The organism is Streptomyces sp. NPDC090077 (assembly GCF_044747545.1).
Lineage (GTDB): Bacteria > Actinomycetota > Actinomycetes > Streptomycetales > Streptomycetaceae > Streptomyces.
Map to the genome: position 1 here is coordinate 192,148 of NZ_JBIVEG010000005.1, position 191,378 is coordinate 383,525.

Genomic DNA, 191,378 nt, shown 5'->3' on the forward strand with positions numbered 1-191,378 from the left:
GGCCTCCCTCGCCAAGGGGGTCTAGGTGTGGCGCTGCCGAGCGGCCAGGCTGATCCGCGTAAGGCTCGGCCGCCGCGGCGCGATCCTCTCCTGCTACGGGATCGTCTGGGTGCTCTACGGCTACGGACAGCTCGTCACCCCCCAGCCTGACCAGCGCGGCCTCGAGTTCCTGCTCCGGCTCATGCCGCTGACCGCATGGAGCTGGTGCTGGATCACCGCGGGAATCATCGCGCTGGTGTGCGCGTGGGCCCCGCCGGGCCGCGACGCCGGCGCCTTCTACGCCCTGCCCCTGGTGGTCGTGCCGTGGATGGCGTCATACCTCGTCGCCTGGCTCGCGGGCGGCCTAGCCCGCGGCTGGGTGGCAGCAGCTGTGTGGGCGGTCATCACCGCCCCGGTCCTTGTGGTCGCGGGGTGGCCCGAGCCGCCCCGCACCAAACGAGCGGAGCCACCGTATGAGTGCTGAGACCTGGGCGTCCATCGGCGTCACCGGAGCGACCGCCCTCGCCGGCGTTTTCGCCGGCCGGGCGGCGCGCCGCACTCGGCGCCAGGAGTCCCGCGACGACTTCGCCACGGTGACCGACCGGATGGACAAGGAACTCCTCCGGCAGGGCGGGGAGATCAAGGCGCTCCGCGAACGCGCCGACGTCGCCGAGAAGCGCGTCGAGGGCGCCGTCGTAGCCGTCGGCTATCTCCTCGACCGGGTGCGCGGCCTCACCATCCTCATCCGCTCCGTCGGCATGGAGCCCCCCGCCGCACCCCCGATCCCGACCAAGGCGCGGGAGTTCATCCACGGCATCGACGTCTGAGAACGGAGTCGAAGCAGCCCCCACCGCCATCGGCGGTGGGGGCGTTCTGCTGTGCTCGGGGGTGGGTGGTCCGCGATAACCCCCACGTACCGCCGGTGTCGAGAAACGATCGTCTGTCGTCATCAGTGCGTCTACCGCCCCACTGCAGCACGGAGATGACGGAAACCCGTGTCCTTAACTATGTCGCGCTAACCCTCCTTATCTGTACGCTCATTCCATGAGGATCGGATACGGGCGGGTCTCCACCCGCGACCAGAACCCCGAAGCCCAACACGACGCACTCACCGCGGCCGACTGCGACCGCATCTTCGTCGACAAGGCCTCCGGCAAGCTCGCCTCCCGGCCCGAGCTCGACAAGGTGCTCCTCACCGCGCGCGAGGGCGACGAGGTCGTCATCACCAAGCTCGACCGGCTCGGCCGCTCCACCAAGAACCTGCTCGAACTCTCCGAACAGCTCCGCGCCAACAAGGTCAACCTGGTCGTCCTCGACCAGGGCATCAACACCAGCACCCCGGCCGGCGTCCTCTTCTTCACCATCATCGGCGCCATCGCCGAGTTCGAGCACGCCATGATGGTCGAGCGCACCCACGACGGCCTCGCCGCTGCCCGCGCCCGCGGCCGAGTCGGTGGCCGTCGCGCCGTCCTGAAGCCCCGCCAGGTCAAGCTCGCGCAGGAGATGTACGACGAGCGCGGCGTGGACGGTAAGCGCAAGCACACCGTGAAGGAAATCGCCGACGAGCTGGGCGTCGCACGCACCACCATCTACCGGTACCTCAACAGGGGGAAATGACATGCCCGTCGAGATCCACCTGCCACTTCCCTGGCAATGACCAGGCTGTCCTGCTCCCCGCCGTGCCGCGGAAAGGTGACACCGTCGAGTGGACTGACGAGAACAACGACACCTCGGAGTGGGTCGTCACAGAGATCACGTTCACCGCGCACCCGGACCAAGAGGGCTCGATTCACGTGAGCCTAGACCCCGCTCCCTCCGCCTAAGGGAACGTTATGCGCTACCCCGCGATGAAGGAGAAGACGTGCGCGAGTTCAGGATCGTCACCCTGCGATGCGTCGCCGAGGTGGAAGGCGATGGCCGGACGGTAACCAGTTCCGTGGCAGTGGCTCCCGAGGTCTGGGAGGCTGCCGACGAATCCACTCGCGACGTCATCAGGGTCGACGTCCGCCGCCAGCTCCTCGGTGCCGCAGAACGGCAGCTGGGTTTCACGCTGAACGCCGAGGATGTGGGGCAGTTGGCGGTGACCATCGGCAACGAGCCGGCTCGCATCGGCGTCGTGCGGCATGTCTGACGCCTGTCGGTGCCGCGTGCCACACTGAGACCGGCATTCGGGTGCGAGACCCGGCGTTCACGCTACGCGCTGCTTGAGAGGCGGCCCACCTAGCCTTCGGGCAGGTGCGAGACCCCTGTGCCTCAGCCCCCACCTTCGGGTGGGGGCTCTTCTCGTTTCCGGAACTTCCCCTGTCATATGCCTACCGCCGCGCCCGCCCCGGGGTCTACGGTGCTGCCACCGGACCATCCCGGGCCGGCGCCCCTCCCGGCTCCCCACGGGAGGGCCGTCGCGCGCCTGGCGCTAGACGTCGTTCGTCCACACCTCGGGCCCGCCGCCCTCCCACCGGATCGGCCCGTCCTCGGACAGGTCGACGTCCTCGAGGCCGGCCCGCCGCAGGAACTCCGACACGTCGCTCGGGTCGAAGGCGCGGCCGAGGTCCGCGTCGACGCCGTGGACGTGCGCGGTCACCTTCCGGCCGCCCTTCGGCGACACGGGGTGTACGACGATCTCCGCCCGGTCTGGCATGCCTCCAGCCTGCGGGACCGCGGTCAGTCCAGCACGCCGAGCGCGGTGTCCGGCCGGCAGTGCGTGCACGCCTCGACGCCCTCGACGAGCGCCCGCCGGGCGAGGTCCGCGGTCGCTGGCTTGCAGCGGCTCTTCGTGTCCCAGCATCCGCCCACGTGGACGCGGACCGGCGGCCGGCCGGTACCGATGCCGTGCTCGATCAGCCAGTCCGGCGGCGGGGGAGGCGGCAGCCGGTGCGCCTCGACCTCCAGGAGCTTCTCCTCCGCAGCGATCCAGTCCCGGGTTCGGGCGAGGTCCTGAAGCTGCACCCGCTCGAGGAAGCGGAGCTGAGCGAGACGGGTGGCGGGACTGTCGGACATGCGTTCGAGTCTACGCCGATCGGCGCAGGTCATTGTCGGTGGCGCCAGCTAGCGTGGACATATCAATCCGGCACTAGCTTGCGGGGATGCTGCTGGGCTGGATGTGCACCGCCCCGGTCGTGATGCGTCGACCGGGGCGGCGTACTGTCAGCCTCCGGCCGGCGGGGCCGGGTGGCGGACGGCCTTCTTCACCGCGGCCTCCAGCTTGCCGCGATCCTGGCCGGTCGCCGCCGCGTGCACGGTCACGGCCTCCTGGGCCTCGCCGGCCAGCCGCCGCCACTCCGCCGCTGCCGCGCCCCAGGCCGCGTGCTGCTCGCCGGTCCAGCCGCCCTCCTGGGTCGGCCGGCCGTACTCCTCCTGTAGGCGCCGCACCTCGGCGTGCGCGTCATCCGCTGCCTGCTGCAGCGCGATCAGGTCGTCGTTCAGTTCGATTGCCACCCGGGGATCCTAGGTGGAGGACGCCAGCGAAGCGTCGAGGCCCACCGCCGGACGGGGCCGACGGCCCGGATGGCGCGTTAGCGTGCGTTCACGGCTACAAATCTTCGCGCGTTAGTTCGAATCAAGCCCCACCAAGTCACAGTCCGCGCTGGAGAGTTACCCGCCGAATCGCACGGGGTGCGAAGTATCCGTCTGCATATATCTATTTACGGTCTGTTGAATCTTGTACCCAGCAGGCAGACTGGAAACCGATCGCCTGGCCGAAACCGACCGGGCGACGCCTATGGCAGCAGGTCTCGGACGTGACAGCGGAGGACGGCGGCAATGCGCAGTAGGTGGCTATACCGAGCGTCCGCCTGTCCGAGCTCGATCCGCTGGTAGGTGTTCCGAGGGATGGCGGCGGCCAGGAAGACCCCCTCCTGACTCAAGCCAGCGTCGGTCCTCATGGCCGCGATGCGGCGACCTAGGCGCTCGGCAGGCGTTGGCGGCGACGGTCTCGCCGCCTCTCGCGCCTGCTGTGGATCCCGGTCGTGCACCCACAAACGTTGCAGGTTCCATGATCATAAAGTCAGCCCCATGGGTGGGGCCGTCTGTGATCTTGATATCGGTCGGCCGAGAGGAAGACGATGACAGAGCCGGAGCTCACCGACTGGCAGCCGGGCCTTTGCTTCCGGCACCCCCACGAAGGAGAGCAGGACACGACCTTGGTCGACGTCCTACACCCCCGCGAGTCAAGCGACATCGAGGTACGGGCATGCCGGCGCTGCACTGAGGAGCTCAACCAGGAGCGGCGGCGCGCCTCTGGCCTGCCCTGATCTGGGGAGCCGCTGGGGAGAATCTGGGGGGTGGGGGGTGTTCGGGGAGGCTCAGATCCCCCACCAAATCTCACCAAAGATTACGAGGGAGTACCAGGTATCCCCAGGTCAGACACTATATGGCAGACCTTGACGGCAAAGCCGCAGACCGCGAGGTCTCCGGGTGACAGAACCCGGCGTACAGGCCGACTCGTCTGTCGTTCTCCTCTTCCCCCTCGCGGCCCGGCTCCCGCCGGGGCGGGGCCGGGCGTGCCGGGGCGGCTACTTCACCGGGGCGGTGTAGGTCTTGCCGATGAAGCCGTTCCGGAAGGTGACCGACTTCGCGGTGATCTTGCCCTTGACCGTGATGGTCCCGGTGGCCTTCTCGCCCTTGGCCAGCTTGACCGTGTCGATCTGGTCCTCGGACGCCGCCAGTTCGATCTGCTTGCGCGTGCCGTCCTCGGCCGTGACCTCGAAGTAGAAGACGTTGACGTCGACTTCCTTGGCGGCGTTGTTGACGATGGTCACCTGCACGGAGGTGTAGTCGCTGCCCTGGGCGAGGACGCTGGGCCTGAAGGCCGTGGACGAGGCGGTCAGCACCACGTCGGCGTTCTTGTCGGCCGTCCCGGAGGGCGCCCCGGAGGACGCCCCGGAGTTGCCCGGCGCGGGCTGCATCGGCGCCGAGTTGGGGGTGGAGGGGGCGCCGGGCGGGGTGGACACCGTGATCCCGGTGTCCTTCTTGGCTCCGCTCTTGGCCGCGCCGGTGACCGCCACGCCGCAGGCGAACAGCACCAGCCCGAGGAGGACGATGCCGCCGCAGCCGATCCCGATGATCTTGCCGGCGTTGCTCTTCTTCGGGGGCTGCGGCGGGGCCGGGTAGCCGCCGTAGGGCGGCGGGGGCTGCTGGCCGTACGGCGGGGGCGGCTGCTGGCCGTAGGCCGGGGGCTGCTGGGGGTACCCGTAGCCGGGCTGCTGGCCGTAGGGCTGCTGCGGCTGCCCGCCGTAGGGCTGGTCCGGCTGCTGGCCGGGGTAAGGGGTGGTCACGGGTACTCCTCTGCTGGGTGGTTGCCGTCTGGCTCAGGGCCGGATGCCGAACACCCTCGGAAGGAGCGCCGTGAACGCGGAACATGAGCGGCGCCCAGCTTAAATAAAACGCCAAAGCGTGACATAGGAACTTCCAAAAATGAGACGGTCTCCTCCGAATCAGCCGCCGCACCAGCCGCGCCGACAGGGAGAACCACCCTTGAGAAGCACCGCCCCCGGCGGGCGGGTCCACCCCGCCCACCCCGGCGACCCGAAGACGATCGGCCCCTACCGCATCCTCGGGCGCCTCGGCACCGGCGGCATGGGCACCGTCCACGCCGCCCTCGACCCCCGGGGAACGCGGGTCGCCGTCAAGGCCGTTCACCAGGCGCAGGCCCAGGACCCGGAGTTCCGGGCCCGGTTCCGCCGCGAGGTCGCCCTGTCCGCCCGCGTCCAGGGCCCCTGCCTGGTGCCCCTGCTGGCGGCCGACACCGAGGCCGAACGCCCCTGGCTGGCCGCGGAGTACGTACCCGGCCCGACCCTGGACCGGCACCTCGCCGCCCACGGCCCGCTCACCGGCGGCAGCCTGTACGCCTTCGCCGCCGGGACCGCCCGGGCGCTCTCGGCGATCCACCGCGCGGGCGTGGTCCACCGGGACGTGAAACCGCAGAACGTCATCCTGAGCCCGGCCGGGCCGCGGATGCTGGACTTCGGCATCGCCCACGCCGCCGACGGCACCTCCGTCACCCGGACCGGCGTCATGACCGGCACACCGGGCTGGATCAGCCCCGAGCACTACCGCTCCGGCACGACCGGCCCGGCCGGCGACCTCTTCGCCTGGGGCGCCCTCGTCGCCCACGCCGCCACCGGCCGCCTCCCCTTCGGCAGCGGCGCCCCCGACGTGGTCGCGTTCCGCGTCATGTCCGGGGACCCCGATCTCGACGGCGTGCCCGCCGCACTCCGCGAGGTGGTCGGCGAAGCCCTCGCGAAGGCCCCCGCCGACCGGCCGACGGCCGAGCGGGCCGCCGCGCGCTGCGCCGCCCTGCTCGCCGCCGAGGCCACCCAGCTCCTCGCCGCCGGGGCGGCGCCCACCCTGGCCGCCGACCCGATCGCCGCCCAGTGGCACCTGCCCGCCGTCGACGACCCCGCCTGGCCCTCTCCGCCGGCCCCCGGCCGGGGCCGGCTGCTGCTCGCCGTCACCGTGGGCGCGGCCGTCCTGGGCGGGGCCGTCGGCGGGCTGCTCGCGCTGCCCGCCGCCTCCCGCGACGGCGGCCGGACCGCCGCCGGGCCCGCGGCCGTCGCCACCCCCGGGAACGCGGCCCGCACCACCGGCACCCCGGCCGCCCCCGTCCCGTCCGGCAGCGGCAGCCCCGCGGCCGACGCCAAGGGGGCGGTGGACGGCGGGCCGACCCTCGCGACCTGGCGGCAGGCCCGCGCGGCACGGACGCCCGCCGAGCACGACGCCCACCCGTCCATCGGAACGGGAGCCTGGCTCGACGAGAACGCCCACCCCGTCCAGGAGTTCGCCCTGACCTTCCACCAGCCCCGGGGCGAGGTGTACGTCACCTCCGGCGGCCCGGAGCTCGACGGCGGTGCGCTCCGCGAGGTGGCCCGGACCGTGTGCCTGGGCCTGCGGCACCTCGGCGGCGGCTATCCGGACCTCCCGTACGACACCTTCGTGATCGTCGACACCGGGCGCGGGGGAGGCCCCGCCGTCGTCTGGACGGACGACTTCCGTACGAACACCACCTGTTCCGCCTCCCTCACCGACCGGGGCACCGACCGGGGCACCGGCGGGGGCGGCACCGGGGACGCCGACCGCGCCGGCGCGGGGCGGACGGGACGGGCCGCCGACTGGTACCCGGCCGCGGGAGGGCTGGCCGTCGCGAAGATCCCCTCCAGCGACGCGGACGAGATCCGCGTCGCCGACCGGACCGCCACGGCGGTCATCGACGAGTGGAACGGCGGCAGCGGCGCCGCCGCCGGGGGCCGGCTCGGCCACGGGAACCTGGCCGTCGGCTTCGACCCGGCCGGCCGGGTCATGTACGTCTGGGCGGTCAGGCCCCAGTGGGACCGCGGCACCCGCGAGGACTGGGCGCTCAGGGCCGCCCGGCGGGCCTGCGCCGACCTCACCGCCGAATCCGCACGGTCGGCGGACTGGCCCTACGCCCGGTACGCGGTCTTCGCCGAAGACGCCTCCGGCGGCGGCGAGTTCCTGCGCTGGGGCACCGCGGGCAGCTGCGGGGACTGAGCACGCGAAGGCCCCCGCCCGTGGGACGGGCGGGGGCCTTCGCGTACCCGTGGCGCGGACGTCAGCGCAGGTGCGAGGTGTCGTTCAGCAGCCGGACCGAGGCGTTGCCGTCGGCGTAGTAGGCCACCGCCGACAGGGAGGCCGCGGAGAGCTCCATCCGGAACAGGGACTCCGGCGGGGCGCCCAGCGCGAGCCGGACCAGCGTCTTGACCGGCGTCACGTGCGTGACCAGCAGCACCGTGCGGCCCGCGTGCGCGGCCAGCAGCCGGTCCCGCGCCGCCGACACCCGGCGGGTGACGGCCGTGAAGCTCTCGCCGCCGCCCGTGGGGGCCGCCCTCGGGGAGTCCAGCCAGGCCTGGAGGTCGTCCGGGAAGCGCTCCCGCACCTCGGCGAAGGTCAGGCCCTCCCAGGCGCCGAAGTCCGTCTCGCGCAGGCCCTCTTCGACCGCGACCGGCAGCCCGAGCCGGTCGGCGACGGCCTGCGCGGTCTCCCGGCAGCGGCGCAGCGGGGAGCTGACGACGGCCTGTACGGTGCCCCGCGCGGCCAGTGCCTCGGCGACGGCGGCGGCCTGGCGGCGGCCGGCCGGGGACAGCTCCGGGTCGGTGCCGCCGCTGCCGGAGAAGCGCTTCTGCGGGGTCAGGGCGGTCTCGCCGTGACGCAGCAGCACGAAGGTGGCGGGGGTCCCCATGTCGGGCCCGCCCCAGCCGGTGCCGGTCGCGGCGGTCCCGGTCGCGGCGGCCGCGGGCGCGCCCGCCGGGGCCGGGACGCGGGCGGAGGACGCGGACAGGGCCTCGGCCGCGGCGTCCACGTCCGCGAAGAGGGTGTCCGCGCCGGAGGCGGCCGCACTGCGGGCGGCCCGCACGTCGGCGCCGGCCGCACGGGTGCCCGTACCGCCGCCGGAGGCCAGGGCGGCACGGACCGCCGCCGCGCCCTTCGCCGCGTCACCGGGGGGCCCGGCGGGGGCCAGGTCCGCGGTGGAGGCGGACGGCTCCCACTGCTTGCCGCGCTTGCCCGCGTCCATCGCCTCGTTGGCGAGCCGGTCCGCGTGCTTGTTCTTCTCGCGCGGGATCCACTCGTACGTGACCTGCGCGCGCGGGAGGATCTTCGCCGCCTCGGCCGCGAGCGGCTTCATGTCGGGGTGCTTGATCTTCCAGCGCCCCGACATCTGCTCCACGACGAGCTTGGAGTCCATCCGGACCCGGACCACCGCGTCGGGCGCCAGCTCGGCCGCCGCCTTCAGCCCCGCGATCAGGCCCTTGTACTCGGCGACGTTGTTCGTCGCGACGCCGATGAACTCGGCGCGCTCGGCCAGGGTCTCACCGGTGGCCGGGTCGAGGACGACCGCCCCGTAGCCGGCGGGGCCCGGGTTGCCCCGGGAGCCGCCGTCCGCCTCCACGACGAAACGCGGCATCAGATGCCCGAGTCCGCCGCACGGACCAGGATGCGGCCGCAGTTCTCGTGCCGGACGACCTGGTTGCGGGCCGCGGCCTTGATCTCGTTGATCTCGGCCATGTCGAGCTCCAGCCGGCAGCCCTCGCAGCGGCGCTGGTACAGGCGCGCGGCACCGACCCCGCCCTGCTTGACGCGGATCCGCTCGTACAGCGCCATCAGGTCGGCCGGCATGGAGGCCACGATGACCTCGCGGTCCTTGGTGACCTTCGCGGCCTCGGCGTCGAGCTCGCCGGTCGCGGCGTCGCGGCGCGCGGTGGCGTCCGTCAGCTTGGCCTCCAGCGCGGAGACGCGGTCCTTCAGCTCGGTAACCCGCTCCTGCGCGCCCTCCAGCCGCTCCATGACCTCCAGGACGACGTCCTCCAGGTCGGCCTGGCGCTTGGCGAGCGAGGCGACCTCGCTCTGCAGGTTCGCCAGGTCCCGGGCCGAGATGCCCGCGCCGGAGTCGAGCCGCTGCTGGTCCCGGGCCGCGCGCTGGCGCACCTGGTCGACGTCCTGCTCCGCCTTGGTCTGCTCGCGGGCGGCGTCGCTGGCCTGCGTCTGGGCGGCGACGAGCAGGTCGCGCTGCTGGCTGAGGTCCTTGGTCAGGGAGTCGACCTCGGCGTGCTCGGGCAGCGACTTGCGCTTGTGGGCGAGCTGAGACAGCCGGACGTCCAGGGCCTGGACGTCGAGAAGTCGGATCTGGTCGGCGGGCTCGGCGTTCAGTTGGGGGCTCCAGAGGCACTAGAAGGGGGTGTGGCGGACGGCGCGTGCGCCGTCCAGGGGTCGGTGACCGTGCGCGAGACGTGGGTCCGCAGACCCCAGCCGTGGCGCTCGGAGATCGCGTCGAGCTGGGCGGCGGCCTGCTCGCACCAGGGCCACTCGGTGGCCCAGTGCGCGGCGTCGACGAGGGCGAGCGGGGACTGCTCGCGGGCCTCGGACACCGGGTGGTGGCGCAGGTCGGCGGTGAGGAAGGCGTCCACGCCGGCGGCGCGGACCTGCGCGAAGAGGCTGTCGCCGGAGCCGCCGCTGACGGCGACGGTGCGGATCAGGGCGTCCGGGTCGCCGGCGGCGCGGATGCCCTGCGCGGTGCGCGGCAGCCGGGCGGCGGCGCGGGCGGCGAACTCGCGCAGGGTCTCGGGGTGGTCGAGCTCGCAGATCCGGCCCAGGCCCCGGCGGCCCGCCGGGTCGGTGGGGTCGGGCACGAGGGGGCCGGTGATGCGCAGGTCGAGGGCGCCGGCGAGGGCGTCGGAGACCCCGGGGTCCGCGGTGTCGGCGTTGGTGTGGGCCACGTGCAGGGCGATGTCGTTCCTGATCAGGGTGTGCACGACACGGCCCTTGAAGGTGTCCGCGGAGACGGTGGTGGTGCCGCGCAGGTAGAGGGGGTGGTGGGTGACGACCAGGTCGGCACCGAGCTTCACCGCCTCGTCGACGATCTCCTGTACGGGGTCCACGGCGAACAGCACCCGGGTGACCTCGGCATCGGGGTCGCCGCAGACGGTGCCGACGGCGTCCCACTCCTCGGCCCGCGAGGGGGGCCAGAGAGCGTCCAGCGCGGCGATGACTTCAGAGAGACGGGGCACGGGCCAAGGCTACCGTCCGTGGCGACCCCCGGTCCCCTGACCGGGGCGCCAGCACAACCGCATCCCCCGCCACCGGCGAATCGGCGGTCGGCCACCCGTACGTGTGAAGCGGGCTGGGTGGTGTTGTCCGGCCGGAAGTACGAAACCTAGTTTCCTCTGCGGAGGTGACGGCCCGGATGACTGTCTGTGCCACCGAGATCACGACGACCACCGCGCTCCCGGACGACCCCGAGGCCCCGGAGGCCCCGGAGAGCCCGGAGGCTCCACCGGCCCCGGCTCCCGCGGCTCCGGCCCTGGTGGTGTCCGCCGACGGGGCGTACGCCGCCCGGCTGGCCGGGGAGGGGGAGGCCCGCTATCCCGAGCGCTGGACGCTGGGCGGGCCGGAGCCGTACGCGGTGCCGCTGCCGCTCGCGCAGCCGGAGGAGGCCGACAGCGAGGTGCTGGCGCTGGCCGACGGTCAGGTGCTGATCCACCGCCGGGTCGCCGACCGGCACGAGTTCTCCCTCCTCTACCCCTCGGGCGCCGCCTCCGGCCCCCGCACCGGGGAGTTCCGGCTCGGCTCGGTCGACGCCGGGGAAGGGCTGCGGGTCCGCCTGCTGCCGCCGTCCCCCGACGGGTGCGGGGCCTTCGCCCTGGCCGTGGGGGACGGGGAGAGCACCGTCTGGCAGGTGGCCGGGGGCTCCGGCGGGCCCGAGCGGGTCGCCGTGGTCCCGGGCCGCTGCTCGGGCGGGGTCTGGCTGGACCGCTCGGGCCGGCTCCTGGCCCTGGACCGCGAGCTCGCCGGCCGCACCAAGGCCGTCGCCGTGGACCTGGGCCGGGGCGGGGTGGTCAGCCCGCTGCTCCAGATCGCCGAGGACAGCGACGACCGGCTGCTGCTGGCCGCCCCGGACAGCGGGCTGCTGCTGATCCGCTCGGACGCCCCGGGCGAGCCGCGGCTGGGCTGGGGGGTGCTGGGCAGCGAGCGCCCGGTGCGCTTCCCGGAGTGCCTGCGGCTGGAGGACGCCCACCCCTTCGCCGTGCAGCCGGGCCAGGTCCTGATGCCGGAGACCTGCGGGGTGGCGTTCCGGGTGGGCGGGGCGGGCCTCGCACTGTGGCGTCCCGCCGACCGGTACGTCTTCCGGCTCGGCGCCCCGGAGGGCTGGCTCGGGAGCGGGCTGTGGACCCCGGACGGGCGGCTGTGCCTGCCGTACGCCACCCCCGGGGTGCCCTGCGGGGTCGTGGGCCTGAGCCAGCCCGCCGCCCCGCCGCCGCCCGTGCGCGTGGACCCGCCCCCGCCGCCGCCCGCGCGGCCGGTGCCGCTCCAGCAGGCGCCGCTGGGGTGACGGCGCGCGCCGGCGGCCCGGGGGTCCCCTCCCCGGGCCGCCGGCGGACTCCGCTCAGCCGTGCTTGAGGCCCAGGACCTCGGCCGCCGCGAAGGTCTCGTTCGCCGGACGGGAGTCGTAGTGCGGGGTGAGGAGCCCGTCGAGTTCCTCGTAGGAGAAGGCCTCCTTGGCCGTGTCGAACTTCGCGGCCACCCGCGGGCGTTCCATCACGACGACGATCCCGCCGTGCACGACGAAGAGCTGCCCGTTGGCCTTGGCGGAGGCCGGCGAGGCCAGGTAGCCGACCAGCGGGGAGACGTGCTCGGGGGCGAGTGCGTCGAGCTTGCCCTCCTCCGGGACCTGGAAGCCCGCGAAGACGTCCTCGGTCATCCGGGTGCGGGCGCGCGGGCAGATGGCGTTGGCCGTCACCCCGTACTTGGCCAGGGCCAGGGCGGTCGAGGTGGTCAGGCCCACGATGCCGCCCTTGGCGGCCGCGTAGTTGGGCTGGCCGGCCGAACCGCCGAGGAAGGCCTCCGAGGAGGTGTTGACGATCCGCCCGTACACCGGGCCACCGGCCGCCTTGGACCGCTCCCGCCAGTGCGCGGCGGCGAAGTGGGTGGTGTTGAAGTGGCCCTTGAGGTGGACCCGGATCACCGAGTCCCACTCGTCCTCGGTCATCGAGAAGACCATCCGGTCGCGCAGGATGCCCGCGTTGTTGACCAGGACGTCGAGCTTGCCGAAGGAGGAGACGGCGAGCGCGACCAGTTCGCGGGCCTGCTCGAAGTCGGCCACGTCACCCAGGTGCGCCACCGCCCGGCCGCCCGCCGCGCGGATCTCCTCGGCCACCTCCTCGGCCGGGGCGGCCGAGGCCTCGCCGGAGCCGTCGCGGCCGCTCTGCCCGAAGTCGTTGACGACGACGCTCGCGCCGAGCCGGGCGAGTTCGAGCGCCTCGGCCCGGCCGAGGCCGCGGCCGGCTCCGGTGACGATGGCGGAGAGCCCCTCAAGTGGCAGTGACATCCGTGGCGTTCCTCTCAGCGGTCGGTGGGCGGGGGTCTCAGAGTTCGATGCAGGTGCGCAGGGCCACGCCGGTCCGCATCTGGTCCAGGGCGTCGTTGATCTCGGCCAGGTTCACCCGGTGGGTGATCAGGTTCTCCAGGTCGATCCGGCCGGCCCGCCACAGCGCGATGGTGCGCTCGTAGGAGCGGAGCACGTCGCCGCCGCCGTACATCGACGGGAGGACCTTCTTCTCGTCGAAGAACAGGGAGAACATGTTGACCTGGAAGTTGTCGTCGAGGGCGCCCGCGCCGACCACGACGACGGAGCCGCCGCGGCGGGTCATCTCGTACGCCTTCTGCGCGGTCGCGGACTTGCCGACGACCTCGAAGACGTAGTCGAAGCCCTCGCCGGCCGTGATCCGGTTCTTGGCGTCGGCGAACTCCTCGGGGGAGACCGCCTCGGTGGCCCCGAACCGCAGGGCGGCCTCGCGCCGCGAGGCGACCGGGTCGACGGCGGTGATCTGGGCCGCGCCCTGGACCTTGGCGCCCTGGATGACGGAGATGCCGACGCCGCCGCAGCCGATGACGGCGACCGAGGAACCGGCCTCCACCTTCGCGGTGTTGATGGCCGCGCCGAGTCCGGTGGTGACCCCGCAGCCGATCAGCGCGGCGATGTCGAAGGGCAGGTCGTCGGGGATCGGGACGGCGCAGGCGGCCGGGACGACCATCTCCTCGGCGAAGGTCCCGGTGCCGGCGAAGCCGAAGACGTCACTGGCCGCCCGCTTGAAGTTGGGGGTGGCGACGTTCCCGAAGGCCTCCAGGCACAGGTGGCCCTGGCCGCGCCGGCAGGCGGGACAGTGGCCGCAGGGCGGCAGCCAGCAGACGAGCACGCGGTCGCCGATCCGGTGCGAGGTGACCCCGTCGCCGACGTCCGTGACCACTCCGGAGCCCTCGTGGCCGGGTATGAAGGGGGCGGGCTGCGGCAGTACGCCGCTCATCGCGGAGAGGTCGGAGTGGCACAGGCCGGTGGCCTTGATGCGGATCCTGACCTTGCCGGGGCCGAAGCCCACGGCCTCCATGTCGTCGACGACCTCGAGCTTGTCCTGGCCTATCTCGCTCTGCAGTGCTGCGCGCACGGTGCGGCTCCTTGGTGGGTGGCTACGAGTGTTCGACGACGGTGTCGGCGAGGACCGGGGCGTCGTCCCGTTCGGCGGCGGTCACCGAGACCAGGACGCGGCCCTCCTCCCGCCACATCCGGATGCGCAGGGTCTCCCCGGGGAAGACGATCCCGGCGAAGCGCGTGCGGTAGGCGCGGACCCGGGAGACGTCCCCGTCGAGGACGGTGTCGACGACGGCCTTGAGGGTCATCCCGTACGAGCAGAGGCCGTGCAGGATCGGCTTGTCGAAGCCGGCCAGTTTGGCGAACTCCGGGTCGGCGTGGAGCGGGTTCCAGTCCCCGGAGAGGCGGTAGAGCAGCGCCTGCTCCTCGCGGATGTGCCGTTCCTCGGTGCGGTCGGGGGCGCGTCCGGGCAGCTCCTCCTTGACGGAGGGGCCGCGCTCACCGCCGAAGCCGCCCTCGCCGCGTACGAAGATCTGCGCGTCGCTGGTCCACAGCGGCCCGTCGGCGTCCGCGACCTCGGTGCGCAGCACGATCACCGCGGCCTTGCCCTTGTCGTAGAGGGCGGCGACCTTGGCGGAGGAGGTGGCGTCGCCCTTGACGGGGATGGGCCGGTGCAGCTCGATGGACTGGCCGCCGTGCAGGACGTGGGCGAGGTTGACCTCGATTCCGGGGGCGGCGAGGCCGCCCATCATGGCCATGCCGGCTCCGGCGACGGTCGCGAAGCTGGGCAGGACGTGAAGCCGGGACTCCAGGGTGTAGCGCAGTTCGTCGGGGTCGGTCGCCAGGTCCTGCCCGTGCAGCGACGCTCCCGCTCCGAGGCCGAGGTGGTAGAGCTGGATGTCCTTGTGGTCCCAGCCGATGGTCCCCCGGCGGGGTTCGGCGGCCAGTGCCCTCGCGGCATCGATCGGCATGAGGATGCTGCTCCTTCGGTTCCTTGGAAGACCTCGGCACGGCCGTCCGCACCGTCGGCCGCACCGAGGTCGTGTGCGGAGCCTGGCGCCGGACGCGTTCTAGAACGCGTTCTAGCGTCGGCTGAAGGCATGTATAACGCACGCCCCAGCACTTGGGAAGACTCCTGACTTCACGTCAGATCACCTTTGGCCGAGGCGTGTTGCCCCCCGCTCCGGACCCGGCCGGTTACGCTTCGCCGGTGGACGAAATGCCCGTGACGCACCGGCCCGCGCGCTCGCTGCGGGTCCTGCTGGAGCCGCCGGACCCGGCCCTCGCGCTGCTGCTCGGCCTCCAACCGGACATCGAGGTGGTGGACTCGCCGATGGCCCGGCCCGAGGTGGCGCTGGTGGAGGAGGTCGGCGCGGTGACCGCCCTGCTGGCCGAGGATCCCGAGTGCCGGGTCCTGGTCACCGCCCGCTCCGCCCACCCCGGCCTGCCGGAGGCGGCCCTGGCGGCGGGCGCGGTGGGGCTGGTCCTGCGGGACGGCCCCGTCGAGGACCTGGCGGACTGCCTGCGCCGGGCCTCCATGGGCGAGACGGTGATCGACCCCGCGCTCGCGGGCCCGTAGGCGCTCGTACGGACACGCGGACGTCCCGGGGCCCCGCCTGTGGCGGCGGGGCCCCGGGACGCAGCCGTACGTACTCAGCCCGCCGGCTTCGTCCAGTCGTCGACCGTCCGCGACGGGTCCAGCGCCACCGGCAGCCGCTCCAGCCCCCGGAAGGCGGGGAACGGCCCCTTCAGCCAGTCCCCGCCGTGCGCCGACGGCATCGCCAGCACCATGTCCGGGAAGCGGTCCAGCAGCGACGTCAGGCAGATCTCCAGCTCCAGGCGGGCCAGCGGTGCGCCCAGGCAGTAGTGCGCCCCGTAACCGAAGCCGAGGTGGTTGCCCTGGAGGCCCTCGCGGGTCACGTCGAGCCGGTCGGGCTCGGGGAACTTCTCCGGATCGCGGTTCGCGGAGGCGAGCGCGATCTGCACGACCGCGCCCCGCGGAATGAGCGTCCCGCCGATTTCCAGGTCCTCCAGCGCGTAACGGAAGGTGGAGGTCTCCACCGATCCCTCGAACCGGACCATTTCCTCGATCGCCTGCGGCAGCAGTTCCCTGTTCTCCTGGACCGCCTTCAGCTGCTCCGGATGGGTCAGCAGGCTGTACACGCAATTGCCGATCTGGAGGGTGGTCGTCTTGTGCCCGGCGAAGAGCAGCACCCAGATCATCGAGACGAGTTCGTCGTCCGTGAGCGGTTCCTCGTCGTGCGGGGTCTCGGCCAGCACGCTCAGGAAGTCGTCCGTGGGGTTCTCGCGGGTGCGGTGGATCAGGTCCGTGAAGTAGTCGCGCAGCCAGTGCTCTGCCTCGACCAGCTCGTGCTGCAGCTCCCGGCTGAAGCGCGAACGGGTCACCTGGGCGAACCACCTGAGCACCTCGACGCGCTCGTCGCCGACGATGCCGAGCAGCTCGCAGATGACCATGACGGGCAGCGGCAGGGCGAAGGCCGCCATCAGGTCGACGGGCTCGTCCGTCGGGCACCGGTCCAGCAGCCCGTCCACCAGCTCCTGGATGTGCGGGCGCAGGTCCTTGACGTGGCGCGGGGTGAAGGCGGTCTTGGCGATGTGGCGCAGCCGGGTGTGCCGGGGCGGGTCCGCGAAGAGGAGGTTGTCGTCGAGCGCCTCGCACGCTTCCCCGAAGAGGGCGTGGTAGGTGTCGATGGCCTCGTGCATGTCCTTGCCGATGCGGTGGTCGGCGAGGACGGCGTGGGCGTCCTCGTACCGGGTGACCAGGTACGTGTCGACCCCGTGCCCGGGGGTCAGCCGGGCGATCGGAGCCTGTTCGCGCAGCGACCGGTAGACCGGATAGGGGCACTGCCGGTATTCCGGGGTGCCCTTCGTCACCGCCGCCACCGCGTCTTCGAGGGCGGGACCGTCCCCCACTGCCACCGTCGGTTCAGTCGTCACGCGCCCCTGCCTCTCGGATCACCCGGAATGGACAGTCGGCTCCTTTCCCTGGGCCGAATGAACGCAAAACCGCGTTGACCCGTTCGGAGCCGAATCCTCCCCCTCGGGAATGTCCGGGCGGCGGCGGCCCGGGGCCGCCCTAGGGTGTGCGCTGATCCCGTTCCGCGAACGTTCCGCGGCACGTTCCGCGGCCCGAAGAGAGGGAATGCGCGCATGCCGGAATACGGTGCCGGCGGTTTCACCGCCAGTGGTGCGTCACCGACCGAATCCGCGGCCCCGGAGGACGACGGCAGCCGGGCCGTGATCGACGTCCACCACCACTTCTGCGCCCCGGAATGGCGGGAGTGGGGAGAGGCGCGGGGGCTGGTGAACCCCCGGGCGCTGCCGCCGTGGGCCCACTGGGACGCGGAGTCCGCGCTCGCGCTGATGGACCGGGCCGGGATCGCCACGGCCGTGCTCAAGCCGATGCTGCCCGCGCGGTACGAGAGCTCCGCGCAGCTGCGGGAGGCCGTCACGGTGACGCTGCGGGCGGCGGCGGAGGCCGCCGAGGCGCACCCGGGCCGGTTCTTCTTCCACGCCCCGCTCTTCCTGGAGGACCCGGAGGTCTCCTCCTGGACGCTGCGCCACGGGCTGGACGAGCTGGGCGCGGTCGGGGTGAACGTCACCGCCAACCACGGCGGGGTGTACCTGGGGGACCCCTCGTACGACCGGATCTTCGCCGAACTGGACGAGCGGGCTGCGGTGGTGGACACCCACCCCCACAACCTCCCGGCGGGCCCGCCGGCGGGGGCCGGGGGGCCGCACGCCGCGGGCGGCGGGCCGGGTGCGGCGGGGGCCGCAGGGGCCGCGGACCGGCCCGGCGCCCGGACACCGGACGGGCGGCCGGGGGCCGGGGGGCCCGGAGCCGACCGACCGGGAACCGGAGGGCCGGGAGACGGACGGCCGGGAACCGGGCGGCCGGGAGGCCCGGGAGTGCCCCGTGTCTCCGCGCCGGCCGGCGGGCCCGGAGCCGGGGGGCCGCCCGGGGCGACGGTGCCCGGGGTGCCGAACTTCCTGTGCGACTTCCTCCTCGACACCACCCGCGCCGCCGCCAACATGATCCGCAACCGGACCCTGGACCGCTTCCCGGACCTGTCGGTGATCCTGCCGCACGGCGGCGGCTTCCTCCCCCACATCGCGACCCGGCTGGAGGCCTTCGCGGGCTCCTTCGACCCGCCGGTCGAGCCCGCGGCGGTCCGGGACCACCTGCACCGCTTCTACTACGACACCGCCGGCCCGATGTCCCCGGCCGGAACGCTGCTGGCCACCGTGGACCCCGCCCGGATCCTGTTCGGCAGCGACTGGCCGGCCTGCCCCGCCGACGTGGTCGTGGACCTCGCCGTCCCCGCGCTGGCCGCGGACCCGGCGCTGACGCCCGCGCTCCGCCGCGCCGTCAACCGGGAGAACGCGCTGCGCCTGATGCCGCGGCTCGTGCCGGCGTAGGGGCGCCCGTGGACCGGACCGGACCGCGCTCACTGCGCCCGGCACGCCCCGCCTGGGCCGGACCGGTCCGCAGAAGCCCCCCCCCCGCCCGCGTGAGCTACTTCCGCAGCAGGGTCACCACCGCCGCGCCGCCCAGCCCGATGTTGTGCGCGAGCCCCACCCGGGCGCCGGGGACCTGGCGGGCGCCCGCCTCGCCGCGCAGCTGCCACACCAGCTCCGCCGCCTGCGCGAGCCCCGTCGCCCCGAGCGGGTGGCCCTTGGAGATGAGGCCGCCCGAGGGGTTGACCACCCACCGCCCGCCGTACGTCGTCGCGCCGCTCTCCACGAGCTTGCCGGAGGCCCCGTCCGCGCACATGCCGAGCGCCTCGTAGGTCAGCAGTTCGTTGACGGAGAAGCAGTCGTGCAGTTCGACGACGTCGACGTCCTCGATGCCGAGCCCGGAGTCCTCGTACACCCGGCGGCCCGCGGCGGCCGTCATCGGCTTGCCGACGACGTCGATGCAGGAGCCGCCGAAGCTCTCGGCCGTGTCCGTGGTCATCGCCTGGGCGACGATCTCGACGGCCTTGCCGTGCAGTCCGTGCGCGACGAGGAACCGTTCCGAGACGACGAGGGCGGCGGCCGCCCCGTCGGAGGTGGGCGAACACTGGAGCTTGGTCAGCGGGTCGTGGATGGTCTTGGCGGCGAGGACCTCCTCGACCGTGTACACGTCCTGGAACTGCGCGTTCGGGTTGTTCGCGGAGTGCCGGTGGTTCTTGGCCCCGACCGCCGCCAGCTGCGCGGGCGTGGTCCCGTAGCGCTGCATGTGCTCGCGGGCGGCGTTCCCGAAGATCTGCGCGGTGGGCGGGGACATCTCGAAGCCGTGCGCGGCCGCCATGATCCCGTAGTGCCGGGCCACCGGCGAGGTCTTGAAGTCGCCCCCGTCCGCCCCGCCGCCCAGCGCGCCGCGCTTCATCTTCTCGAAGCCGACGGCGAGCACGCAGTCGGCCAGGCCGCCCTGGACGAACTGCCGGGCCATCATCAGGGCCGTGGAGCCCGTCGCGCAGTTGTTGTTGACGTTGTAGACGGGTACGCCGGTCAGGCCCAGCTCGTACGCGGCGCGCTGGCCGGCGGTGGAGGCCTGGAAGCAGTAGCCCACGGGCACCTGCTCGACGAGCCCGTAGTCCACGCCCGCGTCGGCGAGGGCGGCGGCGCCGGCCTCCCTGACCATGTCCCAGTACTGCCAGTCCCGTGACTCCGGCTTCTCGAACTTCGTCATGCCGACGCCCACGATGTACGACTTCATCTGCTCCGACTCCTAGTCCTAGTCCTGGCACCGGTCCGTTGGCCGTTCAGTCCCTGGGGAGGCCGAGGATCCGCTCGGCGACGACGTTGAGCTGAACCTGCGTGGTGCCCCCGGCGATGGTCAGGCAGCGGGACATGAGCATCCCGTGCACCGCCCGCTCCCCCGCGCCCTCGCGCACCGCGCCCGCCGGGCCGAGCAGTTCGAGGGCCAGTTCGGCGGTGCGCTGCTGGTGGGGGGTCTGCACGAGCTTGCGTACGGATGCACCCGCGCCGGGTTCCAGTCCGGACACCTGCTGGAGGGTGGTCCGCAGTCCGATGCAGGCGAGCGCGTGCGCCTCGGCGGCGAGCGCGCCGATGCGGGCGCGGCAGGAGTCGTCGAGTCCGGCGGAGCGGGCAATGAGCGCCTCCAGGCCGGTGCCGAAGGTCATCTGGTCGGCCATGTGGACGCGTTCGTTGCCGAGGGTGTTGCGGGCGACCTTCCAGCCGCCGTCGGCCGCTCCGACGAGGGCGTCGGCCGGGAGGACGGCGTCCTCGAACCAGACCTCGTTGAAGAGGGCCTCGCCGGTGATCTCCTTCAGCGGGCGGATCTCGATGCCGGGGGTGTTCTTCATGTCGACGACGAAGTAGCCGAGCCCCTTGTGCTTGGGCGCGGCCGGGTCGGTGCGGGCCAGCAGGATCCCGAAGTCGGCGGTGTGCGCGGAACTCGTCCACACCTTCTGTCCGTTGACCTTCCAGGAGCCGTCGGCGGTCCGCTCGGCGCGGGTCCGCAGGGAGGCCAGGTCGGAGCCGGCGCCCGGTTCGGAGAAGAGCTGGCACCAGGTGGTGTCCCCGCGCAGGGCCGGCAGGACGTGGGCGGCGCGCTGCTCGTCGGTCCCGAAGGCGATCAGGGAGGGCAGGACCCAGGTGGCGATGCCGAGGTCGGCGATCCTGACCCCGGCCGCCGCCAGCTCCTGCTGGACGACGAGCTGTTCGACGGGTCCGGCGCCGCGTCCGTACGGCGGCGGGAGGTAGGGGGCGGTGTAGCCGGTGGGGGCCAGGGCGCGGCGGGCGGCGGCCGGGTCGAGGCCGCGCGCGGCCCCGATGGCGGCGCGGGCGGCCGCCCGGTGGGCCTCGGCCTCCGGCGGCAGTTCGAGGCGCAGCTCGCGCCGGGCGCCGGCCGCGGCGAGGCCCGCGGCGCGGATCCGGTGGCCGTCGCCGGGGCCGAGGAGCTGGCGGGCGACGAGGGCGCGGCGCAGGTGGAGGTGGGCGTCGTGCTCCCAGGTGAAGCCGATGCCGCCGAGGATCTGAATGCAGTCCTTGGCGCAGGTCCAGGCGGCGTCGAGGGCGGTGGCGGCGGCGAGGGCCGCGACGAGCGAGCGGGCGGCGGGTTCCCCGTCCGCGCTGTTGGCCGCGTCCCAGGCGAGGGCGCGGGCCTGTTCGAGGCGGACCAGCATGTCGGCGCACAGGTGCTTGACGCCCTGGAAGCGGCCGATGGGGCTGCCGAACTGCTCCCGGGTCTTCGCGTACTCGGCGGCGGTGCCCAGCGCCCAGGCGGCGGTGCCGCAGGCATCGGCGGCGAACAGCACGCAGGCCAGGTCCCGGACGAGCGCGGCGTCCAGCTCCAGCAGCCGGCCGGGCGGGAGCGTGAGGGCCCGCGCGCGGACCTCGGCGGTGGGGCGGGTGGGGTCGGCGCTCTCGTGGGTGCGGATCTCCAGCTCGGCGGCGTCCACGGCGTACCAGCGGGTCCCGCCCTCCGTCGCGGCGGCCAGCACCACGAGGTCGGCCTCGCCGGCGCCGAGCACGGGCGGTGCGACCCCGTCCAGCCGCCAGCCGCCGGGGGCGGCGACGGCGGTGACCCCGCCCGCCCCGAGGGCGACGGCCCCGACCCGCCCGCCGAGCGGTTCGGCCCCCGCCCGGTCCAGGAGTACGGAGGCCAGCGCGCTCGGCAGGAAGGGCCCGGGCAGCGCCGCCCGGGCGGCCTCCTCCACCACGACGGCCAGGTCCAGCAGGGTCCCGCCCTCCAGGTGCGGCGCCAGCAGTCCGGATGCGGCCAGCCCGTCCCAGTAGCCGGGCCGCGCACCCGCCTGCGGCGGGGCGTCGAGCAGCTTGCGCACCTCCTCGGGCGGTACGGCCCGCGCCACCCAGCCGCGCACGGCGTCGGCCAACTCCCGCTGCTCTTGCGTGATTCCGATGCCCATGCGCGGCAGACTAGAACACGTTTCAATCCGACGGAAGGTCAGACAACGGTCTTCTCGGAACGGCCTTGCGGCGCGGGCCGGGGTGCGGTGGGCTGTCGCCATGAGCCCCGACTGCCCGCGCTGCGGGAGCGCGCTGACGGCGCTGAGCGTCACGTACCGCCGCAACCGGTGGGGCGGCGCACCGCCGTCCCCGAGGCCCGAACAGTGGTGGCGGTGCACCGGCTGCGGCTGGCTCGGCCACCGCCGGGGGCCGGACCTGCCGCTGCACCCGATGCGCCTCCTGGAGGGCGACGAGGGGACCTGCCCCTTCTGCGGCGAGGAGGACTCCAACGCGGTCGGCGAGCCCTGGGAGACGGACACCGGCGAACTGCGCGACTGGCTGGTCTGCCTGAGCTGCGGCACAAGCAACCCCCGCCGCCTCGGGCCCCCCGGCGGGGCCTGAGGGGCCGGGGCGCCGGGCCCGGGGCCGCGGCCGGAAACCGGGATCCAGGCCCGGGAACCGGGCCGGAGCCGGAAGCCGGGCCGGAGCGAGGCCCGGGAACCGGGCCGGGTGCCAGGCCGGGGCCGGGAGGCCGGGACCGGGAGCGGGGCCCGGAGGGGTCACGGCAGGCCCGCGGCTCCCGACGCAGGCCCGGGGGTCGCGTACCGGGCCGCCAGCGCGGCCACCGCACCGGCCACCGCGGCCCGCAGTTCCGGCGGGCCGAGCACCTCCGCCTCCGCGCCCAGCCGGAGCAGGTCCCCCACCGCGACGGCCTGCGACTCCACCGGCAGCTCCACCTCCGCCCAGCCGTCCGCGTCCGGCGGCCCGGCCGCCTCCAGCGCCCGCGCCCCCGGCGCCCCGAACTGCATCGGCAGCAGCCGCTGCGCACGCGGCGAGAGCCGCAGCCGGGCCACCCCCTGCCGCAGCGCCGCCTCCAGCCGGCGGGAGGACTCCTCCCAGTAGGCCGCCAGCCCGAAGCCGGCCGGCCGCTCGAAGCCCTCCCCCGTCTCCTCCACCGACAGCAGCCGCGACACCCGGTAGGTGCGTACGCCCTCGCCCGCCGGCGCCGCCGCCAGGTACCAGATGCCGCCCTTGAGGACGACGCCCAGCGGGTGCAGCTCCCGCCGCCGGAGCTCGCCCGACCAGCGCCGGTACTCCACCCGCACCGCGCGCTGCTCCCACACCGCCGCCGCCACCGCGGCCAGGTGCGGCACCGGGTCGGCGTCCCGGAACCAGGCGGGCGCGTCCAGGTGGAAGCGGTCCCGCACCAGCCGGGCCCGGTCCGCCGGTCCGGCCGGCAGCGCGGCCTGGAGCTTCAGCTGCGCGGTGGCCAGCACCGCGCCCAGCCCCAGCTCCCGCGCGGGCCCCGGCGCCCCGGCCAGGACCAGCGAGGCCGCCTCGGCGTCGGTGAGCCCGGTCAGCCGCGTGCGGTAGCCGTCCATCAGCCGGTACCCGCCGGCGGGCCCCCGGTCGGCCCGTACGGGGACGCCGGACGCGCCCAGCGCCTCGACGTCCCGGTACACCGTGCGGACCGACACCTCCAGCTCCGCCGCCAGCTCCGGGGCGGTCATCCGGCCGCGGTTCTGGAGCAGCAGGAGCAGGGAGAGGAGCCGGTCGGCGCGCATGGGCCCATTGTGGCCGCGGTACCTGACAAGAGGTGTCAGGTATGCCGTCCAGCCTGGTCACAGCACGGGGGAAGGCCCCGCGCCGCCACCGGAAGGACCCCCATGCCCACACCCGCGCCGACCCCGACGCGCACCGCCACCGGCCACTTCTCCTTCGCCGACTGGGAGGAGCGCCCCGCCGGGACGGCCTCCGCCGCGCCCCGGCTCGCGCAGGCCACCGTCTCCAACACCTTCTCCGGCGGCATCGAGGCCGCCGGGACGGTCTGCGCCTACACGATCGCGTACCTGACGGAGACGACCGGCTCCTACTCCGGCACGGAACTGCTCGCGGGCACCCTCGACGGCCGCGCGGGCGGCTTCGCCCTGGCGGAGCGCGGCACCTTCCACGAGGACGGCACCACCCGCTGTTCCTTCGAGGTCGTCCCCGGCTCCGGCACGGGCGAACTGACCGGCCTGCGCGGCACCGGGAGCTTCCTGGCCCGGCACGGCGAACCGTCCGTCCCCTACACGTTCGAGTACGTCCTGGACTGAGCCGCCCGGACGGCGCGGACCCCGGCATGGTGCCCTACCGGGCAGTAGGGCACCATGGGCCGCCACACCCGCTCACCGCCGGAGGAACACCCATGGCAGCCGCCGCCCCCAAGCCGGAGACCCTCGCCGCTTTCGAGGCCGCCAAGGGGTTCATGCCCGTCCGCGAGGGCCTCGCCCTGTACGGGGCGGCCGCCGGGGCCGCGGCCCTCGGGCTGCCGCTGCTGGAGGTCGGCACGTACTGCGGGCGTTCCACGATCCTGCTGGCCGACGCGGCCCGCGAGGCGGGCGTGCCCGCGATCACGGTCGACCACCACCGCGGCAGCGAGGAGCAGCAGCCCGGCTGGGAGTACCACGACCCGACCGTCGTGGACCCGGAGATCGGGCTGATGGACACCCTGCCGACCTTCCGCCGCACCCTGCACCGGGCCGGTCTGGAGGAGCACGTCATCGCGATCGTCGGCCGGTCCCCGCAGGTCGCCGCCGCCTGGGGCGGCAAGCTCGGCTTCGTCTTCATCGACGGCGGCCACACCGACGAGCACGCCACCGGCGACTACGAGGGCTGGGCCCCGCACGTCGCCGAGGGCGGCACCCTCGTGATCCACGACGTGTTCCCGGACCCGGCCGACGGCGGCCAGGCCCCGTACCGGATCTACCTGCGCGCCCTGGCCTCGGGCGCCTTCGAGGAGGTCTCGGTGACGGACTCCCTCCGCGTCCTGCGGCGCACCGGCGCGGGCATCTAGTACCCCTCGGCCGGCGGGGCCGGCGGCCCGGCGGGGCTCCTCGGCCACGAGGCGTCCCGCCCCGGCGCTCACCCCGGGGCCATAAGAAGACAATCGCACCACGCCCCCGGATGGCCCATGGTCCGTACGGGGCCCGGGCGGGCGTTCTAGCATCGCGACGTGCGCTACGACGACACCCCGCTCCCCGAGTCCCGGTCCTCGATCAGCCCGGACCGGCCCTGGTTCGCGCGCCGGCCCGCCCTCACGGTGGCACTGGCGGCGCTCGCCCCCACCTGCCTGGCGGGCTGGGTACTGACCCAGGTCCTGACCGGCTCCGAGTCCGGCGGGCGGCCGCCCGAGGGCATGCCGCTGACCGCCTCGCATACGACGGCGGGGTCGGACGCCAAGTCCAGCACCTCCCCGACCCCGGCCCCGGGCACGGCCGCGAGCCCGGCCGCCCCGGCCGCCCCGGCCCCCGCCCCCGCGAAGGGCCCGCTGGCCGGCCGGACCGTGGTCATCGACCCCGGCCACAACACGGGCAACTTCCAGCACTCCGCCGAGATCAACAAGCTGGTGGACATCGGCACCAATCGCAAGGAGTGCGACACCACCGGCACCACCACCAACTCCGGTTACATGGAAGCGGAGTTCTCCCTCGACGTCTCCCGCCGGGCGCGCGCCCTGCTGGAGGCCAAGGGCGCCAAGGTGGTCTTCACCCACGAGGCCGACCGCCCCTGGGGCCCCTGCATCAACGAGCGGGCCCGGATCGGGAACGAGGCGGCGGCCGACGCCGTGGTCTCCGTACACGCCGACGGCGCCTCCTCCGGCAACCGGGGCTTCCACGTCATCCTCCCGGCCCGGGTCAAGGGCGGCGCGGCGGACACCTCGAAGATCGTCGGCCCCTCCCGGGACCTCGGTGAGCGCATCGCGAGCAACTTCGGCCGCACCACCGGCTCCTCCCCCGCCAACTACCTCGGCAGCGGAACCGGATTGGTGGTCCGCGACGACCTGGGCGGGCTCAACCTCTCGACCCGGCCGAAGGTGTTCCTCGAATGCGGCAACATGCGCGACGCCAAGGACGCGGCGCAGCTGATGGATCCGCAGTGGCGGCAGAAGGCCGCACAGGGCATCGCGGACGGCATCACCGGCTTCCTGGGCGGGTAGTCCACGGGTAGGCGTCCCGGGGCGGCTCGCCGCCCCGATCCTCTCGGCCGTGCGAAGCTCCGTACCATGGGGGCGCCCGCTCCGCCCCAGCCAAGACCGAGAAGGACACCCCCAGACGTGAACATCCGCTCCCTCACACGAGGTGACGGCGTGGTGATCGGAGCAGCGGTACTGCTGTTCATCGCCTCGTTCCTCGATTTCTACTCCGCCACCGGCCTGGACCTCCCGAGTGCGTGGGACACCGACGTCTACGGGCTGGCGCTCCCCACGGTCTTCCTGACGGGCTTCATCGCCGCCGGCCTGCTGATCGGATCCCGCTTCCAGCCCGAGGGCCGCAAGCTCGGGAGCCTGACCCTGACGGCGTGGGGCACCGTGCTGGCCGTGGCGGCGGCCTGGGCCGCCCTGTGGTCGCTGATCACCAGCCCGGCCAGGGTCGACCTGGGCGCGGGCAGCATCATCGCCTTCCTCGCCAACGCCGCCCTGGCGGGCATGGCCGTCGCCGGCGCGAAGATCCCCGCGCTGGCCGGCCCGCTGGTGCCGGAGCCGCGGCCCGCCGCCCCCCAGCCGTACGGCGGCCAGCCCGGCGGCGGGTACGGCTACCCCGGGCAGCAGCAGCCGCAGGGCTACGGCACCACGCCGCAGCCGGTCCCGCCGTACGGCGGCACCCCGGCCCCCGGCCCGCAGGGCCCGGCGCCGACCCCGGCCGCGGACTTCACGCCGTTCTGGTTCGCGGTGCCGGTGGCCCGGCCCCTCTACGGCGAGGACGGCTCGCCCGCCCCGATCGCGGAGCTGGCCCCCGGCACCTGGTACCTCGCGGTGGACCAGCGGGGCCCGTCGGCGCTGGTCGCGCAGACCCCGGACGGCCGCCGCGGCGTCCTGAACGACACCTCCGGCATCCAGCGCGGCTGACCCCGGCCCCGCGCCACGGCCCACGGCCCCCCGCCCCGACCCGGGCGGGGGGCCGCCGCGTTCCCGCCGCACTTCCCGGCGGGGCGCCCGTGCCCTACAGTCGCCAGACGTCAGCTGACGCACCGTCAGACAGGCTCGCGGAGGGGACCGTACATGCGCCTCGGACTCGCACTCGGCTACTGGGGCCGCGGGCCCAGCCCCGCCCACCTCGACCTCGCCACCGAGGCCGAACGCCTCGGCTACGACTCGGTGTGGACCGCCGAGGCCTGGGGCTCCGACGCCTTCACCCCGCTCACCTGGATCGCCGCCCACACCTCCCGCATCCGGCTGGGCACCGCCATCGCCCAGATGGCCGCCCGCACCCCCACCGCCACCGCCATGCACGCCCTCACCCTCGACCACCTCTCCGGCGGCCGGATGATGCTCGGCCTCGGCCTCTCCGGACCCCAGGTGGTGGAGGGCTGGTACGGGCGCCCGTTCCCCGCGAGCCCGCTCACCGCGACCCGGGAGTACGTGGACGTCGTACGGCAGGTGCTGCGCCGCGAGGCCCCCGTCACCCTCGACGGCCGCTTCCACAGCCACCCCTACCGCGGCGAGGACGGCACCGGCACCGGCAAGCCCCTCAAGCCCATCACCCACCCGCTGCGCGCCGACCTCCCGCTGCTGCTCGGCGCGGAGGGCCCGAAGAACATCGCCCAGACCACCCGCATCGCGGACGGCTGGCTCCCCCTGTACTGGTCCCCCACCCGCACCGACGTCTACCAGGCCTCGCTGGCCGGCCTCCCCGACGGGTTCATGATCGCCCCGATGGCCCGCGCCGCGGTCTGCGACGACGTCGCCGAGGGGCTGCTCCCGGTCAAGGCGATGCTCGGCTTCTACATCGGCGGGATGGGCCACGCGGCCCGCAACTTCCACGCCGACCTGATGGCGCGCATGGGCTACGAGGCCGAGGCCCGGCGGGTCCAGGAACTGTTCCTGGCCGGACGCAGGCAGGAGGCGGTGCTCGCCGTCCCGGACGCGTTCGCGGACGAGATCTCCCTCGTCGGCCCCCGCGAGCGGATCGCGGAGCGGCTGGAACTGTGGCGCAAGGGGCCCGTGACCGACCTGCTGGTCACGGCCCCGGACCCGCACACCCTGCGGGTGCTGGCGGAGCTGAACGGCTGAACACCGTCACGTTAGCGAAGCGTTTGCGCCAGGTCGGAGCATGGTGCACGACCACCGACGCACAGCTCCACCAAAGGGGAACAGTCATCAGCACCAACCGGATCAAGGCGGGCGTCCTCGCGGCCGCCACCGTCGCGGGCCTGGCCCTGGCCGCCGCACCGGCCGAGGCCGCCGACCACTGCAAGGCCGGTGGCGGCGGCATCTACATCTGCCAGTACGGGGTGACCAAGCACAAGCTGCCCGACGGCGGGAAGCAGCAGTTCCTGGTCGGCACGGACAACGCCGTGTGGACCCGGTGGACCGACTCCGACGGCGACTGGACCCACTGGTCCTCCATGGGCGGCACCGCCCGGAGCACCATCGTCGTCATCGACCGGTTCAGCGGCGGCGACCCCTGGCAGTTCAGCCTCTCCGTCGAGGGCAACGACGGCTGGCGGTTCGTGAAGACCCGCCACCACGACGGCAGCTGGACCGACTGGTACCCCATGCCCGACCCGGTCTAGTCCGTTCCGTCAGTCCGTCCGGTCAGTCCGCCCGGCCCGCCTGGTCCGCCTCCTGCGGCACGGCTTCGAGGAGCCCGCGCAGGTCCAGCGGCATCACGGCGATCTCCATCGTCCCCCCGCCCTCCAGGGCGCAGGCCACGATCCGCGAGCCCGGGTTGATGGAGATGCCCTCCCGTACGGAGGGCATCCGCACGGCGGTGGCCCGGGCGCCGGCCAGGGAAACGGCCGGACCCCGCCCGGGCTGCCAGCGGGCGGCGCCCGGGTCCGCGTACAGCCGGCCGGGACGCCAGCGGCCCGCGCCCGCCGGGGTCCGGGCCATGCCCGGGATCCCGGCGGGGCTGCCGGCCGCGGTCCGCTGACGGTGCTTGCGCCGCAGCAGCCAGCCCAGGCCGCCCGCCACGAGGGCGAAGAACAGGAACTCGATCACACCGGCCATTCAAACAGGCGGGGGGCCCGGGGCCTCAGCCGGTCAGCTGCGAGGTGCTCGGCACCTGGTCCTTGACCACGGCGCCCGCGTTCTTGCCGGCTTCCTTGACTCCGTTGATGACGTTGTTGAAGGCGTCGATGTCGGCATCGCCCGCCTCGCCCTTGCGGAGCTTGGTGCCCAGCCCCTTGAGGGACTCGATGCCCGCCGTCAGCGGACCCATCGCCTTCGACAGCAGCGGGTCGCCCTTGGCGTTCTCCGCGGCCGCCTTCAGCCGGTTGTACGCGAAGGCACCCGCCAGACCGGCCTTGATCAGCGCGAACGTACGCCCCTTCGCTCCCTTCTTGAACTTGCCCTCGCGGTACGGCTTGACGATCCACTGGTACGTCGCCCCGGCCGCGAGCCCGGCGTTGGCGACGAACCGGGTCTTGGCGAACTTCTGCTTCTCGGCCGGGGTGGTCGGCGAGGGCGTCGCGGCGGCCAGCTCGTCGGCCGCGGCCGCGTCCGGCTCCGCCACGGCCAGGACCGCCAGCTCCCGGGCGGAGGCCGAGGAGACCTCCTCCCGCTGCCCCCGGTCGCCGCCGCTGCCGCACGCGGTGGCACCGGCCAGCAGCGCGGTGGACAGCACCACCGCGGTGAGGGCTCGACGGATACGGACGGTTGCGGGTACGGCCACGGTTGCCTCCGGGGACTGAGGTGTCCCCCGCAGCCTCGCCCCGGACACCGCACGCCACCACCCGGGGGACCCGTTCGGGGGCCCCCGGGAGCATGCGGCGGCCCCGGGTTCGGGAGCGGCGGCTCAGCGGCAGCAGTCCGGCTCCAGGCCCGCCGGCAGGGCCTGCCCGCCGAAGACCGCCCCGGTGGGCTCGTCCCCGCCCAGCGCCGCCACCGCGAGCAGCAGCGAACCCGCCGTCCAGGTCGTCTGCTCCACCGGCCACACCGCCCGGTCCTGGAAGACGTAGCCCGTCCAGTACATGCCGTTCTCGGCGCGCAGGTGCCCGATCGAACGCAGGACCTCCAGCGCCCGGTCCGACTCCCCCATCGCCCACAGGGTCAGCGCCAGCTCGCAGGACTCCCCGCCCGTCACCCACGGGTTCGGCAGCACGCACCGCACCCCGAGGTCCGGGACGACGAACTCCTCCCAGCGGCCCTCGATGCGCGCCTTCGCCTCCGGGCCGGTCAGGGCCCCGCCCAGCACCGGGTAGTACCAGTCCATCGAGTAGCGGTCCTTGTCCAGGAACCGCTCCGGGTGCCGGCGTATCGCGTGCGCGAGCGCGCCCGTCGCCAACTCCCAGTCCGGCTGCGGGTCACCGCGGTGGTCCGCGATGGCCAGCGCGCAGCGCAGCGCCTGGTGGATGGAGGAGGAGCCGGTCAGCAGGGCGTCGGTGACGGCGGTGCCGTCCGCCTCCCGCTTCCAGCCGATCTCGCCGCCCGGCTGCTGGAGCGCGAGGACGAACTCGACGGCCGCGACGACCGCGGGCCACATCCGGTCGAGGAAGGTGTCGTCGCCGGTGGCCAGGTAGTGGTGCCACACGCCGACGGCTATGTAGGCGGTGAAGTTCGTCTCCAGGCCCGCGTCCTGCGGCGCGGCCGTGTCCACGCCGTCGGGCCGGTCCGCGTACGCCGCGTACCAGGAGCCGTCCGGGTTCTGGTGCCGGGCCAGCCAGGCGTAGGCCCGCTCGGCCGCCTCGTGCTCGCCCGCCGTGTCCAGGGCCATGGCGGCCTCGGTGTGGTCCCACGGGTCGAGGTGGTGGCCGCGGAACCACGGTATGGCCCCGTCCGCGCGCTGCACGGCCAGGATCCCCTCGACGGTCAGCGCCGCCTGCTCGGCGGTCAGCACGCCGTCCAGGACGAGGTGCTCGGGTACGGTGCGCCCCGGCGAGCTCACTGGGCGGAGCCGGCTGCGCCGACGGGCAGGTGGGGCTTGGTCGCGTACGCCACGAAGCTCTTGCCGATGAGCGGGTTGAGGGCCTGCTCGGCCAGCCGGGTCGCGAGGGGCTTCTTCATGATGTCCCAGACCAGGAGCTTGTGGTACGCCTTGACGGGCAGCGCCTTGTCGTTGTCCACGCCGAAGGCGCACTTGAGCCACCAGTACGGGGAGTGCAGGCCGTGCGCGTGGTGGGTGCCGTACGGCTTGAGGCCGGCCTGCTTCATCTTGCCGAGCAGCTCGTCCGCCTTGTAGATGCGGATGTGGCCGCCCTCGACCTCGTGGTAGGCGTCGGAGAGCGCCCAGCAGATCTTCTCCGGGCCGTAGCGCGGGACGGTGACCGCTATGCGGCCGCCGGGCTTGAGCACGCGCACCATCTCGGCGAGGACGCCCTTGTCGTCGGGGATGTGCTCCATCACCTCGGAGATGATGACGACGTCGAAGGACTCGTCCGGGAAGGGCAGCGCCAGGGCGTCGCCCTCCATGGCGGTGGCGGTGGCGCCGGCCGGGGCCTCACCGGCCTCCTTCATGGCGGCGAACCACTTGGCGACCTCGCGGATCTCCTCGCCGTTGCGGTCGACGGCGACGACCTGGGCGCCGCGCCGGTAGCACTCGAAGGCGTGCCGGCCTGCGCCGCAGCCCAGATCGAGCACACGGTCGCCTGCGGCGAGCGGGAACCGGGAGAAATCGACGGTCAGCACGGGGTCCTGCCTTCGCGGTCACGGGGGTGAAGGGTGGTGCGGGTGGAACGGGTGGTGGTGCGTGCGGTGCTGTGCTCGGTGGTGGCGGCGCTCACCGGGTCCGGGCGGCGGCGGCCTGCGCGATGGCGGCTCTGTAGTGCGCGGCGGTGCCCTCGGCGGCCTTGGCCCAGGTGAACCGGGCCAGGACCCGCTCCCGCCCGGCGGCACCCAGACGGGCCCGCAGACCGGCGTCCCCCAGCAGCCTGCCCAGCGCACCGGCCAGCGCCCCCGCGTCGCCGGGCGGCACGGCCAGGCAGGTCTCCCCGTCGGGGCCGGACACCTCGGGGATGGCCCCGCCGGTGGTGGCGACCAGCGGGGTGCCGGTGGCCATGGCCTCGGCCGCCGGGAGCGAGAAGCCCTCGTAGAGGGAGGGCACGCAGGAGACCTGGGCGCTGCGCACGAGGTCCACGAGCTCGGCGTCGGTGATGCCCTTGACGAACCGCACCGCGTCCTGGAGCCCGTACGTCTCGATCGCGCGGGCGACCGGCCCGCTCTCGGCGCGCTTGCCGACGACGACGAGGTGGGCGTCGGGCTGCTCGGTACGGAGCTTGGCGAGGGCCTCGACGAGGTGGACGAGCCCCTTGAGCGGGACGTCGGCGCTGGAGGTCGTCACGATCCGCCCGGGGACCTCCGCGACGGACGGGTCCGGCGACCAGAGGTCGGTGTCCGCGCCGATGTGCACGACGTGGATGCGGTCGTCGCGCACGCCGAGGTGCTCGGCGATCTCCTGCTGGGAGGAGCCGGAGACCGTCAGCACGGAGGGCAGCCGGCGGGCGACCCGGCCCTGCATGCGCGTGAACGCGTACCAACGCCGCACGGAGGCGCGCTTCTTGCGGTCCTTCGCGGCGGCGAGGTCGAGCTTGCGGTCGACGGTGATGGGGTGGTGGATGGTGGTCACCAGGGGCGCGCCGAGGTCGCCCAACAGCCCGTAGCCGAGGGTCTGGTTGTCGTGGATGACGTCGAAATCACCCGCGCGGGACAGGAGATGGCGCCGGGCGCGCAGCGAGAACGTCAGCGGCTCGGGAAAGCCGCCGGTCCACATCGTCGCGACTTCCAGGGCGTCGATCCAGTCCCGGTACTCGTCGCGCTTCGGGGTGCGGAACGGGTCGGGGCTGCGGTAGAGGTCCAGGCTCGGCAGCTCGGTGAGCGTGGCGCCGGTGTCGAGCACCGGATAGGGCTGCGCGCCGATGACCTCGACGGAGTGCCCGAGCTTCACCAGCTCCCGCGAGAGGTGGCGGACGTAGACGCCCTGGCCGCCACAGAACGGGTTCCCCTTATAGGTGAGGAGTGCGATGCGCAACGGCCGGTCGCCGTCGGCGGCGGAACCCGTGAAAGGGCTCGCCACCATGGCCTCTGCGGTCACTCTCGGCCCCCTTCTCACTGCACTTTCGCCGGAGCGTAACCGCTCGGATAATGTAGAACAAGTTTCAGAGTTGATCCTCTGAAGACCATTGAATCTACCGGCCGGAAACCACACCGTAAGAGGCGGAGCGGGTGATTCGCGCCACGGCTCGGACGCCTGACATGCTGACCCCCGGACCATCCCGGAATCAGCCGCCGCAACGACACGGAACGCCAGGAACGGGACACATGACAGCGGAAGCGAAGACCGTGACGCCTCCCCTGACGGAACGCCAGGAGGCGCGCCGCCGTCGGATCCTGCACGCGAGCGCACAGCTGGCCAGCCGGGGCGGCTTCGACGCCGTGCAGATGCGGGAGGTCGCCGAGTCGTCGAACGTCGCGCTGGGCACCCTGTACCGCTACTTCCCGTCCAAGGTGCACCTGCTGGTCGCCACCATGCAGGACCAGCTCCAGCACATGCACACGACCCTGCGCAAGCGCCCCCCGGCGGGCGACGAGCCGGCGGCCCGCGTCGCGGAAACCCTGATGCGCGCCTTCCGCGCCCTCCAGCGCGAGCCGCACCTCGCGGACGCCATGGTGCGCGCCCTGACCTTCGCGGACCGGAGCGTGTCCCCCGAGGTGGACACGGTCTCGCGGCTGACGACCGCGATCATCCTGGACGCCATGGGCCTCGACGCCCCGCCGACGGCGGAACAGCTCTCGGCGGTCCGGGTCATCGAGCACACCTGGCACTCGGCCCTGATCACCTGGCTCTCGGGACGGGCGTCCATCGCCCAGGTCAAGATCGACATCGAGACGGTGTGCCGCCTGATCGACCTGACGGGGGCGGGGGCGGGGACGGGGTCCCGAAAGGCCTGATCTCGGCGGGGCGGGGTGGGGGCGGTATCCCCTCGGGCAGCGTCAGAGAAGGTTTGGGGGTTTCCCGGCAGTCCATCGTCCTTCCGTGTCGGGCCGGTCCCTCAAGGGCGCTCCCTTCGGTCGCGTCGCTTCGCGATCGCCTTCGGCGACCCTTGACCGACCGACCCGCCCCGGAAAGCCGAAAGACTGCCGGGAAGCCCCCAAAAGAACGGTCACGGGGAGAAGGAACAGGGACGGGCCCGTCAGTGACGAGACGACGGGCCGGGGGCCGGCACCCGCACAAAAAGCCGACCAAATACCCCCTGCGGAGCACCCAGACGCAGCAGATCGCTACGCGCTCCTCCCGTCTCAGCGTCCGACGACCGCCCTGGGCTGATACCTGCACCAAAAGTCGATCAGAGCAGGCCAGGGATCCGACAGGCGCGACAGATCGCTACGCGCTCCCCATTCCTCAGCGCCTGACCGACGTCCTGGGTGCTCAGGAGGTCATCGCGGCCTCACCGAGGCGGACGGCACGGAGGGAGCGCTCGACGGTTTCGAGCTTCTCACCGACCGGTCCGGCGTAGTCGATGACGGCGCGCGCGGCCTCCTCGCCGAGGGTGCGGGTGATCACCCAGGTGGCGAGGTACTGGGAGGCCAGGCAGCCACCGGCGGTGGCGATGTTCCCTTCGGAGCGGAAGGGGGCGTCCAGGACGGTGACGCCCTCCGCCTCGACGAACGGGCGGCTCGTCATGTCGGTACAAGCGGGCATGTCCCCCAGCAGGCCGAGCTTCGCGAGGACCAGCGCGCCGGAGCACTGCGAACCGATCAGCTGTCGGGAAGGGTCGAGCGGCAGCATGGAGAGCAGCCGGTCGTCCGCGACCACGTCGCGCGTCTTCACTCCGCTGCCGATCAGTACGACGTCGGCCTCGGTCACGAAGTCCATCGACCGCTGGCCGGTCACCTCGACGCCGTTCATCGAGGTCACCACGGGGGTGGGCGTCGTGATGTAGGCCTTGAGGCCGGACTTGCTGATCAGTGCGGAGGCGATGAAGCTGTCGAGTTCGTTGAACCCGTCGAAGGTGACGACGGCTACCTGCATCACAACTCCCTTGATAGACAGGCCCGCAGTCTCTCAGGTGAGAAAATGGAAGTAGCCTCTCCGGATGATCGCCGAAGCCGATGTATGGAACCGTTTCGTCAGCCTCCTGCCCGACAGCGAGGGGCACGAGGTCCAGGTGTGCTGGGACATCGGTGAGCAGGAGGCCGGACTCGACCTCCTGGTCAGCGGCCTGCTGGAACACCGGGTGGCCATCAACGAGACCGTCCGGGCGGAGATCTCCGTCATAGCGGAGAGCTGGGGTGTGCGGCGGGACGTAGCCTCCCGCCTCCTCGCCTGCCCTGGCGATGGCAACCCCAGCGCGGTCGAGCTGGTCGAACGCCCCACCACGACCCCCCTGCCCGCCCTCCCGGAGCTGGCGGGCTTCCTGGTGGTCCCCTGGATCCGGCACGCGTCCGGCCGGCTCCTGACCCGCGCACACACCGAGGAGCCGTGGGGCGACCTCTCCCTCATTCCGGAGCACTACGCCGTCCTGGCCTCCGCCCAGGGCCCGACCCTCCACCTCTTCGAGTCCTTCTCCGCCCGCGAAGCCCTCGAAGCGCTGACACAGGCGTGAAACCAGCCCAGGACGTCGGTCAGTCGCCGAGGAAAGGGGAGCGCGTAGCGATCTGTCGCGCCTGTCGGATCCCTGGCCTGCTCTGATCGACTTTTGGTGCAGGTACCAGCCCCGGGCGGTCGTCGGACGCTGAGACGGGAGGAGCGCGTAGCGATCTGACGCGTGTGGGTGCTCCGCAGGGGTGTTGGTCAGCCTTTTGTGGGGGTACCGGCGCCCGGCCCGTCGTCTCGTCACTGACGGGCCCGTCCCTGTTCCTTCTGCCCCGTGACCGTTCTTTTGGGGGCTTCCCGGCAGTCTTTCGGCTTTCCGGGGCGGGTCGGTCTGTCAAGGGTGGAGCGAAGCGACATCGCGCAGCGACGCGACCGCAGGGAGCGCCCTTGACAGGCCGGCCCGACACGGAAGGACGATGGACTGCCGGGAAACCCCCAAACCTTCTCTGACGCTGCCCAAGGGGATACCGCCCACCCCCGACCCCGCCCCCACCCTCACTCCTCCGGCGGGAACACCGCCTCTCCCGTCCCCGACAGGGTGATGAAAATGGCCTCCACCGGGCAGCCCTCCGCAGCCGTGAGGGTCGGTTCGTTGGCGTCCGTCTCCGTGGAGCGGGGGTGGGACTGGCGGGCCGAGTCGAGGGTGAAGGCGTCGGGGGCGTGGGTGACGCACATGCCCGAGCCGATGCAGACCCCCCGGTCGACCTCGACCTGCCAGCGGTCTCCCCGGTCTCTCCGGTCCCCCCGGTCCCCCATCACGCACCCGCCGGGAGGTGGATCATCTTGTGCTCCAGGTACTCGCCCAGTCCCTCCGGGCCGAACTCCCGTCCCACGCCGCTGTTCTTGTAGCCGCCGAACGGTCCCAGCATGTCCAGGCTGAAGGTGTTCACGTTGAAGGTGCCGGTGCGCACGCTCCGCGCGAAGTCGATGCCGTGCTCCACGTCGGCCGTCCAGACGCTGCCGCTCAGGCCGAACTCCGAGTCGTTGGCCACCCGTACCGCCTCGGCCTCGTCCCCGTAGGGGATCAGGCACACGACCGGGCCGAAGATCTCCTCGCGGGCGATCCGCATCGAGTTGTCGACGTCCCCGAAGAGGGTGGGTTCCACGTACCAGCCCCGCTCCAGGCCCGCCGGGCGGCCGCCGCCCGCCAGGACCTTCGCGCCCTCCTCCTGGCCGAGCCGGATGTAGTCCAGCGAGCGCTGCTGCTGCCGCTTCGCGACGAGCGGGCCGAGCTGCGTCGCAGGGTCGAGGGGGTCGCCGACGACGAGGGCGCCGGCCGCCGCCGCGAGGGCCTCGGCCACCTCCTCGTACCGGCTGCGCGGGGCGAGGATCCGGGTCTGCGCCACGCACGCCTGGCCGTTGTTCATCCAGGCCGCCGGGACGATCCCGGCGACGGTGCTCGCCAGGTCCGCGTCCGGCAGGATCACGGCGGCGGACTTGCCGCCGAGTTCGAGGGTGACCCGGGTCAGGTTGCGGGCGGCGACCTCCATGACCCGCTTGCCGGCGGCGACGGAGCCGGTGAAGGCGACCTTGTCGACGCCGGGGTGCCCCACCAGGTACTCGCTGACCTCCCGGTCGGCGGGCAGGACGGACAGCACGCCCTCCGGCAGCCCGGCCTCGCGTGCGATGTCCGCCAGGATGAAGGAGTCCAGCGGGGCCTCGGGCGACGGCTTGAGGATGACCGAGGAGCCGGTGAGCAGCGCGGGCGCGAGCTTCGCCGCGGCCACGAACTGGGGGACGTTCCACGGGATGACGGCGGCGACGACCCCGACCGGCTCGCGGCGTACGAGGATCGGGCCTAGCGCGCCCTGGCGGCGCTCCTCGTAGGGGTATGCGGCGGCGACCTTGATGGCGGAGTCGTAGACCATCATCGCGCCGAGGGCCTGGGCGAGGACGCTCCAGGAGTACGGGGAGCCGTTCTGGGAGCTGATGGAGCGGGCGATCTCCTCGTGCCGGACGGCGATGGCGTCCTTGATGCGGGAGACGACGGCGATCCGTTCCTCCAGCGCGAGGCGGGGCCAGGGGCCCTCGTCGAAGGCCTTGCGGGCGACGGCCACGGCGCGGTCCACATCGGCTTCGCAGGCGTGCGGGACGCTGCCGATGACCTGTTCGGTGTGGGGGGAGACGATGCGGATGGTGCCGGTGCCCAGCGGATCGGTCCATTCCCCGCCGATGAACAGTTGGCCGTGTTCCACGAGCTCGGTCATGTCCGATGCCTCCAGGGCTGGCTGCCACGATCTCACCGATGTCCGCAGAACTGATACCAGTTCTAGTTCCAGGAGTCCACGGTCGGAGCAGGGCTCCGGATGATCCGATGAACGGTCAGGCCTTTTGGGAAACGGTCGACTTGGGCTACTACTGAAACGCGTTCTCGTCGAAGCCGACCAGCGGACCAGCGGACCAGCGGACCAGCGGACCAGCCGACCAGCCGACCAGCCGACCAGCCGACCGAACCACCCAGCCAGGGAGCACTCATGTCAGAGGTCATGCCACAGGTCACCGACCACGGCGGCGGCGTCCACGCCCTCCACGTCCCGATCCCCGACAACCCCCTCGGCCACACCCTCGTCCACGTCCTCGACACCGACCGCGGGCCCGTCCTGATCGACACCGGCTGGGACGACCCCGCCTCCTGGGACGCCCTCACCGCAGGGCTCGGCGCGCTCGGCATCTCCGTCGCCGACGTGCACGGGGTCGTCATCACCCACCACCACCCCGACCACCACGGCCTGTCCGGGCAGGTGCGGGAGGCCTCGGGTGCGTGGATCGCGATGCACGCCGCCGACACCGAGGTCGTCCTGCGGACCCGCTCCGCCGAGCCCGGCGTCTGGTTCGACTACATGAGCGGGAAGCTGGCCGCCGCCGGTGCCCCCGAGGAGCACGTCGCCCCGCTGCGCGCGGCCCGGGAGAGCGGCCGCGTCCGGACCCTGCCCGGGCTCAGTGCCGCCGTGCCCGACCGGGAGATCGTGCCCGGCGAGCTGCTGCCCCTCGCCGGGCGCCGGCTGCGCGCGATCTGGACCCCGGGCCACACCCCCGGCCACGTCTGCCTGCACCTGGAGGAACGGCACCCGGCGAACCTCCCCGGCAACGGCCGCCTCTTCTCCGGCGACCACCTGCTGCCCGGGATCTCCCCGCACATCGGGCTGTACGAGGCCCCGGAGGACACCCGCGTCACCGACCCCCTCGGCGACTACCTCGACTCCCTCGAACGCATCGGCCGCCTGGCGCCCGCCGAGGTGCTCCCGGCCCACCAGCACGCCTTCACCGACGCCCCCGCCCGCGTCCGGGAGCTGCTGGAGCACCACGAGGAGCGGCTGACCGGCCTGTGGCGGCTGCTGGCCGAGCCCCTGACCCCCTGGATGCTCGCGGAGCGGATGGAGTGGAACCGGCCCTGGGAGCAGATCCCGTACGGGTCGCGGAACATCGCCGTCTCGGAAGCGGAAGCCCATCTGCGGCGGCTGGTGAAGCAGGGCCGGGCGGAGGCGGTCCCGGGCACGGACCCGGTGGCGTACCGGGCGCTGTAGGCCCCGCCCGGCACGGCTGCGGGCTGCCCGCACGGGCCCCCGCCCCACCGGGTCCGGGAGCTACGGGCCGGTAGAGTGAGCCCGTCGTCCACACATCCGTATGGGGGGAAGCCGGTGCGAATCCGGCGCTGACCCGCAACCGTGACCCGGCCCGCCGTCCGCGGGGCGGTAGCCGGAATGCCCCGTACCGGAGGTGCGCGGCTCGTGCCGCCGGGTCCTCCGGCGGCCGGCACCGTCGAGGTAAACGGAGCCGGAGCCCGGTGCCTGCGCGTGCCTGTCTCCCGCCCCCCGTACGAGAGGCACCCGCCCCGTCATGAACGTCCGCCGCAGCGCCGCCGCGCTCGCCGCATCCGCCGTGCTCTGCGTGGGTGCCGCCCCCGCCGCCCTCGCCGACACGCCGGCGCCCTCCGCGCCGCCGGTCGTCCCGTCGGGCCTGTTCGGCAAGGCCGACCCGACGTACGACGGCGTGTGGCGGCAGTCCCTCGCCCTGCTCGCCCAGCGCACGGTGGGCCTGAAGCCCGCCCCGCAGGCCGTCGACTGGCTCACCGGCCAGCAGTGCGCCACCGGCGGCTTCGCCTCCTTCCGCGCGGACGCGGGCGCGGCCTGCGACGACAAGACGACGTACGACACCAACGCGACCGCGGTCGCCGTGCAGGCCATGAAGGCCCTCGGCGGCAAGGACGCGCAGGTCAAGAAGGCCACGGACTGGCTGAAGTCCGTACAGAACGAGGACGGCGGCTGGGCCTACGTGCCGGGCTCCCCCAGCGAGGGCAGCTCCACCTCCATCGTGATCAGCGCGCTGGCCACGGCCGGCGAGAAGCCCGCCGAGGTCAAGTCGAAGGCGGGCAAGTCCGCGTACGACGGCCTGCTCTCCTTCCAGCTCGGCTGCTCCGCCGAGCCGGTCTCCGACCGGGGCGCCTTCGGGTACCAGCCGGCCGACGGCAAGCTCGCCGCGAACGCCGACGCCACGGCCGCCGCCGCCCTGGCCGGCCTGGGCAAGGGCATCGTCGTCGACCCGGCCGGCACGGACACCCCGGCCGCCGCGCTGGCCTGCCCGGCCGGCTCCGCCGACCCGGCGGGCGCGGCCCAGGGCGCGGCCGGCTACCTGGCCGAGGCCCTGAAGAAGGACGGCCACCTGACGGCCGTCACCCCGGGCGCCGACCAGCCCACCGCCGACACCGGCAACACGGCCGACGCCGTGATCGCCCTGGCCGCGGCCGGGCACCGGCAGGCGGCCGCGGGCGCCCTGGACTGGCTGCAGAAGAACTCCACCGCCTGGGCCAACCGCAACCCGGCCGCCCTGGCCACCCTGGTCCTGACCGCCCACGCGACGGGCACCGACCCGAAGGCCTTCGGCGGCGTCGACCTGGTGGCGGCCCTGAACGCCACGGGCCCGGCCCCGGCCGCGCCCGACACCGAGCCGCAGAAGGTGGAGGGCGAGGAGAAGCCGGGCTCCGGCAACCAGAACATCTGGTGGATCGTCGGCGCGGGCGCCGCCGCCGGCATGGGCATCGGCATCCTGCTGAGCGGCCGGCGCAAGAAGAACCAGCTGTGACCCGCCGCCGGACCCGCACCCCGGCCGGGGCGCTCACCGGCGTCCTGGCCGTACTCGGCCTGCTGCTGACCCTGCTCGCGGCGTCCCCGGCCCTGGCGGCGGGCTACCGCTACTGGTCGTTCTGGGACGGTGCGGGCGGCCGCTGGGCGTACGCCACCCAGGGCCCCTCGACGGCCCGCCCCGCGGACGGCGCCACGCTCGGCTTCCGCTTCTCCGTGAGCAAGGACGCCGCCGCCGAGGCGGCCCAGCCGCGCGCGGCCGCCGACTTCGAGGCCGTGTGCGGGAACACCGCCCCGGCGGAGGGCAGGAAGCGGGTGGCGCTGGTCATCGACTTCGGCGTGCCCGAGGACGCCCCCGCCGGGGAGACCCCGCCGCAGGGCACCCCGCGCACGGCCTGCGCGCAGCTGGCGCCCGGGGCCACCGCGGCCGAGGCGCTGGCCGAGGTGGCGAAGCCGCTGCGCTACAACGGGGCGGCGCTGCTGTGCGGGATCTCCGGCTACCCGAGGACGGGCTGCGGCGAGCCGATCCAGGACGCGGAGCAGCCGAAGCCATCGGCTCCCGCACCGGCTTCCGCCTCCGCGTCCGCAGCCGCTGCTTCGGAGGACTCCTCGGGCGGCGGCCCCTCGGCCGGCCTGTACCTGGGCGTCGCCGCGGTCCTCGCCCTGGGCGCCGCCGCCGTCTGGCAGTCCCGCCGCCGCAGGCGATGAGGGAGGGGCGCTGGCGGGCCCCCGTCGCACGGCGCGGGAACGCCCTGCACGCGGGGGCCTGGTGGCTGTGGGCCCTCGGGCTGGCCACCGCCGCCTCCCGGACCACCAATCCGCTGCTGCTCGGGCTGATCGTCGGCGTCGCCGGGTACGTGGTGGCGGCGCGCCGGACGGAGGCGCCGTGGGCGCGTTCCTACGGGGCCTTCGTCAAGCTCGGCCTCTTCGTCATCGGGCTGCGGCTGGTGTTCTCGATGCTGCTGGGCTCCCCGATCCCCGGCACGCACACCCTCTTCACGCTGCCCGAGGTCCCGCTCCCCGCGTGGGCGCAGGGCATCCGGTTCGGCGGCCGGGTCACCGCCGAGCAGCTGGTCTTCGCCTTCTACGACGGCGCGAAGCTGGCGACCCTGCTGATCTGCGTGGGCGCGGCGAACGCGCTGGCCAATCCGGCGCGGCTGCTGAAGTCGCTGCCGGCCGCCCTGTACGAGGCGGGCGTGGCGGTGGTCGTCGCCATGACGTTCGCGCCGAACATGGTCGCCGACGTGGCCCGGCTGCGGACCGCCCGCCGGCTGCGCGGGCGTCCCACGGGAGGGGTCAAGGCCGTCCTCCAGATCGGGCTTCCGGTGCTGGAGGGCGCCCTGGAGCGTTCCGTCGCCGTCGCCGCGTCGATGGACGCGCGCGGGTACGGGCGCACGGCGCAGGTGCCGCCGGCCGTGCGGCACACCACCAACGTCCTCACCCTCGGCGGGCTGCTCGGCATGTGCGCCGGTACGTACGGGCTGCTCGCGGCGGAGGGTGCCGTGTACGGGCTGCCCGTGCTCGGCATCGGGCTCGTGCTGGCCCTGGCCGGGCTGCGGCTCGGCGGGCGGCGCAGCATCCGTACCCGTTACCGGCCGGACCGGTGGGGGGTGCGGGCCTGGCTGGTCACCGGTTCGGGGGCGGCGGTCGCGGCCCTGATGATCCACGCGGCCTCGGTGGACCCGGAGGGGCTGCGGCCGGGCGTGGTCCCGCTGGTCGCGCCCACGCTGCCGCTGTGGCCCGCGGCGGCGATCCTGATCGGCCTGCTTCCGGCCTTCGTGGCCCCCGTACCTTCCGAGGAGTCCTCCCGTTGATCCGCTTCGAGCAGGTGTCGGTCACGTACGACGGTGCCGCGCGGCCCTCGCTCCGGGACGCGGACTTCACCCTCCCGGAAGGGGAGCTGACCCTCCTCGTCGGCCCGTCGGGGGTCGGCAAGTCGACCCTGCTGGGGGCGGTTTCCGGGCTGGTCCCGCACTTCACGGGCGGCACGCTGCGCGGGCGGGTGACGGTGGCGGGCCGGGACACCCGTACGCACATGCCGCGCGAGCTGTCGGACGTGGTGGGCACGGTGGGGCAGGACCCGCTCGCGCACTTCGTGACGGACGTGGTGGAGGACGAGCTGGCGTACGGGATGGAGTCCCTGGGCCTGGCGCCGGCGGTGATGCGGCGCCGGGTGGAGGAGACCCTGGACCTGCTCGGGCTGAACGAGCTCCGCGACCGCCCGATCGCCTCCCTGTCGGGCGGCCAGCAGCAGCGGGTGGCGATCGGCTCGGTCCTGACGACGCACCCCCGGGTCCTGGTCCTGGACGAGCCGACCTCGGCGCTGGACCCGGCGGCGGCGGAGGAGGTCCTGGCGGTGCTGCAGCGCCTGGTCCACGACCTGGGCACGACGGTGCTGATGGCGGAGCACCGCCTGGAACGGGTGGTGCAGTACGCCGACCGCGTGCTGCTGCTCCCGTCCCCGGGCGAGCCCCCGGTCCTGGGCACCCCGTCCGAGATCATGGCCGTCTCCCCGGTCCACCCCCCGGTGGTCTCCCTGGGCCGCCTGGCGGGCTGGACCCCGCTCCCCCTCTCGGTCCGCGACGCCCGCCGCCGGTCCGCTCCCCTGAGGTCCCGCCTGTCCACCCTGCCCCCGGAGCCACCGACGGGCGAGTACCCAGCCCCGCCGGCCCTCTCGGCACATCCAGCCCCGTCGGCCCCCTCGGCACATCCAGCCCCGCCGGCCCCCTCGGCACATCCAGCCCCGCCGGCGTTTGAGGCGCGGGGGTGCGGGGGCGGAGCCCCCGCAAGGGGTCCGGGCGCAGCCCGGGGAACGGTGGAAGGGCGGGTAGGGGACCAGCCCCGCGCAGCGGCCCCGACAGCCCCCGCACCGGCCCCCGCACCGGCACCGCCCGCCCCGGCCACCGGCCCCCGCGCCCTGCTCCGGCGCCTGGCCGCACGCCGTCCGGCACCGCAGGGTGCCGGGACCACCGGCCCGGCCGACAGCCCGGCCCCCGCCCCCGCCGCCCCCTCCGCCTCCGCCAGGAACCTCGGCATACGCCGCGGCCGCGCCGAGGTCCTCCACGACGTCACCCTCCAGGTGGCCCCCGGCGAGACCGTGGCCCTCATGGGCCGCAACGGCGCCGGCAAGTCCACCCTGCTCGCCGCCCTCACCGGCACCCTGGCCCCCTCCACCGGGCAGGTGACCGTCGGCGGCCTCACCCCGCACCGCACCCCGCCCCCGGAGATGGTCCGCCGGGTCGGCCTGGTGCCGCAGGAGCCCCGCGACCTCCTCTACGCCGACACCGTCGCCGCCGAGTGCGCCGCGGCCGATGCCGACGCCGGGGCGGACCCGGGGACGTGCCGCGCCCTGGTCGGGAGCCTGCTGCCCGGCGTGCCGGACGACACCCACCCCCGGGACCTGTCCGAGGGCCAGCGCCTCACGCTCGCCCTCGCCCTGGTGCTGACCGCCCGCCCCGCCCTGCTCCTCCTCGACGAGCCGACCCGCGGTCTGGACTACGCCGCCAAGGCCCGCCTCGTCGAAACCCTGCGCGCCCTCGCCGCCGACGGCCACGCCATCGTCCTCGCCACCCACGACGTGGAGCTCGCCGCCGAGCTGGCCCACCGGGTGGTCATCCTGGCGGGCGGGGAGGTCGTCGCGGACGGTCCGACGGCCGAGGTCGTCGTCTCCTCCCCCGCCTTCGCGCCCCAGGTGGCGAAGATCCTGGCCCCGGGCCACTGGCTCACCGTGTCCCAGGTCGCCGCCGCCCTGGAGGCCGCCCCGTGACCCCCCACACCACCCACGCCACCCGCGCCGCCCGCCCCGCCCGTCCGGTCCGCGTCGGCCCCCGCGCCGCCGCGGCCCTGGTGCTGGTCACCCTCATCGGCATCGCCGCCTTCGGCTGGCCGCTGCTCGCCGACCGCCAGTCCGGCCTGGCCCACTCCCAGGACGCCCCGTGGCTCTTCGCCGCGCTGCTCCCCCTCCTCGTCGCCGTGGTCATCGCGACCATCGCCGACAGCGGCATGGACTCCAAGGCCGTCGCAATGCTCGGGGTGCTCGCCGCGGTGGGGGCGGCGCTGCGTCCGCTGGGCGCGGGCACGGCCGGGCTGGAGCCCATGTTCTTCCTGATGGTGCTGAGCGGCCGCGTCCTGGGTCCCGGCTTCGGCTTCGTCCTCGGCTCCGTCACGATGTTCGCGTCCGCGCTGCTCACGGGCGGGGTCGGGCCGTGGATGCCGTTCCAGATGCTGGCGCTGGGCTGGTTCTCGCTGGGCGCCGGGCTGCTGCCCGGGCCGGAGAGGATCCGGGGGCGGGCCGAGCTGGCGATGCTCGCCGCGTACGGGTTCCTGGGCTCCTTCGCGTACGGCACGGTCATGAACCTCCAGGGCTGGGTGATCCTGCAGGGCATGGGGCAGGGCGTCTCCTTCCACCCCGGCGACCCGGTGCCGCAGAACCTGGCGCGCTTCGTCGCGTACTGCCTGGCGACCTCGGTGGGCTGGGACCTGGGTCGGGCCGCGCTGACGGTCGTCCTGACGCTCACACTCGGGGGCACACTGCTGCGGGCGCTGCGGCGGGCGACTCGGAAAGCCGCGTTCGACGCGCCGGTCTCCTTCGATTCGGGGGCCGGAAGTGACCCGGGCCACCCACCCCGGCGGGTCCGTCCGGTTACGGGGGGTGAGTTTCGGGGGGTGGGGCGGTGAGGCGGCCCACAGGACCCAGGTCACATCCGGCCCCGGTTAGTAGACCGGCCGGCCCGCCCGCGCACCGCTTCCGGGCCGGGACCTCGGTCCGGGTCTGCGAGGGAGGCTAGTAGGTGGGGGGCTTTGCCAGGGCGGCGACGGCCTGGCTAACTGGTGATGTCGCCGAGGCGGCCGGGGCTTCGAGTCCCCCGCCGGTCGATCCCCTCTCCACCTGTGTGAGTGGTTCACGCATGTCTTCGGCATGCGGCGGCCGTCCTTGTTCCCGTCGGAAGGTTCCTCCGTGTCCAACGCCGTCATCCGCCGCATCGCCGCTTCGAAGAAGGCTCTCGCCGGTTCCGTCCTCGCTCTGGGTGTTGCGGGTTCCGTGCTCGCCGCCGTTCCGGCGCAGGCCGCTCCGACGGGCGCGAAGGCGATCGCCCAGCAGATGATCAAGGACCCGGCCCAGTTCGCCGCCTTCGACAAGATCGTCACGCACGAGAGCGGCTGGGACTACACCGCCACGAACTCCTCCTCCGGCGCCTACGGCCTGGTCCAGGCCCTGCCCGCGTCGAAGATGTCCTCGGCGGGCTCGGACTGGAAGACCAATCCGGCCACCCAGATCAAGTGGGGCCTGGACTACATGAACGAGCGCTACGGCAGCCCGGTCGAGGCCTGGAACTTCTGGCAGGCCAACCACTGGTACTAAACCACCGGCGGACCACACCACAGCAGCACCGCAGTACATGTGAAGGCCCCGGTGGCCGGCCTCCCCAGGTCCGGCCACCGGGGCCTTCCGCATCCCATCCCACGGGGTTCAGTGGGCGCCCGGGTCTCCCGTCACAGGCGCTGGATGATCGTGCCGGTCGCCAGCGCGCCGCCCGCGCACATGGTGATCAGCGCGAATTCCTTGTCGCGCCGCTCCAGCTCGTGCAGCGCGGTGGTGATCAGCCGGGCGCCGGTGGCGCCGACGGGATGGCCGAGGGCGATGCCGCCGCCGTTCACGTTGACCTTCTCCAGGTCCTGACCGAACACCTGCGCCCAGCTGAGGACGACGGAGGCGAAGGCCTCGTTGATCTCGACGAGGTCGATGTCCTTGAGGGACATCCCCGCCTTGCCCAGCACGGCCCGGGTCGCGTCGATCGGGCCGTCCAGGTGGAAGTGCGGGTCGGAGCCGACGAGCGCCTGGGCGACGATCCGGGCGCGCGGCTTGAGCTTGAGCGCGCGGGCCATCTTGCGCGAGGCCCACATCACGGCGGCGGCGCCGTCGGATATCTGGGAGGAGTTCCCGGCGGTGTGCACGGCCGTCGGCATGACCGGCTTGAGCCGGGCCAGGCCCTCCATGCTGGTGTCGCGCAGCCCCTCGTCCCGGTCGACCAGCCGCCACATGCCCTGGCCGGCGGCCTGCTCCTCCTCCGTCGTCGGGACCTGGACGGCGAAGGTCTCCCGCTTGAAGCGCTCCTCGGCCCAGGCGGTGGCCGCCCGCTCCTGCGAGAGCACGCCGAGCCGGTCGACGTCCTCGCGGGTCAGGCCCCGGTGGCGGGCGATCCGCTCGGCGGCCTCGAACTGGTTCGGGAGGTCGACGTTCCACTCGTCCGGGAAGGGCTTGCCGGGGCCGTGCTTGGAGCCGGAGCCGAGCGGGACCCGGCTCATGGCCTCGACCCCGCAGGCGATGCCGATGTCGACGACCCCGCCGGAGATCATGTTGGCGACCATGTGGTTGGCCTGCTGGGAGCTGCCGCACTGGCAGTCGACGGTGGTCGCGGCGGTCTCGTAGGGGAGTCCCATGGCGAGCCAGGCGTTGCGGGCGGGGTTCATGGACTGCTCGCCGGCGTGGGTGACGGTGCCGCCGACGATCTGCTCGACGCAGTCCGGCTGGATTCCGGTACGGGCCAGGAGCTCGCGGTAGGTCTCGCCGAGCAGGTAGGCGGGATGGAGGTTGGCCAGGGATCCCCCGCGCTTTCCGATGGGGGTGCGTACGGCTTCGACGATGACGGGTTCCGCGGCCATGAGCTCGTCCTCTCCTGCACACTCTGCACAGCGCCGGCGTGGCGGGCCGTCCGGCGACTGCCCCGCGCGAACTAGTACGCGTTCTACTTCTCCCCCGCAGTCTTATGACCTCGACGCCCGGCACGCAAGGGTCTTGCACGCGGCTTACACGGATTCCACACGCAACAGTTGACGCGAGAGCCCTTGTGACTTCTAGAACTCGTTACTACCTTCAAGCCAACATCTGATGGGCCGTCAGACCTTCGTCAGACCTTGGAGTCGCCCGATGCCCTGTCCCGCGCTGCCCGAAGGCTTCGACGCCACCGATCCCGACATCCTCCAGGACCGCGTCCCCTTCCCGGAGTTCGCTCAGCTGCGGCAGACCGCCCCCGTGTGGTGGTGCCCGCAGCGGCGGGGCGTCACCGGGTTCGACGACGAGGGCTACTGGGCCGTCACCCGGCACGCGGACGTCAAGTACGTCTCCACGCACCCGGAGCTGTTCTCCTCCACCACCAACACGGCGATCATCCGCTTCAACGAGCACATCCAGCGCGAACAGATAGATGCCCAGCGCCTGATCATGCTGAACATGGATCCGCCGGAGCACACCCGCGTACGCCAGATCGTGCAGCGGGGCTTCACCCCGCGCGCCATCCGCGGCCTGGAACGGGCGCTGCGCGACCGGGCCCGGAAGATCGTGGAGGAGGCCCGGGAGGCCTCGGCGGACGGCTCGTTCGACTTCGTCACGCAGGTCGCCTGCGAACTCCCGCTCCAGGCGATCGCCGAACTGATCGGCGTACCGCAGGAGGACCGCTCCCGCATCTTCGACTGGTCGAACAAGATGATCGCGTACGACGACCCGGAGTACGCGATCACCGAAGAGGTCGGCTCCAACGCGGCCGTGGAGCTCATCGGCTACGCGATGAACCTCGCCGCCGAGCGCAAGGAGTGCCCGGCCAAGGACATCGTCACGCAGCTGGTGGCGGCCGAGGGCGAGGGCAACCTGCGCTCCGACGAGTTCGGCCTCTTCGTCCTGCTGCTGGCCGTCGCGGGCAACGAGACCACCCGCAACGCCATCAGCCACGGCATGCACGCCTTCCTCACCCACCCCGAACAGTGGGAGCTCTACAAGGCGACCCGGCCGTCGACCGCCGCGGAGGAGATCGTCCGCTGGGCCACCCCCGTGGTGTCCTTCCAGCGCACCGCCACCCGGGACACCGAACTGGGCGGGCAGAAGATCAAGGCCGGCGACCGGGTCGGCCTGTTCTACTCCTCCGCCAACCACGACCCCGAGGTCTTCGCGGACCCCGACGTCTTCGACATCACCCGCGACCCGAACCCGCACCTCGGCTTCGGCGGCGGGGGCCCGCACTTCTGCCTCGGCAAGTCCCTGGCCATCCTGGAGATCGACCTGATCTTCAACGCCCTGGCCGACGCCCTGCCCGACCTGCGCCCCGCCTCCGACGGCCCGCGCCGGCTCCGCGCGGCCTGGCTCAACGGCATCAAGGAGCTCCGGGTCAGCACGGGCTGACGCTCCCCCAGGACTGCGGGACGGCCCCGGCCGGCCCGTGCACCAGGACGGCAGGGGCCGCACACCCACGCCCCGGCCCCTGCCGTCCGCCGGTCAGGTGATCGCCCGAGTGGCGGAATCCCGGGACCTGGCCGATCCTGACAGGACGCGACGATCCACCGAAGGGGCGCCGGGGACACCATGCCCCGGCGTTCCTTCGCCATTGCGGGCCCCGTTCGGGCCGCGTACCCCCCGTCAGGCGGGCCGCAGGATCGCGCAGGTCGTCGTCCCGTGCGCGTAGAGCTTCCCGTCGTGCGTGCCGACCACCCGGGCCTCGGCGGTGGCCGTGGTGCGGCCGACGTGCAGGGCCGTGCCCTCGCAGCGCAGCGCGGGGGTGTCCGCCAGGACCGGGCGGATCATGTGGACGCCCAGCTGGACGGTGGTGTAGGCGGTGCCCGCCGGGAGCCGGGTCATCACGGCCGAGCCGAGCGCCGAGTCCAGCAGGGTGGCGAGGAAGCCGCCGTGGACCGTGCCCATGGGGTTGAGCAGGTGGTCGCCGGGGTCCCCCTCGAAGACGACGGAGCCCTCCTCGACCTCGGTGAGCCGGAAGCCCAGGGTGCTCATGATCGAGGCGGCCGGCAGGGTCCCCTTCAGCGCCGCCCGGAGCACCTCCAGGCCGCTCATGCCCAGGATCTCCGGGGTCATCGGGGGCCTCGGCTCCCAGGTGTGGGTACGGCTGCGCAGGCCCTCGGGGGCGGTCACGTGATGCGTGGTCATGCCGTCGACCCTAGGGGTGGCGGCGAGCGCCCGGGAGTGTCGGATCCGGCGCCTTCCGCACCGATTCCGACAGGCCCGCCGACCGGCCCCGGCGCTACCCTGGGCCGGTGAAAGTCGCCGTACTGGCCCTCGACGGGGTCTTCGACTCCGGGATCTCCGCCGTCCTGGACGTGCTGCACACCGCCAACGCGCTACGCCGGGAGCTCCCCGGAGCCGCCCCGCCCGCGTTCGACATCCGCACGGTCGGCGTGCGCCGGCGCGTCCGCAGCGGGCTCGGCCACCGCATCGACACCGAGCCCGCCCGCGAGGCGGAGGACGCCGGGCTGCTCGTCCTGCCCGCCCTGATGGAGCGCCGCCCCGCCGCGCTGCTGGAGGCCGTGGCCGCGCCCGGACAGCGGCCGGCCCGCCGACTGCTGGCGGAGGCCCGCGAGCGACGCACCCCGCTCGCCTCCTCCTGTACCGGCACCTTCCTGCTCGCCGAGTCGGGCGTCCTGGACGGGCTGCGGGCCACGACGAGCTGGTGGCTCGCACCGGTGTTCCGCGAGCGGTACCGGCGGGTGGTGCTGGAGGAGACCCGGATGGTGACGGCCTCCGACGGCGTCACCACGGCCGGCGCCGCGTTCAGCCACCTCGACCTGGCGCTCGCCCTCGTCGCCGGGCGCAGCCCGGCCCTGGCGGACCTGGTGCGGCACTACCTGGTGGTCGACGACCGGGCCTCGCAGGCCGCGTACATGATCCCCAGTGCCATGGCCCGGCACGATCCGCTGGTCGCCGCCTTCGAGCGGTGGGTGCGCGCCCGCATCGAGGAGCCGCTGTCCATCGCCGACGCGGCCCGCGACCTCGGCGTCAGCGAGCGCACCCTCCAGCGCACCATGGCCCGGACCCTGGGCCGCACCCCCGTCCGGCTGGTCCAGGACCTGCGGGTCGAGCAGGCCGAGCACCTGCTGCGCACCACCGCGCTGCCGCTGTCCGCGGTCGCCCGCCGGGTCGGGTACGAGAGCCCCGGTCCGCTGCGCGCGCTGCTGCGGCGGGGGCGTGCGTAGGGTTCCGGGCTCCCGGGCCGGGGGCTACGGCCGTCCCGAGCGCGCGGGGGCGCGTACCGGATCTGCGGCCTCCGCGCCCGGCCCGCGCTGGGCCGGGAGGGGCGCCTTCAGCCCGCGCGGCCCGGACAGTACGTGGACCAGCCCGAAGCCGGCGGCGACGACGGCCGCGCCGCCGACCGCGTCCAGCACCCAGTGGTTGGCGGTGGCGACGATCGCGCACACCGTGACCAGCGGGTGCAGGACGCCGAGCAGCTTCTGCCGGCGGCGGGGCGCGAGGACCACGATCACGACCCCGCACCACAGGGACCAGCCGAAGTGCAGCGAGGGCATCGCGGCGTACTGGTTGGAGATCGCGGTCATCGCCCCGTAGGAGGGGTTGGCCAGGTCCTGGACCCCGTGCACGGTGTCGGTGAAGCCGAGGCCCGGCATGAGGCGCGGCGGCGCGAGCGGGTAGAGCCAGAAGCCCGCCAGGGCCAGGACGGTGGCGAGCCCGAGGGAGGCGCGTGCCCAGCGGTAGTCGCCGGGGCGGCGCGAGTACAGGACGGCGAGGATGCCGAGCGGGACCACGAAGTGGAAGGAGGTGTAGTAGAAGTTGAAGAAGGCCTCCAGCCAGGGCGTGTCCACGACGGCCCGGTTGACGGCGTGCTCGATGTCGATGCCGAGCGCCCGCTCGATGCCGAGGATCTGACCGCCGTTGCCCTCGGCGGCGGAGCGGCTCGCGGGGGCCGCGGCGCGGATGTGCGAGTAGATCGAGTAGCCGACCCGTATCAGCAGCAGTTCCAGCAGGAGGTTGGGGCGCGAGGTCACGCGCCGCCAGAACGGCAGCAGCGGCACGCGGGACCAGCGCGCGTCGGCGGGTTCCGCGTGGGCGGTGGGCACGGGCGTGCGCCAGTACGGGGAGGAGCGGGGCAGGAACGGCACGGCGCAGGCCGCAGCGAGGGCCGTGAGGAGCAGCACGTTGTCGCGTACGGGGGCCAGTGCGGCCAGGTTGGGCAGCAGTACGGCGCTCGGCAGGCTCGTGGCCAGCACGACGGCGACGGGCCACACCCGCCGGTCGGCGGCGCGCCGGCCCACCTTGCCGGCCACGGCGAGGAGCACCCACAGCAGTTGGTGGCGCCAGCCCGTCGGGGACACGGCGACGGCGACGCAGCCGGTGACGGCGACGGCGAGCAGCAGCTGGCCGTCGCGGGCGTAGCGGACCGCGCGGCGCAGGCCGGCCCAGGAGACGGCGGCGGCCAGCGCGAGGGCGAGCGCGATCTCGCCGGGGCCGCCGAGGCCGAGGCGCAGCAGGGCGCCGTGCAGGGACTGGTTGGCGAGGGCGTCGGGGGCGGCGCCGAGGCCGGTGCCGGCGACGTACTCCACCCAGTACGTCCACGAGTCGCGCGGCAGCGAGGCCCAGGACAGCGCGGTGGCGCCGGCGAAGGTCACGGCGGCGGCCCGGGCGGCCGGGCGGCGCCCGGTGAGCCACAGCAGCGGGGCGAAGAGCAGCAGTGCGGGCTGGAGGGCGGCGGCGAGGCCGACGAGGAAGCCGGCGGGCCGCCCGCCGGGGACCCGGAACACGGCGAGGAGCACCAGCAGGACGGGCAGGACCGCGGTCTGTCCGGGGGAGGCGGCCTCGCGGACGGGGAGGGAGACCATCATCAGCGCGACCAGCGCGGGCGCGGCGAGCAGCGCGGTGCGCCGGGGCACGGGGTCGGGGAGCGCCCGCGCGGCAACGAGGCCGACGCCGGCGACGAGGAGCAGCGTCACGCAGGTCCAGGCCACCTCCAGGGAGGGGGCGGCGAGCCCGGCCAGCGGTTTGAGGACGAGCCCGCCGAAGGGGGTTCCGGTGAACGGCCCGCCGGCGTAGAGCGGTCCGGGCGGGCTGCCGGGGAGGTCGAGGCCGCCGAGCCACTCGCCGGGCGGCACGCGCAGCACCGTGACGGCCTGTCTGGCGGCCAGCACCGCGGCGAGCGCCCACAGCAGGACCCGCAGCGCCCCGAGCCCGCCGCCACCGCCTATGCCCCCGGCATGTCCACCGGCCCCGCCGTGCTCCGCCGCGTCAGCCACGCCCCGCCGCCCTCCGCCCCGTCGACCGCCACGGTCACTTCGCCTGGCTGCCGCGCGTCGTGCCCCGTTCCATTACCTGGACTGCCTGGACGACGATATCCCGGGCGGGATCCCTAGGATGGCGGGCATGAGCATCGTGAAGATCAATGCGCTGACCGTCCCCGACGAGCAGCGGGAGCTGCTGGAGCAGCGGTTCGCCTCGCGGGCGGGCGCCGTGGAGAACTCGGACGGGTTCGAGTGGTTCGAGCTGCTGCGGCCGATCGAGGGCACGGACCAGTACCTCGTCTACACCCGGTGGCGGTCGGAGGAGGACTTCCAGGCGTGGATGGAGGGTCCGATGAAGGCGGCGCACCAGGGCGGCGGCGCGGGCGGGGCCGGTGGCGAGCGGCCGAAGCCGGCGGCTTCCGGGTCGCAGGTGTGGTCGTTCGAGGTCGTGCAGCAGGCCGCGCCGAAGAAGGCCTGAGCAGGGCGCGGGGTGCGGCGGAGGGACCCGGGGCGGACGTCGCCCGGGTCCCTCCGGCTCGGCCACGGGGCTCGGGCGTCGGGCGGTCTCGGCCGTCGCGCCTCACGGCTCACGCCTCACGCCTCACGCCTCGCGGCTCACGGCTCGCGGCTCGCGGCTCGCGGCTCACGCCCAGAAGGCGTCGCTCTCGTCGATGTCCTGGGTGCACTGGTCGATGTCGGTGATCTTGCCGCCGACGATGGTGAAGAAGAGCCCTTCGTGGATCTCGATGCCGCGGTCGCCGCGGTCGCCCTGGGCGACGTGCACGGACATCGCGTGGCCCCGGCCGTCCACCATGACGTTCTCCAGGCGGACCCGGAAGGTGCCGTTGGTCTCCTCCCCGAGGCGGCGGTAGAGATCGAGGACGGCTTCCCGGCCCTTGTGGTGCCCCGAGAGCACGCTGTTGCCGGGCACGTGGTGGATGACGTCGGCCGTCATCAGCGTGCCCATGGTCTCCATGTCGCCCTTGCCGAAGGCCTCGTAGCCGCGGCGGATCAGGGCACAGTCCGGATGCTCCGACATGACGGTTCACACCCTCCGTTTGTGCGATTTACGCCTTTCCTCATCATCGGTCCGCGCCTGTGGATATTCCACGCGGGCGCTCCGGGGCCCGCTGCACAATGACGCCATGGACAGCAAACCGATCATCACGACAGAGTCCGCCTCCCCCGGAAACACCAGGTGGGAGGTGGTCGCGGAAGCCTTCGCCACCCCGGATGCGACGGCGCTGCGCCGCGCCTACTACGCGGAGGTCGCCGGGCGGTACTGGGAGCGCTCCGCCACCGAGGCCGAGATCGACCAGGGGATGCTGGACGACCCGGCCGACGGGCTCGTACCGCCGACGGGCCAGTTCGTGGTCGGCCGGCTCGACGGGCGGCCGCTGGCGTGCGGCGGCATACGCCTGCTCGACCCGGCCACCGCCGAGCTCACCCGCGTGTACGTGGACCCGCGCGCCCGCGGCACCGGCGGCGGGGCGGCGCTGCTGGCCGCGCTGGAGGAGGCCGCCCGCGGGCTGGGCGCCACGCGGATGCGCCTGGACACCCGTACGGACCTGGTGGAGGCCCGCGCCCTGTACGCGCGCCACGGGTACCGGGAGATACCGGCGTACAACTCCGGCCCGTACGCCCAGCACTGGTTCGAGAAGGACCTCGGCCTCGCCGCGGCCGCCTCCTAGGTGGCGGAGTGGTCCCTCCGGGCCGGTGTGTCGTAGGGCTCCTCGGAGTCGGATCCGCAGAGCTCCCGGTTGAGTTCCTCGACCAGCTTGATGAGGTCGGTGGGCCGGTCCGGGCCCCACCAGTCGCCGAGCAGTTCGGCCAGGGAATCCTGGCGCGCCTGCGCGAGTCTGCCCGCCACCTCCCTGCCCCGGTCGGTGAGGACGAGGTCGAGCCCGTCCCGGGCGGCGAGCCCGCGTTCCTCGATCTGGCGTCCGGCGTCCGTGACGACCTTGAGCGGGATCGCGGTGCGCTCGGCCAGCACGGCCGGCTCGACGGAGCCGTACTTGTTGATCCGCAGCAGCATCCAGCTGGCGGCGGGCAGCAGGTCGTAGCCGGCCTTCGCGGTGATCTTCTCGTAGACGTGGCGGCGGCCCTCGCGGGTGCCGAGCACGGAGAGCGCGCGGGCCACTTCCTCGTGCGAGGAGCGGTGCACGGGGTTGGAGGCGAGGGTCTCCGTGACGTCGGGCGTGGTGACGGACGCACGGAGCTTGTCCTCCTTCAGGAACCAGGAGACGACGAAGGCGACCAGGACCACGGGCACCGCGTAGAGGAAGACGTCGGTGATGGCGGAGGAGTAGGCGTCCAGCACCCTGAGGCGCACTTCGGGCGGGAGCGCGCCGATGGCCCGGGGGTCGGCCTCCAGCCGTTCGGGCGTCGCGGCGGGCGGCAGCGGGATCCCGGCGAGGGTGGCGGTCAGCTTGTCGCCGAGCCGGTTGGTGAAGACCGTGCCGAAGATGGCGACGCCGAAGGAGGCGCCGATGGAGCGGAAGAAGGTGGCGCCCGAGGTGGCGACGCCGAGGTCGGCGTAGCTGACCGAGTTCTGCACGACGAGGACGAGCACCTGCATGACCAGTCCGAGGCCGGTGCCGAAGACGAAGAAGTAGGCGCTCGTCTCCCAGTCGGAGCTGGTGCGCTCCAGCTGGTGCAGGAGCAGGAGGCCGACGGCGGTGACGGCCGTGCCGGTGATCGGGAACACCTTCCAGCGGCCGGTACGGCTGACGATCTGCCCCGAGGCGGTGGAGGCGATCAGCAGGCCGAACACCATCGGCAGCATGTGGACGCCCGACATGGTCGGCGAGACGCCCCGCACGACCTGGAGGAAGGTCGGCAGGTAGACCATCGCGCCGAACATCGCGAAGCCGACGACGAAGCTGATCACCGAGCAGAGGGTGAAGGTGCGGATCCGGAACAGCCCCAGCGGCAGGACGGGTTCGGCGGCCCGCCGCTCGACGAGGACGAAGGCGACGAGGAGGACGGCGCCGAGGACCGCCAGCCCGACGATCCGGGCGGATCCCCAGCCCCAGGTGCCGCCGAGGGAGGCGACGAGCACGAGGCAGGTGGCGACGGAGGCGATGAGGAAGGTGCCGAGGTAGTCGATGGTGTGCCGGGAGGAGCGGGCCGGGATGTGCAGGGCGGCGGCGATGACGACGAGCGCGACGAGACCGATGGGGAGGTTGATGTAGAAGACCCAGCGCCAGGAGAGGTGGTCGACGAAGAGGCCGCCCAGCAGGGGCCCGAGGACGCTGGTCGCGCCGAAGACCGCGCCGAAGAGCCCCTGGTACTTGCCGCGCTCGCGGGGCGGCACGATGTCGCCGACGATCGCCATCGACAGCACCATCAGTCCGCCGCCGCCGAGGCCCTGCAGGGCCCGGTAGCCGATCAGTTGGGGCATGTTCTGGGCGAGGCCGCAGAGGGCGGAGCCGATCAGGAAGATGACGATGGCGGCCTGGAAGAGCTTCTTGCGCCCGTACTGGTCGCCGAGTTTGCCCCACAGGGGGGTGGCGGCGGTGGAGGCCAGCATGTAGGCGGTGACCACCCAGGACAGGTGCTCCATGCCGCCGAGTTCGCTGACGATCGTGGGGAGGGCGGTGGAGACGATGGTCTGGTCGAGTGCGGCGATCAACAGGCCCAGCAGCAGGGCCCCGATCGAGACGAGCACCTCGCGCGAGGCGTGCTCGGCGGCGGGCTTCGGGTCCACGGCCGACGCGGTCACATCCTGAGCCATCGGCTCCTCCTCAGGCCGGATCAACATCTCCATCCTGAGCGGTGTGTCCGGTTATGGCCTCTCGGAAGGGTTGGGTGGGGCCCGAGGGGTCTGCATAATCGCTGGCAGTGTCCAGGGAGGGGTACCAGTGAGCGCAGAGCGCTGTCCGGAATGCGGCGCCACGGGCGTCGGCTGCGAATGTGCGCGGGGGGTGGGCTTCAACCCGCTGCGCATTCGCCCGTACGTGGCCATGCCGGAAGCCGACCAGGGCCAGCCGCCGCCCCAGCCGGTCCTGGGGGCGATGGCCCAGCCGGGCTCGGACCCCACCACCCCCTTCCCCACCCTCCCGCCGCCGCACACGGCCCCGGCTGCACCGACGGGAGCCTTCGCCGCCCCCGGCCATGCCCCCGCTCCCCCGCCGGCCGGGCCGACGGCCGGAGGCGGTGTACCGGAGGCCCCGGTGGCGCATTCGGGAGCCTGGGACCCGCAACCCGGCGCCCCGGCGCAGCCGGCCGGCCCGGTCGCGACTCCGCCCGGGGTCCCGGCGCAGCCGGCCGAACCCCTGGCGACCCCGGCCGGGGTCCCTGCGCACCCGGACGAGGCGGTTACCGCGCAGCCGGGTGGTCCCGGTGCTCCGGGCCCGGACGCCGCGGCGCACGCGTACGGCGTCGGCGCCGACGAGGCCCCGACCGCCATGCTGGCGCCCGTCCCGGCGCAGGACCCCGTCACCCCGGCCTTCGGGATACCCGGGGCCGCTCCCGTACAACCGGCGGAGCCGCCCGTACCCGTTGCGCCGGCGGAGCAGACGGTCCAGCTGCGGGCCGTCCCCCTGCAGTGGCCCGACGACCTCCCCGCCAAGCCTCCGCGCTCCCGTCGGCTGCCGCTGCTGGCCGCGGCGGGTGCGGCGGTGGTCGTCGGCGCGGCGGCACTGGCGCTGGTGATGTTCACGGGGTCCGACGAGCGCGACACCGCGCTGGTGGACCCCAAGCCGTCGTCGCCCGTGGCCGAGTCCGCCCCGGCGGGCCCGTCGGAGGCGCCTTCCGGCCCGACGGCGAGTTCCTCCGCATCGGCCTCGTCCTCCCCGTCGGTGAGCGCCTCCCGCTCGGCGTCCGCGTCCGCCTCCGCGAGCGCGTCCCGCTCGGCGTCGCCCTCCCCCTCCGCGTCGGGGACGACCCGCGCTCCGAGCCCCACCTCTCCGGCGAAGCCCGCCAAGCCGGCGACCCTGCGTTCCGGCGACTCGGGGCCCGAGGTGGAGAAGCTCCAGCGGCTGCTGTCGGAGCACGGGATGTACCGGGGCAGGTTCGACGGCCGGTACGGCCGCGGCGTGGAGCGGGCGGTGGCGGACTTCCAGATGGAGTACGAGGTGTACGACGACGAATTCGGCGTCTACGGCCCGGCGACCCGGCGCGCCCTGGAGGGATAAGTCACTCGGCCGTCGGTGGCGCGCACCCCGACGGGTTTTGTATCGTGAAGAAACAAAGTGGTTCCGTCCGCAATCCCTGACCGGTGGACGGAACCGCTTGTTCTCTTTTGCCGCCCGTCTGGAGCCCCGCCGATGCCGGCCAGCACCACCACGCCCACCGCCCCCGCCGTCTTCACCGCCAGGGCACTGCTCCTGGACATGGACGGGACCATCGTCAATTCCGACGCGGTGGTCGAGCGCTGCTGGCGCGAGTGGGCGGTGTCCCACGGGCTGGATCCGCAGGAGGCCCTGAAGGTGGTCCACGGCCGCCAGGGCTACGCCACGATGGCGATCCTGCTGCCGGAGCGCCCGGTGGAGGTCAATCACGCCGAGAACGCGGAGATGCTGGCCCGCGAGACCGCCGACACCGACGGCGTGGTGCCCGTTCCGGGCGCCCCCGCGTTCATGGCGTCGATCCAGGGCCTGCCGCACGCCCTGGTCACCTCGGCCGACGCCGCTCTGGCCGAGGCCCGGATGACGGCCGCCGCGCTCCCGATGCCGCGGGTGCGGGTCACCGCCGAGTCCGTCGGGGCCAGCAAGCCCGACCCCGAGGGCTTCCTCAAGGGCGCCGCCGAACTCGGGGTGGACCCGGCCGACTGCGTGGTCTTCGAGGACTCCGGGGCCGGCATCGCCGCGGGCCTGGCGGCCGGCATGCGCGTGATCGGCATAGGCCCCCGCGCCGCCGCCCACGGCCCGACGGCCCACGTCCCCGACCTGACCGCGGTCCGCGTCACCCCCACCGCCGACGGCACCCTCCACCTCACCCTCACCCCGCCCGCCTAGGAACCGCAGGGGCGCGGCGAGGACCGGATCACAGCCGACGCCGAAGACAGGGCCTCCCCGCACCGGGCGCCGCTCCGGGACCGAACCGCCGACCGGGCGGTGCGGGCGGCCCCGCAGACAGGCCCGCCCGCACCGCCCGGCCACCCGCACCCGCACCCGCACCCGCACCCCGCCAGGGAACCGGCACCCCGCCAGGGACCGGCCCGGTCAGCCCGCGATCGCCTCGTACAGCGAGAAGACGGCCAGCGCGGCCATGACGGCCGCCGCGATCTTGGTGATGAGCCGCAGCGGTACGTACTTCATGAGCGTGCGCCCGCCCAGGATGCCGATGCCCGCGACCGCCCAGAGCGCCAGCACCGCACCGAGGCCGACCGAGAGCGGATTGTCGTACCGGGCGGCGAGGTTCGCCGTCATGATCTGGGTCAGATCGCCGAACTCGGCCACGAGGATCAGCATGAAGCCGGCCCCCGAGACCTTCCAGAAGGACTGGTCGGCGGGCGGCTTGACCTCTTCGTCCTCGTCGTTCTTCTTCAGGAGCAGCATGGCCGCGCCCGCGAGGAAGAGGACCCCGACGACCGCCTGGACGAGCCGGTGCGGGAGCAGCGTGAGCACGCTGCCCGCCGCGATGGCGAGCGCGACGTGCACGGCGAAGGCGGCGGCGACGCCCGCGAAGACGTAGGAGGCGCGGTAGCGGGTGCCGAGCATCAGGCCCGCGAGGGCCGTCTTGTCGGGGAGTTCGGCGAGGAAGACGACGCCGAAGGCGATCGCCAGGACGGTGAAGCTGAACACGGGGCGAAACCTCGATCGGTCGGTAGGGCAGGACGCCGTCGGACCGAGAGACCTGGGGTGTTTCAGGGGTCGCTTCGGCTCAGCGGCGCCCTGGAAGGCGTGAACACGTCACGCGCCACGCATCAGCATGCGTCGCACGCACCGCGCCACATGGACAGGGCACTGCGGCCGAAGGTCTCGCTGGCCGACCGCTCACGCGGCCTGCCTCCGGGCGCCGGCTGGGTGACCCAGCAGTATGTCGACGGTCCGGCGAAGAGCTACTCCCCTTCTGCTCCCTCCAGGGTACGCGAAGGCACCGGCAGGGCGAAGGCACCCGGTATGTGAGGTTGACCCCACTCCGCCCCCACCCCCGCGGCCGGAATCTCAACTTCCCCTTGATTACGGGCCATTGATTGGCTTGATGTGACGTGCCCATGTCGGCAATCTGTCACCTGGCGCCCGTCCCAGCGACATCTGGCGCCGACACCATGGCCGCGCCCCACCGGGGTCAGCACGGCCACCACCCCCCGCACCAGGGAGCCCTCCATGGCCCTCATATCCACCCGCACGCCCTCCGTCTACGCGCGTCGCATCGGCCGGGCGGGCGTCCTCGCGTCCGCCGCCGCCCTCGTCTCCCTCACCTCGCTGGTGAACGCCCCGGCCGCCCTGGCCGCCCCGCCCACCCCCATCAGCGCCGCCGCGGCCCGCTCCTACCTGGCCACGGTCACCCCCGCCGCCGAGGGCACCCTCACCGGCTACAGCCGCGCGCAGTTCCCGCACTGGAGCACGGTCTCCGGAACCTGCAACACCCGCGAGACGGTCCTCAAGCGCGACGGCGTCAACGTCGTGACCGACTCCTCCTGCGCCTCCGTCAGCGGCAGCTGGTACTCGGAGTACGACGGGGCCACCTGGACCGCCGCCTCGGACATCGACATCGACCACATGGTCCCGCTCGCCGAGGCCTGGCGCTCGGGCGCCAACTCCTGGACCACCACGCAGCGCCAGCAGTTCGCCAACGACCTGACCCGGCCGCAGCTCATCGCGGTCACCGACAACGTCAACCAGGCCAAGGGCGACCTCGACCCCGGCAAGTGGCTGCCGCCGCGCACCGAGTACCGCTGTACTTACGCACGCATGTGGGTCCAGGTGAAGCAGTACTGGGGCCTGAGCATGGACTCCGGGGAGAAGACCGCCCTGGTGAACATCCTGAACGGCTGCTGACCCCGGCCCCTCCTCCGGGAAGTCACCGGAGTTTTCACCCTCCCTATCCCCCGCGAGGGGGAGGCCGGCCCCCGCCCCGCCCCGTACCGTGATCGAAAGGGGATCGGAAGGGCTTCCGAGGAGGGGGATTTGGATGGCCGGGCTGCGACTGGGACCACTGCTGCGCCACGTCGACTGGGACACGGGCGACGCCGCCACGATATGGGTCGAGGCGGACCGCCCGTGCACCGCCGAGGTGCGGTGCGCCGACGGATCCGGCGGCAGCGTCCGCACCTTCCAGATCTCCGGCCACCACTACGCGTTGGTGCCCGTCACCGGCCTGACCCCGGGCACGACCACGGCGTACGAGGTGCTGCTCGACGGGATCACCGTCTGGCCGGCGGGCGGCGGCTTCCCGCCGAGCACGATCAGCACGCCCGCCGTCGGAGGCGGCCCCGGGCGGCCCTCACCCGGACTGCGCGTCACCTTCGGCTCCTGCCGGCAGGCGGCACCACCCGCCGACCGGCGCGGACCGCACGGGGCCGACGCCCTCGACACCCTCGCGGCCCGGCTGGCCCACGATCCCCTGGAAGTCCGGCCGGACCTCCTGCTGCTGCTCGGCGACCAGGTCTACGCGGACCACCTCTCGCGCGCGACCCGCACCTGGCTCGCCGCCCGCCGCGACCTGCGGGAGGCTCCGGGCGCACAGGTCGCGGACTACGAGGAGTACACCCGGCTGTACTACGAGTCCTGGCTCGACCCCGAGATCCGCTGGCTCCTGTCGACCGTCCCCAGCCTGCACATATTCGACGACCACGACGTCATAGACGACTGGAACACCAGCGCGGCCTGGCTGGCGGAGATGCGGGCGACCGCCTGGTGGCCGGAGCGGGTGCTCAGCGGGCTGATGTCGTACTGGGTGTACCAGCACCTGGGCAACCTCTCCCCCGCCGAACTCGCCGCGGACCCGCTCTACGCGGCCGTACGCGCCACCCCGGACGGCACCGACGCACTGCGCGCCTTCGCCGCCGCGGCGGACGCCGACCCGGCCTCGGCGCGCTGGAGTTACCGGCGGGACTTCGGCCGGACGCGGCTGCTGATGGTGGACACCCGGGCCGCCCGCGTGCTCGCCGAGGACGGCCGGGCCATGCTCGACCCGGCGGAGCAGCTCTGGCTCCGGGAGAACGCCCTCCAGGGACACGGGGATTACGACCACCTGCTGATCGGGTCCTCGCTGCCGTGGCTGATGCCGCCGCTGATCCACGACGCGGAGGTGTGGAACGCCGCGCTGTGCCGGGGCGAGCGCGGTCCCCGGTGGGCGCGGATCGGGGAAGACCTGCGGCGGCGCAGCGATCTGGAGCACTGGGCCGCGTTCCCGGCGTCGTTCGCCGCACTCAGCGACCTGATCGAGGAGGTGGGCACGGGCCCGAAGGCCCCGTCGACGGTCTGCGTCCTGTCCGGGGACGTGCACCACGCGTACGTGGCCGAGCCTCGAATACCGAGCACCGCCCGGGTGTTCCAGCTGACCTGTTCCCCCGTGCACAACTCCATCCACACGGCGGTGAAGTGGGGGTTCCGGCTGGGCTGGTCGCGGCTGGGCCGGTGGCTGGGGCGCGGCTTCTCCCGGCACGGCCGGACGGGCCGCCCACCGGTGACCTGGCGGCGTACGGGCGGCCCGTGGTTCGGGAACCAGCTGATGACGCTGGCGCTGGCGGGCCGGAGCGCCCGGCTGCGCCTGGACCAGGCCCGGTCGGGCCGGCCGGGGGCCCGGCTGGTGACGGTGCTGGACCGGGAGCTCACCGCGGCGGAGTAGGCCGGGCCGCCGTCCCGGCGGGGGCGGGCGTACGCTGTATGGCTGTCAGCCGCCCCTGCCGCTCCCCGCGACGACGCGGCGCCTCGGACGGGGGAGTACCGCTTTGCTTGAGACGCTGGGGTCGTTGACCGCGAGCCCCTGGATCTACGCCGCGGTGGCGGTGTCGGTGCTGCTCGACGTGTTCCTGCCGGTGCTGCCGAGCGGGGTGCTGGTGATCAGCGCCGCCGCGGCCGCGGCGGCCGCCACGGGGTCGCCCGCACAGGTCCCGGACATCCGGCTGCTGCTGGTGATCGCCGCGACCTCCTCGGTGCTGGGTGACATGGCGGCGTACCGGCTGGCCCGGCGCGGCGGGGCCCGGCTGGACCGTGCCGTCGCCCGCTCGCGCCGGCTGACCCGGGCACAGGACCGGCTGGGCACCGCCCTGGTGAGGGGCGGCGGCGCGCTGGTGGTCATCGCCCGCTTCGCCCCGGCCGGCCGCTCGGTGGTCTCCCTGGGGGCGGGCCGGACCCGGCGCAAGCTGTCGGAGTTCCTGCCCTGGTCGGTGCTGGCGGGCATGAGCTGGGCGAGCTACAGCGTCAGCCTCGGCTGGTTCGGCACCCAGTGGCTGGGCACGGCCTGGCTCGGCACCGCGGTCTCCGTGGTCGCCCTCTTCGCAGCGGGCTCCCTCGCCGCCTACCTCGTCCGCCGCCCCTCCCCCGGCCCGGCCACGGCCTGACTCCCCCGGAGGGAGCAGTCCGCTCACCCGTTCACCCGGCAGCGATCGCCGCCTCCCTCCCGGGCTTCTAGCGTCCAGAACACGGCGCGACCGCATCCGCGTCGCCCGCCGGCCCTGGCCGCGCCGTTTCGACGAGCCCGAGGAGTCCCCTCCATGCCCCCCACGCGCACGCGCAGCCTGACCGGGATCGCCGCCGCGGCACTGGTCGCCGCGGTCATCACACCCGCCACGCTCGCCTCCGCCGCCCCCTCCGCCACCGTCTCCCCGGGCACCGCCGCCCCCGGCAGCCGCGTCAGTCTCACCGTCGACGGCTGCGACACCTCCACCGCCCGGGCGTCCTCCCGTGCCTTCGGCGACGTCTCCCTCTCCCCGGGCAGCCGCGCGTACAGCTTCACCGGCTCAGCCACCGTCTACCGCGACGCGGCCTCGGGGAACTACCCCGTCACCTTCGAGTGCGGCGCGAACAGCGGCCGCCGCGTCACGGTGACCCTCACGGTCAGCCCCGGCGCCGCCCGCGGCGGCCTCGGCGGCAGCGTCGAGTCCATGAGCCCGGGCCAGATCGCCCTGGGCGGCACCCTCGCGGCCGGCGCCCTCGGCACCGGCATCTGGCTGCTGCGCCGCCGCTGGGCCCACTCCGGCTGACGGCCGACCGGTCAGACCGCCGCAGCGGCCGTCCGGCCCCGGACCTGTACGCCGTCGAGCAGCACGGCGGTCGCCTCCGCGACGGCGTCCACGGCGGCGTCGAACACCTCCTGGTTGTGCGCGGCCGGGGCACGGAAGCCGGACACCTTGCGGACGTACTGGAGCGCGGCCGCGCGGATCTCCTCCTCGGTGGCCTTCTCGGGGATGGCGGGCGGGCGCAGGGTCTTAATGGAGCGGCACATACCTCCACTATGGCGCGGCCGGCGGCAGCTCGGCCCCGGAAAGCTTCAGGATGAGCCCGGCCTGGAGCCTGCCGCGCAGCTCCGGGTCGGCGACCTCCTCCAGGAGCCCCATCGCCTGCTGGGTGCTCTCCGCCGCCCGCCGGTCCTCGCGCAGGGCGGCGGTCTGGGCGGCCATGTGCCGCAGGGCGAGATCCGCACGCCGGTGGAACAACTGCCCGACGAGCGTCACGACCAACCCCACAGAACTGGCGACGACCCCCACATACGCGTCCCCCGCGCTCTCGGCCTTCCACACCGCGAGCCCGACCCCGAACAGCAGCACGGCCGCGCCGACCCCGGCGAACAGCTGGCTGGTCGCGAAGCTGCTGCGCGCCTGCGTCAGCCCGTAGGCGTAGTACTCGACGAGGATCGGGGTGAAGTCGTCGTACCGGTCCCCCAGCTCGGCCGGCCCACCCCGCTGCGCCCCGGCATCGACCAGCCGGGGCTCACCCGCCCCCGGCTCCCGCGGGCCGCCGCCCATCCGCGCGAGCAGCCGCTCCCGCTCGGCATCCCGCTCCCGCTCGAACCGCCCCCGGCCCCACACCCCGGCCACCGGCACCCCGAGCCCGACCACCCCGAGCGCCACGGCCCAGACCCACTCCCAGCCCCCTGCCACACCTTCCAGATCCCCGCCCCACCGCGCGGGAAACCGGCCCGGAACCTAGACTGGCGAACGCCCGATCCATCCGGCATGAGGTACCCCCAAGGGAGCCACACATGGCCAAGCGAGGAAACAAGAAGCGCGCCCGCAAGAAGAAGAAGGCCAACCACGGCAAGCGCCCCAACGCCTGAGCCACACCCCCGTACACACGAAGGCCCCCCACCGTGACCGGTTGGGGGCCTTCGCACTGGTCGGCGTGGACGGCTTCGAACCGCCGAGGCTGGCCGCACCCCGGCCTTGGCACTCCCACGAGATCACGGTGAGCCATGGGCGTCCGTGGATGTCCTTCTGGTGCCCTGCGCGCGGCCTGTGCATCGATGCCCTCTTGTATGCCTCACCCAGTACGCACACCGTGGTGAAGATGCAGCTCAGCGTTCTGACAACGCAGGGGGAGGGCAACGCATAGTGAACTCAGTATCACTGTGGAGCAGGCAAACGTTCGGCGCTGCGGCGGGCCAGCTCGCCAAGGCAATCCCAGCCTGTCTGGTGGAAGCCCACGCCAGGGCGCGCCACGCTCATGAACAAGTGCGCACCCGTACGCAGGAAGCGTACGGCCATGGGCTTCATGCGGCGCAGTACGAGACGCTCGCCGATGGTCTGGCACCGATCCACGGCGCGACCTCTCGAAGGCTTCAGGGGCGGACGGTGATGGTCCTTGGCAGCAACGCCATCCTCCCAATCCTCTACGCGAAAAAGGACGTCCCGGTCACCGAAGCGCGGCTCCGCAAGGCGTACGGCCTCCGCGCCGACCTCATCCGGCGTCACGGGCCGAAGCCTATGCAGCTGACACTCGACCTCGGCTTGGAAGACCTCGGCGAGGAGCACGTGCATCCGGACGTGGCTCTCCTCCCGCCCGAGCTCCAGCTGATCATCGTGGCCTACGCCTGCTCGATGGAGCAGGGCGTCATGCGGGTCGAGTGGGGCTCAGCGGGGCTTCTACATGGAGACAGGTACCTCGTCTGGCACCATCACGAGCCCCTCCACCCGCCGGCCAACCTGCGGGCAGCCTAGCTCTCCCGCTCAGGCGCCCAATCGCGCTAACCCGCCGCTGCACCGCCACCGGTTATCAAGGTCGGTCGCCCATGAGCACCCTTCCACGGCCCCATCACAGCCCCGGGAGGGTGCTCGCTGTCTCGTGCTCCGCATGCTTCCAAGTCTGTTGGGGCTGGTCAGGGGTAGCCCCCTGAATGTTCACCTGCGTTCACGGTCGGCCGGCCGCTGTCCTGGCTCAGCCTCGCGGTTCCCCCTTGGACGGGCCCGAACGGAGATGGATGAGACACCCCAGGAGGTCGCTACCGGGCACGGGCGATCATTGGGGTTGCGGTCCCCGGCTGATGTACCTCAGGCTCCCGGTGGGGGGTGACCATGGAGCAACATGTGCTGGAGCGGCTGTTGGCCGGTGACGATGAGGCGTCCACGGCCGCCCTCCGCAGCGGCGCCACCTACGAGGTGTGGGATGGGACGGTTCCCGTAGGTCCCTCCATCGGGGTTTTCGGACGCCGACTTCAGCGCATGCGGCTGCACGGAGTTGAACCTCTCGGGCTGGAGCGAGCGTTGCAGCTCCTACGCGAGCATGACCGCCCGGTGCGCAGAGGGATGATCGACTCTACCGATCGGTCGTGGTACTTCCTGCTCTTCTTCACCGAAGACAGCAGCGCCTTGGTTGCCTGTGCGGGCATACCCTTCCCGCTCGCGAAATCACCGTCGTGAGAATTTGGACTAACCCTCACGGTCGGCAGGCCGACATCCGCCACGAGCCACCCCAACTCCCATCCGCTCTCGCCCTCTTCGGCCGGCACTCGCGAGCGGTGGATACCTTCGGGCCTATCCCGCTGTAGGGGCGGACATCGGCGCAGCGCGCGCGGAGCGGACCGAAGGCAGGAGCGTCGCGCCAGAGCGGAGCCGGGTGCTTGATGAGGTAGAGAAACCTGTAACAGGTCCCACGTGGCTCCTACGGCGAAGCCGTGGGAAAGGCGGCTCCGGCTTCGGCGAAGAGCGCGGCCTTGTGGGACCTGTTGGCGTGGGCGCACATGGACGGGTCGGCCGATCGAGCCGCGGAACGTGTACCGGTCGTTCACCCGCGTGGCCAAGGATGCCGGGCTTCGGGTGATCCGGCTGCACGACGCCCAGCACGGGACCGCGACGCTGCTGACCGCCGTTGGCGTACCGCCCCGGGTCGCGATGGAGATCCTCGGGCACTCGCAAATCGCCGTCACGGCACGTGAACCGGCTGCTTCGGCAGCGTCGTGACCGGCTCTGACCGCTGGCGTTGTTGTCAGCTGTGGATGCAAAAGACCCCCTGCCATGATCGGCAGGGGGTCTTTTCGCTGGTGGGCGTGGACGGTTTCGAACCGCCGACATCTGCTTTGTAAGAGCAGCGCTCTACCCCTGAGCTACACACCCGTGGACGAGTGGACAGCCTACATGCAGGGCGGACCCCCCACGCAATCACGTTCCCGTGGGGGAGAATGGGGCGGGGCATGGGCGGACGCGGCACGGGAGAGGGATTGTGACGACGGCATCCCGGCGGTGGTTCGGCGGGCGGGACGAGGGTCGGCGGGCGGATGCGCAGGCGGCGAAGGATGCCGCCGCGGCCGCGTTCTACGAGCTGGACACCGCGCAGCGGGATCTGCGGATCTCCATGGAGACCATCGCCGCCGCCGACGGGTCTCCCGCGGCGCGGCAGGCCGCCGAGGGGTTCGCGGCGCTCGGGCGGCGGATCGACGAGGTCAGCCACGGCTACATCGAGGCCGTCGACGCGCACGACCTGGACCGGGTCGACCTGGAGGGCTCCGTCGCCTCGCGCGCGCGGGAGCAGCTGACGCGGGCGCGGGACGAGCTGGTGCGGGTCAAGGGGGAGCTGGAGCGGTTCGCGCAGGGGCTGCAGCCGCTGCTGGACAAGGCGGAGACGCAGCTGGCGCGGGTCGCGCCGGCGCGGGAGCGGGCGCGGGCGGCGCTGCTGGCGGCGAGTGACGCGCTGGACGCCGCGCGGGCCGGGGGGATGCGGGCCGACGACCTCGCGGCGCGGCTGGCGGCGCTGGGGCCGGAGCTGACGAAGCTGAACCAGGGCGCGGCGCAGCACGGGGTGCAGGAGACCGTGCAGCGGGCGGACCGGATCCTGCGGGACGCGGAGGCCGTGCGGGCCGAGGCGGCGCGGCTGCCGGAGCGGGCCGCCGAGGTGGACCGGCGGCTGGTGAGCCTGCGGACCCGGGCGCAGGCGCTGCGCAACCGGGCCGACCGGGTGGATCCGGTGCTCAGCGAGCTGAGGCGGCGGTTCAGTGCGGCCTGCTGGCAGGACCTCCAGCACGTTCCCGATCAGGCGGTACGGGACGTCGCGCAGGCGGAGGAGCGGCTCGGGGAGGCCGCCCGGGCGCGCGAGGAGCAGCGCTGGGCCGACGTAACGGCGCTGGTCGAGGCGGTGCGGGCCGCGCTGGACGCCACCGACGAGGCGGTGTCGGCCGCGCAGGACAGGCTGACGCGGCTGGAGGCGGTGGCGCGGGACCCGAAGGCCGAGGTGGAGCGGACCCGCTTCGCGGTCCGGGACGCGCAGCGGCTGGCGATGGCCGGCCGGAGCGTGCCCGATCCGCGGCACGCGCGGCCGCTGGACGAGGCGGTGGCGCGGATGGAGCGGGCGCTGGCGGGGCTGGAGGGGCGGCACCCGGACTACTGGCACTTCCTCCAGGAGCTGGAGCAGGTCCGGGCGGCGGTGGGCCGGGTGGTGTCGGACATCCGCGACCAGCGCGCGGTGGGGTAGCCAGGCCGCGGGCGGCGGCGGATGCTGGAACGGAACAGCGGACTGAGGAGGGCGCCATGGCTGCCCACACGTTCCACCGGCCCCGCACGCAGCGGGCTGCCGACCCCGTACCCCACGAGCCGTACGCGGCGCACGCGGCCTACGGGTGCACCGAGCCGCACGAGCACTACGCGCCCTACGTGCCGCACGAACCGTACGGGCCTGCACCGGAGCGGCAGGGTCCGGGCCTGGTGGAGCGGATGCTGCACCCGGTCAACGCCCGGCTGGACGAGCACCTGCCGACGGACCACAAGCTCAGCAAGGTGTACCGGGTCGGCGCCGGCCTGACCGGGCTGCTGCTGGTGGTCTTCGGCATCCTGGGGCTGGTCAACCGGATCGGTTTCTTCGACACCGGCGGCGACACGGTGCTCGCGCTGAACACGAACGGGGCGCTCAGCGTCCTGTCGATCTGCATCGGGGCGCTGCTGTTCGCCGGAATGGTGATCGGCGGGACCTTCGCCTCCACCCTGAACATCGTGCTCGGGATCGCCTTCATCGTGAGCGGGTTCGTCAACCTCGCGCTGCTGGACACCGGCCTGAACTTCCTGGCGTTCCACATCCAGAACGTGCTGTTCAGCTTCGTGGTCGGCGTGATGCTGATGTGGTTCGGCATGTACGGGCGGGTGGGCAGTGCCCTGCCGCACGACAATCCGTACTGGCGCGCCCGCCATCCCGAACAGGCGGCGCGCGAGACGCGGATCGGCGGGGGATACCGGACGGGGCACGGCACTGCGTAGCCTGTGCGCATGCCTCGTTACGAATACCGCTGCCGGACCTGCGACGACACCTTCGAGGTGAGCCGTCCGATGGCCGAGTCGTCCGCGCCCGCAGACTGCCCCGCCGGGCACGCCGACACCGTCAAGCTGCTCTCCGCCGTCGCCGTCGGCGGGACCGGCGGTGCCCCCGCGCCCATGCCGGCGGGCGGGGGCGGCTGCTGCGGCGGGGGCGGCTGCGGCTGATCCTCCCGGTGAGCCTTAGCGCTTGCGCGAGAGGGTGAGGCCGTCCGAGATCGCCAGGAGGACGGACTCCATGCGGGTGTCCGCGAGGGCGTGCTCGTTGAACGCGCGGACGCTCGCGCCCCGGCTCTGCGGGGATTCGTCGAGGACGGTGCCGTGGTACAGGGTGTTGTCGGTGACGATCAGGCCGCCCGGGCGCAGCCTCGGCACCAGTTCCTCCCAGTAGAGGATCTGGTTCTCCTTGTCGGCGTCGACGTACGCCATGTCGACGTGCGGCTCCGCCGGCATGGCGCGCAGGGTTTCCAGCGCCGGGGCGATGCGCAGGTCGATGCGGTCCGCGACGCCGGCTGCCGCCCAGGCCTCGCGGCCGTACGCGGTCCACTCCTCGGAGATGTCGCAGGCGATCAGGCGGCCGTCGGCCGGGAGGGCCCGGGCCATGGACAGGGCCGAGAAGCCGGTGAAGGTGCCGACCTCCACGATGTGGCGGGCGCCGGTCAGCCGGACCAGGAAGGCCAGCAGCGGCCCCTGTTCCTCCGCGGACTGCATCCCGGCCGACTCGGGGAACTTCTCCCAGGTGGTCCGCACGAGCCCCCGCTGGATCTCGTCCAGCGGGGGGTTGTGGGCCAGGACGTACTGGTAGAGCTCGTCGGTGATCTTGGTGCTGTTGCCCTTGGTCATGCGGTCAGTGTGCCAACCGCCCGCGGTCAGGCGGCCGCGGCGCCGACCGCCCGGCGGAACGCGCGGACGATCTCCTCCCCCGCCAGGACGCCGGCCGTGCCGAGGGCCGTCACCGTGGGGGCGGTCCAGCCCGCGTCGGCGAGCTCCCCGTGCCCCGGCCGCCAGGCCCGGTCGGCGGCGAGCAGCAGGTCGGCGTCGAGGAGGGAGTCCCCGGCGGCGAGGGTGGTGGCCGCTCCCGTGCGGCGGGCGACCTCGTGCATCGCGGCGCTCTTGGTCAGCGGACGCGGGACGGCGTAGATCTTGCGGCCCTGGAGGGAGACCGTCCAGCCCCGGGCCTCGGACCACTCGGTGAGCGCCTTGAGCCATTCGCCGGGCACCAGGTCCCGTTCGACGACCAGGTACGCGAAGAGGTCCTCGGCCAGCCGCGCCTTGCGCAGCCACGCGGGGTCGGACACGGCCAGCAGGTGCCGGTGCACCTCCTCCAGCGGGGCGCACTCCGCCGCGAGGCGTCCGGCGACCGCGCGCCGCCAGTCCCGGTCCGGGACGCCGTCCACCAGCAGCTGGCCGCCGTTGGCGCAGATGGCGTACCGGGCCGGGGGGCCGGGGAAGCGGATCCGCTGGTACTGCTTGCGGGTGCGGGTGGTGGTCGGGACGAAGACCGCCGACGGGTCGGCGGCCAGTTCCGCGAGGAGGGCCGCCGCCGTCTCCGTCATGTAGGACAGCGGCTTGCCCTCGTGCACCTCGACGCACAGCAGCCGGGGCGCCTGCGGGTCGGGCATGGTCAGGCCGAGGGCGGCCGAGGAGTAGATGAGGGTCCGGTCGAGGTCACTGGCTACGAGGACGGTCTCTTGGCGGGTCACTGGGAGGCCACTGCCTTTCCGTCGGCGCCGGTGGCGCCGCGCGTGAAGCGGGGGTGGATGAGTCCTACACAGGTGTACGGGAGGCCGTCGACCTCCTCGACGGGCACTCCGCGCTGCTCGGCGAGCAGGCGTACGTGGTCCAGGTCGGAGCCGGCGCCGCGCTGGGCCAGGATCTTCCACGGCACGCGGCGCAGCAGCACCCGGGTGGTCTCGCCGACGCCGGGCTTGACCAGGTTGACGTCGTGGATGCCGTACTCCTCGCTGATCCGCTCCACCGCCGCCCAGCCCTCCCAGGTCGGGGTGCGGTCGGCGGCGAGGAGCTCCTTGACCTCGGCGGCGACCGCGTCGGCGACCTCGTCGAAGCGGGCGGCCACGGTGTCGACGAAGGCGGCGGAGACGTCGGCTCCGGCCAGCTCCCGGTAGAACTTCGCGCCGTGGAAGTCGCGGGGGCCGACCAGGTCGGACCTGAGCACCGTACGGGAGACGAGGCCGGAGACGGTGGAGTTGAGGCACGCGGACGGGATCAGGAAGTCCTCGCGGGTGCCGTAGGTGTCCACGCAGGAGCCGGGGTCGGCGAGGACGACGATCTCCGGGTTGAAGCCGGGGAACTCCCGGAGGGCCTCGCGCAGCTCGCGGGTGATGGCCCCCTTGCCGGTCCAGCCGTCGACGAAGACCACGTCGGCGGGGTCGTGGTGGGCGGCGAGCCAGCGCAGGGCGTTGGCGTCGATGCCCCGGCCGCGGACGATGGAGACGGCGTAGTGCGGCAGGTCCAGGCCGTGCCGGGCGCGGGCCCAGCGGCGCATCAGCACGCCGACGGGGGTCCCGGCGCGGGCCAGGGAGACCAGCACGGGTGACGGGGAGCGCTCGGCGAGCACGGTCTCGGTGACGGTGCCGACGGCGCGGGCGATCCGGGCCGCGGAGGCGTCGAGGGCGCTGCGGTAGAGCTCCTGGTACTGCGGGGAGGGCTGGTACTCGACGGGCAGGGACTCGGCGTAGTGGGCGCCGCCGGCCTGGATGGCCTCCTCGCGCTCCTCGGTCGGGGCCTCCAGCCGCACGTCGGAGAGGTCCTGGAGGAGCCAGCCGACGTCCTCGGGGGCGTACGAGGAGAACGCCGGCCCCCGCAGCGGTTCGGGCAGCTGCGGCTCGGTCACGGTCGGCTCCTGCCGGTCGTCGGGGAGGTGGGACGGGGTGTGGGACGGGGTGTGGGACGGGACGACGGCCAGGAGGACCCGGCCGGTGTGCGGGGCGAGCCGGGCCAGCAGCCCGGCGTGCAGCTCGGGGGTGTCCGCGGCGGAGTCGACGACGGCGACGACGGTGTCGAAGCCGGCGCCGGCGACGTTGTAGGCGTAGCGGTCGCCGGGCCCGTCGGCGGGGGCGTCGTGCGCGGGGAAGACCAGCCGGGTGCGGATGGCGTAGCCGGGGTCGTCGACGGCGAGCACGGGCGAGCGGGTGGTGGTGGAGAACCGCACCTCGCGGGCCGTCCCGGACCGTTCCAGGGCCAGCGCGAGGCGCAGCGGCGCGTACATCAGCTCCTCGTTGCCGAGGACGAGGACCCTCCCCCGGGACTCCGCCCCGAGCGGGCCGAGCGCGTCGGAGAGCCGTGCGGCCATGGCGGGCAGGGCGGCCTCCAGCACCTCGCGGTGGGCGGCGGTGAAGCCGTGGCGGCCGCCGTCCGGCAGCCCGGCGGGCCAGCCGAGCGCCACCCGGGTGACCGTCCGCGCGACGCCCTCCGCGACGCCCTCGGCCGGATCCGGAGCCGTGGCACCGGCGGCCTCGTGCTCCTCGACCAGGGCCCGCCCCTTCTCCAGGACCCCGTCCGGGAGGGAGACCGTCCCGGAGGCCAGGGCGATCAGGTCCACCCGCGCGCCCAGCTCGGCGGCGAAGCCGGTGAGCCGGTCGCGGTCGGCGGCGGAGCGCATGTCCACGAGGGCGACGACCACGTAGTGCGCGCGCGGGTGGCGCGAGTGGAGGTCGCGGATGGTGTTCAGGACCGTGTTGCCGGTGGAGAACTCGTCGTCGACGAGGACCAGCGGCCCCCGCCCCGCCAGCAGCGCGGGGTCCTCGGGCAGCAGGAGGTGCGAGGTGGCGTGCGAGTGGGCCTCCTCGAACCCGCCGGCGGGCCGCACCCCGGGCACCGGGCGGCGGGTGGAGTGCAGGTAGGGGGCGGGGCCGAGGCCGTCGGCGACGCAGTGGCCGAGCCCGGTGGCGGTCTCCGCGTAGCCGAGCACCACCGCGTCGGCGGCGGAGTCGCCGAGCAGCTCGCGCACCCGCACGCCGAGCCCGTGGCCGGCCGCGTACACGGCCTCGGGCGACTGCGGGACGTGCTTGCCCAGCACCTGCGAGACCAGCAGGTGGGCCCGCTTCGGATTGCGCCGCAGGGCCAGCCCGAGGAGCTCCTTCAGCGGCGGCGATGCCTCGCCGGCCGCCTGGCCCAGGTCCACGCCCAGCCGCTCGGCGACCCAGGTTCCCGACCACACCGTGTCGATCGTCTTGCCCTTCCTCGTCATGGCGGGCCCGCTCACACCTGGAGCCCGGCCGTCAGGAGGTCGACGAAGCCGACCTCCTCCTTCGCCACACCGAAGACCTCGGCGCGCAGCATGGTGCGCTCGGCCCAGGCCCGGTGGGGCTTCACCTCGTTCATCTTGTTCGTGTAGGCGGAGCGCATCACTCCGCCGCCGCCGCGCTCGGGGCGCAGGATGTCCTGGGCGTCGCTGAACTCCTCGTGGGAGACCACCGACAGCGCGTGCACCGGCGTGACGTGGGCCGGGTGGATGCAGGTCTTGCCGAGCAGCCCGTTGGCGCGGTCGAGCTCGATCTCGCGCAGCAGCCCGTCCAGGTCGTGTTCGATCAGGGCGGTGCGCAGCTCCTCGACGCCCTCCTCCAGGAAGGGGCTGCGGCGCAGCTGGGGCTTGAAGAGGCGCTGCTGGCTGCGGAAGTACTCCCAGACGGGGCCGGTGACGGTGAAGCCGGTGCCGTCGGCGCGGCTGAGCACGTTGACCACGTCGGCGATGACACCGGCGACGATCTGGACGTCGTACGCGGTCATGTCGGGAGTGCGGCGCAGTCCGTACACGGAGCAGAAGTCGGTGACGCCCAGGCGCAGGGCGAGGACCCGCTCGCGGTAGAGGTTGACGGTGCGCTTGATGCCGGCGAGGGCCTCGACGCGGGTCTCCAGGTGGAGGAGGTCGGGGGTCTCCAGGACCGGCATGGCATACAGGCGGGGCAGTCCGGCGGCGGCCTCGGCGTGGGCGACGGCGTCCAGGAAGGCCGTTCCGCGGCTTTCGGTGAACTTCGGTAGTACGAATCCGGCCAGATTCCGGGCCGAGCCGCCGAGGCGCCGGACGAGGTCGGGTATCTGCTCGGGGGTGCGGACGCGGATGAAGAGGAGCGGGAGCCCCTCGGGTCCTGCGCCCTCGGCTTCGAGGTCTGCGAACTGCCGGACGAGGTTCTCCTCGCCGCCCACGACCTCGGTGTCGCTGATGGAATCCTCCAGGCAGAGGACCATGGAGACGACTCCGCGGCCGGCCTGCTTGCGGATGTCCTCGGCCAGCCGCGGCCGGATGGCCGGGCTGTAGAGGGTGGCCCCGAGCGCGGCCGCCAGGGTGCGGGCCGGGGAGGCCAGGTCGAATTCCGCGGGCTCCTGGTGGAAGAGGCCCTTGCGGACGGTGGGCGATATGTGCCCGAAGTGACGCATGTGCTTCCCCCGTACTGCCTCGGCGGCCCAACTGGCGTGGCCGGTAATAGTACGTACGAACGCGAGTCAAGAGTTCCTCAAGCACATGAAGTTCAGGTAACCCTCTTGCACCATGCCCAGCTCTCGCGTTCGGGACAAGGCCCTACGGGGGGCCGCATTGTCCCGGTCGGGCCCGGGAGGGCAGGATGACGGGCATGACGCACGCGATGCAGAAGGGCTCCAACATCCCGGTGACCGCCACGGCGGTCCGGGCGGTGCTGCGCTGGACCACCGGACCGGAGGTGCCGGACGTGGACGCCTCCGCGCTGCTCGTGGGAGCGGACGGGCGCGTGCGCTCGGACGAGGACTTCGTCTTCTACAACCAGCCCCGGCACCCCTCGGGGTCCGTGTGGCGGCTGGGCAAGAAGCAGGTCGGCGACGCGGTCACCGACGCGGTCCAGGCGGACCTGCGGTCCGTGCCGCCGGTCGTGGACCGGGTCCTGGTGGTGGCCTCCGCCGAGGACGTGCCGTTCGAGCAGGTCCGCGACCTGCGGATCCAGCTGTACGACGCCACGCCGGGCGGCGCTCCCGAGCCTCTGGCCCACTTCGACGTCCACCCGGAGACCGGCGCCGAGACGGCGCTGATCTGCGGGGAGCTGTACCGCAGGGGCGAAGGGTGGAAGTTCCGCGCGCTGGGCGAGGGCTACTCCGACGGGCTGGTGGGGCTGGCCACCGACCACGGCATCTCGGTCGACGAGAACGCCGCCGAGCCGGACGTGGCGGCTCCGGCCGCCGGTGCCGGGGCCGGAGCCAGTGCCGGGGACGACCGGACCGCGGCCATGCGGCCCCCGGCGCCCACGCCGGTCACCCAGGCCCCGCCGGCCGCCCAGCCCGCGTACGGGTACCCGCAGCCGGTGTCCCCGGTCCCGGTGCCGGCCCCGGGCGGGGACCCGTCGTTCCGGCTCCCGGTGCAGGGTCCGCAGTTCATCCGCCGCTGACGGGCCGGACGGGGGCCCGCCCGGCCCCCGCCGGCCCGCTCCCGCACCCGGCCCGCTCCCGGCCGCCCCGGGCCTCAGGCCTTGGTGCTCTTGTAGCCGCGGCCCCACTGGAGCCCCCAGCCGTACAGCCGGTCCAGCTCGGCCTGGAACCCGTACACGAACTTCACCTCGCGGCGCACGATCAGCTCGCCCTTGACCTTCTCCATGGACAGCACCGCGCAGGAGCGGGCCTGCGGGTGCCGCTCGTCCAGCGGGATCTCGATCCGGGGCCCGGCGGTCGGGTAGAGGGTGACCAGGGCGTGGGTCCGGTCGAAGGCCGGGGTCTGGTCGTAGATGTAGACGAAGACCAGCAGCCGTTTGATCTCGTCGGCGTGGTCGAGGTTGATGTAGAGGGTCTCCCCCGAGCCCGATCCGAACCGGTCGTCGCCGCTGAGCTTCACGTACGGCGGGTCGTTGAGGTCGCCAAGCAGGTTGCCCAGGGGCTGGACGGCGCCCCGGGTGCCGTCGGTCAGCTCGTAGAGGCAGCCCATGTCCAGGTCCACGTTGACCATGCCCTGGGTGTGGGCCTGCACGATGTCGGGTTTGAAGAGTTTGAACGGGTGCCGGAAGAGCTGCCCGCTCTGGCCGGAGCGGCCCCCGAAGTCGGAGGTGCGCATCCGCCAGGAGAGGTTGACGCGCATGTTGCCGTGGACGGCCTGCTGTTTGGTGAGCGATACCGTCGGTTGCCGTTTGGTGAGCTCGATGGCGTTCGACGAGGCGTTGCCCGAGTCGAAGCCCATGGCGCGAGCGCCCCTGATCCCGTCGAAGAACCCCATGTTCCAACCCCCCAGGTCGGTCCGTGCAGCGGAAAGTGCGGCGGGGCGGCCGCGCGGTCCAGTGGATCCGCGCGGCCGCCCCGTCGCTGATGGAAGCGTTCCGCAATCAGGGCCGGGTCACACCCCGGCGCCGACCTCCGCGGGGCTCTCGCCGCCCTCGGCCTCCAGCCGCTTGTTGCGGCGCACGGAGGACCAGAAGGACCAGGCGATGAGCACGACACCGACCAGGCCGGTGATGACCTCGTTGATCTCGTACTGGATGGTGACGAGCAGGATCACGGCGAGGGCGCCGATCGCGTAGTGCGCGCCGTGCTCCAGGTAGACGTAGTCGTCCAGGGTGCCCTGGCGGACCAGGTAGACCGTGAGCGACCGGACGTACATGGCGCCGATGCCGAGGCCGAGCGCCATGAGCACGATGTCGTTGGTGATGGCGAAGGCGCCGATGACGCCGTCGAAGGAGAAGGACGCGTCGAGGACCTCGAGGTAGAGGAACATGAAGAACGCGGCCTTGCCGGCCATGGCGACGGCCGAGACGGGCTTGCCGCTCTTCTTGGCCGCTTCCTCCGCCTCGTGCTCGGCCTCTTCCTCCTCTTCGAGCTTGTTCTCGAAGTAGCCGGAGAGACCGCCGACGATCATGTAGGTGATCAGGCCGAGGACACCGGAGACCAGGACCGTCTGCGCCTTGTCCACGTGGACGCCGCCGTGCTGGTGGGCGTTGGCGGCGAAGGTCATCGAGGTGATGACCAGGACGATCAGCGCGATGCACGCCGACAGCATGTCGATCTTGCCGAGCTTGGCGAGCGGGCGCTCCAGCCAGGCGAGCCACTTGATGTCGCGGTCCTCGAAGATGAAGTCGAGGAAGATCATCAGCAGGAACATGCCGCCGAAGGCGGCGATGGACGGGTGGGCGTCCGTCACCAGCTGCTGGTACATCTCCTTGTCCGTCATCGCCAGGTCGACGGCCTCGATCGGCCCGATCTTGGCGCTGACCGCCACGATGACGACGGGGAAGACCAGGCGCATGCCGAACACGGCGATGAGCACGCCGATCGTGAGGAAGATCTTCTGCCAGAAGGCGTTCATCTTCTTCAGGATTCCGGCGTTGACCACCGCGTTGTCGAAGGACAGCGAGATTTCGAGGATCGACAGGATCGCCACGATCCCAAAAGCGGTCCACCCCCCGTAGAACACCGCTGCGACCAGACCGAGCGCAGTGACTGCGAACGACCAGCCGAAGGTTTTGAGAACCACTGGCACCCCATCGTCTTGTACGGCTTTACGAAACGTTGACCCCGAAGTCTAGAGCGATGCCCCGGAGCCCCGACGCGTACCCCTGCCCTACCGCACGGAACTTCCATTCGCCCCCGTACCGGTAGACCTCGCCGAAGATCATCGCGGTCTCGCTGGAGGCGTCCTCGGTCAGGTCGTAGCGGGCGAGTTCCTGGTCGTCGGCCATGTTCACCACGCGGATGAAGGCGTTGCTCACCTGGCCGAAGCTCTGCCTGCGGGAGTCCGCCTCGTGGATCGAGACCGGGAAGACGATCTTGTCGACGTGGGCGGGGACCTTCGTGAGGTCGATGATGATCGACTCGTCGTCGCCTTCACCCTCGCCGGTGAGGTTGTCCCCGGTGTGTTCGACGGAGCCCTCGGGGCTCTTGAGGTTGTTGTAGAAGACGAAGTACTCGTCCCCCAGCACCCGGCCGCTGTTGCACAGCAGTGCGCTGGCGTCGAGGTCGAAGTCCGCCCCCGTGGTCGAGCGCGCGTCCCATCCGAGACCGATCAGAACCCGGGTCAGGTTCGGTGCGGCCTTGGACAGGGAGACGTTGCCCCCCTTGGCGAGTGTGACGCCCATGATGTGGTCCTCCCCGGACGACGTGGTGGTGGTGGCCGAGCCACCCGCTCATGGTGGCAAAGCCGGTCCGGCGCCGTACACAGGGGTGCACGGCGCCGGACGGAGGAACTGCTCTCGGATGTCGGCTCAGACGTTGACGCCGAAGTCCTGCGCGATGCCGCGCAGGCCCGAGGCGTAGCCCTGGCCGATGGCGCGGAACTTCCACTCGGCGCCGTTGCGGTACAGCTCGCCGAAGACCATGGCGGTCTCGGTCGAGGCGTCCTCGGAGAGGTCGTAGCGGGCGAGCTCGGTGTTGTCGGCCTGGTTCACGACGCGGATGTAGGCGTTGCGGACCTGGCCGAAGCTCTGCTGGCGGCTCTCGGCCTCGTAGATCGAGACGGGGAAGACGATCTTGGCGACGTCGCCCGGGACGCCGGCGAGGTTGACCTTGATGGCCTCGTCGTCGCCCTCGCCCTCACCGGTGGTGTTGTCGCCGGTGTGCTCGACCGACCCGTCCGGGCTCTTCAGGTTGTTGAAGAACACGAAGTTCGAGTCGTTGGCGACCTTGCCCTGGTCGTTGGTCAGGATCGCGCTGGCGTCGAGGTCGAAGTCGACACCGGTGGTGGTGCGAGCGTCCCAGCCCAGACCGACGATGACCGCCGTCAGGTTAGGCGCGGCCTTGGTCAGCGAGACGTTGCCGCCCTTGCTGAGGCTGACTCCCACGGGTCCTCCATTGGTGTTCGTTGGGGCGGGGCCCCGTCGTGCGTTGCTACCGGATCAACGGTTCGATCCTAGTGACGGGTTCCCGCCCACAGGCGGTTTTCGTACGGAAGCCGACGACGGATCCGCGGCCGGTCCGGCCGGGTACGGGCCCGGACCCGGCGCGGGAGCCCTCAGAGGCTGTCGAGGGCCTTGATGTACTCGTTCAGGTCACGCGCGTCGGGCAGGCCGTTGACGACGCTCCAGCGCACGACGCCGTCCTTGTCGATGACGAAGGTGCCGCGGACCGCGCAGCCCTTGTCCTCGTCGAAGACGCCGTAGGCGCGGGAGGTCTCGCCGTGCGGCCAGAAGTCGGAGAGCAGCGGGTACTCCAGGCCCTCCTGGTCCGCGAAGACGCGCAGGGTCGGGACGGAGTCGTTGGAGACGGCCAGCAGCTGCACGTCGTCGTTCTGGAAGCGGGGAAGCTGGTCGCGCAGCTCGCACAGCTCGCCCGTGCAGACGCCGGTGAAGGCGAAGGGGTAGAAGAGCAGCACCACGGCCTTCTCGCCGCGGAAGTCGGAGAGCCGCACGGTCGCGCCGTGGTTGTCCTTGAGCTCGAAGTCCGGGGCCTTGTGTCCGACCTCGATCGCCATCTCTCGCATCCCTTCGTTTCCTGCGTCCCCGCACGGGGCCGTTCGGGTGAGGCCCAGCCTACGGCCCGCCCCCGCGGACCGGCCCGGACCGGCGCGCCGGTGACCGGGCGGGGCGCGCCGGCCCCGGAACGCGCACACCCCGCCGACCGGGGAGTCCCGGTCGGCGGGGTGTGCGTTCCGCTTGGCTGCGGGGCGCAGATCAGCGCTTGGCCTTGGCTGCCTTCGGCGTCACCAGCTTGGTGGAGGTCCACTCCTTGCCGACGGGCCCGCCCTTGGCGAGCGAGAGGCCGGCCGTCTCGGCGGCCTCGCTGATGTCGCTGGCCTCGACGTAGCCGTCACGGCCCGTCTTGGGGGTCAGCAGCAGGATCAGTGCGCCGTCCTCGACCAGCTCGGTCGCGTCGACCAGGGCGTCCGTCAGGTCGCCGTCCTCGTCGCGGAACCACAGCAGCACGGCGTCGGCGACGTCGTCGTAGTCCTCGTCGGCGAGCTCGCTGACGAGTGTCTCGACAGCATCACGGAATTCCTGATCGACGTCCTCGTCGTAGCCGATCTCCTGGACCACCTGTTCGGACTGGAAACCCAGCCGGGCGGCCAGGCTCTCCGCGTGGTCCGCGGTCGCGCTCACGGGGTGCCTCCTGCTCATGTTCGGTGAATGTCTTTCGGCGGCGCGCGTACGCGCAGCATTGGGCGTAGTCCACACGGGCGCGGCGGATCGCGCAAGTACCAGGCCGCCGAGACCGTCGAAACGGTGACGTTTACGGCCGTCTCGCCGCAACTTTGCCGCAACTTTCAGGCTTCCCCGACAGACCGCCGGTGATTCATCCCACACCATTCCAGCTCATTCGGCAGCGCATGAGGACTTTCCTACCTGTTTGAGGGACGAACGTCCTTACGAACCCGCTGATCGACTTGGGCGTATGGTTGCGATTCGGCCCGACACGGCCAAGGCACGAGGGCCCGCTCCTTCCCCGCTCCAGGTGTTACCCAGTGGTAGAGGTGAAGATTTCGGCCGGGCGTAAGAGCATGGGAGGCGGCGACCCAGGGCACGACTCCCCCGACAGCGAAGGAACAGCGTGGCTTCCGCATCCGATCGCAACCCGATCATCATTGGCGGCCTTCCGAGCCAGGTCCCGGACTTCGATCCGGAGGAGACGAAGGAGTGGCTCGACTCCCTCGACGCCGCGGTCGACGAGCGGGGCCGCGAGCGCGCCCGCTACCTGATGCTGCGGCTGATCGAGCGGGCCCGCGAGAAGCGCGTGGCCGTGCCGGAGATGCGCAGCACCGACTACGTCAACACCATCGCCACCAAGGACGAGCCGTTCTTCCCCGGTAACGAGGAGATCGAACGCAAGGTCCTGAACGCCACGCGCTGGAACGCCGCGGTCATGGTCTCCCGCGCCCAGCGCCCGGGGATCGGCGTCGGCGGCCACATCGCCACGTTCGCCTCCTCCGCCTCCCTCTACGACGTGGGCTTCAACCACTTCTTCCGGGGCAAGGACGAGGGCGACGGCGGCGACCAGATCTTCTTCCAGGGCCACGCCTCCCCGGGCATCTACGCCCGCGCCTACCTCCTGGACCGGCTCTCCGAGCAGCAGCTCGACGCGTTCCGGCAGGAGAAGTCGAAGGCCCCGTACGGCCTGTCCAGCTACCCGCACCCGCGGCTGATGCCGGACTTCTGGGAGTTCCCGACCGTCTCGATGGGCCTCGGCCCGCTCGGGGCGATCTACCAGGCGCGGATGAACCGGTACATGGAGGCGCGCGGGATCGCGGACACCTCCAAGTCCCACGTCTGGGCGTACCTCGGCGACGGCGAGATGGACGAGCCGGAGTCGCTGGGCCAGCTGTCGCTGGCGGCCCGCGAGGGCCTGGACAACCTGACCTTCGTCGTGAACTGCAACCTCCAGCGCCTCGACGGCCCGGTGCGCGGCAACGGCAAGATCATCCAGGAGCTGGAGTCGATCTTCCGCGGGGCCGGCTGGAACGTCATCAAGCTGATCTGGGACCGCTCCTGGGACCCGCTGCTGGCGCAGGACCGCGACGGCATCCTGGTCAACAAGATGAACTCCACCCCCGACGGGCAGTTCCAGACGTACGCCACCGAGTCGGGCGCGTACATCCGCGAGCACTTCTTCGGCGGCGACCAGCGGCTGCGCGCGATGGTCGAGGGCATGTCCGACTACCAGATCCAGCACCTGGGCCGCGGCGGCCACGACCACAAGAAGGTCTACGCCGCGTACGCGGCGGCCAAGGCCCACAAGGGCCAGCCGACGGTGATCCTGGCGCAGACGGTCAAGGGCTGGACGCTCGGCCCGAACTTCGAGGGCCGCAACGCCACGCACCAGATGAAGAAGCTGACGGTCGACGACCTCAAGCGCTTCCGCGACCGCCTGCACATCCCCGTCACGGACGCCCAGCTGGAGAGCGGCGCGCCGCCGTACTACCACCCGGGCCGCAACTCGCCCGAGATCCAGTACATGCACGACCAGCGCAGTGCGCTGGGCGGCTACGTGCCGACGCGCGTGGTCCGGGCCAAGCCGCTCCAGCTGCCGGACGACAAGGCGTACGCGGGGGCCAAGAAGGGTTCGGGGCAGCAGTCGATCGCCACCACGATGGCCTTCGTCCGCATCCTGAAGGACCTGATGCGGGACAAGGAGATCGGCAAGCGCTTCGTGCTGATCGCGCCCGACGAGTACCGCACCTTCGGCATGGACGCGTTCTTCCCGAGCGCCAAGATCTACAACCCGCTGGGCCAGCAGTACGAGGCGGTCGACCGCGACCTGCTCCTCGCGTACAAGGAGTCCCCGACCGGCCAGATGCTGCACGACGGCATCTCCGAGGCGGGCTGCACGGCCTCGCTGATCGCCGCGGGTTCGGCGTACGCGACGCACGGCGAGCCGCTGATCCCGGTCTACGTCTTCTACTCGATGTTCGGTTTCCAGCGCACCGGTGACCAGTTCTGGCAGATGGCCGACCAGCTGGCGCGCGGTTTCGTCCTGGGCGCGACCGCCGGCCGGACCACCCTGACGGGTGAGGGCCTCCAGCACGCCGACGGCCACTCCCTGCTGCTGGCGTCGACGAACCCGGGCTGCGTGGCGTACGACCCGGCCTACGGCTACGAGATCGCGCACATCGTCAAGGACGGTCTGCGGCGGATGTACGGGCCGGACGCCGAGGACGTCTTCTACTACCTGACGGTCTACAACGAGCCGATCCAGCACCCGGCCGAGCCGGCGGGCGTCGACGTGGAGGGCATCCTCGCGGGCATCCACCGGGTCTCGCAGGGCACCTCGGGCGCCGTCGGGGCGCAGATCATGGCCTCGGGCGTGGCGGTGCCGTGGGCCCTGGAGGCCCAGCGGATCCTGGCCGCCGAGTGGAACGTCCGGGCGGACGTCTGGTCGGCGACCTCCTGGAACGAGCTGCGCCGCGAGGCCGTCGAGGTGGAGGAGCACAACCTGCTCCACCCGGAGGAGGAGCAGCGCGTCCCGTACGTGACGCGGAAGCTCTCGGGCGCCGAGGGGCCGTTCGTGGCGGTCTCGGACTGGATGCGCGCGGTGCCGGACCAGATCTCGCGCTGGGTGCCGGGCACCTACTCCTCGCTGGGCGCGGACGGCTTCGGCTTCGCGGACACGCGCGGCGCGGCGCGGCGCTTCTTCCACATCGACGCGCAGTCGGTCGTGCTGGCGGTGCTCACCGAGCTGGCCCGTGAGGGCAAGGTCGACCGCTCGGTGCTGAAGCAGGCCGTCGACCGGTACCAGCTGCTGGACGTGGCGGCCGCGGACCCTGGCGCCGCGGGCGGCGACGCGTAGCGGTCACTCTTCCGAAGGGGCGCTGGGACACCTGTCCCAGCGCCCCTTCCGGGTTCCCTACGATGCTCGGCATGAAGGAAACCTCACGTCAGGCGCGGTGGGAGCGCCGTACGCAGCTTCCCCTGCTGGTGCTCGCCGTGGCGTTCGCCGTCGCCTACGCCGTGCCGATCGTCGCGCCGGACGCCGGTGAGGAGGTGCACCGGGCGTGCACCCACCTGGAGTGGGCGGTGTGGGGTGCCTTCGCCCTCGACTACCTGGTGCGGCTGGGGCTGACGCGGGACCGGCTGCACTTCGTGCGCACGCACTGGCTGGACCTGGCCGCGGTGGTGCTGCCACTGGTGCAGCCGCTGCGGCTGCTGCGGCTGGTGGCCACCTTGATGCTGGTGGGGCGGCGGGCGCGGATGGCTCCGCAGATCCGGCTGACCACCTATGTGGCGGGGGCCGTGGTGGGGCTGCTGATGTTCGGGTCGCTCGCGGTGCTGAGCGTGGAGCGGGACGCCCCCGACGGCAACATCAGGAACCTGGGCGACGCGGTGTGGTGGTCCTTCACCACGATGACCACGGTCGGGTACGGGGACCACTCCCCCACCACCGGTCTGGGCCGCGTGCTGGCGGTCGGGCTGATGCTGTCGGGGATCGCCCTGCTCGGTGTGGTGACCGCCAACATCGCCGCCTGGTTCATCGCCCGCTTCGAACGGGACGACCAGGCGGAGCGGATCCAGCTGGCGGCGATCCGGGAACTCCAGGAGGAGGTACGGGCGCTGCGCGCCGAGGTCGCGCAGCTGGGCGGCGGCGGCCAGGGCGCGATGCCCGCCCAGGCCGCCGCCGGTCCCGCCGCCGGTCCCGCCGCCGGCGAGCAGGCGGAGGCTAGCGTTCCCAGATCTTGAAGGCCCTGATCTGGAAGGCGGACTGCGGCAGCCAGGTCCCGTCGCCCGGGTAGGTCTGGAACTCGCCGGTCTCCGCGCACTCGGCGGACTGGTACGTGGTCACCGGCCGCCCGGTCCGGTTGACCAGCGACTGGTAGGCGGGGCCGGCGGGCAGGGCGGTGCAGCTGTTGATGTCGAGGGTGCTCAGGTCGTGGACCTGCCTGGTGCCCTTGAAGTCCGGTTTCGCCCACAGGCACAGCTGCCCGGTGGCGCAGGGCGGGCCGGCCGCGTGGGCGCCGGTGGCGGTGCCGGGCACGAGGCTGGCGGCGGCCAGCAGGGCGGCGGCGAGGGTGGTGGCTCGTGCGGTGCTCCACGTACGCATGACGGGGTCAACTCCTCCTTGACGGACGGGCTCCGGACTCCGGCCGGCGCTCCGTCGACACCAACGCTGACCTGCGGTGACAGTCGTGCGGAAGGGGCTGCGGGCGGGTCCACCCGGATAGGCGACAGCCCCGCCGGAACCGTCCGGCGGGGCTGTGGCGGGTGCGGGGTTGACGTACTCGTAACGGATGGGCGGGCCGCTCAGATGTGGGCTGCCGCGCCCGCTCCGGCCTCGGCGTTCTGCCCGCGCTTGGTGAAGCAGGCCACGACCGCGGCGAGGACGGCGACGACCGCGGCGCAGGTGAAGGCCGTGCTCATGCCGGACACGAAGGTGTCGTGCGCGACGCCGGCGATGGTCTGTGCCACCGGCTCGGGCGCCCCGGGCGGCACGGGGGCGATGCCGACCTGCACGCCCGTCTCCGCGAGGGCGAGCTGTTCGGGGGTGAGCGGGGGCAGGCCGGCGGACTGCCAGTTGTCCCCGAAAGTATCACTGACCTCGGCCGCCATGACGGCTCCGAGGACGGCGGTGCCGAGGCTGCCGCCGACCTGCATGGCCGCCTGCTGGAGGCCTCCCGCCACACCGGACAGCTCCAGCGGGGCGTTGCCGACGATGACCTCGGTGGCGCCGACCATGACGGGCGCCAGGCCGAGGCCGAGGAGGGCGAACCAGAGGGACATGGTGAGCGTGCCGGTGTCGGGGGTGAGCCGGGCCATGCCGAAGCAGGCGACGGCGGTGGCGACCATGCCGGCGACCAGCGGGATCCGCGGGCCGACCTTGGTGATGGCGGCTCCGGCCAGCGGTGAGCCGACGATCATCATGCCGGTGAGGGGCAGCAGGTGCAGGCCGCTGTCGACCGGGCTCATGCCGTGCACGTTCTGCAGGTAGAACGTGACGAAGAAGAGGCCGCCCATGAAGGCGAAGGCCATCAGCACCATCAGCACGGTGCCTGCGGACAGCGGCAGCGAGCGGAACATGCCGAGCGGGATCAGCGGCTCGGAGACCTTGGTCTCCCAGACGGCGAAGAGCACGAAGCACAGCACCGAGGCGCCCAGGAAGAGCAGGGTCTTCGCGTCGCCCCAGCCCCACTCGGCGGCCTTGATCAGCGCCCAGATCAGGGAGAACATCGCGGCCGACAGCAGCACGATGCCCGGCAGGTCGAAGGAGCGCGGGGCGTTCTCGGCCCGGTGGTCGAGCAGGATGACCAGGCCGAGGAGCAGGGCGATCACGCCGACCGGCACGTTGATGAAGAAGACGGACTGCCAGCTGACGTGCTCGACGAGCAGGCCGCCGACGATGGGGCCGGCGGCGGTGGAGGCGCCGATGACCATGCCCCAGATGCCGATGGCCATGTTGAGCTTCTCGGCGGGGAAGGTGGCGCGCAGCAGGCCGAGGGCGGCCGGCATCAGCAGGGCGCCGAAGAGGCCCTGGGCGACGCGGAAGCCGATGACCAGCCCGACGCCGGTGGACAGGCCGATCGCCGCCGAGGAGAGCGCGAAGCCCGCGATGCCGATGAGGAAGGTCTGGCGGTGTCCGAAGCGGTCGCCGAGCTTGCCGGCGGTGATCAGGGAGACCGCGAGGGCCAGCAGGTAGCCGTTGGTGATCCACTGCACCTCGGCGAGGCTGGCGCCGAGGTCCTTCTGGATGGCGGGGTTGGCGACGGCGACGATCGTGCCGTCGAGGGTGACCATCATGACGCCGACGGCCACGGCGAACAGGGTGAGCCAGGGGTGGCCGCGCAGACCGGCGCGCGCCGCCGGATCCGGGCCCGTTTCCTTGGCGAGCGTGATCTGACTTGTCATGCGAACAGGCTAGTGACAGTCACTGACACTTCACAAACGGCTTAACGCGACAGCGGCTGTCAGGTCCGTCACAGGTACCCTGACCGCTTACTCAGCGTCAGATCAGGATCAGAGAGGACCCCGCGGCGATGACCGACGAGCGGCCCGCGCCGGCGGCCGGACTGCGCGAGCGCAAGAAGCGCCGCACCCGGGACGCGCTGCTGCGCGCCGCCCTGCTCCTGTTCGTCTCGCAGGGCTACGAGCGGACCACGGTCGACGAGATCACCGACACCGTCGAGGTCTCCCAGCGCACCTTCTTCCGGTACTTCGCCAACAAGGAGGAGGTCGCGTTCGCCGTACAGGACGTGGTCGAGTCCCACTTCCTCACCGCCCTGCGGGCCCGGCCGGCCTCCGAGGGCCCGCTGGAGGCCATGCGCAACGCCGTGCTCGCCTCCTGGGACACCGTCGGGGAGGCCATCTCCGACGTGGTGCCCGTGGACCTCTACATGCGCAGCTACCAGCTGATCGAGTCCACCCCGGCCCTGCTCGCCGTACACCTGCGGCGCTCCGCCGAACTGGAGGAGGAAGTCTCCCGGCTGATCGCCGCCCGCGAGGGGCTCGACGTGGAGTCCGACCCGCGGCCGCGGGTGGCGGTGGCGGCGTTCTGCGGCGTGATGCGCGTCACGGGCCGGCTCTGGGGACAGGGCGAGGACGCCAGCGTGGCCGCGATCCGGCGGATGACCGTGGCCTACCTCGACCAGATCGGCCCGGCCCTGGCGGCGGACTGGCGCCGGGTGCCCGCAGCGGGCTGATCCGGCCTGGTACCGGGCGTTCCGGCCCGTTCCGTCCCGGTCCGGACCCCTCCGGAGGGCGCCACCGGGAGCGGCTCGCGGGGCCCTCGCGGGACCCTGCGCGGACCCGCCCGGAACCGCAACGGAGCGTGATCGGCGGGGAGATGTGTCCCACGACCGGCCGTGAGCCCGGTCACCTGGCGCGCCGCAGCCTCCACCGGTCTCCTAGTCTGGCTCCAGTGAACCTGCCCGGCCGCCCCGCCCCCGCCGTCCCGGACGCCTCCGCGCGCCCCGCCGCCCTGCGCATGCTGCTCGCGCTCGGCGTCGTGTTCCTGATGCTGGCGACGACCGGCTGGACCGCCGTGCACCGCCCCGACGCCGGGATCCAGGCACGGGCCGCCGAGCTCGTCGCGTGGGCCACCGCCCGGGTCGACGGCCGGGCCGTACCGCCCGCCGACGCCCCCGTACGCACGGTCGCCCGCTTCTTCGCCGACCTCGACGGCACCCAGCGCAGCCACCTCGCCGACGGCTACCCGCTCGTGGTCGGCAACCTCGACGGGGTCCCCGCCGAGCTCCGCTACCGGGCCAACCGCCGCTCCCTCGCGCAGGCCGCGCGGCTGGAGGAGTCCCGGGGCCGGGACGTCGCCCTGACCCCCTCCGACCGGGCCACCGCCCTCAAGCGCGCCCACCGCTTCGAGTCCCTGGCCGAGCCCGGCCGGCAGGTCCTCGTCTTCGACCCCACCGGCAGCGGCCTCGTCGCCGAGGTCTTCGGCGACCTCTCGGCGGCCCGCCGGGTCTCGGTGGTCGTCCCCGGCGTCGACACCGACGCGCTCACCTTCGAGCGCTCGCAGCGCCGCCTCACCGCCCCCGCCGGCATGGCCCGCTCCCTCTACGAGGCCGAGCTCGCGAGCGCCCCGGCCGCCCGTACCGCCGTCATCGCCTGGGCCGGCTACACCGCCCCCACCGGGGTCGGCGTGGACGCCGCCACCGGCAGGCTCGCCGTCCAGGGCGCCGCACGGCTGGAGTCCCTGGCCGCGGCCCTGCCCGGGGACGCGGACGTGGCCCTGTTCTGCCACAGCTACGGCTCGGTCGTGTGCGGCGTGGCCGCGCACCGGCTGCCCGAGCGGGTGACCGACCTGGTGGTCGCGGGCAGCCCCGGCATGCGCACCGAGAACGTCGCCGGACTGCACACCTCGGCCCGGGTCTGGGCGATGCGCGACGAGGGCGACTGGATCTCCGGCGTGCCGCACCTGGAGGTCGGCGGGCTGGGCCACGGCGCGGACCCGGTGTCCCCGGGCTTCGGCTCGCGGCTGCTGTCCTCGGAGGGGGCCAGGAGCCACACCGGTTATTTCGAGCCAGGCACGGCCTCGCTCGACAACTTCGCCAAGATCGGAACCGGCGCCTTCGGTTCCGTCGCGTGCGCGAACGGGAGCGACGACTGCCGGCTCGGAATTTCCGCCACGGACGGTGACTGACGGGGGTGTCCCCCGCCACGCACCCGTAGCAAGCAGAAAAATCGGGCCGGAAGACGAGGGGGACGCGCGGGGGCGCGTCCCCTTACCATGTGCCGCATGGGTGACGTACTGGCCGGAAATCATGCCGTCTGGGAGTTCGACTCGGACTCGGTGCTCATCCGCTTCGCACGGGGGATGCGAACTCCACGGCTCTGGAACGCGCTGGGTGAGCGCCGGATCCCCCTGGAAGCGTTGTCCGGGGTGAACGTGAACGCCGCCGCCGGGGCGATGGGCCGGCGGGACACGGTGGTGCTGCGCGCCGAGCCGCGCGCGGGTGCCGATCCGCTGATGGAGGCTGCCGCCGGGCAGCTGAAGGAGGCCTGCGACCCGTACCGGCTGGTGCTGCCCGGGGACCGGGCGGCGCAGGCCGCGGCCTTCGCCGACGCCGTGCGCGAGCGGCTGGGCCCCGGTTCCGCCGAGCCCGCCGACCGCTTCCTCGTCGAGGTGCCGCAGCCGCCGCTCCAGCTGAAGGCGTACGACGCCCGGCTGGGCTTCGACGGCTCCGCGGTCACCTTCCACTGGTCCCGCACGGGTGCCAGCAGCGCCAAGTGGCGGGCGGGCGACCAGCGCTTCGCCCTGGCCGGCCTCTCCGGCGTCGAGTGGGCCTCCCCGGACCGCCCCGGCGGCGGGTACCTGCGGCTGCGGCTCCGGGACACCGCCGCGGACCCCGTCACCCCGGACCACGACCTCGCGGCCGCGGTGTTCGGGGTGGGGTACGGGGCGGTGCACGAGTCGCTACCGTTCGCGGCCGCCGTGCTCGCCGCGCTGCGCGAGCGGGCCCCGGTGGCCGCGGTCCCGCGGGCGCGGGCGTCCGACGACCGGCTGACCCACCTGAGCGAGCTGCACAGCACGGGCCTGCTGACGGACGCCGAGTACGCGACGCTCCGCGACCGCTTCGCCGCCGGGGCCTGAGCCCGTCGGGCCCGGTCCCGCACCGGTCGCGGACGCCCCGGCCGGGCGGGGCCGTCGCGCGGGACCCGCGGCGCTACACCTCGCGGGAGTCCGAGGTGAAGGCCATGTCCGGGTAGCGGGCGCCGGCCACCTGCCCGGCGAGCGGCTCCAGCAGGGCCAGTTCGGCGCCCGTCAGGGTGATCCGGGTCGCGGCGGCGTTCTCCCGCAGCCGGCTCGGCTTGCGCGTGCCGGGGATCGGGACGACCGTCAGGCCGTGCACGGCCGCCCGCTGCTGCACCCAGGCCAGCGCGACCTGCGCCGCCGTCGCCCCGTGCGCGGCCGCGATCTCCCGGACCGGGGCCAGCAGGGCCGCGTTGGCCCGGGCGTTGTCGCCGGTGTACCGGGGCTGGTACTGCCGGAAGTCGTCGGCCGACAGCTCCGCCGCCGCGTCCGCGAACGCACCGGTGAGGAAGCCCCGGCCGAGCGGGGAGTACGGCACGAAGGCCACGCCCAGCTCCGCCGCCGCGCCGACCGCGCTGCGCTCCACGTCCCGGCTGAACAGCGACCACTCCGACTGGACCGCCGCGATGGGGTGCACGGCGTACGCCTCGCGCAGCTCGGGCCCGGTGACCTCGCTGAGGCCCAGGTGGCGCACCTTGCCCTCCTGCACCAGCTCGGCCATGGTGCCCACCGACTCCGCGAACGGGACCTCGGGGTCGCGGCGGTGCATGTAGTACAGGTCGATCACCTCGACGCCCAGCCGCCGCAGGCTGTCCTCGACCGCCTGGCGGACGTACGCCCGGTCGTTGCGGATGCCCCGGTACAGCGGGTCGTCGTTGCGCTCGATGGCGAACTTCGTGGCGAGGGTGATCTCGTCCCGGTGGGCGGCCACGAAGGGGGCCAGGAACTCCTCGTTGGCGCCGCGCCCGTAGACGTCGGCGGTGTCGAAGAGGGTGACCCCGGCGGCCAGGGCCGCGTCCAGGGTCGCGCGGGCGGCCGTCTCGTCGGTCTCCCCGTAGAACTCGCTCATGCCCATGCAGCCGAGGCCCTGGACGCCCACGACCGGTCCGCCCTTGCCCAGTTCGGTCCGCTCGATGGGGCTGTCGTGCTCCGTCATAACCGTGCCTTCCCCGCGACCGCCTCGGCGCTCGTCGTCTGTGTGCGGCCCGTCGTGCCGACCGTGCCGACCGTGTTCATCGCATACATGTTGATCTTGAAGTCGAGTACGCCGAGCGCGTCCGTCAGCTCCGCGAGGCGCGCCAGCACCTCGCGGCGCGTCCGCTCCAGCAGCTCGCGGCGCTCGTCGACGGTGTGCTCCCCCTCGCGGACGAGTTCGGCGTAGCGGACCATGTCCGCCACCGACATCCCCGTCGCGCGCAGCTTGCCCACGAAGGCCAGCCAGCCGAGGTCCTTGTCGGTGAACCTGCGCTGCCCCGAATGGGAGCGGTCCACGTGCGGCATCAGGCCGATCCGCTCGTACCAGCGCAGGGTGTGCTGGGTCAGACCGGTCCGCGCCTCGACCTCGCTGATCGTGTACCGCGTCTCCGTCAGGCTCATGGCCATACGCTAGAACCCTGGAGTGCACTCCAAGCAAGTAGGCTCGGCCGCATGGAGACCATGCACAGCCTGCGGACCATCGAGTCCTGGCCGGTACCCGCCGCCGCCGCGGCCGTCGTACGCGCCGACGGGAGCCTCGCCGGCTCCCACGGGGACACGGACCGCCGCTTCCCGCTCGCCTCGGTCACCAAGCCGCTCGCCGCGTACGCCGTCCTCGTCGCGTACGAGGAGGGGGCGCTCGAACTGGACGAACCCGCCGGACCCGAGGGGTCGACGGTCCGTCACCTCCTCGCCCACACCAGCGGCCTGGCCTTCGACGAGCACCTCGCGACCGCCCCGCCCGGACAGCGCCGGCTCTACTCCAACGCCGGTTTCGAGGTGCTCGGCGACCACCTCGCCAAGGCCACCGGGATCCCCTTCGCGGAGTACCTGCACCAGGCCGTCTTCGAGCCGCTGGGCATGGCCTCCTCCAGCCTGGAGGGCTCCCCCGCCAAGGACGGCGTCTCCACCGTCACGGACCTCGTGCGCTTCGCCGCCGAGCTCCAGGCACCCCGGCTGCTGGACGTCCGCACCGTCGCCGAGGCCACCTCCGTGATCCACCCCGGCCTCAAGGGCGTCCTGCCGGGGTACGGGCACCAGTCCCCCAACGACTGGGGCCTCGGCCTGGAGATCCGCGACGGCAAGTCCCCGCACTGGACGGGCCTGACCTCCTCCCCGCGCACCTTCGGCCACTTCGGCCAGTCCGGCACCTTCCTGTGGGTGGACCCCGACGTCCGCGCCGCCTGCGTGGCGCTGACCGACCGCGCCTTCGGCCCCTGGGCCGTGGAGGCCTGGACCCCCTTCACCGACGCGGTCCTCGCGGAGCTCCGGACGGCCCGCTAGGCCGGCAGCTCCCAGATCAGCAGCTCCCCCGGGGACCCGGCGGTGATCTCCAGGCCCTGCTCGCCGGTGATCCGCGCCGAGTCCCCCGGGCCCAGCTCCTCGCCGTCGAGGCGCAGGTCCCCGCGCACCACGTGCAGGTAGACCCGCTCGGCCGCCGGTACGGGGACCCGCTCGCCCGCGCCCGGCCGCCGGACGTGCAGCACCGCGCCCGCCGCCGGGACCTCGTAGGGGACACCGTCCGCGAGGTCCCGCACGACCTCGTACGAGGGCTCCCCGCCCGCGGTCAGCGGCGCGAGCCACATCTGCACGAACCTCAGTGGAACCGCGCCGTCGTTGCGCTCGACGTGCCGCGCCCCGGATCCGGCGCCGAGCCGCTGGACGTCCCCCGGCCGGACCGTGCCGGCGTGGCCGCCGGTGCTGTCCCGGTGGGTGAGCTCGCCCTCCACCACCCAGGTGACGATCTCGGTGTGGCTGTGCGGGTGCTCGTCGAAGCCCGCGCCGGGCGCCAGGCCCTCCTCGTTGCAGGCCAGCACCGGACCGAACCGGATGTTGTCGGGGTCGTAGAAGGACCCGAAGGAGAAGGCGTGGCGGGTGGTGATCCCGGCGTCCGGATCCCCGCCCGCGTACCGGTCGGCGGCGCGGCGTACATCGATCATGTGGGCCACCGTAGCCGCCGGCCGGGGGCCGCCGCGCGGACCCGAGTCCGAGCCGGGCCGCCGATAAGGCAGTCTTGTCCCGTGCCCCAACCCGAACGTGAGCAGTCCCCCGAGGTGCGCCCCGCGCATCCGGTCCACCCGCACGCCGCGACGCTGCGCCGGCTGGAGAAGTCCTCCGGCCGCCTCGCCGCCAACGCCATCGCGCGGATGGACGAGAACCTGCCCTGGTACCGGGCGATGCCGCCGGAGAACCGGTCGTGGATCGGCCTGGTGGCGCAGGCCGGCATCGCCGCCTTCACGGAGTGGTTCCGGCACCCGGAGACCCCGCAGGCCATCTCCACCGACGTCTTCGGGACGGCTCCGCGCGAGCTGACCCGGGCGATCACGCTGCGCCAGACCGTCGAGATGGTGCGTACGACGATCGAGGTCATGGAGGCCGCGATCGACGAGGTGGCGGCCCCCGGGGACGAGTCGATCCTGCGCGAGGCGCTGCTGGTGTACGCCCGGGAGATCGCCTTCGCGACCGCCCAGGTCTACGCGCAGGCCGCCGAGGCGCGCGGCGCGTGGGACGCCCGGCTGGAGTCCCTGGTCGTGAACGCCGTGCTGTCGGGCGAGGCCGACGAGGGCGCGCTGTCGCGGGCCGCGGCGCTCGGCTGGAACTCCCCGGAGCACGTGTGCGTGGTCCTGGGCACCGCCCCGGAGGGGGACAGCGAGCTGACGGTGGAGGCGATCCGCCGTGCGGCCCGCCACCACAAGCTCCAGGTGCTCACCGGGGTGCTCGGCGACCGCCTGGTGGTGATCGCGGGCGGCAGCGACAACCCGATGCAGGTGGCGAAGCACCTGATCGGGCCGTTCGCCGCCGGTCCGGTGGTGGCGGGCCCGGTGGTCCCCGACCTGCTGAACGCCACGAAGTCCGCGCAGGCCGCGGCGGCCGGCCTGAAGGCCTGCACGGCCTGGCAGGACGCGCCGCGTCCGGTGCTGGCGGACGATCTCCTGCCCGAGCGCGCGATCGCCTCGGATCCCTCGGCCAGGGAGCAGCTGGTGGAGGAGATCTACAGACCTCTGGAAGAGGCGGGCTCGGCCCTGCTGGAGACGCTGAGCGTCTACCTGGAGCAGGCCAGCAGCCTGGAGGGGGCGGCGCGGATGCTGTTCGTCCACCCCAACACGGTGCGCTACCGGCTCCGACGTGTGACCGACGTCACCGGCTGGTCGCCGTCCGATGTCCGTTCGGCGTTCACGCTGCGGATCGCCCTGATCCTCGGGCGTCTGGCCGACGGAGATCAGCAGCCCTAGACTTTTGTCGGACATCAACAATTAGCCCGACGGTTCTTCGTCCCTGTCCCCACGGGCGGCGGAGACCATCAACAAGAGAGAGTGTGAGGGTGCTCGTACTCGTCGCTCCCGGCCAAGGCGCTCAGACGCCCGGCTTCCTGACTCCCTGGCTCGAACTCCCCGGCGCCGCCGAACGCGTCGCGGGGTGGTCCGACGCCATCGGGCTCGACCTCGCCCACTACGGCACGAACGCCGACGCGGACGAGATCCGCGACACGGCGGTGGCCCAGCCGCTGCTGGTCGCGGCCGGCCTGCTGTCCGCTTCCGCGCTCGGTGCGCCGACGGCCTTCGGTGCCGTCGCGGGCCACAGCGTCGGTGAGATCACCGCGGCCGCCGTCGCCGGTGTGCTGAGCGAGGGCGACGCACTGTCCTTCGTCCGCACCCGCGGTCTGGGCATGGCCGAGGCCGCCGCCGTCACCGAGACCGGTATGGCCGCGGTGCTGGGCGGTGACCAGGACGTGGTCGTCGCCCACCTGGAGAAGCTCGGCCTGACCCCGGCCAACATCAACGGTGCGGGCCAGATCGTGGCCGCCGGCACCGCGGAGCAGATCGAGGCCCTGGTCGCCGAGAAGCCCGAGGGCTCCATGAAGGTCGTCCCGCTCAAGGTCGCGGGCGCCTTCCACACGCACCACATGGCCCCCGCGGTCGCCACGCTGGAGAAGGCCGCCGAGGCCCTCGCTCCGGCGGACCCGGCGCTGGCGTACGTTTCCAACAAGGACGGCCTCGTCGTCACCTCGGGCGCCGACGTCGTCGCCCGCCTGGTCGGCCAGGTCGCGAACCCGGTCCGCTGGGACCTGTGCATGGAGAAGTTCGCCGAGCTGGGCGTCACCGGGATCATCGAGCTGTCCCCGGGCGGCACCCTGACGGGTCTGGCCAAGCGCGCGCTCAAGGGCGTGCCCAGCGTGGCACTGAAGACGCCGGACGATCTCGACAAGGCCAAGGCGCTCATCGCCGAGCAGACGGCCTGAGAGAAGGAGCCCACACAGCATGTCCAAGATCAAGCCGGCCAAGGGCTCCCCTTACGCCCGCATCCTCGGCGTCGGCGGCTACCGCCCGACCCGTGTGGTGCCCAACGAGGTCATCCTCGAGACGATCGACTCCTCCGACGAGTGGATCCGTTCCCGCTCGGGCATCGCGTCCCGGCACTGGGCCTCGCCCCAGGAGACGGTCGCCGCGATGTCGGTGGAGGCTTCCGGCAAGGCGCTCGCCGACGCCGGTGTGTCCCCCGAGCAGATCGGTGCGGTGATCGTCTCGACGGTCTCGCACTTCAAGCAGACCCCGGCGGTCGCGACGGAGATCGCGCACCGGATCGGCGCGGGCAAGCCCGCCGCGTTCGACATCTCCGCGGGCTGTGCCGGCTTCGGCTACGGCCTGACGCTCGCCAAGGGCATGGTGGTGGAAGGTTCCGCCGCGTACGTGCTCGTCATCGGCGTCGAGCGGCTCTCGGACCTGACCGACCTGGAGGACCGCGCGACGGCCTTCCTGTTCGGCGACGGCGCCGGCGCCGTGGTCGTCGGCCCCTCGGACGAGCCGGCCATCGGCCCCACGGTGTGGGGTTCGGAGGGCGACAAGTCCGAGACCATCAAGCAGACCGTGCCGTGGGACGAGTACCTCGGCAAGGACGGCGGCGAGAAGTTCCCGGCCATCACGCAGGAGGGCCAGGCGGTCTTCCGCTGGGCCGTCTTCGAGATGGCCAAGGTGGCCCAGCAGGCGCTCGACGCCGCCGGGATCACCCCGGATGACCTGGACGTCTTCATTCCGCACCAGGCCAACATGCGGATCATCGACTCGATGGTGAAGACTCTCAAGCTGCCGGAGCACGTCACGGTCGCCCGTGACGTGGAAACCACCGGCAACACGTCGGCCGCCTCGATCCCGCTCGCCATGGAGCGGCTCCTGGCGACCGGAGCGGCGAAGAGCGGCGACACCGCGCTCGTCATCGGCTTCGGGGCGGGGCTCGTCTACGCCGCGACGGTCGTTACCCTCCCCTAGGGCCGGGATCACTTCCCGCCCCTGATCCACCAGTTAGCTACAGAAGGAGCGCCACATGGCCGCCACGCAGGAAGAAATCGTCGCCGGTCTCGCGGAGATCGTCAACGAGATCGCGGGCATCCCGGTCGAGGACGTCGAGATCGACAAGTCCTTCACCGACGACCTGGACGTCGACTCGCTGTCCATGGTCGAGGTCGTCGTCGCCGCCGAAGAGCGCTTCGACGTCAAGATCCCGGACGAGGACGTCAAGAACCTCAAGACGGTCGGCGACGCCGCGAAGTACATCCTCGACAACCAGGCCTGAGCCTGACGAGCGTTTGTCGCCACCCGGCGGTGGCGCCGTGACAATTCAGCACCCCCTTAGACGTGGAGAAAGAATTCCTGTGAGCCCGACCAATCGCACCGTGGTCGTCACCGGTATCGGCGCAACCACTCCGCTGGGTGGCGACAGCGCTTCGACCTGGGAAGGTCTGCTCGCCGGCCGGTCCGGCGTCTCGCCCCTGGAGGGCGAGCGCTTCGCCGAACTGCCGGTCCGCATCGCCGCCCAGGCCGCAGTGGACCCGGGTGAGGTCCTGCCCCGCCCGCTGGCCCGCAAGCTCGACCGCTCGGCACAGTTCGCCCTCATCGCGGCCCGCGAGGCCTGGGCCGACGCGGGTTACACCGCCCCGGCCGGCGAGGACGAGACCGTCGTCCCCGAGCGCCTGGGCACCGTGATCGCCTCCGGCATCGGCGGCGTCACCACCCTGCTCGACCAGTACGACGTACTGAAGGAGAAGGGTGTGCGCCGGGTCTCCCCGCACACCGTTCCCATGCTCATGCCGAACGGCCCCTCGGCCAACGTCGGCCTGGAGGTCAACGCCCGCGCCGGTGTGCACACCCCGGTCAGCGCGTGCGCGTCCGGCGCCGAGGCCATCGGCTACGCCGTCGAGATGATCCGTACCGGCCGTGCCGACGTGGTCGTCGCCGGCGGTACCGAGGCGGCGATCCACCCGCTGCCGATCGCGGCGTTCGCCAACATGATGGCGATGTCCAAGAACAACGAGAGCCCCACCACGGCCTCCCGCCCGTACGACAAGGCCCGAGACGGCTTCGTCCTCGGCGAGGGCGCCGGTGTCGTGGTGCTGGAGTCCGCCGAGCACGCGGCCAAGCGCGGCGCCCGCGTCTACTGCGAGGTGCTGGGCCAGGGCCTGTCCGCGGACAGCCACCACATCGCGCAGCCGGAGCCGACGGGCCGCGGCGTCGCCGCCGCCCTGCAGAACCTGCTCGACAACACGCAGCTGGACCCGGCCGAGCTGGTCCACGTCAACGCGCACGCCACGTCCACCCCGCAGGGTGACACGGCGGAGGTGAAGGCCCTGCGCAAGGTCCTGGGCGACGACCTCGACCACATCGCGATCTCCGCGACGAAGTCGATGACCGGTCACCTGCTGGGCGGCGCGGGCGGTATCGAGACGGTCGCCACCGTGCTGGCGCTGTACCACCGGATCGCCCCGCCGACGATCAACATCGACGAGCTGGACGAGGACATCGACGCGGACATCGTGCGCGGCGAGCCCCGCAAGCTCCCGGTCGAGGGTCCGATCTCCGCGATCAACAACTCCTTCGGCTTCGGCGGCCACAACGTCTCCCTGGCGTTCCGGACCGTCTGATCCCGTTCAGCGCGAAGGCCCCGCCCGGCAACTGCCGGGCGGGGCCTTCGTGTGTGTTCAGACCACCTGGTGGAGCCAGCGGACCGGGGCTCCCTCGCCGGCGTAGCGGAAGGGCTCCAGTTCGTCGTCCCAGGGCTTGCCGAGCAGCTTGGCGATCTCCGCTTCCAGGTCGGTCTCGCCGCGCGCGGACCGGGCCAGCGCCGCGCGGAGCCGGTCCTCGGGGATCAGGATGTCCCCGTGCATGCCGGTGACGGCGTGGTAGATGCCCAGCTCCGGCGTGGAGCTGTAGCGCTCGCCCTCGGCGGTGGCGCAGGGTTCGGCGGTCACCTCGAAGCGCAGCAGGTGCCAGCCGCGCAGGGCGGAGGCGAGTTTCGAGGCGGTGCCCGCCTCGGCCTGCCAGGAGAACTCGGCTCTCCAGGTGCCGGGGGAGGCGGGCTGCCGGATCCAGTCGAGGTTCACCCGCACCCCGAGCACGCCCGCTACGGCCCATTCCACGTGCGGGCAGAGCGCACGCGGTGCGGAATGCACGTACAGAACTCCACGTGTCGTCACCGGGACCTCCAGTGTGGGACGAGGTCGGGAATAAACTCCAGAAAACGGACAGTATGTGACGTGATGTAATGTAACGGAAATTATTTGACATTGCGCTACGGCACCTGCGGCCGAAACGCCACGGGAAAAAGCTACCGTGCGCCAGGGGTCATGGTGTGACGTACGGTCGCTCCAAGGCCCGTAAACACAGAGCATTCACTCAGCAGGACGCCCCCTGAAGCACGGGGGCGACGAGGGAGGACCACCCGATGCGCACCACCGCCGCCCGCCGTCGCGCACGCCGGACGTCCGCGGGCCTGGCGGTGGCCGTCCTGGCCGTGGCGGTCACGGGCTGTGACTCCCCCGCTCCTCCGGCCGGCGGCGAACGGGGGGCGCAGGCCGCGCCCCGCTGGAACACCGCGCCCGCATCGGTGGCCGCCCTCGGCGACTCCATCACCCGTGGTTTCGACGCCTGTTCCGTGCTGGCCGACTGCCCGGAGGTCTCCTGGGCCACCGGCAGCGATCCCGCCGTCCGCTCGCTGGCGGCCCGGCTGCTGGGCGACGCCGAGGTGCCCGCGCGCAGCTGGAACTACGCGGTGACCGGCTCGCGCATGGCGGACCTCCCGGGGCAGGTGGCCTCGGCCGCCCAGCACAAGCCGGGCCTGGTCACGGTCATGGTGGGCTCGAACGACGCCTGCCGGCCCACGGCTTCGTCGATGACCCCGGTGGCGGAGTTCCGCACCGGGTTCGAGCGGGCCCTGAAGGACCTGCGGAGCACTTCGCCGGAGTCCCAGGTGTACGTGTCCTCCGTGCCGGACCTCCAGCGCCTGTGGCAGCAGGGCAAGGACGACCCGCTCGTCCGGCAGATCTGGAAGCTGGGGATCTGTCAGTCCATGCTGGCCGAGCCGCTGTCGGCCGAGCCGGGGGCCACCGCCCGCCGGGAGAAGGTGCGGGCGCGGGTGGTCGAGTACAACGAGGTGCTGCGCGAGGTCTGCGCGGCCGACGCGCTGTGCCGCTACGACGGCGGCGCCGTCTTCCAGTACCCCTTCGGGGCGGACCAGCTGAGCCACTGGGACTGGTTCCACCCGGGCCGGGACGGGCAGGCGCGGCTCGCGGAACTCGCGCACCGACAGGTGACGGCGGCCGCGCCGCCGCGTTGACGCGCGGAGGGCCGGAGGCGGTGTCAGGGTCCGCCTCCGGCCCGGTTCACGGGCTGTTTCCGGCCATTTCCGCGCTACGGCGTGTCGCGGCGGCCCTGCGTCACAGGTCGAGGGTGGCGGTCAGCCGGGTGTCGGCGTGCGAGCGGCTCGCGCGGACCTCGTAGGTGCCGCCGATCCGCCGCCAGCCGTGCGCGTCCTCGTCCCAGATCTCGAAGGCCCGGGCGGGCAGGGCGATCTCCGCGACGACGCTCTCGCCGGGGCCGGCCTCCACGCCCGCGAAGCCGGCCAGCCAGCTGGCCGGGCGTCCGTCGCGGTCGGCGGCGGGCGCCAGGTAGACCTGGACCACCTCGCGGCCCGGCCGGGTCCCCGTGTTGGTGAGCCGGACCCGCACCCGGTCGGGGCCCGCCTCCAGGGACTCGTACGCCCAGTCCGTGTAGCCGAGGCCGTGCCCGAAGGGGTAGGCGGGCACCACCCCCCGGGCCTCGTACGCCCGGTAGCCGATGAGCAGCCCCTCCCGGTACTCCAGCCGCCCGCCGTCGGGGACGACCTCGGTGACGGGCGCGTCGGCGAGGACGGCGGGCCAGGTGGTGGGCAGCCGCCCGCCGGGCTCCGCCGCCCCGAGGAGCACGTCGGCCAGCGCGGCCCCGCCCTCCTGGCCGGGGAACCAGGTCAGCAGCACGGCGGCGACGTCCCCGCGCCAGGGCAGCTCCACCGGGGAGCCCGCGTTGACGACGACCACGGTGTTCGGGTTGGCGGCGGCGACCGCCCGCACCAGGTCGTCCTGGCGGCCGGGCAGGGCCAGGTCCGTGCGGTCGAAGCCCTCGGACTCCACCCGCTCGGTGGTGGCGACGACCACGACGGCCGTGTCGGCGGCGCGCGCGGCCTCCACCGCCTCGGCGATCAGCTCGTCGGGGTCGCGCCGCGGCCCGAGGTGGAGCAGGGAGAACATGACCGCCCGCATCGGCAGCCCGCTCATGTCGGGCACCTGGTAGGTCAGCGACACCTCGACCGGCTCGCCCTCGGTGAGGACGGCCCGGGCGCGTTCGGCGGGTGCTCCGAAGAAGGCCTCGAAGGGGTCGGCCTCGTCGCCCTGCCCCTGGACGCCCTCCCACAGGACGCGGCCGCCGACGGCGAGGGCGAAGGCGCCGAGCCCGCGGGTGCCGAAGGCGTGCTCGCCGCTCTCGCGCGGCACGTACGTACCGGTGACCTCGATGGACGCCATCGTCTCGTACGCGGCGCCCTCGGGCAGGTCGTCGCCGATCCACTGCACCTGCCCGCTCGGCAGGCCGCCCTCGCCGACGACGGCCCCGGAGGCGTCGCGGCAGACGGCGCGCAGCTCGAAGCCCTGCCCGGCCGGGACGAGTTCGTCGCTCGGGTCGGCGCCGACGGCGAAGGTGAGCGCGCCCTCGGGCAGCGCGGCGGAGAGCCCGTCGAGCGGGGACAGCACCCGCTCGGGAAAGACGGTCGCGGACCCGCCCCCGAGGACGCGGGCGTCGCGGGCGGCGGCGCCGATCAGGGCGACGGTGCGGCCGGGGCCGGCGTCCAGCGGCAGGGCGCCGGCTTCGTTGCGGACGAGGACGGCACCCCGGGCGGCCACCTCGCGGGCCAGCGCCTGCCCGTCGACCGGCGCGGGCGGCCGGGGCACGGCGGCGGGGGCGCCCTCCAGGACGCCGACGCGGGCGGCGAGCCGCAGGACGTTGCGCACGGCCCCGTCGACGGCGGACTCGGGGACCTCCCCGGCGCGGACGGCGGCTGCGAGGGCGGGCCCGTAGACGGTCTGCGGGCCGGGCATGGCCACGTCGAGGCCGCCGAGGATGTCGCCGGTGGTGGAGCGGGCGGCCATCCAGTCGGAGACGTTGCAGCCGTCGAAGCCCCACTCGGCGCGCAGGACCTCGTTCACCAGGTGGTGGTGCTCGGTCATGGTCGTGCCGTTGACCCGGTTGTAGGCGGTCATGATGCCCCAGGGGCGGGCGTTCCTGACGATGGCCTCGAAGGGGGCGAGGTAGAGCTCGCGCAGCGGGCGCGGGGCGATGACGCTGTCGACGGTGAAGCGTTCCGTCTCGGCGTCGTTCCCGACGAAGTGCTTGACGGTGGTGGCGACCCCGCCCTCCTGGACCCCGCCGACGTAGCCGCTGCCGATGGCCCCGGTGAGGTACGGGTCCTCGGAGCAGCACTCGAAGTGGCGGCCGCCCAGCGGGGAGCGGTGCAGGTTGACGGTGGGCGCGAGGAGGACGTGCACGCCCTTGCGGCGGGCCTCCTGGGCGAGCAGCCGGCCCGTGCGGCGGGCCAGGTCCGGGTCCCAGGAGGCGGCGAGCGCGGTCGGGGAGGGCAGGGCGACCGAGGGGTCGTCGGCGGTCCAGCGCACGCCGCGGACCCCGACGGGCCCGTCGGACATGACCAGGGAGCCGAGGCCGATCCCGGGGAGGGCGGGCAGGGTCCACATGTCCTGGCCGGCCAGCAGGCGGGCCTTGGTGTCGAGGTCCAGCTTGCCCAGCGCCGCTTCCACGGCGTCCTCGCGGGCCCGGTCTCCCTCGCGGTCTTCGGGTACCTGAACGGCATCGGTCACGGCCGTGCCTCCTCGTCCGTTGCGTGCGGGTGCGGTGCGGATGGCCCCCATCGTGGACCCGTTGCCTGTAGAGCGGTAGGTCTCGTAATCTTTTCGTGATGTCATCATGCCGTACGGTCCTGCTGGCGGGTGTGAGCGGAAGGAGTGCCGGGCGATGGCCAGGGCGAAGAGCGAGGAGCGGCGCGGCGAGATCGTCCGCGCGGCGGTAGAGGTGATCGCCGAGCGCGGCTACCGGGGCGCCTCCCTGGGCTCCGTCGCCGAACGCGTGGGCCTGACCCAGCAGGGGCTGCTGCACTACTTCCCGACCAAGGAGGCGCTGCTCGTCGCGGTCCTGGAGGAGCGCGACCGCTGGGACACCGGCGGCGGCTCGCGCGCCGCCGCCGGCCCCTGGCGCCTGGACCTGCTGGAGTCGCTGGTGGAGTACAACGCCATGCGCCCCGGCATCGTGCAGACCTTCTCGGCGCTGCTCGGCGAGAGCGTCACCGACGGCCACCCGGCCCGCGCGTTCTTCACCGACCGGTACGCACAGGTGCGCGCGGAGATGGCCGCCCTGCTGCGCGCCGAGTTCGGCGACCGGCTCCCTTCCGGCCTCACCCCGGAGCAGGCCGCTCCGCTGCTGACCGCGGTGATGGACGGCCTCCAGTACCAGTGGCTGCTCGCCCCGGAATCGGTGGACATGCCCGCCGCGTTCCGCTCGTTCATCACCCTGCTGAGGGGCCCCGGCGCATAACAGCGGCATCCGACCGGGCATCCTTTCCCCGAACTTCCAGTGGGGGGAAACGAGATGGAGTCACGAGAGCCGACCGGACACGGTGCCGGGGAGCGGGAACAGCCCGAGAAGAAGGTCGCCTGGTCGGAGCTCTTCTTCGACCTGGTGCTCGTCTTCGCCGTCACCCAGGTCTCCGCCCTGCTCCACCACGACCACGGCTGGGCCGGCACCGGCCGCGCCCTGATCGTCTTCGTGCCCGTCTACTGGGTGTGGGTGGGCAACACCGTCCACGCCAACACCCACGACGCGGACCGGCCGCTGAACCGGATCGCCCTCTTCGCCGCCGGACTGTGCGGCCTGCTGATGGCCCTGGCCCTGCCCGAGGCCTTCGGGGACCGCGGGATCCTCCTCGCGGGCGCCTACTTCTGCGCCCGCCTGATCCTCGCCGCGCTCGCCCACGGCCGCAGCCGCCGCCTGCGGCCCACCCCGGTCACCCTTTCCGTGCTGGTCAGCGGGCCGCTGCTGCTCGCGGGCGCCTTCGTCGACGGCGGGCTCCGCGTCGCGCTGTGGGCCCTGGCCGCCGCCGTGGACCTGGCCGCGCCCCGCCTGACCCGCGCCAGCATGGTCCGCCTGAACCTCGACTCGGGCCACCTCGCCGAACGGTTCGGCCTGTTCGTGATGATCGCCCTGGGCGAGTCCATCGTCGCGGTCGGCGCCCCGGTGGCGACCGCCCCCGACCTCGGCGCGGGCTCCCTGACGGCCGTCGCCGTGGCCTTCGTACTCGTCTGCAGCCTGTGGTGGGTGTACTTCCACCTGGCCGCCGGAGCCGTCCGGCACGGGCTGGAGACCGCCGCCGTACGGGCGGACGTGGCCCGGCAGGTCCTGTCGTACGGGCACCTCTCGCTGATCGCCTCGATCATCGCGGTCGCCGTCGGCATGGCCGAGGCCGTCGCCCACCCCGGGACGCGGCTCCCGCTCGGCGTCGCCGCCCTGCTGTACGGCGGCTGCGCCCTCTTCCTCGCCACCTTCGGCTACACCCGCTGGCACCTGTTCCGCTCCTGGTCGGTGACCCGGCTGGCGGCCGCCGCGGCCGTGCTGGCCCTGCTGCCGGTGGCCGCGCTGCTGCCCTCCCTCGGGGCGCTCGCGCTGCTGACCCTCCTGGTCACCGCCCTGAACCTGGTGGAGCTGGCCCTGGTGCGCCGGCCGGGCCGGCCCTCCGGGGCCCGGGCCGAGGAGGCCGAACCGGAGTTGGCATCCTGACCGCATGAAGATCGCCGCCGCCCAGCTGACCTGCGTCCCCGCCGATACCACCGCCAACTCCGCGAACGCGGCCGCCCTCGCCGCCCGGGCCCGCGGCCAGGGCGCGGAGCTGGTGGTGTTCCCGGAGTTCACGCTCACCGGGTACGAACTGGACGCCCTCGCCGCCGACCCCGGCCTGTGGCTGGCCGACGCCGAGGACCCCCGCCTGGACGGGCTGCGCTCCACCGGCACGGCGGTCGCCGTCAACGCGGCCCTGCGCACCGCCGGGCCGCGGCCCGCCATCGCGACGCTGGTGTACGACGCGGACGGCGCGCACCTGACGACGTACGCCAAGCAGCACCTCTACCAGCAGGAGCAGGACGGCTTCGCCGCGGGCAGCGCCGACGGCCGCTTCGAGCTCGGCGGCGTCCGCTTCTCGCTCGGGGTGTGCTTCGACAACCACTTCCCGGACCTCGCCGGGCGGGCCGCCGCCGACGGCTGCACCGTGCACCTGGCGAGCTCCCTGTACGGCACGGGCGCCGGGATCGCCGAACGGGCGGACGTGCACCCCGGGATCGCGAGGGACCACGGCCTCTACGTGGTCCTCGCCAACCACGTCGGCCCGGCGGGCCCCTGGACGGGCTGCGGCGGCGCGGCCGTGTGGGCCCCGGACGGCACCCTCCTCGCCGAGGCCGGCGCCGACGGCCCGGACGTGGTCACGGCCGACGTCCCGGCCTGACGCCGACGTCCCGGCCTGACGGCCCCGCCGGCGCCGGGCATCGCCGGCGGCGGCCCGGACGCGGCGCGCTCAGGCCGAATCCCGCAGGAGCCGCTTCGTGCCCCACTCCCCCAGCGCCTCCAGGGCCCCGTTCAGCTCCTCGCCGAGCGGGGTCAGGGAGTACTCCACGCGCGGCGGGACCTCGTCGTACACCTCGCGGTGGACGATGCCGTCGTTCTCCAGCTCGCGCAGCTGCGCCGCGAGCACCTTCTCCGACACCCCCGGGACCAGTCGGCGCAGCTCGCCGAAGCGGCGGCGCGGACCGCGCTCCAGCTCCCACAAGAGGGAGACCTTCCACTTGCCGTCGATCACCGCCATCGCAGCGGCGATCCCGCAGTGATCCGCCCCCGGCCGCCGTGTCACCGCCATCGCGCACACCCCTCCCACCTGCTCGCTCACCTCGGGGTAACCACCCACTCCGAAGTGCGTACTTGAGCGCCTCACTGCCCACCACCAGGCTAAACGGCATGACCGACACACACGTGACGAACCGTCCGCTCACCCTGCTCGGCCTCGGCGACATGGGAACCGCCCTGGCCCGCACCTGGCTCGCCGCCGGACACCCCCTGACCGTCTGGAACCGCACCGCCGCCAAGGCCGGCGCCCTGGCCGCCGAGGGCGCGACCATCGCGGCGAGCCCCGCCGAGGCGGTCGCCGCGAACACCCTCGTCGTGCTCTGCCTGCTCGACGACGCCAGCGTCGGGGCCGCCCTCGACGGCATCGACCTGACCGGCAAGGACCTGGTCAACCTCACCACCGGCACCCCCGCCGAGGGCCGGGCCCGGGCCGCGTGGGCCGAGGCCCGCGGAGCCCGCTTCCTGGACTCCGGGATCATGGCCACGCCCGCGATGATCGGTGTCCCCGAGGCCGGCGGATACGTGTTCCACAGCGGCTCCCGCGCCCTCTTCGACACCCACCGGGCCACCCTGGAGGTCCCGGCCGGGGCGCGCTTCGTCGGCGAGGACCCCGGCCACGCGGCCCTGCACGACATCGCGCTGCTCAGCGGGATGTACGGGCTGTTCGCGGGGATCTCGCACGCCTACGCGCTGATCGAGGGCGAGGACATCGCCCCCGGGTCCCTCGCGCCGCTGCTGTCGGAGTGGCTGGGCGCGATGGGCTTCTTCGTCGGGAACGCCGCCGAGCGGCTCACCTCCCGGGACTTCACCACCGGCGTGGTGTCCAACCTGGCCATGCAGGTCGCCGGCAGCGGCACCCTGCTGCGGACCGCCGCCGAGCAGGGGGTCAGCGCCGAGCTGCTCGTCCCGTACCTGGACCTGATGCGCGAGCGGCTGGAGGCCGACCCGGCGGCCCACGCGGGCGAGGACACCGCCGGGGCGATCACCCTGCTGCGGCGGCGCTAGCTTCGGTCAGCCCTGGCCGTAGGGGTTCGGGCCCTGGGCGTACGGGTTGGGTACCTGTCCCTGGGGGGCCTGGCCGTAGGGGGTCTGGCCGTAGGGCGCCTGGCCGTAGGGGCCCTGCGCCGGGGACTGCCCGTACGGCTGCTGACCGTACTGCTGCCCGTACGGCCCCTGGGGCGCCGCCGGGCCCGTGCCGTACCGCTGCTGCCCGGCGTCACCGTCGGAGCCGTCCTCGGACCCGCCCTCGGAGGAATCGGCGTCGTCGCCGACGAGCTCCCGCGCCATCAGGGTCGCCCCCGCCACCGCGCCGGGCATCAGGAAGACCGCGACGAAGGGGATCAGGAACGCCAGCACCAGCGGCACGCCGAAGCCCAGCGCCTGGGCCCGCCGCCCGCGCAGCAGGACCAGCTGCTCGGCCAGGTCCACCCGGCGCCGCTGGAGGGCGACGGAGGTGAGTTCCTGGGTGAGGAAGAAGCCGGAGACGCAGAACCCGATCGCCGGCACCACGGTCTGCCCGACCACCGGGATGAAGCCGAGGGCGAAGAGCAGGATCCCGTAGAGCATCACCCGTACCAGCAGCCGCACGCTGTCCCGGGCGGAGATCCAGATGTCCTCCCAGAAGGAGCGGCCGGACTCGGGCACCTCGCCGCCCTCGCTCCGGTCGACCTGCTCGGAGAGGGACTCGTAGAAGGGCTGCCCGACCAGCAGGGTCACGGCGGTGAAGGTGATCACCGAGAGGAAGAGCCCGAGGGAGACGACCACGGCCGTCAGGAAGCCCCGGAACACCTTCAGCCAGCCCGAGGACCAGTCCGAGGCGAAGGGCGTGGCCCACTGGACGAAGTCGTCGGCGCCGTAGAACAGGCCGACGATCGCGGCGGCGTACAGCGCCAGCGCGACGAGTCCCGGCAACAGGCCGATGCCCAGCCAGCGGCCGTTCCGGAACACCCATCTCTGTCCGGCCAGCAAGTACCGGAAGCCCCCCGCAAGATCACGCATGGGGCCAGTTTATGGGCCGGACGCGGCGGAGGCCGCACCCCCTGGGGGGTGCGGCCTCCGCTGTGCGTGCGACGCGGTCAGGCGACGTTCAGCTCGACCGTGATGTTGCCGCGGGTCGCCTTGGAGTACGGGCAGATCTGGTCGGCCTTCTCGACCAGGTCCTTCGCCGTGGCGGCGTCCACGTTCGGGATCGAGGCCGTCAGCTTGACGATGATGCCGAAGCCCTCGTCGTTCTTGCCGATGCCGACCTCGGCGGTCACGGTGGAGCCGGTGACGTCGACGTTCTCGTTGCGGGCGGCGACGCTGAGGGCACCCTGGAAGCAGGCGCTGTAGCCGGCGGCGAACAGCTGCTCCGGGTTGGTGCCGGCGCCGCTGCCGCCGAGCTCCTTCGGCGGGTTCACGACGACGTCGAGCTGGCCGTCGTTGGTGGCGACGCGGCCGTCACGGCCGTTCTCGGCGGTGGCGACGGCCGTGTACGCGACGTCGGTCTGCGTGATGGACATGAAGACTTCCTCCAGATGAATCGCCGCGATGCGCGCCCACGATCGCGACGGTCGTGGGGTGAGCCTAACCCGAGAAGGAAACGATCATCTTTCCGGTGTTCTCCCCGCGCAGCATTCCGAGGAAGGCGGCGGTGGCGTTCTCGACGCCCTCGACGACCGTCTCGTCGTAGCGGAGCTCGCCGGAGGCCAGCCAGCCGGCCACGTCCTGGACGAACTGCTGCTGGAGTCCGTAGTGGTCGCCGACGAGGATGCCCTGGAGGCGCAGCCGCTTGCCGATGACCATCATCAGGTTGCGGGGGCCGGGGGCGGGCTCGGTGTCGTTGTACCCGGCGATGGCACCGCAGAGGGTGGCGCGGCCGTGGACGTTCATGGCCGTGATGGCGGCTTCCAGGTGGTCGCCGCCGACGTTGTCGAAGTAGACGTCGACGCCCGTGGGGGCCGCCGCGGGGAGCTGCTCGGCGACGGGGGCGTTCTTGTAGTTGAAGGCGGCGTCGAAGCCGTACTTCTCCGTGAGGAGCGTCACCTTCTCGTCCGAGCCGGCGGAGCCGATCACCCGGGAGGCGCCCTTGATCTTCGCGAACTGGCCGACGAGGCCGCCGACCGCGCCCGCCGCGCCGGAGACGAACACGGAGTCGCCCTCCTTGAAGGAGGCGACCTCGAAGAGGCCCGCGTAGGCGGTCAGGCCCGGCATGCCGAGGACGCCGAGGTAGGCGGAGAGGGGGGCGAGGGAGGCGTCGACCTTGGTGGCGTGCTGGGCGTCCACGTCGGCGTACTCGCGCCAGCCCAGGGGGTGCAGGACGTGGTCGCCGACCTGGAAGCCCTCGGCGGCGGAGGCGACGACCTCGCCGACGGCGCCGCCCTGCATCGGCTCGTCGAGCTGGAAGGGCGGGATGTAGGACTTGGTGTCGTTCATCCGGCCGCGCATGTAGGGGTCCACGGACATGTGGAGGTTGCGGACCAGGATCCGGCCGGGGGCGGGCTCGGCGGAGACGGGCACCTCGCGCAGGGCGAAGTCCTCGGCCACGGGCCAGCCCTGCGGGCGGCGGACGAGGTGCCACTCGCGGCTGACGGCGGGGATCTGAGACATGAGGGACTCCTGGGGAACGACGATTTACTTCAGAACGTGAAACAACCATGCTCCTGGATATTTCATGTTGTCAAGTAAACGGTTACCCTGGAGCCATGCCCAGTCGTCGCGCAGATCCAGTGACCGTCGAGGTCGTCGAGCTCATCGGCGACGTCGTGGCCCGCTACCACATGGAGTACGAGGAGGCGGCCGCCCGCCACCAGCTCACCGGGGCCCAGGCCAAGGTGCTCAACCTGCTCTCCCTGGAACCGCTGCCCATGCGGCGCATAGCCCAGAAGCTGCGCTGCGAGCCCTCGAACGTGACCGGCATCATCGACCGGCTGGAGACCCGCGGCCTGGTCGAACGCCGTCCGGACCCGGCGGACCGCCGGGTGAAGCTGGCCGCCCCCACCGAGGAGGGCGCCGAGACCGCGGAGCGGCTGCGCGAGTCCCTGGACTTCGCGCGCGAGCCGCTGGCCGGGCTCTCCGAAGAGGAGCGCACGGCACTGCGCGACCTGCTCAGGCGGATGCTGGCCTGAGCGGGGCCGGGGGCCCGGCGCCCGGTACCGGCCGGGCGGCGTCAGGCCCGGCCGGGTGCGTTCAGCAGAAGATCCAGAACACGCATTCCTCGGTCGGCTCGGGCTTCGGCTTGCCCGGCTTGGTCTTCGTCGGGGTCGGCTTCGGCGTCCCCGTGGGGCCCGGCGCGGGCTGCCCCGGCTTGGACGGCTGTACGGAAGTCCCGCCGGCGGAACCTTTCTGCGAGGGCGTCGCCGCCGAGGCGGAGGCGCTCGCGCTCGCCGAAGGCGTCGCGGACCCGCTCGGGCTCCCGCTGGGCCTGGCCGTCTTCGCCGCCCCGCCGGAGGCCTTCGGCGGGACCGCCGGCACGGACGGCCCCGCCACGCTCGGCAGCTCGTCCGGCTGTTTCGGACCGGAGTCGGTCAGCACCACCTTGTCGGCCCGGTCGACCCCCTCGTCGTCGCCGACGATCCGGGCCACGGCCATCGAGCCCCCGGTCGCGAGCACCAGACCCAGCCCGAGCGCGAGCACGCCCCGGCCCCGTCTGCGGCGGGTGGCGGCCCGCTTGCGGGTGTCCGCGCGGCCCTCGTGGGGGCTCGACAGCACGACGAGCGAATCGGCGAACACCTCGGCCAGCGCGGGCTGCGGCCCGGCGCCCGGGGCCGGCGCGCTGGGCGCGGCGACCACCAGGTGCTCGGCCGGGGTTCCGCACCCGGCGCAGGCGAGCGCGCCGTTGAGGTGCCTCTGGCAGGCGGGGCAGAAGTAGTTCATGGCGCCCACAAACTATGCGGTCCCCGGCAACATAATCATTCCGGGTTCGTAAGGATCCTGTGTGGAATGGTTACGTCCATGACGGCGACCCCGAATCCGGGACGGCCCGGAGCCTTCGGGTTGGGCGCCTTCCAGCTGGTGCTGCTGCGCAGGATGGCCGACTTCCAGCCCGGCCTGGCGGAGGAGGCCCGGCTGCGCCTGGGCGCCTCGCTCGCGGAGCAGCGGGAGGCCAACCGGCGCTGGCAGGCGATGGTGCGCTCACCCCGCTCCCGCGGGGCCCTGGCGCGCTACCGGTCGGTGCTGGGCCCGCCGGAGTCCGCGGAACGGCGCCGCATCGGCGACCTGGAGTGCGAGGCCCTGCTGTGGCCGGTGCCGCTGTGGCCGGAGCTGCGGTTCGAGGTGCTGGCCGCGCCGGACGGGGCGGTGTGGAACGAGTGGCTGGTCCGGGCCCCGGGCGCGCGGGGGCCCGTACTGGAGTCGGCCGGGGACCTGCTGCCCTGGTCGGCGACGGTGGACGAGGTGGCGCGGGCCTTCGCGCCGGCGCGGCCGATGGAGGGCACGGCGCCGACGCGCTGGCGCCTCGCGTTCAGCGCGTCGGGCCGGCCGCTGGTGGCGGAGTTCACGTACGGGCTGCTCCAGCGGGTGGAGCCGGGTTAGGCCGTCTCTTGCGGATCTAGCCGCGCAGGAAGGCGCGGACTCCGGCCGAGGTGGCGTCGTCGCCGAGCAGGTCGTTGTGCTTCAGGCAGCCGACCGGCGTGTTGAGGGCGCCGGAGAGCGGGACGCTGCTGTCGGGGTTGACCACCTCGTCGCACTCCGACCAGAAGGTGGCGTACTTGACCGCGCCCGGGGTCTCGTCGCCCGCGGCCAGGTTCTTCACCACGTACGAGCCGGGGGTCATGTCACGGCACGCCTGGTCCCACAGGGCGCAGGCCCAGGCGGTGGAGGTGCCGCGGTTGGGGCCGGCCAGCGAGACCCAGTGGTCCACGGCCGCGGCGCCGCCGCCGTACTTGACGTACCAGCGGCTGACGAGCGATCCGAAGGAGTGCCCCACGATGTCCACGCGCGCGGCGCCGGTCTGCTGCCGCACCTGGTCGACGTAGGCGGCGAGACGGCCGGAGAGCACCTCGTTGACGGACTGGTGGGTGTCGTAGCCGAAGGAGAACAGCTGCGAGTCGGCGTACCCGTCGGCCCTCAGGTCCTCGCGCAGGGACCCCCAGACCCCCGGGTCGGCGTTGTAGCCGTGGACGAGCACCACCGGATTGCGGGTGGCGGGCGTGTCGGCCGCCCGGTGGGCGGCCGCCTGGGCCGGAAGGGGCGCCAGGAGCGCGGGGCAGAGGGTCAGGAACGCCAGGATCCTCTGGCGGGGCGTCAGCATCGGGTCCCCTTTACCTTGTTACGGGCGAGTAGCGCGGGTGGTCCGCGCATGCTGCTGCCTGTCGGTACAGAAATCCACCCCCGTGCAGCACCCCCCACCCGTACGACACGCCCACGCCCGGAGCATTCCAACGGGCGATATGTCCTATTTATCCGAGAAGATATGGAATGCGATCGGCAACCGCCGGTCTCATCCTTCGTCAGCGCTCTCGGGAGGATCTGCCGTGACCGTCAGTCTTGAGCAGTTGCGCCGCTGCCACGTCGCCGTCGACCTGGGAGCCGCGAGGACCCGCGTCTACGTCAAGGGAGCCGGACTGGTCGTCGACGAGCCCAGCGTCGCCGCGGTCAACACCCGCACCGGCGCCCTCATCGCCGTCGGCACCTTCGCCGAACGGATGACCGGACGCACACCCGACTACATCCGCGTCGCCCGCCCCGTCTCCGGCGGCACCGTCGTCGACATCGAGATGGCCCAGCGGATGCTGCGTCACCTCCTCGGCGAGAAGCTGCGCCGCGCCCTCCGCCGCAAGCCCCGCCTGCGCGCCGCCTGCTGCACCCCGCACGACGCCGACCCGCTCGCCCAGCGGGCCGCCGTGGAGACCATGGTCGGGCTCGGCGCCCGGCGCGTCGAACTCGTCGACACCCTCATCGCGGCCGCCGTCGGCTGCGGCCTGCCCGTGGAACAGCCGACCGCCACCATGATCATGGTGTGCGGCGCGGCCGCCACCCAGATCGCGGTGCTCTCCCTCGGCTCGATCGTCACCGCCGAACGCATCCCCGTCGGCGGCGAGGCCATCGACCACGCCGTGGTCCAGCACCTGCGCCACGCCCACGAGCTGATGCTGCCCAGCCAGGCCGTACGCCCCCTCCAGCTGGCCCTGCACGGCAACGGCATCACCGCCGAAGGCCCGGCCTCCACCCTGATCCACGGCCGTGACGTGGCCACCGGACTCGCCCGCTCCGTCCACGTGGACACCGCCGCCGTCCGGGACGCCATCCACACCCCGCTGACGGCCGTCCTCGACGGCATCGGCAAGGTGCTGCGGGACTGCCCGCCCGACCTGGTCGCCGACCTGACGGACCGGGGGATCATGATGGTGGGAGGCAGCGCCCTGCTGCCGGGGCTCGACCAGATGCTGCGGGACGCCACCGGAATGCCCGTGGCCATCGCCGAACGGCCCGACGTGTGCGCCGTCCTCGGTCTCGGCGCAATGCTGGAAGGAAAGATCGCCCCCATGGTCCTCAACCCGCTGGCCGGATGACCCTGGACGGACCCGCCGGCTCCGCCGCCCCGGCCGGACCCGGCGGGGCCGATGGGGCCGACGGGGCCGATGGGGCCGACGGGGCCGACGCGCCGTCGAGCCTTCCGGTCCTCCTGGAGGCGGTGCTCAGCGTCGGCTCCGAACTGGAGCTGCACACCACCCTCCAGCACGTCGTGGACTCCGCCACCGAACTGTGCGGGGCCCGGTACGGCGCGCTCGGGGTCGTCGACCCCGAGCGCGCCCGGCTGACCCGGCTGCTCACCTCCGGGATGACCGAGGCCGAGCGCGCCGCGATCCCCCGGCTGCCCGACGGCCGCTCGGGCCTGCTCGGCGTGCTCATCAGCGACCCCCGGCCGCTGCTGCTGGACGACCTGACGCGGGACCCCCGCGCGGCGGGCTTCCCGCCCGGCCACCCGGCCATGCACAGCTTCCTCGGCGTACCCATCCGGGTGCACACCGAGGTCTTCGGCAACCTCTACCTCACCGAGAAGCTCGGCGGCGGCCCCTTCACCGACGAGGACCTCGCACTGATGCGCGTCCTGGCCTCGCAGGCCGGCATAGCGATCGGCAACGCCCGGCTCTACGAGACCGCGCGCCGCAGGGAGCGCTGGATCGAGGGCGCCGCCGCCGTCACCACCACCCTGCTCGCGGGACGGCCCGCCGCGGACGCCCTGCAGTGCGTGGCCGAACGCGCCCGGCTGCTCGCGGACGCGGCGGCGGGCGTCGTCCTCCAGCCCACTCCGGAGGGCGGCATGGAGATCGTCGCCGCCTCCACCCACGGGGACCCCGGCGACCTGATCGGCACCGCCATCGCACCCGGCTCACCCGTACTGGAACAACTGCTCGGCGGGGAGCCCGTCTTCATAGAGGACTCCGCGACCGACCCCCGGATGACCACCCACGTACGGGAACGCTTCGGGCCGAGCATGATGCTGCCGCTGCAGAGCGGCGGACAGCTGATCGGCACCCTCGCCCTGCCCAGGGACCGGGGCGGACAGCCGTACGACGCGGTGGACCGGCTGCTGGCCTCCCAGTTCGCCTCCCAGGCCGCACTGGCCCTGGTCCTGGCGGACGCCCAGCACGACCGCGAACAGCTGGCCGTCTACGAGGACCGCGACCGGATCGCCCGCGACCTGCACGACCTGGTGGTGCAACGGCTGTTCGCCACCGAGATGATGCTGGAGAGCACCCGGCGGCGCTCCGCCAACGCGGCCGCGGGCGACGGGGCCGGGGAGGGAACCGCAAGCGGCGACGAGGTCGGGGAGGAACTCGGCCGGGCCGTGGACGAGCTGGACTCCACCATCCAGGAGGTCCGCACCGCCATCTTCGCCCTCCAACAGCCCCCGAGCGACGCCCCGACCACCTTCCGCGGCCGGGTGCTGCGCGAAACCGGCGGAGCCGCCGTCCTCCTGGGCTTCCAGCCGTCGGTGCACTTCGCGGGCGCCGTGGACGCCCTCCTCCCCGACCCCGTCACCACGGCCCTGCTGTCCACCCTGCGCAGCGCCCTGGCCGCGGCCCACCGCCGCAGCGAGGTCACGTCGATCGAGGTGGAGGTCGACGCCACCCCCTCCCGCGTCCGCCTGACCATCTCCGACGACGGCCGCACGGAAGCGGGCACGCGGGGGACGACGGTGGTGTGGGAGGCGGGGTTGTAGGGGGCTCGGCTCGGGCCCGCCATCTCCCCCTCGACCCCCGGCCGCGGGGCGGTGGCTGCCCACCCGCCTCCCACGGTGCGGGTGGGTCGGCTGGGGGCGGGATCCCCCCGGACCGGATCAGAGCTGGTTGGGGGCTTCCCGTCAGTCCCATCGTCCTTCCGGTTCGTGCCGGCCTGTCAAGGGCGCTCCTTCGTCGCGTCGCTACGCGATGTCGCTTCGCTCCACCCTTGACAGACCGACCCGCCCCGGAAAGCCGAAAGGCTGCCGGGAAACCCCCAAAGAAACGGCACGGTCCAGAGGAGGAGGGGCGGGTCTCTCAGCGATGCGCGAGGGGCCGGGCCTTGGCCGGCCGGGCATCCGGGCCCTATATCCCCGTTCCGGGACCAGGGGCGCGACTACCTGCACGAAAAGTCGCTCAGAGCACGCTACGGAGCACCCAAGCGCGACAGATCGCTACGCGCTCCTCATTTCTCAGCGTCCGAGGACCGCCTGTGGCTGGTACCCGCACCAGAGGACGAACAGAGCCGCCCAGGGAGCCGGTGGGCGCGACAGATCGCTACGCGCTTCTCTGGTCTCGGCGTCCGGCGACCGCCTGGAGCTGATACCCGCAGCGGGGGTGCGTCAGCGTCCTGGACCGGGAGCGGACGTACCTCTCCTCAGGGCTTGAAGGTGGCGATGACTTCCTCCACGTTGGCGACGGCTGTGGTGAACTCACGGCCTGAGGCGCCCCGGATGTAGGTCCTCACTGGGGTCTCCGACTCCAGCCACTGCTCGACAAGAGCAGCAATGCACGTCGAGTCGTTCCGTACCGACCGGCAGAAGACACATGCAAGTACACCTCTCGGTTGCACGCCAGACAGGGACATCTCTAGAGATATTCGCCCGCAAGGCTGATGCGTGCGGTGCCCTACCTGCGGCCCTAGGGTGTCTAGAGAAGAGAAGGAGTGATCGTTTCGATGAGCAGCCAGGGCGGCACTCGCCAGCCGAAGTACCGGCGGATCGCTGACGCGTTGAGGGCGGCGATCCGGTCGGGCGAGTACGGCCCGGGCGACCGGCTGCCGGGCGAGAACGACCTCATGGCCGCCTACGACGTCGCGCGGATGACCGCGCGCCAGGCCCTCGGCGTGCTCCAGAACGAAGGCCTGACGGAGGCGCGGAAAGGTGCCGGCGTCTTCGTCCGGGCCTTCAGGCCCCTGCGGCGTCACGGCATCCAGCGGCTCGCGCAGGAGCACTGGGGTTCGGGACGTTCCATCTGGTCGACGGACAGCCAAGACCGAGAGCTCGTCGTCGACCAGGTCGAGGTGCACGAAGAGCGGGCGAGCGAGGCGATCGCGGCTGCTCTCGGAGTCCCGGACGAGTCTCCGGTCTGGGTGCGCAGCCGCCGGTTCGTACTGGACGGCAAGCCGGTGCTCTTCGCGACGTCCTACCTGCCGTCAGACGTCGTCGCCGACTCCACCATCACCCAGTCCGACACCGGACCTGGTGGGACGTACGCAAGGCTGGCCGAACTGGGCCACAAGCCTGTTCACTTCCGTGAGGAGGTCCGGTGCCGCATGCCCTCCGCCGACGAGGCCGAACGCCTCACCCTCTTCATGGGCACACCCGTCATCCAGATCGTCCGCACCGCATTCGCCGGGGACGGCCGGGCCGTCGAGGTCAACGAAATGACCCTGGACTCCGCTTCCTACGTCTTGGAGTACGACTTCGACGCCTAGGCCTGGTCCGGGTGATCGACAAGGAACCCGCAGCTGAGATTGACCAGCCCCAGACCGCCGTCCGCCGCCGAGACATGAGGAGCGCGTAGCGATCTGTCGCGCCCACCGGCTCCCTGGGCTGCTCTGTTCGTCCTCTGGTGCGGGTACCAGCCACAGGCGGTCTCGGACGCTGAGCCGGGAGGAGCGCGTAGCGATCTGTCGCGCTTGGGTGCTCCGTAGCGTGCTCTGAGCGACTTTTGGTGCAGGTAGCGGCGCCCCCGGCCCCGGACCGGGGCTGGACGGGCCGGATGCCGGGCGGGCCGGCGCCCGGCGCCTCGCCTGATCGCTGAGAGGCCCGTCCCTGTTCCTCTGGACCGTGCCGTTTCTTTGGGGGTTTCCCGGCAGTCTTTCGGCTTTCCGGGGCGGGTCGGTCTGTCAAGGGTGGAGCGAAGCGACATCGCGTAGCGACGCGACGAAGGAGCGCCCTTGACAGGCCGGCACGACACGGAAGGACGATGGGACTGACGGGAAGCCCCCAACCAGCTCTGATCCGGTCCGGGGGGGTACCGCCCCAAGCCGACCCACCCGCACCCCGGGAGGCGGGTGGGCAGGCGCCGACCGACCGGCGGGGGTCGAGGGGGAGATGGCCGGCCCCCGCCGTGGAAGGCGATGGCCCCGCGGCCCGGGGCCGCATACCGTGGCCGGGTGACGACCCGTCTCTCGGCCCGTGCCGCCATCGCCGCCCTCATCGACCCCGACTCGTTCGCCGAACTTCCCGCACCGCGCGGGGAGTCGCCCGCCGACGGTCCCATCGGCTGGGTGGGCTACGACGCCTCCCGGGCGCGGGCCGCCGCGCGGACCGGTGAATCGGAGTCCGTGGTGGTCGGGACCGCCCTCGTCGGTGGCCGGCCGGCCACCGTGGTCTCCTTCGAGTTCGGGTTCCTCGGCGGGTCCCTCGGGCAGCGCACCGGAGACCGGCTCGAAGCCGCGTACACGCACGCTCGGGAGCAGCGCCTGCCGCTGGTGTCGCTGATCGCGACCGGCGGTTCGCGGATGCAGGAGGGGATGCTCGCCCTGACCCAGCTCCAGCGGGTGGCGCGGCAGTGCGTGCTCACCCGGGCCGCCGGGCTGCCGCAGATCGCGGTGCTGCGCGACCCCACCACCGGGGGCGGGTGGGCCACCCTGGGGGCGGGGGCCGATGTCGTGCTGGCGCTGCCCGGGGCGCAGGTCGGCTTCGCCGGGTCCCGGGTGCGGCCGGCGGACGCCGATCCGGGGGCCTACACCGCCGAGGGGCAGTACGGGGCCGGGCACGTCGACGCCGTCGTGCCCGGGGCGGAGCTGCCGGGGACGGTGGCGGACTGGCTGCGGGTGCTGGCCGCGCCCCGGGCCGCCTCGCCGGTCGAGCCCCCCGCCGCACTGGCCGGCGTGACGCCGCCGGAGACCGGCTGGGACGCCGTCCGGCAGGCCCGCCACCCGGACCGGCCGCGGGCGCGGGCCTACCTGGACGCGTACTTCGAGCTGCGCCTGCCGCTGCGCGGGGACCGGGCCGGGGGCGCGGACCCCGGGATGCTGTGCGGGTTCGGGCTGCGGGAGGGGCGGGCGGTCGCGTACGCAGCCCAGTGCGGCACCGCCACCCGTCCGGCGGGCTACCGTACGGCGGCCCGGGTGGTCCGGCTGGCGGACCGGCTCGGGATCCCGGTGCTCACCCTGGTGGACACCCCGGGTGCGGCCAACGACGCGGCCGCCGAGCACGCCGGGGCCGGCCCGGCCATCGCCGACACGTTCGCGGCGCTCGCGGAGGCCTCCGTACCGGTGACCACCCTGCTGATCGGCGAGGGCGGTTCGGGCGGGGCGCTGGCCCTGGCCGCGCCCGGGAACACCTGGGTCACCCCGGACAGCTACTTCTCGGTGATCGCCCCGGAGTTGGCGGCGGCCATCCTGAAGCGTCCCGCAGGGGAGGCTCCCGCCACCGCGGACCAGCTGCGCATCAGGCCCCAGGACCTGGTCGCACTGGGGGTGGCCCGCGGAATCGTTCCGCCCGCCTCCTGATCCCGCCTCCTGATCCCGCCCCCCGATCCCGTCCGGTCAGCCGAAGCGGCGGGCCGGCAGCCGGAGGTCCACCGTGTACAGGCGGGTGATCTGCTGCGGGAACTCGTTGTCGTCGCTGGCCAGCAGCAGCCGTACCCGGCCGGCGCCGTCGTAGTGGGTGGCGACCATGCCCTCGATGTTGTCCACCAGCGGGTGGTTCTGCGGCAGCTTCGAGGGGGCACCCAGCGTCGGGCAGTCGTTGAAGTCGCCGAGCGGCGTCTTGCGGGCGGGGCGCAGCCCCGGGCCCTCGGTCAGCACGTCCGTCTTCGAGGTGTCGCTCGCCCCGAGGGGGTCGGCGAGGTACAGCCTGGCCGTGATCGCGAACTCCCGGGTGAAGCCGCGTTCCAGGACGATCAGCCGTCCGTCGCGGGTCGGTGCGAGCTCGACGAGGCCGTGGCCGGGGTCGACGGGGTAGGCGTACTGCCGGCCGAGGGCGAACTCGCCGTTCGCGCGCCGCTCCCAGGTCTGGATCCGCTGGAGGGTGCGGCCCTGGGCGTCCTTGCCGTCGCCCGCGAGGGGTCCTTCCACGCCGGCGACGAGGGTGTGCCCGCCGGGCAGCAGGGTGAGCGATTCGAAGGTCTGGTTGACGGTGGCCCGGCCCTGGGGCGCGAGGGCGAAGGCGGGCGGGACGGGCAGGGTGGCCAGCACCCGGCCGGTCCGGCTGTAGCGGCGTACGGCGGGCGCGGTCTCGTCGGTGACCAGGTAGGTCCCGTCCCGGTCGACGACCACGCCCTCGGAGTCGGTCACCTTGCCGGCGCCGTCGGTGAGGGGGAGCCTCGCGGTGGCCTTGGCGGCGGGGGTGTTCCCGCGGGCCACCTCCAGCCGGTAGAGCGCGGACTTGTCGGAGACGGCGGTGACGCTCCCGTCGCGGTCGAGCGCGAGGCCGGAGATGCCGCCGACGAGCTTCCCGTCGAGCAGGCTCTTGTCGAGCGAGTCGGAGAAGCCCGCGACGTTCATGTACGGGGAGCAGGCGGCCCCCCGGGCGGGTGCCGGTCCGGCGGCGTCGGCCGTGGGGGCGAGCGCTCCGGAGAGCGCGGCGGTGGCCACCGCGGTGGTGACGAGCGTACGAAGGCGCATGACGGCCTTCCTCCTGGGAGGGTCGGGGTTCGGAGGGGGACGGGACCGGACGGGGACCCTGCCGAACTGTCATATGCCTGATCGAAACAAAAGGGAAGGGCGGACGGCGCGGCGGCAACGAACTCGCCAACTCCCGTTCACACGGGCCGCGCCGCGAGCCGGGTGGTGGTGCTACGCCTGCGGCGAGCGGGCGTCGTAGCGGGCGAACGAACGCCACCGCGCGGCGAGGAGGCACAGCACCAGTACGCACGCCAGCCCGCCTCCGGTGACGGCCACCGCCGGGGAGGCGAGGTCGGCGACCGAACCGGCGAGGAAGTCCCCCAGCCGGGGCCCGCCGGCGACGACCACGATGAACACGCCCTGCAGGCGCCCCCGCATCGCGTCGGGCGTGGCCGCCTGGAGCATCGTGCTGCGGAACACCATCGAGATGGTGTCAGCACATCCGGCCGCTGCGAGGAAGACCAGTCCCAGCCAAAGGTTCCGCGTCAGCCCGAAGACGGCGATGGCCAGCCCCCACGCCCCGACGGAGAGCAGGATGGCCAGCCCGTGCCGCCGGATCCGGCCCTGCCAGCCGGAGAACAGCCCGCCCAGCAGCGCGCCCACCGCGGGCGCGGCCACCAGCAGTCCGACCGTCTTGGCGTCGCCGCCGTACCAGAGCACGGCGACGGCCGGGAACAGCGCCTTCGGCTGGGCCAGCACCATGGCGGCCATGTCGGAGAAGAAGGTCATCCGGATGTTCGGGCGGGTGCCGAGGAAGCGCAGGCCGTCGAGGACCGAGGCCCGCCCGCCCTCCTTGCGGCCCTCCGGCAGCATCGAGGGCAGCCGCCACATGGCGTACAGGGCGGCGAGGAAGGTCACCGCGTCGATCAGGTACGCCGCCTGGTAGCCCCACCAGCCGACGATCACGCCGCCCAGCACCGGGCCGATCATCGTCCCGGAGGTCATGGTGACGGAGCCCAGTGCGTTGGCGGCGGGCAGCTGCTCGGGCGGGAGCAGCTTCGGGATCATGGCCGAGCGGGCGGGGCCGTTCAGCGCCCCGCAGACGGCCTGGAGGGCGACGACGGTGTAGAGCAGCCAGACCCGGTGGTAGTCGAGGAGGGCGGCGGCGGCCAGGCCGACGGAGAGGACGGCGAGCCCGGTCTGGCTGTAGAGGCCGAGCCTGCGCCGGTCGACGGTGTCGGCGATGGCGCCGCCGTACAGGCCGAAGACCACGAGCGGGACGAGCGAGAAGAGCCCGACGAGGCCGACGGAGAAGCTGGAGCCGGTGATCTCGTAGACCTGGAGCGAGATCGCGAGGGCGGTCATCGCCTGGCCCATCCAGGAGATGGTGCCGCCCACCCACAGCCGCCGGTAGTCGGCGGAGGTGCGCAACGGGGTCAGGTCGGCGAATATGCGTCGCTTCGGCCGGGGAGGGGAGGCGGTTCCAGTCACACGGGATGGTAACCAGGCCCGGCTGGGGCGACCCTGGAGACCGGGGAGCGTTCACACACCCGCAACGCCCTCACCACAGGGATCCGGGGCCCCAGACGGGGCCGGCCTTGCCGCTAACCCGCCACCGTCACCGGACATTTGACCGGAACGGCGTACCCTCCACGCCCCCTGTCGGCTCATGATGAAAAGACTCGTATGTCCAGGGAGGCGTAGTGATCGAACCTGGCAACAGCACAACGAGCACCACCGTGAGCGGCGTTCCCACCCCCCTCACGGTCGGGGTCGAGGAGGAGTTCCTGCTCGTCGACGCCACCACCTTGCGGGTGGTCCCGGCCGCGCCGCTCGTCCTCGCCACCGCCGCCGGGCTCCCGCAGCAGCTGCACGCCGAGGGGACCCGGTACCAGGTGGAGATCTCCACCCCGGTCGCGGATTCGGCGGTGAACCTCCGCGAGGAGCTCGCCGTACTGCGGCGCGCGCTGTCCGCGGCGGCCCGTGCGCACGGCTGCCGGCTGCTGGCCGCCCCCTCGCCCGTCGTGGCGGTGGAGGGGCCCCTGCACCTGACCGACGACGAGCCGCGCCAGCGGGAGCAGCACCGGCGGTTCGGCGCGCTGACGGACACCCTGGTGAGCTGCGGCCGCCACATCCACATCGGCACGCTCGACGTGGACACGGCGGTGGCCGTGTCCAACCGGGTCAGACCATGGCTGCCCACGCTGATCGCGCTGGCCGCCAATTCCCCCTTCTGGGGCGGCCGGGACACCGGTCACTCCAGCTGGCGGGCGATGGCCTGGTCGGGCTGGCCCTCGGCGGGCCTGCCCCCGCACTTCACGTCCACGGCCCATTTCCGGCACTCGGTGGAGACCCTGCTCGGCTCCGGCGCGGCCCTGGACACCAAGATGGTCTACTGGGACCTCCGTCCCTCCGGGAACTGGCCCACGCTCGAGATCCGGGCGCCCGACATGTCCCCGGACATCGACACGGCCGTGCTGCAGGCGGAGCTGGGGCGCGCCCTGGTGGCCTCCGCGCTGCGCGCCGTCGCGGAGGGGCTGCCGGATCCGCCTGTACGGGACGACGTACTGCGCCTCGCACGCTGGCGGGCTGCGCACGACGGCCTGGAGGGCTTCGGCCTGGACCCGTACACGGGTGCCGAGGTGCCGGCGGCCGACCTGGCCGAGGCGCTGCTCGACCTGGTCGCCCCCGACCTGGCCGCCGCGGGCGACCTGGACCACGCGGCGAAGACCCTGGGCGGGCTGCTGCGCGACGGTTCGGGGGCCGCCCGGCAGCGTGCGGCCTTCGCCCGCCGGGGGGACCTCACGGACGTGCTGCGGCACCTGGTGGAGGAGACGGAGAACTTCTAGCCGGTCCAGCCGGTCCAGCCGGTCCGTCCCGGCGGCCGTGGCCGCGGGTGCCCGTTCGGGGCGTCCGCGGCCGCGGCGCGCCTCAGAGCCAGCCGCGCTGGGCGGCGCGCAGTCCGGCCTCGAAGCGGCTGGTCGCGTTGAGGCGTTCCATCAGCGCGGACATCTGGCGGCGCACGGTGCGCAGGGAGACCCCGAGCCGCTTGCCGGCGGCCTCGTCGGTCAGGCCGGAGGCCAGCAGCTTGAGCAGTTCGCGTTCGCCGGCGGTGATGCCGTCCTCCGCTGCCTGTTCGCGGGCGGCGCCGAGCGGGACGGCCTGCTCCCAGGTCTGCTCGAAGAGGCTGACGAGGGAGGCGACGATGCCGGGCGAGGTGGTGCAGAGGGCGCCGAGCCGGGAGTTGGCGGGGTCGATGGGGACCACGGCGGTCTTCCGGTCGAAGATCACCAGGCGGGGCGGGAGCACGGGGCTGGTGCGGATCTGTCCCCCGAGGTCGGTCGACCACTGCACGTAGGCGAGGGTGGCCGGGTCGTTGCGGACGCTGTCCTGGTAGACCGACCGCATCTGGATGCCGCGCAGCATGGCGTCCTCGTCCAGCGGCCGTGAGGCGTCCATGCTGGCCTGGGACTGGGCGCCGCCCGGCATGATCGAGAGACATTCGACGGTGAGTCCCTGGGCAAGGACCTCCAGCCGGGCGTGGATGGCGTCGAGGCCCACGAGCCTTTCCGCGCCGTCGGATGCGGTGTTGGGCCGCAGGCTCGCGAACTCCGCGACGGCGCGCGCCGCCGCCGCCTTGCTGGCCGCCAGCTCCTGCTGGCGGCGGATCAGGTCCTCTTCCTGACGGCGGAGTATCTGCTCCAGCCCGGCCTCTGGGCTGACGGCCCGCAGCCCGCCCGCGTGGTCGCGCGAGGGGGTGAGCAGGTCGAGGTCGACGAGCCGGTCGAGCCCCTCGCGCACCTCCGCCTCGGTCATCCCCAGCCGTGCGCCCAGTTCGGCCACCCCGCCGGTCGGATCGGCGAGCATCTCCCGGTAGACAGCCTCTACGAGGGTGTCCAGTCCCAACGCTTCCAGCATGCTTGTGCCCCCCGGCCTGTTGGTGCGACGGATGACTTCCCGCCGTTGTCTTGATCCTAAAGGTGCGCAGGTGGGGCCATAGGCAGTCTCTTTCGATCTTTCCTGAGCGGCACCTTGGTGCCTGTCACCTTGGTGCCATCGGATTCCTCTTCTGCACCTATACGCGGGCTTGCAGGATGGTGTTCACCGGGACGGCGGGGCACGGAGCCCCACCCCAGGCCAGGGCCGAAAGGCCGGACCGGTGCAGCGCGCCCCAGCCGCACCACGCCGATACCGATGCCGATCGTGTTCCAGGGGGATCCATGTCTCGCACCGCTCGCCTGATCGCCGCCGCCGGACTCACTGCCCTGCTGTCCTGCACCGCCGCCGTCGCGGTCACCGCCGGACCGAGCGGTGTCGGTTGGGACTCGGTCGAGGCGGCCACCGCCCCGGGCGGGGTCGCCTGGGACTCGGTGCGGGCGGCCGGACCGCAGGGCGTCGGCTGGGACTCCGCCGCCACCGACAAGCGCGGAGTCGCCTGGGACTGATCCTCCGTTCGGCGCCGAACGGAGGGCGGCGCCGAACGGGCGAGGGCCGGCAGTCGGAGCCGACCACTCCGCCCCCTGCCGTGACGTACGCCACGCCCCATCCGCCCGCCCTGCCCCCGGGAACGCCGAAGCCGCAGGTGCAATCGTTTCTGCACCTGCGGCTTGCGGTGGGGCGGGTGGGACTCGAACCCACGGCCGACGGATTATGAGTCCGCTGCTCTAACCGGCTGAGCTACCGCCCCTTTACGGCGTGGCGCGTACATGTGTGCGCGCCGTCTGCCGCAGCATAGCCGCTCATACGATCTCCTGCTTCGGATGCCCCGCATGATCGGCTGCGCTTGTTCAGAGAGACCGCGCTGAGCGCTGCCCGGTTCCAGGATCCGGGCAAAAAGAAAGAGGACCCTCCCGGGTCCTCTTCTCTTCCTGCTCCCCCGACTGGACTCGAACCAGTAACCTGCCGGTTAACAGCCGGCTGCTCTGCCAATTGAGCTACAGGGGACCGCGCTCCCCCGACTGGACTCGAACCAGTAACCTGCCGGTTAACAGCCGGCTGCTCTGCCAATTGAGCTACAGGGGATTGCTGCGGTGCACCGAACAGCCCACCTCCGGCCTTGCCGGGGGGCGAGCGCCCGTTGCGAGTCATAGATTAGCGCAAGCAGGGGGGTGCTCCGCCAATCGGTATCGCAGCAGGCCGGGCACCGAGACAACGAAGGGTGGCAGGCATGCGCTACAAGGTCACGTTCCTCGCCGGAGTAGCCCTCGGATACGTGGTGGGCACGGCGGCGGGACGCGAGCGCTACGAGGAGATGAAGAAGTCCGCCCGGCGCCTCGCGCAGAACCCGGCGGTGCGCAACGCCGCCGAGACCGCCGGGCACACCGGGCGGCAGTTCGCGGGCAAGGCGTTCGCGGCCGTGGGCGACAAGGTCGGCGACGCCGTCCCCGCGTCCGTGGCGAAGCACGTGCGGTCGCTGCGGGACCGGGGGCAGGGCTCCGAGGACGACTGGGGCACGAGCAACACCTGAGGCGGCTGGTTCCGGCCCGGCGTGCGGCAGAATTCTCCGCATGGGGATAGTCGCCGGGCTGGACAGCTCTTCCGCCTTCACTCGCATCGTCGTCTGCGACACGGACACCGGGGCCGTGCTGCGCCAGGGCTACGCGCCCCATCCGCAGCCCGTCGGTGAGACCGTCCCCCACGAGACCGACCCGCAGGCCTGGCTGCTCTCCCTCGGCGAAGCCGCCGGGGGCGGGCTGCTGGAAGGCGTCCAGGCCATCGGGGTCTGCGCGCAGCAGCAGGGCATGCTGCCGCTGGACGCGCAGGGCGCGCTGATCCGCCCCGCCCTGATCGGCAACGACAAGCGGGGCCAGGTCGCCGCCGCGGACCTGGTCGGGGCGCTCGGCGGCAAGGCCGCCTGGGTGGCCGCCGTCGGCTCGGTCCCGCACCCCGCGCAGCCGATCACCAAGCTCGCCTGGCTGGCCCGCAACGAGCCCGAGGCCGCGCGCCGGGTGGCGGTGGTGATGTCCCCGCACGACTGGCTCGTCTGGCAGCTGCTCGGCCGGCCCGCGCGCCGCACCACCGACCGGGCCGGGGCCTCGGGCACCGGGTACTGGTCGGCGGCCACCGGCTCCTACCGCCCCGACCTGGTCGAGCTGGCGCTGGGGCACCAGGCGCTGCTGCCGGAGGTGCTCGGTCCGGCCGACGCCGCCGGGATGACCCCCGAGGGGCTGCTGATCTCCGCGGGGACCGGGGAGACCACGGCCGCCGCGCTGGGGCTCGGCATCGGCCCGGGCGACGCGGTGGTCTCGCTCGGGGCCTCCGGTTCGGTGATGGCCGTGCACCACGAGGCACTGTCGGATCCGGGCGGCCTGATCACCTCCCTCGCCGACGCGGCCGGCATGCACCTGCCGGTGGTGAACACCTCGAACGCCGTACGGGCCCTGCGCGGCACCGCCGACATGCTGGGCACCGACCTGGAGGGGCTGAGCGCGCTCGCGCTGAAGTCGACCCCGGGTGCACACGGGCTCGTGCTCCTGCCCTACCTGGAAGGGGAGCGGACCCCGAACCTGCCGCACACCGCGGGCACCCTGTCGGGGCTGCGCCGGGACTCGATGAAGCCCGAGCACCTCGCGCGGGCCGCCTTCGAGGGCATGCTGTGCGGGCTGGTCGACGCCCTCGACGTGCTGCGGCACCGCGGCGTGGGGATCCGCCGGGTGTTCCTGCTCGGGGCCGCCGCCGAGCTGCCCGCCGTACAGGCCGCCGCGCCGGGGCTGTTCGGGACGCAGGTGGTCGTGCCCGCTCCGGCGGACTACGCGGCGCTGGGCGCGGCACGTCAGGCGGCCTGGGCGCTCGGGGTGCGGCAGGGCACGCTGGCCCCGCACGTGCCGCCGCTGTGGCCGGCCCCGCCGGCCCAGGTGTTCGAGCCGGGCGAGGACTACCCGGCCTGGCAGGCCGTCCGCCAGCAGTACGTCACGACGCGGGAGCAGCTGCACCCGGGGGCCTTCGGCTTCTAGGGCGCGGGGCGCGGCGGCGCCGGCGCGGGGCCCGGGACCGGGGAATGGGGCGGCCTACTCCTTTTGACCGGGCTTTGCTAAATCCGCTGGGGTCCGGGCCACCGGTTGGCAGAAGATGGAGTGAACCCCCTCGATCTTGCCTACCCGGAGCCTGCGCGTGCTCATACGACTGCTGCGGACCCACCTGGATCCGTACAAGAAACCGATCGCCGCACTGGTCCTGCTGCAACTCCTGCAGACCAGTGCGAGCCTCTACCTGCCCACCCTCAACGCGGACATCATTGACAACGGTGTCGTCAACGGGGACACCGGCTACATCCTGCGCTTCGGCGCGCTGATGCTCGGCGTCTCCCTCGTGCAGCTCGTCTGCAACGTCGGGGCCGTCTACTACGGCGCCCGCACCGCGGCCGCCCTCGGCCGCGACATCCGTGCCTCCGTCTTCGACCGGGTGCAGAGCTTCTCGGCTCGGGAGCTCGGCCAGTTCGGCGCCCCCTCGCTGATCACCCGTACGACGAACGACGTCCAGCAGGTCCAGATGCTGGTGCTGCTGACCTTCACCCTCATGGTGTCGGCGCCGATCATGTGCGTCGGCGGCATCGCGATGGCCCTCTCGCTCGACGTGAAGCTGTCGGGCGTGCTGCTCGCGGTGGTGCCCGTGCTCGGCGTCTCGGTCGGTGCGATCGTCTGGAAGACGCGGCCGCTGTTCCGGCAGATGCAGGAGCGCCTCGACGTCGTCAACCGCGTGCTGCGCGAGCAGATCACCGGCAACCGCGTGATCCGCGCCTTCGTCCGCGACGGTTACGAGGAGGAGCGCTTCCGCCGGGCGAACTCCGAGCTGACCGCGGTCTCGCTGGCCTCCGGCAAGCTGCTCGCCCTGATGTTCCCCACCGTCATCCTGGTCGTGAACGTCTCCAGCGTCGCCGTCATCTGGTTCGGTGCGATGCGGGTGGACGGCGGCGGCATGGAGATCGGTCAGCTGACCGCCTTCCTCGCCTACCTGATGCAGATCGTGATGGCCGTGATGATGGCCACCTTCATGTTCATGATGGTGCCGCGCGCCGAGGTCTGCGCCGAGCGCATCCAGGAGGTCCTGGACACCGAGTCCAGCGTGGTCCCGCCCGCCGACCCGGTGCGCGCGCTCGCCCGCCGCGGGCAGCTGGAGCTGCGCGGCGCCGACTTCCGCTACCCGGGTGCCGAGGCCCCGGTGCTGCGCGGGGTGGACCTGGTGGCCCGTCCCGGCGAGACCACCGCGGTGATCGGCTCCACCGGCAGCGGCAAGTCCACGCTGCTGGGCCTGGTGCCCCGGCTGTTCGACGCGACCGGGGGTGACGTGCTGGTCGACGGGGAGGACGTGCGCCGGATCGACCCGGAGCTGCTGGCCCGGACGGTCGGCATGGTCCCGCAGAAGCCGTACCTGTTCTCCGGGACGATCGCCTCGAACCTGCGCTACGGGCGCCCGGACGCGACCGACGAGGAGCTGTGGCGGGCCCTGGAGGTCGCGCAGGCGAAGGACTTCGTGTCCGAGCTGGACGGCGGGCTCGAAGCGCCCGTCACCCAGGGCGGGACGAACGTCTCCGGCGGCCAGCGCCAGCGCCTGGCGATCGCCCGCACGCTCGTGCAGCGCCCGGAGATCTACCTGTTCGACGACTCGTTCTCGGCCCTGGACTACGCGACGGACGCGGCGCTGCGCGCGGCGCTCGCCCTGGAGACCGGGGACGCGACGGTCGTCATCGTCGCCCAGCGGGTCTCCACGATCCGCGACGCCGACCGGATCATCGTCCTCGACGGGGGCCAGGTGGTGGGCGAGGGCCGCCACCACGAGCTGATGGCCGGCAACGAGACCTACCGGGAGATCGTGCTCTCCCAGCTGACGGAGGCGGAGGCCGCATGAGCGGGCCCGGAGGACGGATGATGATGGGGCCGGCCCAGCGGTCCCTGGACTTCAAGGGGTCCGGCAAGCGCCTGCTGGGCCAGCTGGCGCAGGACCGGACCAAGCTGTGGGGCATGGTCGCCGCCGTGGTCGGCAGCGTCGGCTGCGCGGTGGTCGGTCCGAAGATCCTCGGCGAGGCCACCGACCTGGTGTTCGCGGGGATCGTCGGCCGGCAGATGCCGGACGGCCTGACCAAGCAGCAGGCGCTGGACGGGCTGCGCGCCAAGGGGCAGGACGGGATGGCGGACATGCTGTCCGGCACCGACTTCACCCCCGGGCAAGGCATCGACTTCGGTGCCGTCGGCGTCACGGCGCTCTGGGCACTGCTGGTGTTCACCCTGGCGGGCCTGCTGATGCTGGTGGCCACGCGGCTGTCGAACCACGTGATGAACGGCACCGTCTACCGGATGCGCGAGGAGCTCCAGGCGAAGCTGTCGCGGCTGCCGTTGTCGTACTTCGACCAGCAGAAGCGCGGCGAGGTGCTGAGCCGGGCGACGAACGACATCGACAACATCGGCCAGACCCTCCAGCAGACGATGGGGCAGCTGCTGAACTCGCTGCTCACGATCGTCGGCGTGCTGGTGATGATGTTCTGGATCTCGCCGCTGCTGGCGCTGGTCGCGCTGGTGACCGTACCGGTGTCGGTGGTGGTCGCGGCGAAGATCGGCAAGAGGTCGCAGCCGCAGTTCGTGGCGCAGTGGAAGACCACGGGCACGCTGAACGCCCACATCGAGGAGATGTACTCCGGCCACGCGCTGGTGAAGGTCTTCGGGCGGCAGAAGGAGTCGGCGGCGGTCTTCGCCGAGCAGAACGAGGAGCTGTACCGGGCCTCCTTCAAGGCGCAGCTGGTCAGCGGCATCATGCAGCCGGTGATGTTCTTCATATCGAACATCAACTACGTGCTGGTCGCGGTCGTCGGCGGTCTGCGGGTGGCCTCGGGCACCCTGTCGATCGGTGACGTGCAGGCCTTCATCCAGTACTCGCGCCAGTTCTCGATGCCGCTGTCGCAGGTGGCGTCGATGGCGAACCTGGTGCAGTCGGGCGTCGCCTCGGCGGAGCGGGTGTACGAGCTGCTGGACGCGCCGGAGCAGGAGCCGGACGCGGAGGTCCCGGAGCGTCCGGAGGAGCTGCGCGGGCAGGTCACCCTCGACAAGGTGGCCTTCCGCTACGAGCCGGACAAGCCGCTGATCGAGAACCTCTCGCTGACGGTGGAGCCGGGGCAGACGGTCGCGATCGTCGGCCCGACGGGCGCCGGCAAGACCACGCTGGTCAACCTGCTGATGCGGTTCTACGAGGTCACGGGCGGGGAGATCGCCCTGGACGGGGTGGACATCGCGAAGATGACCCGCGAGGAGCTGCGCGGCGGGATCGGCATGGTGCTCCAGGACACCTGGCTGTTCGGCGGCACGATCGCGGAGAACATCGCGTACGGCGCCTCGCGGGAGGTGACGCGCGCCGAGATCGAGGAGGCCGCGCGGGCGGCGCACGCGGACCGGTTCGTGCGCACCCTGCCGGACGGCTACGACACGGTGCTTGACGACGAGGGCGCGGGCGTCAGCGCGGGTGAGAAGCAGCTGATCACCATCGCGCGGGCGTTCCTTTCGGACCCGGTGATCCTGGTGCTCGACGAGGCGACGAGCTCGGTGGACACCCGTACCGAGGTGCTGATCCAGAAGGCGATGGCGCGCCTGGCGCACGGCCGTACGTCCTTCGTGATCGCGCACCGGCTCTCCACGATCCGGGACGCCGACGTGATCCTGGTGATGGAGAGCGGCTCGATCGTGGAGCAGGGCACGCACGAGGAGCTGCTGGCGGCGGAGGGCGCGTACGCGCGGCTGTACGCGGCGCAGTTCGCGCAGGCGGTGGCCGAGGTCGACTGACGGCCGGCGGCTGGCGGCTGGCGGCCGACCGGCCGGGCCGGGAGCGGGTGGGGGCGTCCTCGGGGGCGCCCCCTTTCCCGTTCCCCGGTCTCCCGCGGGTCAGTCGAGGTAGCCGCGCAGCTGGTCGGCGAAGGCGTGGTCGCGCAGCTTGTTGAGGGTCTTGGACTCGATCTGGCGGATCCGCTCGCGGGTGACGCCGAAGATCCGGCCGATCTCCTCCAGGGTGCGGGGGCGGCCGTCGGCGAGCCCGTAGCGGAGCTGGACGACCTTGCGTTCGCGTTCGCCGAGGGTGGAGAGGACGGCTTCGAGGTGTTCGCGCAGCAGGAAGAAGGCGGCGGACTCCATCGGGGAGGCGGCGTCGCCGTCCTCGATCAGGTCGCCGAGGGCGACGTCCTCCTCCTCGCCGACCGGGGCGTGCAGGGAGACGGGCTCCTGGGCGAGGCGGAGCACCTCCAGGACCCGCTCGGGGGTCAGTTCCAGGTGGACGGCGACCTCTTCGGCGGTGGGTTCGTACCCGCGTTCCTGGAGCATGCGGCGCTGGACGCGGACGACGCGGTTGATGAGTTCGACGACGTGGACGGGGACGCGGATGGTGCGGGCCTGGTCGGCGAGGGCCCGTGACATCGCCTGCCGGATCCACCAGGTGGCGTAGGTGGAGAACTTGTAGCCGCGGGCGTAGTCGAACTTCTCGACGGCCCTGATCAGGCCGAGGTTGCCCTCCTGGACCAGGTCGAGCATGGTCAGGCCGCGGCCGACGTAGCGCTTGGCGACGGAGACGACGAGCCGCAGGTTCGACTCGATGAGCCGGCGTTTGGCCATGCGGCCCATGACGACGAGTTTGTCGAGGTCCACGGCGAGCTGGGAGTCGAGGTCGGTGGCGCCGGCGAGTTTCTCCTCGGCGAAGAGTCCCGCTTCGACGCGCCGCGCGAGTTCGACCTCCTCGGCGGCGGTGAGCAGCGGGATCCTGCCTATCTCGCGCAGGTACTGGCGGAAGAGGTCGGCGGAGGGCCCGGTCCCGGCGGTGCTGTCACGGGCGCGGGTGCGCTGCGGTGGGACCGGCTCGATGAGTTCGAGGACCTCGGGTTCCTCTTCGCCGGCTTCCTCCACCGTGTCGGCCTCGGCCTCGGGATCCGGATCGGAGGCGTCGTCGGCGGGGCGGCTCGCGTTCACGGTCAGGGTCTGGGTCTGCACGGGGGCGACCTCCAGGGCTCCGAGGACGGTGGCACCGCACCTCAGTGTGGGGTACGACACATCGCTGCCACGAGGGGCGTGCGAGCACTTTCTGAGCCCGCTGCGTGACGGATGGTTACCCCTTGGCGGGAATCCCGATGCGGATCGGACTCATGTCCGACCGGAGTCAGGCGGGTTCCACGCGGACCGCGCAGACCTTGAACTCGGGCATGCGCGAGACGGGGTCCAGGGCGGGGTTGGTGAGGGTGTTGGCGCGGCCCTCGCCGGGCCAGTGGAACGGCATGAACACGGTGTCGGCGCGGACGGCGTCCGTGACGCGGGCCGGGGCGACGGCCCGTCCGCGGCGGGAGGTCACGGCGAGGGGGGTGCCGTCGGTGACGCCGAGCCGGGCCGCGAGGCGCGGGTGGAGTTCCACGAAGGGGCCGGGGGCGGCGGTGTTGAGTTCGGGCACGCGGCGGGTCTGCGCCCCGGACTGGTACTGGGCGACGACCCGGCCGGTGGTGAGCAGCAGGGGGTATTCGGCGTCGGGGACCTCGGCGGCGTCGCGGTGGGAGACGGGGGTGAAGCGGGCCCGGCCGTCGTCGGTGGCGAAGCGGTCGAGGAAGAGCCGGGGCTGTCCCGGGGTGCCTTCGGGGCAGGGCCAGAAGACGCCCTGTTCGGCTTCGATGCGGGCGTAGGAGATGCCGGAGTAGTCGGCGGGGCCGCCCGCGGAGGCGCGGCGCAGCTCGCCGAAGACCTCTTCGGGGTCGGTGGGGAAGCCCTTCTCGACGCCGAGGCGGGAGGCGATGCCGTGCAGGACCTCCAGGTCGCTGCGGACCCCGGGCGGCGGGGTGAGGGCGCGGCGGCGCAGCAGGACGCGGCCTTCCAGGTTGGTGGTGGTGCCGGTCTCCTCCGCCCACTGGGTGACGGGCAGCACCACGTCGGCGAGTGCGGCGGTCTCGGAGAGGACGACGTCGGCGACGGCGAGGAAGTCCAGGGAGCGGATGCGGTCCTCGACGTGGGCGGCGCGGGGGGCGGACACCACCGGATTGGAGCCCATGAGGAGGAGGGCCTTGACGTCGCCGCCGAGGGCGTCGAGGAGTTCGTAGGCGCTGCGCCCGGGGCCGGGCAGGCTCTGCGGGTCGACGCCCCAGACGCGGGCGACGTGGGCGCGGGCGGCGGGGTCGGTGAGCTTGCGGTAGCCGGGGAGCTGGTCGGCCTTCTGGCCGTGCTCGCGGCCGCCCTGGCCGTTGCCCTGGCCGGTGAGGCAGCCGTATCCGGAGTGGGGGCGGCCGGCGCGGCCGGTGGCGAGGCAGAGGTTGATCCACGCGCCGACGGTGTCGGTGCCCTTGGACTGCTGCTCGGGTCCCCGGGCGGTGAGGACCATGGCGGTGGAGGGGGTGCAGAACAGCTCGACGGCGCGGCGGAGTTCCGGGACGGGGATCCCGGTGATGCGCTCGACCAGTTCGGGCCAGTGGGCCATGGCGGCGGCCCGGGCGTCCTCCCAGCCGGTGGTGCGCGCGCTGATGAACTCCTCGTCGGTGCGGCCCTCGGCGACGACCAGGTGGAGCAGTCCGAGGGCGAGGGCGAGGTCGGTGCCGGGGCGCGGTGCGAGGTGCAGGTCGGCCTGTTCGGCGGTGCGGGTGCGGCGGGGGTCGACGACGATCAGGGTGCCGCCGTTCGCCTTGAGTTCGGTCAGGTAGCGCAGGGCGGGCGGCATGGTCTCGGCGAGGTTGGAGCCGACGAGGACGACGCAGCCGGTGCGGGGGACGTCCTCCAGCGGGAAGGGCAGTCCACGGTCGAGGCCGAAGGCCTTCTGGTGGGCGGCGGCGGCCGAGGACATGCAGAAGCGGCCGTTGTAGTCGATCTGGGAGGTGCCGAGGGCGACGCGGGCGAACTTGCCGAGGGCGTACGCCTTCTCGTTGGTGAGGCCGCCGCCGCCGAAGACGCCGACGGCGTCGGGGCCGTGGGCGCGGCGGGTGCGGGCAAGGCCGTCGGCGACGGCGTCGAGGGCCTCCTCCCAGGTGGCCGGTACGAGCGGGCCGCCGGCGTGGGTGCGGATGAGCGGCTCGGTCAGGCGCACCCGGGAGGAGAGCACGGCGGGGGCGGTGCGGCCCTTGCCGCACAGTGCGCCCCGGTTGACGGGGAAGTCGGTGCGCTCCTCGACCGTCACCGCGTCGCCTCCGGGGGCGGGGCGCAGGTTCATGCCGCACTGCAGGGCGCAGTAGGGGCAGTGGGTGGCGGTGGCTTCCGGGGAGCTGTGCATGCGCTCCAGGGTGCGGCGGGGGTGTTACGCGGGCCGCGCGCCCGCGTTACGGGCGGGGGTGCTCGGCCTCATCGCCGTCCGGCGGGGACGGTGAGGGCGGCGGGGGCGGGCAGGACGTCGCGCACGAGGGGCGGATCGTGTTCCATGACCGGACCGTAGCCCGGCGCCCCGGCGGCGGGCACGCGGATATCCGCCGGGGCCGGGGGCCCCGTCCCGTCTTTGCCCCGCGCGCCCCCTTGCCGTGGCTAGGCTGGCGGGGTCAGGACTGGAGGAGACCATGACCGCCAGGCTTCCCGAGTGGCTCTACCCGCCGCGTGCCAGCGGCTGGGAGGCCGACGACCTCGACCACATCCCGAACCTGCCGCGCCACACCGAGCTCATCGACGGAGCGCTGATCTTCATGGTGTCCCCGCAGCGGTCCTGGCACGACCGTGTCATCCGGCGTCTGACGGCCGCGTTGGAGGAGCAGGTGGCGGACGGGAACACCGTCGAGGCACAGATGACCGTGAAGCTGAGCGCCAAGAGCCGCCTCGAGCCCGATGTCATCTCCGCGACCGTCGCCTACGAGCCGGACCGGACCTGCTTCCTGCCCGAGGACGTGGCGCTGGTCGTGGAGGTGGTGTCCGAGGAGTCGCAGGAGCGGGACCGGGAGACGAAGCCCTTCACGTACGCCCGGGCCGGGATCCGGCACTTCTGGCGGGTCGAGGAGGAGCACGGGCTCCCGGTGGTCCACGCGTACGAGCTCGACGACACGACCCGCACCTACGTCCCCACCGGCATCCACCGGGAGCGCCTCAAGACGAGCGTGCCCTTCGGCATCGAGATCGACCTGGCGCGCCTGGCCCGGTGAGCCCGGCCTACTGGCCGGTGAGGTACTTCACCGTCAGGCCGGCCGTCCAGCCGCCGTCGACGGCGAGTTCGGCGCCGGTCATGTAGCCGGCGGCGTCGGAGAGGAGGAAGGCGACGGCGGCCGCGATCTCCTCGGGGAGGCCGACGCGGCCCAGGGGGGCGCCGGGGTAGTTGCCCTCGCCCGTCCGGATGCCGATCGGGGCGGTCATCGGGGTCAGCGTCATGCCGGGGTGGACGGAGTTGACGCGGATCTTCGCCTCGGCGAGTTCGACGGCGCCGATCTTCGAGAGGCCGCGCACGCCCCACTTGGAGGCACCGTAACCGGCGGTGAGGGCGAGTCCGGTGAGGCCGGCGGCGGAGGAGATGTTGACGACGGAGCCGCCGCCGTTCGCCCGGAGCAGGGGGATCGCGGTCTTGATGCCGATGAACACGCCGACCAGGTTGACCTCGACGACCTGGCGGAAGTGCTCGACGCTCTCGTGTTCCAGGAACTGGCCGGTGGAGATGCCGGCGTTGTTGACGAGTCCGTCGATCCGGCCGAACTCGGAGACCGCGTGGTCCAGTACCGCCTGCCAGTCGGCCTCGCTCGTCACGTCGTGCCGCAGGAAGCGGGCCGCGTCGCCGAGCTTGGCGGCGGTCTCGGCGCCCTCGGCCTCCAGCAGGTCGGTGATCAGCACCCGGCCGCCGCCGTCGACGACCGCCTGCGCCGCTGCCGCGCCCAGGCCCCGGGCCCCTCCGGTGATGACGACGACCTTGCCGCTCAGATCCACCACAGCCACGATCCACACCCCTGACGCAGACACATCGGTATATGACTAATCGGCATACGCCGATCGCGGCGTCAGTCTGCCAGAGCGGCCAGGACCCGCGACACCCCCTCTTCCTTCGGGCCGAGGAACCTCGGCTCCGGCCGGAAGGCCGCGTCCAGGGCCGCCTTGCCGGCCGCGAGGACCTCGCGGGCGCCGCCGTAGTACCAGGTGGCGTCGTGCTCGTCGTCCACGCCGACGCCGTAGGACTCCACGCCCGCGGCCTGACACAGGGCCACCGCACGGTGGATGTGGAAGTGCTGGCTGATCAGCACCGCCCGGCGCACCCCGAATATCTCCCGGACCCGCACGCAGGAGTCCCAGGTGTCGAATCCGGCGTAGTCGCTGACGATCCGGTCGTCGGGTATGCCGTGCCCCCTGAGGTACGTCCGCATCGCGCCGGGCTCGTCGTACTCGGTGCGGCTGTTGTCACCGGTCACCAGGACCACCTTCACCTTGCCCGCGCGGTACAGCTCCACCGCCGCGTCGAGCCGGTACGCCAGGTACGGGGTCGGGCGGCCCTTCCACAGGCCCGCCCCGAAGACCACCGCCACCCCGGCGTCGGGCGCCCCGGCGGTGGTCCGCAGCCGGTCGGCGGCCACCGCGTGCGTCCACGTCGACGGGAGGAGGGCCAGCACGCACAGCGCCATCACCGCCTGCACCGTCCGCCGACGCCCCCGCACCGTCCGCATCGCCCGTATCGTCCGCGCCATCCGCACGGCCTGCAGTCGCATCCGCCGGCGGGCGGCGCCGAACCACGCCGCCCGCCCCTGCTCCCGTACCCGCTCCCGCTCCCCCATGACCGATCCCCTCGTCCCGCACGCCTTTCGCACGGATTGACGAACCGCCCCGGCCCCCCAGTTCCCCCCTCCCCACCCTTCACTCGTACGAATGACCGAGTGAGCAGCAGGAAACCACCCGTCACCCCCGCGCAACGCCCACGCAATCCGGGCCCCCCAGGATCGGTCCATGACGGAGCCGGTGCACCTTCCCGCCCCCCAGTCCTTCGGCAGCCTGGCCGAGCTGCTGACCCGGATCACCGATCAGCTCGACACCCAGCTCAGCGGCCTGCGCCCGCCACGCGCCCGGCACCACGGAGTCCCCGCATGCACCCCACCCTCGTCGCCGTGGCCCACGGCAGCCGCGACCCGCGCGCCCTCCACACCGTCCTCGACCTGCTCGAACGGGTCCGCGAGCTCCGCCCGGCCCTCGACGTCCGCCTCGGCCACATCGAGCTGAACCGGCCGCTGCTGGCCGACACCCTGCGGGACACCGACGGCGCGGCCGTCCTCGTACCGCTGCTGCTCGGACGCGGCACCCACGTCAAACGGGACCTCCCCGCCGCCGCGGCCCGCGCCGGGCACCTGCGGATCCGGATCGCCGATCCGCTCGGCCCCCACCCGCTGCTCGTGGAGGCCCTGTTCGAGCGCCTCCTGGAGGCCGGCTGGACCCCGGGGACGGCCGTCGTGCTGGCCTCGGCCGGGTCCCTCGACCCCGACTCCGCCGCCGACACCCGCCGCAGCGCCGAGCTGCTCTCCGAACGGCTCGGCGGGGTCCCCGTGGTCCCCGCCTACGCCTCGGCGGCCACCCCGGGGGTGGCGGACGCCGTCCGGACGCTCGCCGCCCGGGGGCACCGCCGGGCGGCGGTGGCCTCGTACTTCACCGCCCCGGGCCGGTTCGCCTCCGCGAGCGCGGCCGCCGCCAGCGGACCGGCGGCGGAACCGCTCGGTGCCCACCCGGCGCTCGCGCGGCTGGTGCTGCGCCGCTACGACGAGGCCCTCGCCCGCGGCGCGCGGGCGCCGGAACTGGCCACCGCGTAAAGGCCGCGTAGGTTCGGATTGCTCGGATTGTCGGTGACTCCGGTTAACGTCTCAGCATGGAAGGCACCGCGCACGTCCCCGCCTACGAGTCCTACGATCCGGCCGCCACCGAGCGATGGGCCGCCGAGCCGGACAAACGGCCCGGCCGCACCGCCTTCCAGCGCGACCGCGCCCGGGTGCTGCACTCGGCCGCGCTGCGCCGCCTGGCCGGGAAGACCCAGGTGGTCACCCCCGGCACCCGTTCCTTCGACTGGGACGCCAGCCCCCGCACCCGGCTGACGCACTCCCTGGAGTGCGCGCAGGTCGGCCGGGAGCTCGGCGCCGCCCTCGGCTGCGATCCGGACCTGGTCGAAGCGGCCTGCCTCTCCCACGACATGGGCCACCCGCCGTTCGGGCACAACGGCGAGGAGGCGCTCAACGAGTTCGCCAAGGACTGCGGCGGCTTCGAGGGCAACGCCCAGTCGCTGCGCCTGCTGACCCGGCTGGAGCCGAAGCGGTTCGTCACGGGCCCGGACGGCGGGCAGCTGAGCGTCGGCCTCAACCTGACCCGCGCCTGCCTGGACGCGGCCACCAAGTACCCCTGGGCCCGCGGCGGCCACCCCACCGACCCGGATTCGGTGAAGTTCGGCGCCTACGAGGACGACCTGCCGGTCTTCGAGTGGCTGCGGCGCGGCGCGCCCGCCGACCGCAAGTGCTTCGAGGCCCAGGTCATGGACTGGGCGGACGACGTCGCGTACTCCGTGCATGACTTCGAGGACGGGCTGCACGCCGGGCACCTCGACCCCAACCTGCTGTTCGCCGAGCCCGAGCGGACTGCGATCTGGCAGGTCGCGATCGGCCGCTACGTGCCCGCGGACACCTCCCCGGAGGAGCTGCGCGAGGCGCTGGACCGGCTGATGGAGGAGGACTGGTGGCCGCACGGCTACGACGGTTCGGCGGTGGCGCAGGCCCGTCTGAAGGACGCCACCAGCCAGCTGATCGGCCGTTTCTGCCTGGCCGCCGAGGGCGCCACCCGGGAGGCGTACGGTTCCGGCCGCCTCACCCGGTACGCGGCGGAGCTGGTCGTGCCGCGCGAAGCCCGCAACGAGTGCGCGGTCCTCAAGGCGGTCGCCGACCTGTACGTGATGCAGCGCGACGAGCAGGAGCGGCTGCGGGCCGACCAGCGCATCGTCCTGGCCGAACTGGCTGAGGCGCTCAGCGCCCGCGCGCCGGAGGGCCTGGACCCCCAGTTCCGGGCGATCTTCGACGCGGCGCCGGACGACCGGGCCCGCAAACGCGCGGTCATCGACCAGATCGCCTGCCTGACCGACGCGTCCGCCCGTTCCCTGCACGCGCGCCTCACCCGACGCGGGCGGCGCGCCGAAGGGTGAGCCGATCGGGCCATTCCCCCTTCACGAGGCAGGCTGGGTGCGGGACGCTCGCAAGGTGGCCGCAAGTGGCCGAGAGGTTATGAGGAGGCATCAGGTGGTCGACGCAAACCAGACGTTCATCATCGTCGGCGCAGGGCTGGCCGGAGCCAAGGCCGCCGAAACGCTGAGGGCGGAAGGGTTCACGGGCCGGGTGATCCTGATCGGCGACGAGCGCGACCATCCCTACGAGCGGCCCCCGCTGTCCAAGGGCTACCTGCTGGGGAAGGAGGAGCGCGACAGCGTCTTCGTGCACAAGCCGTCCTGGTACGCGGGCGCCGACATCGAGCTGCACCTGGGCCAGCCCGCGGTGCACCTGGACCGGGACGCCAAGACGGTGCGCCTGGGCGACGGCACCCTGCTGCACTACGACAAGCTGCTGCTGGCCACCGGCGCCGAGCCCCGCCGCCTGGACATCCCGGGCACCGGCCTGGCCGGGGTGCACCACCTGCGCCGGCTCGCCCACGCCGACCTGCTGCGCAAGGCGCTGCACTCCCTGGGCCGGGACAACGGCCACCTGCTGATCGCGGGGGCGGGCTGGATCGGCCTGGAGGTGGCGGCGGCGGCCCGTACGTACGGCGCCGAGGTGACCGTGGTCGAACCGCTGCCCACGCCGCTGCACGCGGTGCTCGGCCCGGAGGTCGGCCAGTTCTTCGGCGACCTGCACGCCGAGCACGGGGTGCGCTTCCGGTTCGGCGTGAAGCTGACGGAGATCGTCGGCCAGGACGGCATGGTGCTGGCCGCCCGGACCGACGACGGGGAGGAGCACCCGGCGCACGCGGTGCTCGCCGCGATCGGGGCGGCCCCGCGCACGGCGCTCGCCGAGACCTCGGGGCTGGCCCTGGTGGACCGGGAGCACGGCGGGGGCATCGCCGTGGACGCCTCGCTGCGCACCTCCGACCCGGACGTGTTCGCGGTCGGGGACGTGGCCGCCGCACACCATCCGGCGCTGGGCACCCGGCTGCGCGTCGAGCACTGGGCCAACGCCCTCAACGGCGGCCCGGCCGCCGCGCGGGCGATGCTGGGGCAGGAGGTCTCGTACGAGCGGGTGCCGTACTTCTTCTCCGACCAGTACGACGTGGGCCTGGAGTACTCCGGGTACGCCCCGGCGGGCGGCTACGACCAGGTGCTGGTGCGCGGGGACGTGGCCAAGCGGGAGTTCATCGCGTTCTGGCTGTCGGACGGCCGGGTGCTGGCCGGGATGAACGTGAACGTGTGGGACGTCGCCGAGCCCGTCCAGGCCCTGATCAGGTCGAAGGCGCCGGTGGACCGCGAGAAGCTGGCGGACCCGTCCGTTCCGCTTGAGTCCCTGGTGCCGGCGGAGGGGGCCTGACGGGTTTGCCGCCGCCCGGCCGTAGAATTCACGGGTGGCAGGACGGATCAACGACGACGACGTGAAGGCGGTACGGGACGCGGTCCCGATCGACGCCGTGGTCTCCGAGTACCTCCAGCTGCGCAACGCCGGCGGCGGCAACCTCAAGGGCCTGTGCCCCTTCCACGACGAGAAGTCCCCGTCCTTCCAGGTCAGCCCCAGCAAGGGCTTCTACCACTGCTTCGGCTGCCAGGCCGGCGGGGACACCCTCGACTTCATCATGAAGATCGACCACCTCTCCTTCTCCGAGGCGGTCGAGCGGCTGGCCGGCCAGGCCGGCATCACCCTGCGGTACGAGGAGGGCGGCTACACCGCCGGCACCAGCGGCCGCGGCGAGCGGATCCGCCTGGTCGAGGCCCACAAGGCCGCCGCCCTCTTCTACGCGGAGCAGCTCGGCGGCGCCGAGGCCGAGATCGCCCGCCGCTTCCTGGCGGAGCGCGGCTTCGACCAGGCGGCGGCCCAGCACTTCGGGGTGGGCTACAGCCCGGCCGGCTGGGACCACCTGACCCGGTTCCTGCGCGGCAAGGGCTTCACCGACAAGGAGCTGATCCTCTCCGGGCTCGCCCAGGACAGCCGCAGCGGCAAGCCCATCGACCGCTTCCGGGGCCGGCTCATGTGGCCGATCCGGGACATCAGCGGCGAGGTGGTCGGCTTCGGCGCGCGCAAGCTGCGCGAGGACGACAACGGGCCGAAGTACCTGAACACCCCCGAGACGGCGATCTACAAGAAGTCCCAGGTGCTGTACGGCATCGACCTGGCGAAGAAGGAGATCGCGAAGACCTCGCGGGCCGTGGTCGTCGAGGGCTACACCGACGTCATGGCCTGTCACCTGGCCGGGGTCACCACCGCCATCGCCACCTGCGGCACCGCCTTCGGCGGGGACCACATCAAGATCCTGCGGCGGCTGCTGATGGACAACGCGACCGCCGAGGTGATCTTCACCTTCGACGGGGACGCGGCCGGGCAGAAGGCCGCGCTGCGGGCCTTCGAGGACGACCAGAAGTTCGCGGCGGAGACCTCCATCACCATCGCCCCGGGCGGCATGGACCCCTGCGACCTGCGCCTCGCGCAAGGCGACGCGGCGGTGGCCGGGCTGGTGGACGCCCGCACCCCGCTGTTCGAGTTCGCGCTGCGGCACATCGTGGCCCGCCACAACCTGGAGAACCCGGCGGGGCGGGCGGCGGCGCTGGCCGAGGCCGCGCCGGTCGTCGCCAGCATCAAGGACCTGTCGATCCAGCACGAGTCGGCCGTCCAGCTGGCCGGGATGCTGGGCATCCTCGACGAGCAGTTCGTGGTCAAGCGGGTGGCGCAGCTGGCCCGCTGGGCGCGCGAGCGCGGCAACCAGCCGCAGCAGCAGGGCCGGGGCCGCCCGCAGGAGCCGGCGCCCGCGGCGCCGCCGGCGGCCCTCGGCGGCGGGCCCGCGCTGAACCTGCGCAGTCCCGCCCACCGCACCGAGCGCGAGCTCCTGAAGCTGGCGCTCCAGCGGCCCGCCCTGGTCTCCCCGGCCTTCGACGCGTACGGCACCGACGAGTTCACCGCCCCGCCCTACGCGGCCGTCCGCCAGGCCATCCAGGACGCCGGGGGCGCCGCGCAGGGCACCGAGGACTACCTGGTCCGGGTCCGCGAGGCGGCTCCGAACGACACCGTCCGCGCGATGGTCACGGAACTGGCGGTGGAGGCCATCCACGCCAAGACCGTGGACGAGGTCTACGCGGGCGTCCAGCTCGTGCAGGTCCGGCTGCGCGCCGTCGACCGGCGGGTCCTGGAGATCCAGGGCTCCATGACCCGGCTGAGCCCGCAGGCCCCGCCGGAGCAGCACGCGGCGATCCAGCAGGAGCTGTGGGTGCTCCAGCAGTACGGTCAGCGCCTGCGCAACCGCGGCGCCGAAGGGCTCTGACGGCCGGGGCGGGTTAGCGCCGCATCCAGTCGCCGCCCGGGATCTCGGTGCCCGTCTCCGCGAGGCGGCGGGCCAGCGGGGCGGCCGCCAGGTAGACCCAGGCCCGGACCCGGCCGCCGTCGGGGCGCACGGCCTCGCGGGCCACCCGGTCGTAGACGTTCCCCGGGCGCCCCGGGCCGGCGTACTCCTCCAGCAGGTCCAGCGCGACCAGCAGTTCCGCGTACGCGCCCGGCGCGGCCGTGATCAGCTCGCCGGCTATGCCGGGGCCGGGGCGGTCGACCGCGTACGGGTAGCCGGGCCCCTCGTACAGCACCGCGTCCGGCAGCCGGGCGGGCTCCTCGGCCGCCGTCCGGCCCTTCAGGAACAGGTCGTGGTTGACCTCCCCCGGGCGCAGCGTCCCGTACACGAAGAACGGCAGCTCGCCGGGTGCGGATCCCGGCCGTTCGACCGATGTCACAGGGCCCTCCCTCGACTACGACTGGACGGTGCGGGAGTCCGGGCCCAAAGGCCCTTCCTCGCCGCACGCCCCCACCGTACGCACCGCTGTTACACAATCTCCCGGCCCCCGTGACAGATGCCCCATAGCGTCTGATTCCGCCCGTTCCCCGTCCCCGACCCCTCCGGCTCCCCCATGACGCGATCACCCCGCCGTTCCACCGCCGCCGCCCCGCTGCTCTGCGCCGCCGCGCTCGCCGCGCTCGCGGCGGCGGGCTGTGCCGCGCCCGGCGGGCTCGCCCCGGGCGAGTCCGTGGCTCCGGTCTCCCCGCAGCCCCAGCCGGAGCCGCTGTGGCCGGCCTGGACCGGCGAGCCGCCCCGGGCGGCCGGTGCGGCCACCGGCACGCGGCAGCCGCCGCCCGAGCCGCTGCGGGGTGCGCCCGAGGTGGGTCCCGGCGGTCTCGCGGCGGTGGACGCGACGGCCGTGGTGAAGGCGGACAAGCGGATGAAACTGTTCCTGGGCAAGGGGGTGATCCACGCCCCGGGCGGGGCGGGACTGCGCCCCCCGGTCCACCTCGACCTGACCGGCAACGGGCAGCAGGAGCTGGTGGTCGCCGCCGACACCGAGTCCGGCCGCACCGCGCTGAGCGTGTACGCCGCGGAAGGCAGCCGGATCGTCCCCGTCCTGTTCACCATCGGACGGCGGCTGACCGCCGAGTCCCTCGGCCGGGACCTGCTGGTCCGCACCGCCCCGGACGACGGCTCCGAACAGGCGGTCCGCTACCACTGGGACGGCACCCGGATGACCGTGGTCAGCGACGAGCGCCGCTACACCGGGCCGGTCCCCTGCGCGGACGGGCCGAGCTCCCCGTGAAGGCCCTCCTGACTTCGGCGGCCCGCTGCCGGCGGCTGCTGCGCCCCCTCGGCCTGCGCTGGAAGATCGCCGCCCTGCTGGCGGCCGGCTGTTCGCTGGTCGCCGTCACCATCGGCGTCCTGATCCACGAGGCCCGGGTCCGGCAGGTGTCCGACGCCGCCCGCAAGAGCGCGGTCGAACAGCTCGTCCGCGTACGGCAGATCTACGAGATCACCGGGCGGCTCGATTCCGACAAGGTGGGGGCGGCCGACGCCCGCATCGACTGCCCCGCCACTCCGGAGGCGCTCCGCGAGGCGGCCCTGGGCGGCCGCCGCACCACCTACCTCGACCTGGCCGGTCCCGATCCGGCGGTGTGGGCGGCCCGGCCGGTGGGGAGCGGGCACGTGCTGACGGTGCGGCAGCCCCTGGCGGCCGAGCAGGTCGAACTGGAGGAGCTCGACGCGCAGCTGGTCGCCTCCGGGACGGGCGTGGTGGCACTGGCGGCGGTCGGCGGGGCGCTGCTGGCCAGCCGGCTCAGCAAGGACCTGCGGACGGCGGCCGAGACGGCCCGGCGGATCAGCGCGGGCGATCTGGACGCCCGGATCGGCCCGTCGGGGCCGCCGGGGTCCCGGGACGAGGTGGCCGAGCTGTCCTCGGCGGTGGACACCATGGCGGCCAGCCTCCAGCGGCGGCTGGAGGCGGAGCAGCGGTTCACGGCGGACGTGGCGCACGAGCTGCGGACCCCGCTGACGGGCCTGCACACGGCGGCCGAGCTGCTGCCCGCCGGACGTCCGACGGAGCTGGTCCGGGACCGGGTCGCGGCGCTGCGGACGCTGACGGAGGACCTGCTGGAGGTGGCCCGGCTGGACGCCGACCGGGAGGAGGCGCGGCTGGAGGAGCACGAGCTGGCGCCGCTGGTCGCCGCGATCACGGAGCGGTCGGGGGTGGCGGCGGAGGTGGCCGTCACGGCCGGGGACGGCACGGGGCCGGGCGGGGTGCGGGTGCGCACCGATGCCCGGCGGCTGGAGCGGATCCTGACGAACCTGCTGGTCAACGCCCGGCGGCACGGGAGGGGGCCGATCACGGTGATGGTGTCGGGGGCCTCGGTGACCGTCCGGGACCAGGACGGGCCGGGCTACCCGCAGACGCTGCTGCGGGAGGGGCCGCGGCGGTTCGTGACGGGGACGCCGGAGCGGGGCCAGGGCACCGGGCTCGGGCTGACGATCGCCTTCGGGCAGGCCCGGGTGATCGGCGCCGAGGTGGCCCTGTCGAACCCGGAACCGGCGGGCGCGGCGGCGGTGGTGACCCTGCCGCGGGCCTGACGTCACCCGGACGGCGTGGACGGACACGGATGCCCGCGAACGCCGCTGACCTGCACGGATGCCGTCCTGCGGGGCCGGCGCGGGCGGGATCCGGGGCGGGCTCGGGAGGCGGTGGGCGGGCGGGCCGGTTTACCTCGGAACACGACCCCGTGTCCCCTGGAGTACCCATGCGCCGCAGCACCGCCCACGTGCTCACCGCCACCGCGCTGACCGCCGTCGCCTTCGCCGGTCCGGTCGCCGGGGCGGTGGCCGCCGCGGAGCTCGGCATGGCGCCCTTCGCGCCCGGGGACTTCGCCGTGCTGGAGGTCCGCCCGGAGTCGGCCGTCCCGGGCGACACCGTCACCGTGCACACCAGGGCCTGCGGCCGGGGCAGCCGGGCCGAGGGCGACGCCAGCACGGTGGCGGGCGGCCGCTTCGAACTGGCCCCGGGCAGCCGGGAGGACGTGGTCACGGGCCGGTTCCGGATCGGCCGGGACCTGCGGCCGGGCACCTACGGCATCGGCGCCACCTGTGCGAACGGCAAGTTCGCCACCGGCGACCTGGTCGTCACCGCACGCGGCCCGCAGGGTCACGTGCGGACCGGGGTGGGTGGTGGCACGACCACCGCCACCGACCCCGCCAAGATCACGGCGGGAGCGGCCGTGCTGGCCGCGGCCGCCGTCGGCGGTACCTGGCTCCTGCGTCGCCGGGCGAGCGGCACGCGGAGCTGACGGGCGCCCACCGCGGCTGCGGCCGCGGTCCGACCGGTACCGCCCACCGTCGCCCGCCCCGCGAGGTCCCCCCCGTTCGCGGGGACGGGCGACGGCCACTCCAGGAACGGCAAGGAACGGCGAGACGAGGGGGTGGGGCCCATGCGCGGCGGCTTCCCGGGCCTGCGGGGACGCCCCCGAGCCCCGGGGAGCGCGGAGGGGTTCGCCGGGACGCTCGCGGTACGGGCCGGGCTCGTCGCGGCGGCCGTCTGCACCGGGGTCTGGCTCATCGGCAGCGGATCGGCCGTGACCGTGCGGCCCCCGCTCCCCTCCCCCGCCGAGGCGCTGAGTGCGCAGCCCCTCTACCCCGGGAGCATCGACCCGCTCCCCGGCTCCCCGCCCGTGCGGATCAGGATCCCGTCGCTCCGGGTGGACGCCCCGCTGACCGGACTGGGCCTGGACCGCGACGGGAGCCTCGAAGTGCCCCCGCCGGCCCGCCGCGAGCTCGCCGGCTGGTACCGGGACGGGACCGCGCCGGGTGCGAAGGGCACCGCGGTGATCGCGGGCCACGTCGACCACGCCAGCGGCCCGGCGGTCTTCTACCACCTGGGCGCGCTGCGCCGGGGGGCCGCGGTGGAGGTCGACCGGGCGGACGGGCGCACGGCCGTGTTCACCGTCCACGCGGTCGAGGTGTACGACGCCGGGTCCTTCCCGGACCGGCGCGTGTACGGGCCCTCGCCGCGTGCGGAGCTGCGGGTGATCACCTGTGGCGGCGCGTTCTCCCCGCGTACCGGCTACCGGGGCAACGTGGTCGTCTTCGCCCACCTCACGGGGGCGTCGTAAGGCCGTCTAGGTCGTCTCTTTCGGATCTTGCCGGTTAAGCCCGCGTCGTCCGGTGCCGTGCATCGGCGCGTTGGCGGGGCGCCCTTGTACTGGACGTACTCGGGTGCTCCGCCAACGCGGCGAGGTGCGGTACCGGGCGGCGCGGGCCAGGCAAGATCCGGAAGAGACGGCCTAGCCCCACTGTTCGAGGCCGAGCTTGATCACCAGGGCGCCCACCACGGTGAGCAGCACGCCGCGGACGAAGCCGCTGCCCTTCTTCAGGGCCATGCGGGCGCCGATCATGCCGCCGGCCAGGTTGAAGACCGCCATCAGGGCGGCCAGCTGCCAGAACACCATCCCCTGGTAGGCGAACATCGCGAGCGCCCCGGCGTTGGTGCAGCAGTTGACGATCTTGGCGGTGGCGGAGGCGGTGACCAGGTCGAGGTGGAGCAGGGCGGTCAGGGCCAGCACCAGGAAGGTGCCGGTGCCGGGTCCGATGAGGCCGTCGTAGCAGCCGATGCCCAGACCGGCGAGGGCGATGGTGAGGAGCACGCGGCCGCGGGAGACGGGCGAGGCGGAGGGGGCGGCGCCGAAGCCCGGCTTGAAGATGACCACGGCGGCGACCACCACCAGGACCGCCATGATCAGCGGGCGCATGGCGTCCTTGCTGATCCCGCCGGCGAGCGCGGCGCCGCCCATCGACCCGGCGAGCGCGGCCAGCCCGACGCGGACGGCGAGCTTCACGTCGACCGGGGTCTTGCGCACATAGGTGACGGCCGCACCGGCGGTGCCGACGATGGCCACCGCCTTGTTGGTCCCGAGGACGGCGGCGGGCTGGGCGTGCGGCAGGCCGAGCAGCAGGGCCGGCAGGAGCAGCAGTCCGCCGCCGCCGACCACCGCGTCGATCCAGCCGGCCGCCGCGGCGGCCGCGCACAGCACGATGATCATGGTCGTTGATATGTCAGGCACGGCCACGACCCTAGGTACCGGATCGGTGCAGGACCCATCGATCGCCGGAAACTTGCGCAAAGGTTGAGGTTCGGCGGCCTCACGAACCCCCGGCACGGGCGCTGAGGTCGGTGTTCCGTCCGGGTAACAGGGGCGATGCGGCGGGGAAACAGCCCGCACGCACGCTCGTGCCATGACCTCGGAACAGCGTGTGGTGGTGATCGGCGGCGGCCTGGCGGGCCTGCGGCTCGCCGCGCGGCTCGGCCCCGGCGCGGCGGTGACCGTACTCGGGGAGGAGACCCACGCCCCCTACAACCGGGTCCTGCTGGCCGAGGTGCTGGCGGGCCGGTACGCACCCGAGGTCACCGCGCTCCCGGCCCCCGGCCCGGCGCTGCGCCGGGGCGTCCGGGCGGTGCGGATCGACCGCGCGGACCGGGCCGTGCACGGCGACGACGGCTCGGTGGAGCGGTACGACACCCTGGTCCTCGCCACCGGCTCGAACCCGGTGCTGCCGCCGCTGCGCGGGCTGTTCGCCCCGGACGGGCGGGAACTCCCCGAGGGGGTGCACGCGTTCCGTACCATGGACGACTGCCTGGCCCTCGCCGCGGCCGTGCGCCCGGGCGTGCGGGCGGTGGTGATCGGCGGCGGGCTGCTCGGCGTCTCGGCGGCCCGCGCGCTGGCCGCCCGGGGTGCGCAGGTGGTCCTCGCCCAGCAGGCGGAGCGCCTGATGGAGCGCCAGCTGGACGCCGACGCCTCCGCGCTGCTGCGGGACCACCTCGCGGAGCTCGGGGTGGAGGTCCACACCGAGTGCCGGGTCAGGGGCCTGACCACGGCCGGGTCCCCCGGCCGTGACCCCCGCCGGGTCACCGGGGTCGAGCTCGCCGACGGCTACCGGCTCGACGCCGACGCCGTCGTCCTCGCCTGCGGGGTCCGGCCCCGGACCGGGCTCGCCCGGGCGGCCGGGCTGGAGGTCCGCAAGGGCGTCGTGGTCGACGGCATGCTGCGTACGAGCGACCCGCGCGTCCACGCCGTCGGCGACTGCGCCGAACACGACGGCCGGGTGTACGGGCTGGCGGGACCCGCCCTGGAGCAGGCCGACGCCCTCGCAGCGGTGCTGCGCGGCGAGGACGGCGCCGAGTACACCGGCACCCGCGCCCTCACCCGCCTCACCCTCCCCACGGCCGGCGGCCCCGGCCCCTTCGACCTCGCCGCGTTCGGCGACCCCGTCCCGCTCCCCGGCGACGACGTGCTCCGCCTCGCGGACGCCACCCGCCGCACCTACCGCAAGGTCGTCCTGCGCGGCGACCGGCTCGTCGGCGGAGTGCTGCTCGGGGAGCTCTCCACGGTGGGGGCCCTCGCCCGCACCTGGGAGGGCGACGAGTTCCTGACCGCCCCGCACGACCCGTTCCACCTGCTCACCGACGACGGAGGCCACTGATGACCGTGCCCGAGCCCCTGCCCGCGATCGTGCTCATCGGACACGGCATGGTCGGCCAGCGCTACCTGGAGGCCCTCGCCGAGCGCGGGGCCACCGCCACGCACCGGATCACGGTGTTCTGCGAGGAGCCCCGGCCCGCCTACGACCGGGTCCACCTCACCTCGTACTTCTCCGGGAGGACCCCCGAGGACCTCTCCCTGACCCCGGCCGGCTTCATGGCCGAGCACGGGATCGAGCTGCACCTCGACGACCCCGCCGAGCACGTCGACACCGCCGCCCGCACCGTCACCTCCCGCTCCGGGCGGGTGGTCCCGTACGACGTGCTCGTGCTGGCGACCGGCAGCCACCCGTTCGTGCCGCCCGTCCCCGGCAAGGACGCCCCGGGCTGCTTCGTGTACCGCACCGTCGAGGACCTCCTCGCGATCGAGGAGTACGCGAAGGGCCGGTCCAGCGGGGCCGTCGTCGGCGGCGGCCTGCTCGGGCTGGAGGCCGCCGGCGCCCTCCAGGGACTCGGGCTCGCCACCCGCATCGTGGAGTTCGCCCCGCGCCTGATGCCCGTCCAGGTGGACGAGGGCGGCGGCGCGGCCCTGCTGCGCACCATCGAGTCCATGGGGCTGGCCGTGCACACCGGCGTCGGCACGCAGGAGGTGCTGACCGGCGAGGACGGCTCGGTGTGCGGGATGCGCCTCTCGGACGGCTCCGCCGTCGAGACGGAGCTGGTGGTCTTCTCCGCCGGGGTGCGCCCCCACGACCAGCTGGCCCGCGCGGCCGGCCTGGCCGTCGGCGAGCGCGGCGGCATCAGCGTCGACGCCCGCTGCCGCACCTCCGACCCGCACGTCTACGCCATCGGCGAGTGCGCGCAAGCCGTCGACGGCCGCGTCTACGGGCTGGTCGCGCCGGGCTACGAGATGGCCGAGACCGCCGCCGAGGACCTCCTCGGCCGGGAGAAGGAGTTCACCGGCGCCGACCTGTCCACCAAGCTCAAGCTGCTCGGCGTGGACGTGGCCTCCTTCGGCGACGCGCACGGCACGGCCGAGGGCAGCCTGGACGTGGTCTGGTCCGACTCCCGCTCCGGCGTCTACAAGAAGCTCGTCGTCTCCGCCGACGGGGTGCTGCTCGGCGGCGTGCTCGTCGGCGACGCCGACTCGTACGGGCTGCTGCGCCCGCTGACCGGCAGCGTCCCGCCGGTCGCCCCCGAACAGCTGGTGCTGCCCGCCGGGGCCGGCGCGCCCGTCGCCCTCGGCCCGTCCGCGCTGCCGGACACGGCGGTGATCTGCTCCTGCCACAACGTCACCAAGGGGGCCATCTCCGCCTGCGCCACCCTCCCCGAGGTCAAGAAGTGCACCAAGGCCGGCACCGGCTGCGGGAGCTGCCTGAAGGTGATCGGGCAGCTGCTGCCGGCGGCCGCCGACCCGGGGCTGTGCGGCTGCTTCCCGCACACCCGGGCCGAGCTGTACGAGATCGTCCGCACCCGGCGCCTGACCTCGTACCGGGAGCTGCTGGACGGCCACGGCCGCGAGGCGGCGCGCGGCGGCGACGGCTGCGAGGTCTGCAAGCCCGCCGTCGGGTCGATCATCGCCTCCCTGGCCCCGGCCCTGGGCGCCAGCGGCTACGTACTGGACGGGGAGCAGGCCGCCCTCCAGGACACCAACGACCACTTCCTCGCCAACCTCCAGCGCAACGGCTCGTACTCGGTCGTCCCGCGCATCCCCGGTGGTGAGATCACCCCCGACAAGCTGATCGTGATCGGGGAGGTGGCCCGCGACTTCGGCCTCTACACGAAGATCACGGGCGGCCAGCGCATCGACCTGTTCGGCGCGAGCGTGGACCAGCTCCCGCGGATCTGGGCGCGCCTGGTCGACGCCGGCTTCGAGTCCGGGCACGCGTACGGGAAGGCCCTGCGGACGGTGAAGTCCTGCGTGGGGCAGACCTGGTGCCGCTACGGGGTGCAGGACAGCGTGCGGATGGCCATCGACCTGGAGCTGCGCTACCGGGGCCTGCGCGCCCCGCACAAGCTGAAGTCGGCGGTCTCGGGCTGCGCCCGCGAGTGCGCGGAGGCACAGAGCAAGGACTTCGGGGTGATCGCCACCGCGAGTGGCTGGAACCTGTACGTCGGCGGGAACGGCGGGGCGGTCCCGCGCCACGCGGACCTGCTGGCGCAGGACCTGTCGGACGCCGAACTGGTGCGGCTCGTCGACCGGTTCCTGATGTTCTACATCCGCACCGCGGACCGGCTGGAGCGGACCTCCACCTGGCTGGACCGGCTGGAGGGCGGCCTGGACCACCTGCGGGACGTGGTGGTGCACGACTCGCTGGGGCTGTGCGACGAGCTGGAGGCCCTGATGGCCGAGCACGTGGCGCACTACCGCGACGAGTGGGCCGAGACCCTGTCGGACCCGGAGCGGCTGCGCCGGTTCGTGTCCTTCGTCAACGCGCCCGGCACGCCCGACCCGACCGTGAAGTTCGTTCCCGAGCGCGACCAGGTCAAGCCCGACCTGGCCGTCCTGACCGTTGGAGGACCGGCCCGATGACCGTGGAACTGAAGGTGGCCGAAGGCTGGCTCACGGTGTGCCCGCTGTCGGTGCTCACCCCCGGACGCGGGGTCGCGGCCCTGCTGCCCGACGGGAGCCAGGCCGCGGTCTTCCTGGACCGCACCGGGCGCCCGTACGCGATCGGCAACCAGGACCCCTTCACCGGCGCGCAGGTCCTGTCGCGCGGGCTGGTGGGGCGGGCGGCGGGTCGGCCCTTCGTGGCCTCCCCGCTGCTGAAGCAGCGCTTCGACCTGGAGTCGGGCCGCTGCCTGGACGACGAGGAGGTGGCGGTCCGGACGTACCCGGTGCGGACCGCCCCCGCCCCGTAGGACATCAGCCCTGGACCGCGGCCGGGTCCATCCAGACGAACTCCCACACGTGGTGGTCCAGGTCCTCGAAGGCCCGTCCGTACATGAAGCCGAGGTCCATGACGGGGCGGGGCTCGACGGCGCCGGCCGCGAGGGCGGCGTCGACGACCTCGTCGACCTTCTCCCGGCTGTCGGCGCTGAGCGCGACCATGACCTCGGTGGTCTTCGAGGCGTCGGCCACCGGCTTGGTGGCGAACTCCTTGAACTTCGCCTCGGTCAGCAGCATCGCGAAGATGCTGTCGCTGACGACCATGCAGGCGGCGGTGCCGTCGGTGAACTGCGGGTTGAAGGAGTAGCCGAGCTTCTCCCAGAAGGCCTTCGCGGCGTCCAGGTCCTTCACCGGCAGGTTGACGAAGATCATCTGGGTCATTGCGGTTCCTCTTCTCTGGTGCGGCCCGGTGCGTGGTGCGCGGTACGCGGTGCGTTGTCGAAGGGGTAGACCCGGGTCACCGGCAGAACTCATCGCTGTCCGCCGAAGTTTTTTCGATGACTTCGTTTCCGCAGGTCAGAGCCATCGGAACGAAGCCGTCCGGCGGCCCGGCGGGCTGCGGCGGCCCGCACGCGCGCCGGTCGCCCCCGCGTCATGCGGAGTTGGCGCCCCGTCCATGCTGCGCCCCTAGGTTCCTCGACGCATGCGACCCCGCGCCCGACCGGGCGCGCGGGCCCTCCTCCCACAGGAGCGAGACCGTGGAACGTCGTACCTTCCTGCGCGGTGCCGTGATCGGCACCTCCGCCGCCGCCTTCGCCGGAACCCTCAGCCACGGGGCCGCGTACGCCGCCCCCGCCCAGCCGGGCGCCGGTCCCTACGGGGCCCTCGGCGCGGCGGACGCCAACGGGATCATGCTCCCGTCCGGGTTCAGCAGCCGGGTCATAGCCCGCTCCTCGCAGACGGTGAGCGGCACCTCGTACACCTGGCACAGCGCCCCCGACGGCGGTGCGTGTTTCGCGGACGGCAGCGGCTGGATCTACGTGTCGAACTCGGAGATCAACCCGAGCGGCGGCGCGAGCGCGGTGAAGTTCAACTCCTCGGGCACGGTCACCGGGGCGTACCGCATCCTGTCGAACACCCGGCAGAACTGCGCGGGCGGCAAGACCCCGTGGAACACCTGGCTGTCCTGCGAGGAGGTCAGCCTCGGCTACGTCTACGAGACCGACCCGTACGGGGTCAACGCGGCCGTGCAGCGCCCCGCGATGGGCCGCTTCAAGCACGAGGCGGCGGCGGCCGACCCGGTGCGCCAGGCCGTCTACCTGACCGAGGACGAGACGAACGGCTGCTTCTACCGGTTCCTGCCCACCACCTGGGGCAACCTCTCCTCCGGCACCCTCCAGGTCATGGTGGCCGGGAGCGGCACCTCCGGCTCGTTCAGCTGGCAGAACGTGCCCGACCCGGACGGCTCGCCGACCGCGACCCGCTCGCAGGTCTCCGGCGCCAAGAAGTTCAACGGCGGCGAGGGCTGCCACTACGCGAACGACACCGTGTGGTTCACCACCAAGGGCGACAACCGGGTCTGGCAGCTCAACCTGGCGAGCAGCACCTACGAGCTGGCCTACGACGACTCCCTGGTGCCCGGCGGCGCGGCGCCGCTGACCGGCGTCGACAACGTCACCGGGTCGACGTACGGGGACCTGTACGTCGCCGAGGACGGCGGCAACATGGAGATCTGCGTGATCACCCCGGACGACGTGGTCGCGCCCTTCCTGCGGATCACCGGCCAGTCCTCCTCGGAGATCACCGGCCCGGCCTTCTCCCCCAACGGCAGCCGGCTGTACTTCAGCAGCCAGCGCGGTACGAGCGGCTCCTCGACCGGCGGCATCACCTACGAGGTGACCGGCCCGTTCCGCGTCTGACGCCCGCGCCCGGACGCCCGGCCCGGCGGGGAGGAGCCGTCCTCCCCGCCGGGCCGCGGCGCGCCCGGGCGAACCGATCCTTCAGGAGACCACCGCGCCACCCTTGAGCAGGGCCGCGCCCAGCGGGGTCACCGTGTGCAGGACCGCGTTGCCGTGCCGCAGGGTCGTCACGAGGCCCGCCTCGCGCATCACGCAGGCGTGCTGGCTCGCGGAGGCGAGGGAGACCCCGGCCCGGCGGGCCAGCTCGCTGGTGGTGGCCCCGTCGCCGATGGCCCGCAGCACCACCGAGCGGGTGTGGCCCACCAGCTTGCCCAGGGTGCGCTGGCGCTGCTCCTCGGCCGGCCGCGCGGCCTCCCCGCCCGCCGCCGCGGAGGCCAGCTGGGCGGCGGCCGGGTAGACCAGCACGGGCGGCAGCTCCGGGTCGTGCAGGGTCACGGCCGTCCGGCGGCAGAAGAACGACGGCTGCAGCAGCAGCCCGCGCCCGCGCAGCCGTACGTCCCGGTCCACCGGGTACTCGCACTCCAGCACCGGGGCCCGCCAGCGCAGCATCGGCGGCAGCGAAGCGAGCAGCTCGTCCGCGCCCCCGTCGAGGAGCGCGCGGCCGCGGGCCGCCCGCTCGGCCTCGATCTGGGCCTGGATGTGGCTCCAGTACGGCTCCACGGCCGCCCGGTGGTACGCGCGCAGCTCGCCCAGCAGCCGGGGCAGGTGCTTGGTGCCGCCGTCCATGAACTCCCGCAGCCGGGTCGGCGGCGGGGTCCCGAAGGCCGCGCCGAAGCCCGTACCGGCGCCGGAGCCCACGAGGGACAGCTCCCGGCGCAGCCGCTCGGGGCGCAGCCCGCGCAGCGCGTCGAGCCCGAGGTCCCACCCGTACTGGCCCTCGGCCGGGGTCAGGAAATCGGGGAAATAGCCGCGAGCCGGTATGAGCGCACCCAGCAGCCTTGTTTCACCATTCAACCTGCTCCGGGTTTCCGTGCGCCATTCGCCGAAGAACCGGGCGTCACGCCGGTCTCTTAAGCGATGAAAACTAAGAATCGTTTCCCACAACGCATCGGGACGCCCTGCCATCCGTACGCGTGCCAGGTCCACTCCAGTGAAATGGATACGAAGCACCGAACCCCCACCTGTGCAACCGCAATCCCCCCGCCCCATGAGTATGCATGCCGTCACACGTGGTCACCACGCCCTTTCGGCCACAGTTGAAACCCCTTTCGGCAGGGGCGTGACAAGCGAAATCCTGTACTCCGCCAGGCACACTCCGGTGCGACCGAAACGCTCCGTGAAGGCCGTGGGGGGCTTTGCGGGGCCTGGCGGTCGGTCGCACCGGGAAGCGCCGACGTGCCTGGCAGATAGGCGGCAGGCGGTGGACGGGTGGGGATCCGTCCACCGCCTGGCGCTGTAATGACATTGTTGAAAATTTCGCGACATGGGACGTCCCGCGGACGGCCGCCGAAATGGGTTGCGCCCTCCCCCGGCAGTCAGGGAACCGGGGGAGGGCGCAGTCAGGGGGGCTCACGGAGCCCTGGGGGCCCGTACGGGCCGTGCGGGGCCCCCGGAGGGCCCCGAGGAGGGCTCAGCGGCTGTCGGAGCCCTTGGCGTCGGCGGCCGCGCGGCCGGCCTCCAGGCGCGCCACCGGGATCCGGAACGGCGAGCAGGAGACGTAGTCGAGGCCGACCTCGTGGAAGAAGTGCACCGACTCCGGGTCGCCGCCGTGCTCGCCGCAGACGCCGAGCTTGAGGTCGGGGCGGGTGGCCCGGCCCTGCTCGACCGCGTGGCGGACCAGCGAGCCGACGCCGTCCCGGTCGATGGTCTCGAAGGGCGAGACCCCGAAGATGCCCTTCTCCAGGTAGGCCGTGAAGAAGCTGGCCTCGACGTCGTCGCGGGAGAAGCCCCACACCGTCTGGGTCAGGTCGTTCGTGCCGAAGGAGAAGAACTGCGCGGCCTCGGCGATCTGGGCGGCGGTCAGCGCGGCGCGCGGCAGCTCGATCATCGTGCCGACGGAGAGCTTGAGGCTGGTGCCGGTGGCGGCCTCGACCTCGGCGATGATCGCGTCGGCCTCCTCGCGGACGATCTCCAGCTCCTGGACGGTGCCGACCAGCGGGACCATGATCTCGGCGCGCGGGTCGCCCTTGGCGTTCTTGCGCTCGGCGGCCGCCTCGGCGATCGCCCGGACCTGCATGGCGAACAGGCCGGGGATGACCAGGCCGAGGCGGACTCCGCGCAGACCCAGCATCGGGTTCTGCTCGTGCAGCTTGTGCACGGCCTGGAGCAGGCGCAGGTCGTTCTCGTTGGCGTCCTTGCGGGACTCGGCGAGGGCGACGCGCACCGACAGCTCGGTGATGTCGGGCAGGAACTCGTGCAGCGGCGGGTCGAGCAGGCGGACGGTGACGGGCAGCCCGTCCATCGCCTCGAACAGCTCGACGAAGTCCTTCTTCTGCAGCGGCAGGAGGGCACTGAGTGCCGCCTCGCGCTCGCCGTCGGTGTCCGCGAGGATCAGGCGCTCGACCATCTCGCGGCGCTCGCCGAGGAACATGTGCTCGGTGCGGCACAGGCCGATGCCCTGGGCTCCGAAGCGGCGGGCGCGCAGCGCGTCCTCGGCGTTGTCGGCGTTGGCGCGGACCCGCAGGCGGCGGACGCGGTCCGCGTACGCCATGATCCGGTGGACGGCCGCGACGAGCTCGTCGGCGTCGTCGGCGCCGGCGTGCATGCGGCCCTCGAAGTACTCGACGACCGGGGACGGTACGACGGGTACCTCACCGAGGTACACCTTGCCGGTGGAGCCGTCGATGGAGACGACGTCTCCCTCTTCGATGACCGTGTCGCCCACCGTCATGCGGCGGCGCTTGGTGTCGACGTCGAGCTCCTCGGCGCCGCAGACGCAGGTCTTGCCCATGCCGCGGGCGACGACGGCGGCGTGCGAGGTCTTGCCGCCGCGCGAGGTCAGGATGCCCTCGGAGGCGATCATGCCGTCGAGGTCGTCGGGGTTGGTCTCGCGGCGGATCAGGATGACCTTCTCGCCGGAGCGGGACCACTTGACGGCCGTGTACGAGTCGAAGACGGCCTTGCCGACCGCCGCGCCCGGGGAGGCGGCGATGCCGCGGCCGAGCAGGGTCGTCCTGGCGTCCTCGTCGAAGCGGGGGAACATCAGCTGCGCGAGCTGGTGGCCCGTGACGCGCTGGAGCGCCTCGGCCTCGGAGATCAGGCCCTGGTCGACGAGCTGGGTGGCGATGCGGAAGGCGGCACCGGCGGTGCGCTTGCCGACGCGGGTCTGGAGCATCCACAGCTGGCCGCGCTCGATGGTGAACTCGATGTCGCAGAGATCCTTGTAGTGGGTCTCCAGCGTCGTCATGATCGTCATGAGCTGGTCGTACGAGGCCTTGTCGATGGCCTCCAGGTCCGCGAGCGGGACCGTGTTGCGGATGCCCGCGACGACGTCCTCGCCCTGGGCGTTCTGCAGGTAGTCGCCGTAGACGCCGGCGTGGCCGCTGGCGGGGTCGCGGGTGAAGGCGACGCCGGTGCCCGAGTCGGGGCCGAGGTTGCCGAAGACCATGGAGCAGACGTTGACCGCGGTGCCCAGGTCGCTCGGGATGCGCTCCTGGCGGCGGTAGAGCTTGGCGCGGTCGGTGTTCCAGGAGTTGAAGACGGCCTCGACCGCGAGGTCGAGCTGCTCGCGGGCGTCCTGCGGGAAGTCCCGGCCGGCCTCCTTCGCGACGATCTTCTTGAAGACCTTGACCAGCTTCTTGAGGTCGGCGGCGTCGAGGTCGGTGTCGACGGTGACCTTCTTGGCGGCCTTGGCCTCGTCGAGGGCGTCCTCGAAGAGCTCGCCCTCGACACCGAGGACGGTCTTGCCGAACATCTGGATCAGGCGGCGGTACGAGTCCCACGCGAAGCGCTCGTTGTCGGCCTGGGCGGCGAGGCCGACGACGGACTCGTCGGAGAGGCCGATGTTCAGGACCGTGTCCATCATGCCCGGCATGGAGAACTTGGCTCCGGAGCGGACGGAGACCAGCAGCGGGTCGTCCGACTGGCCCAGCTTCTTGCCCATCTTCGCCTCGAGGGCGGCGAGGTGCGCGCTGACCTCGTCGCGGAGCTCGGCCGGGGCCGAACCGCTGTCGAGGTAGACCTTGCAGGCCTCGGTGGTGATGGTGAAGCCGGGAGGGACGGGAAGACCAAGGTTGGTCATCTCGGCGAGGTTGGCCCCCTTGCCGCCGAGAAGGTCCTTGAGGTCCCGGTTGCCCTCGGTGAAGTCGTAGACGAACTTCTGATCTTTGTTTTCCGACACGGGTCTCGACTCCTCGAGGACTCGGGTGGCTGCCCTGACGGCCAGGAACATACCCAGATCGAAGGCTTCTCGGTACGTCCACTTGGCCGTCATGAGGGCGTAACCACCCGTGCGCCAGTGGATCGAAAGTAACCGGTCGGTAATGCGAACGTACGAATAGCCTTCAGAAGCCGAAGCGTGAAGAGCCTCCTGAGGCTTGATCGCGCTCGGATGAGCGATCATCGATACATTTGCGTTCAACTCTTGAACGCACAAAGGGTGGCACCCAGTGCCACCCTTTGAAAGTCTTACCCGTGACTTACGCGCTCATCTGAGCGAAACCTCTCCCATGCGTGGCGTATATCACGCGGCACGGAGGGCGATTTCTCAGCCTCCGGACGTGTCCAGCTCGGCGTCCTCGCTCACACCGGCGCAGTCGTAGGGATCCTTCAGCCAGCCCTCCGGCAGGACAACTCGGTTGTTTCCGGACGTCCTGCCCCGCGGGCCGTCCGCACCGTCGGGCCAGGGCTGGTCCAGGTCGAGCTCGCTCAGATGAGCGTCCAGCTCGGCCAGGGAGGAGGTGACGGCGAGCTTGCCCCGCATCTCGGAACCGACGGCGAAGCCCTTGAGGTACCAGGCCACGTGCTTACGGAAATCGATCACACCGCGCGCCTCGTCGCCGATCCACTCCCCCAGCAGCTGCGCGTGCCGCAGCATCGTGCCCGCGACCTCCCGCAGGTTCGGCTTGTGGAAGTCCTCGGGACGGCCCTCGAAGGCGGCGACGAGGTCGTTGAACAGCCACGGCCGCCCCAGGCAGCCGCGCCCGACCACCACGCCGTCGCAGCCGGTCTCGCGGACCATGCGCAGCGCGTCCTCGGCGCACCAGATGTCGCCGTTGCCGAGCACCGGGATCTCCGGGACGTGTTCCTTGAGCCGGGCGATGGCCTCCCAGTCGGCGGTGCCGCCGTAGTGCTGGGCGGTGGTGCGGCCGTGCAGGGCGATGGCGGTGACCCCCTCCTCGACCGCGATCCGTCCGGCGTCGAGGTAGGTGAGGTGGTCGTCGTCGATGCCCTTGCGCATCTTCATCGTCACCGGCAGGTCGCCGGCGCCCGCGACGGCCTCGCGCAGGATCGCGCGCAGCAGGTTGCGCTTGTAGGGGAGGGCCGAGCCGCCGCCCTTGCGGGTGACCTTGGGCACCGGGCAGCCGAAGTTGAGGTCGATGTGGTCGGCGCGGTCCTCTTCGACGATCATGCGGACGGCCTTGCCGACGGTGACGGGGTCCACCCCGTACAGCTGAATCGAGCGCGGCTTCTCCGTCGCGTCGAAGTGGATCAGCTGCATGGTCTTGTCGTTGCGCTCGACCAGGGCGCGCGTGGTGATCATCTCGCTCACGAACAGCCCCTTGCCGCCCGAGAACTCGCGGCAGAGGGTACGGAACGGGGCGTTGGTGATGCCGGCCATGGGTGCCAGCACCACGGGGGGCTGCACGGTGTGCGGGCCGATCGCGAGGGGCGGGGGGAGCGTGGTCATCCCTCCATTCTCGCCCACGCGCCGTTCGTTAGTTAGCCGTACTATCGGCGGTATGCATCACACGAGTGTCGTGGATCACATGAGCCGCAGGCGTCGCCTGCTGGTGCTGGCCATCTGCTGCATGAGCCTGCTGATCGTCAGCCTGGACAACACCGTGCTGAACGTGGCCCTGCCCGCGATGCGCCGCGAGTTCCACGCCTCGGTCTCGGGGATGCAGTGGACCATCGACGCCTACACCCTGGTCATCGCCTCGCTGCTGATACTGGCCGGGTCCACGGCGGACCGGATCGGCCGCCGCAGGGTGTTCGCCTGGGGGCTGGTCCTCTTCACGGCGGGCTCGGTGCTGTGCTCGCTGGCGCCGAGCCTCGAATGGCTGATCGTCTTCCGGATGCTCCAGGCCGTCGGCGGGGCGATGCTCAACCCCGTCGCCATGTCGATCATCACCAACACCTTCACCGATCCGAAGGAACGCGCCCGCGCCATCGGCGTGTGGGGCGCGGTGGTCGGCATCTCGATGGCCGCGGGTCCGCTGGTCGGCGGACTGCTGGTGGACTCGGTGGGCTGGCGGTCCATCTTCTGGGTCAACCTGCCCGTGGGACTGCTGGCCCTGGTGCTGACCCTGCGGCACGTCCCGGAGTCCCGGTCCGAGCGTCCGCGCCGGCCGGACCCGGTGGGCCAGCTGCTGGTGATGGCGCTGCTGGGCGGGGTGACGTACGCGATCATCGAGGCGCCGGCCGAGGGCTGGACCTCGCCGCCGATCCTCGGGTGCGCGCTGGGTGCGGCGGCCGCGCTGGCCGGGCTCCTCTACTACGAGTCCCGGCGGACGGACCCGCTGATCGACCCCCGGTTCTTCCGCAGTGCCCCCTTCAGCGGGGCGACCGTGATCGCGGTGAGCACCTTCGCCTCGCTCTCCGGCTTCCTCTTCCTGACCACCCTCTACCTCCAGGAGGTGCGGGGGCTGGACGCCCTGGACGCCGGGCTGCACATGCTGCCGATGGCGGCGTTCGCCTTCCTGTGCGCGCCGGTGTCGGGGCGGCTGGTCGCCAGCTACGGGCCGCGGCCGTCGCTGCTGGTGTCGGGGGTGGCCATGGGGGCGAGCGGGCTGCTGTTCGCGGTGTTCTCCGCGGAGACCTCCACGCCGCTGATGTTCACCGGGTACGTGCTCTTCGGCATCGGCTTCGGCCTGGTCAACGCGCCCATCACCAATACGGCGGTGTCCGGGATGCCGCGCTCCCAGGCGGGGGTGGCGGCCGCGGTGGCCTCCACCAGCCGGCAGACCGGCGGGGCGCTGGGCGTGGCCGTGATCGGTGCGGTGCTGGCCGCCGGAACGGCGGGCGGCGCGGACTTCGTGACGGCGACCCGGCCGGCCTGGTGGATCATCACCGGCTTGGCGTTCCTGGTCCTCGTGCTCGGGGCGGTCACCACCGGCCCGTGGGCCCACGCCACCGCGCTGCGCACGGCGCGGTCCCTCGAACCGTCCTCCGCCGGCGCCGTCCCCGCCGTCTCCGCTCCCCCGCCGGGCCAGGCTTCCGGGCCGGGGCACGGGCCGCGGATGGACGGCGGGCTGCCCCCGGCGGCGGGCCCGGCCCCGGCGGGCTGACCTCCCGCGACGAGCGCGCCCCCGTGCGGCCGGCCCCCTTCCCGGGTCCGGCCGCACGCGCGTTTCCCCACCTTCTCCCACCCCTCTCCCACCCCTCTCCCACCCCTCTGCCGCGCCGCTCCGCCACACGTACGGATGACAGATATTGAAATCTGTCATCCGTCATGTCATTCTCGTTCCATGACGACGAACGAGAACACCAAGACCGCCACCGCTCCCACCCGCCGGCTGGGCGCCACCGGCCCCGCCGTCTTCTCGCTGGGGCTGGGCTGCATGGGCATGTCCGCGCTCTACGGCGAGGCCGACCGGGCCGAATCCCTCGCGACCATCCACGCCTACCTGGAGGCAGCCCCGGAGGGGACGAGCACGCTGCTCGACACGGGCGACTTCTACGGCATGGGCCACAACGAACTCCTGATCAACGAGGCCCTGCGCACGGCGCCGACGGCGGCCCGCGAGCAGGCGCTGACCAGCGTCAAGTTCGGTGCGCTGCGCACCGTCGAGGGCGGCTTCACCGGCTACGACGGCCGGCCCGAGGCCGTGAAGAACTTCCTGGCCTACTCGCTCCAGCGGCTCGGCCGGGACCACGTCGACATCTACCGGATCGCCCGTGTGGACCCGGACGTCCCGATCGAGGAGACGGTCGGCGCCATCGCCGAGGCCGTCCAGGCCGGGCACGTGCGGCACATCGGCCTCTCCGAGGTCGGCGCGGACACGCTGCGCCGGGCCGCCGCCGTCGCCCCGATCTCGGACCTCCAGATCGAGTACTCCCTGATCTCGCGCGGCATAGAGGAGGAGATCCTGCCGACCGCCCGCGAGCTCGGCATCGGCGTCACGGCGTACGGCGTGCTGTCCCGTGGCCTGATCAGCGGGCACTTCACCCGCGAGCGCACCCTGGCCCCCGGCGACTTCCGCGGCATGAGCCCCCGCTTCCAGGGCGACAACCTGCATCGCAACCTCGACCTGGTCGACGCCCTGCGCAAGGTCGCCCAGGAAAAGGGGGTCACCGTCGCGCAGACCGCGATCGCCTGGGTGCTCTCCCGCGGCGAGGACATCGTGCCGCTGGTCGGCGCCCGGCGCCGGGACCGCCTGACCGAGGCACTGGGTGCCATGCGGGTGGAGCTGACCGCCGCCGACCTCGACGCCATCGAGCGGGCCGTGCCCGCGGGGTCGGCGGCCGGCGAGCGCTACCCGGCGGCGCAGATGGCCCACCTCGACAGCGAGCACTGAGCTGGCGGTACGGTCGTACCCATGCCCTCCGCTGCCGCCGAGCCCCTGACCCCCGAGCGCATCCTCGCAACCACCGAGGAGGTGCTGCGCCGCTTCGGCCCCACCAAGGCGACCGTCGTGGACGTCGCGCGCGCCCTGGGGGTGAGCCACGGCAGCGTCTACCGGCACTTCCCCTCGAAGGCGGCGCTGCGCGAGGCGGTCACGGACCGCTGGCTCGCCAAGAGCGTGGTCATGCTGGAGAAGATCGCCTCGGCGCCCGGGGAGCCCGCGCCCTCCAAGCTGGAGGCCTGGCTGGAGGCGCTCTTCGAGGCCAAGCGGCACAAGGCGGGCGACGACCCCGAGCTGTTCGCGACGTACACGGTGCTGCTCGGCGAGAACAGCGGCGTGGTCGACGCGCACCTGGGCGAGCTGATCGAGCAGCTGACGCGGATCATCGCCGAGGGGGTCGCGGACGGCACCCTGGCCGCGCCCGACGTCCCGGCGGCCGCCCGCGCCGTCTTCGACGCCACGGGCCGGTTCCACGACCCGCAGTACGTGGCGGACTGGCTCTCCCCCACCATCCTCACGGAGTTCGAGGCCGTGACGGCCCTGCTCATCAGGGGCCTGCGCCCCTGAACGGGCCCCGCTGCGGGCCCCGTTGACCGGAATCATCCCTTCCGGACGGCTTGGCGATCATTTTGGGCCGTGTCGGCTTGTACATGTCAGTAACGGTTCCTTACGGTCCCCTTACCGCACACATCAGGTACGTCCAGGGGGATCCCTTGTCCACACCCGCAGCAGCACAGCCCTCACCACCCGCACGGTCCGGCGGGGCCGCCGCGATCGGCCTGCTCCTGACCATCGCCTTCAATGTGGTCGCGCCGATCCTCACCTACAACATCCTCACCGAGGACCACGGCTGGAGCGAGGCCTCGGCCCTGCTGGCCAGCGGCATTTGGCCGGTGCTCGACAGCGTCATCATGGTGGCCTGGCGGCGCAAGCTCGACGAGTTCGCCGTCATCACCCTGGTGTTCCTGGTGATCACGGCCGCCGTCTCGCTCGTCGGCGCCCAGTCCGCCCGGGCCCTGCTGGTCAAGGACTCCGCCGTGACCGGGCTGTTCGGGCTCCTGTGCCTGGCCACGCTGCTCGCGCCGCGTCCGCTGATGTTCTACTTCGGCCGGAAGTTCGGCACGGACGGCACCCCGGCGGGCCTGGCCTACTACAACGGCCTGTGGCAGTACGAGGGCTTCCGCAACGCCCAGCGCCGCATGACCCTGGTGTGGGGCGTGGTCTACCTCATCGAGGCGGCGGTCCGGATCGTCCTGTCGTACGTGCTGGAGACCTCCACCATGGTGGCCCTCAGCCCGTTCATGATCTACGGAACGCTCGGCGGCCTGGCCCTGTGGACGGTCCGCTTCGTCAAGCGCACCAAGGCGGAGGGCGAGAAGCGCGCGGCGGCCGCCGCGGCAGCCGCCACCGCGGCGGCGGAGGGCTCGACGGGCTGACGCCCTGCTCCAGGACGCACGAAGACCGGTGGCCCGGTGCGCGGATCGCGCACCGGGCCACCGGTCTGTCGAGCGGGAACTAGCAGCCGAGCAGACGGCTGCCGAGGTAGCTCTGGATCTGGTCCAGGGAGACGCGCTCCTGCTTCATGGTGTCGCGCTCGCGCACGGTCACCGCGTTGTCGTCGAGGGTGTCGAAGTCGACGGTGACGCAGAACGGCGTACCGATCTCGTCCTGACGGCGGTAGCGGCGGCCGATGGCGCCCGCGTCGTCGAACTCGATGTTCCAGTTCTTGCGCAGGTCGGCGGCGAGGCCCTTGGCCTTCGGCGACAGGTTCGCGTTGCGCGACAGCGGGAGGACCGCGACCTTGACCGGCGCGAGGCGCGGGTCGAAGCGCATGACCGTGCGCTTCTCCATGGCGCCCTTGGCGTTGGGGGCCTCGTCCTCGACGTAGGCGTCGAGCATGAAGGCGAGCATGGCGCGGTTGACGCCGGCCGCCGGCTCGATGACGTACGGGGTGTACTTCTCCTGGGCCTCCTGGTCGTAGAAGACCAGGTCCTGGCCGGAGGCGGCGGAGTGCGCCTTCAGGTCGTAGTCCGTGCGGTTGGCCACGCCCTCCAGCTCGGAGAACTCGCTGCCGCCGAAGTTGAAGCGGTACTCGATGTCGGCGGTGCGCTTCGAGTAGTGGGACAGCTTCTCCGCCGGGTGGTCGTACCAGCGCATGTTCTCCTCACGGAGACCCAGGCCGCGGTACCAGTTCCACCGCTCCTGCATCCAGTACTCCTGCCACTGGTCGTCCTCGCCCGGCTTGACGAAGAACTCCATCTCCATCTGCTCGAACTCGCGGGTCCGGAAGATGAAGTTGCCGGGCGTGATCTCGTTGCGGAAGGACTTGCCCATCTGCGCGATGCCGAACGGGGGCTTCTTGCGCGAAGACGTCTGCACCATGGCGAAGTTGGTGAAGATGCCCTGGGCGGTCTCCGGGCGCAGGTACGCCTTCGAGCCGGTGTCCTGGGTCGGGCCGAGGTGGGTCTCCAGCATGCCGGAGAACTGCTTCGGCTCGGTGAACTGGCCCTTCACACCACAGTGCGGGCAGTTGATGTCGGCCAGGCCGTTCTCGGGGAGGCGGCCGTGCTTGGCCTCGTACGCCTCTTCCAGGTGGTCGGCGCGCTGGCGCTTGTGACAGGAGGTGCACTCGGTCAGCGGGTCGGAGAACGTGGCGACGTGGCCCGAGGCGACCCACACCTCGGGGGCCAGGATCACGGAGGAGTCGAGGCCGACGACGTCCTCACGCCCGGTGACCATGGCCTTCCACCACTGGCGCTTGATGTTCTCCTTGAGCTCGACACCGAGCGGGCCGTAGTCCCAGGCAGCCCTGGAGCCGCCGTAGATGTCACTGCACGGGTAAACGAAGCCACGGCGCTTGCTCAGGCTGACGATGGTTTCGATCTTGTCGGCGGCCACGGTGCTCTCTTCATTACGAGGACGAACGCGAATGCCTCAGGTTACCGGCGCCCGCACCCCCCCTTTCAAATCGGGTATGCCCTTCCACGGCCCCCGCCACCCCTCCCACCAGGGTTTTTGACAACGGTTTCCATCTTTGATGAAAATGGATGTCATGAACGTACGACGCCTCATACCCACGACCGCCCTCGCCGCCGCCGTCGCCCTGGGCGCCACGGCCCTCACCGCCTGCTCCGGCACGGCCGGCGCGGCGGGCACGGCGGACGGAAAGCTGCACGTCACGGCGTCGTTCTACCCCCTGCAGTTCCTCGCCGAGCAGATAGGCGGGGACCACGTGAAGGTCGACACCCTGACCAAGCCGGGCGTCGAACCGCACGACCTGGAGATCACCCCGAAGCAGACCGGGCAGCTCTCCGAGTCCGACGTGGTCCTCTACCTCAAGACGCTCCAGCCCGCCGTCGACAAGGCCGTCGAGCAGTCCGGCGTGAAGAACGTCGTGGACGCGGCCACCCTGACCAAGCTGGAGGTCCACGGAGGCGCGGGCCACGAGGGCCACGACCACGCCGCCGAGGGCGAGGCGGGTCACGACCACGACCACGCCCACGGCGAGGCCGGCGAGGACCCGCACGTCTGGCTGGACCCCACCAAGTACGCGGAGATCGCCAAGGGGTTCGGCGCCGCCCTGGAGAAGGCCGACCCCGGCCACGCGGCGGACTACAAGAAGAACACCGACGAACTCGTCGCCAAACTCGGCGCACTGGACACGGAGTTCAAGGACGGCCTGAAGAACACGGCCTCCAGGACCTTCATCACCACCCACTCCGCCTTCGGCTACCTCGCCGAGCGCTACGGCCTCGACCAGGAGGGCATCTCCGGCGTCGACCCCGAGGCCGAGCCCAGCCCGGCCCGGATGAAGGAACTCCAGGCCGTCGCGAAGAAGGACAATGTCACCACCGTCTTCTTCGAGACCCTCGCCAGCGACAAGACCGCCAAGAGCCTCGCCCGCGACACGGGCCTGACCACCGACGTCCTCGACCCCCTGGAGGGCATCGGCGACAGGTCGCAGGGCTCCGACTACTTCGAGGTCATGCGGTCCAACCTGAAGAACCTCCAGAAGGCACTCGGAGCCAAGTGATGACAGCAGCAACGGAGGCGCGCGCCATGCAGTCCACTCCACGAGGGGCCGAGGACCAGCCCGTCATATCCCTGCGCGGGGCCACGGCCACGCTCGGATCGCGCCCCGTGCTGCGCGGCATCGACCTCACCGTCCGCCGCGGTGAGGTCGTCGCCCTGCTCGGCGCCAACGGCTCCGGCAAGTCCACCGCCGTCCGCGCCGTCGTCGGCCAGGTCCCGCTCACCGGCGGGGAGCTCTCGCTCTTCGGCACCGACTTCAAGCGCTTCCGCCAGTGGTCGAGGATCGGGTACGTCCCCCAGCGCACCACCGCCGCCAGCGGCGTCCCCGCCACCGTGCGGGAGGTCGTCTCCTCCGGGCGCCTGGCCCGCACCCGCTTCGGCGTCCTGCGCAAGGCCGACAGGGCCGCCGTCGAGGCCGCCCTCGCCCTCGTCGACATGGACGGCCATGCCGACGCCTCGGTCAACGCCCTCTCCGGCGGGCAGCACCAGCGCGTGCTCATCGCCCGGGCCCTCGCCGTCGAACCCGAACTGCTGATCATGGACGAGCCGATGGCCGGCGTGGACCTGGGCAACCAGGAGGTCCTCGCGAACGCCGTACGGCAGCAGGTGGCCGCCGGCGCCACCGTCCTGCTCGTCCTGCACGAGCTGGGCCCCCTGGAGCCCCTGATCGACCGGGCCGTCGTCCTGCGCGACGGGTGCGTCACCCATGACGGCCCGCCCCCGGAGGCCGTGGGCCAGCACGCCCTGCCCGGCCACGACCACGTACACCCCCATGCGGCGCACGACGCCGAGCCCCTGCGGACGGGACTGCTGAGCTGATGGACCTCCTGCACTACGCCTTCATGCAGCGCGCGCTGATCGCCGCCGCGCTGGTCGGCATCACCGCGCCCGCGATCGGCACGTACCTCGTCCAGCGCCGCCAGGCCGTCATGGGCGACGGCCTCGGCCACATCGCCATGACCGGTGTCGCCCTCGGCTTCGTCCTCCACACCAGCCCCGTGTGGATGGCCACCCTGGTCGCCGTCGCCGGTGCGGTCGGCATGGAACTGATCCGCTCCCGCGGCAAGACCAGCGGCGACGTGGCCCTGTCGATGCTCTTCTACGGCGGCCTGGCGGGCGGCGTGATGATCATCAACGTCGGGGGCGGTTCCACGACCAACCTGCTCAGCGCCATGTTCGGCTCGATCACCACCGTCACGCCCGAGGACCTCACCGCGATGGCCGTCCTGGCCGCGTTCGTCCTCGGCGTCACCGTCGGCATGCGCCGCCAGCTCTTCGCCGTCTGCCAGGACGAGGAGTTCGCCCGCGTCACCGGCCTGCCCGTGCGCGCGCTGAACCTGCTGCTCGCCGTCACCGCCGCCGTCACGGTCACCGTGGCGATGCGCATCGTGGGCCTGCTGCTGGTCAGCGCCATGATGGTGATCCCGGTGGCGGCCGCGCAGCGGCTCACCCGCGGGTTCGCGGCGACCCTGGGCCTGGGCATCGCGATCAGCCTCGCCGTCTCCCTGACCGGCACGGCGGCCACGTACTACATCAACGCGCCGTCCGGCGCCGCGATCGTGCTGCTCGCGATCGCGGTCTTCATCGTCACGACCGCCCTCTCCACGCCCATGGCCAGGCGCCGCGCCAGGGCCTCCCGGGCCGCCGAGGAGGTCTGCGTCCGAGACGACGTGAAGGTCTAGGGCCCTCGGCGCCGCCTGGCACAATGGCGGCAGGCCTAAACGAGGAGGAACCGGTGGCGACTGCGCCTGGCGAGACGGGTACCGCGCCAGTACGAGGGCGATCCACCCGGCAGCGGGCAGCCGTGGCGGCGGCGCTGGACGAGGTGGACGAGTTCCGCAGCGCCCAGGAGCTGCACGACATGCTCAAGCACCGCGGTGACTCCGTGGGCCTGACCACCGTCTACCGCACCCTCCAGTCCCTCGCGGACGCCGGCGAGGTCGACGTGCTGCGCACCAGCGACGGCGAGTCCGTGTACCGGCGCTGCTCCACCGGGGACCACCACCACCACCTGGTCTGCCGCAAGTGCGGCAAGGCGGTCGAGGTGGAGGGGCCGGCCGTGGAGAAGTGGGCGGAGTCGATCGCGGCGGAGCACGGCTTCGTGAACGTGGCGCACACCGTCGAGATCTTCGGCACCTGCGCCGACTGCGCGGCCGCCGGCTAGGCCGTCTCTTCCGGATCTAGCCCAGCCGGGTCAGGTTCCGGTCGAAGAACGATCGGATCCGGTCGAGGTCCCCGGGGGCCCGGGCGGCGCGCTTCGGCAGCCAGCCCAGGTCCCCGTTGTGGAAGACGAGGACGAACAGGCCCCGGGTCTCGGCCCAGCCCCGGTACTTGTCCCACCTGTAGGCGACCGCCGTCCCGTCGGGGCGGTGGTTCTGCGTTCCCAGCCCGGTGACCACGCAGGTGTACTCGGGGTGCTCCGCGGCCCAGCGGTGCATCCGGCGCGCCCGCCGCCGCAGGTCCAGGAGGTGCCAGACGGCCCCCAGGAGCGCTCCCACCCCGCCCGCGAGGGCCAGACCCGCCGGGTCCGCCGCACGGCCGTGCTGGGCCGCGACGAGCGCGACCGGCACGGCGGGGAGCGCCACCAGCCACAGCAGCAGTTCCCGGCGGCCCGCGGGCGTCCGCAGGGCGCGCCACCGCAGCACCGCCCACGCGTCGTGGGGGGCGGCGCCGTAGTGCAGCTCCACCGCCTGGTTGGTCGTGTCCATGGCGGCGGAGCCTAACGCAGGGTTCAGCTCCCGGTGCCCTCGGGCTGGTTCGGGACGGCGCCGCCGAAGCGGCGGTCGCGCTGCGCGTACTCCAGGCAGGCGTCCCAGAGGTTGCGGCGGTCGAAGTCCGGCCACAGCACGTCCTGGAAGACCATCTCGGCGTACGCGCTCTGCCAGATCAGGTAGTTGGAGGTGCGCTGCTCGCCGCTGGGGCGCAGGAACAGGTCCACGTCCGGCATGTCCGGGTAGTAGATGTACTTGGCGAAGGTCTTCTCGTTGACCTTCGAGGGGTCCAGCTTGCCGGCGGCAACGTCGCGGGCGATCGCCTGCGCCGCGTCCGCGATCTCGGCGCGGCCGCCGTAGTTGACGCAGAAGTACAGGGTCATGGCGTCGTTGTCGACGGTCTGCTCCTGCGCGACCTGGAGCTCCTGGACGACGGACTTCCACATCTTCGGCATGCGGCCGACCCAGCGGATCCGGATGCCGAGCTCGTTCATCTCGTCGCGGCGGCGCCGGATGACGTCGCGGTTGAAGTTCATCAGGAAGCGGACCTCGTCGGGCGTGCGCTTCCAGTTCTCCGTCGAGAAGGCGTAGAGGGAGAGGTTCTTGACGCCCATCTCCAGGCAGCCCTTGAGGACGTCGAGGACGACGCCCTCGCCGACCTTGTGGCCCTCGGTGCGGGGCAGGCCGCGCTCCTTGGCCCAGCGGCCGTTGCCGTCCATGACGATGGCGACGTGGTTCGGGACCAGCTCGCCGGGGATCTTCGGCGGACGCGCACCGGACGGGTGCGGCTCGGGAACCTTGTACTCGCGGCGAGAGCGTCCCAGAATCCCGCGTCGTGCCATGTGCCCAGCTCCTATTTCTCGACGTATCGGAGGGAGCGTAGCCCGCGCTCCAGATGCCAGTGCAAATAGGCCGAGACCAGCCCGCTGCCCTCGCGCGCGTGGCGCGCCTCGCAGGCGTCCGCGTGCTTCCAGTCGCCCGTCAGCAGGGCACTGAGCAGGGCGATGGCCTCCGACGAGGGTACGACGGAGCCCGGCACCCGGCAGTCCCCGCATATGACCCCGCCGGCGGCGACGGAGAAGTGCCGGTTGGGGCCGTGGATCCCGCACTTCGCGCAGTCCTCGAAGCTGGGGGCGTAGCCGTTGACGGCGAGGGAGCGCAGCAGGAAGGCGTCGAGGATCAGGTGCGGCTCGTGTTCGCCGCGCGAGAGCGTGCGCAGGGCTCCGACCAGCAGCAGGTACTGCTGTACGGCGGGCTCGCCCTCGTTCTCGGTGAAGCGTTCGGCGGTCTCCAGCATGGCCGTGCCGGCGGTGTAGCGGGCGTAGTCGGTGGCGATGCCGTTGCCGTAGGGGGCGATGATCTCGGTCTGGGTGCACAGCGGCAGGCTGCGGCCGATCAGCTCGCTGCCGCGGGCGAAGAACTGCACGTCGGCGTGGGAGAAAGGTTCCAGCCCGGCGCCGAACTTGGACTTGGTGCGCCGCACCCCGCGGGCGACGGCCCGGACGCGGCCGTGGCCGCGGGTGAGGAGCGTGATGATGCGGTCCGCCTCACCCAGCTTCTGGGTGCGCAGCACGATGCCGTCGTCGCGGAACAGACTCATGGCCCCATTGTCCCCTGAGCGCGGACAGCGCCGACCCCCGCCCGGACCGTGTCCGGACGGGGGTCGGCACCCCTTGGGAGGATCAGGAGGCGGGCGCACCCGCGTCGTCGGCCTTCTCGGCCGCCTTCTCCGCGCCGGCCGGGGCGGCCGCGGGCTGGGCGGGCAGCCCGGCCCGGGGGGCTTCGGCGGGGGCCTGGGCGGCGGTCTGGGCGTCGTCCTTGGCCAGGCCGTTGAAGATCAGGTTGAGGACGATGGCGGCCGTGGCACCGAGGGTGACACCGCTGTTGAGGAGCGAGGACAGGTCCGGGTCCATGTACTTGGAGAAGAGGACCGGAACGGTGGCCGGGAGCAGGGCGAAGGCGAGGGAGACGCCCACGACCAGCGCGTTCTTCTCCTCCTTGAGGTCCACCTTGGCCAGGGTCTGGATGCCGGCCAGCGCGACCATGGCGAACATGACGGTGGCGGCGCCGCCGAGGACCCCGTGCGGGACACCGGCGACGATCGCGGCGGCCTTGGGCAGCAGACCGAGGACGATCATGAAGACACCCGCGGCGACGACCACGAAGCGGCTCTTGACCTTGGTCATCCGCACCAGGCCGACGTTCTCGGCGAAGGCGACGTAGGGGAAGGAGTTCAGGACGCCGCCGAGGGCCGTCGCGGCGCCGTCGGCGCGCAGGGCGCGGGCCACGGTCTCGCTGTCGACCTCCTTGCCGACGATGTCACCGACCGCGTAGGTGTCGCCGGTCGTCTCGACCATGGTGATCAGCATGACGATCAGCATCAGGACGATCGGGAACCATTCGAACTTCGGGACGCCGAAGTGGAAGGGCGTGGTGACGCCGATCCAGTCGGCGTTGCCGACGTCGCCGAACTTCGCGTCCCCGAGGGCGAACGCGACGCCGGTGCCGACGACCAGGCCGAGGAGGATGGCGATGCTGGAGACGAACGGCTTGCCGAGCTTCATCAGGATCAGGATGAAGAGCATCGTGCCGCCGGCGTAGGCGAAGTTCTTCGGGTCGCCGAAGTCGGGGCTGCCGAGGCCGCCGGCCGCGTCGTTGAGGCCGACCGGGATCAGGACGATGCCGAGGACGGTGATCACGGTGCCGGTGACCACCGGCGGGAAGAGCCGCATGACCGCCTTGAAGGCCTTGGCGGGCAGCCAGGCGAAGGCGAAGGTGGCGATGCCGGCGGTGATGACCGCGCCGTAGATGACCAGCAGTGCGGCGGTGCCGCCGCCGGCGCCGAGGCCGATGGCGATCATCGGGGACACGGCGGTGAAGGTGACGCCCTGGATGAGCGGCAGCCGCGCGCCGATCCTGCCGATGCCGAAGGCCTGGATGATCGAGGCGATACCGCAGGTGAAGAGGTCCGCGTTGATCAGGTAGACCAGCTGTTCAGGGCTCAGCTTGAGTGCGCTGCCCACGATGATCGGGACGATCACCGCGCCGGCGTAGAAGGCGAGTACGTGCTGGAAGCCGTACAGCGCGAGCTTGGGGAGGGGGAGCACCTCGTCGACCGGGTGCGTGCTCTGCTCTCCGTTGGCGGAAAGCCGGGCGGCGACACGTGCCATCTCTGCCTTGCCCTTCAAGGTAGGTAACTGAGAGGAATGCGGGAGAAATTCGGGTGGAACCTGGTTATCCCTGGCCGGAGTGGGTCGTTAACCCGTTGGTCCGCCGGGGTTGTCAGTGCGAACACGCAGATCTCGTCGTGTGACCGGAATTGAACGCCTGTGGAAGTGCTCACAGATATCGTCGACTTCGACAAAGTGTTGACGTTCTGGGACCTTCGATCTGGAGGTTCCTCCAGTGGCGCCCGCCCCTGCACAGGAGTATGGGACGACACCCCCGGAGTCTCCCGTTCCCGCTGCACACCTGCGAAGTTCCCCGTCCTGACAGGGGATTACCGGCTTAGCAAGCCTTCGGTCACGCAAATCAGAGGGGTTAATTCCGGCCGTCCGAAATGCGGAATTCTTGTACGGAAGTGGGAACTCCACCCCTTGCACGGATCAAAATACCGGCCGGTTCACCCCCGCGAGGCCGGATCGTTACCTCCCGGAACTCCGCATCGCGGAATTCCGCCCCGAAACGCGGCCGGGCCCGGCGGAAAACCGCCGGGCCCGGACCTCCGTACGCGTGGGTACTAGGGAGCGCGGACCGCCGACAGCAGTCCGGCCACCTCGTCCGTGCCCATCCGCAGCGCCGCGCCGACCGTGGCCAGCACCTCGCGCTCGGCCGGGATGTAGGGCCCGTCCGCGAGCGCGATCCGCGCGCCCTGGAGCAGGACGGACTCCCGCCCGGGCCCCGCCAGGTGCGGGGCCAGCGGCTCCAGCGCCTCGTGGAGCTCGATCGACAGCGCGGCCCCGCAGCACTCGGGCCCGTCGTACAGCCCCAGCCGGCCCTCGTCGGTGGCCAGCGCCTCCACGAGGGACTCCAGCTGCTCCGCGGTGCAGTCCTGGAACCCGGCGGCCCGTACGGCCGCCACGGCGGCCTCCAGGGCGCTGCGCGAGGCGGTCCCGCCCGCCGCGAGGACGGCCAGTGCCACGGTGTGCACGGCGTCGCGCAGCAGGGCCGAGAAGCGGGTGGTGGTCAGGTGGTCCAGCACGTCGGTGTCGAAGCGCCGCCGGCAGCCCTGGCACTCGACGACCGGCCCGGCCTCGCCGCGCGGCAGCAGCGGCACGCCGAGCACGGTGAAGCGCCTGCGCCCGGTGCGCCGGCGGTAGTTGCGGTCACCGCCGCAGCCGGGGCAGAAGAACTCCCCGTCCCCCACGGTGTTCCAGGTGGTGCGGATGCCCCAGACGGTCAGCTTCCGGCCGTCCCCACCCCGAACTGGCAGCACGTCGCACCTCCATAACCATCCGGCAGCAGCGCCGGGTTGGCGTGATGTTAGCCACATCGGTGAGGATGCGTCAGTCGTGCGACAAGACAACATCCCGCGGGGCCGGGAGTTGGCCGAAGTGCGCCCCCGGCGCCGCTCCGCTTTCCCTACCCTCTCCGGCATGAACGAGAAGTCCTGTCTGGTGACCGGAGCCGCGAGCGGCATCGGCCGGGCCACGGCCCTGCTGCTGGCCCGTTCCGGGGCCCGTGTGACCGCGTCCGACGTCAACGGCCCCGGCCTGGAGTCCCTGCGCGCGGAGCTCGCCGCGGAAGGGCACGGGGTCACCGTCGTGACCGGTGACGTGTCCGATCCGGAGGCCAACCGCGCGATGGTGACCGCCGCCGTCGCCGCGTACGGGCGGCTCGACGTCGCCGTGGCGAACGCCGGGGTGCTCCCCCTGTCGGACGTACGCGAGACCACCCCCGAGGACTGGGACCACGTCATGGCGGTCGACGGCCGGGGCATGTTCCTGACCTGCAAGTACGCCATCGAGGCGATGACCGCGCAGCGCCCGGCGGGCGGGGCGCTGGTCTGCGTCTCCTCGATCTCGGGGGTGGCCGGGCAGGCTCGCCAGGCCGCCTACGGGCCGGCGAAGTTCGTGGCCTCGGGGCTGACCAAGCACCTGGCGGTCGAGTGGGCGGCGCGCGGGATCCGCGTCAACGCGGTGGCCCCCGGAACCATCCGCACGGAGCGGGTGCTGGCGCTGGACGACGAGCCGGGCGGCCCGGAGTACCTCGCGGAGGTCGCGGCGGCCCACCCGATGGGCCGGCTCGGCGAGCCGGAGGAGGTGGCCCGCGTCATCGCCTTCCTGGCCTCCGACGCGGCCTCCTTCGTGACCGGGGCGGTCCTTCCGGTGGACGGCGGCTACCTGGCCCGGTGAGCGGGTCCGCACGACGACGGAGCCCCGCCCCTCCGGTGGGAGGGGCGGGGCTCCGTCGGGTGAATCAGCGGCCCGCGCGGTTGACGGCGGAGATGACCGCCTTCAGGGAGGCGCGGGTGGTGTTGGCGTCGATGCCGATGCCCCACAGGACCCGGCCGTCGATCGCGCACTCGATGTACGAGGCGGCGACGGCGGAGGCGCCCTCGCTCATCGTGTGCTCGGTGTAGTCCAGCAGGCGGGCGTCGACGCCGATGCCGGCCAGCGCGTCGAAGAAGGCCGAGATCGGACCGTTGCCGGTGCCGTTCAGGACCGTCTCCACGCCGTCCACGACCGCCTCGACGGTCAGCGTGTCCGTGCCGTCCTTGTCGGTGGCGGTGGAGCCGGAGCGCAGCTGGATGCGGCCCCACGGGTTCTCGGGGTTGGGCAGGTACTCGTCCGAGAAGACGTCCCAGATCGCCTTGGGCGTGACCTCGCCGCCCTCGGCGTCGGTCTTGGCCTGGATGATCCGCGAGAACTCGATCTGCATGCGGCGCGGCAGGTCCAGCTTGTGGTCGTTCTTCAGGACGTACGCGATGCCGCCCTTGCCGGACTGCGAGTTGACCCGGATGACCGCCTCGTAGGAGCGGCCGACGTCCTTGGGGTCGATGGGCAGGTACGGGACCGCCCACTCGATGTCGTCCACGGTCTTGCCCTGGGCGGCCGCGTCGGCCTCCATGGCGTCGAAGCCCTTCTTGATGGCGTCCTGGTGGGAGCCGGAGAAGGCGGTGTAGACCAGGTCGCCCGCGTAGGGGTGGCGCGGGTGGACCTCCATCTGGTTGCAGTACTCGCTGGTGCGGCGGATCTCGTCGATCTGGGAGAAGTCAATCTGCGGGTCGATGCCCTGCGAGAACAGGTTCATGCCCAGGGTGATCAGGTCGACGTTGCCGGTGCGCTCGCCCTGCCCGAACAGGCAGCCCTCGATGCGGTCGGCGCCGGCCATCAGCGCCAGCTCGGCGGCGGCGACGGCGGTGCCGCGGTCGTTGTGCGGGTGCACGGAGATGCAGACGTGCTCGCGGCGGGTCAGGTTGCGGGCCATCCACTCGAAGCGGTCCGCGTGGGTGGACGGCGTGGAGCGCTCCACGGTGGCGGGCAGGTTCAGGATGATCTCGCGGCCCTCGCCCGGCTGCCAGACGTCGCAGACGGCCTCGCAGACCTCCAGGGCGAAGTCCAGCTCGGTGTCGGTGAAGATCTCCGGGCTGTACTGGTAGCCGAAGGTGGTCTCCGGGCCCAGCAGCTTCTCGGCGTACTCCATGACCAGGCGGGTGCCGTCGACGGCGATCTGCTTGATCTGCTCCTTGGAGCCGCGGAAGACGACCCGGCGGAAGGTCGGGGCGGTCGCGTTGTACAGGTGCACGGTGGCGCGCTTGGCGCCGATCAGCGACTCGACGGTCCGCTCGATCAGGTCCTCGCGGGCCTGGGTCAGTACGGAGATGGTGACGTCGTCCGGGATCGCGCCCTCTTCGATGATGGAGCGCACGAAGGCGAAGTCGGTCTCGCCGGAGGACGGGAAGCCGACCTCGATCTCCTTGTAGCCCATGCGCACCAGCAGGTCGAACATCTCGCGCTTGCGGGCGGGGGTCATCGGGTCGATCAGCGACTGGTTGCCGTCGCGCAGGTCGGTGGAGAGCCAGCGGGGAGCCTTGGTGACGCGGGCGTCCGGCCAGGTGCGGTCGGGGATGTCCACCTGCTCGTACTGGCCGTACTTGTGGATCGGCATCCCGGAGGGCTTCTGGGTGTGGGTCGCGTTCGTGATGGGCATGGGGCGACCGACAAAAGTGTGCTGGCTCATGGCGTTGGGCTCCTCGCGTGTCCGCGTGTAGTTCGCTGAACGGCCGACGGCGGTCGTAAAAACCGCAACACCAAACTCCGCGGGGAGGGGGCCGGCCTACGACTACAGACCCTCGCCGCGGCAGCTAAGGAGAAGCAGCCCGAAACGCATGATGGGCCGAGCCTAACCGAGCCGCGCCGTATCGCGAGGACCTGTTTCAGTATGCAAGACCGGGGTGCCCGATTTACACCCTTTGTGAGCTACGGCTCCCTTCGCGCGCCCAGGTCAGGGCGATCCGTCAACGCGGCGCGTCAGATTTGAGACAACCGAATGAATCATGGTCGCCGCTAGTGACAGCGCCGTGACCCACTGCCACATTGCCGTGCATGGATGCCTCCCTTTCCCCTGTCCACACCCCCCACCACCCCGTCTTCTGCACCGTCGTGCCCCCGTACCTGCTCCGCAAGGCCGCCCAGTCCGCGGACAGCGTGCGGGCCGAGGCCGCGCTGCGCACCCTCGAACACGACAGCGGCCTGCGCGAGCGCCGGCAGGTCAACGCCCTCCGGGGGATCGTCCCGTCCCTGGCCGACGCACCCGCCGAGGGGCCCGCCCGGACGATCTACGACGCCCAGCACCGCACCCGGCTGCCCGGGAAGAAGGTCCGGGCGGAGGGCTCCGAACCGGTCAAGGACGCCACCGTCAACCGCGCCTACGCCGGGCTCGGAGCGACCTACGAACTGTTCCTCAAGGCCTTCGGCCGGCACTCCATCGACGACTCCGGACTGCCGCTGGACGCGACCGTCCACTACGGCCAGGAGTACAACAACGCCTTCTGGGACGGCCGCCAGATGGTCTTCGGCGACGGCGACGGCGACCTGTTCCTCGACTTCACGGTGTCGGTGGACGTCATCGGGCACGAGCTGGCCCACGGCGTCACCCAGTACACGGCCAACCTCGACTACCACGGCCAGTCCGGGGCGCTCAACGAGTCCATGTCGGACGTCTTCGGCTCGCTGATCAAGCAGTACTCCCTCGGCCAGACCGCCGACCAGGCGGACTGGCTGATCGGCGCCGGGCTGCTCGGGCCGAACGTCACCGGGGTCGCGCTGCGGTCCATGAAGGCGCCCGGGACCGCGTACGACGACGACGAGCTCGGCAAGGACCCGCAGCCCGCGACCATGGACGACTACGTCGTGACCACCCGCGACAACGGCGGCGTCCACATCAACTCCGGGATCCCGAACCACGCCTTCTACGTCGCGGCCACCGAGCTGGGCGGCAAGGCCTGGGAGCGGGCCGGGCAGATCTGGTACGACACCCTGACCGGCGGACAGCTGGGCGAGAAGGCCTCCTTCAAGGACTTCGCCGGCCTGTCGACGGCCGCGGCCGCCACCCGGTACGGCGAGGGCGGCGCGGAACACCAGGCCCTCCAGAAGGCCTGGTCGGCCGTCGGCCTGGCCTAGGCCCGGCCGCCCTCCTGGGGTAGAAGGGGCACCATGCGGATCGAAGTGGTGCGGACGGGCGGTTTCGCGGGGATCGAGCGCCGGGCCGAGGTGGACACCTCGGGCCGGCCCGACGAGGAGGAGTGGCAGGCGCTGGCCCTGCTGGCACTGCGCCCGGACCCCCGGGGCGGCCAGGGGCCGGGCGGGGTCCGGGACGGGTTCTCGTACCGGATCACGGTGGACGGGCGGACGGTGTCCTGCCAGGACCCGCACCTCTCGGACGCCCAGCGCAGCCTGGTCTCCCGGGTGCTGAAGGAGGGTGCGTAGGGAAAGCGGGTGCCCGGGGCCCGGTGGTCCTGCTTGGATGGCGGGATGACTGAAACGATCTTGGATGCCCTGGAGCGCTACTACGACGCCGTCCCGCGCCGGGGCGGGGCGCGGGGCGAGGACTTCGGGCCGCTGACCCTGTTCGTCCAGGAGGGGCAGGGCTGGCAGTACTACGCGCGGCCCGCGCTCGGCGGCTCCGACGCGACCGCCGCCGACGTGCTCAAGGTGCTGGAGAGGCAGCGGGAGCTGGAGGTGCCGGAGTCCTTCGAGTGGGTGGCCGAAACCACTCCCTCGCTGCGGGCGGCGGTGGAGGCCGCCGGGCTGCACGTCCACGCCCACCCCCTCATGGCACTGGACGCCGGCGCCGAACCGCTCCCGCCGCATCCCGAGGTCCGGCTGCTCGGCGCCGACGACCCGCTGCTGGGGGCCGCCGTGACCGTACCGGCGCTGGCCTTCGGCGAGCCCGGCACGGCGCTGGGCACGGCGGGCCCGTCGGAGCTGGCGGCGGCGCTCGCGGACCCCGGCGCCGAGGAGCGCCGGGCCCGCGTGTCGGCGATGCTCGCGGACGGCCGCACCGCGATGGCCGCGGCCGTGCGCGACGGGCAGGTGCTGTGCTCCGGCCAGTACAACCCGGTCGGCGACGTCGTCGAGGTCGTCGGCGTCGGCACCCTCCCCACCGCCCGGCGCCAGGGGCTGGCCCTCGGGGTGACGGCGGCCCTGGTCGCCGAGGCCCGCGCCCGGGGCGCCCGTACGGTCTTCCTGTCGGCCGGGGACGAGGACGTGGCCCGGATCTACGCCCGCGCCGGCTTCCGCCGGGTGGGCACGGCCCTGATCGCGGAGCCGGCGGGAGCCTGACCCCGACGGGGTTTGCCGGTTCGGCAACGGAAGTTGCCCGGGCCGCGGCCGCGGCGCACCATCGGCCGCACCGGCAGACCCTCCCCCGGCCACCGCCGGGGGACCCCACGGAAGAGGCCCCCATGTCCCAGCACCGGCACCATCACCAGGAACAGCACCCCGAGGGCGCGAGCGAGCACTGGTGGGACGCCCGCTACCGCGAGAGCGACCGCATCTGGAGCGGCCGGGCCAACGAGGTCCTGGTCCGCGAGACCGCCGGACTCACCCCCGGCCGGGCCCTCGACCTCGGCTGCGGCGAGGGCGCCGACGCCGTGTGGCTGGCCCGGCAGGGCTGGCGGGTCACCGGCACCGACATCTCCGGGGTGGCCCTGGAGCGGGCGGCCGGGCACGCCGCCGAGGCGGGGCTCGGCGACCGCGTCGACCTCCAGCGGCACGACCTGGCCGAGTCCTTCCCCGACGGGAAGTTCGACCTGGTCTCCGCGTGCTTCCTGCACTCGTACGGAGACTTCCCGCGCGAGCGGATCCTGCGCACGGCCGCCTCCGCCGTGGCCCCCGGCGGCGTCCTGCTGATCGCGGGGCACGCGGGCGGGCCGTCCTGGGACCCGGACGCGCACGCCGACGTCCGCTTCCCGACCCCGGACGAGGTGCTCGCGGAGCTGGAGCTGCCGGAGGGCGCCTGGGAGGTCCTGCTGGCGGCGGAACACGAGCAGCCCCTGACGGCCCCCGACGGCCGGCCGGGAACCCGCAGGGACAACGCGCTGAAGCTGCGCCGGCTGGGCTCGTAGGGCTAGGCCGTCTCTTCCGGATCTAGCTCCCCCAGCTACCGCTGGGAGGTGCCCCCAGACCCGCGCCGCCCGGCACCGCACCTCGCTGCGTTGTCGAGGCACCCGAGTACGTCCAGTAATCGGGCGCCTCTCCGCCTTGCGATGCACGGCACCGGACGCCGCGGGCTTAACCGGCCAGATCCGAAAGAGACGGCCTAGAAGCCGAGCTTGCGGAGCTGCTTGGGGTCGCGCTGCCAGTCCTTGGCGACCTTCACGTGCAGGTCGAGGAAGACCGGCGTGCCGAGCAGCGCCTCGATGTGCTTGCGCGACTTCATGCCGACCTCCTTCAGGCGCGAGCCCTTCGGGCCGATGATGATGCCCTTCTGGCTGGGGCGCTCGATGTAGACGTTGGCGTGGATGTCCAGCAACGGCCGGTCCGCGGGCCGGTTCTCGCGCGGGATCATCTCCTCGACCACGACGGCGATGGAGTGCGGGAGCTCGTCGCGCACGCCCTCCAGGGCGGCCTCGCGGATCAGCTCCGCGACCATCACCATCTCGGGCTCGTCGGTGAGGTCGCCCTCCGGGTACAGCGGGGGGCTCTCGGGCAGCAGCGGCGCGATCAGGTCGGCCAGCAGCTGCACCTGGGTGTCGCCGACCGCCGAGACGGGCACGATCTCGGCCCACTCGAAGCCCAGCTCCTCGGCCAGCCGGTGGACGGCGATGAGCTGCTCACCCACCAGCTTGGAGTCGACCAGGTCGGTCTTGGTGATGATGGCGATCTTGGGGGTCTTCTTGATCCCCGCGAGCTCCTTGGCGATGAACTTGTCGCCGGGGCCGAGCTTCTGGTCGGCGGGCAGGCAGAAGCCGATCACGTCGACCTCGGCCCAGGTGGTGCGCACGACGTCGTTGAGGCGCTCGCCGAGCAGGGTGCGGGGCTTGTGCAGACCGGGGGTGTCGACCAGCACCAGCTGCGCGTCCGGGCGGTGCACGATGCCGCGGACGGTGTGGCGGGTGGTCTGCGGCCGGTTGGAGGTGATCGCGACCTTGGTGCCCACGAGCGCGTTGGTCAGGGTCGACTTGCCCGCGTTGGGGCGGCCGACGAAGCAGGCGAAGCCCGCGCGGTGCGGGGCGGTGGGCTCGGGGGAACGATCGCTCATACGGGCCATTCTCCCCGATGCGGCCCCCCGCGCCGACCAGACCGCCCCCACGGGCCCCCGGACCCGACCCGTCCGCCCGGACCACCACCCCACGGGGCAAGCCCCGCACACCCCCACCCACCCGGACCGAACCCGAGCCCACACGCCCCGCCGGCGCCCGGGCCCGGGCGCCTGCCGGCGGGCTCGGCCCGGAGGGCTTTTCTCCCCGCCCCGCCCTTCCACCGTTCCCCGGGCTGCGCCCGGACCCCTCCTGGGGGCTCCGCCCCCAGACCCCCGCGCCTCAAACGCCGGCGAGGCTGGATTCGGCCGGCCGGAGCCGGATGTGCCGGCCAGGGCTGGTCGCCTGGCGGGGCTGGAGTGCGCGGAGCGCACTTCCAGCCCCGCCGGCGCTTGAGGCGCGGGTCCGGGCAGGGCCCGGGGAACGGTGGAAGGGCGGGTAGGGGACCTCCGCCCCGCGCAGCGGCACACCACCGGCCCCCGCCACCCGAACCGGCCCCGCCCGGCAGGCCGCCGGACGGAGTCCGGCGCAGCGGCACGAAGCTGGGGAGGCGCCCCAGGCGCCGAGCCGCGCGAGCGGCACGTCGAGAAGGAGTGCGGCGCGTCAAGAAGGGGCTGGGCTCAGCGTCAGGGTGAGGACCGCGCGGTACGCCCCCGGCGGGGTGTACGCGGGGAGCGTGAGCGTCAGCACGGCGTCGACCGTGGCGGTGCCCGCGCCCGCCGCCCCCGTGGCCAGGACCGCCCCGTCCGCGCCCACCGTCCCCGCGGCGCCCGGCGCGCAGCCGCCCCGGCAGGACGGGGTCCAGGTCAGCACGGCCCCCGGGGCGGCGGCGTCGGGACCCGTGAACCCGGTGAGTTTCCCCGTCAGCTTCCACCCCCCGCCCCCGCGCCGGGTGTCGTCGACGGTGACCGTGCCGATCCGCCCGGGGGCCGCGCCGCCACCCCCGTACCCGACCGTCCCCAGGGTCACCGCCGCCCCCGCCTGGGTCATCGTCAGCGCGCCCGGGTCGGCGGCGACCGCGGGGACGAGCGTGTACGGCGCCGGCGCCGCGCCCAGCGGCGGCGACCAGGCCGGGCCCTCGTACGCCACCACCCCCGTCGTGGCCCGGTCCGTGACGGGCAGCTCCACGACGAGCGCCCCGCGCCCGTCCGCGGTGGCCCGCGCCCGGTCGGCCGTCCGGGTGGTGCCCGCGCGGCCCTCCACGGTCACGGCCGCGCCGGGGGTGAAGCCGGCCCCGGTGACGCGGACCCGGGCGCCCGGCCCGCCGTCGGCCGCGCCGAGGACGACCCGGCGCAGGTTCATGACCGGCAGCGGGGCGGCGGGCGGCACGCACGCCCCGTCCCCGGCCTCCGGCGGGGGCGAGGTCCCGCCGGGCCCCACGCCCGCCCCCGGCGCCGACGTACCACCCAGCGCAGGGCCCCCACCCGACGTGGCGGCACTACCCAGCGCAGGGCCCCCACCCGCCACGGGCGCGCCCGTCGACGTGCCCCCGCCCGGCGCCGGGGCCGGGGCCGGGGCCGGGGTGCCCGTGCTCGGTGCCGCGACGGAGCCGGGCACCCCGGCCGCCGCCGCGCCCTCGGCAGAGACCGGGCACCGCCCCGGCGGCGTCTCCTCCTCGGCCGCGGCCGGTGTGCCCAGCGCGGCCGCCGCGAGCACCGCCGTGCCGACGGCCGCCGACCATCTCCTGCTGCGCGCGCGTGTCCGCACCTGCCCGCCCCCTCCCCGACAGGGGGCCATTCACGAGCGGGCGGCGGGAGAAGTCAATGCACGGACCCCGCACCGACTGATGGCCCATCAGAAGATGGCGCGGTCCTGCGGAAGGTGCGCCGGTAGGCGGTCGGGCTGACCCCCAGCGCCGCCTGCACGTGCTTGCGCAGCGACTGCGCGGTCCCGAAGCCCGCCTCCCGCGCGATGGTCTCGACCGGCAGCTCCGTCCGCTCCAGCAGCTGGCGGGCCCGCTCCACCCGCTGCCCGGTGATCCACTCCCCCGGGCTCACCCCGCACTCGTCGCGGAACCGGCGCGTGAAGGTGCGTACCGACACGGCCTCCTGCCGGGCGAGGTCGCTCAGCCGCACGGGCTCGTGCAGCCGGGCCAGCACCCAGGCCCGCGCGGCCGCGGTGCCGGCCTGCTGCGGGTCGGGCACGGGCCGCTGGATGAACTGGGCCTGCCCGCCCTCGCGGTGGGGCGGCACGACGGTCCGCCGGGCGGTGTCGTTGGCGATCGCCGCACCGTGGTCGCGGCGCACGATGTGCAGGCACAGGTCGATCCCGGCGGCGACCCCGGCGGAGGTCAGCACGTCCCCGTCGTCGGTGTAGAGCACGTCGGCGTCCACCCGGACGGCCGGGAACATCCGCTGGAAGTGCTCGGCGTAGGCCCAGTGGGTGGTGGCCGGGCGGCCGTCCAGGTAGCCGGCGGCGGCCAGCACGTAGCCGCCCGTGCAGATGGACACCATCCGGGTGCCGGGCCGGACGTGGGCGAGGGCCGCCGCCAGCTCGTCGGTCAGCCGGCCCTCGGCGTGGACCGGGCCCAGCTCGTGCGATGCGGGCACCACCACGGTGTCGGCCGTCGCCAGCAGCTCGGGGCCGTGCTCGACGTGGACCGCGAAGTCGGCGTCGGTGGCCACCGGGCCGGGGGCGAGACCACAGGTGAGGATCTCGTAGAGGTGCCGCTCCCCGGCGTCCTTGGCCCGGCCGAAGATCCGGTGCGGGATGCCGAGCTCGAAGGGCAGCAGCCCGGTGAGGGCGAGGACGACGACCCGGTGCGGGTTCTCGACGGTGGCCATGGCCCGATCGTATCGAAGCATGACAGTCAGGCCACTGTCGTACGGGGCTCCGCGGGCCGGAAGCTGTCCGCGTGACACAGACAGCCCCTGCCTCCCCCACCGCCGCCCCGCGCACCCCGCGCCGGCCCGGCCGCGTCCACCGGGCCTGGTTCGCCGCCGCCGTGGCCTTCGTGACGATCATCGGCGCGGCCGCCTTCGCCTCCCTCCCCGGACTGCTCATCGAGCCGCTGCACGCCGAGTTCGACTGGTCGCGCGGCACGATCGGCTTCGCGATCTCGGTCAACCTGGCGCTCTACGGGCTCACCGCGCCCTTCGCCGCCGCGCTGATGGACCGCTTCGGCATCCGCAAGGTGGTCGCGGTCGCCCTGACCGTGATCGCGGGCGGCTCGCTGGCCACGGTGTGGATGACGGCCGCCTGGCAGCTGGTGCTGCTCTGGGGCGTGCTGGTGGGCCTGGGCAGCGGTTCCATGGCGCTGGCCTTCGCGGCGACGGTGACCAACCGCTGGTTCACCGCCCGGCGCGGGCTGGTCACCGGCATCCTGACCGCGGCCGGTGCCTCCGGACAGCTGGTCTTCCTGCCGCTGCTGTCCTGGCTGGTGGAGAACCACGGCTGGCGCCCGGCCTCGGTCACCGTCGCGCTGTCGGCCCTCGCCGTCGTCCCCTTCGTCTGGCTGCTGCTGCGCGACCACCCGGCCGACGTGGGCCTGGCCCCGTACGGCGGCGTGTACGAGCCCAAGCCCGCTCCCGTGCCGGGGGCGGCCCGCCGGGCCCTGACCGTGCTCTTCCGGGCGGCCCGCACCGGCCCGTTCTGGCTGCTGGCGGGCACCTTCGCGATCTGCGGGGCCTCGACCAACGGGCTGGTGCGCACCCACTTCACCCCGGCCGCCCACGACCACGGCATGCCGGTGACGGCCGCCGCCGGACTGCTCGCGGTGATCGGCGTGTTCGACGTGCTCGGCACCATCGCCTCCGGCTGGTTCACCGACCGCTTCGAGGCGCGCCGGCTGCTGGCCGTGTACTACGCGCTGCGCGGGGTGTCGCTGATGTTCCTGCCGGTGCTGCTGGCGCCGAGCGTGCATCCGCCGATGGTGTTCTTCATCGTCTTCTACGGCCTGGACTGGGTCGCCACCGTCCCGCCGACCATCGCCCTGTGCCGCGAGCACTACGGGCAGGACGGCGCGGTCGTCTTCGGCTGGGTGCTGGCCTCGCACCAGGTGGGCGCGGCCCTGGTGGCCTTCCTCGGCGGGGTGGCCCGCGACGCCCTCGGCTCGTACGACCTGGTCTGGTACGCGGCGGGCGGGCTGTGCGCGGTGGCGGCGCTGATGGCCATGGTCATCCGCCGCCGGGCGGCGGAGCCCGCTACAGCGGCGGCCGCGTGAGCAGTTCCCGCAGCCAGCGGGCCCGGTCGGCGTCCCCGGCGTCCCCGGTCTCCCCGCCGCCGTCCGCGTCCGGGGCGGCGACGGGGAAGAAGCGGCCCCAGGCGGAGACCCGGCCGATCGCCGCGAGCCGCCAGGCCAGCCGGGCCGCGCGGCGCAGCTCCCCGGGGGTGCGCCCGTCGCCGGTCCACGGCTCCAGGTAGGCGTCGCGCAGCCGGGGCAGCACCTCGGGCCCGTACCGCCGGGCGGCGGCCCGGGCCGGGACGAGCAGGCTGCAGAAGGGGTGGGTGACGGAGGCGTCGCCCCAGTCGAAGAAGGTGAACCGGCCGGGCCCCGGGGCGAAGACCTGCGCCTCGTGGAGGTCGGAGTGGTCGAGGGTGTCGCCGATCCCGGCCGCCGCGAGCTCCGCGCACCAGCCGGCGAAGCGGGGCCGCAGGGCGTGCAGGGCCCGCCGGTCGGTGTCGTCCAGGGCGGTGTTCTCCCCGAGCATCCGGTCGAGGATCCCGGGCAGTGCGGCGGTGGGGGCGCCGGGCACGCCGAGCGCCTCGATCTCCGGGGTGCGCGGGAGGAGGGAGCGCTGGAGTGCGGCGTACCGGCCGAGCACCGCCTCCCAGGCGCGCGGGCCGCCGTCCGCCCGGTCGTCGTCCAGGACCGTCCCGAAGAGCGGCCCGCCGTCGGGCAGCAGGGCCCAGCCCCGGGCGGGGTCGACGGCCAGGGGGCGCAGGGTGCTGCCGGGGGACCAGTCGGCCAGGGCGCGGGTCAGCCCGGCCTCGAAGGCGCTGGCGGGCGGGTTGGCCTTGAACCACACGGGGCCGCCGCCGCCGACGGAGAACCGCACCAGTACGGACCAGGGGCGCAGCCGGACCTCCCTGGGGCCGTGCTCGCCCAGCCCGTGCGCGGCGAGGGCGTCGGCGGCCCAGTCGAGCGCCTCCGCCCGCCAGCCGGGCCGGTCCCAGGGGGTCACGGGCCCGGGGAAGTCTCCGCGGTCCACGGTCTCGCGCGCGTCGGGCTGCATCGGCCCATCACACCACCGCGCCGGCGGGCGCCGCCATCGGATTCCGCCCTGTTCGGCGGGCGGCTCCGGCGCACCGCCGGAGGCCTCGGATCAGGCTCCGGCGGGGGTGGTGGACTTCAGGGTGCCGTCGGGGGCGGCGAGGAGGACCGGGGTGTCGGGGCCGCCCAGGTCGCGGACGGCGGCGCGGTCGGCGTCGGCGGGGGCGTCGGCCGCGCTGACGACGGCGGCGGCCTCCAGGGAGTTCGCGCCGCTGGCGACGGCCATGGCCACGGCCGTCTGGAGGGCGCTCAGCTTCAGGGAGTCGAGCTCCACGGTGCCGGCGACGTAGGTGCGGCCGGTCTCGTCGCGTACGGCCGCCCCTTCGGGGACTCCGTTGCGGGCCCGGGCGCTGCGCGCCAGCGTGATGATCTTGCTGTCCTCGGGGTCGATCCCGTTGCCCACGGCACTCTCGCTCATAGGCGAAAGCATAGGGAGCGCCCCGGCGCGGCCGTGCAACGACCCCGCCGGGGCGCCCTCCTCCGCTCCCCGACCCCCCCCGTTCCCCCGTGGAGCAGGACAAACCTAAGCGAAAGGTAAGGGGTTCCTGCGATCCAAAGGTCCCGTCCCCACATGACCTTCGACCCTCTTCGGGCCTGGCGTCACGGCCGGTCGAGCTTCAGCCGCTCCGCCCTCGGCAGCCCCGCCACGACCAGGTCGTACGAGTCCTCGACCAGCTCCCGCACCATCGCGTCCGGCAGCCCGCCCACGGTGACGGTGTTCCAGTGCCGCTTGTTCATGTGCCAGCCCGGCGCGACCGCCTCGTGCTCGGCCCGCAGCCGCACGGCCGCCTCCGGCTCGCACTTGAGGTTGACCTTCAGCGGTTCGGCGTCCAGCGCCGTCAGCGCGAACACCTTGCCGAGCACCTTGAACACCGAGGTCTCCGGGGTGAAGGGGAACTCCTCCACCGCCGCGTTGAAGCCCAGGCAGAACGCGCGCAGCTCCGCGGGGGTCATTCCCCCTCCTCCCCTTCGGCCGCCGCCGCGGCCACCGGCTCCACGAGCACCGTGACGATCTTGTTCCGGCGTCCCGCCGGGGACTCGGCCGTCAGCCGCAGCGGGCGCCCGTCGGGCAGCTCCACCACCGCCGAGGCGCCCGCGATCGGCACCCGGCCCAGCGCCTTGGCCAGCAGCCCGCCGACCGTCTCCACGTCCTCGTCGTCGAAGGCCTCCACCCCGAACAGCTCGCCGAGGTCGGTGATGTCGAGCCGCGCCGTGACCCGGTAGCGGTCCTCGCCCAGCTCCTCCACCGGCGCGATCTCCCGGTCGTACTCGTCGGTGATCTCACCGACGATCTCCTCCAGGATGTCCTCGATGGTGACGATGCCGGCCGTGCCGCCGTACTCGTCGATGACGACGGCCACGTGGTTGCGGACCGACTGCATCTCGCGCAGCAGGTCGCCGGCGTTCTTGGTGTCGGGCACGAACACCGCGGGCCTCATCACCGTCGAGACCAGGTCGGCCTCCGCCTCCCGGTTGATGTGCGTCCGGCGGACGAGGTCCTTCAGGTACACCATCCCGACGATGTCGTCCTCGTTCTCCCCGGTGACCGGGATCCGCGAGAAGCCGGACCGGAGCGCGAGCGTCGTCGCCTGCCGGATCGTCTTGTACCGCTCGATGCAGACCAGGTCGGTGCGCGGCACCATCACCTCGCGCACGAGGGTGTCCCCCAGCTCGAAGACCTGGTGCACCATCCGGCGCTCGTCGTCCTCGATCAGGGATTCCTTCTCGGCGAGGTCCACCATCGCGCGCAGCTCGGCCTCGGAGGCGAAGGGCCCCTTGCGGAAGCCCTTCCCGGGGGTGAGCGCGTTGCCGATCAGGATCAGCAGCTGCGGGATCGGCCCCATCACCCGCGCCAGCGGTACGAGGACGTACGCGGCCGCCGTCGCGGTGTTCAGCGGGTGCTGGCGGCCGATCGTGCGGGGGGACACGCCCACCGCCACGAAGGACACGAGCACCATCACCCCGATGGCGACGAGCAGCGCCGTCCAGTTCTCGCCGAACTCGTCGAGGCAGACGTACGTCACGAGCACGCCCGCCGCCATCTCGCAGGTCACCCGCACCAGCAGGGCCACGTTGACGTAGCGGGTGGGGTCGGCGGCGACCTGGGCGAGCTTCGCGCTGCCGCGCCTGCCCTCCCGTACGGCCTGCTCGGCACGGAAGCTGGAGACGCGGGCGATCCCGGACTCGGCGCAGGCCGCGAACCAGGCCACCACGGTCAGCAGTACCGCCCCGGTGATCAGCTGGGCGGCGCCGGTCACGAGACGGTCGGGGCCGGGGAGGGACCGGTCATGCCGCGCTCGGCGCGCCAGCCGTCGACGATGGCCGCCTGGAGGCCGAACATCTCGGCCTTCTCGTCCGGCTCCTCGTGGTCGTACCCGAGCAGGTGCAGCACCCCGTGGACGGTCAGGAGCTGGAGCTCCTCGTCCATGGAGTGCTGCGTCGGCGCCTCGTCGCCCTGCTTCTTGGCCACCTCGGGGCAGAGCACGATGTCACCGAGGAGCCCCTGCGGGGGCTCCTCGTCGTCCTTCGACGGCGGACGGAGCTCGTCCATCGGGAAGGACATGACGTCGGTCGGTCCGGGGAGGTCCATCCACTGGATGTGGAGCTGCTCCATGGCGTCCTCGTCGATGACGATGACGGAGAGCTCGGACAGCGGGTGGATCCTCATCCGGGTGAGCGCGTAGCGGGCGATGTCGAGGATCGCCTGCTCGTCGACCTCGGTTCCGGACTCGTTGTTGACGTCGATCGACATGGTGCGCTGGGTTCTACTTCCGCTGGTGGCCGTTCGGGGCCGGGTGGGCGTCGTCGTACTTCTCGTACGCGTCGACGATACGGCCGACCAGCTTGTGCCGGACGACATCCTCGGACGTGAGCCGCGAGAAGTGGATGTCCGGCACCCCGTCGAGGATCTCCTGGACCTGGCGCAGGCCGCTCCTGGCACCGCCCGGGAGGTCGACCTGGGTGATGTCACCGGTGATGACGATCTTCGAGTCGAAGCCGAGCCTCGTCAGGAACATCTTCATCTGCTCGACGGTCGTGTTCTGCGCCTCGTCCAGGACCACGAAGGCGTCATTGAGCGTGCGGCCGCGCATGTACGCCAGCGGCGCCACCTCGATCGTGCCCGCCGCCATCAGGCGCGGGATCGAGTCGGGGTCGAGCATGTCGTGCAGGGCGTCGTAGAGCGGCCGCAGGTACGGGTCGATCTTGTCGAAGAGGGTGCCCGGCAGGAAGCCGAGCCGCTCCCCCGCCTCGACGGCGGGGCGGGTCAGGATGATCCTGCTGACCTGCTTGGACTGCAGCGCCTGGACCGCCTTCGCCATGGCGAGGTAGGTCTTGCCGGTACCGGCGGGGCCGATGCCGAAGACGATCGTGTTCTTGTCGATCGCGTCGACGTACCGCTTCTGGTTGAGGGTCTTGGGGCGGATGGTGCGGCCGCGGCTGGAGAGGATGTTCTGGGTGAGCACCTCGGCCGGGGTCTCCGTGTCACCGCCACCGCTCCCGTTCGCCTTGAGCATGGCGATCGAGCGTTCCACTGCGTCCTCCGTCATCGGCTGCCCGGTGCGGAGCACCAGCATCATCTCGTCGAACAGGCGCTGGATCAGGGCGACTTCCGCCGCCGCTCCGATCGCGCTGACCTGATTGCCCCGAACATGGATGTCGGCCTTCGGGAAAGCCTTCTCGATCACGCGCAGCAGGGCGTCGCCCGAGCCGAGCACGGTCACCATCGGATGCGTCGCCGGGACCGTGAAATGGGCTCGCGCCTGGCCCGGCGCCGGGGTGTGGGCTGTCGGTGTCTGAGTCATGGGCCGGCACTGTGGCCTGCGCATACCTCCCACTGAGGGGCCGATCCGAGCGCCGGCCTCCGGAGTACCAAGGGTACGTCCACCCCGGGGCGTGCCCGAGGGGTTTTCCGGGCGCACCGGGGAGCCTCCTAGACGGGGTGCCGGAAGCCGATGGTCGGGACCGCGCGGCGGCGGGGGGAGGGGGTGGCGCCCGGCGGGACGAGGTCGTCCAGGAAGGCGTAGCGGCCCCGCAGGGCGGCGGGGGCCGTGCGCCACCAGTGGGCCACCTCGGGCCAGCCCGGGGCGGAGAGGGAGCCGCCGAACTCCTGCACCGACAGGGCGGCGGTCAGCCCGGCGAAGGCCAGCCGGTCGGCGAGCGGCCACCCCGCGAGGCTGCCGGTGACGAACCCGGCCACGAACACGTCCCCCGCACCGGTCGGGTCCAGGGCGTCCACCGTGATCGCGGGGACCTCCGCGGTCTCCCCCGTGCGGCCGTCCACCGCGTACGAGCCCTCCGAGCCCATGGTCACCACCGCGACCGGGACCTTCTCCGCGAGGGCCCGGGCCGCGGCGCGCGGACACTCGGTCCGGGTGTAGCGCATCGCCTCTCCTGCGTTGGGCAGGAACGCCTCGCAGTGCTGGAGGTCGGCCAGCGCGTCCAGGTCCCAGCGCCCGGTGTCGTCCCAGCCGACGTCCGCGAAGATCCGCGAGCCCCGGCGGGCCGCCTCGGAGATCCAGTCCTCGCCCTGCCCGGCGCCGAGCGAGGCCACCGCCGCCCGCGCCTTCGGGGGGCACCACGGGAAGGGTCCCGGGCCCGCCGGGGGCGGCGCCTCGTGGCCGTGGGAGACCATCGTGCGCTCGCCCTCGTAGGCCATGGAGACCGTGACGGGGCTGTGCCAGCCGGGGATGGTGCGCGACATGGACAGGTCGATGCCCTCGCCCTGCTCCAGGGCGTCCCAGCAGTACTCGCCGTAGTGGTCGTCGCCGAAGGCGGCGGCCAGCGAGGTGCGCAGGCCGAGGCGGGCGAGGGCGGTGGCCATGTTGGCGACGCCGCCGGGGCTGGAGCCCATGCCGCGCGCCCAGGACTCCGTACCGCGGACGGGGGCCGAGTCGAGGCCGGTGAAGATGATGTCGAGGAAGACCGTGCCGGTCAGGAAGACGTCGCAGCCCGGCTCTTGGGGATCGCGGACCGGTCCGAGCGGGTCGAGGGTGATGCGGCGGCTGTCCCGACTGGTCACGGCGTGCTCCCCGTTGAAGTGTCGTTTCTGCGAGTGGGCTGGAAAGGTGCCAGCCCTGCCCGGCCCCGGCCGGGACAAACCCCAGTGTGACGCACGTCACCGGGGCCCCGCCCCACTTCACCCCGGGCGTCACCCCCGCTTCGGCAGCGCCACCCGTCCCAGGTCCGCCGCCACCGTCAGCTCGCCCTCGAACCCCGCCGCACGGGCCTCGCGTTCGAACTCCGAGGGGTCCGCGTACCGCTGCGAGAAGTGCGTCAGCACCAGGTGCCGCACACCGGCGTCCCGCGCCACCCGCGCCGCCTGGCCGGCGGTGAGGTGTCCGTGGTCCTGCGCCAGCCGGACGTCCGCGTCGAGGAAGGTCGACTCGATGACCAGCATGTCGCAGCCCTCCGCCAGCGCGTCCACGCCCTCGCAGAGCCGGGTGTCCATGACGAAGGCGAACCGCTGGCCCGCCCGGTGCTCGCTGACGTCCTCCAGCGTGACGTCGCCCTCCGGCCGCTCCAGCCGCCCCTCGCGCTGGATCCGGCCCACGTCCGGCCCCTTGATCCCGTACCGCGCGAGCAGCCCGGGGACCATCCGGCGCCCGTCCGGCTCGGTCACCCGGTAGCCGAAGGACTCCACCGGGTGCGAGAGCCGCCGGGCCTCCAGGGCGTACGGGGGCCCGCCCGCGAGCACCCCGTCCGCGGCGACCGGCTCCTCCCGCAGCGACACGGTCTCCCGGTAGGCGGTGGCGTACCGCAGCCGGTCGAAGAACTTCTGCCCCGAGGCCGGGTAGTGCGCCGTCACCGGGTGCGGGACCTGGTCGAGGTTGATGCGCTGGATCACCCCGGCCAGGCCGAGGCTGTGGTCGCCGTGGAAGTGCGTGATGCAGATCCGGTTGATGTCGTGCGCGGCGACCCCGGCCCGCAGCATCTGCCGCTGCGTGCCCTCGCCCGGGTCGAAGAGGATGCCCTCACCGTCCCAGCGCAGCAGGTAGCCGTTGTGGTTGCGGTGCCGGGTGGGGACCTGGCTGGCGGTGCCGAGGACCACGAACTCGCGTACGGACACGACTTATCCGGGGGGCCACTGGAGGCCGCGGCCGCCCAGGACGTGCAGGTGGGCGTGGAAGACGGTCTGGCCCGCGCCGGCCCCGGTGTTGAAGACGACCCGGTAGCCCTGGTCGGCGATCTTCTCCTCCGCGGCGATCTCCCCGGCCTCGCGCAGTATGTCGGCGATCACGGCCGGCTCGGCGGCGGCGAGGGAGGCCGCGTCCGGGTAGTGCGCCTTGGGGATGACGAGCACGTGCGTCGGTGCCTGTGGGCTGATGTCCCGGAAGGCGATCGTGGTCTCGGTCTCCCGGACCACGGTCGCCGGCACCTTGCCGTCGACGATCTTGCAGAACAGGCAGTCCGCCTGCGGTTCCCCGGCCATTGCTGCGCCTCCCGTGACGTTGATCGTTCGCAGGGCATGCTACCGCCGCCCTGCCCGGGCGGGATCGGGTTCGCGCTGCCCGGTCCGGCCGGGACCCGGTACGGGACGCCGTGAGACGGCGCGGGCCCCTGTGCCGCTGCGCGGGGCGAGGTCCCCTACCCGCCCTTCCACCGTTCCCCGGGCTTCGCCCGGACCCCTACGGCGCTACCGCGCCCGCGCCTCAAACGCCGGCGGGGCTGAAATCAGCCCCGCCGGCGTTTGAG

183 protein-coding genes, 4 tRNA genes, 1 pseudogene and 1 riboswitch (1 of these 189 running past the window's edge) are annotated in these 191,378 nt (G+C 73.0%); of the genes and pseudogenes, 98 read left to right on the top strand and 90 right to left on the bottom strand.

The features are described from left to right. The 5 genes from ACIPW5_RS11525 to ACIPW5_RS11545 all read left to right on the top strand — a co-directional run. A protein-coding gene (locus ACIPW5_RS11525; protein WP_401243545.1) for a hypothetical protein crosses the window boundary here: on the top strand, window positions 1-25 show its end. It extends 227 nt beyond the left edge of the window; only the last 25 of its 252 coding nucleotides appear in the window; its start codon lies off the left edge, out of view; it ends in the stop codon at window positions 23-25. After that, complete coding sequence (locus tag ACIPW5_RS11530; protein WP_401243547.1) at window positions 26-463, top strand: hypothetical protein; 438 nt, start codon at window positions 26-28, stop codon at window positions 461-463. Further along, complete coding sequence (locus tag ACIPW5_RS11535; protein WP_401243549.1) at window positions 453-806, top strand: hypothetical protein; 354 nt, start codon at window positions 453-455, stop codon at window positions 804-806. Before ACIPW5_RS11530 ends, ACIPW5_RS11535 begins: the two co-directional genes overlap by 11 nt. Before the next feature lie 217 nt (window positions 807-1,023). Further along, entirely contained in the window at window positions 1,024-1,596 is a 573-nt protein-coding gene (locus tag ACIPW5_RS11540; RefSeq protein ID WP_401243551.1) for a recombinase family protein, read from the top strand. A gap of 244 nt (window positions 1,597-1,840) precedes the next feature. Then, window positions 1,841-2,110, top strand: a complete 270-nt coding sequence (locus ACIPW5_RS11545) for a hypothetical protein (RefSeq protein WP_401243553.1) — start codon at window positions 1,841-1,843, stop codon at window positions 2,108-2,110. 282 nt (window positions 2,111-2,392) lie between these two features. Here ACIPW5_RS11545 and ACIPW5_RS11550 read toward each other — a convergent pair whose 3' ends face one another. From ACIPW5_RS11550 to ACIPW5_RS11570, 5 genes are all read right to left on the bottom strand, one after another. After that, window positions 2,393-2,617, bottom strand: a complete 225-nt coding sequence (locus tag ACIPW5_RS11550; RefSeq protein WP_401243554.1) for a hypothetical protein — start codon at window positions 2,615-2,617, stop codon at window positions 2,393-2,395. 23 nt (window positions 2,618-2,640) lie between these two features. Next, window positions 2,641-2,976 (bottom strand): DUF6233 domain-containing protein, encoded by a 336-nt coding sequence (locus tag ACIPW5_RS11555; protein WP_401243555.1) that lies wholly within the window; start codon window positions 2,974-2,976, stop codon window positions 2,641-2,643. A 147-nt stretch (window positions 2,977-3,123) separates the two neighbouring features. Then, window positions 3,124-3,414, bottom strand: a complete 291-nt coding sequence (locus tag ACIPW5_RS11560; protein ID WP_401243556.1) for a hypothetical protein — start codon at window positions 3,412-3,414, stop codon at window positions 3,124-3,126. Window positions 3,415-3,695: 281 nt separating this feature from the next. Next, window positions 3,696-3,950 carry a helix-turn-helix domain-containing protein gene (locus ACIPW5_RS11565; RefSeq protein ID WP_401243558.1) on the bottom strand — a complete coding sequence of 85 codons (255 nt, stop codon included), beginning with the start codon at window positions 3,948-3,950 and terminating at the stop codon, window positions 3,696-3,698. A 540-nt stretch (window positions 3,951-4,490) separates the two neighbouring features. Next, a complete protein-coding gene (locus tag ACIPW5_RS11570; protein WP_401243559.1) occupies window positions 4,491-5,252 on the bottom strand; it encodes a DUF4352 domain-containing protein in 762 nt (253 codons plus the stop codon). 199 nt (window positions 5,253-5,451) lie between these two features. On the opposite strand from ACIPW5_RS11570, the gene ACIPW5_RS11575 reads away from it, so the two are divergent. Beyond that, window positions 5,452-7,482, top strand: coding sequence for a serine/threonine-protein kinase (locus ACIPW5_RS11575; RefSeq protein WP_401243561.1), 2,031 nt, complete (start codon window positions 5,452-5,454; stop codon window positions 7,480-7,482). A gap of 61 nt (window positions 7,483-7,543) precedes the next feature. Here the strand turns inward: ACIPW5_RS11575 and ACIPW5_RS11580 are convergent, their stop codons facing one another. Genes ACIPW5_RS11580 through ACIPW5_RS11590 form a run of 3 tightly spaced genes read right to left on the bottom strand, consistent with a single transcriptional unit; the run spans window position 7,544 to window position 10,493 of the window. Next, window positions 7,544-8,893, bottom strand: coding sequence for a bifunctional RNase H/acid phosphatase (locus ACIPW5_RS11580; RefSeq protein ID WP_401243563.1), 1,350 nt, complete (start codon window positions 8,891-8,893; stop codon window positions 7,544-7,546). Next, window positions 8,893-9,636 carry a zinc ribbon domain-containing protein gene (locus ACIPW5_RS11585; protein ID WP_401243855.1) on the bottom strand — a complete coding sequence of 248 codons (744 nt, stop codon included), beginning with the start codon at window positions 9,634-9,636 and terminating at the stop codon, window positions 8,893-8,895. The genes ACIPW5_RS11580 and ACIPW5_RS11585 overlap by 1 nt, the downstream gene beginning before the upstream one ends. Continuing rightward, complete coding sequence (locus tag ACIPW5_RS11590; RefSeq protein ID WP_401243564.1) at window positions 9,633-10,493, bottom strand: Nif3-like dinuclear metal center hexameric protein; 861 nt, start codon at window positions 10,491-10,493, stop codon at window positions 9,633-9,635. Before ACIPW5_RS11590 ends, ACIPW5_RS11585 begins: the two co-directional genes overlap by 4 nt. A 176-nt stretch (window positions 10,494-10,669) precedes the next feature. Between ACIPW5_RS11590 and ACIPW5_RS11595 the strand changes: the two genes are divergently transcribed. Next, on the top strand, window positions 10,670-11,815 hold the full coding sequence (locus ACIPW5_RS11595) for a hypothetical protein (RefSeq protein ID WP_401243566.1): 1,146 nt from the start codon (window positions 10,670-10,672) through the stop codon (window positions 11,813-11,815). Window positions 11,816-11,869: 54 nt separating this feature from the next. Here the strand turns inward: ACIPW5_RS11595 and ACIPW5_RS11600 are convergent, their stop codons facing one another. The 3 genes from ACIPW5_RS11600 to ACIPW5_RS11610 are packed head-to-tail and all read right to left on the bottom strand — an operon-like array spanning window position 11,870 to window position 14,820. Then, entirely contained in the window at window positions 11,870-12,811 is a 942-nt protein-coding gene (locus ACIPW5_RS11600; RefSeq protein WP_401243568.1) for a 3-oxoacyl-ACP reductase, read from the bottom strand. A gap of 37 nt (window positions 12,812-12,848) precedes the next feature. Further along, window positions 12,849-13,925 (bottom strand): Zn-dependent alcohol dehydrogenase, encoded by a 1,077-nt coding sequence (locus ACIPW5_RS11605; RefSeq protein ID WP_401243570.1) that lies wholly within the window; start codon window positions 13,923-13,925, stop codon window positions 12,849-12,851. Window positions 13,926-13,947: 22 nt separating this feature from the next. Next, entirely contained in the window at window positions 13,948-14,820 is an 873-nt protein-coding gene (locus ACIPW5_RS11610) for a MaoC/PaaZ C-terminal domain-containing protein (protein ID WP_401243571.1), read from the bottom strand. A 248-nt stretch (window positions 14,821-15,068) separates the two neighbouring features. On the opposite strand from ACIPW5_RS11610, the gene ACIPW5_RS11615 reads away from it, so the two are divergent. After that, window positions 15,069-15,428, top strand: a complete 360-nt coding sequence (locus ACIPW5_RS11615; protein WP_401243857.1) for a DNA-binding response regulator — start codon at window positions 15,069-15,071, stop codon at window positions 15,426-15,428. Between the two features lie 74 nt (window positions 15,429-15,502). Here the strand turns inward: ACIPW5_RS11615 and ACIPW5_RS11620 are convergent, their stop codons facing one another. Then, window positions 15,503-16,807, bottom strand: a complete 1,305-nt coding sequence (locus ACIPW5_RS11620) for a cytochrome P450 (protein WP_401243573.1) — start codon at window positions 16,805-16,807, stop codon at window positions 15,503-15,505. Between the two features lie 213 nt (window positions 16,808-17,020). Between ACIPW5_RS11620 and ACIPW5_RS11625 the strand changes: the two genes are divergently transcribed. Next, complete coding sequence (locus tag ACIPW5_RS11625; protein ID WP_401243575.1) at window positions 17,021-18,289, top strand: amidohydrolase family protein; 1,269 nt, start codon at window positions 17,021-17,023, stop codon at window positions 18,287-18,289. A 97-nt stretch (window positions 18,290-18,386) separates the two neighbouring features. Here ACIPW5_RS11625 and ACIPW5_RS11630 read toward each other — a convergent pair whose 3' ends face one another. Beyond that, window positions 18,387-19,571, bottom strand: coding sequence for a lipid-transfer protein (locus tag ACIPW5_RS11630; RefSeq protein WP_401243576.1), 1,185 nt, complete (start codon window positions 19,569-19,571; stop codon window positions 18,387-18,389). A gap of 46 nt (window positions 19,572-19,617) precedes the next feature. Then, a complete protein-coding gene (locus tag ACIPW5_RS11635; RefSeq protein ID WP_401243578.1) occupies window positions 19,618-21,747 on the bottom strand; it encodes an acyl-CoA dehydrogenase in 2,130 nt (709 codons plus the stop codon). A 100-nt stretch (window positions 21,748-21,847) separates the two neighbouring features. Here ACIPW5_RS11635 and ACIPW5_RS11640 point away from each other — a divergent pair, with 100 nt between their 5' ends. Further along, a complete protein-coding gene (locus ACIPW5_RS11640; protein WP_401243579.1) occupies window positions 21,848-22,189 on the top strand; it encodes a hypothetical protein in 342 nt (113 codons plus the stop codon). Between the two features lie 158 nt (window positions 22,190-22,347). On the opposite strand, the gene ACIPW5_RS11645 is transcribed toward ACIPW5_RS11640, so the two are convergent. Continuing rightward, on the bottom strand, window positions 22,348-23,352 hold the full coding sequence (locus ACIPW5_RS11645) for a helix-turn-helix transcriptional regulator (RefSeq protein WP_401243581.1): 1,005 nt from the start codon (window positions 23,350-23,352) through the stop codon (window positions 22,348-22,350). A gap of 102 nt (window positions 23,353-23,454) precedes the next feature. Between ACIPW5_RS11645 and ACIPW5_RS11650 the strand changes: the two genes are divergently transcribed. The 6 genes from ACIPW5_RS11650 to ACIPW5_RS11675 all read left to right on the top strand — a co-directional run bounded on the left by ACIPW5_RS11650 (window position 23,455) and on the right by ACIPW5_RS11675 (window position 28,342). Next, entirely contained in the window at window positions 23,455-23,883 is a 429-nt protein-coding gene (locus ACIPW5_RS11650; RefSeq protein ID WP_401243582.1) for a DUF3224 domain-containing protein, read from the top strand. A gap of 92 nt (window positions 23,884-23,975) precedes the next feature. Then, complete coding sequence (locus ACIPW5_RS11655) at window positions 23,976-24,623, top strand: class I SAM-dependent methyltransferase (RefSeq protein ID WP_401243584.1); 648 nt, start codon at window positions 23,976-23,978, stop codon at window positions 24,621-24,623. 159 nt (window positions 24,624-24,782) lie between these two features. After that, window positions 24,783-25,766: an N-acetylmuramoyl-L-alanine amidase gene (locus ACIPW5_RS11660; RefSeq protein ID WP_401243585.1), complete on the top strand. Its 984-nt coding sequence runs from the start codon at window positions 24,783-24,785 to the stop codon at window positions 25,764-25,766. A 117-nt stretch (window positions 25,767-25,883) separates the two neighbouring features. Then, complete coding sequence (locus ACIPW5_RS11665; protein WP_401243587.1) at window positions 25,884-26,675, top strand: hypothetical protein; 792 nt, start codon at window positions 25,884-25,886, stop codon at window positions 26,673-26,675. A gap of 153 nt (window positions 26,676-26,828) precedes the next feature. Beyond that, entirely contained in the window at window positions 26,829-27,839 is a 1,011-nt protein-coding gene (locus ACIPW5_RS11670; protein ID WP_401243589.1) for an LLM class F420-dependent oxidoreductase, read from the top strand. Between the two features lie 23 nt (window positions 27,840-27,862). After that, the gene (locus ACIPW5_RS11675) at window positions 27,863-28,342 is read left to right on the top strand and encodes a hypothetical protein (RefSeq protein ID WP_401243590.1); all 480 of its coding nucleotides are present in this window, start codon (window positions 27,863-27,865) and stop codon (window positions 28,340-28,342) included. Between the two features lie 22 nt (window positions 28,343-28,364). Here the strand turns inward: ACIPW5_RS11675 and ACIPW5_RS11680 are convergent, their stop codons facing one another. The 5 genes from ACIPW5_RS11680 to ACIPW5_RS11700 form a co-directional block, all read right to left on the bottom strand. Then, window positions 28,365-28,769, bottom strand: coding sequence for a hypothetical protein (locus ACIPW5_RS11680; RefSeq protein ID WP_401243592.1), 405 nt, complete (start codon window positions 28,767-28,769; stop codon window positions 28,365-28,367). A gap of 34 nt (window positions 28,770-28,803) precedes the next feature. Next, window positions 28,804-29,442, bottom strand: a complete 639-nt coding sequence (locus ACIPW5_RS11685) for a hypothetical protein (RefSeq protein WP_401243594.1) — start codon at window positions 29,440-29,442, stop codon at window positions 28,804-28,806. Between the two features lie 123 nt (window positions 29,443-29,565). Then, window positions 29,566-30,654 (bottom strand): prenyltransferase, encoded by a 1,089-nt coding sequence (locus tag ACIPW5_RS11690; RefSeq protein WP_401243596.1) that lies wholly within the window; start codon window positions 30,652-30,654, stop codon window positions 29,566-29,568. Beyond that, on the bottom strand, window positions 30,651-31,394 hold the full coding sequence (locus tag ACIPW5_RS11695) for a class I SAM-dependent methyltransferase (protein WP_401243598.1): 744 nt from the start codon (window positions 31,392-31,394) through the stop codon (window positions 30,651-30,653). Before ACIPW5_RS11695 ends, ACIPW5_RS11690 begins: the two co-directional genes overlap by 4 nt. A gap of 91 nt (window positions 31,395-31,485) precedes the next feature. Then, window positions 31,486-32,796, bottom strand: coding sequence for a glycosyltransferase family 4 protein (locus tag ACIPW5_RS11700; protein WP_401243600.1), 1,311 nt, complete (start codon window positions 32,794-32,796; stop codon window positions 31,486-31,488). A 227-nt stretch (window positions 32,797-33,023) separates the two neighbouring features. On the opposite strand from ACIPW5_RS11700, the gene ACIPW5_RS11705 reads away from it, so the two are divergent. Beyond that, window positions 33,024-33,653, top strand: coding sequence for a TetR family transcriptional regulator (locus ACIPW5_RS11705; RefSeq protein WP_401243602.1), 630 nt, complete (start codon window positions 33,024-33,026; stop codon window positions 33,651-33,653). A gap of 478 nt (window positions 33,654-34,131) precedes the next feature. On the opposite strand, the gene ACIPW5_RS11710 is transcribed toward ACIPW5_RS11705, so the two are convergent. Then, window positions 34,132-34,734 carry a DJ-1/PfpI family protein gene (locus ACIPW5_RS11710; RefSeq protein ID WP_401243604.1) on the bottom strand — a complete coding sequence of 201 codons (603 nt, stop codon included), beginning with the start codon at window positions 34,732-34,734 and terminating at the stop codon, window positions 34,132-34,134. A gap of 64 nt (window positions 34,735-34,798) precedes the next feature. Between ACIPW5_RS11710 and ACIPW5_RS11715 the strand changes: the two genes are divergently transcribed. Beyond that, window positions 34,799-35,308 carry a hypothetical protein gene (locus ACIPW5_RS11715; protein WP_401243605.1) on the top strand — a complete coding sequence of 170 codons (510 nt, stop codon included), beginning with the start codon at window positions 34,799-34,801 and terminating at the stop codon, window positions 35,306-35,308. Between the two features lie 485 nt (window positions 35,309-35,793). Here ACIPW5_RS11715 and ACIPW5_RS11720 read toward each other — a convergent pair whose 3' ends face one another. Continuing rightward, window positions 35,794-36,054, bottom strand: coding sequence for a ferredoxin (locus tag ACIPW5_RS11720; protein ID WP_401243607.1), 261 nt, complete (start codon window positions 36,052-36,054; stop codon window positions 35,794-35,796). After that, window positions 36,054-37,505, bottom strand: coding sequence for an aldehyde dehydrogenase (locus ACIPW5_RS11725; protein WP_401243609.1), 1,452 nt, complete (start codon window positions 37,503-37,505; stop codon window positions 36,054-36,056). Before ACIPW5_RS11725 ends, ACIPW5_RS11720 begins: the two co-directional genes overlap by 1 nt. Window positions 37,506-37,784: 279 nt before the next feature. Here ACIPW5_RS11725 and ACIPW5_RS11730 point away from each other — a divergent pair, with 279 nt between their 5' ends. The 7 genes from ACIPW5_RS11730 (at window position 37,785) to ACIPW5_RS11760 (ending at window position 45,738) form a co-directional block, all read left to right on the top strand. Continuing rightward, window positions 37,785-38,822 carry an MBL fold metallo-hydrolase gene (locus ACIPW5_RS11730; RefSeq protein ID WP_401243858.1) on the top strand — a complete coding sequence of 346 codons (1,038 nt, stop codon included), beginning with the start codon at window positions 37,785-37,787 and terminating at the stop codon, window positions 38,820-38,822. Window positions 38,823-38,926: 104 nt separating this feature from the next. Next, window positions 38,927-39,005: riboswitch (cobalamin riboswitch) on the top strand. A gap of 130 nt (window positions 39,006-39,135) precedes the next feature. Beyond that, complete coding sequence (locus tag ACIPW5_RS11735; protein WP_401243611.1) at window positions 39,136-40,377, top strand: prenyltransferase/squalene oxidase repeat-containing protein; 1,242 nt, start codon at window positions 39,136-39,138, stop codon at window positions 40,375-40,377. Then, window positions 40,374-41,084, top strand: a complete 711-nt coding sequence (locus tag ACIPW5_RS11740; RefSeq protein ID WP_401243613.1) for an SCO2322 family protein — start codon at window positions 40,374-40,376, stop codon at window positions 41,082-41,084. The genes ACIPW5_RS11735 and ACIPW5_RS11740 overlap by 4 nt, the downstream gene beginning before the upstream one ends. Beyond that, window positions 41,081-42,190 carry an energy-coupling factor transporter transmembrane protein EcfT gene (locus ACIPW5_RS11745; protein ID WP_401243615.1) on the top strand — a complete coding sequence of 370 codons (1,110 nt, stop codon included), beginning with the start codon at window positions 41,081-41,083 and terminating at the stop codon, window positions 42,188-42,190. The genes ACIPW5_RS11740 and ACIPW5_RS11745 overlap by 4 nt, the downstream gene beginning before the upstream one ends. Further along, window positions 42,187-44,142: an ABC transporter ATP-binding protein gene (locus ACIPW5_RS11750; RefSeq protein WP_401243617.1), complete on the top strand. Its 1,956-nt coding sequence runs from the start codon at window positions 42,187-42,189 to the stop codon at window positions 44,140-44,142. Before ACIPW5_RS11745 ends, ACIPW5_RS11750 begins: the two co-directional genes overlap by 4 nt. Continuing rightward, the gene (locus ACIPW5_RS11755; RefSeq protein WP_401243619.1) at window positions 44,139-45,053 is read left to right on the top strand and encodes an ECF transporter S component; all 915 of its coding nucleotides are present in this window, start codon (window positions 44,139-44,141) and stop codon (window positions 45,051-45,053) included. The genes ACIPW5_RS11750 and ACIPW5_RS11755 overlap by 4 nt, the downstream gene beginning before the upstream one ends. 241 nt (window positions 45,054-45,294) lie before the next feature. Beyond that, complete coding sequence (locus ACIPW5_RS11760) at window positions 45,295-45,738, top strand: transglycosylase SLT domain-containing protein (RefSeq protein WP_125595411.1); 444 nt, start codon at window positions 45,295-45,297, stop codon at window positions 45,736-45,738. Between the two features lie 131 nt (window positions 45,739-45,869). Here ACIPW5_RS11760 and ACIPW5_RS11765 read toward each other — a convergent pair whose 3' ends face one another. Continuing rightward, on the bottom strand, window positions 45,870-47,039 hold the full coding sequence (locus tag ACIPW5_RS11765) for a steroid 3-ketoacyl-CoA thiolase (RefSeq protein WP_401243621.1): 1,170 nt from the start codon (window positions 47,037-47,039) through the stop codon (window positions 45,870-45,872). A 265-nt stretch (window positions 47,040-47,304) separates the two neighbouring features. Here ACIPW5_RS11765 and ACIPW5_RS11770 point away from each other — a divergent pair, with 265 nt between their 5' ends. After that, window positions 47,305-48,549: a cytochrome P450 gene (locus tag ACIPW5_RS11770; protein ID WP_401243622.1), complete on the top strand. Its 1,245-nt coding sequence runs from the start codon at window positions 47,305-47,307 to the stop codon at window positions 48,547-48,549. Between the two features lie 234 nt (window positions 48,550-48,783). Here ACIPW5_RS11770 and ACIPW5_RS11775 read toward each other — a convergent pair whose 3' ends face one another. Continuing rightward, entirely contained in the window at window positions 48,784-49,305 is a 522-nt protein-coding gene (locus ACIPW5_RS11775) for a PaaI family thioesterase (protein WP_401243623.1), read from the bottom strand. A gap of 107 nt (window positions 49,306-49,412) precedes the next feature. Between ACIPW5_RS11775 and ACIPW5_RS11780 the strand changes: the two genes are divergently transcribed. Continuing rightward, on the top strand, window positions 49,413-50,348 hold the full coding sequence (locus ACIPW5_RS11780; protein ID WP_401243625.1) for a GlxA family transcriptional regulator: 936 nt from the start codon (window positions 49,413-49,415) through the stop codon (window positions 50,346-50,348). A gap of 24 nt (window positions 50,349-50,372) precedes the next feature. On the opposite strand, the gene ACIPW5_RS11785 is transcribed toward ACIPW5_RS11780, so the two are convergent. After that, complete coding sequence (locus ACIPW5_RS11785; protein WP_401243627.1) at window positions 50,373-52,397, bottom strand: bifunctional glycosyltransferase 87/phosphatase PAP2 family protein; 2,025 nt, start codon at window positions 52,395-52,397, stop codon at window positions 50,373-50,375. A 127-nt stretch (window positions 52,398-52,524) separates the two neighbouring features. Here ACIPW5_RS11785 and ACIPW5_RS11790 point away from each other — a divergent pair, with 127 nt between their 5' ends. Next, complete coding sequence (locus ACIPW5_RS11790) at window positions 52,525-52,860, top strand: antibiotic biosynthesis monooxygenase family protein (protein ID WP_401243629.1); 336 nt, start codon at window positions 52,525-52,527, stop codon at window positions 52,858-52,860. A gap of 165 nt (window positions 52,861-53,025) precedes the next feature. Here ACIPW5_RS11790 and ACIPW5_RS11795 read toward each other — a convergent pair whose 3' ends face one another. Then, window positions 53,026-53,421: a nuclear transport factor 2 family protein gene (locus tag ACIPW5_RS11795; protein WP_401243630.1), complete on the bottom strand. Its 396-nt coding sequence runs from the start codon at window positions 53,419-53,421 to the stop codon at window positions 53,026-53,028. A gap of 106 nt (window positions 53,422-53,527) precedes the next feature. On the opposite strand from ACIPW5_RS11795, the gene ACIPW5_RS11800 reads away from it, so the two are divergent. Then, complete coding sequence (locus ACIPW5_RS11800; protein ID WP_401243632.1) at window positions 53,528-54,073, top strand: GNAT family N-acetyltransferase; 546 nt, start codon at window positions 53,528-53,530, stop codon at window positions 54,071-54,073. Here the strand turns inward: ACIPW5_RS11800 and ACIPW5_RS11805 are convergent. Beyond that, window positions 54,070-56,145, bottom strand: a complete 2,076-nt coding sequence (locus tag ACIPW5_RS11805) for a DHA2 family efflux MFS transporter permease subunit (protein ID WP_401243634.1) — start codon at window positions 56,143-56,145, stop codon at window positions 54,070-54,072. The two genes, ACIPW5_RS11800 and ACIPW5_RS11805, sit on opposite strands and share 4 nt — an antisense overlap. A gap of 100 nt (window positions 56,146-56,245) precedes the next feature. Between ACIPW5_RS11805 and ACIPW5_RS11810 the strand changes: the two genes are divergently transcribed. Both ACIPW5_RS11810 and ACIPW5_RS11815 read left to right on the top strand, forming a co-directional pair. Continuing rightward, complete coding sequence (locus ACIPW5_RS11810; protein ID WP_401243636.1) at window positions 56,246-57,520, top strand: peptidoglycan-binding protein; 1,275 nt, start codon at window positions 56,246-56,248, stop codon at window positions 57,518-57,520. Window positions 57,521-57,652: 132 nt separating this feature from the next. Continuing rightward, window positions 57,653-58,342, top strand: coding sequence for an HAD-IA family hydrolase (locus ACIPW5_RS11815; protein WP_401243638.1), 690 nt, complete (start codon window positions 57,653-57,655; stop codon window positions 58,340-58,342). A gap of 207 nt (window positions 58,343-58,549) precedes the next feature. Here the strand turns inward: ACIPW5_RS11815 and ACIPW5_RS11820 are convergent, their stop codons facing one another. Continuing rightward, window positions 58,550-59,131, bottom strand: coding sequence for a TMEM165/GDT1 family protein (locus ACIPW5_RS11820; RefSeq protein WP_401243639.1), 582 nt, complete (start codon window positions 59,129-59,131; stop codon window positions 58,550-58,552). A gap of 525 nt (window positions 59,132-59,656) precedes the next feature. Here ACIPW5_RS11820 and ACIPW5_RS11825 point away from each other — a divergent pair. The 4 genes from ACIPW5_RS11825 (at window position 59,657) to ACIPW5_RS11840 (ending at window position 63,480) form a co-directional block, all read left to right on the top strand. Further along, a complete protein-coding gene (locus ACIPW5_RS11825) occupies window positions 59,657-60,331 on the top strand; it encodes an HNH endonuclease family protein (protein WP_401243641.1) in 675 nt (224 codons plus the stop codon). A 133-nt stretch (window positions 60,332-60,464) separates the two neighbouring features. Then, entirely contained in the window at window positions 60,465-62,123 is a 1,659-nt protein-coding gene (locus ACIPW5_RS11830) for an alkaline phosphatase D family protein (RefSeq protein ID WP_401243643.1), read from the top strand. Between the two features lie 103 nt (window positions 62,124-62,226). After that, window positions 62,227-62,838 (top strand): DedA family protein, encoded by a 612-nt coding sequence (locus tag ACIPW5_RS11835; RefSeq protein ID WP_401243645.1) that lies wholly within the window; start codon window positions 62,227-62,229, stop codon window positions 62,836-62,838. A gap of 153 nt (window positions 62,839-62,991) precedes the next feature. Further along, the gene (locus ACIPW5_RS11840; RefSeq protein ID WP_401243646.1) at window positions 62,992-63,480 is read left to right on the top strand and encodes a hypothetical protein; all 489 of its coding nucleotides are present in this window, start codon (window positions 62,992-62,994) and stop codon (window positions 63,478-63,480) included. A gap of 11 nt (window positions 63,481-63,491) precedes the next feature. Here the strand turns inward: ACIPW5_RS11840 and ACIPW5_RS11845 are convergent, their stop codons facing one another. Then, complete coding sequence (locus ACIPW5_RS11845) at window positions 63,492-63,722, bottom strand: DUF2277 domain-containing protein (protein ID WP_401243648.1); 231 nt, start codon at window positions 63,720-63,722, stop codon at window positions 63,492-63,494. Window positions 63,723-63,729: 7 nt separating this feature from the next. After that, on the bottom strand, window positions 63,730-64,377 hold the full coding sequence (locus tag ACIPW5_RS11850; RefSeq protein WP_401243650.1) for a hypothetical protein: 648 nt from the start codon (window positions 64,375-64,377) through the stop codon (window positions 63,730-63,732). Window positions 64,378-64,478: 101 nt separating this feature from the next. Here ACIPW5_RS11850 and ACIPW5_RS11855 point away from each other — a divergent pair, with 101 nt between their 5' ends. The 4 genes and pseudogenes from ACIPW5_RS11855 to ACIPW5_RS11870 form a co-directional block, all read left to right on the top strand. Beyond that, window positions 64,479-64,553, top strand: coding sequence for a 50S ribosomal protein bL37 (locus ACIPW5_RS11855; RefSeq protein WP_099895366.1), 75 nt, complete (start codon window positions 64,479-64,481; stop codon window positions 64,551-64,553). 394 nt (window positions 64,554-64,947) lie between these two features. Beyond that, entirely contained in the window at window positions 64,948-65,433 is a 486-nt protein-coding gene (locus tag ACIPW5_RS11860; protein ID WP_401243651.1) for a hypothetical protein, read from the top strand. A gap of 354 nt (window positions 65,434-65,787) precedes the next feature. Then, entirely contained in the window at window positions 65,788-66,132 is a 345-nt protein-coding gene (locus ACIPW5_RS11865; RefSeq protein ID WP_401243652.1) for a hypothetical protein, read from the top strand. A gap of 318 nt (window positions 66,133-66,450) precedes the next feature. Continuing rightward, a pseudogene (locus tag ACIPW5_RS11870) lies at window positions 66,451-66,639 on the top strand (tyrosine-type recombinase/integrase); the annotation flags it as partial. A gap of 111 nt (window positions 66,640-66,750) precedes the next feature. On the opposite strand, the gene ACIPW5_RS11875 reads toward ACIPW5_RS11870, so the two are convergent. Beyond that, window positions 66,751-66,825 (bottom strand) — tRNA-Val (locus tag ACIPW5_RS11875). A 106-nt stretch (window positions 66,826-66,931) separates the two neighbouring features. Between ACIPW5_RS11875 and ACIPW5_RS11880 the strand changes: the two genes are divergently transcribed. The 3 genes from ACIPW5_RS11880 (at window position 66,932) to ACIPW5_RS11890 (ending at window position 69,174) form a co-directional block, all read left to right on the top strand. Next, entirely contained in the window at window positions 66,932-68,176 is a 1,245-nt protein-coding gene (locus ACIPW5_RS11880) for a hypothetical protein (protein WP_401243654.1), read from the top strand. 239 nt (window positions 68,177-68,415) lie between these two features. Continuing rightward, entirely contained in the window at window positions 68,416-68,952 is a 537-nt protein-coding gene (locus tag ACIPW5_RS11885; RefSeq protein ID WP_401243860.1) for a DUF4383 domain-containing protein, read from the top strand. A 9-nt stretch (window positions 68,953-68,961) separates the two neighbouring features. Then, on the top strand, window positions 68,962-69,174 hold the full coding sequence (locus ACIPW5_RS11890) for a zinc ribbon domain-containing protein (protein ID WP_401243655.1): 213 nt from the start codon (window positions 68,962-68,964) through the stop codon (window positions 69,172-69,174). 15 nt (window positions 69,175-69,189) lie between these two features. On the opposite strand, the gene ACIPW5_RS11895 is transcribed toward ACIPW5_RS11890, so the two are convergent. From ACIPW5_RS11895 to ACIPW5_RS11910, 4 genes are read right to left on the bottom strand one after another with little or no spacing between them, the layout of a single operon-like run. Beyond that, window positions 69,190-69,849 carry an O-methyltransferase gene (locus ACIPW5_RS11895; RefSeq protein ID WP_401243657.1) on the bottom strand — a complete coding sequence of 220 codons (660 nt, stop codon included), beginning with the start codon at window positions 69,847-69,849 and terminating at the stop codon, window positions 69,190-69,192. Between the two features lie 26 nt (window positions 69,850-69,875). Continuing rightward, window positions 69,876-70,709, bottom strand: coding sequence for an HAD family hydrolase (locus ACIPW5_RS11900; RefSeq protein ID WP_401243659.1), 834 nt, complete (start codon window positions 70,707-70,709; stop codon window positions 69,876-69,878). Continuing rightward, entirely contained in the window at window positions 70,706-73,216 is a 2,511-nt protein-coding gene (locus ACIPW5_RS11905; RefSeq protein WP_401243661.1) for a phosphoribosyltransferase, read from the bottom strand. The genes ACIPW5_RS11900 and ACIPW5_RS11905 overlap by 4 nt, the downstream gene beginning before the upstream one ends. 11 nt (window positions 73,217-73,227) lie before the next feature. Further along, window positions 73,228-74,403 (bottom strand): HpcH/HpaI aldolase/citrate lyase family protein, encoded by a 1,176-nt coding sequence (locus ACIPW5_RS11910; RefSeq protein ID WP_401243663.1) that lies wholly within the window; start codon window positions 74,401-74,403, stop codon window positions 73,228-73,230. Between the two features lie 194 nt (window positions 74,404-74,597). Here ACIPW5_RS11910 and ACIPW5_RS11915 point away from each other — a divergent pair, with 194 nt between their 5' ends. Beyond that, complete coding sequence (locus ACIPW5_RS11915) at window positions 74,598-75,380, top strand: TerD family protein (RefSeq protein WP_401243664.1); 783 nt, start codon at window positions 74,598-74,600, stop codon at window positions 75,378-75,380. A 74-nt stretch (window positions 75,381-75,454) separates the two neighbouring features. On the opposite strand, the gene ACIPW5_RS11920 is transcribed toward ACIPW5_RS11915, so the two are convergent. The 6 genes from ACIPW5_RS11920 to ACIPW5_RS11945 all read right to left on the bottom strand — a co-directional run bounded on the left by ACIPW5_RS11920 (window position 75,455) and on the right by ACIPW5_RS11945 (window position 80,003). Next, window positions 75,455-76,195 carry a Tellurium resistance gene (locus ACIPW5_RS11920; RefSeq protein WP_401243665.1) on the bottom strand — a complete coding sequence of 247 codons (741 nt, stop codon included), beginning with the start codon at window positions 76,193-76,195 and terminating at the stop codon, window positions 75,455-75,457. Window positions 76,196-76,312: 117 nt separating this feature from the next. Continuing rightward, complete coding sequence (locus ACIPW5_RS11925) at window positions 76,313-77,446, bottom strand: DUF475 domain-containing protein (protein ID WP_401243667.1); 1,134 nt, start codon at window positions 77,444-77,446, stop codon at window positions 76,313-76,315. Window positions 77,447-77,471: 25 nt separating this feature from the next. After that, the gene (locus tag ACIPW5_RS11930) at window positions 77,472-78,047 is read right to left on the bottom strand and encodes a TerD family protein (protein ID WP_401243669.1); all 576 of its coding nucleotides are present in this window, start codon (window positions 78,045-78,047) and stop codon (window positions 77,472-77,474) included. Window positions 78,048-78,173: 126 nt separating this feature from the next. After that, window positions 78,174-78,749, bottom strand: a complete 576-nt coding sequence (locus ACIPW5_RS11935; RefSeq protein ID WP_385769365.1) for a TerD family protein — start codon at window positions 78,747-78,749, stop codon at window positions 78,174-78,176. Between the two features lie 170 nt (window positions 78,750-78,919). Next, window positions 78,920-79,378, bottom strand: a complete 459-nt coding sequence (locus tag ACIPW5_RS11940) for a peroxiredoxin (protein WP_401243671.1) — start codon at window positions 79,376-79,378, stop codon at window positions 78,920-78,922. 199 nt (window positions 79,379-79,577) lie between these two features. Continuing rightward, entirely contained in the window at window positions 79,578-80,003 is a 426-nt protein-coding gene (locus ACIPW5_RS11945) for a DUF3052 domain-containing protein (protein WP_401243672.1), read from the bottom strand. A 448-nt stretch (window positions 80,004-80,451) separates the two neighbouring features. Here ACIPW5_RS11945 and aceE point away from each other — a divergent pair, with 448 nt between their 5' ends. Together aceE and ACIPW5_RS11955 are read left to right on the top strand one after the other, a co-directional pair. Continuing rightward, on the top strand, window positions 80,452-83,184 hold the full coding sequence (gene aceE, locus ACIPW5_RS11950; protein WP_401243674.1) for a pyruvate dehydrogenase (acetyl-transferring), homodimeric type: 2,733 nt from the start codon (window positions 80,452-80,454) through the stop codon (window positions 83,182-83,184). 71 nt (window positions 83,185-83,255) lie between these two features. Continuing rightward, on the top strand, window positions 83,256-84,071 hold the full coding sequence (locus ACIPW5_RS11955) for a potassium channel family protein (RefSeq protein ID WP_401243676.1): 816 nt from the start codon (window positions 83,256-83,258) through the stop codon (window positions 84,069-84,071). On the opposite strand, the gene ACIPW5_RS11960 is transcribed toward ACIPW5_RS11955, so the two are convergent. Together ACIPW5_RS11960 and ACIPW5_RS11965 are read right to left on the bottom strand one after the other, a co-directional pair. Further along, window positions 84,052-84,432 carry a peptidase inhibitor family I36 protein gene (locus ACIPW5_RS11960; RefSeq protein ID WP_401243678.1) on the bottom strand — a complete coding sequence of 127 codons (381 nt, stop codon included), beginning with the start codon at window positions 84,430-84,432 and terminating at the stop codon, window positions 84,052-84,054. The two genes, ACIPW5_RS11955 and ACIPW5_RS11960, sit on opposite strands and share 20 nt — an antisense overlap. A gap of 200 nt (window positions 84,433-84,632) precedes the next feature. After that, window positions 84,633-86,231 carry an MFS transporter gene (locus tag ACIPW5_RS11965; RefSeq protein ID WP_401243680.1) on the bottom strand — a complete coding sequence of 533 codons (1,599 nt, stop codon included), beginning with the start codon at window positions 86,229-86,231 and terminating at the stop codon, window positions 84,633-84,635. Between the two features lie 128 nt (window positions 86,232-86,359). Between ACIPW5_RS11965 and ACIPW5_RS11970 the strand changes: the two genes are divergently transcribed. From ACIPW5_RS11970 to ACIPW5_RS11980, 3 genes are all read left to right on the top strand, one after another. Next, the gene (locus ACIPW5_RS11970) at window positions 86,360-87,022 is read left to right on the top strand and encodes a TetR/AcrR family transcriptional regulator (RefSeq protein ID WP_401243682.1); all 663 of its coding nucleotides are present in this window, start codon (window positions 86,360-86,362) and stop codon (window positions 87,020-87,022) included. A gap of 284 nt (window positions 87,023-87,306) precedes the next feature. Continuing rightward, window positions 87,307-88,476: an alpha/beta hydrolase gene (locus tag ACIPW5_RS11975; RefSeq protein WP_401243862.1), complete on the top strand. Its 1,170-nt coding sequence runs from the start codon at window positions 87,307-87,309 to the stop codon at window positions 88,474-88,476. Between the two features lie 96 nt (window positions 88,477-88,572). Continuing rightward, the gene (locus ACIPW5_RS11980; protein ID WP_401243684.1) at window positions 88,573-89,427 is read left to right on the top strand and encodes a DUF4429 domain-containing protein; all 855 of its coding nucleotides are present in this window, start codon (window positions 88,573-88,575) and stop codon (window positions 89,425-89,427) included. A 73-nt stretch (window positions 89,428-89,500) separates the two neighbouring features. Here ACIPW5_RS11980 and ACIPW5_RS11985 read toward each other — a convergent pair whose 3' ends face one another. Both ACIPW5_RS11985 and ACIPW5_RS11990 read right to left on the bottom strand, forming a co-directional pair. Then, the gene (locus ACIPW5_RS11985; protein WP_401243686.1) at window positions 89,501-90,523 is read right to left on the bottom strand and encodes an aldo/keto reductase; all 1,023 of its coding nucleotides are present in this window, start codon (window positions 90,521-90,523) and stop codon (window positions 89,501-89,503) included. After that, entirely contained in the window at window positions 90,520-90,969 is a 450-nt protein-coding gene (locus ACIPW5_RS11990) for a MerR family transcriptional regulator (protein ID WP_401243688.1), read from the bottom strand. Before ACIPW5_RS11990 ends, ACIPW5_RS11985 begins: the two co-directional genes overlap by 4 nt. Window positions 90,970-91,023: 54 nt before the next feature. On the opposite strand from ACIPW5_RS11990, the gene ACIPW5_RS11995 reads away from it, so the two are divergent. Next, window positions 91,024-91,845, top strand: a complete 822-nt coding sequence (locus tag ACIPW5_RS11995) for a serine hydrolase domain-containing protein (protein WP_401243864.1) — start codon at window positions 91,024-91,026, stop codon at window positions 91,843-91,845. Here the strand turns inward: ACIPW5_RS11995 and ACIPW5_RS12000 are convergent. Then, on the bottom strand, window positions 91,842-92,501 hold the full coding sequence (locus tag ACIPW5_RS12000) for a pirin family protein (RefSeq protein ID WP_401243690.1): 660 nt from the start codon (window positions 92,499-92,501) through the stop codon (window positions 91,842-91,844). The two genes, ACIPW5_RS11995 and ACIPW5_RS12000, sit on opposite strands and share 4 nt — an antisense overlap. Before the next feature lie 81 nt (window positions 92,502-92,582). Between ACIPW5_RS12000 and ACIPW5_RS12005 the strand changes: the two genes are divergently transcribed. The 5 genes from ACIPW5_RS12005 (at window position 92,583) to fabF (ending at window position 97,474) form a co-directional block, all read left to right on the top strand. Next, a complete protein-coding gene (locus ACIPW5_RS12005; protein ID WP_401243692.1) occupies window positions 92,583-93,794 on the top strand; it encodes a PucR family transcriptional regulator in 1,212 nt (403 codons plus the stop codon). Window positions 93,795-93,883: 89 nt separating this feature from the next. Beyond that, window positions 93,884-94,801, top strand: coding sequence for an ACP S-malonyltransferase (locus ACIPW5_RS12010; RefSeq protein ID WP_401243694.1), 918 nt, complete (start codon window positions 93,884-93,886; stop codon window positions 94,799-94,801). A gap of 19 nt (window positions 94,802-94,820) precedes the next feature. Further along, window positions 94,821-95,825 carry a ketoacyl-ACP synthase III gene (locus ACIPW5_RS12015; RefSeq protein WP_401243696.1) on the top strand — a complete coding sequence of 335 codons (1,005 nt, stop codon included), beginning with the start codon at window positions 94,821-94,823 and terminating at the stop codon, window positions 95,823-95,825. Between the two features lie 55 nt (window positions 95,826-95,880). After that, window positions 95,881-96,129 carry an acyl carrier protein gene (locus ACIPW5_RS12020; RefSeq protein WP_401243698.1) on the top strand — a complete coding sequence of 83 codons (249 nt, stop codon included), beginning with the start codon at window positions 95,881-95,883 and terminating at the stop codon, window positions 96,127-96,129. Between the two features lie 79 nt (window positions 96,130-96,208). Further along, complete coding sequence (gene fabF / locus ACIPW5_RS12025; protein ID WP_401243699.1) at window positions 96,209-97,474, top strand: beta-ketoacyl-ACP synthase II; 1,266 nt, start codon at window positions 96,209-96,211, stop codon at window positions 97,472-97,474. A 57-nt stretch (window positions 97,475-97,531) separates the two neighbouring features. Here fabF and ACIPW5_RS12030 read toward each other — a convergent pair whose 3' ends face one another. Continuing rightward, window positions 97,532-98,026, bottom strand: a complete 495-nt coding sequence (locus ACIPW5_RS12030; protein WP_401243701.1) for a DUF3145 domain-containing protein — start codon at window positions 98,024-98,026, stop codon at window positions 97,532-97,534. A gap of 248 nt (window positions 98,027-98,274) precedes the next feature. Here ACIPW5_RS12030 and ACIPW5_RS12035 point away from each other — a divergent pair, with 248 nt between their 5' ends. Continuing rightward, the gene (locus ACIPW5_RS12035; protein ID WP_401243703.1) at window positions 98,275-99,165 is read left to right on the top strand and encodes an SGNH/GDSL hydrolase family protein; all 891 of its coding nucleotides are present in this window, start codon (window positions 98,275-98,277) and stop codon (window positions 99,163-99,165) included. A 100-nt stretch (window positions 99,166-99,265) separates the two neighbouring features. Here the strand turns inward: ACIPW5_RS12035 and ACIPW5_RS12040 are convergent, their stop codons facing one another. Continuing rightward, window positions 99,266-101,782, bottom strand: coding sequence for a beta-glucosidase (locus ACIPW5_RS12040; protein ID WP_401243865.1), 2,517 nt, complete (start codon window positions 101,780-101,782; stop codon window positions 99,266-99,268). Between the two features lie 103 nt (window positions 101,783-101,885). On the opposite strand from ACIPW5_RS12040, the gene ACIPW5_RS12045 reads away from it, so the two are divergent. From ACIPW5_RS12045 to ACIPW5_RS12055, 3 genes are read left to right on the top strand one after another with little or no spacing between them, the layout of a single operon-like run. Then, window positions 101,886-102,461, top strand: coding sequence for a TetR/AcrR family transcriptional regulator (locus ACIPW5_RS12045; RefSeq protein ID WP_401243705.1), 576 nt, complete (start codon window positions 101,886-101,888; stop codon window positions 102,459-102,461). A 54-nt stretch (window positions 102,462-102,515) separates the two neighbouring features. Further along, complete coding sequence (locus tag ACIPW5_RS12050; RefSeq protein WP_401243707.1) at window positions 102,516-103,700, top strand: low temperature requirement protein A; 1,185 nt, start codon at window positions 102,516-102,518, stop codon at window positions 103,698-103,700. Between the two features lie 4 nt (window positions 103,701-103,704). Beyond that, window positions 103,705-104,418, top strand: a complete 714-nt coding sequence (locus ACIPW5_RS12055; RefSeq protein WP_401243709.1) for a carbon-nitrogen hydrolase family protein — start codon at window positions 103,705-103,707, stop codon at window positions 104,416-104,418. A gap of 69 nt (window positions 104,419-104,487) precedes the next feature. On the opposite strand, the gene ACIPW5_RS12060 is transcribed toward ACIPW5_RS12055, so the two are convergent. Continuing rightward, complete coding sequence (locus tag ACIPW5_RS12060) at window positions 104,488-104,856, bottom strand: winged helix-turn-helix transcriptional regulator (protein ID WP_401243711.1); 369 nt, start codon at window positions 104,854-104,856, stop codon at window positions 104,488-104,490. Between the two features lie 68 nt (window positions 104,857-104,924). On the opposite strand from ACIPW5_RS12060, the gene ACIPW5_RS12065 reads away from it, so the two are divergent. After that, window positions 104,925-105,818 (top strand): NAD(P)-binding domain-containing protein, encoded by an 894-nt coding sequence (locus ACIPW5_RS12065; protein ID WP_401243712.1) that lies wholly within the window; start codon window positions 104,925-104,927, stop codon window positions 105,816-105,818. Window positions 105,819-105,824: 6 nt separating this feature from the next. Here the strand turns inward: ACIPW5_RS12065 and ACIPW5_RS12070 are convergent, their stop codons facing one another. The 3 genes from ACIPW5_RS12070 to ACIPW5_RS12080 all read right to left on the bottom strand — a co-directional run bounded on the left by ACIPW5_RS12070 (window position 105,825) and on the right by ACIPW5_RS12080 (window position 108,401). Further along, window positions 105,825-106,811, bottom strand: a complete 987-nt coding sequence (locus ACIPW5_RS12070; protein WP_401243714.1) for an EI24 domain-containing protein — start codon at window positions 106,809-106,811, stop codon at window positions 105,825-105,827. A 77-nt stretch (window positions 106,812-106,888) separates the two neighbouring features. Beyond that, on the bottom strand, window positions 106,889-107,314 hold the full coding sequence (locus ACIPW5_RS12075) for an organic hydroperoxide resistance protein (RefSeq protein ID WP_401243716.1): 426 nt from the start codon (window positions 107,312-107,314) through the stop codon (window positions 106,889-106,891). 64 nt (window positions 107,315-107,378) lie between these two features. Next, complete coding sequence (locus tag ACIPW5_RS12080; RefSeq protein ID WP_401243717.1) at window positions 107,379-108,401, bottom strand: NADP-dependent oxidoreductase; 1,023 nt, start codon at window positions 108,399-108,401, stop codon at window positions 107,379-107,381. Between the two features lie 95 nt (window positions 108,402-108,496). Between ACIPW5_RS12080 and ACIPW5_RS12085 the strand changes: the two genes are divergently transcribed. Further along, a complete protein-coding gene (locus tag ACIPW5_RS12085) occupies window positions 108,497-108,919 on the top strand; it encodes a MarR family winged helix-turn-helix transcriptional regulator (protein ID WP_401243719.1) in 423 nt (140 codons plus the stop codon). A gap of 61 nt (window positions 108,920-108,980) precedes the next feature. Here the strand turns inward: ACIPW5_RS12085 and ACIPW5_RS12090 are convergent, their stop codons facing one another. Then, window positions 108,981-109,667 carry a hypothetical protein gene (locus ACIPW5_RS12090; protein ID WP_401243721.1) on the bottom strand — a complete coding sequence of 229 codons (687 nt, stop codon included), beginning with the start codon at window positions 109,665-109,667 and terminating at the stop codon, window positions 108,981-108,983. Window positions 109,668-109,745: 78 nt separating this feature from the next. Between ACIPW5_RS12090 and ACIPW5_RS12095 the strand changes: the two genes are divergently transcribed. Continuing rightward, a complete protein-coding gene (locus tag ACIPW5_RS12095; RefSeq protein ID WP_401243722.1) occupies window positions 109,746-110,324 on the top strand; it encodes a hypothetical protein in 579 nt (192 codons plus the stop codon). 16 nt (window positions 110,325-110,340) lie between these two features. Here the strand turns inward: ACIPW5_RS12095 and ACIPW5_RS12100 are convergent, their stop codons facing one another. After that, window positions 110,341-111,042 (bottom strand): esterase/lipase family protein, encoded by a 702-nt coding sequence (locus tag ACIPW5_RS12100; RefSeq protein WP_401243724.1) that lies wholly within the window; start codon window positions 111,040-111,042, stop codon window positions 110,341-110,343. A 223-nt stretch (window positions 111,043-111,265) separates the two neighbouring features. Here ACIPW5_RS12100 and ACIPW5_RS12105 point away from each other — a divergent pair, with 223 nt between their 5' ends. The 4 genes from ACIPW5_RS12105 to ACIPW5_RS12120 all read left to right on the top strand — a co-directional run bounded on the left by ACIPW5_RS12105 (window position 111,266) and on the right by ACIPW5_RS12120 (window position 117,701). Further along, window positions 111,266-112,303, top strand: coding sequence for a rod shape-determining protein (locus ACIPW5_RS12105; protein ID WP_401243726.1), 1,038 nt, complete (start codon window positions 111,266-111,268; stop codon window positions 112,301-112,303). After that, window positions 112,300-113,958: a GAF domain-containing protein gene (locus ACIPW5_RS12110; protein ID WP_401243727.1), complete on the top strand. Its 1,659-nt coding sequence runs from the start codon at window positions 112,300-112,302 to the stop codon at window positions 113,956-113,958. Before ACIPW5_RS12105 ends, ACIPW5_RS12110 begins: the two co-directional genes overlap by 4 nt. A 956-nt stretch (window positions 113,959-114,914) precedes the next feature. Continuing rightward, on the top strand, window positions 114,915-115,673 hold the full coding sequence (locus ACIPW5_RS12115; RefSeq protein WP_401243729.1) for a GntR family transcriptional regulator: 759 nt from the start codon (window positions 114,915-114,917) through the stop codon (window positions 115,671-115,673). A gap of 684 nt (window positions 115,674-116,357) precedes the next feature. Further along, window positions 116,358-117,701: a carboxyl transferase domain-containing protein gene (locus ACIPW5_RS12120; RefSeq protein ID WP_401243731.1), complete on the top strand. Its 1,344-nt coding sequence runs from the start codon at window positions 116,358-116,360 to the stop codon at window positions 117,699-117,701. Window positions 117,702-117,737: 36 nt separating this feature from the next. Here the strand turns inward: ACIPW5_RS12120 and ACIPW5_RS12125 are convergent, their stop codons facing one another. After that, entirely contained in the window at window positions 117,738-118,817 is a 1,080-nt protein-coding gene (locus tag ACIPW5_RS12125; RefSeq protein ID WP_401243732.1) for an esterase-like activity of phytase family protein, read from the bottom strand. Between the two features lie 171 nt (window positions 118,818-118,988). Beyond that, window positions 118,989-120,248: an MFS transporter gene (locus tag ACIPW5_RS12130; RefSeq protein ID WP_401243734.1), complete on the bottom strand. Its 1,260-nt coding sequence runs from the start codon at window positions 120,246-120,248 to the stop codon at window positions 118,989-118,991. Window positions 120,249-120,496: 248 nt separating this feature from the next. Here ACIPW5_RS12130 and ACIPW5_RS12135 point away from each other — a divergent pair, with 248 nt between their 5' ends. Next, window positions 120,497-121,606 (top strand): glutamate--cysteine ligase, encoded by a 1,110-nt coding sequence (locus tag ACIPW5_RS12135; RefSeq protein ID WP_401243736.1) that lies wholly within the window; start codon window positions 120,497-120,499, stop codon window positions 121,604-121,606. An 82-nt stretch (window positions 121,607-121,688) separates the two neighbouring features. Here the strand turns inward: ACIPW5_RS12135 and ACIPW5_RS12140 are convergent, their stop codons facing one another. Further along, a complete protein-coding gene (locus tag ACIPW5_RS12140; RefSeq protein ID WP_401243738.1) occupies window positions 121,689-122,675 on the bottom strand; it encodes a LuxR C-terminal-related transcriptional regulator in 987 nt (328 codons plus the stop codon). A gap of 302 nt (window positions 122,676-122,977) precedes the next feature. Between ACIPW5_RS12140 and ACIPW5_RS12145 the strand changes: the two genes are divergently transcribed. After that, window positions 122,978-123,202, top strand: a complete 225-nt coding sequence (locus tag ACIPW5_RS12145; RefSeq protein ID WP_401243740.1) for a hypothetical protein — start codon at window positions 122,978-122,980, stop codon at window positions 123,200-123,202. 168 nt (window positions 123,203-123,370) lie between these two features. Here the strand turns inward: ACIPW5_RS12145 and ACIPW5_RS12150 are convergent. The 3 genes from ACIPW5_RS12150 to ACIPW5_RS12160 form a co-directional block, all read right to left on the bottom strand. Further along, window positions 123,371-123,444: transfer RNA gene (locus ACIPW5_RS12150), tRNA-Ile, on the bottom strand. A 184-nt stretch (window positions 123,445-123,628) separates the two neighbouring features. Next, window positions 123,629-123,701 (bottom strand) — tRNA-Asn (locus ACIPW5_RS12155). A 5-nt stretch (window positions 123,702-123,706) separates the two neighbouring features. Continuing rightward, a tRNA-Asn gene (locus tag ACIPW5_RS12160) sits at window positions 123,707-123,779 on the bottom strand. 145 nt (window positions 123,780-123,924) lie between these two features. Here ACIPW5_RS12160 and ACIPW5_RS12165 point away from each other — a divergent pair. The 4 genes from ACIPW5_RS12165 to ACIPW5_RS12180 all read left to right on the top strand — a co-directional run bounded on the left by ACIPW5_RS12165 (window position 123,925) and on the right by ACIPW5_RS12180 (window position 129,520). Next, window positions 123,925-124,224 (top strand): YtxH domain-containing protein, encoded by a 300-nt coding sequence (locus ACIPW5_RS12165; protein ID WP_401243741.1) that lies wholly within the window; start codon window positions 123,925-123,927, stop codon window positions 124,222-124,224. Between the two features lie 40 nt (window positions 124,225-124,264). Then, window positions 124,265-125,710: an FGGY-family carbohydrate kinase gene (locus ACIPW5_RS12170; protein WP_401243743.1), complete on the top strand. Its 1,446-nt coding sequence runs from the start codon at window positions 124,265-124,267 to the stop codon at window positions 125,708-125,710. A gap of 157 nt (window positions 125,711-125,867) precedes the next feature. Further along, window positions 125,868-127,601: an ABC transporter ATP-binding protein gene (locus tag ACIPW5_RS12175; protein ID WP_401243744.1), complete on the top strand. Its 1,734-nt coding sequence runs from the start codon at window positions 125,868-125,870 to the stop codon at window positions 127,599-127,601. Then, window positions 127,598-129,520 carry an ABC transporter ATP-binding protein gene (locus tag ACIPW5_RS12180; protein ID WP_401243746.1) on the top strand — a complete coding sequence of 641 codons (1,923 nt, stop codon included), beginning with the start codon at window positions 127,598-127,600 and terminating at the stop codon, window positions 129,518-129,520. Before ACIPW5_RS12175 ends, ACIPW5_RS12180 begins: the two co-directional genes overlap by 4 nt. Window positions 129,521-129,619: 99 nt before the next feature. Here the strand turns inward: ACIPW5_RS12180 and ACIPW5_RS12185 are convergent, their stop codons facing one another. Together ACIPW5_RS12185 and ACIPW5_RS12190 are read right to left on the bottom strand one after the other, a co-directional pair. Beyond that, window positions 129,620-130,771 (bottom strand): RNA polymerase sigma factor, encoded by a 1,152-nt coding sequence (locus tag ACIPW5_RS12185; protein WP_401243748.1) that lies wholly within the window; start codon window positions 130,769-130,771, stop codon window positions 129,620-129,622. A gap of 106 nt (window positions 130,772-130,877) precedes the next feature. Continuing rightward, window positions 130,878-132,956 (bottom strand): molybdopterin oxidoreductase family protein, encoded by a 2,079-nt coding sequence (locus ACIPW5_RS12190; protein WP_401243750.1) that lies wholly within the window; start codon window positions 132,954-132,956, stop codon window positions 130,878-130,880. Between the two features lie 277 nt (window positions 132,957-133,233). Between ACIPW5_RS12190 and ACIPW5_RS12195 the strand changes: the two genes are divergently transcribed. Beyond that, complete coding sequence (locus ACIPW5_RS12195) at window positions 133,234-133,806, top strand: Uma2 family endonuclease (protein WP_401243751.1); 573 nt, start codon at window positions 133,234-133,236, stop codon at window positions 133,804-133,806. A gap of 7 nt (window positions 133,807-133,813) precedes the next feature. Here the strand turns inward: ACIPW5_RS12195 and ACIPW5_RS12200 are convergent, their stop codons facing one another. Together ACIPW5_RS12200 and ACIPW5_RS12205 are read right to left on the bottom strand one after the other, a co-directional pair. After that, window positions 133,814-134,578 (bottom strand): glucose 1-dehydrogenase, encoded by a 765-nt coding sequence (locus ACIPW5_RS12200; protein ID WP_401243867.1) that lies wholly within the window; start codon window positions 134,576-134,578, stop codon window positions 133,814-133,816. Window positions 134,579-134,646: 68 nt separating this feature from the next. Continuing rightward, window positions 134,647-135,345 (bottom strand): vancomycin high temperature exclusion protein, encoded by a 699-nt coding sequence (locus ACIPW5_RS12205; RefSeq protein WP_401243869.1) that lies wholly within the window; start codon window positions 135,343-135,345, stop codon window positions 134,647-134,649. 165 nt (window positions 135,346-135,510) lie between these two features. Between ACIPW5_RS12205 and ACIPW5_RS12210 the strand changes: the two genes are divergently transcribed. The 4 genes from ACIPW5_RS12210 to dnaG all read left to right on the top strand — a co-directional run bounded on the left by ACIPW5_RS12210 (window position 135,511) and on the right by dnaG (window position 141,106). Then, complete coding sequence (locus ACIPW5_RS12210) at window positions 135,511-136,431, top strand: sirohydrochlorin chelatase (protein ID WP_401243752.1); 921 nt, start codon at window positions 135,511-135,513, stop codon at window positions 136,429-136,431. A 56-nt stretch (window positions 136,432-136,487) separates the two neighbouring features. Further along, the gene (locus ACIPW5_RS12215) at window positions 136,488-137,801 is read left to right on the top strand and encodes a deoxyguanosinetriphosphate triphosphohydrolase (RefSeq protein ID WP_401243754.1); all 1,314 of its coding nucleotides are present in this window, start codon (window positions 136,488-136,490) and stop codon (window positions 137,799-137,801) included. Window positions 137,802-137,895: 94 nt separating this feature from the next. Then, a complete protein-coding gene (locus ACIPW5_RS12220) occupies window positions 137,896-139,170 on the top strand; it encodes an NAD(P)/FAD-dependent oxidoreductase (protein ID WP_401243756.1) in 1,275 nt (424 codons plus the stop codon). A gap of 34 nt (window positions 139,171-139,204) precedes the next feature. After that, entirely contained in the window at window positions 139,205-141,106 is a 1,902-nt protein-coding gene (dnaG, locus tag ACIPW5_RS12225) for a DNA primase (protein ID WP_401243758.1), read from the top strand. Between the two features lie 13 nt (window positions 141,107-141,119). On the opposite strand, the gene ACIPW5_RS12230 is transcribed toward dnaG, so the two are convergent. Beyond that, complete coding sequence (locus ACIPW5_RS12230) at window positions 141,120-141,563, bottom strand: gamma-glutamylcyclotransferase family protein (protein ID WP_401243759.1); 444 nt, start codon at window positions 141,561-141,563, stop codon at window positions 141,120-141,122. Between the two features lie 174 nt (window positions 141,564-141,737). Here ACIPW5_RS12230 and ACIPW5_RS12235 point away from each other — a divergent pair, with 174 nt between their 5' ends. The 4 genes from ACIPW5_RS12235 to ACIPW5_RS12250 all read left to right on the top strand — a co-directional run bounded on the left by ACIPW5_RS12235 (window position 141,738) and on the right by ACIPW5_RS12250 (window position 145,248). Beyond that, on the top strand, window positions 141,738-142,415 hold the full coding sequence (locus ACIPW5_RS12235) for a hypothetical protein (RefSeq protein WP_401243761.1): 678 nt from the start codon (window positions 141,738-141,740) through the stop codon (window positions 142,413-142,415). Further along, window positions 142,412-143,716: an ATP-binding protein gene (locus tag ACIPW5_RS12240; protein WP_401243763.1), complete on the top strand. Its 1,305-nt coding sequence runs from the start codon at window positions 142,412-142,414 to the stop codon at window positions 143,714-143,716. Before ACIPW5_RS12235 ends, ACIPW5_RS12240 begins: the two co-directional genes overlap by 4 nt. 167 nt (window positions 143,717-143,883) lie before the next feature. Then, window positions 143,884-144,426 carry a hypothetical protein gene (locus tag ACIPW5_RS12245; RefSeq protein WP_401243764.1) on the top strand — a complete coding sequence of 181 codons (543 nt, stop codon included), beginning with the start codon at window positions 143,884-143,886 and terminating at the stop codon, window positions 144,424-144,426. A 141-nt stretch (window positions 144,427-144,567) separates the two neighbouring features. Next, a complete protein-coding gene (locus ACIPW5_RS12250; RefSeq protein ID WP_401243765.1) occupies window positions 144,568-145,248 on the top strand; it encodes a class F sortase in 681 nt (226 codons plus the stop codon). 171 nt (window positions 145,249-145,419) lie between these two features. On the opposite strand, the gene ACIPW5_RS12255 is transcribed toward ACIPW5_RS12250, so the two are convergent. Then, complete coding sequence (locus ACIPW5_RS12255) at window positions 145,420-146,196, bottom strand: sulfite exporter TauE/SafE family protein (protein ID WP_401243767.1); 777 nt, start codon at window positions 146,194-146,196, stop codon at window positions 145,420-145,422. A 172-nt stretch (window positions 146,197-146,368) separates the two neighbouring features. On the opposite strand from ACIPW5_RS12255, the gene ACIPW5_RS12260 reads away from it, so the two are divergent. Genes ACIPW5_RS12260 through nirD form a run of 3 tightly spaced genes read left to right on the top strand, consistent with a single transcriptional unit; the run spans window position 146,369 to window position 150,473 of the window. Next, window positions 146,369-147,613: an NAD(P)/FAD-dependent oxidoreductase gene (locus ACIPW5_RS12260; RefSeq protein WP_401243769.1), complete on the top strand. Its 1,245-nt coding sequence runs from the start codon at window positions 146,369-146,371 to the stop codon at window positions 147,611-147,613. Further along, the gene (nirB, locus tag ACIPW5_RS12265) at window positions 147,613-150,144 is read left to right on the top strand and encodes a nitrite reductase large subunit NirB (protein ID WP_401243771.1); all 2,532 of its coding nucleotides are present in this window, start codon (window positions 147,613-147,615) and stop codon (window positions 150,142-150,144) included. The genes ACIPW5_RS12260 and nirB overlap by 1 nt, the downstream gene beginning before the upstream one ends. Next, window positions 150,141-150,473: a nitrite reductase small subunit NirD gene (gene nirD, locus ACIPW5_RS12270; RefSeq protein ID WP_401243773.1), complete on the top strand. Its 333-nt coding sequence runs from the start codon at window positions 150,141-150,143 to the stop codon at window positions 150,471-150,473. Before nirB ends, nirD begins: the two co-directional genes overlap by 4 nt. 4 nt (window positions 150,474-150,477) lie before the next feature. On the opposite strand, the gene ACIPW5_RS12275 is transcribed toward nirD, so the two are convergent. Further along, window positions 150,478-150,882: a VOC family protein gene (locus ACIPW5_RS12275; protein WP_401243774.1), complete on the bottom strand. Its 405-nt coding sequence runs from the start codon at window positions 150,880-150,882 to the stop codon at window positions 150,478-150,480. A 317-nt stretch (window positions 150,883-151,199) separates the two neighbouring features. Between ACIPW5_RS12275 and ACIPW5_RS12280 the strand changes: the two genes are divergently transcribed. Continuing rightward, window positions 151,200-152,360 (top strand): alkaline phosphatase PhoX, encoded by a 1,161-nt coding sequence (locus tag ACIPW5_RS12280; protein WP_401243776.1) that lies wholly within the window; start codon window positions 151,200-151,202, stop codon window positions 152,358-152,360. A gap of 81 nt (window positions 152,361-152,441) precedes the next feature. On the opposite strand, the gene ACIPW5_RS12285 is transcribed toward ACIPW5_RS12280, so the two are convergent. The 3 genes from ACIPW5_RS12285 to dusB all read right to left on the bottom strand — a co-directional run bounded on the left by ACIPW5_RS12285 (window position 152,442) and on the right by dusB (window position 158,148). Continuing rightward, window positions 152,442-153,470 (bottom strand): ArsR/SmtB family transcription factor, encoded by a 1,029-nt coding sequence (locus ACIPW5_RS12285; protein WP_401243778.1) that lies wholly within the window; start codon window positions 153,468-153,470, stop codon window positions 152,442-152,444. A 460-nt stretch (window positions 153,471-153,930) separates the two neighbouring features. After that, complete coding sequence (gene ppdK / locus ACIPW5_RS12290) at window positions 153,931-156,639, bottom strand: pyruvate, phosphate dikinase (RefSeq protein ID WP_401243780.1); 2,709 nt, start codon at window positions 156,637-156,639, stop codon at window positions 153,931-153,933. A gap of 366 nt (window positions 156,640-157,005) precedes the next feature. Next, window positions 157,006-158,148: a tRNA dihydrouridine synthase DusB gene (dusB, locus tag ACIPW5_RS12295; RefSeq protein WP_401243782.1), complete on the bottom strand. Its 1,143-nt coding sequence runs from the start codon at window positions 158,146-158,148 to the stop codon at window positions 157,006-157,008. 52 nt (window positions 158,149-158,200) lie between these two features. Here dusB and ACIPW5_RS12300 point away from each other — a divergent pair, with 52 nt between their 5' ends. The 4 genes from ACIPW5_RS12300 to ACIPW5_RS12315 all read left to right on the top strand — a co-directional run bounded on the left by ACIPW5_RS12300 (window position 158,201) and on the right by ACIPW5_RS12315 (window position 162,462). Then, window positions 158,201-159,748, top strand: coding sequence for an MFS transporter (locus ACIPW5_RS12300; RefSeq protein WP_401243784.1), 1,548 nt, complete (start codon window positions 158,201-158,203; stop codon window positions 159,746-159,748). 180 nt (window positions 159,749-159,928) lie between these two features. Next, window positions 159,929-160,978: an aldo/keto reductase gene (locus ACIPW5_RS12305; protein ID WP_401243786.1), complete on the top strand. Its 1,050-nt coding sequence runs from the start codon at window positions 159,929-159,931 to the stop codon at window positions 160,976-160,978. A gap of 21 nt (window positions 160,979-160,999) precedes the next feature. Continuing rightward, the gene (locus ACIPW5_RS12310) at window positions 161,000-161,593 is read left to right on the top strand and encodes a TetR family transcriptional regulator (protein ID WP_401243788.1); all 594 of its coding nucleotides are present in this window, start codon (window positions 161,000-161,002) and stop codon (window positions 161,591-161,593) included. A gap of 146 nt (window positions 161,594-161,739) precedes the next feature. Beyond that, a complete protein-coding gene (locus tag ACIPW5_RS12315; protein ID WP_401243790.1) occupies window positions 161,740-162,462 on the top strand; it encodes a VC0807 family protein in 723 nt (240 codons plus the stop codon). A 79-nt stretch (window positions 162,463-162,541) separates the two neighbouring features. On the opposite strand, the gene ACIPW5_RS12320 is transcribed toward ACIPW5_RS12315, so the two are convergent. Further along, entirely contained in the window at window positions 162,542-163,924 is a 1,383-nt protein-coding gene (locus tag ACIPW5_RS12320; protein ID WP_401243792.1) for a glycine--tRNA ligase, read from the bottom strand. A gap of 154 nt (window positions 163,925-164,078) precedes the next feature. On the opposite strand from ACIPW5_RS12320, the gene ACIPW5_RS12325 reads away from it, so the two are divergent. From ACIPW5_RS12325 to ACIPW5_RS12340, 4 genes are read left to right on the top strand one after another with little or no spacing between them, the layout of a single operon-like run. Then, window positions 164,079-165,059 carry a metal ABC transporter substrate-binding protein gene (locus ACIPW5_RS12325; RefSeq protein ID WP_401243794.1) on the top strand — a complete coding sequence of 327 codons (981 nt, stop codon included), beginning with the start codon at window positions 164,079-164,081 and terminating at the stop codon, window positions 165,057-165,059. Between the two features lie 26 nt (window positions 165,060-165,085). Further along, a complete protein-coding gene (locus tag ACIPW5_RS12330) occupies window positions 165,086-165,877 on the top strand; it encodes a metal ABC transporter ATP-binding protein (RefSeq protein ID WP_401243871.1) in 792 nt (263 codons plus the stop codon). Continuing rightward, window positions 165,877-166,740, top strand: a complete 864-nt coding sequence (locus ACIPW5_RS12335) for a metal ABC transporter permease (protein ID WP_401243796.1) — start codon at window positions 165,877-165,879, stop codon at window positions 166,738-166,740. Before ACIPW5_RS12330 ends, ACIPW5_RS12335 begins: the two co-directional genes overlap by 1 nt. A 53-nt stretch (window positions 166,741-166,793) precedes the next feature. Next, on the top strand, window positions 166,794-167,222 hold the full coding sequence (locus ACIPW5_RS12340; protein WP_401243798.1) for a Fur family transcriptional regulator: 429 nt from the start codon (window positions 166,794-166,796) through the stop codon (window positions 167,220-167,222). 16 nt (window positions 167,223-167,238) lie between these two features. Here ACIPW5_RS12340 and ACIPW5_RS12345 read toward each other — a convergent pair whose 3' ends face one another. From ACIPW5_RS12345 to ACIPW5_RS12365, 5 genes are all read right to left on the bottom strand, one after another. Then, window positions 167,239-167,766 carry a YcxB family protein gene (locus ACIPW5_RS12345; RefSeq protein ID WP_401243800.1) on the bottom strand — a complete coding sequence of 176 codons (528 nt, stop codon included), beginning with the start codon at window positions 167,764-167,766 and terminating at the stop codon, window positions 167,239-167,241. 23 nt (window positions 167,767-167,789) lie between these two features. Continuing rightward, complete coding sequence (locus ACIPW5_RS12350) at window positions 167,790-168,611, bottom strand: isoprenyl transferase (protein ID WP_125594784.1); 822 nt, start codon at window positions 168,609-168,611, stop codon at window positions 167,790-167,792. 11 nt (window positions 168,612-168,622) lie between these two features. Then, window positions 168,623-169,369 (bottom strand): DNA repair protein RecO, encoded by a 747-nt coding sequence (gene recO, locus ACIPW5_RS12355; protein ID WP_385771248.1) that lies wholly within the window; start codon window positions 169,367-169,369, stop codon window positions 168,623-168,625. A gap of 82 nt (window positions 169,370-169,451) precedes the next feature. Continuing rightward, the gene (locus tag ACIPW5_RS12360) at window positions 169,452-170,939 is read right to left on the bottom strand and encodes a nucleobase:cation symporter-2 family protein (RefSeq protein ID WP_401243803.1); all 1,488 of its coding nucleotides are present in this window, start codon (window positions 170,937-170,939) and stop codon (window positions 169,452-169,454) included. A 569-nt stretch (window positions 170,940-171,508) separates the two neighbouring features. Beyond that, window positions 171,509-172,204: a TerB family tellurite resistance protein gene (locus ACIPW5_RS12365; protein WP_401243805.1), complete on the bottom strand. Its 696-nt coding sequence runs from the start codon at window positions 172,202-172,204 to the stop codon at window positions 171,509-171,511. Between the two features lie 160 nt (window positions 172,205-172,364). On the opposite strand from ACIPW5_RS12365, the gene ACIPW5_RS12370 reads away from it, so the two are divergent. Further along, on the top strand, window positions 172,365-173,123 hold the full coding sequence (locus ACIPW5_RS12370) for an SDR family NAD(P)-dependent oxidoreductase (protein ID WP_401243807.1): 759 nt from the start codon (window positions 172,365-172,367) through the stop codon (window positions 173,121-173,123). 64 nt (window positions 173,124-173,187) lie between these two features. Here ACIPW5_RS12370 and leuA read toward each other — a convergent pair whose 3' ends face one another. Next, complete coding sequence (gene leuA, locus ACIPW5_RS12375) at window positions 173,188-174,951, bottom strand: 2-isopropylmalate synthase (protein WP_401243808.1); 1,764 nt, start codon at window positions 174,949-174,951, stop codon at window positions 173,188-173,190. A gap of 365 nt (window positions 174,952-175,316) precedes the next feature. Here leuA and ACIPW5_RS12380 point away from each other — a divergent pair, with 365 nt between their 5' ends. The 4 genes from ACIPW5_RS12380 to ACIPW5_RS12395 all read left to right on the top strand — a co-directional run bounded on the left by ACIPW5_RS12380 (window position 175,317) and on the right by ACIPW5_RS12395 (window position 178,339). Further along, window positions 175,317-176,393 carry a M4 family metallopeptidase gene (locus tag ACIPW5_RS12380; protein ID WP_401243810.1) on the top strand — a complete coding sequence of 359 codons (1,077 nt, stop codon included), beginning with the start codon at window positions 175,317-175,319 and terminating at the stop codon, window positions 176,391-176,393. Between the two features lie 33 nt (window positions 176,394-176,426). Further along, a complete protein-coding gene (locus ACIPW5_RS12385; RefSeq protein ID WP_401243812.1) occupies window positions 176,427-176,699 on the top strand; it encodes a protealysin inhibitor emfourin in 273 nt (90 codons plus the stop codon). A gap of 45 nt (window positions 176,700-176,744) precedes the next feature. After that, complete coding sequence (locus tag ACIPW5_RS12390; protein ID WP_401243814.1) at window positions 176,745-177,554, top strand: GNAT family N-acetyltransferase; 810 nt, start codon at window positions 176,745-176,747, stop codon at window positions 177,552-177,554. Window positions 177,555-177,676: 122 nt separating this feature from the next. Continuing rightward, on the top strand, window positions 177,677-178,339 hold the full coding sequence (locus ACIPW5_RS12395) for an SAM-dependent methyltransferase (protein WP_401243816.1): 663 nt from the start codon (window positions 177,677-177,679) through the stop codon (window positions 178,337-178,339). Window positions 178,340-178,533: 194 nt separating this feature from the next. On the opposite strand, the gene era is transcribed toward ACIPW5_RS12395, so the two are convergent. From era to ACIPW5_RS12410, 3 genes are all read right to left on the bottom strand, one after another. Continuing rightward, window positions 178,534-179,484, bottom strand: coding sequence for a GTPase Era (gene era / locus ACIPW5_RS12400; protein ID WP_401243818.1), 951 nt, complete (start codon window positions 179,482-179,484; stop codon window positions 178,534-178,536). 592 nt (window positions 179,485-180,076) lie between these two features. Then, on the bottom strand, window positions 180,077-181,180 hold the full coding sequence (locus tag ACIPW5_RS12405; protein WP_401243820.1) for a beta-xylosidase: 1,104 nt from the start codon (window positions 181,178-181,180) through the stop codon (window positions 180,077-180,079). A gap of 53 nt (window positions 181,181-181,233) precedes the next feature. Next, a complete protein-coding gene (locus tag ACIPW5_RS12410; protein WP_401243822.1) occupies window positions 181,234-182,256 on the bottom strand; it encodes a GlxA family transcriptional regulator in 1,023 nt (340 codons plus the stop codon). Between the two features lie 71 nt (window positions 182,257-182,327). On the opposite strand from ACIPW5_RS12410, the gene ACIPW5_RS12415 reads away from it, so the two are divergent. After that, window positions 182,328-183,635: an MFS transporter gene (locus ACIPW5_RS12415; RefSeq protein WP_401243824.1), complete on the top strand. Its 1,308-nt coding sequence runs from the start codon at window positions 182,328-182,330 to the stop codon at window positions 183,633-183,635. Here ACIPW5_RS12415 and ACIPW5_RS12420 read toward each other — a convergent pair. The 9 genes from ACIPW5_RS12420 to ACIPW5_RS12460 form a co-directional block, all read right to left on the bottom strand. Continuing rightward, window positions 183,616-184,647, bottom strand: a complete 1,032-nt coding sequence (locus tag ACIPW5_RS12420; protein ID WP_401243826.1) for an aminoglycoside phosphotransferase family protein — start codon at window positions 184,645-184,647, stop codon at window positions 183,616-183,618. The two genes, ACIPW5_RS12415 and ACIPW5_RS12420, sit on opposite strands and share 20 nt — an antisense overlap. 90 nt (window positions 184,648-184,737) lie before the next feature. Beyond that, window positions 184,738-185,115, bottom strand: coding sequence for a cytidine deaminase (locus ACIPW5_RS12425; RefSeq protein ID WP_401243828.1), 378 nt, complete (start codon window positions 185,113-185,115; stop codon window positions 184,738-184,740). Between the two features lie 170 nt (window positions 185,116-185,285). Beyond that, window positions 185,286-185,639 (bottom strand): MmcQ/YjbR family DNA-binding protein, encoded by a 354-nt coding sequence (locus tag ACIPW5_RS12430; RefSeq protein WP_401243830.1) that lies wholly within the window; start codon window positions 185,637-185,639, stop codon window positions 185,286-185,288. Then, window positions 185,636-186,943 carry a hemolysin family protein gene (locus ACIPW5_RS12435; protein WP_401243832.1) on the bottom strand — a complete coding sequence of 436 codons (1,308 nt, stop codon included), beginning with the start codon at window positions 186,941-186,943 and terminating at the stop codon, window positions 185,636-185,638. Before ACIPW5_RS12435 ends, ACIPW5_RS12430 begins: the two co-directional genes overlap by 4 nt. Next, complete coding sequence (gene ybeY / locus ACIPW5_RS12440; protein WP_401243834.1) at window positions 186,940-187,437, bottom strand: rRNA maturation RNase YbeY; 498 nt, start codon at window positions 187,435-187,437, stop codon at window positions 186,940-186,942. Before ybeY ends, ACIPW5_RS12435 begins: the two co-directional genes overlap by 4 nt. Window positions 187,438-187,450: 13 nt before the next feature. After that, the gene (locus ACIPW5_RS12445) at window positions 187,451-188,488 is read right to left on the bottom strand and encodes a PhoH family protein (RefSeq protein WP_401243836.1); all 1,038 of its coding nucleotides are present in this window, start codon (window positions 188,486-188,488) and stop codon (window positions 187,451-187,453) included. A 128-nt stretch (window positions 188,489-188,616) separates the two neighbouring features. Then, entirely contained in the window at window positions 188,617-189,705 is a 1,089-nt protein-coding gene (locus ACIPW5_RS12450; protein ID WP_401243837.1) for a carbohydrate kinase family protein, read from the bottom strand. A 129-nt stretch (window positions 189,706-189,834) separates the two neighbouring features. Beyond that, window positions 189,835-190,752 (bottom strand): ribonuclease Z, encoded by a 918-nt coding sequence (locus tag ACIPW5_RS12455; protein ID WP_401243838.1) that lies wholly within the window; start codon window positions 190,750-190,752, stop codon window positions 189,835-189,837. A 3-nt stretch (window positions 190,753-190,755) separates the two neighbouring features. Continuing rightward, window positions 190,756-191,115, bottom strand: a complete 360-nt coding sequence (locus ACIPW5_RS12460) for a histidine triad nucleotide-binding protein (RefSeq protein ID WP_401243840.1) — start codon at window positions 191,113-191,115, stop codon at window positions 190,756-190,758. Window positions 191,116-191,378 lie beyond the last annotated feature (263 nt).

What these genes read in the sequence shown, in the direction of transcription:
- ACIPW5_RS11845 (WP_401243648.1), bottom strand. Translation starts at nt 63,722, where the DNA reads ATGTGCCGCTCCATTAAGACCCTGCGCCCGCCCGCCATCCCCGAGAAG.
- ACIPW5_RS11635 (WP_401243578.1), bottom strand. Translation starts at nt 21,747, where the DNA reads ATGGGCATCGGAATCACGCAAGAGCAGCGGGAGTTGGCCGACGCCGTG.
- ACIPW5_RS11980 (WP_401243684.1), top strand. Translation starts at nt 88,573, where the DNA reads ATGGGTGACGTACTGGCCGGAAATCATGCCGTCTGGGAGTTCGACTCG.
- ACIPW5_RS11960 (WP_401243678.1), bottom strand. Translation starts at nt 84,432, where the DNA reads ATGCGTACGTGGAGCACCGCACGAGCCACCACCCTCGCCGCCGCCCTG.
- ACIPW5_RS12360 (WP_401243803.1), bottom strand. Translation starts at nt 170,939, where the DNA reads ATGGCACGTGTCGCCGCCCGGCTTTCCGCCAACGGAGAGCAGAGCACG.
- ACIPW5_RS12125 (WP_401243732.1), bottom strand. Translation starts at nt 118,817, where the DNA reads ATGCGCCTTCGTACGCTCGTCACCACCGCGGTGGCCACCGCCGCGCTC.
- ACIPW5_RS11905 (WP_401243661.1), bottom strand. Translation starts at nt 73,216, where the DNA reads ATGACGAGGAAGGGCAAGACGATCGACACGGTGTGGTCGGGAACCTGG.
- ACIPW5_RS12445 (WP_401243836.1), bottom strand. Translation starts at nt 188,488, where the DNA reads ATGACTCAGACACCGACAGCCCACACCCCGGCGCCGGGCCAGGCGCGA.
- ACIPW5_RS11940 (WP_401243671.1), bottom strand. Translation starts at nt 79,378, where the DNA reads ATGGCGATCGAGGTCGGACACAAGGCCCCGGACTTCGAGCTCAAGGAC.
- ACIPW5_RS12370 (WP_401243807.1), top strand. Translation starts at nt 172,365, where the DNA reads ATGAACGAGAAGTCCTGTCTGGTGACCGGAGCCGCGAGCGGCATCGGC.
- ACIPW5_RS12380 (WP_401243810.1), top strand. Translation starts at nt 175,317, where the DNA reads ATGGATGCCTCCCTTTCCCCTGTCCACACCCCCCACCACCCCGTCTTC.
- ACIPW5_RS11715 (WP_401243605.1), top strand. Translation starts at nt 34,799, where the DNA reads ATGATCGCCGAAGCCGATGTATGGAACCGTTTCGTCAGCCTCCTGCCC.
- ACIPW5_RS12350 (WP_125594784.1), bottom strand. Translation starts at nt 168,611, where the DNA reads ATGGCACGACGCGGGATTCTGGGACGCTCTCGCCGCGAGTACAAGGTT.
- ACIPW5_RS12070 (WP_401243714.1), bottom strand. Translation starts at nt 106,811, where the DNA reads ATGCGTGATCTTGCGGGGGGCTTCCGGTACTTGCTGGCCGGACAGAGA.
- ACIPW5_RS11725 (WP_401243609.1), bottom strand. Translation starts at nt 37,505, where the DNA reads ATGACCGAGCTCGTGGAACACGGCCAACTGTTCATCGGCGGGGAATGG.
- ACIPW5_RS11600 (WP_401243568.1), bottom strand. Translation starts at nt 12,811, where the DNA reads ATGTCACTGCCACTTGAGGGGCTCTCCGCCATCGTCACCGGAGCCGGC.
- ACIPW5_RS11815 (WP_401243638.1), top strand. Translation starts at nt 57,653, where the DNA reads ATGCCGGCCAGCACCACCACGCCCACCGCCCCCGCCGTCTTCACCGCC.
- ACIPW5_RS11655 (WP_401243584.1), top strand. Translation starts at nt 23,976, where the DNA reads ATGGCAGCCGCCGCCCCCAAGCCGGAGACCCTCGCCGCTTTCGAGGCC.
- ACIPW5_RS11645 (WP_401243581.1), bottom strand. Translation starts at nt 23,352, where the DNA reads ATGCGCGCCGACCGGCTCCTCTCCCTGCTCCTGCTGCTCCAGAACCGC.
- ACIPW5_RS12335 (WP_401243796.1), top strand. Translation starts at nt 165,877, where the DNA reads ATGGACCTCCTGCACTACGCCTTCATGCAGCGCGCGCTGATCGCCGCC.
- ACIPW5_RS12425 (WP_401243828.1), bottom strand. Translation starts at nt 185,115, where the DNA reads ATGCTTTCGCCTATGAGCGAGAGTGCCGTGGGCAACGGGATCGACCCC.
- recO (WP_385771248.1), bottom strand. Translation starts at nt 169,369, where the DNA reads ATGAGTCTGTTCCGCGACGACGGCATCGTGCTGCGCACCCAGAAGCTG.
- ACIPW5_RS11795 (WP_401243630.1), bottom strand. Translation starts at nt 53,421, where the DNA reads ATGTCGGAGCATCCGGACTGTGCCCTGATCCGCCGCGGCTACGAGGCC.
- ACIPW5_RS12190 (WP_401243750.1), bottom strand. Translation starts at nt 132,956, where the DNA reads ATGCACAGCTCCCCGGAAGCCACCGCCACCCACTGCCCCTACTGCGCC.
- ACIPW5_RS12235 (WP_401243761.1), top strand. Translation starts at nt 141,738, where the DNA reads ATGACGCGATCACCCCGCCGTTCCACCGCCGCCGCCCCGCTGCTCTGC.
- ACIPW5_RS11885 (WP_401243860.1), top strand. Translation starts at nt 68,416, where the DNA reads ATGCTGCACCCGGTCAACGCCCGGCTGGACGAGCACCTGCCGACGGAC.
- ACIPW5_RS11745 (WP_401243615.1), top strand. Translation starts at nt 41,081, where the DNA reads ATGAGGGAGGGGCGCTGGCGGGCCCCCGTCGCACGGCGCGGGAACGCC.
- ACIPW5_RS11760 (WP_125595411.1), top strand. Translation starts at nt 45,295, where the DNA reads ATGCGGCGGCCGTCCTTGTTCCCGTCGGAAGGTTCCTCCGTGTCCAAC.
- ACIPW5_RS11555 (WP_401243555.1), bottom strand. Translation starts at nt 2,976, where the DNA reads ATGTCCGACAGTCCCGCCACCCGTCTCGCTCAGCTCCGCTTCCTCGAG.
- ACIPW5_RS11765 (WP_401243621.1), bottom strand. Translation starts at nt 47,039, where the DNA reads ATGGCCGCGGAACCCGTCATCGTCGAAGCCGTACGCACCCCCATCGGA.
- ACIPW5_RS11975 (WP_401243862.1), top strand. Translation starts at nt 87,307, where the DNA reads ATGCTGCTCGCGCTCGGCGTCGTGTTCCTGATGCTGGCGACGACCGGC.
- ACIPW5_RS12215 (WP_401243754.1), top strand. Translation starts at nt 136,488, where the DNA reads ATGGAAGGCACCGCGCACGTCCCCGCCTACGAGTCCTACGATCCGGCC.
- ACIPW5_RS12390 (WP_401243814.1), top strand. Translation starts at nt 176,745, where the DNA reads ATGACTGAAACGATCTTGGATGCCCTGGAGCGCTACTACGACGCCGTC.
- ACIPW5_RS12050 (WP_401243707.1), top strand. Translation starts at nt 102,516, where the DNA reads ATGGAGTCACGAGAGCCGACCGGACACGGTGCCGGGGAGCGGGAACAG.
- dusB (WP_401243782.1), bottom strand. Translation starts at nt 158,148, where the DNA reads ATGACCACGCTCCCCCCGCCCCTCGCGATCGGCCCGCACACCGTGCAG.
- ACIPW5_RS11630 (WP_401243576.1), bottom strand. Translation starts at nt 19,571, where the DNA reads ATGAAGTCGTACATCGTGGGCGTCGGCATGACGAAGTTCGAGAAGCCG.
- ACIPW5_RS12000 (WP_401243690.1), bottom strand. Translation starts at nt 92,501, where the DNA reads ATGATCGATGTACGCCGCGCCGCCGACCGGTACGCGGGCGGGGATCCG.
- ACIPW5_RS12115 (WP_401243729.1), top strand. Translation starts at nt 114,915, where the DNA reads ATGAGCAGCCAGGGCGGCACTCGCCAGCCGAAGTACCGGCGGATCGCT.
- ACIPW5_RS12395 (WP_401243816.1), top strand. Translation starts at nt 177,677, where the DNA reads ATGTCCCAGCACCGGCACCATCACCAGGAACAGCACCCCGAGGGCGCG.
- ACIPW5_RS11985 (WP_401243686.1), bottom strand. Translation starts at nt 90,523, where the DNA reads ATGACGGAGCACGACAGCCCCATCGAGCGGACCGAACTGGGCAAGGGC.
- ACIPW5_RS12300 (WP_401243784.1), top strand. Translation starts at nt 158,201, where the DNA reads ATGCATCACACGAGTGTCGTGGATCACATGAGCCGCAGGCGTCGCCTG.
- ACIPW5_RS12330 (WP_401243871.1), top strand. Translation starts at nt 165,086, where the DNA reads ATGCAGTCCACTCCACGAGGGGCCGAGGACCAGCCCGTCATATCCCTG.
- ACIPW5_RS11790 (WP_401243629.1), top strand. Translation starts at nt 52,525, where the DNA reads ATGAGCATCGTGAAGATCAATGCGCTGACCGTCCCCGACGAGCAGCGG.
- ACIPW5_RS11730 (WP_401243858.1), top strand. Translation starts at nt 37,785, where the DNA reads ATGCCACAGGTCACCGACCACGGCGGCGGCGTCCACGCCCTCCACGTC.
- ACIPW5_RS11830 (WP_401243643.1), top strand. Translation starts at nt 60,465, where the DNA reads ATGGCCGGGCTGCGACTGGGACCACTGCTGCGCCACGTCGACTGGGAC.
- ACIPW5_RS12040 (WP_401243865.1), bottom strand. Translation starts at nt 101,782, where the DNA reads ATGGGGGCCATCCGCACCGCACCCGCACGCAACGGACGAGGAGGCACG.
- ACIPW5_RS11615 (WP_401243857.1), top strand. Translation starts at nt 15,069, where the DNA reads ATGCCCGTGACGCACCGGCCCGCGCGCTCGCTGCGGGTCCTGCTGGAG.
- ACIPW5_RS12015 (WP_401243696.1), top strand. Translation starts at nt 94,821, where the DNA reads ATGTCCAAGATCAAGCCGGCCAAGGGCTCCCCTTACGCCCGCATCCTC.
- ACIPW5_RS11705 (WP_401243602.1), top strand. Translation starts at nt 33,024, where the DNA reads ATGACAGCGGAAGCGAAGACCGTGACGCCTCCCCTGACGGAACGCCAG.
- ACIPW5_RS11625 (WP_401243575.1), top strand. Translation starts at nt 17,021, where the DNA reads ATGCCGGAATACGGTGCCGGCGGTTTCACCGCCAGTGGTGCGTCACCG.
- ACIPW5_RS11775 (WP_401243623.1), bottom strand. Translation starts at nt 49,305, where the DNA reads ATGACCACGCATCACGTGACCGCCCCCGAGGGCCTGCGCAGCCGTACC.
- ACIPW5_RS12195 (WP_401243751.1), top strand. Translation starts at nt 133,234, where the DNA reads ATGACCGCCAGGCTTCCCGAGTGGCTCTACCCGCCGCGTGCCAGCGGC.
- ACIPW5_RS11890 (WP_401243655.1), top strand. Translation starts at nt 68,962, where the DNA reads ATGCCTCGTTACGAATACCGCTGCCGGACCTGCGACGACACCTTCGAG.
- ACIPW5_RS12385 (WP_401243812.1), top strand. Translation starts at nt 176,427, where the DNA reads ATGCGGATCGAAGTGGTGCGGACGGGCGGTTTCGCGGGGATCGAGCGC.
- ACIPW5_RS12430 (WP_401243830.1), bottom strand. Translation starts at nt 185,639, where the DNA reads ATGACCCCCGCGGAGCTGCGCGCGTTCTGCCTGGGCTTCAACGCGGCG.
- ACIPW5_RS11930 (WP_401243669.1), bottom strand. Translation starts at nt 78,047, where the DNA reads ATGGGCGTCACACTCGCCAAGGGGGGCAACGTCTCCCTGTCCAAGGCC.
- ACIPW5_RS12275 (WP_401243774.1), bottom strand. Translation starts at nt 150,882, where the DNA reads ATGACCCAGATGATCTTCGTCAACCTGCCGGTGAAGGACCTGGACGCC.
- ACIPW5_RS12100 (WP_401243724.1), bottom strand. Translation starts at nt 111,042, where the DNA reads ATGCTGACGCCCCGCCAGAGGATCCTGGCGTTCCTGACCCTCTGCCCC.
- ACIPW5_RS11595 (WP_401243566.1), top strand. Translation starts at nt 10,670, where the DNA reads ATGACTGTCTGTGCCACCGAGATCACGACGACCACCGCGCTCCCGGAC.
- ACIPW5_RS12310 (WP_401243788.1), top strand. Translation starts at nt 161,000, where the DNA reads ATGCCCTCCGCTGCCGCCGAGCCCCTGACCCCCGAGCGCATCCTCGCA.
- ACIPW5_RS12325 (WP_401243794.1), top strand. Translation starts at nt 164,079, where the DNA reads ATGAACGTACGACGCCTCATACCCACGACCGCCCTCGCCGCCGCCGTC.
- ACIPW5_RS11800 (WP_401243632.1), top strand. Translation starts at nt 53,528, where the DNA reads ATGGACAGCAAACCGATCATCACGACAGAGTCCGCCTCCCCCGGAAAC.
- ACIPW5_RS11840 (WP_401243646.1), top strand. Translation starts at nt 62,992, where the DNA reads ATGCCCCCCACGCGCACGCGCAGCCTGACCGGGATCGCCGCCGCGGCA.
- ACIPW5_RS12095 (WP_401243722.1), top strand. Translation starts at nt 109,746, where the DNA reads ATGACGGCGACCCCGAATCCGGGACGGCCCGGAGCCTTCGGGTTGGGC.
- ACIPW5_RS12410 (WP_401243822.1), bottom strand. Translation starts at nt 182,256, where the DNA reads ATGGCCACCGTCGAGAACCCGCACCGGGTCGTCGTCCTCGCCCTCACC.
- ACIPW5_RS11670 (WP_401243589.1), top strand. Translation starts at nt 26,829, where the DNA reads ATGCGCCTCGGACTCGCACTCGGCTACTGGGGCCGCGGGCCCAGCCCC.
- ACIPW5_RS11650 (WP_401243582.1), top strand. Translation starts at nt 23,455, where the DNA reads ATGCCCACACCCGCGCCGACCCCGACGCGCACCGCCACCGGCCACTTC.
- ACIPW5_RS11955 (WP_401243676.1), top strand. Translation starts at nt 83,256, where the DNA reads ATGAAGGAAACCTCACGTCAGGCGCGGTGGGAGCGCCGTACGCAGCTT.
- ACIPW5_RS12020 (WP_401243698.1), top strand. Translation starts at nt 95,881, where the DNA reads ATGGCCGCCACGCAGGAAGAAATCGTCGCCGGTCTCGCGGAGATCGTC.
- nirD (WP_401243773.1), top strand. Translation starts at nt 150,141, where the DNA reads ATGACCGTGGAACTGAAGGTGGCCGAAGGCTGGCTCACGGTGTGCCCG.
- ACIPW5_RS12305 (WP_401243786.1), top strand. Translation starts at nt 159,929, where the DNA reads ATGACGACGAACGAGAACACCAAGACCGCCACCGCTCCCACCCGCCGG.
- ACIPW5_RS11535 (WP_401243549.1), top strand. Translation starts at nt 453, where the DNA reads ATGAGTGCTGAGACCTGGGCGTCCATCGGCGTCACCGGAGCGACCGCC.
- ACIPW5_RS12145 (WP_401243740.1), top strand. Translation starts at nt 122,978, where the DNA reads ATGTCTCGCACCGCTCGCCTGATCGCCGCCGCCGGACTCACTGCCCTG.
- ACIPW5_RS11580 (WP_401243563.1), bottom strand. Translation starts at nt 8,893, where the DNA reads ATGCCGCGTTTCGTCGTGGAGGCGGACGGCGGCTCCCGGGGCAACCCG.
- ACIPW5_RS11550 (WP_401243554.1), bottom strand. Translation starts at nt 2,617, where the DNA reads ATGCCAGACCGGGCGGAGATCGTCGTACACCCCGTGTCGCCGAAGGGC.
- ybeY (WP_401243834.1), bottom strand. Translation starts at nt 187,437, where the DNA reads ATGTCGATCGACGTCAACAACGAGTCCGGAACCGAGGTCGACGAGCAG.
- ACIPW5_RS11910 (WP_401243663.1), bottom strand. Translation starts at nt 74,403, where the DNA reads ATGCGTCACTTCGGGCACATATCGCCCACCGTCCGCAAGGGCCTCTTC.
- era (WP_401243818.1), bottom strand. Translation starts at nt 179,484, where the DNA reads ATGGCCCGTATGAGCGATCGTTCCCCCGAGCCCACCGCCCCGCACCGC.
- ACIPW5_RS12420 (WP_401243826.1), bottom strand. Translation starts at nt 184,647, where the DNA reads ATGCAGCCCGACGCGCGCGAGACCGTGGACCGCGGAGACTTCCCCGGG.
- ACIPW5_RS12045 (WP_401243705.1), top strand. Translation starts at nt 101,886, where the DNA reads ATGGCCAGGGCGAAGAGCGAGGAGCGGCGCGGCGAGATCGTCCGCGCG.
- ACIPW5_RS11540 (WP_401243551.1), top strand. Translation starts at nt 1,024, where the DNA reads ATGAGGATCGGATACGGGCGGGTCTCCACCCGCGACCAGAACCCCGAA.
- ACIPW5_RS12090 (WP_401243721.1), bottom strand. Translation starts at nt 109,667, where the DNA reads ATGAACTACTTCTGCCCCGCCTGCCAGAGGCACCTCAACGGCGCGCTC.
- ACIPW5_RS11825 (WP_401243641.1), top strand. Translation starts at nt 59,657, where the DNA reads ATGGCCCTCATATCCACCCGCACGCCCTCCGTCTACGCGCGTCGCATC.
- nirB (WP_401243771.1), top strand. Translation starts at nt 147,613, where the DNA reads ATGACCGTGCCCGAGCCCCTGCCCGCGATCGTGCTCATCGGACACGGC.
- ACIPW5_RS11720 (WP_401243607.1), bottom strand. Translation starts at nt 36,054, where the DNA reads ATGGGGGACCGGGGGGACCGGAGAGACCGGGGAGACCGCTGGCAGGTC.
- ACIPW5_RS11915 (WP_401243664.1), top strand. Translation starts at nt 74,598, where the DNA reads ATGACGCACGCGATGCAGAAGGGCTCCAACATCCCGGTGACCGCCACG.
- ACIPW5_RS12260 (WP_401243769.1), top strand. Translation starts at nt 146,369, where the DNA reads ATGACCTCGGAACAGCGTGTGGTGGTGATCGGCGGCGGCCTGGCGGGC.
- ACIPW5_RS12080 (WP_401243717.1), bottom strand. Translation starts at nt 108,401, where the DNA reads ATGTCTCAGATCCCCGCCGTCAGCCGCGAGTGGCACCTCGTCCGCCGC.
- ACIPW5_RS12205 (WP_401243869.1), bottom strand. Translation starts at nt 135,345, where the DNA reads ATGCGACTGCAGGCCGTGCGGATGGCGCGGACGATACGGGCGATGCGG.
- ACIPW5_RS11735 (WP_401243611.1), top strand. Translation starts at nt 39,136, where the DNA reads ATGAACGTCCGCCGCAGCGCCGCCGCGCTCGCCGCATCCGCCGTGCTC.
- leuA (WP_401243808.1), bottom strand. Translation starts at nt 174,951, where the DNA reads ATGAGCCAGCACACTTTTGTCGGTCGCCCCATGCCCATCACGAACGCG.
- ACIPW5_RS11920 (WP_401243665.1), bottom strand. Translation starts at nt 76,195, where the DNA reads ATGGGGTTCTTCGACGGGATCAGGGGCGCTCGCGCCATGGGCTTCGAC.
- ACIPW5_RS12055 (WP_401243709.1), top strand. Translation starts at nt 103,705, where the DNA reads ATGAAGATCGCCGCCGCCCAGCTGACCTGCGTCCCCGCCGATACCACC.
- ACIPW5_RS11710 (WP_401243604.1), bottom strand. Translation starts at nt 34,734, where the DNA reads ATGCAGGTAGCCGTCGTCACCTTCGACGGGTTCAACGAACTCGACAGC.
- ACIPW5_RS12345 (WP_401243800.1), bottom strand. Translation starts at nt 167,766, where the DNA reads ATGGACACGACCAACCAGGCGGTGGAGCTGCACTACGGCGCCGCCCCC.
- ACIPW5_RS12250 (WP_401243765.1), top strand. Translation starts at nt 144,568, where the DNA reads ATGCGCGGCGGCTTCCCGGGCCTGCGGGGACGCCCCCGAGCCCCGGGG.
- ACIPW5_RS11865 (WP_401243652.1), top strand. Translation starts at nt 65,788, where the DNA reads ATGGAGCAACATGTGCTGGAGCGGCTGTTGGCCGGTGACGATGAGGCG.
- ACIPW5_RS11970 (WP_401243682.1), top strand. Translation starts at nt 86,360, where the DNA reads ATGACCGACGAGCGGCCCGCGCCGGCGGCCGGACTGCGCGAGCGCAAG.
- ACIPW5_RS12085 (WP_401243719.1), top strand. Translation starts at nt 108,497, where the DNA reads ATGCCCAGTCGTCGCGCAGATCCAGTGACCGTCGAGGTCGTCGAGCTC.
- ACIPW5_RS11990 (WP_401243688.1), bottom strand. Translation starts at nt 90,969, where the DNA reads ATGGCCATGAGCCTGACGGAGACGCGGTACACGATCAGCGAGGTCGAG.
- ACIPW5_RS12110 (WP_401243727.1), top strand. Translation starts at nt 112,300, where the DNA reads ATGACCCTGGACGGACCCGCCGGCTCCGCCGCCCCGGCCGGACCCGGC.
- ACIPW5_RS11995 (WP_401243864.1), top strand. Translation starts at nt 91,024, where the DNA reads ATGCACAGCCTGCGGACCATCGAGTCCTGGCCGGTACCCGCCGCCGCC.
- ACIPW5_RS11610 (WP_401243571.1), bottom strand. Translation starts at nt 14,820, where the DNA reads ATGCCGATCGATGCCGCGAGGGCACTGGCCGCCGAACCCCGCCGGGGG.
- ACIPW5_RS11640 (WP_401243579.1), top strand. Translation starts at nt 21,848, where the DNA reads ATGAGCCCCGACTGCCCGCGCTGCGGGAGCGCGCTGACGGCGCTGAGC.
- ACIPW5_RS11965 (WP_401243680.1), bottom strand. Translation starts at nt 86,231, where the DNA reads ATGACAAGTCAGATCACGCTCGCCAAGGAAACGGGCCCGGATCCGGCG.
- ACIPW5_RS12180 (WP_401243746.1), top strand. Translation starts at nt 127,598, where the DNA reads ATGAGCGGGCCCGGAGGACGGATGATGATGGGGCCGGCCCAGCGGTCC.
- ACIPW5_RS12065 (WP_401243712.1), top strand. Translation starts at nt 104,925, where the DNA reads ATGACCGACACACACGTGACGAACCGTCCGCTCACCCTGCTCGGCCTC.
- ACIPW5_RS11805 (WP_401243634.1), bottom strand. Translation starts at nt 56,145, where the DNA reads ATGTTGATCCGGCCTGAGGAGGAGCCGATGGCTCAGGATGTGACCGCG.
- ACIPW5_RS12245 (WP_401243764.1), top strand. Translation starts at nt 143,884, where the DNA reads ATGCGCCGCAGCACCGCCCACGTGCTCACCGCCACCGCGCTGACCGCC.
- ACIPW5_RS11895 (WP_401243657.1), bottom strand. Translation starts at nt 69,849, where the DNA reads ATGACCAAGGGCAACAGCACCAAGATCACCGACGAGCTCTACCAGTAC.
- ACIPW5_RS12075 (WP_401243716.1), bottom strand. Translation starts at nt 107,314, where the DNA reads ATGTCCATCACGCAGACCGACGTCGCGTACACGGCCGTCGCCACCGCC.
- ACIPW5_RS12170 (WP_401243743.1), top strand. Translation starts at nt 124,265, where the DNA reads ATGGGGATAGTCGCCGGGCTGGACAGCTCTTCCGCCTTCACTCGCATC.
- ACIPW5_RS12035 (WP_401243703.1), top strand. Translation starts at nt 98,275, where the DNA reads ATGCGCACCACCGCCGCCCGCCGTCGCGCACGCCGGACGTCCGCGGGC.
- ACIPW5_RS12460 (WP_401243840.1), bottom strand. Translation starts at nt 191,115, where the DNA reads ATGGCCGGGGAACCGCAGGCGGACTGCCTGTTCTGCAAGATCGTCGAC.
- ACIPW5_RS12140 (WP_401243738.1), bottom strand. Translation starts at nt 122,675, where the DNA reads ATGCTGGAAGCGTTGGGACTGGACACCCTCGTAGAGGCTGTCTACCGG.
- ACIPW5_RS12165 (WP_401243741.1), top strand. Translation starts at nt 123,925, where the DNA reads ATGCGCTACAAGGTCACGTTCCTCGCCGGAGTAGCCCTCGGATACGTG.
- ACIPW5_RS11770 (WP_401243622.1), top strand. Translation starts at nt 47,305, where the DNA reads ATGCCCTGTCCCGCGCTGCCCGAAGGCTTCGACGCCACCGATCCCGAC.